The 228,468-nt window shown below is 71.9% G+C and carries 198 protein-coding genes, 2 tRNA genes, 14 pseudogenes and 1 riboswitch (2 of these 215 cut by a window edge); of the genes and pseudogenes, 92 read left to right on the top strand and 122 right to left on the bottom strand.

Translation table 11 applies throughout. From position 1 onward, the window contains the following. The 4 genes in view from HDC93_RS01050 to HDC93_RS01065 are tightly spaced (at most 52 nt apart) and all read right to left on the bottom strand, a layout consistent with a single transcriptional unit that may run on beyond the window. Window positions 1–1,190, bottom strand: partial view of a cupin domain-containing protein gene (locus HDC93_RS01050; RefSeq protein WP_260419344.1) — the 5' portion only. The gene continues 154 nt to the left of window position 1, outside the view; only the first 1,190 of its 1,344 coding nucleotides appear in the window; its start codon is at window positions 1,188–1,190; its stop codon lies off the left edge, out of view. Beyond that, on the bottom strand, window positions 1,178–2,155 hold the full coding sequence (locus HDC93_RS01055; RefSeq protein ID WP_185006225.1) for a thiamine pyrophosphate-dependent dehydrogenase E1 component subunit alpha: 978 nt from the start codon (window positions 2,153–2,155) through the stop codon (window positions 1,178–1,180). Before HDC93_RS01055 ends, HDC93_RS01050 begins: the two co-directional genes overlap by 13 nt. After that, window positions 2,155–3,552: a Xaa-Pro peptidase family protein gene (locus HDC93_RS01060; RefSeq protein WP_260419345.1), complete on the bottom strand. Its 1,398-nt coding sequence runs from the start codon at window positions 3,550–3,552 to the stop codon at window positions 2,155–2,157. The genes HDC93_RS01055 and HDC93_RS01060 overlap by 1 nt, the downstream gene beginning before the upstream one ends. Window positions 3,553–3,604: 52 nt before the next feature. Next, the gene (locus HDC93_RS01065) at window positions 3,605–4,246 is read right to left on the bottom strand and encodes a helix-turn-helix domain-containing protein (protein WP_185006227.1); all 642 of its coding nucleotides are present in this window, start codon (window positions 4,244–4,246) and stop codon (window positions 3,605–3,607) included. Between the two features lie 254 nt (window positions 4,247–4,500). Between HDC93_RS01065 and HDC93_RS01070 the strand changes: the two genes are divergently transcribed. The 6 genes and pseudogenes from HDC93_RS01070 to HDC93_RS39560 all read left to right on the top strand — a co-directional run bounded on the left by HDC93_RS01070 (window position 4,501) and on the right by HDC93_RS39560 (window position 8,486). Then, window positions 4,501–5,319 (top strand): hypothetical protein, encoded by an 819-nt coding sequence (locus HDC93_RS01070; protein ID WP_185006229.1) that lies wholly within the window; start codon window positions 4,501–4,503, stop codon window positions 5,317–5,319. A gap of 153 nt (window positions 5,320–5,472) precedes the next feature. Continuing rightward, on the top strand, window positions 5,473–6,285 hold the full coding sequence (locus HDC93_RS01075) for an SAM-dependent methyltransferase (RefSeq protein ID WP_185006231.1): 813 nt from the start codon (window positions 5,473–5,475) through the stop codon (window positions 6,283–6,285). Window positions 6,286–6,332: 47 nt separating this feature from the next. Then, window positions 6,333–6,563: pseudogene (locus HDC93_RS01080) on the top strand (glutamine synthetase); the annotation flags it as partial. Further along, window positions 6,563–7,366, top strand: a pseudogene (locus HDC93_RS01085) (amidohydrolase family protein); the annotation flags it as partial. The pseudogenes HDC93_RS01080 and HDC93_RS01085, both read left to right, overlap by 1 nt. Before the next feature lie 76 nt (window positions 7,367–7,442). After that, window positions 7,443–7,979 (top strand): NUDIX hydrolase family protein, encoded by a 537-nt coding sequence (locus tag HDC93_RS01090; protein WP_185006233.1) that lies wholly within the window; start codon window positions 7,443–7,445, stop codon window positions 7,977–7,979. 48 nt (window positions 7,980–8,027) lie between these two features. Continuing rightward, window positions 8,028–8,486 (top strand): hypothetical protein, encoded by a 459-nt coding sequence (locus tag HDC93_RS39560; protein ID WP_185006983.1) that lies wholly within the window; start codon window positions 8,028–8,030, stop codon window positions 8,484–8,486. A gap of 11 nt (window positions 8,487–8,497) precedes the next feature. Here the strand turns inward: HDC93_RS39560 and HDC93_RS01100 are convergent. After that, a tRNA-Pro gene (locus HDC93_RS01100) sits at window positions 8,498–8,571 on the bottom strand. Between the two features lie 135 nt (window positions 8,572–8,706). Between HDC93_RS01100 and HDC93_RS01105 the strand changes: the two genes are divergently transcribed. After that, window positions 8,707–9,411, top strand: coding sequence for a transketolase (locus HDC93_RS01105; protein ID WP_185006234.1), 705 nt, complete (start codon window positions 8,707–8,709; stop codon window positions 9,409–9,411). Window positions 9,412–9,438: 27 nt separating this feature from the next. Further along, a complete protein-coding gene (locus HDC93_RS01110) occupies window positions 9,439–10,395 on the top strand; it encodes a transketolase family protein (RefSeq protein WP_185006235.1) in 957 nt (318 codons plus the stop codon). On the opposite strand, the gene HDC93_RS01115 is transcribed toward HDC93_RS01110, so the two are convergent. The 11 genes from HDC93_RS01115 to HDC93_RS01165 form a co-directional block, all read right to left on the bottom strand. After that, window positions 10,365–10,721, bottom strand: coding sequence for an MmcQ/YjbR family DNA-binding protein (locus HDC93_RS01115; protein ID WP_185006236.1), 357 nt, complete (start codon window positions 10,719–10,721; stop codon window positions 10,365–10,367). The two genes, HDC93_RS01110 and HDC93_RS01115, sit on opposite strands and share 31 nt — an antisense overlap. A 30-nt stretch (window positions 10,722–10,751) precedes the next feature. Next, window positions 10,752–11,279 carry a GNAT family N-acetyltransferase gene (locus HDC93_RS01120; protein WP_185006237.1) on the bottom strand — a complete coding sequence of 176 codons (528 nt, stop codon included), beginning with the start codon at window positions 11,277–11,279 and terminating at the stop codon, window positions 10,752–10,754. Next, on the bottom strand, window positions 11,276–11,851 hold the full coding sequence (locus HDC93_RS01125; protein ID WP_185006238.1) for a helix-turn-helix domain-containing protein: 576 nt from the start codon (window positions 11,849–11,851) through the stop codon (window positions 11,276–11,278). Before HDC93_RS01125 ends, HDC93_RS01120 begins: the two co-directional genes overlap by 4 nt. A 46-nt stretch (window positions 11,852–11,897) precedes the next feature. Further along, window positions 11,898–12,800: a LysR family transcriptional regulator gene (locus HDC93_RS01130; RefSeq protein ID WP_185006239.1), complete on the bottom strand. Its 903-nt coding sequence runs from the start codon at window positions 12,798–12,800 to the stop codon at window positions 11,898–11,900. A gap of 36 nt (window positions 12,801–12,836) precedes the next feature. After that, the gene (locus HDC93_RS01135; protein ID WP_185006241.1) at window positions 12,837–14,030 is read right to left on the bottom strand and encodes a glycine C-acetyltransferase; all 1,194 of its coding nucleotides are present in this window, start codon (window positions 14,028–14,030) and stop codon (window positions 12,837–12,839) included. Window positions 14,031–14,067: 37 nt separating this feature from the next. Then, complete coding sequence (tdh, locus tag HDC93_RS01140; protein WP_185006242.1) at window positions 14,068–15,096, bottom strand: L-threonine 3-dehydrogenase; 1,029 nt, start codon at window positions 15,094–15,096, stop codon at window positions 14,068–14,070. A 179-nt stretch (window positions 15,097–15,275) separates the two neighbouring features. Next, complete coding sequence (locus HDC93_RS01145; RefSeq protein WP_185006244.1) at window positions 15,276–15,848, bottom strand: GAF domain-containing protein; 573 nt, start codon at window positions 15,846–15,848, stop codon at window positions 15,276–15,278. 73 nt (window positions 15,849–15,921) lie between these two features. After that, entirely contained in the window at window positions 15,922–16,551 is a 630-nt protein-coding gene (locus HDC93_RS01150) for an ATP/GTP-binding protein (protein WP_185006246.1), read from the bottom strand. Beyond that, window positions 16,529–16,900 carry a DUF742 domain-containing protein gene (locus HDC93_RS01155; RefSeq protein WP_185006915.1) on the bottom strand — a complete coding sequence of 124 codons (372 nt, stop codon included), beginning with the start codon at window positions 16,898–16,900 and terminating at the stop codon, window positions 16,529–16,531. The genes HDC93_RS01150 and HDC93_RS01155 overlap by 23 nt, the downstream gene beginning before the upstream one ends. 2 nt (window positions 16,901–16,902) lie before the next feature. Then, on the bottom strand, window positions 16,903–17,334 hold the full coding sequence (locus tag HDC93_RS01160) for a roadblock/LC7 domain-containing protein (protein ID WP_030840841.1): 432 nt from the start codon (window positions 17,332–17,334) through the stop codon (window positions 16,903–16,905). A 68-nt stretch (window positions 17,335–17,402) separates the two neighbouring features. Further along, window positions 17,403–19,769 (bottom strand): sensor histidine kinase KdpD, encoded by a 2,367-nt coding sequence (locus tag HDC93_RS01165; protein ID WP_185006248.1) that lies wholly within the window; start codon window positions 19,767–19,769, stop codon window positions 17,403–17,405. Window positions 19,770–19,934: 165 nt separating this feature from the next. Here HDC93_RS01165 and HDC93_RS01170 point away from each other — a divergent pair, with 165 nt between their 5' ends. Further along, window positions 19,935–20,270, top strand: coding sequence for a hypothetical protein (locus HDC93_RS01170; RefSeq protein ID WP_185006250.1), 336 nt, complete (start codon window positions 19,935–19,937; stop codon window positions 20,268–20,270). 254 nt (window positions 20,271–20,524) lie between these two features. Here the strand turns inward: HDC93_RS01170 and HDC93_RS01175 are convergent, their stop codons facing one another. Next, window positions 20,525–21,790, bottom strand: a complete 1,266-nt coding sequence (locus tag HDC93_RS01175) for an MBL fold metallo-hydrolase (RefSeq protein WP_185006252.1) — start codon at window positions 21,788–21,790, stop codon at window positions 20,525–20,527. Between the two features lie 128 nt (window positions 21,791–21,918). Between HDC93_RS01175 and HDC93_RS01180 the strand changes: the two genes are divergently transcribed. After that, the gene (locus tag HDC93_RS01180) at window positions 21,919–23,097 is read left to right on the top strand and encodes a Glu/Leu/Phe/Val dehydrogenase dimerization domain-containing protein (RefSeq protein ID WP_185006254.1); all 1,179 of its coding nucleotides are present in this window, start codon (window positions 21,919–21,921) and stop codon (window positions 23,095–23,097) included. Window positions 23,098–23,193: 96 nt separating this feature from the next. Beyond that, window positions 23,194–23,805: a TetR/AcrR family transcriptional regulator gene (locus tag HDC93_RS01185; RefSeq protein WP_185006256.1), complete on the top strand. Its 612-nt coding sequence runs from the start codon at window positions 23,194–23,196 to the stop codon at window positions 23,803–23,805. A 280-nt stretch (window positions 23,806–24,085) separates the two neighbouring features. Here the strand turns inward: HDC93_RS01185 and HDC93_RS01190 are convergent, their stop codons facing one another. The 4 genes from HDC93_RS01190 to HDC93_RS01205 form a co-directional block, all read right to left on the bottom strand. Beyond that, entirely contained in the window at window positions 24,086–24,871 is a 786-nt protein-coding gene (locus tag HDC93_RS01190) for an SGNH/GDSL hydrolase family protein (protein WP_185006917.1), read from the bottom strand. Window positions 24,872–25,016: 145 nt separating this feature from the next. Further along, the gene (locus HDC93_RS01195; RefSeq protein ID WP_185006258.1) at window positions 25,017–25,733 is read right to left on the bottom strand and encodes a DUF6250 domain-containing protein; all 717 of its coding nucleotides are present in this window, start codon (window positions 25,731–25,733) and stop codon (window positions 25,017–25,019) included. A 211-nt stretch (window positions 25,734–25,944) separates the two neighbouring features. Then, on the bottom strand, window positions 25,945–26,859 hold the full coding sequence (locus HDC93_RS01200) for a LysM peptidoglycan-binding domain-containing M23 family metallopeptidase (RefSeq protein ID WP_185006260.1): 915 nt from the start codon (window positions 26,857–26,859) through the stop codon (window positions 25,945–25,947). A 4-nt stretch (window positions 26,860–26,863) separates the two neighbouring features. Then, window positions 26,864–27,025, bottom strand: a riboswitch (cyclic di-AMP (ydaO/yuaA leader). A gap of 310 nt (window positions 27,026–27,335) precedes the next feature. Beyond that, window positions 27,336–29,411: an alpha-galactosidase gene (locus HDC93_RS01205; RefSeq protein WP_185006262.1), complete on the bottom strand. Its 2,076-nt coding sequence runs from the start codon at window positions 29,409–29,411 to the stop codon at window positions 27,336–27,338. Window positions 29,412–29,591: 180 nt separating this feature from the next. Between HDC93_RS01205 and HDC93_RS01210 the strand changes: the two genes are divergently transcribed. Next, window positions 29,592–30,389, top strand: a complete 798-nt coding sequence (locus HDC93_RS01210; RefSeq protein ID WP_185006264.1) for a tyrosine-protein phosphatase — start codon at window positions 29,592–29,594, stop codon at window positions 30,387–30,389. A 13-nt stretch (window positions 30,390–30,402) separates the two neighbouring features. On the opposite strand, the gene HDC93_RS01215 is transcribed toward HDC93_RS01210, so the two are convergent. The 20 genes from HDC93_RS01215 to HDC93_RS01305 form a co-directional block, all read right to left on the bottom strand. Next, complete coding sequence (locus tag HDC93_RS01215; RefSeq protein ID WP_185006266.1) at window positions 30,403–30,522, bottom strand: DUF6126 family protein; 120 nt, start codon at window positions 30,520–30,522, stop codon at window positions 30,403–30,405. Further along, window positions 30,519–31,163 carry a helix-turn-helix domain-containing protein gene (locus HDC93_RS01220; RefSeq protein ID WP_185006268.1) on the bottom strand — a complete coding sequence of 215 codons (645 nt, stop codon included), beginning with the start codon at window positions 31,161–31,163 and terminating at the stop codon, window positions 30,519–30,521. Before HDC93_RS01220 ends, HDC93_RS01215 begins: the two co-directional genes overlap by 4 nt. A 61-nt stretch (window positions 31,164–31,224) precedes the next feature. After that, entirely contained in the window at window positions 31,225–32,640 is a 1,416-nt protein-coding gene (locus tag HDC93_RS01225) for an aspartate aminotransferase family protein (protein ID WP_185006270.1), read from the bottom strand. Further along, window positions 32,637–34,532, bottom strand: a complete 1,896-nt coding sequence (dxs, locus tag HDC93_RS01230; protein WP_185006272.1) for a 1-deoxy-D-xylulose-5-phosphate synthase — start codon at window positions 34,530–34,532, stop codon at window positions 32,637–32,639. Before dxs ends, HDC93_RS01225 begins: the two co-directional genes overlap by 4 nt. A 28-nt stretch (window positions 34,533–34,560) precedes the next feature. Next, window positions 34,561–35,718: a flavodoxin-dependent (E)-4-hydroxy-3-methylbut-2-enyl-diphosphate synthase gene (gene ispG / locus HDC93_RS01235; RefSeq protein WP_185006273.1), complete on the bottom strand. Its 1,158-nt coding sequence runs from the start codon at window positions 35,716–35,718 to the stop codon at window positions 34,561–34,563. 4 nt (window positions 35,719–35,722) lie between these two features. After that, entirely contained in the window at window positions 35,723–36,745 is a 1,023-nt protein-coding gene (gene hpnH / locus HDC93_RS01240) for an adenosyl-hopene transferase HpnH (RefSeq protein WP_185006275.1), read from the bottom strand. A gap of 5 nt (window positions 36,746–36,750) precedes the next feature. Then, window positions 36,751–37,392, bottom strand: coding sequence for a 1-hydroxy-2-methyl-2-butenyl 4-diphosphate reductase (locus tag HDC93_RS01245; RefSeq protein ID WP_185006276.1), 642 nt, complete (start codon window positions 37,390–37,392; stop codon window positions 36,751–36,753). Further along, the gene (gene shc / locus HDC93_RS01250; RefSeq protein WP_185006278.1) at window positions 37,392–39,449 is read right to left on the bottom strand and encodes a squalene--hopene cyclase; all 2,058 of its coding nucleotides are present in this window, start codon (window positions 39,447–39,449) and stop codon (window positions 37,392–37,394) included. Before shc ends, HDC93_RS01245 begins: the two co-directional genes overlap by 1 nt. A gap of 120 nt (window positions 39,450–39,569) precedes the next feature. Next, complete coding sequence (locus tag HDC93_RS01255) at window positions 39,570–40,637, bottom strand: polyprenyl synthetase family protein (RefSeq protein ID WP_185006280.1); 1,068 nt, start codon at window positions 40,635–40,637, stop codon at window positions 39,570–39,572. A gap of 65 nt (window positions 40,638–40,702) precedes the next feature. Further along, a complete protein-coding gene (gene hpnE, locus HDC93_RS01260; protein WP_185006282.1) occupies window positions 40,703–42,115 on the bottom strand; it encodes a hydroxysqualene dehydroxylase HpnE in 1,413 nt (470 codons plus the stop codon). After that, window positions 42,112–42,246, bottom strand: a complete 135-nt coding sequence (locus HDC93_RS39565; protein WP_398983375.1) for a DUF6380 family protein — start codon at window positions 42,244–42,246, stop codon at window positions 42,112–42,114. Before HDC93_RS39565 ends, hpnE begins: the two co-directional genes overlap by 4 nt. Next, entirely contained in the window at window positions 42,243–43,193 is a 951-nt protein-coding gene (hpnD, locus tag HDC93_RS01265) for a presqualene diphosphate synthase HpnD (RefSeq protein WP_185006285.1), read from the bottom strand. Before hpnD ends, HDC93_RS39565 begins: the two co-directional genes overlap by 4 nt. Beyond that, window positions 43,190–44,092, bottom strand: a complete 903-nt coding sequence (hpnC, locus tag HDC93_RS01270; RefSeq protein WP_185006287.1) for a squalene synthase HpnC — start codon at window positions 44,090–44,092, stop codon at window positions 43,190–43,192. The genes hpnD and hpnC overlap by 4 nt, the downstream gene beginning before the upstream one ends. 361 nt (window positions 44,093–44,453) lie before the next feature. Next, complete coding sequence (locus HDC93_RS01275) at window positions 44,454–45,233, bottom strand: ABC transporter ATP-binding protein (protein WP_185006289.1); 780 nt, start codon at window positions 45,231–45,233, stop codon at window positions 44,454–44,456. Then, a complete protein-coding gene (locus HDC93_RS01280; protein WP_185006291.1) occupies window positions 45,226–46,155 on the bottom strand; it encodes an ABC transporter permease in 930 nt (309 codons plus the stop codon). The genes HDC93_RS01275 and HDC93_RS01280 overlap by 8 nt, the downstream gene beginning before the upstream one ends. Before the next feature lie 106 nt (window positions 46,156–46,261). Further along, window positions 46,262–47,134: a glycosyltransferase family 2 protein gene (locus HDC93_RS01285; protein WP_185006293.1), complete on the bottom strand. Its 873-nt coding sequence runs from the start codon at window positions 47,132–47,134 to the stop codon at window positions 46,262–46,264. Between the two features lie 5 nt (window positions 47,135–47,139). Next, entirely contained in the window at window positions 47,140–47,919 is a 780-nt protein-coding gene (locus tag HDC93_RS01290; protein WP_078885076.1) for a CDP-alcohol phosphatidyltransferase family protein, read from the bottom strand. After that, the gene (locus HDC93_RS01295; protein ID WP_185006295.1) at window positions 47,897–48,958 is read right to left on the bottom strand and encodes an iron-containing alcohol dehydrogenase family protein; all 1,062 of its coding nucleotides are present in this window, start codon (window positions 48,956–48,958) and stop codon (window positions 47,897–47,899) included. Before HDC93_RS01295 ends, HDC93_RS01290 begins: the two co-directional genes overlap by 23 nt. Then, complete coding sequence (locus HDC93_RS01300; protein ID WP_185006297.1) at window positions 48,946–49,698, bottom strand: sugar phosphate nucleotidyltransferase; 753 nt, start codon at window positions 49,696–49,698, stop codon at window positions 48,946–48,948. Before HDC93_RS01300 ends, HDC93_RS01295 begins: the two co-directional genes overlap by 13 nt. Then, window positions 49,695–51,509, bottom strand: a complete 1,815-nt coding sequence (locus tag HDC93_RS01305; protein ID WP_185006299.1) for a DUF5941 domain-containing protein — start codon at window positions 51,507–51,509, stop codon at window positions 49,695–49,697. Before HDC93_RS01305 ends, HDC93_RS01300 begins: the two co-directional genes overlap by 4 nt. Window positions 51,510–51,788: 279 nt before the next feature. Here HDC93_RS01305 and galE point away from each other — a divergent pair, with 279 nt between their 5' ends. The 3 genes from galE to idi all read left to right on the top strand — a co-directional run bounded on the left by galE (window position 51,789) and on the right by idi (window position 54,729). Then, entirely contained in the window at window positions 51,789–52,760 is a 972-nt protein-coding gene (gene galE / locus HDC93_RS01310; protein WP_185006301.1) for a UDP-glucose 4-epimerase GalE, read from the top strand. Window positions 52,761–52,906: 146 nt separating this feature from the next. Next, a complete protein-coding gene (locus HDC93_RS01315; protein WP_185006303.1) occupies window positions 52,907–53,842 on the top strand; it encodes a cation diffusion facilitator family transporter in 936 nt (311 codons plus the stop codon). 293 nt (window positions 53,843–54,135) lie between these two features. Further along, window positions 54,136–54,729 (top strand): isopentenyl-diphosphate Delta-isomerase, encoded by a 594-nt coding sequence (gene idi / locus HDC93_RS01320; protein ID WP_142157065.1) that lies wholly within the window; start codon window positions 54,136–54,138, stop codon window positions 54,727–54,729. Window positions 54,730–54,753: 24 nt separating this feature from the next. Here idi and HDC93_RS01325 read toward each other — a convergent pair whose 3' ends face one another. Then, window positions 54,754–55,260: an ATP-binding protein gene (locus tag HDC93_RS01325; RefSeq protein ID WP_185006919.1), complete on the bottom strand. Its 507-nt coding sequence runs from the start codon at window positions 55,258–55,260 to the stop codon at window positions 54,754–54,756. A gap of 218 nt (window positions 55,261–55,478) precedes the next feature. On the opposite strand from HDC93_RS01325, the gene HDC93_RS01330 reads away from it, so the two are divergent. After that, window positions 55,479–56,234 (top strand): enoyl-CoA hydratase/isomerase family protein, encoded by a 756-nt coding sequence (locus HDC93_RS01330; RefSeq protein ID WP_185006305.1) that lies wholly within the window; start codon window positions 55,479–55,481, stop codon window positions 56,232–56,234. Here HDC93_RS01330 and HDC93_RS01335 read toward each other — a convergent pair. Then, window positions 56,221–56,610, bottom strand: a pseudogene (locus HDC93_RS01335) (DJ-1/PfpI family protein); the annotation flags it as partial. The gene HDC93_RS01330 and the pseudogene HDC93_RS01335 overlap by 14 nt on opposite strands. Before the next feature lie 14 nt (window positions 56,611–56,624). Between HDC93_RS01335 and HDC93_RS01340 the strand changes: the two are divergent. The 4 genes and pseudogenes from HDC93_RS01340 to HDC93_RS01350 all read left to right on the top strand — a co-directional run. Continuing rightward, a pseudogene (locus HDC93_RS01340) lies at window positions 56,625–57,046 on the top strand (hypothetical protein); the annotation flags it as partial. Between the two features lie 67 nt (window positions 57,047–57,113). After that, on the top strand, window positions 57,114–57,245 hold the full coding sequence (locus tag HDC93_RS37725; protein WP_257027966.1) for an LPFR motif small protein: 132 nt from the start codon (window positions 57,114–57,116) through the stop codon (window positions 57,243–57,245). 99 nt (window positions 57,246–57,344) lie between these two features. Beyond that, the gene (locus HDC93_RS01345; RefSeq protein WP_185006307.1) at window positions 57,345–59,744 is read left to right on the top strand and encodes a Tex family protein; all 2,400 of its coding nucleotides are present in this window, start codon (window positions 57,345–57,347) and stop codon (window positions 59,742–59,744) included. Between the two features lie 111 nt (window positions 59,745–59,855). Beyond that, a complete protein-coding gene (locus HDC93_RS01350) occupies window positions 59,856–60,404 on the top strand; it encodes a putative glycolipid-binding domain-containing protein (protein ID WP_185006308.1) in 549 nt (182 codons plus the stop codon). Here HDC93_RS01350 and HDC93_RS01355 read toward each other — a convergent pair. Together HDC93_RS01355 and HDC93_RS01360 are read right to left on the bottom strand one after the other, a co-directional pair. Continuing rightward, on the bottom strand, window positions 60,401–62,041 hold the full coding sequence (locus HDC93_RS01355; RefSeq protein ID WP_185006310.1) for an ABC-F family ATP-binding cassette domain-containing protein: 1,641 nt from the start codon (window positions 62,039–62,041) through the stop codon (window positions 60,401–60,403). The genes HDC93_RS01350 and HDC93_RS01355 overlap by 4 nt on opposite strands. Window positions 62,042–62,070: 29 nt before the next feature. Continuing rightward, the gene (locus HDC93_RS01360) at window positions 62,071–63,093 is read right to left on the bottom strand and encodes an oxidoreductase (protein WP_185006312.1); all 1,023 of its coding nucleotides are present in this window, start codon (window positions 63,091–63,093) and stop codon (window positions 62,071–62,073) included. A gap of 66 nt (window positions 63,094–63,159) precedes the next feature. Between HDC93_RS01360 and HDC93_RS01365 the strand changes: the two genes are divergently transcribed. Beyond that, on the top strand, window positions 63,160–64,110 hold the full coding sequence (locus tag HDC93_RS01365) for an FAD-binding oxidoreductase (RefSeq protein WP_185006314.1): 951 nt from the start codon (window positions 63,160–63,162) through the stop codon (window positions 64,108–64,110). A 293-nt stretch (window positions 64,111–64,403) separates the two neighbouring features. Here the strand turns inward: HDC93_RS01365 and HDC93_RS01370 are convergent, their stop codons facing one another. From HDC93_RS01370 to HDC93_RS01380, 3 genes are all read right to left on the bottom strand, one after another. Beyond that, a complete protein-coding gene (locus HDC93_RS01370) occupies window positions 64,404–66,128 on the bottom strand; it encodes a BCCT family transporter (RefSeq protein ID WP_185006316.1) in 1,725 nt (574 codons plus the stop codon). Between the two features lie 85 nt (window positions 66,129–66,213). Continuing rightward, a complete protein-coding gene (locus HDC93_RS01375) occupies window positions 66,214–67,488 on the bottom strand; it encodes a M14 family metallocarboxypeptidase (protein ID WP_185006317.1) in 1,275 nt (424 codons plus the stop codon). After that, a complete protein-coding gene (locus tag HDC93_RS01380) occupies window positions 67,485–69,440 on the bottom strand; it encodes a Xaa-Pro dipeptidyl-peptidase (RefSeq protein WP_185006319.1) in 1,956 nt (651 codons plus the stop codon). Before HDC93_RS01380 ends, HDC93_RS01375 begins: the two co-directional genes overlap by 4 nt. 234 nt (window positions 69,441–69,674) lie before the next feature. Between HDC93_RS01380 and HDC93_RS01385 the strand changes: the two genes are divergently transcribed. After that, window positions 69,675–71,177 carry a M1 family metallopeptidase gene (locus HDC93_RS01385; RefSeq protein ID WP_185006321.1) on the top strand — a complete coding sequence of 501 codons (1,503 nt, stop codon included), beginning with the start codon at window positions 69,675–69,677 and terminating at the stop codon, window positions 71,175–71,177. 443 nt (window positions 71,178–71,620) lie between these two features. On the opposite strand, the gene HDC93_RS01390 is transcribed toward HDC93_RS01385, so the two are convergent. After that, entirely contained in the window at window positions 71,621–73,087 is a 1,467-nt protein-coding gene (locus tag HDC93_RS01390; protein WP_185006323.1) for an amino acid permease, read from the bottom strand. Between the two features lie 218 nt (window positions 73,088–73,305). Here HDC93_RS01390 and HDC93_RS01395 point away from each other — a divergent pair, with 218 nt between their 5' ends. Next, window positions 73,306–74,028, top strand: a complete 723-nt coding sequence (locus tag HDC93_RS01395) for a MerR family transcriptional regulator (RefSeq protein ID WP_185006920.1) — start codon at window positions 73,306–73,308, stop codon at window positions 74,026–74,028. On the opposite strand, the gene HDC93_RS01400 is transcribed toward HDC93_RS01395, so the two are convergent. From HDC93_RS01400 to HDC93_RS01415, 4 genes are all read right to left on the bottom strand, one after another. Beyond that, window positions 74,014–76,200 carry a 3-hydroxyacyl-CoA dehydrogenase NAD-binding domain-containing protein gene (locus HDC93_RS01400; protein WP_185006325.1) on the bottom strand — a complete coding sequence of 729 codons (2,187 nt, stop codon included), beginning with the start codon at window positions 76,198–76,200 and terminating at the stop codon, window positions 74,014–74,016. The two genes, HDC93_RS01395 and HDC93_RS01400, sit on opposite strands and share 15 nt — an antisense overlap. 34 nt (window positions 76,201–76,234) lie before the next feature. Beyond that, entirely contained in the window at window positions 76,235–77,449 is a 1,215-nt protein-coding gene (locus tag HDC93_RS01405) for an acetyl-CoA C-acetyltransferase (RefSeq protein ID WP_185006327.1), read from the bottom strand. 11 nt (window positions 77,450–77,460) lie between these two features. Then, entirely contained in the window at window positions 77,461–78,606 is a 1,146-nt protein-coding gene (locus HDC93_RS01410) for a CaiB/BaiF CoA-transferase family protein (protein WP_185006329.1), read from the bottom strand. Between the two features lie 108 nt (window positions 78,607–78,714). Next, a complete protein-coding gene (locus HDC93_RS01415) occupies window positions 78,715–79,095 on the bottom strand; it encodes an MmcQ/YjbR family DNA-binding protein (protein ID WP_185006331.1) in 381 nt (126 codons plus the stop codon). 92 nt (window positions 79,096–79,187) lie between these two features. On the opposite strand from HDC93_RS01415, the gene HDC93_RS01420 reads away from it, so the two are divergent. After that, on the top strand, window positions 79,188–80,366 hold the full coding sequence (locus HDC93_RS01420; RefSeq protein ID WP_185006333.1) for a trans-acting enoyl reductase family protein: 1,179 nt from the start codon (window positions 79,188–79,190) through the stop codon (window positions 80,364–80,366). Between the two features lie 5 nt (window positions 80,367–80,371). Here HDC93_RS01420 and mmpA read toward each other — a convergent pair whose 3' ends face one another. Beyond that, window positions 80,372–80,518, bottom strand: a complete 147-nt coding sequence (mmpA, locus tag HDC93_RS01425; RefSeq protein WP_167345880.1) for a morphogenic membrane protein MmpA — start codon at window positions 80,516–80,518, stop codon at window positions 80,372–80,374. A 65-nt stretch (window positions 80,519–80,583) separates the two neighbouring features. Here mmpA and HDC93_RS01430 point away from each other — a divergent pair, with 65 nt between their 5' ends. Continuing rightward, window positions 80,584–80,862: a YciI family protein gene (locus HDC93_RS01430; RefSeq protein WP_185006922.1), complete on the top strand. Its 279-nt coding sequence runs from the start codon at window positions 80,584–80,586 to the stop codon at window positions 80,860–80,862. Between the two features lie 10 nt (window positions 80,863–80,872). On the opposite strand, the gene HDC93_RS01435 is transcribed toward HDC93_RS01430, so the two are convergent. Next, entirely contained in the window at window positions 80,873–81,196 is a 324-nt protein-coding gene (locus HDC93_RS01435) for a plasmid stabilization protein (RefSeq protein ID WP_185006335.1), read from the bottom strand. 70 nt (window positions 81,197–81,266) lie between these two features. Beyond that, window positions 81,267–82,313 carry an oxidoreductase gene (locus HDC93_RS01440; protein WP_185006337.1) on the bottom strand — a complete coding sequence of 349 codons (1,047 nt, stop codon included), beginning with the start codon at window positions 82,311–82,313 and terminating at the stop codon, window positions 81,267–81,269. A 305-nt stretch (window positions 82,314–82,618) separates the two neighbouring features. On the opposite strand from HDC93_RS01440, the gene HDC93_RS01445 reads away from it, so the two are divergent. Continuing rightward, a complete protein-coding gene (locus tag HDC93_RS01445) occupies window positions 82,619–83,035 on the top strand; it encodes an SsgA family sporulation/cell division regulator (protein ID WP_031109063.1) in 417 nt (138 codons plus the stop codon). Window positions 83,036–83,104: 69 nt separating this feature from the next. On the opposite strand, the gene HDC93_RS01450 is transcribed toward HDC93_RS01445, so the two are convergent. After that, window positions 83,105–83,749: a GPP34 family phosphoprotein gene (locus tag HDC93_RS01450; RefSeq protein WP_185006339.1), complete on the bottom strand. Its 645-nt coding sequence runs from the start codon at window positions 83,747–83,749 to the stop codon at window positions 83,105–83,107. Window positions 83,750–84,058: 309 nt separating this feature from the next. Between HDC93_RS01450 and HDC93_RS01455 the strand changes: the two genes are divergently transcribed. From HDC93_RS01455 to HDC93_RS01470, 4 genes and pseudogenes are all read left to right on the top strand, one after another. Next, the gene (locus HDC93_RS01455; RefSeq protein ID WP_185006340.1) at window positions 84,059–85,684 is read left to right on the top strand and encodes an ABC-F family ATP-binding cassette domain-containing protein; all 1,626 of its coding nucleotides are present in this window, start codon (window positions 84,059–84,061) and stop codon (window positions 85,682–85,684) included. Window positions 85,685–85,694: 10 nt separating this feature from the next. Continuing rightward, window positions 85,695–86,603: pseudogene (locus tag HDC93_RS38020) on the top strand (excinuclease ABC subunit UvrA); the annotation flags it as partial. A gap of 385 nt (window positions 86,604–86,988) precedes the next feature. Next, on the top strand, window positions 86,989–87,765 hold the full coding sequence (ddaH, locus tag HDC93_RS01465) for a dimethylargininase (RefSeq protein WP_185006344.1): 777 nt from the start codon (window positions 86,989–86,991) through the stop codon (window positions 87,763–87,765). 192 nt (window positions 87,766–87,957) lie between these two features. Further along, the gene (locus HDC93_RS01470) at window positions 87,958–88,935 is read left to right on the top strand and encodes an acyl-ACP desaturase (RefSeq protein WP_185006346.1); all 978 of its coding nucleotides are present in this window, start codon (window positions 87,958–87,960) and stop codon (window positions 88,933–88,935) included. 431 nt (window positions 88,936–89,366) lie between these two features. Here the strand turns inward: HDC93_RS01470 and HDC93_RS01475 are convergent, their stop codons facing one another. Next, window positions 89,367–89,612: a WhiB family transcriptional regulator gene (locus HDC93_RS01475; RefSeq protein ID WP_030841026.1), complete on the bottom strand. Its 246-nt coding sequence runs from the start codon at window positions 89,610–89,612 to the stop codon at window positions 89,367–89,369. Window positions 89,613–89,837: 225 nt separating this feature from the next. On the opposite strand from HDC93_RS01475, the gene HDC93_RS01480 reads away from it, so the two are divergent. Continuing rightward, a complete protein-coding gene (locus HDC93_RS01480) occupies window positions 89,838–90,623 on the top strand; it encodes a VOC family protein (RefSeq protein WP_185006348.1) in 786 nt (261 codons plus the stop codon). Window positions 90,624–90,891: 268 nt separating this feature from the next. On the opposite strand, the gene HDC93_RS01485 is transcribed toward HDC93_RS01480, so the two are convergent. Both HDC93_RS01485 and HDC93_RS01490 read right to left on the bottom strand, forming a co-directional pair. Beyond that, the gene (locus tag HDC93_RS01485) at window positions 90,892–91,929 is read right to left on the bottom strand and encodes a LacI family DNA-binding transcriptional regulator (RefSeq protein WP_185006350.1); all 1,038 of its coding nucleotides are present in this window, start codon (window positions 91,927–91,929) and stop codon (window positions 90,892–90,894) included. Window positions 91,930–92,036: 107 nt separating this feature from the next. Further along, window positions 92,037–93,014 carry a multicopper oxidase domain-containing protein gene (locus HDC93_RS01490; protein ID WP_185006351.1) on the bottom strand — a complete coding sequence of 326 codons (978 nt, stop codon included), beginning with the start codon at window positions 93,012–93,014 and terminating at the stop codon, window positions 92,037–92,039. A 189-nt stretch (window positions 93,015–93,203) separates the two neighbouring features. Between HDC93_RS01490 and HDC93_RS01495 the strand changes: the two genes are divergently transcribed. Both HDC93_RS01495 and HDC93_RS01500 read left to right on the top strand, forming a co-directional pair. Further along, window positions 93,204–95,684, top strand: coding sequence for a ThuA domain-containing protein (locus HDC93_RS01495; RefSeq protein WP_185006353.1), 2,481 nt, complete (start codon window positions 93,204–93,206; stop codon window positions 95,682–95,684). A gap of 44 nt (window positions 95,685–95,728) precedes the next feature. Beyond that, the gene (locus tag HDC93_RS01500; RefSeq protein ID WP_185006924.1) at window positions 95,729–97,873 is read left to right on the top strand and encodes an OmpL47-type beta-barrel domain-containing protein; all 2,145 of its coding nucleotides are present in this window, start codon (window positions 95,729–95,731) and stop codon (window positions 97,871–97,873) included. On the opposite strand, the gene ligD is transcribed toward HDC93_RS01500, so the two are convergent. Beyond that, window positions 97,860–98,891 (bottom strand): non-homologous end-joining DNA ligase, encoded by a 1,032-nt coding sequence (gene ligD / locus HDC93_RS01505; protein ID WP_185006354.1) that lies wholly within the window; start codon window positions 98,889–98,891, stop codon window positions 97,860–97,862. The genes HDC93_RS01500 and ligD overlap by 14 nt on opposite strands. A 74-nt stretch (window positions 98,892–98,965) precedes the next feature. On the opposite strand from ligD, the gene HDC93_RS01510 reads away from it, so the two are divergent. Then, window positions 98,966–100,030: an ATP-dependent DNA ligase gene (locus HDC93_RS01510; RefSeq protein ID WP_185006357.1), complete on the top strand. Its 1,065-nt coding sequence runs from the start codon at window positions 98,966–98,968 to the stop codon at window positions 100,028–100,030. A 171-nt stretch (window positions 100,031–100,201) separates the two neighbouring features. On the opposite strand, the gene HDC93_RS01515 is transcribed toward HDC93_RS01510, so the two are convergent. Then, the gene (locus HDC93_RS01515) at window positions 100,202–101,392 is read right to left on the bottom strand and encodes a zinc-dependent alcohol dehydrogenase (RefSeq protein ID WP_185006359.1); all 1,191 of its coding nucleotides are present in this window, start codon (window positions 101,390–101,392) and stop codon (window positions 100,202–100,204) included. Between the two features lie 173 nt (window positions 101,393–101,565). Here HDC93_RS01515 and HDC93_RS01520 point away from each other — a divergent pair, with 173 nt between their 5' ends. Beyond that, entirely contained in the window at window positions 101,566–102,579 is a 1,014-nt protein-coding gene (locus HDC93_RS01520) for a DUF3048 domain-containing protein (RefSeq protein ID WP_185006361.1), read from the top strand. Window positions 102,580–102,628: 49 nt separating this feature from the next. On the opposite strand, the gene HDC93_RS01525 is transcribed toward HDC93_RS01520, so the two are convergent. Continuing rightward, complete coding sequence (locus HDC93_RS01525; RefSeq protein WP_185006363.1) at window positions 102,629–103,093, bottom strand: MarR family winged helix-turn-helix transcriptional regulator; 465 nt, start codon at window positions 103,091–103,093, stop codon at window positions 102,629–102,631. A gap of 204 nt (window positions 103,094–103,297) precedes the next feature. On the opposite strand from HDC93_RS01525, the gene HDC93_RS01530 reads away from it, so the two are divergent. From HDC93_RS01530 to pcaD, 7 genes are all read left to right on the top strand, one after another. Continuing rightward, window positions 103,298–104,053: a CoA transferase subunit A gene (locus HDC93_RS01530; RefSeq protein WP_185006365.1), complete on the top strand. Its 756-nt coding sequence runs from the start codon at window positions 103,298–103,300 to the stop codon at window positions 104,051–104,053. Further along, window positions 104,053–104,697, top strand: coding sequence for a CoA transferase subunit B (locus tag HDC93_RS01535; RefSeq protein WP_185006367.1), 645 nt, complete (start codon window positions 104,053–104,055; stop codon window positions 104,695–104,697). The genes HDC93_RS01530 and HDC93_RS01535 overlap by 1 nt, the downstream gene beginning before the upstream one ends. Next, window positions 104,694–105,896 carry a thiolase family protein gene (locus HDC93_RS01540; protein ID WP_185006369.1) on the top strand — a complete coding sequence of 401 codons (1,203 nt, stop codon included), beginning with the start codon at window positions 104,694–104,696 and terminating at the stop codon, window positions 105,894–105,896. The genes HDC93_RS01535 and HDC93_RS01540 overlap by 4 nt, the downstream gene beginning before the upstream one ends. A 118-nt stretch (window positions 105,897–106,014) precedes the next feature. Next, on the top strand, window positions 106,015–106,788 hold the full coding sequence (gene pcaH, locus HDC93_RS01545; RefSeq protein WP_185006371.1) for a protocatechuate 3,4-dioxygenase subunit beta: 774 nt from the start codon (window positions 106,015–106,017) through the stop codon (window positions 106,786–106,788). Between the two features lie 6 nt (window positions 106,789–106,794). Beyond that, the gene (gene pcaG / locus HDC93_RS01550) at window positions 106,795–107,400 is read left to right on the top strand and encodes a protocatechuate 3,4-dioxygenase subunit alpha (RefSeq protein WP_185006373.1); all 606 of its coding nucleotides are present in this window, start codon (window positions 106,795–106,797) and stop codon (window positions 107,398–107,400) included. Continuing rightward, window positions 107,397–108,692 carry a 3-carboxy-cis,cis-muconate cycloisomerase gene (gene pcaB / locus HDC93_RS01555; RefSeq protein WP_185006375.1) on the top strand — a complete coding sequence of 432 codons (1,296 nt, stop codon included), beginning with the start codon at window positions 107,397–107,399 and terminating at the stop codon, window positions 108,690–108,692. Before pcaG ends, pcaB begins: the two co-directional genes overlap by 4 nt. After that, on the top strand, window positions 108,689–109,807 hold the full coding sequence (gene pcaD, locus HDC93_RS01560; protein ID WP_185006377.1) for a 3-oxoadipate enol-lactonase: 1,119 nt from the start codon (window positions 108,689–108,691) through the stop codon (window positions 109,805–109,807). Before pcaB ends, pcaD begins: the two co-directional genes overlap by 4 nt. A 189-nt stretch (window positions 109,808–109,996) precedes the next feature. Here the strand turns inward: pcaD and HDC93_RS01565 are convergent, their stop codons facing one another. Further along, the gene (locus HDC93_RS01565; protein WP_185006378.1) at window positions 109,997–112,681 is read right to left on the bottom strand and encodes an AAA family ATPase; all 2,685 of its coding nucleotides are present in this window, start codon (window positions 112,679–112,681) and stop codon (window positions 109,997–109,999) included. Between the two features lie 180 nt (window positions 112,682–112,861). On the opposite strand from HDC93_RS01565, the gene HDC93_RS01570 reads away from it, so the two are divergent. From HDC93_RS01570 to HDC93_RS01580, 4 genes and pseudogenes are all read left to right on the top strand, one after another. Beyond that, entirely contained in the window at window positions 112,862–114,166 is a 1,305-nt protein-coding gene (locus tag HDC93_RS01570; protein ID WP_185006380.1) for an MFS transporter, read from the top strand. Between the two features lie 18 nt (window positions 114,167–114,184). Beyond that, window positions 114,185–115,339 (top strand): anhydro-N-acetylmuramic acid kinase, encoded by a 1,155-nt coding sequence (locus HDC93_RS01575; protein ID WP_185006382.1) that lies wholly within the window; start codon window positions 114,185–114,187, stop codon window positions 115,337–115,339. Between the two features lie 53 nt (window positions 115,340–115,392). Next, window positions 115,393–115,509, top strand: a pseudogene (locus tag HDC93_RS38025) (DUF2510 domain-containing protein); the annotation flags it as partial. 345 nt (window positions 115,510–115,854) lie between these two features. Beyond that, window positions 115,855–116,859, top strand: coding sequence for a hypothetical protein (locus HDC93_RS01580; RefSeq protein ID WP_260419374.1), 1,005 nt, complete (start codon window positions 115,855–115,857; stop codon window positions 116,857–116,859). A gap of 158 nt (window positions 116,860–117,017) precedes the next feature. On the opposite strand, the gene HDC93_RS01585 is transcribed toward HDC93_RS01580, so the two are convergent. Then, the gene (locus HDC93_RS01585) at window positions 117,018–117,626 is read right to left on the bottom strand and encodes a TetR/AcrR family transcriptional regulator (RefSeq protein WP_185006386.1); all 609 of its coding nucleotides are present in this window, start codon (window positions 117,624–117,626) and stop codon (window positions 117,018–117,020) included. 167 nt (window positions 117,627–117,793) lie between these two features. Between HDC93_RS01585 and HDC93_RS01590 the strand changes: the two genes are divergently transcribed. Further along, the gene (locus tag HDC93_RS01590; protein WP_185006387.1) at window positions 117,794–118,597 is read left to right on the top strand and encodes a phosphatase PAP2 family protein; all 804 of its coding nucleotides are present in this window, start codon (window positions 117,794–117,796) and stop codon (window positions 118,595–118,597) included. Beyond that, window positions 118,594–119,541, top strand: a complete 948-nt coding sequence (locus HDC93_RS01595; protein WP_185006389.1) for a hypothetical protein — start codon at window positions 118,594–118,596, stop codon at window positions 119,539–119,541. The genes HDC93_RS01590 and HDC93_RS01595 overlap by 4 nt, the downstream gene beginning before the upstream one ends. On the opposite strand, the gene HDC93_RS01600 is transcribed toward HDC93_RS01595, so the two are convergent. Continuing rightward, window positions 119,531–121,582, bottom strand: coding sequence for a phosphocholine-specific phospholipase C (locus HDC93_RS01600; protein WP_185006392.1), 2,052 nt, complete (start codon window positions 121,580–121,582; stop codon window positions 119,531–119,533). The two genes, HDC93_RS01595 and HDC93_RS01600, sit on opposite strands and share 11 nt — an antisense overlap. A gap of 169 nt (window positions 121,583–121,751) precedes the next feature. Between HDC93_RS01600 and HDC93_RS01605 the strand changes: the two genes are divergently transcribed. Next, the gene (locus tag HDC93_RS01605; protein ID WP_311774463.1) at window positions 121,752–123,038 is read left to right on the top strand and encodes an MFS transporter; all 1,287 of its coding nucleotides are present in this window, start codon (window positions 121,752–121,754) and stop codon (window positions 123,036–123,038) included. Here the strand turns inward: HDC93_RS01605 and HDC93_RS38030 are convergent. Continuing rightward, window positions 123,017–123,208 carry a hypothetical protein gene (locus tag HDC93_RS38030; protein WP_260419347.1) on the bottom strand — a complete coding sequence of 64 codons (192 nt, stop codon included), beginning with the start codon at window positions 123,206–123,208 and terminating at the stop codon, window positions 123,017–123,019. The genes HDC93_RS01605 and HDC93_RS38030 overlap by 22 nt on opposite strands. Before the next feature lie 427 nt (window positions 123,209–123,635). On the opposite strand from HDC93_RS38030, the gene HDC93_RS01615 reads away from it, so the two are divergent. From HDC93_RS01615 to HDC93_RS01625, 3 genes are read left to right on the top strand one after another with little or no spacing between them, the layout of a single operon-like run. After that, a complete protein-coding gene (locus tag HDC93_RS01615) occupies window positions 123,636–124,706 on the top strand; it encodes an aromatic ring-hydroxylating dioxygenase subunit alpha (RefSeq protein WP_185006395.1) in 1,071 nt (356 codons plus the stop codon). Beyond that, complete coding sequence (locus HDC93_RS01620; RefSeq protein ID WP_185006397.1) at window positions 124,703–124,882, top strand: hypothetical protein; 180 nt, start codon at window positions 124,703–124,705, stop codon at window positions 124,880–124,882. Before HDC93_RS01615 ends, HDC93_RS01620 begins: the two co-directional genes overlap by 4 nt. Continuing rightward, entirely contained in the window at window positions 124,879–125,814 is a 936-nt protein-coding gene (locus HDC93_RS01625) for a PDR/VanB family oxidoreductase (RefSeq protein ID WP_185006399.1), read from the top strand. The genes HDC93_RS01620 and HDC93_RS01625 overlap by 4 nt, the downstream gene beginning before the upstream one ends. 85 nt (window positions 125,815–125,899) lie before the next feature. Here the strand turns inward: HDC93_RS01625 and HDC93_RS01630 are convergent. The 8 genes and pseudogenes from HDC93_RS01630 to HDC93_RS01665 form a co-directional block, all read right to left on the bottom strand. After that, window positions 125,900–126,211, bottom strand: a pseudogene (locus tag HDC93_RS01630) (discoidin domain-containing protein); the annotation flags it as partial. Between the two features lie 75 nt (window positions 126,212–126,286). Beyond that, window positions 126,287–126,958 carry a GntR family transcriptional regulator gene (locus tag HDC93_RS01635; protein ID WP_185006401.1) on the bottom strand — a complete coding sequence of 224 codons (672 nt, stop codon included), beginning with the start codon at window positions 126,956–126,958 and terminating at the stop codon, window positions 126,287–126,289. A 39-nt stretch (window positions 126,959–126,997) separates the two neighbouring features. Continuing rightward, complete coding sequence (locus tag HDC93_RS01640; protein WP_185006403.1) at window positions 126,998–127,999, bottom strand: proline racemase family protein; 1,002 nt, start codon at window positions 127,997–127,999, stop codon at window positions 126,998–127,000. A gap of 52 nt (window positions 128,000–128,051) precedes the next feature. Further along, window positions 128,052–128,942 (bottom strand): dihydrodipicolinate synthase family protein, encoded by an 891-nt coding sequence (locus tag HDC93_RS01645; RefSeq protein ID WP_185006405.1) that lies wholly within the window; start codon window positions 128,940–128,942, stop codon window positions 128,052–128,054. Next, the gene (locus tag HDC93_RS01650) at window positions 128,939–130,303 is read right to left on the bottom strand and encodes an NAD(P)/FAD-dependent oxidoreductase (RefSeq protein WP_185006407.1); all 1,365 of its coding nucleotides are present in this window, start codon (window positions 130,301–130,303) and stop codon (window positions 128,939–128,941) included. The genes HDC93_RS01645 and HDC93_RS01650 overlap by 4 nt, the downstream gene beginning before the upstream one ends. Before the next feature lie 238 nt (window positions 130,304–130,541). Next, a pseudogene (locus tag HDC93_RS01655) lies at window positions 130,542–130,838 on the bottom strand ((2Fe-2S)-binding protein); the annotation flags it as partial. Further along, window positions 130,835–131,989, bottom strand: a complete 1,155-nt coding sequence (locus HDC93_RS01660; RefSeq protein ID WP_185006409.1) for an FAD-binding oxidoreductase — start codon at window positions 131,987–131,989, stop codon at window positions 130,835–130,837. The pseudogene HDC93_RS01655 and the gene HDC93_RS01660, both read right to left, overlap by 4 nt. Before the next feature lie 126 nt (window positions 131,990–132,115). Beyond that, entirely contained in the window at window positions 132,116–132,781 is a 666-nt protein-coding gene (locus HDC93_RS01665) for a hypothetical protein (RefSeq protein ID WP_185006411.1), read from the bottom strand. Window positions 132,782–133,019: 238 nt separating this feature from the next. On the opposite strand from HDC93_RS01665, the gene HDC93_RS01670 reads away from it, so the two are divergent. The 3 genes from HDC93_RS01670 (at window position 133,020) to HDC93_RS01680 (ending at window position 134,643) form a co-directional block, all read left to right on the top strand. Further along, a complete protein-coding gene (locus HDC93_RS01670; RefSeq protein ID WP_185006414.1) occupies window positions 133,020–133,679 on the top strand; it encodes a helix-turn-helix transcriptional regulator in 660 nt (219 codons plus the stop codon). A gap of 32 nt (window positions 133,680–133,711) precedes the next feature. After that, a complete protein-coding gene (locus HDC93_RS01675) occupies window positions 133,712–134,242 on the top strand; it encodes a toxin-antitoxin system, toxin component (protein ID WP_185006928.1) in 531 nt (176 codons plus the stop codon). A 176-nt stretch (window positions 134,243–134,418) separates the two neighbouring features. After that, window positions 134,419–134,643 (top strand): hypothetical protein, encoded by a 225-nt coding sequence (locus HDC93_RS01680; RefSeq protein ID WP_185006416.1) that lies wholly within the window; start codon window positions 134,419–134,421, stop codon window positions 134,641–134,643. A gap of 201 nt (window positions 134,644–134,844) precedes the next feature. Here the strand turns inward: HDC93_RS01680 and HDC93_RS01685 are convergent, their stop codons facing one another. Both HDC93_RS01685 and HDC93_RS01690 read right to left on the bottom strand, forming a co-directional pair. Then, window positions 134,845–135,504, bottom strand: a complete 660-nt coding sequence (locus HDC93_RS01685; protein WP_185006418.1) for a 4'-phosphopantetheinyl transferase superfamily protein — start codon at window positions 135,502–135,504, stop codon at window positions 134,845–134,847. Next, window positions 135,501–136,361, bottom strand: a complete 861-nt coding sequence (locus HDC93_RS01690) for a metallophosphoesterase (RefSeq protein ID WP_185006420.1) — start codon at window positions 136,359–136,361, stop codon at window positions 135,501–135,503. The genes HDC93_RS01685 and HDC93_RS01690 overlap by 4 nt, the downstream gene beginning before the upstream one ends. Before the next feature lie 258 nt (window positions 136,362–136,619). On the opposite strand from HDC93_RS01690, the gene HDC93_RS01695 reads away from it, so the two are divergent. Further along, window positions 136,620–137,756, top strand: a complete 1,137-nt coding sequence (locus HDC93_RS01695) for an ATP-grasp domain-containing protein (protein WP_185006422.1) — start codon at window positions 136,620–136,622, stop codon at window positions 137,754–137,756. A gap of 4 nt (window positions 137,757–137,760) precedes the next feature. On the opposite strand, the pseudogene HDC93_RS01700 reads toward HDC93_RS01695, so the two are convergent. The 5 genes and pseudogenes from HDC93_RS01700 to HDC93_RS01720 all read right to left on the bottom strand — a co-directional run bounded on the left by HDC93_RS01700 (window position 137,761) and on the right by HDC93_RS01720 (window position 144,413). Then, window positions 137,761–138,280: pseudogene (locus HDC93_RS01700) on the bottom strand (cupin domain-containing protein). 98 nt (window positions 138,281–138,378) lie between these two features. After that, window positions 138,379–138,999: pseudogene (locus HDC93_RS01705) on the bottom strand (alpha-L-fucosidase); the annotation flags it as partial. Between the two features lie 4 nt (window positions 139,000–139,003). Continuing rightward, window positions 139,004–142,045 carry a glycoside hydrolase family 38 C-terminal domain-containing protein gene (locus HDC93_RS01710; RefSeq protein WP_185006424.1) on the bottom strand — a complete coding sequence of 1,014 codons (3,042 nt, stop codon included), beginning with the start codon at window positions 142,043–142,045 and terminating at the stop codon, window positions 139,004–139,006. A gap of 72 nt (window positions 142,046–142,117) precedes the next feature. Continuing rightward, entirely contained in the window at window positions 142,118–143,458 is a 1,341-nt protein-coding gene (locus HDC93_RS01715) for a 6-phospho-beta-glucosidase (protein ID WP_185006426.1), read from the bottom strand. Between the two features lie 190 nt (window positions 143,459–143,648). Next, the gene (locus tag HDC93_RS01720) at window positions 143,649–144,413 is read right to left on the bottom strand and encodes a DeoR/GlpR family DNA-binding transcription regulator (RefSeq protein WP_185006930.1); all 765 of its coding nucleotides are present in this window, start codon (window positions 144,411–144,413) and stop codon (window positions 143,649–143,651) included. A gap of 149 nt (window positions 144,414–144,562) precedes the next feature. On the opposite strand from HDC93_RS01720, the gene HDC93_RS01725 reads away from it, so the two are divergent. The 9 genes from HDC93_RS01725 (at window position 144,563) to HDC93_RS01765 (ending at window position 157,257) form a co-directional block, all read left to right on the top strand. Further along, the gene (locus HDC93_RS01725) at window positions 144,563–145,618 is read left to right on the top strand and encodes a carbohydrate kinase family protein (protein ID WP_185006429.1); all 1,056 of its coding nucleotides are present in this window, start codon (window positions 144,563–144,565) and stop codon (window positions 145,616–145,618) included. Window positions 145,619–145,689: 71 nt separating this feature from the next. Beyond that, on the top strand, window positions 145,690–146,967 hold the full coding sequence (locus HDC93_RS01730) for an ABC transporter substrate-binding protein (RefSeq protein ID WP_185006431.1): 1,278 nt from the start codon (window positions 145,690–145,692) through the stop codon (window positions 146,965–146,967). 124 nt (window positions 146,968–147,091) lie between these two features. Next, window positions 147,092–147,976 carry a carbohydrate ABC transporter permease gene (locus tag HDC93_RS01735; RefSeq protein WP_031111123.1) on the top strand — a complete coding sequence of 295 codons (885 nt, stop codon included), beginning with the start codon at window positions 147,092–147,094 and terminating at the stop codon, window positions 147,974–147,976. Continuing rightward, window positions 147,973–148,821 (top strand): carbohydrate ABC transporter permease, encoded by an 849-nt coding sequence (locus HDC93_RS01740; protein ID WP_185006433.1) that lies wholly within the window; start codon window positions 147,973–147,975, stop codon window positions 148,819–148,821. The genes HDC93_RS01735 and HDC93_RS01740 overlap by 4 nt, the downstream gene beginning before the upstream one ends. Window positions 148,822–148,992: 171 nt before the next feature. Next, window positions 148,993–149,865 (top strand): alkaline phosphatase family protein, encoded by an 873-nt coding sequence (locus tag HDC93_RS01745; RefSeq protein ID WP_185006932.1) that lies wholly within the window; start codon window positions 148,993–148,995, stop codon window positions 149,863–149,865. 2 nt (window positions 149,866–149,867) lie between these two features. Then, entirely contained in the window at window positions 149,868–152,801 is a 2,934-nt protein-coding gene (locus tag HDC93_RS01750) for a glycoside hydrolase family 2 TIM barrel-domain containing protein (protein ID WP_185006435.1), read from the top strand. 34 nt (window positions 152,802–152,835) lie between these two features. Next, window positions 152,836–154,662, top strand: coding sequence for a LamG-like jellyroll fold domain-containing protein (locus tag HDC93_RS01755; RefSeq protein WP_185006437.1), 1,827 nt, complete (start codon window positions 152,836–152,838; stop codon window positions 154,660–154,662). A gap of 21 nt (window positions 154,663–154,683) precedes the next feature. Beyond that, a complete protein-coding gene (locus tag HDC93_RS01760; protein WP_185006439.1) occupies window positions 154,684–156,363 on the top strand; it encodes a PHP domain-containing protein in 1,680 nt (559 codons plus the stop codon). A 66-nt stretch (window positions 156,364–156,429) separates the two neighbouring features. Beyond that, a complete protein-coding gene (locus tag HDC93_RS01765; protein ID WP_185006441.1) occupies window positions 156,430–157,257 on the top strand; it encodes a PaaX family transcriptional regulator C-terminal domain-containing protein in 828 nt (275 codons plus the stop codon). Here HDC93_RS01765 and HDC93_RS01770 read toward each other — a convergent pair. The 4 genes from HDC93_RS01770 to HDC93_RS01785 are packed head-to-tail and all read right to left on the bottom strand — an operon-like array spanning window position 157,248 to window position 161,029. Further along, window positions 157,248–157,703 (bottom strand): MaoC family dehydratase, encoded by a 456-nt coding sequence (locus tag HDC93_RS01770; RefSeq protein WP_185006443.1) that lies wholly within the window; start codon window positions 157,701–157,703, stop codon window positions 157,248–157,250. The genes HDC93_RS01765 and HDC93_RS01770 overlap by 10 nt on opposite strands. A gap of 8 nt (window positions 157,704–157,711) precedes the next feature. Beyond that, complete coding sequence (locus HDC93_RS01775; RefSeq protein ID WP_185006445.1) at window positions 157,712–159,214, bottom strand: long-chain fatty acid--CoA ligase; 1,503 nt, start codon at window positions 159,212–159,214, stop codon at window positions 157,712–157,714. Window positions 159,215–159,224: 10 nt separating this feature from the next. Beyond that, the gene (locus tag HDC93_RS01780; RefSeq protein ID WP_185006934.1) at window positions 159,225–160,100 is read right to left on the bottom strand and encodes an amidohydrolase family protein; all 876 of its coding nucleotides are present in this window, start codon (window positions 160,098–160,100) and stop codon (window positions 159,225–159,227) included. A gap of 11 nt (window positions 160,101–160,111) precedes the next feature. Continuing rightward, a complete protein-coding gene (locus HDC93_RS01785) occupies window positions 160,112–161,029 on the bottom strand; it encodes an SDR family oxidoreductase (protein WP_311774465.1) in 918 nt (305 codons plus the stop codon). Between the two features lie 231 nt (window positions 161,030–161,260). On the opposite strand from HDC93_RS01785, the gene HDC93_RS01790 reads away from it, so the two are divergent. From HDC93_RS01790 to HDC93_RS01805, 4 genes are all read left to right on the top strand, one after another. Further along, window positions 161,261–161,686, top strand: coding sequence for a MarR family transcriptional regulator (locus tag HDC93_RS01790; protein ID WP_311774476.1), 426 nt, complete (start codon window positions 161,261–161,263; stop codon window positions 161,684–161,686). Window positions 161,687–161,766: 80 nt separating this feature from the next. After that, window positions 161,767–163,113, top strand: coding sequence for an MFS transporter (locus HDC93_RS01795; protein ID WP_185006449.1), 1,347 nt, complete (start codon window positions 161,767–161,769; stop codon window positions 163,111–163,113). Next, window positions 163,110–164,480 carry a S9 family peptidase gene (locus HDC93_RS01800; RefSeq protein WP_221516109.1) on the top strand — a complete coding sequence of 457 codons (1,371 nt, stop codon included), beginning with the start codon at window positions 163,110–163,112 and terminating at the stop codon, window positions 164,478–164,480. The genes HDC93_RS01795 and HDC93_RS01800 overlap by 4 nt, the downstream gene beginning before the upstream one ends. Continuing rightward, on the top strand, window positions 164,477–165,220 hold the full coding sequence (locus HDC93_RS01805) for an IclR family transcriptional regulator (protein ID WP_185006452.1): 744 nt from the start codon (window positions 164,477–164,479) through the stop codon (window positions 165,218–165,220). The genes HDC93_RS01800 and HDC93_RS01805 overlap by 4 nt, the downstream gene beginning before the upstream one ends. Before the next feature lie 31 nt (window positions 165,221–165,251). On the opposite strand, the gene HDC93_RS01810 is transcribed toward HDC93_RS01805, so the two are convergent. The 4 genes from HDC93_RS01810 to HDC93_RS01825 all read right to left on the bottom strand — a co-directional run bounded on the left by HDC93_RS01810 (window position 165,252) and on the right by HDC93_RS01825 (window position 169,226). After that, on the bottom strand, window positions 165,252–166,103 hold the full coding sequence (locus tag HDC93_RS01810; RefSeq protein WP_185006454.1) for an oxygenase MpaB family protein: 852 nt from the start codon (window positions 166,101–166,103) through the stop codon (window positions 165,252–165,254). Between the two features lie 73 nt (window positions 166,104–166,176). Beyond that, on the bottom strand, window positions 166,177–167,058 hold the full coding sequence (locus HDC93_RS01815) for an SDR family oxidoreductase (protein ID WP_185006456.1): 882 nt from the start codon (window positions 167,056–167,058) through the stop codon (window positions 166,177–166,179). Window positions 167,059–167,104: 46 nt separating this feature from the next. Further along, window positions 167,105–168,724 (bottom strand): NAD(P)/FAD-dependent oxidoreductase, encoded by a 1,620-nt coding sequence (locus HDC93_RS01820; RefSeq protein ID WP_185006458.1) that lies wholly within the window; start codon window positions 168,722–168,724, stop codon window positions 167,105–167,107. Continuing rightward, window positions 168,717–169,226, bottom strand: coding sequence for an SRPBCC family protein (locus tag HDC93_RS01825; protein WP_185006460.1), 510 nt, complete (start codon window positions 169,224–169,226; stop codon window positions 168,717–168,719). The genes HDC93_RS01820 and HDC93_RS01825 overlap by 8 nt, the downstream gene beginning before the upstream one ends. A 327-nt stretch (window positions 169,227–169,553) precedes the next feature. Between HDC93_RS01825 and HDC93_RS01830 the strand changes: the two genes are divergently transcribed. Beyond that, entirely contained in the window at window positions 169,554–170,951 is a 1,398-nt protein-coding gene (locus HDC93_RS01830) for a glycoside hydrolase family 16 protein (protein WP_185006463.1), read from the top strand. A gap of 85 nt (window positions 170,952–171,036) precedes the next feature. Here HDC93_RS01830 and HDC93_RS01835 read toward each other — a convergent pair whose 3' ends face one another. Further along, entirely contained in the window at window positions 171,037–171,924 is an 888-nt protein-coding gene (locus tag HDC93_RS01835) for an AraC family transcriptional regulator (protein WP_185006938.1), read from the bottom strand. 166 nt (window positions 171,925–172,090) lie between these two features. Here HDC93_RS01835 and tkt point away from each other — a divergent pair, with 166 nt between their 5' ends. The 9 genes and pseudogenes from tkt to HDC93_RS38040 form a co-directional block, all read left to right on the top strand. Continuing rightward, window positions 172,091–174,166, top strand: coding sequence for a transketolase (gene tkt / locus HDC93_RS01840; protein ID WP_185006465.1), 2,076 nt, complete (start codon window positions 172,091–172,093; stop codon window positions 174,164–174,166). 19 nt (window positions 174,167–174,185) lie between these two features. After that, a complete protein-coding gene (gene tal / locus HDC93_RS01845; protein ID WP_185006467.1) occupies window positions 174,186–175,331 on the top strand; it encodes a transaldolase in 1,146 nt (381 codons plus the stop codon). Continuing rightward, on the top strand, window positions 175,328–177,001 hold the full coding sequence (gene zwf / locus HDC93_RS01850; protein WP_185006469.1) for a glucose-6-phosphate dehydrogenase: 1,674 nt from the start codon (window positions 175,328–175,330) through the stop codon (window positions 176,999–177,001). Before tal ends, zwf begins: the two co-directional genes overlap by 4 nt. After that, the gene (opcA, locus tag HDC93_RS01855) at window positions 176,998–177,933 is read left to right on the top strand and encodes a glucose-6-phosphate dehydrogenase assembly protein OpcA (protein WP_185006472.1); all 936 of its coding nucleotides are present in this window, start codon (window positions 176,998–177,000) and stop codon (window positions 177,931–177,933) included. Before zwf ends, opcA begins: the two co-directional genes overlap by 4 nt. Further along, window positions 177,926–179,614, top strand: a complete 1,689-nt coding sequence (gene pgi / locus HDC93_RS01860) for a glucose-6-phosphate isomerase (protein WP_185006474.1) — start codon at window positions 177,926–177,928, stop codon at window positions 179,612–179,614. Before opcA ends, pgi begins: the two co-directional genes overlap by 8 nt. A 1-nt stretch (window position 179,615) precedes the next feature. Then, window positions 179,616–180,500 (top strand): phosphogluconate dehydrogenase (NAD(+)-dependent, decarboxylating), encoded by an 885-nt coding sequence (gene gnd, locus HDC93_RS01865; protein ID WP_184907646.1) that lies wholly within the window; start codon window positions 179,616–179,618, stop codon window positions 180,498–180,500. 3 nt (window positions 180,501–180,503) lie between these two features. Beyond that, window positions 180,504–181,091 carry a histidine phosphatase family protein gene (locus tag HDC93_RS01870; RefSeq protein WP_185006476.1) on the top strand — a complete coding sequence of 196 codons (588 nt, stop codon included), beginning with the start codon at window positions 180,504–180,506 and terminating at the stop codon, window positions 181,089–181,091. Window positions 181,092–181,149: 58 nt separating this feature from the next. Then, window positions 181,150–181,311: a hypothetical protein gene (locus tag HDC93_RS38035; protein ID WP_260419348.1), complete on the top strand. Its 162-nt coding sequence runs from the start codon at window positions 181,150–181,152 to the stop codon at window positions 181,309–181,311. Between the two features lie 124 nt (window positions 181,312–181,435). Next, window positions 181,436–181,879 (top strand): annotated as a pseudogene (locus HDC93_RS38040) (membrane-associated oxidoreductase); the annotation flags it as partial. On the opposite strand, the gene HDC93_RS01880 reads toward HDC93_RS38040, so the two are convergent. Then, a complete protein-coding gene (locus HDC93_RS01880) occupies window positions 181,866–183,662 on the bottom strand; it encodes a bifunctional sugar phosphate isomerase/epimerase/4-hydroxyphenylpyruvate dioxygenase family protein (RefSeq protein WP_185006478.1) in 1,797 nt (598 codons plus the stop codon). The pseudogene HDC93_RS38040 and the gene HDC93_RS01880 sit on opposite strands and share 14 nt — an antisense overlap. Before the next feature lie 14 nt (window positions 183,663–183,676). Beyond that, window positions 183,677–184,552 carry a shikimate dehydrogenase gene (locus HDC93_RS01885; RefSeq protein WP_185006479.1) on the bottom strand — a complete coding sequence of 292 codons (876 nt, stop codon included), beginning with the start codon at window positions 184,550–184,552 and terminating at the stop codon, window positions 183,677–183,679. A gap of 142 nt (window positions 184,553–184,694) precedes the next feature. Between HDC93_RS01885 and HDC93_RS01890 the strand changes: the two genes are divergently transcribed. Both HDC93_RS01890 and HDC93_RS01895 read left to right on the top strand, forming a co-directional pair. Further along, window positions 184,695–185,360, top strand: coding sequence for a TetR/AcrR family transcriptional regulator (locus HDC93_RS01890; protein ID WP_185006482.1), 666 nt, complete (start codon window positions 184,695–184,697; stop codon window positions 185,358–185,360). A gap of 165 nt (window positions 185,361–185,525) precedes the next feature. Further along, on the top strand, window positions 185,526–186,884 hold the full coding sequence (locus HDC93_RS01895; protein WP_185006484.1) for an MFS transporter: 1,359 nt from the start codon (window positions 185,526–185,528) through the stop codon (window positions 186,882–186,884). Window positions 186,885–187,016: 132 nt separating this feature from the next. Here the strand turns inward: HDC93_RS01895 and HDC93_RS01900 are convergent. Beyond that, window positions 187,017–187,422 (bottom strand): annotated as a pseudogene (locus HDC93_RS01900) (VOC family protein). A 236-nt stretch (window positions 187,423–187,658) separates the two neighbouring features. Here HDC93_RS01900 and HDC93_RS01905 point away from each other — a divergent pair. Continuing rightward, window positions 187,659–188,888, top strand: coding sequence for a serine hydrolase (locus tag HDC93_RS01905; RefSeq protein WP_185006486.1), 1,230 nt, complete (start codon window positions 187,659–187,661; stop codon window positions 188,886–188,888). A gap of 6 nt (window positions 188,889–188,894) precedes the next feature. Here the strand turns inward: HDC93_RS01905 and HDC93_RS01910 are convergent, their stop codons facing one another. From HDC93_RS01910 to ribA, 3 genes are all read right to left on the bottom strand, one after another. After that, window positions 188,895–190,052, bottom strand: coding sequence for a saccharopine dehydrogenase family protein (locus HDC93_RS01910; RefSeq protein ID WP_185006488.1), 1,158 nt, complete (start codon window positions 190,050–190,052; stop codon window positions 188,895–188,897). Continuing rightward, window positions 190,042–191,103, bottom strand: coding sequence for a saccharopine dehydrogenase (locus tag HDC93_RS01915; protein ID WP_185006490.1), 1,062 nt, complete (start codon window positions 191,101–191,103; stop codon window positions 190,042–190,044). The genes HDC93_RS01910 and HDC93_RS01915 overlap by 11 nt, the downstream gene beginning before the upstream one ends. 143 nt (window positions 191,104–191,246) lie before the next feature. Continuing rightward, a complete protein-coding gene (ribA, locus tag HDC93_RS01920) occupies window positions 191,247–191,906 on the bottom strand; it encodes a GTP cyclohydrolase II (protein ID WP_185006491.1) in 660 nt (219 codons plus the stop codon). A 41-nt stretch (window positions 191,907–191,947) separates the two neighbouring features. Between ribA and HDC93_RS01925 the strand changes: the two genes are divergently transcribed. Further along, window positions 191,948–192,676, top strand: a complete 729-nt coding sequence (locus tag HDC93_RS01925; protein WP_185006493.1) for a creatininase family protein — start codon at window positions 191,948–191,950, stop codon at window positions 192,674–192,676. Window positions 192,677–192,825: 149 nt separating this feature from the next. Here HDC93_RS01925 and HDC93_RS38045 read toward each other — a convergent pair. The 5 genes and pseudogenes from HDC93_RS38045 to HDC93_RS01945 all read right to left on the bottom strand — a co-directional run. Next, window positions 192,826–193,896: pseudogene (locus HDC93_RS38045) on the bottom strand (lysylphosphatidylglycerol synthase transmembrane domain-containing protein); the annotation flags it as partial. After that, the gene (locus tag HDC93_RS01930; protein WP_185006940.1) at window positions 193,893–194,831 is read right to left on the bottom strand and encodes a class I SAM-dependent methyltransferase; all 939 of its coding nucleotides are present in this window, start codon (window positions 194,829–194,831) and stop codon (window positions 193,893–193,895) included. The gene HDC93_RS01930 and the pseudogene HDC93_RS38045, both read right to left, overlap by 4 nt. Window positions 194,832–195,097: 266 nt before the next feature. Further along, window positions 195,098–196,303: a glycosyltransferase family 4 protein gene (locus HDC93_RS01935; RefSeq protein ID WP_185006495.1), complete on the bottom strand. Its 1,206-nt coding sequence runs from the start codon at window positions 196,301–196,303 to the stop codon at window positions 195,098–195,100. Further along, window positions 196,300–196,698 carry a 6-carboxytetrahydropterin synthase gene (locus HDC93_RS01940; protein WP_030843501.1) on the bottom strand — a complete coding sequence of 133 codons (399 nt, stop codon included), beginning with the start codon at window positions 196,696–196,698 and terminating at the stop codon, window positions 196,300–196,302. The genes HDC93_RS01935 and HDC93_RS01940 overlap by 4 nt, the downstream gene beginning before the upstream one ends. A 171-nt stretch (window positions 196,699–196,869) precedes the next feature. After that, window positions 196,870–197,850, bottom strand: a complete 981-nt coding sequence (locus tag HDC93_RS01945) for a zinc-binding alcohol dehydrogenase (protein WP_185006497.1) — start codon at window positions 197,848–197,850, stop codon at window positions 196,870–196,872. 108 nt (window positions 197,851–197,958) lie between these two features. Between HDC93_RS01945 and HDC93_RS01950 the strand changes: the two genes are divergently transcribed. After that, the gene (locus HDC93_RS01950; RefSeq protein ID WP_185006499.1) at window positions 197,959–198,720 is read left to right on the top strand and encodes a CDP-alcohol phosphatidyltransferase family protein; all 762 of its coding nucleotides are present in this window, start codon (window positions 197,959–197,961) and stop codon (window positions 198,718–198,720) included. Between the two features lie 20 nt (window positions 198,721–198,740). Here HDC93_RS01950 and HDC93_RS01955 read toward each other — a convergent pair whose 3' ends face one another. Then, window positions 198,741–199,121, bottom strand: coding sequence for a helix-turn-helix domain-containing protein (locus HDC93_RS01955; RefSeq protein ID WP_185006501.1), 381 nt, complete (start codon window positions 199,119–199,121; stop codon window positions 198,741–198,743). Between the two features lie 128 nt (window positions 199,122–199,249). Here HDC93_RS01955 and HDC93_RS01960 point away from each other — a divergent pair, with 128 nt between their 5' ends. After that, window positions 199,250–199,651 carry a RidA family protein gene (locus tag HDC93_RS01960; RefSeq protein ID WP_185006503.1) on the top strand — a complete coding sequence of 134 codons (402 nt, stop codon included), beginning with the start codon at window positions 199,250–199,252 and terminating at the stop codon, window positions 199,649–199,651. A gap of 8 nt (window positions 199,652–199,659) precedes the next feature. Here HDC93_RS01960 and HDC93_RS01965 read toward each other — a convergent pair whose 3' ends face one another. Further along, window positions 199,660–201,192: an ABC transporter substrate-binding protein gene (locus HDC93_RS01965; protein WP_185006505.1), complete on the bottom strand. Its 1,533-nt coding sequence runs from the start codon at window positions 201,190–201,192 to the stop codon at window positions 199,660–199,662. Between the two features lie 152 nt (window positions 201,193–201,344). Here HDC93_RS01965 and HDC93_RS01970 point away from each other — a divergent pair, with 152 nt between their 5' ends. Continuing rightward, a complete protein-coding gene (locus HDC93_RS01970; protein WP_185006507.1) occupies window positions 201,345–202,304 on the top strand; it encodes an ATP-binding protein in 960 nt (319 codons plus the stop codon). 69 nt (window positions 202,305–202,373) lie between these two features. Here HDC93_RS01970 and HDC93_RS01975 read toward each other — a convergent pair whose 3' ends face one another. Next, window positions 202,374–202,916, bottom strand: a complete 543-nt coding sequence (locus HDC93_RS01975; RefSeq protein ID WP_185006509.1) for a hypothetical protein — start codon at window positions 202,914–202,916, stop codon at window positions 202,374–202,376. Between the two features lie 171 nt (window positions 202,917–203,087). Between HDC93_RS01975 and HDC93_RS01980 the strand changes: the two genes are divergently transcribed. Then, complete coding sequence (locus HDC93_RS01980; RefSeq protein WP_185006511.1) at window positions 203,088–203,723, top strand: HD domain-containing protein; 636 nt, start codon at window positions 203,088–203,090, stop codon at window positions 203,721–203,723. A gap of 127 nt (window positions 203,724–203,850) precedes the next feature. Here the strand turns inward: HDC93_RS01980 and HDC93_RS01985 are convergent, their stop codons facing one another. From HDC93_RS01985 to HDC93_RS39210, 3 genes are read right to left on the bottom strand one after another with little or no spacing between them, the layout of a single operon-like run. Next, window positions 203,851–204,054 carry a DUF397 domain-containing protein gene (locus HDC93_RS01985; protein WP_185006513.1) on the bottom strand — a complete coding sequence of 68 codons (204 nt, stop codon included), beginning with the start codon at window positions 204,052–204,054 and terminating at the stop codon, window positions 203,851–203,853. Beyond that, window positions 204,051–204,737 carry a DUF5753 domain-containing protein gene (locus tag HDC93_RS01990; protein ID WP_311774466.1) on the bottom strand — a complete coding sequence of 229 codons (687 nt, stop codon included), beginning with the start codon at window positions 204,735–204,737 and terminating at the stop codon, window positions 204,051–204,053. Before HDC93_RS01990 ends, HDC93_RS01985 begins: the two co-directional genes overlap by 4 nt. 12 nt (window positions 204,738–204,749) lie before the next feature. Next, window positions 204,750–204,953, bottom strand: a complete 204-nt coding sequence (locus HDC93_RS39210; RefSeq protein WP_311774467.1) for a hypothetical protein — start codon at window positions 204,951–204,953, stop codon at window positions 204,750–204,752. Between the two features lie 269 nt (window positions 204,954–205,222). Between HDC93_RS39210 and HDC93_RS38050 the strand changes: the two genes are divergently transcribed. Beyond that, the gene (locus tag HDC93_RS38050) at window positions 205,223–206,359 is read left to right on the top strand and encodes a hypothetical protein (RefSeq protein ID WP_260419349.1); all 1,137 of its coding nucleotides are present in this window, start codon (window positions 205,223–205,225) and stop codon (window positions 206,357–206,359) included. A gap of 175 nt (window positions 206,360–206,534) precedes the next feature. After that, window positions 206,535–207,326 carry an ATP-binding protein gene (locus HDC93_RS39215; protein WP_311774468.1) on the top strand — a complete coding sequence of 264 codons (792 nt, stop codon included), beginning with the start codon at window positions 206,535–206,537 and terminating at the stop codon, window positions 207,324–207,326. A 512-nt stretch (window positions 207,327–207,838) separates the two neighbouring features. On the opposite strand, the gene HDC93_RS02005 is transcribed toward HDC93_RS39215, so the two are convergent. The 6 genes from HDC93_RS02005 to HDC93_RS02030 all read right to left on the bottom strand — a co-directional run bounded on the left by HDC93_RS02005 (window position 207,839) and on the right by HDC93_RS02030 (window position 215,207). After that, window positions 207,839–208,540 (bottom strand): serine/threonine-protein kinase, encoded by a 702-nt coding sequence (locus HDC93_RS02005; RefSeq protein WP_311774469.1) that lies wholly within the window; start codon window positions 208,538–208,540, stop codon window positions 207,839–207,841. A 30-nt stretch (window positions 208,541–208,570) separates the two neighbouring features. Further along, entirely contained in the window at window positions 208,571–210,496 is a 1,926-nt protein-coding gene (locus tag HDC93_RS02010; RefSeq protein WP_185006515.1) for a DUF262 domain-containing protein, read from the bottom strand. 160 nt (window positions 210,497–210,656) lie between these two features. Next, window positions 210,657–212,015, bottom strand: a complete 1,359-nt coding sequence (locus tag HDC93_RS02015; RefSeq protein ID WP_185006517.1) for a GH1 family beta-glucosidase — start codon at window positions 212,013–212,015, stop codon at window positions 210,657–210,659. Between the two features lie 29 nt (window positions 212,016–212,044). Next, window positions 212,045–212,884, bottom strand: a complete 840-nt coding sequence (locus tag HDC93_RS02020) for a carbohydrate ABC transporter permease (RefSeq protein ID WP_185006945.1) — start codon at window positions 212,882–212,884, stop codon at window positions 212,045–212,047. 11 nt (window positions 212,885–212,895) lie between these two features. After that, window positions 212,896–213,885, bottom strand: a complete 990-nt coding sequence (locus tag HDC93_RS02025; RefSeq protein WP_185006519.1) for a carbohydrate ABC transporter permease — start codon at window positions 213,883–213,885, stop codon at window positions 212,896–212,898. A gap of 5 nt (window positions 213,886–213,890) precedes the next feature. Further along, a complete protein-coding gene (locus HDC93_RS02030; protein WP_185006521.1) occupies window positions 213,891–215,207 on the bottom strand; it encodes a sugar ABC transporter substrate-binding protein in 1,317 nt (438 codons plus the stop codon). A gap of 253 nt (window positions 215,208–215,460) precedes the next feature. On the opposite strand from HDC93_RS02030, the gene HDC93_RS02035 reads away from it, so the two are divergent. Continuing rightward, complete coding sequence (locus HDC93_RS02035) at window positions 215,461–217,263, top strand: coagulation factor 5/8 type domain-containing protein (RefSeq protein ID WP_185006523.1); 1,803 nt, start codon at window positions 215,461–215,463, stop codon at window positions 217,261–217,263. A gap of 434 nt (window positions 217,264–217,697) precedes the next feature. Here the strand turns inward: HDC93_RS02035 and HDC93_RS02040 are convergent, their stop codons facing one another. From HDC93_RS02040 to HDC93_RS02060, 5 genes are all read right to left on the bottom strand, one after another. After that, window positions 217,698–218,612 carry a YceI family protein gene (locus HDC93_RS02040; protein WP_185006525.1) on the bottom strand — a complete coding sequence of 305 codons (915 nt, stop codon included), beginning with the start codon at window positions 218,610–218,612 and terminating at the stop codon, window positions 217,698–217,700. Window positions 218,613–218,750: 138 nt separating this feature from the next. Then, window positions 218,751–219,593 carry an NAD(P)H-binding protein gene (locus HDC93_RS02045; RefSeq protein WP_185006527.1) on the bottom strand — a complete coding sequence of 281 codons (843 nt, stop codon included), beginning with the start codon at window positions 219,591–219,593 and terminating at the stop codon, window positions 218,751–218,753. A 9-nt stretch (window positions 219,594–219,602) separates the two neighbouring features. Continuing rightward, window positions 219,603–220,709 carry a maleylacetate reductase gene (locus HDC93_RS02050; RefSeq protein WP_185006529.1) on the bottom strand — a complete coding sequence of 369 codons (1,107 nt, stop codon included), beginning with the start codon at window positions 220,707–220,709 and terminating at the stop codon, window positions 219,603–219,605. Beyond that, entirely contained in the window at window positions 220,706–221,575 is an 870-nt protein-coding gene (locus HDC93_RS02055) for an intradiol ring-cleavage dioxygenase (RefSeq protein WP_185006532.1), read from the bottom strand. Before HDC93_RS02055 ends, HDC93_RS02050 begins: the two co-directional genes overlap by 4 nt. A gap of 117 nt (window positions 221,576–221,692) precedes the next feature. Next, window positions 221,693–223,441, bottom strand: coding sequence for an FAD-dependent monooxygenase (locus HDC93_RS02060; protein WP_185006534.1), 1,749 nt, complete (start codon window positions 223,439–223,441; stop codon window positions 221,693–221,695). A gap of 364 nt (window positions 223,442–223,805) precedes the next feature. Here HDC93_RS02060 and HDC93_RS02065 point away from each other — a divergent pair, with 364 nt between their 5' ends. Continuing rightward, window positions 223,806–225,524, top strand: a complete 1,719-nt coding sequence (locus tag HDC93_RS02065; protein WP_185006535.1) for a helix-turn-helix domain-containing protein — start codon at window positions 223,806–223,808, stop codon at window positions 225,522–225,524. Window positions 225,525–225,660: 136 nt separating this feature from the next. Here HDC93_RS02065 and HDC93_RS02070 read toward each other — a convergent pair. After that, window positions 225,661–225,745, bottom strand: a tRNA-Leu gene (locus HDC93_RS02070). Window positions 225,746–225,887: 142 nt separating this feature from the next. On the opposite strand from HDC93_RS02070, the gene HDC93_RS02075 reads away from it, so the two are divergent. Further along, a complete protein-coding gene (locus HDC93_RS02075) occupies window positions 225,888–227,219 on the top strand; it encodes a DUF2254 domain-containing protein (RefSeq protein WP_185006537.1) in 1,332 nt (443 codons plus the stop codon). Window positions 227,220–227,565: 346 nt separating this feature from the next. Here HDC93_RS02075 and HDC93_RS02080 read toward each other — a convergent pair. Both HDC93_RS02080 and sucD read right to left on the bottom strand, forming a co-directional pair. Beyond that, a pseudogene (locus tag HDC93_RS02080) lies at window positions 227,566–227,727 on the bottom strand (aldehyde dehydrogenase); the annotation flags it as partial. A 300-nt stretch (window positions 227,728–228,027) separates the two neighbouring features. Continuing rightward, window positions 228,028–228,468, bottom strand: partial view of a succinate--CoA ligase subunit alpha gene (gene sucD / locus HDC93_RS02085; protein WP_185006539.1) — the end only. 441 nt of this gene lie beyond the right edge of the window; the window shows 441 of its 882 coding nt (coding positions 442–882); the start codon falls outside the window, past its right edge; it ends in the stop codon at window positions 228,028–228,030.

Genomic DNA, 228,468 nt, shown 5'->3' on the forward strand with positions numbered 1-228,468 from the left:
CAGGCCAGGTCGCCGGGCTCCAGCCGGTACCGCTCGCCGTCGAGGGTGGCCTCAGCGACTCCCTCCAGGATCAGATACGTCTCCTCGAAGGGGTGGTCGTGGGTGCCGATGATCCCGTCGGACGCGTACTGCACCATGAACATCGTCGAGGCGACCGCGCCCAGGTCGCCGTCGATCATCATCTTCACCGTGATCCCGCTGTAGACCAGCAGCGCGGTCCGCATGCTCGCCGTGGCCGCCAGCAGGTCCTGTGACTGCTTGCCCGGGTCCATCTGGGCCGGCTCGAAGTGGCCGAAGACACGGGTGCGCGGGTCGCGGACGTCGATCCGGGCCGGCTCGCGCGCGGGCAGATCCGGCACGGCCTGGGTGTCGTGTCCGTAGCGGGCCCGCGGCACGGGGGCCAGCATGTCCGCCCAGCGTCCGCCGGTGCTCCCGGCCCCGCGCCAGGCGTGCGGAACGCCGGTCGGCAGCAGTCCGTGGTCACCCTCCTCCAGCAGGTACGAGCCGTCCGGCAGGTCGAGGACCACCGCCCCGTCGAGGACGAAGAAGGTCTCCTCGTGCGAGTGCACATGGGCGGGCACCCGGCCGTCGGGCCGCAGTTCGCACAGCCCGAAGCCGGTGTGGACGCTGCCGTCGTCCTCGCCGACCAGCGCCCTGCGCCGGTGACCGTGCCCGTCGTACGGGGGCTCGGGCAGGCCGGCGGCGTGGCGCACCAGGTGGCCGATGACGTCGGCGGGTGTGGCCGGCGCCGCGATCTTCAGTCCGGGGACGGTCAGGGCCCAGTTCTCGGTCGCCTGGGAGTGCTGGGCGCCGAAGCCGAGTCCGCCGCCGTTGGCGGTGCGCACGACGAGGGGCACGGTCACCTGGCCGCCGGTCATGTAGCGGACCTTGGGGATCTCGTTGGCGAGGTAGTCCCAGCAGCAGGCCAGGAAGTCGGAGAACATGATCTCGGCGACGGGCCGCATCCCGGTCATGGCGGCGCCCATCGCCACGCCCACGATGGCCTGTTCGGAGATGGGCGTGTCCCACACCCGCTCGGGTCCGAACTCCTTCAGCAGGCCCGTGGTCGTCTTGAACACCCCGCCGGCCGCGGCGATGTCCTCCCCGAGGCAGACCACCGACGCGTCCCGCCGCATCTCGCGGGCGATGCCCTCGGCGACCGCGTCCCGGTAGGTGATCACGTCCGCCATGCGGCACCTCCGTCGGCCCACACGTCCGTCAGTGCCGCGCGCGGATCGGGTGGCGGCGCCGCCTTCGCCGCCTCCACGGCCCGTTCCACGACGGCCCGGGCCCGCTCGTCGGCCTCGGCGACCGTCTCCTCGCCCACGCCCAGCTCGGCCAGGCGCCCCCGTGCGAGGTCCAACGGGTCGTGCTTCAGGCAGCGTTCGACCTCCTCGGCCGGGCGGTAGGCCGCCGGGTCGGCGCGGCTGTGTCCGAAGTGGCGGTAGGTCTCCGCCTCCAGCACGGCGGGCCCGTCCCCGGCCCGGGCCCGTCGCGCGAGCCGCCCCACGGCCTCCTCGACCGCCACGACGTCGTTGCCGTCGACGACCTCGCCCGGGATGCCGTGGGCGGGGGCCCGGTCGGCTGCGGGGCGGGGCACGGCCGTGACGTCGGCGATCGGCGTGTACTCCATGTACAGGTTGTTCTCGCACACGAACAGCACCGGCAGCCTCCACACGGCGGCCAGGTTGAGGGACTCGTGGAAGGCGCCGATGTTGGTCGCGCCGTCGCCGAAGAAGGCGACCGCGAGCTGCTCGGTGCCGCGCAGCCGGGCCGACCAGGCCGCACCCACCGCCATCGGGAGGTGCGAGCCGACGATGGCGTACGAACCGAGCATGCCGGTGGCCGCCTTGGTCAGGTGCATGGAGCCGCCCTTGGCCCCGCACAGCCCGGTCGCCCGGCTCATCAGCTCGGCGAGGCACTCCTCGGGTGTGGCGCCCCGGGCGAGGGCATGGTGGTGGCCCCTGTAGGTGGCGAACACATAGTCGTCCGGGCGCAGGGAGGCGCTCGCCCCGACGGCGATCGCCTCCTGCCCGGCGGCCAGGTGCGTGGTGCCTTTCACGAGGCCCTGGAGGAACAGGTCGTGGGCGGCCTTCTCCGTCCGGCGGATGACGTTCATCCGCTCGTACCGGTCGAGGAGCGCGCCGGCGTCCATCAGCTGTCCCCGTGGGTCGTCCGCGGGGCGTTCCCGGTGTGCGCGTGTGAGCGCTCCCCGGTGTCCGCCCGCGCGCGGTCCCCGGTGTTGAGGTGGGACTGCGCCTCGCGGCGGGTGTTCAGCTCGCCGCCCACCGTCCAGTACTTGCGCCCGGCCACCAGCAGTTCCTCGGCGGGGAACTTGGTGATGACCTCGCAGCCGTCGGCGGTGACGACGAGTTCCTCCTCGATCCGGGCGGCGGACCAGCCGTCGGCGGCCGGCCAGTACGTCTCCAGGGCGAACACCATGCCCTCTTCGAGTACTTCGGGGTGGTCCAGGGAGAGCAGCCGGCTGAAGATCGGCTTCTCCCAGATCGACAGGCCGACGCCATGGCCGTACTGGAGGGCGAAGGCGGCGGTCTCGTCGGCGAAGCCGAACTCCTCGGCGCGCGGCCAGACCCGCACGATGTCGGCGGTGGTGGCGCCCGGCCGGACCAGCGCGATCGCCTCGTCCATGTACTCCCGGCAGCGCACGTACGCGTCCCGCTGCGCCCGCGAGGCGCTGCCCACGGCGAACGTGCGGTAGTAGCAGGTGCGGTAGCCGAGATGGCTGTGCAGGATGTCGAAGAAGGCCGGGTCGCCGGGGCGGATCAACCGGTCGCTGTAGACATGCGGATGCGGCGAACAGCGCTCGCCCGAGATGGCGTTGACGCCCTCGACGTACTCGCTGCCGAGGTCGTACAGCACCTTGCTGACCACGCCGACGCACTCGTTCTCGCGCACGCCCGGGCGCAGGTACCCGTACAGCTCCTCGTAGGCCGCGTCGACCATGGCGCACGCCTGGGTGAGCAGGCCGATCTCGTCACCGGTCTTGATGCGGCGGGCCTCCAGGAAGACCTGCTGCCCGTCGACGACGTCGATGCCCTCGGCGCGCAGCGCGGCGAGGACCGGCATCTCGGCGACGTCGACGCCGAGGGGTTCGCCCGCGAGCCCGTGGTCGCGCAGATCGGTGGCGATCTTGGCGGCCACGTCCTCGGCGATCCCGGCGTCCGGGTGGAAGGCGCCGCGCAGGGTGGAGATGCCGGCCCGGGCGCCGGTGGGCGGGCCGCCCTTGCCGTCGCTGTAGTCGAGCCACGGGTTGTACAGCTGGTGGTGGCGGGCGGCGGAGCCGAAGTCCCAGACGACCGGTTCGCCGTCGCGCACCAGCAGGGCGTAGCGGATCAGCTTGTCCATCGCCCAGGTGCCGATGTGGGTGGCCGTCATGTAGCGGATGTTGGCGAAGTCGAAGCTGAGCACCGCGCCGAGCTCGGACCGGTTCAGGGACTCGTGCAGCCGGGCCAGCCGCTGCCCGCGCAGCCGGTCCAGGTCGATGCGCTCTTCCCAGTCGACGGCGTTGGGTCCATATGTGCGGATCGCCATGGCGACCACCCCCACTTCGGAGTGAACGCCCGTGTGCGATGGGTGTCAAGTGTCACTGAACATCGCCGGACACGAACCAGACGCCCACAGCCGGTACCTCTCCATCGTTGCGGTATCGGTGGGGAGTCGTCGACTCGAAGCAGACGGAGTCGCCCGCCCGCAGCGTGTACTCCTCGAAACCGAGGGTGAGGACCAGCTCACCGGAGGTCAGATAGCCGTATTCGGTCCCGGCGTGGCGCATCAGCCCGCCGGAGCCGGAGGACGAGCCGCCGGGCCGGTACGTCACCAGCAAGAAGCCGGCTTCCGCGCCCGGCACCCGCCCGAGACGCTCCCACACGACCCCCGAGTCCAGCTCCAGCGTCTCGCGCCCGGCCGAGCCGACCAGGGGCCCGATCCGCCGCCCCGGATCGGCGGCGAAGGCGGCGAGGGCGTGCGGCACGGTGGCGGGAGGCGTCCCGGGCGGGCTCGCGGCGGGGCCCTCGCGGGCGTCGAAGAGCGACTCCACGGAGATCCCCAGCGCCGTGGTGATCGCGTACAGCGTGCTGACGGACGGCTGGCTCTTGCCGGTCTCGATCTGCGACACGAGACTCGCCGACACGCCGATCTCCCGGGCCAGCGCGCGCAGACTCGTACCGCGCTCCAAGCGCGCCTGCCGGATGCGCGCGCCGACGGGCGGCACGACGGCGATCGACACAGTCGGCTCCTCTGCTCTGCTCTGCTCTGCTCTGCTCTGCTCCGGAAGAGTGTGCAGTTTCATTGAACAGCGCACGCACGTCCCGGCGCCAGGATTCGCTCGGCGCGGTCGCCCGGCTCCTGCCGCCGGCGGCCCCGAACGGGAGCACCGGCAGCACCCGGCGGCACTCACTCGAACGGTCCGGCGCCGGTGGTGGGCGGTCGGCGGCGGTGGTGCGCTGAGGGCACGCGCCACGCTCTCAGGAGGCACTCCCGATGACCCCTCGTCCGACCCGGCTCGTCCGCGCCCTCTCCTCCACTTTGGCGGCAGGCACGCTGCTCTCCACCGCCGCCTGCTCGGACGACGGCGGCACGGACGGTTCGCGCGTCTCCGGCGTCACCGCGTCCCAGGTCGCCGAGGTGCGGCAGACCCCCTCCCCCACCGCCGCCCTCTCCACGAGCGGCGCCCGGACCGCGCTGATCACCGAGGCGGACATCGAGGACGACTGGACGCAGGTCAAGGACACGGAAGCCGAGAGCTGGCACGACAGCCTCCTCGTCGGCACGGTCGACGTGTCCGACTTCGTGTCCGGCAAGGCCCAGGCGTCCGACTGCCAGCGGCTCATCGACTCCCTGTACGACGACGATCTGCTGGGCCGGCCGTCGGGCGCGTCCGCGTTGCGCGGCTTCGAGCAGGGCGACTCCCGCCTGCTGTACCAGGTCGCCTCCTATGACCGGACCGATCTGCAGGACTCCCTGAACTGGATGGCGACGCTGCCGGAGAAGTGCGACCAGTTCACCGTGACCGATGGCGAGGAGAAGCGCACCGTCCAGGTCATCGAGACCTCGGTGCCCAAGGTGGGCGATGCCCGGCAGGGCCTGCGCGTGACGGTGCAGGGCTCGGTCGACGGCAACGACGCCACGCTGACCTTGAACGTCGCCGCCGTACGGGTCGGCGACGATGCGATCACCGTCACGGCGGGCGGGCTCGACGGGGGCGAGGACGACTCCATGAAGCAGGCGGCGCAACAGGGCACCCAGCGGCTGCAGGACGTCCTGGCAGGGAAGTCGCCCGCCGCGAGCCCCACCGACTAGACCGTCCGGCACGGCAGGCAGCTCTCTCCCGCTCGCCGGCCCCGCCTCAACCGCCGTACCCGCTCCGCCGATTCCCGGGACAGCGTGATCATCGGAGCGGCACAATGGCGGCGGCGACCGGCCTCGGTCGTGCGTGCGAGGAGAGGACGAGTCGTGAGTGATGGCCACACCCCTTCGGGAGGGTCGGCGAGGCTGAACACCGGTGTGGCGCACAACGCGCGCGTGTGGAACTACTGGATCGGCGGCAAGGACAACTACGAGGTCGACCAGCAGGTCGGCGAGCACGTCGCCGGCATGTTCCCGATCATCCGGGACATCGCCCGCGCGGACCGCGACTTCCTCGGCCGGGCCGTGTCGTTCCTCGCCGGTGAGCGCCGGGTGCGGCAGTTCCTCGACATCGGCACGGGACTGCCGACGGCGGACAACACCCACGAGATCGCCCAGCGGATCGCGCCCGACTCGCGCATCGTCTACGTCGACAACGACCCGATCGTCCTGGTGCACGCCCGTACCCTGCTCACCGGCACCCACGACGGCGTCACCGCCTACATCGACGCCGATGTGCACGACCCGGACGCCATCCTCGAACGGGCCGGGCACACCCTCGACTTCACCCGGCCCGTCGCCGTGATGATGCTGGGCATCCTCAACTTCGTCCTGGACGTCGACAAGGCCCGGGACATCGTGCGCCGGGTGATGGCCGCGGCACCGTCCGGCAGCTTCCTGGTCCTCACCCACCCGACCTTCGACGACGAGCTCGGCGGCGCGGGCCAGATCCCGGCCATGAAGTTCTGGAACGAGAACGCCACTCCCCCGATCACGGCCCGCAGCGGCGCCGACATCGCCGCGTTCTTCGAGGGCCTCGAGGTGCTCGAACCGGGCATGGTGTCGTGCGGGCAGTGGCGCGCCGAGCCCGGCTCGGCGGTGCTGGTACCGCAGTACGGCGCGGTGGCCGTGAAGCCCTGACGGCGCCGCCTTCGCCGGAGAACAACCCGGACAACCGCGGAGGACACATGACCACCCTGGCCGATCCCGTGCCCGGCGGCCGCCCCGGCGACGTCGAGCGGGCCACCGCGCTGAGCGGCGAACTCGCCGGGCGGGGTGTGCACGGCGTCGTGCTGGCCTACGTCGACACCGCGGGCATCGGCCGGGTGAAGACCGTCCCGACGGCCCGGCTCGCCGCCGCGGCGGCCTGGGGCGTCGGCATGTCACCGGTGTTCGACACGTTCCTGGCGAACGACTCCCGCCGGAGATCGCCGAGGCCGCGGGCGGGACCGCGTACGAGGTCGTACGGCTGGAGGGCGTCGCGGAGGCGGTGCGGGCCGCGGGGGTCGAACCGGACGCCTACGCGGACGCCTTCCACGCGGCCGCGCTGGCCGCCGTGCGGCGGCCCGGCGTGGTGGCCGTGAAGTCGGTGGCGGCCTACCGCACCGGCTTCGACCTGGACCCGGCCCGCCCCTCGCAGGCGCAGGTCACCGAAGCGGCCCGGCGCTGGCTTTCCGGGGGCGGACGCCTCGACGACCCGGTCCTCGTGCGGCACCTGATGTGGACCGCCGTCGACCTCGGTCTGCCGCTCCAGCTGCACACCGGTTTCGGCGACAACGACATCCGGCTGCACCGCGTCGACCCCACCCACCTCACCGACTGGCTGCACCTCACCGCCCAGACGATCCCCGTCCTGCTCCTGCACTGCTGGCCCTACCAGCGACAGGCGGCCTACCTCGCCGCGGTCTTCGAGCGGGTGTACCTCGACGTCGGACTCACCCTGCACCACGTCGGCCCCGCCCGGGCCGGTGCGGTCCTCGCGGAGGCCCTGGAGATCACACCGTTCCGCAAACTGCTGTACAGCTCCGACGCCTACGGTGTGGCCGAGTTCTACCACCTCGGGGCGCTCGCCTTCCGGCAAGGCCTCGCGGAACTGCTCCAGGAGCGCGTGGACGCCGACGAACTGCCCCTGCCGGACGCGCTGCGGATCGCGCGGTGGACCGGGCGGGACAACGCCCTGCGGGTCTACCGGCTGGAGGCCGACGGGCCGGAGGGCGATTGAACAGGCGTGTGGCCGGTCACAGTTCTCCTGGAGCGGCTACCCAGGAAGTCCGAACGGCTGAAAGTATGATCAAGCAATGTCTGACATGACCGAAACCACGCCCGGCTGGCTGTCCTCCGACGAGCTGGAGATGGCACGCGCCCGCATGCCGATCCTCTACGTCGAGGCCGTCCCGGTCCGCGTCGACGACAGCGGCGAGGTGACCAGCGTCGGCCTGCTGCTGCGCATCGGCCCCGACGGTACGGTCAGCCGGACGCTGGTCTCCGGCCGCGTGCTGCACCACGAGCGCGTCCGCGACGCCCTCCTGCGCCACCTGGAGAAGGACCTCGGCCCGGTCGCGCTGCCCCGCGTCCCGGCGTCGCTCCAGCCGTTCACGGTCGCGGAGTACTTCCCGACGCAGGGCATCACCGCCTACCACGACCCGCGCCAGCACGCGGTGTCCCTGGCCTACATCGTGCCGGTGACGGGCGACTGCCGGCCCCGGCAGGACGCGCTCGACCTGGTGTGGTTCAGCCCCCAGGACGCCGTCTCGGAGGCGGTGCAGAGCGAGATGCCGGGCGGGCACGGGGTGCTGCTGAAGCAGGCGCTGGCGCATGCGGGCTGCGCGATCTGAGGCCTAAGCTCTTTCACGTGACCGACCTCCGGCCCGGAGGTGTTCGTGATGGAGGCGGATCAGGACCCGTTCCCGGGGCAGCCGCATCTGCCCGAGCTGCATGCGCGCCTGCGTACGGAGCTGAGCCGGATCGACGAGCAGCTGCGCGCCCTGCTGGACGCGACGGACCGGATGCAGGGCCTGCTGGACGCCGTGGTGGCCATCAGCCGCGAGGTGGAGCTGCCCGCGGTGCTGCACCGCATCGTGACCACAGCCATGGACCTGGTCGGCGCACGGTACGGCGCCCTCACCCTGCAGGCGTTCAACGCCTCCGCCTCGCTGACCGCGCTTCTGCTCGGGGCGGCCGTGGGGGAACGCGCCCAGACCGAGCGGGAGATCGCGCAGGCCTGCCGACAGCTCACCGAGATGGCGACCAGGATCGCCACCAGCGACGGCCGGCCGGCGCTCCCCGTCCGTAGAAATGATCAAGAGGCCGTATCCGTGGAATCCGATACGGCCTCTGAGTGACTGCCTCACAGTCGGGACGACAGGATTTGAACCTGCGACCCCTTGACCCCCAGTCAAGTGCGCTACCAAGCTGCGCCACGTCCCGATGCCCGTCTGACCTGGGAGTTCCCCCGGCCGAACGCGCAGGGAAACAATACCGCACTCACACCGGTGATCGCGCATCCCTTTCCGGGTGGCACCGCTTGACCTCAAGCTTGATTGAGGTTGCACGCTCGTCGTCATGACCGACGCGACACAGACGTACACGTACACGCATGCCGACCTGGCGGGCCTGATGGGCCTGATGACCGGCGACGAGAAGCACGGCCCGGCCGCGACGTCCACGCTGGACGTGTTGTGGGTGCTGTACGACCGGGTGCTGCGGGTGAGCCCGGAGGGCAGGGACGACCCCGGGCGGGACCGGTTCCTGCTGTCGAAGGGGCACGGGCCGATGGCGTACTACGCCGTGCTGGCCGCCAAGGGGTTCCTGCCGGTGGAGTGGCTGCCGGGCTTCGGCTCGTACGACTCCCCGCTCGGCCACCATCCCGACCGGACGCTCGTGCCGGGGGCCGAGATCGGCAGCGGATCGCTGGGGCACGGGCTGCCGATCGCCGTCGGTACGGCGCTGGGGCTGCGCGCCCAGGGGCTCCACGAGCCGCGGGTGTGGACGCTGGTCGGGGACGCGGAGCTGGACGAGGGCAGCAACCACGAGGCGATCGCCTTCGCCGGGCCCGCCGGTCTCGACCGGCTGCACGCCGTCGTCGTCGACAACTCGTCCGCCACCTACGCCCGCCCCGGCGGGATCGCCGCCCGTTTCGAGGCGGCGGGCTGGTCCGCACTGACCGTCGACGGCCGTGACCACGAGGCCCTGTACGCCGCCTTCACCGCGCCGCACCCGGGCCGCCCGCACGTGGTCGTGGCCCGGGTCGAGCCGAAGTCCGCCTGATTTCCGCTACCGAGGAGTCTCCCTTCCATGGACACCATGCGTGACCGTTTCGCCCCTGTCGTCTCCCGGCTGCTCGACGAGGATCCCCGGGTGGCGGTGGTCCTCGCCGCGATCGGCACGGACGGCTTCGCCGGGGCCGCCCGCCGCCATCCCGGGCGGGTCGTCGACGTCGGCATCCGGGAGCAGCTCCTGATCGGGGCGGCGGCGGGGCTGGCGCTGACCGGGCTGCGGCCCGTCGTGCACACCTTCGCCAGCTTCCTCGTGGAGCGGCCCTTCGAGCAGGTGAAGCTGGACCTCGGGCACCAGGAGGCGGGCGCGGTGCTGGTGAGCGCCGCCGCCTCCTTCGACTGGCCGGCCGGCGGCTACACGCACATGGCGCCGGGCGACGTGGCGCTGCTCGACACTCTGGACGGCTGGACCGTCCATGTGCCGGGGCACCCGGACGAGGCCGAGACGCTGCTGCGGCACGCGGTCGCCGCGGGCGACGACAAGGTGTACGTACGGCTGTCCGTCCAGGCCGACGGGCAGGCGCTGCCGGTCGACGGCCGGCGCTTCCGTACGGTCCGCGAGGGACGCTCCGGCGTGGTCGTCGCCGTCGGGCCGATGCTCCACGCCGTACTCGCCGCCACCGAGGGGCTGGACGTCACCGTCCTGTACGCGACCACCGTCCGCCCCTTCGACGGCGCCGCCCTGCGACGGGCCGCCGAGTCGGCCGGGACGGACATCGTCCTCGTGGAGCCCTACCTGGCGGGCACGTCGACGGCCGCCGCGAACGACGCGCTGTCAGATGTGCCGCACCGGGTCCTCGGGCTGGGTGTGGGCCGTCGCGAACTGCGGCGGTACGGGCGGCTTGAGGAGCATGTCGCCGCCCACGGCCTCGACGCCCGGTCGCTGCGGGAGCGCATCTCGGCGTTCCTCGGGGCGGCGGTCGGCCGGGTGAGATCAGGAGGGTGTCACTGCGCGGGCAGGCCGAGCCGGGGGTGAGCCTCCAGGAGCCGGGTCGGGGCCGCCTGGCGCCAGGAGTCGGCGAGGATGTCCCGCAGCTCGCCCTCGTCCTCGATGGCCTTGAGCCGGGCCCGCACCCAGGCGAACTGGGACTCGTGGTCGGCGATCCAGAACTTCCCCGGCTCGGCGAGCACCAGTTCGTTGCGCTCCTCCTTGGGGCAGCGCACGGCGATGGAGGTCTCGTCCTCCGGCAGCGTGGCGAACATCTTTCCCGCGACCCGGAACGTGGGCATGCTCCAGGCGATCTTCTCCGTCGTGTCCGGCAGGGACAAGGCGATCCGTCGTACGTCTTCGGCATCCGGCATGGCAGGCACCGTATCGGCTCCCACCGACAATCACCTGGTGGGAGTGGCTACCGGTACGTGCTTGTAGTAGATCGTCGTCGGCCGCAGCACGCCGCCGGGGTCGGCCGCGTAGTCCGGGATGGCGCCGAGGGGGGTCCAGCCGCTGGACCGGTACAGATGCTCGGCGGGGCTGCCGGTCTCGGTGTCCAGGTGCAGGAGGGTGATGCCGGCCGCCTCGGCCGCGGCCTCCGCCGTGGCCAGGAGCCCGCGGCCGAGGCCGCGCCCACGGGCCTCCGGCGCCACCATCAGCTTCACGAGTTCGGCGCGGTGACGGCTGTTGGCCTTGTCGGCAAAGGCCAGGCTGACGGTGCCGAGCACCCGCTCCCCGCCGCACGCGACCCACACGGCGAGCCGGCCGGCGGCGACGTCGGCGGCCCGGCCCTCCCACCAGGCCAGGGCCTCCGCCCGGCCGAGCGGGGCGAGGAAGCCGACGGAGGCACCACCGTTCACGGTGCCGGCCAGAAGGTCCGCCAACTGCGGCGTCTTTCGCAGCAGTTGAGCCTCGTCCAGTCGGTTCACGGCCGCACCACCGCCAGCAGGTAGCGGACGCCCTCGGGGTCCGCGCACCGGAACCGGGTCGGGCCCCACACCCGCATCCGCAGGCAGTCCCCCGCGTCCAGACGGTGCTCGGTGTCCTGCGCGGTCACCTCCAGGGCGCCTTCCAGGATCCAGATGTGCTGCTCCAGTCCGGCCACGGGCGGACGGTCGTAGGCGAGGTCGGCGCCGGGTGCGAGACGGGCCTCGACGAGTTCGCCGCGCAGGGCGGCGTGCGGGGGTGACACGGACCGGCGTACGAAGCCGGAGGTGCGGTCCTGCCACACGGGCTGGGCGGCGGAGCGGACGACGGTCTCCGGTTCGGCCTCGACCTCGCTGAGCAGCTGGGACATGGTGCGCCCGTAGACGGCACACAGGCGGTTCAGGAGGGAGGCCGTGGGGCTGATCTCCGCCCGCTCGGCCCGGGACAGGGTGGACCGGCTCACCCCGCTGCGGTCGGCCAACTCACCCAGGGACCAGTCGTGTTCGGCCCGCAGCTCGGCCAGGCGCGCACCCAGCCGGGCGTCCATGGGGTCCGCCTCGTCGTCATGTCTCATGTCCGGGACACTATCCCGGATATGAGACGAGGGGGTTACGGGACGCTCACAGCCGGGCCGCCGCGCCGAGCGCGTCCAGCACGGGGCGGATCAGGGGGTGCTCCTCGGCTCCCCGGCGGACGGCGGCGAAGACCCGGCGGGTGGGGGGTGTTCCGTCGACGGGGCGTACGACCACCCCGGTGAGGTCCATGCCGCGCAGGGCCGAGCGCGGCACCAGGGCGACGCCCGCGTCGGCCGAGGCGAGGGCGACGACCGCGCGGAAGTCGTCCGAGGAGTGCTCCATACGGGGCTGGAAACCGGCGTTCTCGCAGGCCAGGATCACCACGTCATGGCAGGGGTTGCCGGGGTACTGGCCGATCCACGGGTCCTTGGCCAGGTCGGCGAGGGGCACCTCGGCCGCATCGGCCAGGCGGTGGGTGACGGGGACGACCGCGTCGAAGGGTTCGGCGTACAGCGGTACGTGGGCCAGTCGCGGGTCGTCGGCGGGCGGGGCCCCGCGGTACTCGACGGCGACGGCGACATCGACCTGCCGGTCCAGCACCATCGGCAGGCTGGCGTCACCCTCGGCGTCCTGGACGCGGATGCGGATCCCGGGCGCCGTGCGCGCGAGAGCGGCCACGGCGGGCGCGACGACCAGGGCGATGCCGGTGGCGAAGGAGGCGACCGTGACGGTGCCGGCCGATCCCGAGCTGTACGCGGCGAGCTCGGCCTCGGCACGCTCCAGCTGGGCGAGGACCGCGTTGGTGTGGTTGAGCAGGATCTCGCCGGCGGGGGTGAGTCGTACCCCCTTGGCGCCGCGCTCGACGAGCCGGTGGCCGGTCTCCTGCTCCAGGGCGGCGAGCTGCTGGGACACGGCCGACGGCGTGAGATACAGCGCGGCGGCAGCCGCCGTCACCGTACGGTGGTCGGCCACCGCCCGGAGGATGTGGAGCCGCCGCGCTTCGATCATGCGATCGATTGTCTCAAATGCACTCTGTGCTGCTCGTCAGCCCTCCAGTTCGGTCCGTGCCGCCACGAAGGCGTCGACCGCGCGGTTGACGTCGTCCGTGGAGTGCGCTGCCGACAGCTGGACGCGGATCCGGGCCTGGCCCTGCGGCACCACCGGGTACGAGAAGCCGATGACGTAGACGCCGCGCTCCAGCAGCAGCTCGGCCATGCGCCCGGCGACCGCCGCGTCGCCGATCATCACCGGGGCGATGGCGTGGTCGCCGGGGAGGACGTCGAAGCCCTCCTCGGTCATCCGGCCGCGGAACAGGGCCGTGTTCTCGGCCAGCCGGACGCGCAGGTCGTCCGCGGCCTCCAGCAGGTCGAGGACCTTCAGGGAGGCCGCCGCGATGACCGGGGCGAGGGTGTTGGAGAACAGGTACGGCCGGGAGCGCTGGCGCAGCAGGGCGACGATCTCGGCGCGGGCGGCGACGTAGCCGCCGGAGGCGCCGCCGAGGGCCTTGCCGAGGGTGCCGGTGATGATGTCGACGCGGTCCATGACGCCGTGCAGCTCGGGCGTGCCGCGGCCGCCGGGGCCGACGAAGCCGACGGCATGGGAGTCGTCGACCATGACCATCGCGTCGTAGCGGTCGGCGAGGTCGCAGATCTCGCGCAGCGGGGCGACGTAGCCGTCCATGGAGAAGACGCCGTCGGTGACGATCAGGCGGCGGCGCGCGTCGGAGGCCTCCTTGAGCCGGGCCTCCAGCTCGGCCAGGTCACGGTTGGCGTAGCGCAGGCGGCGGGCCTTGGACAGGCGGATGCCGTCGATGATGGAGGCGTGGTTGAGGGCGTCGGAGATGACCGCGTCCTCCGGGCCGAGCAGCGTCTCGAACACGCCGCCGTTGGCGTCGAAGCACGAGGAGTAGAGGATCGTGTCCTCCTGGCCCAGGAAGGCCGACAGGCGCGCCTCCAGCTCCTTGTGCACCTCCTGGGTGCCGCAGATGAAGCGGACGGAGGCCATGCCGTAGCCCCAGCGGTCCAGGGCCTCGTGGGCGGCGGCGACGACCTCGGGGTGGTCGGCGAGGCCGAGGTAGTTGTTGGCGCAGAAGTTCAGGACCTCGCCGGGACGGCCGCCCGCGGTGACGTTGACGGTGGCGGACTGCGGACTGCCGATCACCCGCTCGGGCTTGTGCAGGCCGGCGGCGCGGATCTCGTCGAGGGTGGCACGCAGGTCGTCGCGCACGGAGTCGAACATGAGGGGAAGCTCCTAAGGTGCTCGCGGAGAAGGGGGGTTACGCGGTCCAGTCGAGGATGACCTTGCCGCCGCGGCCGCTCGCCGCGTCCTCGAACGCCGCCTCGAAGTCGCGGTGGCCGTAGCGGCCGGTGATGACGGGCGCGAGGTCCAGGCCGGCCTCCAGCAGGACCGACATGCCGTACCAGGTCTCGAACATCTCGCGGCCGTAGATGCCCTTGATGGTGATCATCGAGGTGACGACGCGGGCCCAGTCGACGGGGAACTCCTGCGCGGGCAGGCCGAGCATCGCGATCCGGCCACCGTGCGTCATGTTGGCGATCATGTCGCGCATGGCCTCGGGGCGGCCGGACATCTCCAGGCCGATGTCGAAGCCCTCGCGCAGTCCGAGCGTGCGCTGCCCGTCGGCGATGGTGGAGCCGGAGACGTCGAGCGCGAGGCTGACACCGATCTTGCGGGCCAGCTCCAGCCGCTCCGGGCTGACGTCGGTGATCACGACGTTGCGGGCGCCGGCGTGCCTGGCCACGGCGGCGGCCATCAGGCCGATGGGTCCCGCGCCGGTGATCAGGACGTCCTCGCCGACGAGCGGGAAGGACAGCGCGGTGTGCACGGCGTTGCCGAACGGGTCGAAGATCGCGGCCACGTCGAGGTCGACGGGCACCCGGTGCACCCAGACGTTGGCGGCGGGCAGGGCGACGTACTCGGCGAACGCCCCGTCCCGGCCCACCCCGAGCCCGATGGTCGCCCGGCACAGGTGCCGGCGCCCGGCCAGGCAGTTGCGGCACTTGCCGCACACCAGGTGGCCCTCGCCGCTGACGCGGTCGCCGATCGCGATGTCGGTGACGTCCCGTCCGGTCTCGACGACCTCGCCGACGAACTCGTGTCCGAGCACGAGCGGAGTGCTGATCGCCTGCTGGGCCCAGCCGTCCCAGGCCCGGATGTGCAGGTCGGTGCCGCAGATTCCGGTGCGCAGCACCTTGATGAGTACGTCGCCGGGCCCGACGATGGGCTCGGGGACGTTTACGAGCCACAGCCCGGGTTCCGCCTTCTGCTTGACCAGCGCCTTCACCGCTACGGCTCCTGGGGGTACGTCCCGGCTCCGGGTATGCCGAAGGAACCCCTGGACCGGGAGAGGAGTGGGATCGCACTGAAATCTGCCGTACGGCGGGCGCGCCGGTCCATCGAGGATTTCTTAAGCGCCGCCGCAGCTTTCCTTCACGCCCCGGGGGCCCGCGCGAAACCCGGGTTTCAGTAGGGCGGCAGGCCGTCCCGGCTCTCCAGCTCCACGGCGAGCTGCGCGGCGTGTTCCTTGATCGCCGTCAGGCCCGGTTTCCCCCACGGCCGCGGCTCGACGTCGGCGACGCTGATGGTGCCCAGCACCAGGCCCGTGCCGTCGATGAGCGGTGCCCCCAGATAGGAGCGGATGCCGAACTCGTCGACCACCGGATTGCCCGCGAACCGCGGATAGTCGCCGACGTCCTCCAGGGCGAGGGCCTTGCGGCGCGCCACCACATGGGGGCAGAAGCCGTGGTCGCGGGGCAGGGCACGGCTGAGGCGCGGGCTGGTGCCGTCGCTGCGCACCACCGGCGCCACGGCCGGCACGTGCAGGCCCGCGTAGAACTGCCCCTGCTCGTCGGGGAGGTTGACCATGGCGTACGGCGCACCGGTGAGTTCGGCGAGGCGGTGCGCGAAGGAGTCCAGTGCGGGGTCGGGGCGCTCCCCCAGGCCCAGTCTGCGCAGGCGGCGGGTGCGGGCGGGGGCCTCCTTGTCCTCGGGTGTGAGCAGCAGACGACCGGCCGGGCGTGGCGGGTCGTAGGTCATGGGCATGCTCCTGGTTTGTGAACTCGCGTCATATCTCGCGTCATATAGGGCCTCCGTGGCGGGTGTGAGGGGGTCACGTGTGGGCGCCGTACCCGGTCGCGGGGGCCGGGGTGTGGGCGATGAGGTGGCGCACCAGGGTCAGCAGGGTCTGGACCCCGGAGCTGGAGATCCGGGCGTCGCAGCAGACGACGGGCACGTCGTCCGACAGGTCCAGGGCACCGCGCACCTCCTCGGGGTCGTAGCGGTAGGCGCCGTCGAACTCGTTGACGGCGATGATGAAGCCGAGGCCGCGCTGTTCGAAGAAGTCGACGGCGGCGAAGCACTCCTGCAGCCGACGGGTGTCGGCGAGGATGACCGCGCCGAGCGCGCCCTCGCACAACTCGTCCCACATGAACCAGAACCGCTCCTGCCCGGGTGTGCCGAACAGGTACAGCACGTGTTGCGGGTCGAGGGTGATGCGGCCGAAGTCCATGGCCACGGTCGTCTCGACCTTGTTCTCGATGCCGTCGAGGTTGTCGGTCGCGGCACTGACGGTGGTGAGCAGTTCCTCCGTGCTGAGCGGCGCGATCTCGCTGACCGCGCCGACGAAGGTCGTCTTGCCCACGCCGAACCCGCCCGCCACCAGGATCTTCAGCGCGGTGGGGAACGGGTCGGCGCCGCGGCCCGGTCCGTCGGTGTAGTCAGAGCTGTCGTCGTAGTCCATCGAGCACTGCCTCCAGAAGGGCCCGGTCCGTCGGGGTGTGGTGGAACGCGGGGGGCTTGGTGGTCAACGCCCCGCAGTCGACGAGGTCCGCCAGCAGCACCTTGGTGACGGCCACCGGCAGCGTGAGATGGGCGGCGACCTCGGCGACGGCGACGGGCACCCGGCACCGTTCGAGCGCCTGCGCGTGCTCGGGGCCGAGATAGCCGAGGGGGGTCGCCCCGGTGGCCATCACCTGCGAGACGAGGTCGAGCGCGACGGTCGGACGGGTGCGGCCGTTGCTGACCGTGAACGGCCGCACCAGCCGCCCGGCCGCGTCGTCGAGCCAGGGCCCGTCACCGGCCGCCGTCACGCTCAAGGCCTCATCGCCGGGGATTCGACGGACTGCCGGGGAGCGGTCACCAGGTAGGGGCGGACGCTCTTGACCAGCATCGCCATCTCGTAGCCCAGCACGGCCGCGTCGGCCTCGCGGCCTGCGAGCACGGCGAGGCAGGTGCCGGAGCCGGCGGTGGTGACGAACAGCAGGGTCGAGGCGAGTTCGACGACGACCTGCCGCACGTCGCCGCCGTCGCCGAAGCGGACACCGGCGCTGCGGCCGAGGGAGTACAGGCCGGAGGCCAGGGCGGCCATGTGGTCGGCGCTGTCCGGGTCGAGACCGTGCACGGACTTCACGAGCCCGTCGCAGGACAGCAGCACCGCGGCGGTCGTGTGCGGTACGCGCTGCACGAGGCCGCTCATCAGCCAGTCGAGATCGGATACATGGGCGGTCGGCGCATCGCTCGCCATGGTGGATCGACTCCTTGGGGTACGAAGGTCTGCGGGAGCGCTGGGGGTGGGGGTGGAAAGGGGGGTGGTCATCCGGCGGATGCGCTCCCGTCCTGCCGGGTGGTGGTCGTGCGGTGGTCGGAACGGGACCCGGGCGTCGGCCTGTTCGAGGGGGACAGCTCCGAGGGGAGCGCCTCGAGGTGGACCGGGCGGACGGGCATCGGGTCCCTGTGGGTGGAGCCCGTGGCTGCCGGGTCCGTGTGGGCGGAGTCCGTGGCTGCCGGGTCCGTGTGGGTGGAGCCCGTGGCTGCCGGGTCCGTGTGGGCGGAGTCCATGTGGGCGGAGTCCACGTAGGAGGAGTCCGTGTGGGCGGAGTCCACGTAGGAGGAGGCCATGTGGGCGGAGTCCACGTAGGAGGAGGCCATGTGGGCGGGCGCCGTGTGCGCGGACGCCGTGTGCGCGGACGCCGTGTGCGCGGACGCCGTGTGCGCGGACCCCGTGTCCCCCCACTCCGTGTTGCCGGCCTCCATGCTCTGCTGGGCCTCCGCGAGACTGATGCCGCGCTGGAAGGCCGCCATCAGACCGGGGTCGTGGCCCACGAGGTACTCGGGGTCCTGGCGTGGCGTCGGGCCGTCTCGCAGCTGGGGCACGATGTGCTCCTGGGCGCGGCGACGGGGCAGTTGGGGCTTTCCCATGGTGCCGCGGACGGTGCCGCTGCGTGGAGTGGGCGGCTCGGTGACGTTCTCGGCGAGGCTCCGCCGGCCGTCGGGACTGATACCGGGCCGTGCCTCGGCCGGGGTGGGACGCTCCCGGCGGGCCCCGCGCATGGGCAGGGGCGCGGGCCTCCCGTCCCGTGCGCTCCCGCCCTGGGCCGGTTCGGCCTCCTGCTCGTACCCTCGGGGCGCGGTGGAAGAGGGGGACGCGGTGGGTGCGGTGAGCGGAATAGAGGGCCCTGCTCCGGGCACGGGCAGCGGCACGGACGAGACTCCGACCTCACCGCCGTCGACGACCGGGGCCAGCCCCCTGGACGCGCCACCGCCACAGGCACCGGCACCGGCACCGGCACCGGCACCGGCACCGGCACCGGCGGCAACCTGCCCGTTCTGCCCGGCCTGCCTGCCCGGGGCGGCCGGACCGCTCCGACCTGCCTGCCCGTCCGGCCGCCCCGGCAGCGCCGGACCATCCGCACCGGGGGCACCTGCCGCCGGCTGCCCCGCTCCCCTGGGCGTTCCCGCGCCCGCCTCGGCTCCGAGAAGCGCCTGCGGTACGACGAGCACCGCCTGCACTCCGCCGTAGATGTTGGTCTGGAGACGGACGGTGATGCCGTGCCGCCGGGCGAGCTGGGAGACGACGAACAGGCCGATGCGGCCGTCCGCGAGGAGCCGGGCGACGTTCACCTGGTCGGGGTCGGCGAGCAGCGCGTTCATCCGCGTCTGCTCCTCCAGGGGCATGCCGAGCCCGCGGTCCTCGACCTCGACGGCGAGCCCGGAGGTGACGAGGTTCGCGCGCAGCAGGACCTGGGTGTGCGGGGCGGAGAACACCGTGGCGTTCTCGACGAGTTCGGCCAGGAGGTGGATGACGTCGGCGACGGCGTGGCCGCGCAGCTGCCCGTCGATCGGCGGCACGAGCTTGACCCGCGAGTACTGCTCGACCTCGGCGATGGCCGAGCGCAGCATCTCGGTCATGGAGACCGGGTTGCTCCACTGGCGGCGGGAGACGGCGCCGCCGAGCACGGCGAGGTTCTCGGCGTGGCGGCGGATGCGGGTGGCGAGGTGGTCGACGTGGAAGAGCCCCTTGAGCAGGTCGGGGTCCTCCATCTCGTTCTCCAGCTCGTCGAGGATGGAGATCTCGCGGTGCACGAGGGACTGCAGGCGCCGGGCGAGGTTGACGAAGACCTCGAGCTTCTGTTCGCTGCCGGCCTGGCTGGAGAGCTGGGAGGCCTGTACGACGGCGGTGACGGCGCCGTCGTGCGCGCGGGACAGGTCGGCGGCGAGGAGGTCGAAGTCGTCGCCGTCCTCGGCGGGACCCGCGTGGCGGCTCTGCGGGGCGAGCTGTGGCGGGCCGTCGCCGCGCCGGAGCGCCTCGACGAGGGTGCGCAGGTCGGCCTCGCGCCGTGCGGTGCCGCGGCGCAGGACGCTGATGCGGTCGTGCACGGACCGGGCGGCCCGGTTGGCCGCGACCGCGGCGACGGCGATGCCGACGAGAGCCACGAAGACCGCGCCGCCGAGCACGGCCCACAGGGTGAGGCCCGGCCGCGTTCCGGTGGACCGGACGGTGAAGAGGACGGCGGCGCAGCCGCTGAGGGTGACGGCGACGGGGGGCAGCACCGCGAGACGCAGCAGCCGGGGCCGTATGTGGGTCTCGGGCAGCGCGGGTGCGGTACGGAGGGCGGGCCGCCCGTGCCGCCCGCCCTCACGGCGGTCTGCGCGTGTGGCCGGGGAGCGGAGGTGAGACATCGGTGTCCTCGTGCTGGTCCGTCGGGCCGGGGTGCCAGGGGGGCTTGCGGGGGTGCGGCCGGGTTCGCGCGGCCGCTTGCGCGCGCCCCGGGCCGTGCGCCCGGCCTCCCCCGGCTTCCGCACGCCACCGCCGACGCCGGCGCCACTGACGCCCCGGGGACCGGTGTGCCGCCCCGGGCCGGAGGCCCCTACGGCTCCCGCGCCGAACCGGGCCACGCCCTCGCCGAACCGGGCCACACCCTCGTCGGGCCGGGCCACACTCTGGCCGGGCCGGGGCGCACCTGCGCCACCGACGGAGGTTCCCGCGCCACCGACGGCAGTTCCCCTGCGGTCGACGATGGTGCCCGCGCGATCGTCGGCAGTGCCCGCGCGGCCGGCACCGGCACCCGTTTCCTCGGCCGCGCCCGTGCCGGCGTCGGTGGCGCGTGGGCAGCGGGGATCCCCGTCGCGTCGACTCCCTCGTCCGCCCTGCGCCTGCACGTGCCGGCCCCCGCTCCCTGATCCGCCTGCTTCCCGACGGCCACTGACAGTAGTCGCCAGCGCATCATGTGCGGTGGGCAGTTGACAAACTCATACGGTGAGCGTCCCGCTCTGGTATGAGGCCTCGCACGACAGACCGATAACACCTCGGCATATCCGACCAGGAACGCAAAGAGCCCGATACGACCTGGTCAGAAGCGGTCAGACGCAGACAGCGAGGGCCGGGGAGCCCCTCACTCCCCGGCCCTCGCCGTTCGTCCGCCGTGCGTCCCGGGTCAGCTCGCCGAGAGCGTCTCGGGGTCCTCGGTGCCCTTGCCGGCCCCGCGACCGCCGTCACTCACCGTGTCGGCCTGGGCCACGACTGCCGCGTCCGACGCGGTCCTGATGCCGGCTCCGGCGAGGGCCTCCCCCACCGCGCGACCGCCCCCCGGGGCGAGCGCCACCCCACGCCACCACGGCTCCGACGGGACCGTCTCGGCCGTGGGCTCGAAGGGCTCGCCGAGGCGGGGCAGGGCGACACCGGCACCCACCGCGCGAGCGGCCGCGAGCGCCCCCTCGCCGGGATCCGCCCACGGGTGGGTCGCCAGGTTGAAGGTGGCCCAGTGGATCGGCAGCATCGGACCGTGCTCCGGCCCGCCCTGGAGATCGAGGTGGGCGCGCATGCCCTCCTCGGGGGTCATGTGGATGTCGGGCCAGAAGTCGGAGTAAGCGCCGATCTGGATCATCGTCGCGTCGAACGGCCCGTGCTCGGCGCCGATCTCCTTGAAGCCGTCGAAGTAGCCGGTGTCACCGCTGTGGTAGATCCGGTGCTCGTCCCCGGCGACGACCCAGGAGGCCCACAGGGTGTGCTGGGTGTTGCGCAGCCCGCGGCCGCAGAAGTGCCGGGCCGGGGTGGCGGTCAGGGTGAGGCCGCCGACCTTGGTGGACTCGTGCCAGTCCAGCTCGCGCAACCGATCGGCGGAGACGCCCCAGTGCTCCAGGTGTGCGCCCACACCCAGGGGCACGGCGAACAGGGTGTCCGTGCCCGCTAGGGCCTTGATGGTGGGCATGTCCAGATGGTCGTAGTGATCGTGCGAGATCACCACGACGTCGACCGGGCCGAGCGCGGCGAGCGGCAGGGGGACAGGGTGCAGCCGCTTGGGCCCGGCGAAGGAGAAGGGGGAGCAGCGCTCGCCCCACACCGGGTCGAACAGGACGCGCCGGCCGTCGATCTCGGCGAGGACGCTGGAGTGCCCCATCCAGGTCAGCCGCAGGCCGGTGGCGGGGGGCCGGGCGATGTCGGCGAGGGTGGTGGAGTGCACCGGGACGGTGCCCTTCGGGGTGCGGCGGGGCCGGGTGTCCTTGTCGAAGAAGACCTTCGCGAAGTCCAGGGTCGAGCCCGAGGGCCGGGTCCGCGCGGGACCGCCGGGGTTCTGGAAGACCCCGTCCTTGAAATGGGGCGATCTGCGGATGCGCGCCATGCGCTCACCGCTCGGATCCGCGCCGAACGCCCGGGGCTGGAGCGCGCGGAGCCCGGAGCTCAGGGTACGGAAACCGGCCACGGTACCTCCAGGTGGAGTCGGTCAGGCTTTCCATTATGGTCGGCCCCTCCGGCAACACCGGATCACAGGGGTCCCACCGGAGGAGATACTGACCGGTGATTCAGTATCCCGGCGGCGAAGGAGCCCGTATGGCCCACCCCCTGCTGTCCCTGACCTGGACCGATCACCTCACGGGCCGGCAGGGCTTCCTGGTCGTCGACCGGCTGGTGCGCGGCGTCTCCAGCGGCGGTCTGCGGATGCGCGCGGGCTGCACCCTGGACGAGGTCGCGGGTCTCGCCCGCGGCATGACCGTGAAGGAGGCCCTGCACTACGACCCCGCGAACCGCTACGTCCCGCTCGGCGGCGCCAAGGGCGGCATCGACTGCGATCCCCGGGATCCGGAGGCGTACCCGCTGCTGGTGCGCTACCTGCGTGCGATGCGGCCGTACATCGAGAGCTGCTGGACGACGGGCGAGGACCTGGGACTCACCCAGGACCTGGTCGACCGGGCGGCGGCCGAGGCGGGGCTGGTCTCCTCGATCCAGGCCGTCTATCCGCTGCTGGACGACGAGGCCGAGGCCCGGCGGCGGCTGCGGGACGCGTTCGCGGTCGAGGTCGACGGCATCGGTCTGGACGAGCTGGTCGGCGGCTGCGGTGTGGCGGAGGCGGCCTTGGCCGCCCTGGACCTGGCCGGTGTCCCGTACACCGGGACGCGGGTCGCCCTCCAGGGGCTCGGCACCATGGGCGGGGCCACGGCGCGCTTCCTCACGCGCGCGGGGCTCACGGTCGTGGCCGTCGCCGATCTCAAGGGCACCATCGCCAACCCGGCGGGTCTCGACGTCGAGGCGCTGCTCACCGCGCGGGACGCCCACGGCACGGTGGACCGTTCCGCGCTGCGCCCAGGCGACCGCGAACTGCCGGGCGGCGCCTGGCTGTCGGCCGACGCGGACGTGCTGGTGCCGGCGGCCGTGTCGTACGCGATCGACACCGCGAACCAGGAGCGGATCACCGCCCGCTGGGTCGTGGAGGCCGCCAACATGCCCGTACGGCCGGAGGCGGAGCCGCTGCTGGCCGCGCGCGGGGTGACCGTGCTGCCGGACGTCGTGGTCAACTCGGGGACGAACGCCTGGTGGTGGTGGACGCTGTTCGGGGACATCGGTGCCGACGCCGAGGAGGCGTTCGCGTACACCCGCCGCTCGATGCGGACGCTGGTCGAGCGGATGCTGGACCGCGCACGGACCGACGGGACGACACCGCGCGCCGCCGCCCACGCCCTCGCGGCGGACCGGCTGCCGGTGATCGCGGAGCGGTTCGGCTGGTTCCGGTGAGGTGCCGGTCCTCCGCGACGGCGACCGTCGCGGGCCCCGCCGGGCAGGCCGAAACGCCCCGTCGAGGGGCCGCACGCGCGTGGGTAGGGTGACGGCGTGACGAGAGTCCGGTTGAGTGTGGCTCAGCGGCGCGGGGATCTGCTGCGGGCCGCCATCGAGCAGATCGAGGCGAGGGGCGTGGCGGCGGTCCGGATCGCCGACGTGGCCTCGGCGCTAGGCGTGAGCAACGCGTTGGTCCTCTATCACTTCTCGACCAAGGAGCAGTTGGTCGCCGCCGCGTTCCGGCACGCGGCGGAGGGCGACCTGGCGCATCTGCGCAAGCTGCTCGGCCGCCGTTCACCGGCGCTGCGCCGGCTGCGGTCGGCTGTGCGGTGGTACGCCCCCACCGGGCAGGCCAAGGGCTGGCGGCTGTGGATCGAGGGCTGGGCGGCGGCGCTGCGCGACCCCGTGCTGCGGGAGGTCGCCCAGGACCTCGACCGGCAGTGGAAGGCGGCGCTCGCCGAGGTCATCGCGGAGGGCGTGGCGGCAGGCGAGTTCCGCTGCCCGGACCCGGCCGGCACGGCCTTCCGGCTCACCGCCCTCCTCGACGGTCTCGCCGTGCAGCTGACGTCTTACGCCGGCGCGGTGCCGCGAGCGCGGGCGCAGGAGTGGGTGGAGGAGGCGCTGGCCCGCGAGTTGGGCCTGGCACAGGAGCGGCCGACGTCCTGATGACGGTCTCTCGACAACGACAACGACAACGACAGCGACAGCGGCCCCGCTGACGCCCGGCATCCCCGGCCCGCCCGGTCGGCGGCCCGAACCACGGGGCCGGGGCCTTCCGGGGCCGTCCGCCGTATCCGTACCTCCGCGTTGCCCGTGCCCGCCGTCGGCCCGCCCGGCACCCGCGGCCTGCGCGGCCCGCCCGGCCCGCCCCGGATACCCGGGCTTCTGCGCGTGCGGGCCGTGCCGGGATCCCACCCGGCACGGCCCGCACGCGCAGAAGCGGCTCTCACGCCACGGACGCGATCCACGTCCTGATGTCGTCCGGTGACAGCGCCCCCTTGGCCGTCACATGGTCGCCCGACGACTCCCCGCGCAGCCGGCGCCCGATCCACGGAACCAGGAACTCCCGCGCCCAGGCGACGTTGTCCCGCCGCATGTCGAGAGCGCCGCGCGGGGGCAGCGGGGGCCACGCCTGCTCGGGGTCGGCCGGTACGTCGAGGCCGAGCACCTGGCCCGCGCGGAGCGCCACGCGCGTGTGCCCCTCGGGCGACAGGTGCAACCGGTCGGCGTCCCAGGCCCTGCGGTCCTGCACGCTGCGCAGGGACCACAGGTCCAGGACCGGGCAGCCGTACCGGTCGGCGATGGCCCGGACGTGTCCGTTGTACGTGGCGATCTTGCCGCGCAGGTGCTTCAGCACGGGCACGCCACGGGTGTCGAACCCGGTCGTCACCATGACCGTGCCGGACACGGCGGCGAGCTGGGCCAGCGCCCGTTCGAAACGCTCGGCCACCTCGTCCGGGTCGGTGCCGGGCCGGATGATGTCGTTGCCCCCGGCACAGAACGAGACGAGGTCCGGGGCCATCTCCACGGCCCGCGGAACCTGGTCCGCCACGATCTGGTCGAGGAGCTTTCCGCGTACGGCGAGATTGGTGTACTGGAAGTCGCCCTCGGGCCTGCGGTCGGCGAGCAGGACGGCGAACCGGTCGGCCCAGCCGACGAACGCGCCGTCGGGGCCGGGATCACCGACGCCCTCGGTGAAGCTGTCCCCCAGCGCCACGTACGACCCGATCACTGCTCTGCTGTCACTCTTCGAATCGTCTGCCACAACCGCTCATGATTCACCTTCGAATGTGACCTACGCGACCGTAGGAAAGGGTTGACGGGCGGTGAGATAAGCCACTCCTAAAGTGTTCGCCAACTTCGGAATACACCGCTGGTCAGGGCTGTTTCGGGGTGAGCCGCCAGACCCGGAACCCGCTGATCCGGAAATGGCTCCAGACGGTCCGGAAGGCGAAGTGCCCACTCGTGTACGGCTGCGGGTCGGTGTGGTCGAAGACGAGCCGGCCGTTGTTCCACCACTGGACCGTGGAGCCGTCGGAGACGATCCTGACCCGGTTCGGCTCGCCCGGGACGAGCAGCGGCTCGGTGTAGTCGAAGACCAGGGGGCGGACACCGGGTTCGCCGACGTAACGGCGCAGCCGGGTCGTGGTGTTGTGGTTGGCGCCGTAGCCCGCGTAGTACGTCGTGAGGTGGTCGTACTCGTCGAGGGCCCCGCCGCGTGGGGTCGCGAAGAGGTCGTGCGGGGAGCGGACGTCGGTCGCGTTCCAGAAGTTGTTGAGGTCCGAGACCCGGTCGTTGACCCCGCCCTCGGAGACAGGGATCGCGGTGTACTCGAGCAGGTACGGCCCTTCGAGCCGCTGCCTGAACCAGACGGTCGCGCCGCTCGGTACGTCGATCTCCAGGGTGCCCCGGGAGGCGGTGACGGTGCCGCCGCCTTGGAGTTCGGTCGCCCATTGCCCGAGGCCGTGGCAGAAGTCGTCGTGGGCGATGAGGCTGCGCCGGCGGGTCGCGGCGTGCGCGGTGGCCGTGGGGGCGAGGGCCGCCAGGGCGGCTCCGGCGGCCAGGGCTCCGAACGCCCTGCGGGTGGTCGGCACGGTGACACAGCTCCTCGGGGTCGGCCGGGAAGGCTCGGGAAAGCGCTTGCACCCCGGCCGGATCACTCTGCCCCAACTGCCGCCGCCTGTCGATCCCTCGGGGTGACGGGCGGCCCTTCTCGGTGATAGGCGCCCGCACGCACCGAAGGCCGGACCCGGGGATCGGGGTCCGGCCTTCGGAGGCGTGTCAGGCAGGTGGTCGTGCGGTCGGTCAGCCGACGGAGACGCCGTGCGAGCGCAGGAAGGCGACCGGGTCGACGTCGGAACCGTAGTCCGGCGTGGTGCGGATCTCGAAGTGCAGGTGCGGTCCGGTCACGTTGCCGGTGGCGCCCGACAGGCCGACCTGCTGCCCGGCCGTCACAGTCTGGCCGGCCGAGACGGAGAGCTGGGACAGGTGGGCGTACTGGGCGTAGTGGCCGTCGTTCAGCTTGATGACGACCTGGTTGCCGTACGCGCCGCCCCAGCCGGCGGAGACGACCTCGCCCGCACCGACGGCCTTGAGGGAGGTGCCGGTCGGAACGACGAAGTCGACACCGGTGTGGTAGCCGCTGGACCACATGCTGCCGGACATGTGGTACGGGGTGCCGACGGTGGCACCGTCCACCGGGAGGGTGTAGCCGCTGGAGTTGCTCTCGGCCGCGGGCTTGGCGGCGGCCGGCTTGGCGGCGGTCTCCGCCTTCGGGGCCGACTCGACAGCGGACGACTTCTGGGCCGAGGCCTTCGGAGCCGCCGGGGCCGAGGCCTTCGGCGCGCTCGCGGCCTTCTTGCCGATCGACAGCTTCAGGCCCGGGTGGATCAGCGACGGGTCGGAGCCGACGGCGTCGCGGTTGTCCGAGTAGAGCTTCTTCCAGCCGCCGCTGACGTTCTGGTCGTCGGCGATCTTCGCGAGATAGTCGCCGGCCTTCACGGTGTACGTGCGGGCGCCGTTGGCCTTTTCTGCGGCCTTCTTCCCGGCGGCCGGAGCGGACTGGACGGTCTTTTCGGGAGCCGACTGCGGGGTGGCGGCGTGGGCGCCGGCGGCCCCCATGAGCGGCAGGGCGAGGGCGGCCCCGCCGGTTCCGGCGACGGCGATGGAGCGGGTGAAACGCTGGGTCTTGGGACGGCGGTGCTTACCGTTCGCGGGCATGGCGAATTCCTCTCCGGCGCCTGCGAGGTGAGCTGTCGGGTGCGAGCTGGAGATGCCCGGCCGCGCCGTGGCGCGACTTAACCCCAAGCCGTTCCGGGAACCGGAACAGGCGTCTTACCTGTGGGTCCCCCGCTCCTGCCGTACGTCGGGTCAGTGTGTGCGGACTCCGGGCGGCGGCAGGATTAGGCGTCCGTCCGGATTGGTGTGGAACGTAAGCGACCGAGACGCAATGGGACAAGCTCGCGGTTGCGCGCGACGGTGTTTCCCCCTGACGCGTCGGCACAAACGCCGTCACCGAGCGTGGATTACCGATCTCCGGCATTCCTCAAGGGGCCTGAATAACGCCAGAATTACGTGAACACGGCGACAACACATCGTCACGAATATGACGATGGTCACGCACCCCGACCTCATCTCCTTTACGATCGGGGCACGTTATCCCTTAGCGGCCCAAGCTCCCTATTCGGACAGAACGACTACTTCCGCTTAAGTCGGACGACCGCGGCATCCAAATCCCCGCGCAGACCGACGCGAAGTCCGTGATGCAGTAGTACGGCCCCTCGGTGAACTTCGCCCGTTTTGAGGCATTCGTACGAGGCTGACGGATCGAGGCCACGCAGCCGGAGCGCCGGCACGGGCTCGCCGTAGCGCTGCGCCTGGAGCCAGGCGAGGACGACGGCCTCGTCACCGAGGACGTACTGCACGGCACTGACCCCGCCCTCCGGGGGACGCAGCCGGTACAGGTCTCCGCGCTGTACCACGGACCGGATCTCCTTGTAGAGCGCCACCCACTCCCGCGCCTCGGCGAGCTCATCCTGTGTCCACCGCGTGAGGTCGCCGCCGACGCCGAGCACCCCGGCCATGGCGCTGACGAACCGGAACCGCAGGGAGCTGGCCCGCTGGTTGAGCATGGCGTTCGGGCTGTCGGTGACCCAGGCGGCCATGACCCGGGCCGGGTGGATCTGGCTGAAGCCGTGCTGGATGGCGAGCCGGTCCAGCGGGTCGGTGTTGTCCGAGGTCCACACCTGGTCCGTGCGGCTCAGCACGCCGAGGTCGATCCGGCCGCCGCCGCCCGAGCAGGACTCGAAGGCCACGCCCGGGTGGGCGGCCCGCAGCCGGTCCAGCAGGGCGTACAGGCCGTGCACGTGGTCGACCCACAGCCGCTGCGGGTAGGGGTCGTCCGGCCAGCCGGCGTCGGTGAAGCAGCGGTTGAAGTCCCACTTGACGTAGTCGACGGGAGCGCTGGAGAGAAGCCCGTCGAGCTGCTCCCAGAGGTACTCCCGGACGTCCTCGCGGGCGAGGTTGAGTACGAGCTGATTGCGGAATTCAGTCCGCTTTCGTCCTGGTTGGTACTGGACCCAGTCGGGGTGCGCGCGGTACAGGTCGCTGTCCGGGTTGACCATCTCGGGCTCGGCCCAGATCCCGAACTGCATGCCCAGGCCGTGCACATGGTCGGCGAGCGGCTGCAGCCCGCCCGGGAAGCGGTCGGGGTTGGGGGTCCAGTCGCCGAGTCCGGCCCGGTCGCTGGTGCGCGCCCCGAACCAGCCGTCGTCGACCACGAACAGCTCGACGCCCATGGCCGCGGCCCGCTCCGCGAGCGCCCGCTGCTGCTCCTCGGAGATGTCGAACTCCGTGGCCTCCCAGGAGTTGAACAGCACCGGCCGGTCCCGCTCGGCGTCCGGGACGACGTGCGCCCGCTGGTAGGCGTGCCAGGCGCGGCTGGCCCCGCCGAATCCGCCGTCGCTCCAGAGCCCGGCGAAGACGGGGGTCGTGTACGACTCCCCCGTGCCCAGCATCAGCAGGCCCGAGTCGTCGTGGCCGGCGCCGCCGGTGATCTGCACGCGCGCGTCCGGCAGCTGGGCCACGGCGATGCGCCACGACCCGGACCAGCCGAGGGCACAGCTGTAGACCTCGCCGTGCTCCTCGGCGGCGTCGGCGTCGAGGGCGACCCACGGCAGGTGCTGGTGCGAGGTGTGACCGCGGCGGCTGCCGATGACCTTCTCGCCGTGGGTGAGACCGGAGCGCGTCAGCCGGGACTCGGCGCCCCAGCGGCCGTGCAGCTGGGACAGCCGCCAGGCGTCGCGGTCGGGCAGGGTCCAGGTGGCGGAGTCGGCGCGCAGCAGTTCGAGGGCCGGCCCCCGGTTGGCCAGGGTCACCCACCGCTCGACGACATCCGACGAGGAGCGCATCCGGTAGTGCAGCGTGATGGCGAGGTCCCCGTCGCGGAACCGCAGGCGCAGCTCGCCGTCCTCGGTGTCGTGCCCCTCGAAGACCCACTCGGTGCCGCGCCGCCCGGCCGTGCGCACGGACAGTGCCGGGCGGACGAAACGGGGGCCGCCCTCGACCGGGTACTCCTCGCGTCCGTCGAGCGGGGACTCGAAGGGCCAGTAGTCCGGCAGCGGCCGGACGGCGAGGGCCTCGGCGTCGGCGAGGCCGATCCGGGGGCCCCAGTGCAGGTGCAGCAGTTCGTCCCGCTCGGTGACATGGACGGCGTAGCTGCTGGCCGGCCCGGAAAGTACCCACGTACGACCGTCTTCGGAGATGTCCGGCATCGCGCCCTCACAGATTCGAACAAGCCCGACCAGGTGCGACCAGGCGGCAACATCATCAAGGGCTGTGGGGGCTCGGGGCAACGCCCTGTGGACAACTCATTGCCCCAGGCAGTCATGTCGTATCGTCGACTCGTGCCCGCCGACGAGCCGCGGCGGCGGCGCCGAAGGGGAGGAGCCCTCGTGACACAGCAGGTCCCGTCGACCGAGCCCGAGCTGGCCGGAGTGCGCAACTTCCGTGATGTGGGCGGACTTCCGACCGTGGACGGACGGCGAGTGCGCCAGGGCGTGCTGTTCCGCAGCGGCCACCTCGCCCACGCGACCGGGGAGGACGCCGCCTTCCTGACGACTCTGGGCCTGCACACGATCTTCGACTTCCGCAATGCTGCCGACCAGAAGCTCGAGGGGCCGGATGTCGAGCTGCCCGGCGTGCGCAATGTGAACCTGCCGCTGAGCGACCCCGCCGACGGCGCCGAGTTCTGGAAGATGGTCCGCGACGGCGACCTGGACCAGCTGCGCGAGATCCTGTCGGACGGCAAGGGCGCGGGTCGTATGATCGCCTCGTACCGCACGATCATCAAGCACCGCACGGACGAGCACTCCCGGGTGCTGCACGCGCTCGCGCAGGACAGCGTCCCCGCGCTGATGCACTGCGCGGCGGGCAAGGACCGCGCGGGTCTGTCGGTCGCGGTGACGCTGCTGGCGGTGGGCGTCGAGCGCGAGGCGATCGTCGAGGACTACCTGAAGTCGAACGCCAAGCATCGCCGTTACAAGGTGCACCGCAGCAGCTCCGCCGCCTCGGCCTACTCCCCCGAGGTCATGGAGCTGCTCAGCCCCCTCTTCGACGCGCGCGCCGAGTACCTGACGGCGGCCTTCGACACCATCGAGGAGACCTGGGGCGGCGTCGACGCCTACCTGGAGAAGGGGCTGGACCTCACCCCGGAGACCCGGGAGCGGCTGCGCGAGCGGCTCCTCGACTGAGGGGCCGACGGGGCTACTTCGCGCCGAGCGCGAAGAGCAGGTACACGAACGCGGCGAAGATGTGGCCGGCGATGAGGTAGACGAACAGCCTCACCCACAGGGCGCGGGGGAACTTCTCCTCCATCTCGCTCATGACGCGCCTCCAGGAGTGGGGCCCAGGCACAGGGCGGCCGTGGGGCTCTGCAGCAGGGTGTGGACGAAGAGCAGGTCGACGCCGTCGTGGTCCTCGGCCGCGATCCGGTGCGGGGTGAGCGAGTCGAAGTGGGCGCTGTCGCCGGCCGCCAGCCGGTGTGTGCTGTCCCCGAGGCGCAGCCGCAGCCGGCCGCGCAGCACATGGAGCCACTCCTCGCCGGGGTGGACGCGCACGACGTCGCCCTGGGATCCGTGGGGGACGTGGACCCGCAGGGCCTGCATCCCGCGGCCCGGGGCGCCGGCCTGCCAGTACGTCCAGCCGCCGGCCGCCGTGGGTTCCATGTCGGCCGCGCGGATGACGGCGTCCCGTCCGGCGACCGTCTCGCCGAGCAGTTCGGCGACGGTCGTACCGTAGACACGGGCGAGCGCGAGCAGCATCGGCAGCGAGGGCTGGCGCTGCCCGGTCTCCAGACGGGAGAGGTGGGCGGGCGACAGCCCGGCGGCGCGGGCCGCGACCTCCAGGGTGAGGGAGGCCTGGCGCCGCAGGACCCGTAGCTGGGGCGCGACGGCGGGCAGCGCACCGGGCGCGGGTTCGGCCGGCGAGTCGGCCCCGGAGGGCCGCTCGGTCTCGGAGGGGCTCATGCCTCCATTCAGCCGGACCTTTGCCTCACCGGCAAATTTCTTGCCTCACAGGCAAATCCGGCTACCGGTTGGCCACCGCCTGCTTGACCAGGGTCTTCCCGAAGTCCCACACGAGCCCGCCGTTGTGCGCGTCGTCCATCACGGCCGTGAAGGCGTCGACGAACCGGTCCACCTCCCGCTCGCCGATGATCAGCGGCGGGATCAGCTTGATCACCTCCATGTGGTCGCCGGAGACCTGGGTGAGGATCCGGTGCCGCTGGAGCAGCGGCACGACGACCATCTGCGCGAAGAGCCCCTTGCGGGCGGCCTGGAGCATGGCCCAGCGGCTGCGCAGCTTCAGCGACCTGGGCCGTCCGAACTCGATGCCGATCATCAGGCCCCGGCCCCGGACCTCGGCGAGCATCTCGTACCGGCCCGTGAGCGCGGCCAGCCGGGATCTGAGCCGCTCCCCGGTGGCCCGGACGTTCGCGACGATCTGCTCGTTCTCCATCACCGACAGCACCGCGAGGCCCGCCGCCATGGCCTGCGCGTTGGATCCGAAGCTCGCCGAGTGGACGAGGACGCGGTCCATGGACGAGTAGACCTTCTTGAAGATCCAGTCCTTGCCGATCGTGGCACCGACCGGCACGTAGCCGCCGGAGAGCGCCTTGGCCACGCACACCAGGTCGGGTTCGACTCCGTCCTCGTGCTGGTAGGCGTAGAAGTCGCCGGTCCGGCCGAGGCCGGTCTGCACCTCGTCGGCGATGAGCAGCGCCTTGTGCCGGTGCAGAAGTTCCTGGGCGGCCCGCAGCCAGCCGGGCGGGCCCGTGAGGACGCCCTTGCCCTGGATCGGCTCGACGATCAGCGCGGCGACGTCGCCCTTCCGCAGCTCCCTCTCCAGCGCGTCGAGGTCGCCGAGCGGGACGGCCGTGTCGGGCAGCAGCGGGGCGAAGCCGTCGCGGAAGCCGGACTCGCCGTTCACGGAGAGGGAGCCGGTGGTCAGGCCGTGGAAGGCGTGCGCGCAGTACAGGATCCTGGGCCTGCCGGTGACGAACCGGGCGAACTTCAGGGCGCCCTCGACGGCCTCGGTGCCGCTGTTGCCGAAGAACACCCGGTCCAGGTGCGGGCTGTGCGCGAGCAGCTTCTCCGCCAGCAGGCCCGGCAGCGGCTGGCAGTCGAAGCGGGTGAGATCGGCGAGCTGCGTGTCCAGGACGTCGTGCACGGCCTTGCGCACCACGGGGTGGTGGCGGCCGAGGCCCATCACCCCGAAGCCGGCGAGCATGTCCAGGTAGTCGTTGCCGTCCGCGTCCCAGAAGTAGGCGCCCTCGGCGCGCTCGTAGACCCTGTCGAAGCCGATGGTGTGCAGCATGCGCGGGAGCTGGTGGTTGAGGTACCGGGTGTGCAGCTCGTAGCGCTCGGCCCCGCGCTCGGCCAGCAGCTTGCCGAGGTCGAACTCCCCGGCCTGCGACGACTCCGACGCGGACTCGGCGGTTGTCATTCCAGTGGCTCCTTGGACGGCTCTTCCTTGACGGCCAGGCTCGCGCCGATCCGTCCGGCGACCTCGACGGGTGTCAGGCCGATGTCGGCGAGCACCTCACCGCGCTTGGCGTGTGCGAGGAACTGCTCGGGGATGCCGAACCGCCGTACCGGCACATCGACGTCGGCGTCGCCCAGGGCCAGCGCCACGGCCGAACCGACCCCGGCCGCGCGGCTGTTGTCCTCGACGACGGCCACCAGACGGTGCTCGGCGGCGAGGCCCGGGAGCGCCGGGTCGACGGGCTTGACCCAGCGGGGGTCGACGACGGTGCAGCCGATGCCGCGCGCTTCGAGCAGCTCGGCGGCCTGGAGGCAGACCGTCGCCATCACGCCGACGGCCACCAGGAGAACCCGCGGCCGAGGGGAGCGGTGCAGCACGTCCAGTCCGCCCACCCGGTCCACGGCCGGGACCGACGGGCCGACGGACTCCTTCGGGAACCGCAGCAGCGTCGGCGCGTCGTCCACGGCGACCGCCTCGCGCAGCTGGGCACGCAGCTGGTCGGCGTCCCGGGGCGCGGCGATCCTGAGACCGGGCACGACCTGGAGCACCGACATGTCCCACATGCCGTTGTGGGAAGCGCCGTCGACGCCGGTGACCCCGGCCCGGTCCAGGACGAAGGTCACCCCGCAGCGGTGCAGGGCCACGTCCATGAGCAGCTGGTCGAAGGCCCGGTTGAGGAACGTGGCGTAGACGGCGACGACCGGGTGCAGGCCGCCCGTCGCCAGGCCGGCCGCGGACACGGCGGCGTGCTGCTCGGCGATGCCGACGTCCCAGACCCGGTCCGGGAACCGCTCGGCGAAGGCACCCAGGCCGACGGGATGCAGCATGGCGGCGGTGATCGCCACCACGTCCTCGCGCTCCTCGCCGATCCTGACGATCTCCTCGCCGAACACCGAGGTCCACGAGTGGCCGCCGGACGGCGAGAGCGGTGCGCAGGTCAGCGGGTCCATCACGCCGACGGTGTGGAAGTGGTCCTCCTCGTGGGCGAGGGCGGGCTCGTAGCCGCGGCCCTTCTCCGTGAGGCAGTGGACCAGCACCGGCCCGTGGAACCGCTTGGCGCGCCTCAGCGCGGACTCCACGGCCCCGGTGTCGTGCCCGTCGATCGGGCCCACGTACTTCAGGCCCAGGTCCTCGAAGAGGCCCTGCGGGGCGAACGCGTCCTTGAAGCCCTTCTTGGCGCCGTGCAGAGCCTCGTAGAGGGTGCTGCCGACCAGGGGCGTGCCCTGGAGGACGTCCTTGCCCCAGGCGAGGACCCGCTCGTAACCGTCGGTGGTGCGCAGGGTCGCGAGGTGGTTGGCGAGGCCGCCGATGGTGGGGGCGTAGGAGCGTTCGTTGTCGTTGACGACGATGATCAGCGGGCGGTTCTTGGCGGCCGCGATGTTGTTCAGGGCTTCCCAGGCCATGCCGCCGGTGAGGGCCCCGTCGCCGATGACCGCGACGACATGGCCCTTCTCGCCCTGCACCTGGCGGGCCTTGGCGAGCCCGTCGGCCCAGCCGAGGGCGGTGGAGGCGTGGCTGTTCTCGATGACGTCGTGCTCGGACTCCTCGCGCGAGGGGTAGCCGGACAGGCCGCCCTTGCCGCGCAGCTTGGAGAAGTCCTGGCGGCCGGTCAGCAGTTTGTGGACGTAGCTCTGGTGGCCGGTGTCCCACAGGATGCGGTCGACCGGCGACTCGAAGACCCGGTGCAGGGCGATGGTCAGCTCCACCACGCCCAGGTTGGGTCCCAGATGGCCGCCGGTCCTGGCGACCGCGTGCACCAGGAACTCCCGGATCTCTTCGGACAGTTCCCCCAGTTCCGCCTCGGACAGCGCCTTCAGGTCGCGTGGTCCCCGGATGCTCTCCAGAATCGTCACGTCGGGCCCCCTTCGAATTCCGTGCTGCTCAGCTCACGGTGACGGCCGGCTCCCCCGACCCCACGCCGTCCTGCTCCAGCTGCTCGGCGATCTTCATCGCCTCTTCGATCAGCGTCTCGACGATCTTGGACTCGGGGACGGTCTTGACGACCTCGCCCTTGACGAAGATCTGCCCCTTGCCGTTGCCGGAGGCGACCCCCAGATCGGCCTCCCGCGCCTCGCCGGGCCCGTTGACCACACACCCCATGACGGCGACCCGCAGCGGCACCTCCATGCCGTCGAGCCCGGCCGTGACCTCCTCGGCGAGCTTGTAGACGTCGACCTGGGCGCGTCCGCAGGACGGGCACGACACGATCTCCAGCCGCCGCTCCTTGAGCCCGAGGGACTGCAGGATCTGGATGCCGACCTTGACCTCCTCGGCCGGCGGCGCGGACAGCGACACCCGGATCGTGTCGCCGATGCCCCGCGACAGCAGCGCCCCGAACGCCACCGCCGACTTGATCGTGCCCTGGAAGGCGGGCCCGGCTTCCGTGACGCCCAGGTGCAACGGGTAGTCGCACTGTTCGGCCAACTGGCTGTACGCCTCGATCATCACGACCGGGTCGTTGTGCTTGACGGAGATCTTGATGTCCCGGAAGCCGTGCTCCTCGAAGAGGGACGCCTCCCACAGGGCGCTCTCCACGAGCGCCTCCGGGGTGGCCCTGCCGTATTTCTGGAGCAGGCGCCGGTCCAGCGACCCGGCGTTGACGCCGATGCGGATCGGCGTGCCGTGGTCCTTCGCCGCCTGGGCGATCTCCTTGATCCGGTCGTCGAACTGCTTGATGTTGCCGGGGTTGACGCGGACGGCCGCGCAGCCCGCCTCGATGGCCGCGAACACGTACTTCGGCTGGAAGTGGATGTCCGCGATCACGGGGATCTGCGACTTGCGGGCGATGGTCGCCAGGGCGTCCGCGTCGTCCTGCGTGGGGCAGGCGACCCGGACGATCTGGCAGCCGGACGCGGTCAGCTCCGCGATCTGCTGCAGCGTGGCACCGACGTCCGACGTGCGGGTCGTCGTCATCGACTGCACCGACACCGGGGCCCCTCCCCCCACCGCCACCGGACCGACCTGGATCCGGCGCGAGACGCGCCGCTCGGCGATCGGCCGGAGCGGCACCTCGGGGACGCCCAGCTCAATGGCGGTCATGGCCTCACTCCCTGTTCCCGGAGACCGTCTCGCGCATGGCGCGCAGCGACTCCTTGAGCGATCCCATGGTGGCGAGGACGGCGGTGGGCTCGTAGCCGCAGTGCGCCATGCAGTTGGCGCAGCGCGGGTCCTTGCCGCGGCCGTACTTGTCCCAGTCGGTGTCCTCGACCAGCTCCCGGTACGTCGGCACGTACCCGTCGCTCATCAGGTAGCAGGGGCGCTGCCAGCCGAAGAGCGAGTAGTTCGGGATCGCCCACGCCGTGCAGGGGAAGTCGACCTTGCCCTCCAGGAAGTCCAGGAAGAGCGGGGAGTGGTTGAGCCGCCAGCGCCGCCGGTTGCCGCCGGAGAAGGCCTTCTTGAACAGCTCGCGGGTCTGCTCCACGCCGAGGAAGTGCTCCTGGTCGGGGGCCTTCTCGTAGGCGTAGGCGGGCGAGATCATCATCTCGTCGACCTGGAGGTCGTCGTTGAGGAAGTTCAGCACCTCGATGATGGTCTGCGGGGTGTCGGTGTTGAAGAAGGTCGAGTTGGTGGTGACCCGGAAGCCGCGCTGCTTGGCCTCCTTGATCGCCTCCACGGCCTCGTCGAACACGCCCTCCTTGGCGACCGACTCGTCGTGCCGCTCGCGCAGGCCGTCGATGTGCACCGCGAAGGCGAAATAGGGCGACGGCGTGAACTTGTCCATCTTCTTGCGCAGCAGCATCGCGTTGGTACAGAGGAAGACATACTTCCGCTTGGCCACGAGCTGGCGGACGATCTCGTCGATCTGCGGGTGCATCAGCGGCTCGCCGCCGGCGATGGACACCATCGGGGCGCCGGACTCCATGACCGCCCCCACGGCCTGGGCGACCGGCATCCGCTGCTTGAGCACCCCGGCCGGATGCTGGATCTTGCCGCACCCCTCGCACTTGAGATTGCAGGCGAACAGCGGCTCCAGCTCGACGATCAGCGGGAACTTGTCCCGTCGGCGGATCTTCTGTTCAGCCAAGTATGTAGCGACCTTGATGGACTGTCGGAGCGGCATGGCCATCTGGCTCACCTCCTGGGGAGCAGCAAGGAACGGTGCCATTCGAAGAAAGCGGGAAGGACGGAACGAAGAACACGGAAAGCTGATATTCCACCGCGCACCGTGCCGATCCGGACGAGTTCATGTTCAGGAGCGTCCACGACCACCCGGACGGCCGCAACCGGGCGCTCGCCCGCGCGCACGGCGCTCAGGAGCGTGACGGCGGACTCCATGTCGACCGCGATCGCGCCGGTCGCGCGCAGCGCGGCCCGTTCGGGGCCCCGGACGACGTGGTCGGAGCAGGTCAGCGGCCCGGTGTGCACGGTGCGCCCGGGCAGCGCGCGGGTCAGTTCCTTGACCAGCAGTTCGGTCCCCGCACAGGGGGTCGTGCCGCGCGGGTCGCGGGTCTCCTCGGCGACGACGAGATCGCCGGGGTGCATGCCGGGCGCGAGCCCCGCGCAGAAACCGGTGGCCAGGACGGCGGCGTCGCGCAGGGCCGGGTCGGCCAGCACACGGGTGACGGCCCGCTCGGCGGCGGCCGGCCCCATGCCCGTCCGCAGGACCGTGACCGGCCCGTCGGCCCCGCCCCGGCCGCCCGCGCGCAGGGCGAACTGCTCGATGCCGAGCGCGCAGGCGATCAGCAGCGGGACCGGGGCGGGCTGTGCGCTCATCAGCTCCCCTCGGCCTCGACGAGCGGCAGTCCGGTCGCGCTCCCGGGGAGGGCCCCGGCCTGCCCGCTCCCGCGGAGCTTCTCGGCGAAGGGCTCGCCGTGCAGATACCGGCCGAGCGCGGTGAGCGGGAACACCTGCCGGTAGAGGTGGTAGTTGATCGAGAAGTCCCACGGGAAGCCCGTCCCCGTGAAGTACGGCTCGTCCCAGGAGCCGTCCGCCCGCTGGGTCGCGGCCAGCCACTCGACGCCGCGTTCGACGGCCTTGGAGTCCCGCTCCCCCGCCGCGAGCAGGGCCATCAGCGCCCACGCCGTCTGCGAGGCGGTCGAGGCGCCCCGGCCGCTCCATTCCCTGACGTGCTTGTAGGAGCGCAGGTCCTCGCCCCAGCCGCCGTCGTCGTTCTGGACCGACTCCAGCCAGGCCACGGCCCGCCGGATCGCCGGGTGCGCGGCGGGAATGCCGGCGGCGGTCAGAGCGGGGACGACGGACCCGGTGCCGTAGACGTAGTTGACGCCCCAGCGCCCGAACCACGAGCCGTCCGGTTCCTGCTCGGCCAGCAGCCACTCGATGCCGCGGCGGGTGCGCGGGTCGTGGGCGAGTCCCTCGACCGCGAGCATCTCGACGACGTGCGCGGTGACGTCGGCGGAGGGCGGGTCGATGACCTCGCCGAAGTCGCAGAACGGCAGCCGGTTCGGGAAGGGGCTGGTGTTGTCGACGTCGAAGGCCGCCCAGGCGCCGTTCTTCGACTGCATGCCGAGCGTCCAGCGCACGCCGCGCGCGGCGGCCCGGTCCAGCCGCTCCGGGTCGGGGTGGACGATCCGGCGCAGCGCGAGGATCACCTCGGCGGTGTCGTCGATGTCGGGGTAGTTGTCGTTGTGGAACTCGAACGCCCAGCCTCCGGGCGGCAGTCCGGGCCGCTTCACGGACCAGTCGCCGGGCCGGACGATCTCCTCGCCCAGCATCCAGTCGGCCGCCTTCACCAACTGCGGGTGATCGGCGGGCAGTCCGGCGTCGACGAGGGCGATCGCGGCCAGGCAGGTGTCCCAGACCGGCGACTGGCAGGCCTCGATCATCCGGGCCCCGTCCTCGCGCCACACGGCGAACCGGTCCAGGGACGCCAGCCCCTCGCGCATCACGGGGTGTTCGAGGTCGTAGCCGAGCAGGTGCAGGGCGATGATGGAGTACACGGCGGGCGGCTGGATGCCGCCCCAGCAGCCGTCGTTCTCCTGCCGCTCGATGATCCAGCGGGCGGCGCTGTTCATGGCGGCTCTGCGCAGTCTGCGCGGCGCGGCCTTCCGCAGGGCGTGCAGGCCCCTGTCCATCCGCTGGAACGCCCCGTCCCAACTGAACGGCGGCGCCAGGGGCTTGGGCGGGTTGGGAAGGTCCGGGTCGGTGTGCAGCTCGTCGAGCGGGAAGGGTGCGGGGCGTACCGGCCGCATCGCGGACACGATCGTCAGCGGGACGATGGTCTGCCGAGCCCAGCAGCCGAAGTCGTAGATGTTGAGCGGCACCCACTTCGGCAAGAACACGAGTTCCGGAGGGAGTTCGGGCAGGTCCTCCCACTTCCACCAGCCGAACAGGGCCAGCCAGATCCGGGTGAAGACCCGGGCGGCGGCGATGCCGCCCTGCGCGCGGATCCAGGCGGAGGCCTTCGCCATGTGCGGGGCGTCGGGGGCGTCACCGGCCAGGCGGAGGGCGACGTACGCCTCGACGGTGGCGGACAGTTCGCTCGGCCCGCCGTAGAAGGTGGCCCAGGTGCCGTCCTCGCCCTGCTCGCCGCGGATGAAGAGGGCGGCGGCCTGTGTGGTCTGCTCGTCGCGGATGCCGAGGAACTGACGGAGCAGCAGGTCCTCGGCGTCCATCGTGACGTTGGTCTCGAGGTCGCCCTTCCACCAGCCCTCGGCGTCCTGCAGGGAGAGCAGGAAGTCGGTGGCGCGCCGGGCGGCGCGCGCGGCGGCTTGCGATGCCCCGGCCGCCCCGGCGGTGTGCGTGTCGGTGTCGCTGGCCGCGGCGGCGCGGGGTGGCAGGGCCCCGGTGCTTCCGTCGGTCGTCGCTGTCATGGCTTCCCCTTCCTGCAGTGGTGCAAGGTGTGCAGCTGCTGTGGGTCCGCCGTCGGCCGGTGCTCCGTGATCTCGCGGCACCGGCCGGCGACTACGCGAGGGCTATTCGGCCGATAGTGATCATCTCTTCCGTACGACGACGAAGTCCGCGAGGGCCGTGAACTGGTCCCGCACCCGGTCGGGCATGTCGACGGCGTCGAGGGCTTCGATGGCGATGGTGTGCTGGCGGCGTGCCTCGTCGGCGGTCCACTCGCGACCGCCGGCCTCTTCGATGAGGGCGGCGCGGGCCGCGAACTCCTCCTCGGAGAAGTTCTCGAAGTCGCTGGCCTTGGCGTCGGCGGCGAGAAGCTCGCCGAGCCGCTCGGAGGCCGGGCCACCCGCCGCGAGGGCGGCCACGACCGGCAGGGACTTCTTGCGCTGGCGCAGGTCGCTCCAGGTCTGCTTGCCGGTGGAGACCGGGTCGCCCCAGATGCCGAGCAGGTCGTCGACGGCCTGGAAGGCGAGGCCCAGGTGGTAGCCGTACTTCTCGAGGGTGTCGGCGGTGTGGTCGTCGGCGCCGCCGAGGACCGCGCCGATGGAGCTGGCGCAGGCGAGCAGGGCGCCGGTCTTGTTGCCCTCCATCTCCAGGCACTCCTCGACGCTGACGCGGTCGCGGTGCTCGTAGGAGATGTCCTGGGCCTGACCGTCGATCAGGGCACGGCTGGCGGTGGTCAGGCGGCGGGTGGCGCGGCCGGCCTCGACGGTGCCGAGTTCGAGGAGCACCTCGTTGGCGAGGGCGAACAGGGCGTCACCGACCAGGATGGCCTGGGCGGGGCCGTGCACCTTCCAGACCGTGTCACGGTGACGGCGCTGCTCGTCGCCGTCCATGAGGTCGTCGTGGAGGAGGGAGAAGTTGTGGACGAGCTCCACGGCGACGGCGCCGGGGATGCCGGTCTCGGGGGCGGCCGACATGACCTCGGCGGACAGCACCGCGAGGGCGGGGCGCACGGCCTTGCCGCCGTCCCCCTCCGCGGGCCTGCCCTGGGCGTCGATCCAGCCGAAGTGGTAGGCGGCAACAGTGTCCATGGGAGGTGCCAGGCGGTCGATGGCCGCCCGCAGTACCGGAGTGGCCAGGGTCCGGCCGCGCTCCAGCAGCGCGGTCACGTCCACCGCCTCGGCAGTCTTCGAGGCCGGGGGCACAGTGGGCACAGTCTCTCCTCTTGTTGCGGTACCGGGGGTGCGGGGGCCGCCTGCCGCGCCGGCCTGGGCCGGCATCATGCCGCCTCCTCGAACTCGAAGAGGGCTTGCGGACGGGGCCGGCCCAGGGCGCCCAGCACGGCGTCCGCCGCGCTCACACCACTGCGGACCGCACTCTCCATGGTCGCGGGCCACCCGGTGGCGGTCCACGCTCCGGCCAGGTAGAGGCCGGATGCCTTGGTGCGGGCGTGGGGCCTGAGGCGCCCGACGCCGGGGGTGGGAGCGAACGTGGCGGTGCGCTCCCGGGTGACGAAGAAGTCCCTCACGTCGGCGCCGCGGGCCAGGGGCAGCAGCCGCTCCAGCTCGGGCAGGTACCGCTCGCGCAGCACGGCAACGGGCTCGTCGATCTCGTCCTGGGCGACCGACTGCGACAGGGCGAGGTACTGGCCCTCGCGCAGCCCGGACGCGTCGGTCCGGTCGAAGACCCACTGCACGGGGCTGCCCAGGGCGGCGAAGAACGGGCGGCCCAGGACCTTGCGGTCGTACACCACATGGACGTTGAGGATCGGCGCGGTGTCGATCTCCAGCAGCCGTTCGGGCGCGTCGAGGGCGCCGGCCGGCAGCAGGTCGTGCGCCTCGCGCTGCGGTACGGCGAGGACCATCGCGTCGGCCTCCAGCGTCTCGCCGGGGACCTGGACGGTCCACCGCCCGTCCGCGTTCGCGGAGAGGGAGGTGACGCGGGTGCGGAGCTCGGTGCGGACACCCGCGGAGTCGAGGGCCTTGCGGGCCAGCCGGTCGTGCAGGTCGCCCAGCGGGACCCGGGCCCAGCCGATGTCGGCCGCGCCCGGGTCGGACAGCAGGCCGGTCTTGAACACCATCGCGGCGAGCGCCAGGGAGGCGTCGGAGGCGACCGCGTTGAGGGTGGCGATCCCGACCAGGTCCCACAGGGCCTCGACGGCGCGCGGCGACTGGCCGTGCGCGGCGAGCCAGCTGCCGAAGTCCTGGGTGTCCAGCGCCGGGTCGGCGAGGTCGAGTCCCTTGAGCGCGAGTGCGGCCCGGCCCACTCGGGCGCGGTCGGCGAGCGACAGGTGCGGATAGGAGGCGAGGCTGCGCCCGAGGTGCAGCGGCACGGGCAGGGCGTCCCTGCGGAGCCTGCCGAGGCGGCGCCCCTCGGGCCGGGCGAGGTCCAGGACGGGTACGTCGAGCCGGTCCTGCAGCGGGGCCAGCGCCGTGCCCTCGATGCGGTCGAGGAACCAGCGGTAGGCGGTGCAGCAGCGCAGGTAGACGTGCTGGCCGTTGTCGACGGTGAGATCGCCGCGCTGGAAGGAGAAGGCCAGACCGCCGAGCCGCGGCCTGCCCTCCAGCAGGGTGACGCGCACTCCGGCGTCGGCCAGCGCGAGCGCGGTGGTGACACCGGCGAGCCCGCCGCCCACCACGACGGCGTGCCCCGCCTGTGCGGCCGGCCTTCCGGGCCGAGTGCCGTGGGTCATCGCGCGCCCTCCTCCATGGCCGAGGCGTGCTGCTCGAACGGTGTACGACCGGCCGTCTTTGTCAGGGACGCGGCCCCGCGCCGGAGGGTTGCCCGCCGCTTTCCGCCGACGGCGGCACCTGTGTCCCTCACGCACGCCTCCTGACGGTCCGCCGGGTCACGTGCCGGGCGTCGAGACCGGACAGACCGCGCACGGCGACGTAGGCCTTCTCCCGCCCGGGCAGGGAGACCCGGCCGCGCAGCACGGCCTCCGGGTCGCGTTCGATGCGGTCGAGGAGGCGGCGGTAGATGCCGGCCATGGCGGCGACACAGGCGCCGCTGCGCCGGTCGAGCATGGGGAGCAGCCGGTAGCCCTCGGCGAACAGAGCGCGGGCCCGTCGCACTTCGAAGTGCACGAGGCCCGCGAAGTCGGAGCCCTCCGGCGGCCGCGGCCCGCTGAAGCCTGCCGAGCAGCCGAACTTGGCGAGGTCGTCGGCGGGCAGATAGGTCCGCCCGCCCACGGCGTCCTCGCGGACGTCTCTGAGGATGTTGGTGAGCTGGAGGGCGAGCCCGAGCGTGTCGGCATACTCCGGCGCGCGGTCCACGCCACGCGCCCCCGGTTCCGTGCCGAACACGCCGAGCGAGAGACGCCCGATGGCGCCCGCCACGCAACGGCAGTAGACCTTCAGGTCGTCCCAGGTCTCGTAGGTCTCGCCGCGGACGTCCATCAGGACGCCGTCGATGAGCTCGTCCAGACCTCCGAGCGGGATCGGGAAGTGCCCGGCCGCGTGCGAGAGGGCGACGGCCACCGGGTCGGTGTCGTCCTCGCCGACCTCGTCCTCGCGGATCCGGGTGAGCAGCGCCCGGGTCTCCTCCAGCCTGGCCGTCTTGACGTCGTCGGCGAGCGCGCCGTCCCCGATGTCGTCGACCCGCCGCGAGAACGCGTACAGCGCCGACATCGCGCGGCGCTGTGGCGTCGGCAGCAGGCGGATGCCGTAGGCGAAGTTACGGGCCTGCCTCCCGGTGACGGCCTCGCAGTAGCTGTAGGCGGCGAGTACCGGTGGGGACGCGTGTGGTTCCGACTCCACGGTCCGGATCACCCCTCTCCTCGCAGAGTCACGCCCACCTCACGCAGCAACCGGAGCTTGCCGGGCTTGGGCGGGCCGGGAAGTACGTCGTACTCGGCGGCGGCGATCGCGTGCACGGCCGCCCTTCCCCCCGCCACGAACCCCGCGAGCAGCAGTTTCAGCCTGCCGTGGACGCTACCCACCAGGGGGGCGCCTTCATTCAGGAGATCCCGGGCCCTTTGCGCTTCGTACGCAATCAGCGCACGGACCGACGCTCCGGCGGATTTCGTGGCGAGATCCGCTGCCTGGACGTGGAAGCGTTTCATGTCGGCCGCGGGCAGATAGACGCGGTCGCGGCCGAGGTCCTCGGCGACGTCCTGGAGGTGCTCGACGATCTGGAGGGCCGTGCAGATCATGTCGGAGCGGCGGATCCGCTCGGGCGTCGAGGTACCGGTGACGGCGAGGACGAGGCGGCCGACGGGGTTGGCGGAGAGCTCGCAGTAGGCGAGCAGGTCGTCGTAGGTCTCGTAGCGGCCGACCAGCTGGTCCTGGCGGTTGGCGGCGATCAGGCCGAGGAACGGCTCGGGGGTCAGCGCGCAGCGGCGCACGGTCGGCTGGAGGCGGCGCAGCAGGGGATGGCGCGGGGTCGCGTCGAAGACGCGGCGCAGGTCGGCCTCGAAGGCGTCCAGCAGGACCAGGCGGTCCTCGGCCTCCCGCGGGGACACACCGAGCAGGCGGGCGTCGGCGCCGCCGGGGGCCAGGTCGCCGTCACCGATGTCGTCGACCAGGCGGGCGAAGCCGTAGACGGCCATGAGGTCGGTGCGCCAGGCCCGGGGCAGGAAGAAGGGGGCCACCGGGAAGTTCTCGCCGGCGGCCTTGTCGAGCGTGCCGCGCTCCGCGTCGAGGGGGCGTGCCGTGCCGGTTCCCGTCACCGTGGGCTGCCCGGCGCGGGGACGGCACGTGCTGCGTGGAGCTGGGGAGTTTCCGTAGCCATCGCCGTCACATCTCCCGTTCTACACTGCCGACCCAATACACACTATTTCGGACACGCCGCCCAGCCGTCCGCACGACGGCCCGACGGGCGGTGTCGCGCATTATTGCCCTGATTGCCGTGTTTCGGGACCGGTACAGCTTACGTTGTACAACGCGACACGGTTCGTCAGGGTGTTCCGACACATCACGAGAACACACCGATTGGCCCCAAGATTCCTGAGACGGGCCGGAGTTGACGTTTCCTTTGCAGACGCCGGGCCCCGCCGGAGCAGTTCCGTCGGGGCCCTGGCCGAATCCGGACTACTTGCCGGTGAACTTCTCGTACTCCTTGAGGACCTCGTCGGTGGGGCCGTCCATGCGAAGCTCGCCGCGCTCCAGCCACAGGACGCGGTCGCAGGTGTCGCGGATGGACTTGTTGTTGTGGCTGACCAGGAACACCGTGCCGGCTTCCTTGCGCAGCTCGCGGATGCGGTCCTCGGAGCGCTTCTGGAACTTGCGGTCGCCCGTCGCCAGCGCCTCGTCGATCATCAGGACGTCGTGGTCCTTGGCCGCGGCGATGGAGAAGCGGAGCCGGGCCGCCATGCCGGAGGAGTACGTGCGCATGGGCAAGGTGATGAAGTCGCCCTTCTCGTTGATGCCGGAGAAGTCGACGATGTCCTGGTAGCGCTCCTTGATCTCCTCGCGGGACATGCCCATGGCGAGCCCGCCCAATATGACGTTCCGTTCGCCGGTGAGGTCGTTCATCAGGGCCGCGTTGACACCGAGCAGCGACGGCTGGCCGTCGGTGTAGACCTTGCCCTGCTCGGCGGGGAGCAGGCCGGCGATGGCCCGCAGCAGGGTCGACTTGCCGGAGCCGTTGGAGCCGATCAGGCCGATGGCCTCACCGCGGTACGCCACGAAGGAGACGCCGCGCACGGCGTGCACCTTGCGCACCCCCCGCTCCTCCCCGCGCTTGATGATGCGGCTGAGGGCGGCGGTGGCGCTGCCCTTGCCGGTCTTGGCGCCGTTGACGCGGTAGACGATGTGGAGGTCGTCCGCGACGACGGTGGGAATGCGTGCGTCCTGTTGCTGCTCAGCCACGGCCGTACCTCTCCTCCGCCTTCCAGAAGTACACGAAGCCGCCGATGGCGAACAGCACGGCCCAGCCGCCCGCGGCCGCCCAGACGTGGTCGGGCATGTACGCCGAGTCGTACTCGTCGATGAGGGCGAAGCGCATCAGGTCCATGTAGATCGCTGCGGGGTTCCACTGCAGGACGTTCGCGATCCACTGGGGCTTGCCCTCCAGGAAGATCGGGATGGAGAACATCACCCCGGACGCGTACATCCACGTCCGCATCACGAACGGCATCAGCTGCGCGAGGTCGGGGGTCTTGGCGCCCGCCCGGGCCATGATCAGCGCGAGGCCGGTGTTGAAGCAGAACTGCAGGACCAGCACCGGCACGATCAGCAGCCAGGACAGATCCGGGTAGTGGCCGAAGCCCACCGCGACGGCGAACAGCACGATCATCGAGAACAGCAGCTGCTGGAGCTGCTGCAGCGCGAAGGAGATCGGCAGCGAGGCGCGCGGGAAGTGCAGGGCCCGGACCAGGCCGAGGTTCCCGGAGATCGCGCGCACGCCGGCCATCACCGAGCTCTGCGTGAAGGTGAACACGAACACGCCCGTGACCAGGAACGGGATGTACACCTCGCGGGGCAGGCCCCGGTCGGCCTCCAGGAGCAGGCCGAAGATGAAGAAGTACACGGCCGCGTTGAGCAGCGGCGTGGCCACCTGCCACAGCTGGCCGAGCTTGGCCTGGCTGTACTGGGCGGTCAGCTTCGCCCGGGAGAAGGCGAGGATGAAGTGCCGCCGGTCCCAGAGCTGACGGACGTACTCGATGAGGGTCGGCCGGGCGCCGCTCACGGTGAGCCCGTGCTTGGCGGCGAGTTCCCTCGCCGTGAGGCCCTCGTCGGGCGCCGCGGGCGCGCTCATCGCGACCGTGGCGTCGTGCGTTGTCTCACTCACTAGTGGAAACTTTCGTCTTCGAGATGCTCGGCCTGTGCCGGGTCCGGCAGGAGCCGGGGCCAGGGTACGGCCCGGGGGCTCCCGGGTTTTCCCGGATACGAGCTTGTCAGATGACGGGGGGACGGCCCAGCCGGGTCAGCCGCCACACCGTACGCCACTTCATGGGCCGGCGGGGGCCGCACGAGGTGGTCCAGCCCTCACGGAATCCGCCGAACCAGGCCCGCAGCGCACTGCGGGAGGGGCGGCGCACCAGAGTGAGCAGCAGCCACACGCCGAGGTAGACGGGGACGAGCGGCGCGGGGAGGTTGCGGCGGGCCAGCCAGACGCGGTTGCGGGCGACCATGCGGTGGTAGACCGCGTGCCGCGAGGGAGCGGTCGTCGGGTGGTAGAGCACCATGTCCGAGCGGTAGTCGATCATCCAGCCCGCGTCGAGGGCCCGCCATGCCAGGTCGGTCTCCTCGTGGGCGTAGAAGAACTCGTCCGGGAGTCCGCCGACGTCGGCGAAGACGCGGGTGCGGACGGCGTTGGCGCCGCCGAGGAAGGTCGTCACGCGCGAGGAGCGCATCGGGTCGGCGGCACGCAGCCGGGGGACGTGGCGGCGCTGGGTGAGACCGGTCTTCGGGTCGGCTATGCGGAAACTCACGATGCCGAGCTTCGGGTCGGCCTCGAACGCCTTGCGGCACAGCTCGGCGGTGTCGTGGCCCGCGAGCAGTCCGTCGTCGTCCAGGAAGAGCAGGACGTCGACGTCCCGGCCCGCGGGGCCGAAGGCCTCGATGCCGACGTTGCGGCCGCCGGGGATGCCGAGGTTCTCGGGCAGCTCGATGGTGCGGACGCCCTCGGGGACGTCCGGGACGGGCGAGCCGTTGCCGACGACGACCACCTCGACGCGGTCGCCGTCCTGCTTGGCGACGGAGTCGAGCAGGGCGCGCAGTTCCTCGGGCCGGTTGCCCATGGTGATGATGACGGCGCCGACCTTCATGCCGCTCACTTCAGCCTGCTGGAGGCGAGGATGGACACGAGGTGCAGCAGGGTCTGTACCAGCGCGATGCCGGCGAGCACGGCGACGCCGAGCCGGGAGAAGAACAGGTCGCCGCGGACCTGGTCGACGATCGCCAGCGCGAGGATCAGCAGGGACGCCTCGATGCCGAGGATGAGGCGGTGGAAGTTCAGCGCGGCGGCGGCCTTGCGGGCCAGCGCCATGCCGGAGGAGCGCATCTCGGCGGCGGCCTCCTTGACCGGGGGCTTGCCGGCCTGGTGCCGGGCGACGCCGACGAGGTCGGTCTCCGCCTTGATCAGGATGGCGCCGAGGGCGGCCAGGGTGCCGAGGAAGGCCCACAGCCAGTCGATGCGCCCGCTGCCCCACACGTCGGCGGCGCGCAGGCCGAAGCCGGTGAGCACCGCGGCGTCGGTGAGGTAGGCGCCGACCCGGTCCAGGTAGACGCCGTTGAGGGAGTACTGCTTCTTCCAGCGCGCGATCTCGCCGTCGACGCAGTCCAGCAGCAGGTACATCTGGACGCACACCACGCCCAGCACGGCGCCCGCGATCCCCGGCACGAGCAGTGCCGGGGCCGCGAGCACACCGAAGACGGTCATCAGGTACGTGAGCTGGTTGGGCGTGACCCTGGTGTTGACCAGGTAACGGTCGACCCGCAGGGACACCTCACGCATGTAGAGGCGTCCCATCCAGTGCTCACCGCTGCGCCGGTCCTTCACCCCCGGGGGGTGAACGACGGGGCGGAGTTCAGCTACCGATGGCCTTGACATAGTCGGCGTAGATGTCCTTGATCTGTTCGGTGTTCAGGTCGAGGTGTTCGAGGATGGTGTAGCGGCCGGGGCGGGTCTCCGGAGCGAACTCGACGGCCTTGACGAACTCGTCCGTGGTGAAGCCGATCTCGTCCGGCAGCACGGGCAGGCCGTGCCGGCGCAGGACCTCGGCCATGTACGCGGACTCCTCGTGGGCGCCGCGCAACCACATCGCGAAGGCCGCGCCGAGACCGCACTGCTCGCCGTGGGAAGCGGCGCGCTTGGGGAACAGCAGGTCGAAGGCGTGGTTGATCTCGTGGCAGGACCCCGAGGCCGGCCGCGAGTCACCCGAGATCGACATCGCGACGCCGGTGAGGACGAGCGCCTCGGCGAGTACCTGGAGGAAGCCGTTGTCGCCGACTCCTGCCGGGTGCCGGAGCACCGCCTCGCCGGCCTGGCGGGCCATGGCGGCGGCGAGTCCGTCGATCTTCTCGCCCTTGACGCGGTTGGCCAGCTCCCAGTCGGCGATCGCGTTGATGTTGGAGATCGCGTCACCGATGCCCGCACGCACGAAACGCACGGGGGCATCGCGGATGACGTCCAGGTCGATGACGACCGCGATCGGGTTCGGCACGCCGTAGGAGCCGCGGCCCGCGTCGTTGTCGAGGGTGGCGACCGGCGAGCACAGGCCGTCGTGCGCGAGGTTCGTCGGCACGGCGACCAGGGGCAGGCCGACGCGTGCCGCGGCGAACTTGGCGCAGTCGATGATCTTGCCGCCGCCGAGGCCGACGACCGCGTCGAAGTGGCCGGCCTTCATGTCGCCGGCCAGCCGGACCGCGTCGTCGAGGGTGCCGCCGCCGACCTCGTACCAGGTGGCGCCGGGCATGCTCGGCGAGATGCGCTCGCGCAGCCTGGCGCCCGAGCCGCCGCTGACGGCGACGGCGAGACGGCCGGAGTGCGAGATGCGCTCGTCGGCGAGGACGCATGCCAGGTCGTCGAGGGCACCCGGGCGGATGTCGACGACGAGCGGCGAGGGGATGAGACGGGTCAGTACTGGCACGCGATCTCCCGTCCGCGGGCGAGATCGTCGTGGTTGTCGATCTCCACCCACTTGACGTCGCCGATCGGCGCCACGTCGATGCGGAAGCCGCGGCCCACCAGCTCCTGGTAGCCGTGCTCGTAGAACTGCTGCGGGTCGGTCTCCCACACGGCCTTGAGGGCGTCGGCGAGCTCGGGGGCGGCGTCGCCCTCGATCAGCGTGACGCCGATGTACTCACCGGTGGCCTCGGCGGGGTCCATCAGCTTGGTGATCTTCGTCATGCCCTTCCCGGGGTCGACGACGACCTTCATCTCCTCGTCCGCGAGGTCCTTGACCGTGTCGAGGGCGAGGATGATCTTCTTGCCGTCGCCGCGGGCGGCGAGCAGCGTCTTCTCGACGGAGACCGGGTGGACGGTGTCGCCGTTGGCGAGGATCACCCCGTCCTTGAGGGCGTCACGCCCGCACCACAGGGAGTAGGCGTTGTTCCACTCCTCGGCCTTGTCGTTGTCGATGAGGGTGAGCTTGAGGCCGTACTTCTGCTCCAGGGCCTCCTTGCGCGCGTACACGGCCTCCTTGCGGTAGCCGACGATGACCGCGACCTCGGTGAGACCGATCTCGGCGAAGTTGCCGAGGGTCAGGTCGAGGACCGTGGGTTCGCCTTCTATGCCCGCGGGGCCCACCGGCACCAGTGCCTTGGGCAGGGTGTCGGTGTAGGGGCGCAGACGCCGTCCGGCGCCGGCCGCGAGCACGAGGCCGATCATGCGGTTTCTCCTTCATCGTGTACGGCGGGTGCGCCGCCCTGGTGGGCGCCGACCCAGAAGCGGATGCTCTCGACGAGCACCACGAGAGCCACAGCCACGGCCAGTGCCGTGAGCGCGACCTTGAACTGCGAGGCGGTGAGCAGCGCGACGAGGACGGTGACGAGCAGCGTCCGTCCTTCGTGCCCTCCGATGGAGCGCATCAGCCAGGCCGGGGGCGCTCCGGCGTCGCCGCGGATGCGGTAGACGGTGTCGTAGTGATGGTAGGCGACCGCGGCCACCAGCCCGAAGGCCGCGGGGAGGGCCCCGTTCAGGTCCGCCTTGGCCGCCAGGACCAGGACGGTGCCGTACTCGGCGGCGCGGAAGATCGGGGGGACCAGCCAGTCGAGGGCGCCCTTGAGGGGGCGGGCGATCGCGAGGCCCGAGGTCAGGGCGTAGCCGAGGGCCGCGACGACCGGCCAGGGGCCGCCGAAGTCCGTCAGCGCCGCGGTGAGGACGACGGCCAGAGCACCGAGCAGGGCGATGACGGGGGCGGTGAAGCCCGGCAGTCTGCGGGCGGGCTTCTTGAGCGCCTCCGCGAAACCCTGCGCGAGCGGGCCGCTGTCGGCGAGGTCGGCCAGGGCCCCGGCCGCCCGGTCGGTCCGCCTGGCCTTGCGGGTCAGGGAGCGCAGCACCCGGCCGGCCGTGGTGTACGTCGCGGCGAAGGCGCAGCCGATGAGCAGCGCGTAGAAGGTGATGCGGGGGGTGGTGACCGCCGTGAGCACGGCGATCATCGCCCAGCGCTCGCCGATGGGCAGGACGATCATCCGCCGCACCCAGACCGTCCAGCCGACGCTGTCGAGCTTGTCGGAGAGGGCGGCGGTGGGACTGGTGTTGGCGGTGGCGTCGTGGTTGGCCTCGTTGAAGGAGAAGTCCACGACGTGCCGGCAGGTCTGCAGGACCATGGCGCCGAGGGCGAGGGCCCATACGTCGTCCCCGCCGCGGGCCGCTCCGAGGGCGAGGCCCGCGTAGTAGGCGTACTCCTTGGCCCGGTCGAAGGTGGCGTCCAGCCAGGCGCCGAGCGTGGAGTACTGCAGGGAGTAGCGGGCGAGCTGGCCGTCGGTGCAGTCGAGCACGAAGGACGCGATCAGCAGGGCGCCGGCCGCGACGAAGCCGCCGCGGGTGCCGGTGGCCGCGCAGGCCGCCGCTATGAGGGCGGTGATCAGCGAGGCGGTGGTGACCTGGTTCGGGGTCAGGCCGCGGCGGGCGCACCAGCGGGCGATGTAGCGGGAGTAGGGGCTGATGCAGTACGTGGTGAAGAAGCCGTCGCGGGCCTTCACGGCCGACTTCAGGCGGACGGCCTCGTCGTCGACGTCCGCCACCGACTGACGTGCCTCGTTGCGGGCCTGCGGGTCGGCGGGCACGGCGGCGACCAGGCTGCCCAGCTCGGGGCGGTGCACGCCGGTGCCGTCGGCGTCGAGGGCGGTGAGGATGCGGTCGGCGAGGCTGCCGACCAGGGTGGTGCCGCCGCCCGCGGAGTTCTCGCGGGCCATCGCCCGGGTCAGGGCCTGGCGCCCGGCGGGCTGGGCCGTGACGGCACCGGGGATCCCGGCGAGCGGGAAGCGGGGGTCGGTGAGGCCGAGGCGCAGCGCGTGCACATGCCCCACGAAGCGGGCGTCGACCAGGGCGACCCGCTCGTCGCCCGGCACCTCGGCGAGGAGGGTCTCGGCCTCGGCGGCGTCGGCCGCGGTCCGGAGGTCGAACCCGAGGGATCGCAGGTCGGCCTCGATCGACGATCCGGGGACCGGCTGGCCGGTGAGGATGGCGGTCGACAACCGAATTCACTCCCTGGGTACCGACGCGTCCGCGCCGGTGATGTGCATGGTGGGGGCGCCTTCTCCGGTGGCTCCCGGGTGGCATGTCGGCAGAGGCTATCGGATGCCGGGAGGGCCACGTTCACCGCCCGTTCGGCGGATGGATCGACGTGGTTCGCACAAGCCCTTGCCGCGATCATCATCGTGGATCCGGGGGCCGCCCCACAAACCGTGCCCCTCCTATGCGGACATCGGGGACATTGCGCAGGCAGCCACGGTGTCCGCATAGGGTGGGCGACCATGACGTGGCTGATCACCGGCGGTGCCGGCTATATCGGAGCACATGTGGCCAGGGCCATGACCGAGGCCGGGGAACGCGTCCTCGCCCTGGACGACCTGTCGGCCGGGGTGCCCGCGCGGCTCCCGGCACAGGTCCCGCTCGTGCGGGGTTCCTCGCTGGACGGGGAGTTGCTGAAGCGGGTCTTCGCCGAGCACGGCGTGACGGGTGTGGTGCACCTCGCGGCGCGCAAGCAGGTCGCCGAGTCCGTAGCGCAGCCCACGCGCTACTACCGGGAGAACGTCGGCGGTCTGGTGACCCTGCTGGACGCGGTCGCCGCGGCCGGGATCGAGCGCTTCGTGTTCTCCTCGTCGGCGGCCGTGTACGGCGACCCGGGTGTGGACCTCATCACGGAGGACACGCCCTGCGCGCCGGTGAATCCCTACGGCGAGACCAAGCTCGCCGGGGAGTGGCTGGTGCGGGCGGCGGGAAAGGCGCACGGGATCTCCACCGTATGTCTGCGCTATTTCAACGTGGCGGGCGCCGCCGCGCCGGAGCTCGCGGACACCGGTGTCTTCAACATCGTCCCGATGGTCTTCGACCGGCTGACGCGCGACGAGGCGCCCCGGATCTTCGGCGACGACTACCCGACCCCGGACGGCACGTGTGTCCGTGACTACATTCACGTCGCCGACCTGGCCGAGGCGCATCTGGCGGCGGCCCGGCGACTGGCCGGCGGCGGACTCACGGGCGACCTGACGGTCAACATCGGCCGCGGCGAGGGTGTCTCGGTCCGCGAGCTCATCACGGTCATCGGCGAGGTCACGGGCGACCGCCGGCCCCCGCTCGTCGAGGAGCGCCGCCCGGGCGACGCCCCGCGGGCGGTGGCGTCGGCCGCCCGGGCGGCCGACGAGCTCGGCTGGACGGCCCGGTGCGGGGTGCGCGAGATGACCGAGTCGGCCTGGCGCGGCTGGCTGCTGCACCACGGCTCCTGACCCGCCGAACCGCCCTGACCTGCGCATCGTTTCCGCAGGTCAGGGCACATGACAACGGTGTTCAGTGCCGCGTTGCGCATACCCCCTCCCCGTAGTTCACTGGGGTGCCCGGGCACGATCACGCGGACACAGGAGGCTGACTTCTCATGGGGGCTGGGCACGATCACGGGCACGCGCACGGCGCGGCCGGCGGTACGGCGACCTCGGCGTACCGCGGCAGGCTGCGGGCGGCCCTCGCGATCACGCTCGGCATCGTGGTCGTGCAGATCGTCGGTGGCACCCTCGCCGACTCGCTCGCGCTCGTCGCGGACTCGGCGCACATGGCGACGGACGCCCTGGGCCTCGGTATGGCGCTGCTCGCGATCCACTTCGCGAACCGCCCGCCCAGCGAGCGGGCCACGTTCGGCTACGCCCGGGCCGAGATCCTCGCCGCCCTGGCCAACTGCCTGCTGCTGGTCGGGGCCGGCGGGTACGTCGTCTACGAGTCGGTCCAGCGCTTCATCACGCCCGCGGAGACCGAGGGCCGGCTGGCTCTGCTGTTCGGCGTGATCGGCCTGGTCGCGAACCTGGTGTCGCTGTCACTGCTGATGCGCGGGCAGAAGGAGAGCCTGAACGTGCGCGGCGCGTTCCTGGAGGTCGCGGCGGATGCCCTCGGTTCGGTCACGGTGATCGTCTCGTCCGTGGTGATCATGCTCACGGGTTGGCAGGCCGCCGACCCGATCGCCTCGCTCGTGATCGCGCTGATGATCGCGCCCCGGACGTGGAAGCTGCTGCGCGAGACGCTGTCGGTGCTGCTGGAGGCCGCTCCCCAGGGCGTCGACATGGCGGAGGTGCGCTCGCACATCCTCGCGACGGACGGCGTGGAGGACGTCCACGACCTGCACGCCTGGACGATCACCTCCGGCATGCCCGTGCTGTCGGCGCACGTGGTCGTCAGCTCGGAGGCCCTGAACGCGATAGGCCACGAGAAGATGCTCCACGAGCTCCAGGGCTGTCTCGGCGACCACTTCGACGTGGAGCACTGCACTTTCCAGCTGGAACCGGTCGGGCACGCGGAGCACGAGGCGCGGCTCTGCCACTGACGTGGGTGGCTTCCGGGGCACGTGAGACAGGTGGGGCGCACGCCACTGAGCGTGCGCTGGGGAACGCAACCCTCCGCCGTACGCCCGCGTCCTGACCCCCACAGCTCCGGTGGGGACGATTTTCCGCCTGCCTGGCCGGGCACGATCATCTACCGGGTCCCTTTTCCGGTGTCGGACCGGAGCCGGCCGCGGTCCGCGTCACCGCGCGGGACATGCGGGCGTGCCGCGAAGTGCCGGGAGTGCCGGATTCGTACGGCAGACTTGGGGCGCGAAGACCGATGTGAAGGATGGGTATGCCGATCACACCTGCCACCGCGACGCACAACCCGTCGAACGGCACCGCAGACGCGATTTTGCTGGAACTGGTCGACGAGGACGGCGTGACGATCGGCACCGCGGAGAAGCTCGCCGCCCACCAGCCGCCCGGACAGCTGCACCGCGCGTTCTCCGTGTTCCTCTTCGACGAGTACGGCCGGCTGCTGCTCCAGCAGCGCGCGCTGGGCAAGTACCACTCCCCCGGTGTGTGGTCCAACACCTGCTGCGGCCACCCCTACCCCGGTGAGGCGCCCTTCGCGGCGGCGGCACGGCGCACGTTCGAGGAGCTCGGCGCCTCCCCGTCCCTGCTGGCCGAGGCGGGCACGGTCCGCTACAACCACCCGGACCCGGAGTCCGGTCTGGTGGAGCAGGAGTACAACCACCTCTTCGTCGGCATGGTGCAGGCCGTGGTGCGGCCGGACCCGGAGGAGGTCGCGTCGACGGTGTTCGTGACCCCGCCGGAGCTGGCGGAGCGGCACGCCAAGGACACCTTCTCGGCCTGGTTCATGACCGTCCTGGACGCGGCCCGGCCGGCGATCAGGGAGCTGACGGGCCCGTCCGCCGGCTGGTGATCCCGGCGCCGGCGGGACGGGGGGTCAGGCGAAGCGTGCGGGCTTGAGCGGCAGGGCGGCCCAGATCACCTTGCCGCCGCTCGCGGTGTACTCCACCTCGCACAGACCGCCCGCCTCCCGGGTGATCTCGCGCACCAGGAGCAGTCCGCGCCCGCCGGTCCGGCCGTGGTCGGTCTCCAGGGCGGTGGGCCGGTACGGATGGTTGTCCTCCACGGACACCCGGAGCCACTCGGCGCCGACGGCCAGCTCGACGGCGACCGTCGGCGACAGCACCGCCGCGTGCTTCACGGCGTTCGTCACCAGCTCCGAGACGATCAGCAGCAGTCCCTGGGCCAGGTCGTCCGAGACCGGCACCCCCTGACGCAGCAGCAGGTCCCGTACGGCGTGCCGCGCCTGGGGGACCGAGGCCTCGACCGCTGGTGCGGTGAACCTCCAGACCCCTTCGTACGGCAGCGGATCCGCGGGCCCGGGTCCGAGGGGCGCCGCGCCGCCCTCTGGGCGCGGACCGAACCCACGCCCGTCGTCGTCCATCGTCCGGTCGCCACCCTCGCGCTCGATTGTCGCCACACCTCGAGTGTTGGTAACGATGCGCCTCGCACCCCGGGACTGAACAGAAGTCAGCAACTATCGAGCACTTCTGACCGTTGGCGTATGACACGGTCAGTTGTGGGACTGCTCCTGCCCCTGTTGTGCCGTCTCGGCGAACTATTCGGGTTGTACGGGTTTGGCATGCGGATAGCATCCGGCGCATGGAGCCGCAGCTGGAGCACCGCGTGACCGACTCGGTCGCGACGGTCGTCATACGTCATCCCGAGAAGCGCAACGCCATGACGGCCGCGATGTGGGGCTCCCTGCCCCCACTGCTGGAGGATCTCGCCGGGGACCCGGATGTGCGGGCGCTGGTGCTGACCGGTGAGGGCCGGACGTTCTGCGCGGGGGCCGACATCTCGACGCTGCGGGGCTCGCCGGAGGAGGCGCAGGGGCTGGCCGCGCGGGCCGAGGAGGCGCTGGCCGCGTTCCCGAAGCCGACGCTGGCCGCGATCCGGGGGCACTGCGTGGGCGGCGGTGCGCAGCTGGCGGCGGCCTGCGATCTGCGGTTCGCCGAGGAGGGCACGCTGTTCGGTGTGACGCCCGCGAAGCTCGGCATCGTGTACCCGGCGTCCTCGACCCGGCGGCTGGTGTCCCTGGTGGGGCCGGCCACCGCCAAGTACCTGCTGTTCTCCGGGGAATTGATCGACGCGCAGCGGGCGTTGCGCACCGGGCTGGTGGACGAGGTGCTGCGGGAGGGTGAACTCGGCAGGCGGGTCACGGAGTTCACCCGGGTGCTGGTGTCGCGTTCGCAGCTGACGCAGGCGGCGGCCAAGGAGTTCGCGGACGGGCGCACGGAGCGGGACGCGCACTGGGCCGGGCAGGCGCGCGGGAGCGGCGACACCGCGGAGGGTGTCGCCGCGTTCCTGGAGCGCCGGCAGCCGCGGTTCGGCTGGAGCGTGCCTACGTCAGGATGACGCCGGAGTGCTCGCGGAAGAGTTCGACGAGGTGCGCGGGGGCCTTCTCGGGTGAACCGGCGTCGTGGGGCGGCTGCGGGTACTCGGCGCCGAGCTGGACGAGCTGCGCGTGGTCGTCGCCCGCGATCCGGCCGAGCAGGGCGAGTCCCATGTCGATGCCGGAGGAGACGCCGGCCGCGGTGACGTACGTGCCGTCGGTGACGACCCGATCCCCCGTCGGCTCGACGCCGTGGCGCTTCAGCTCCTCCAGGGCCGGCCAGTGGGAGGTCGCGCGGCGGCCCCGCAGGAGTCCGGCGGCGGCGAGCAGCAGGGAGCCGGTGCACACGGACGTGGTCCAGGTGCTGGTGGCGTCGGCGGTGCGCAGCCAGGTGAGCAGGGGCCCGTCCGTCGCACCTCGCCTACGGGCACGCGGCCACCCTGCTGCGCGAGCACCGGGGCGAGGGGCACCTGGCCGCCCTGATGTCCGCGGGTCTCGACGGCCTGGAGGCGATGGTGACCCACACGGCGACGGGCAAGAACATGACCCCGAGGTGGGTGTGCGCCACCCGGGGCTGGAGCCGCGAGGACTGGGACGCGGCGACGGAGCGGCTGCGGGAACGCGGGCTGCTGGACGCCTCCGGCGACCTCACCGAGCGGGGCGTCGCCCTGCGCCGGATATCGAGGACGAGACGGACCGCCTGGACCGCGCCCCGTACGAGCACCCGGGCCCGGAGGGAGTGGCCCGGCTGACCGAGCTGGGCGGGGTGCTCGCGCACGCCGCGCTGGGGGCGGGAGCGTACCCGGCCGATTTGATCGGCAAGGGTGACGCATAGTGACGCGTCTCTGAGGTACCCGCTCTCCACCGGCCGTCGCGGCCGGGAGTGGAGAAAGGGGAATTTCGTGTTCCGTGCTATCGCAGACGTGCTTCGCCAGATCGGCGGCGCCATCGCCACCGTCGTGACGCTTCCTTTCCGGGCCCTGGCCCGGCTGTTCGGCGGGGCCTCGTCCTCCACCCGCGGCCGCAGGGCCTGATCCGGATCCCGACCTGCCGGAAGTCGCCCTGATCCCCGAGTGTCGGTGCCACCTGCCACAATTGCCGCGCAACCTCAGCGGAGAAGGCGGTACGGGATCGTGACGACACCCGGGTCCATCGGGTCCATCAACGCAGTGTCCATCGAAAGCAGGATCGCCGAGGAGCTCGGCGTACGGGAGCGGCAGGTCAGGGCCGCCGTGGAACTGCTCGACGGCGGTTCTACGGTGCCCTTCATCGCCCGCTACCGCAAGGAAGCGACGGAGATGCTCGACGACGCGCAGCTGCGCACCGTCGAGGAGCGGCTGCGCTACCTGCGGGAGCTGGAGGAGCGGCGGGCGGCGATCCTGGACTCGGTGCGCGAGCAGGGCAAGCTCACCGAGGAGCTGGAGGCGAGCATCCGGGGCGCCGAGACGAAGGCGCGCCTGGAGGACATCTACCTCCCGTACAAGCCCAAGCGGCGCACCAAGGCGCAGATCGCCCGTGAGGCCGGACTCGAGCCGCTGGCGGAGGGGCTGCTCGGCGATCCGTCGGTCGAGCCCCTCGCCGCGGCCGCCGCGTTCGTCGACGCCGACAAGGGTGTCGCCGATCCGCAGGCCGCCCTGGACGGTGCCCGGGCGATCCTCACCGAGCGGTTCTCGGAGGACGCCGACCTGATCGGCGAGCTGCGCGAGCGCATGTGGGTGCGCGGGCGGCTGGCCGCCAAGGTGCGGGACGGCAAGGAGGAGGCGGGGGCGAAGTTCTCCGACTACTTCGACTTCGCCGAGCCGTTCACAGACCTGCCCTCGCACCGCGTCCTCGCGATGCTGCGCGGCGAGAAGGAGGAGGTCCTCGACCTCGTCCTGGAGCCCGAGGAGCAGACGGACGGCCCCTTCTCGTACGAGGGGATCGTCGCCCACAAGTTCGGCATCGCCGACCGGGGCCGCGCCGGTGACAAGTGGCTGAAGGACACGGTCCGCTGGGCGTGGCGCACCCGCATCCTCGTCCACCTCGGCATCGACCTGCGGCTGCGGCTGCGCACGGCCGCCGAGGACGAGGCGGTGCGGGTCTTCGCCGCGAACCTGCGCGACCTGCTGCTGGCCGCCCCCGCGGGCACGCGCGCGACGCTCGGCCTGGACCCCGGCTTCCGCACGGGTGTGAAGGTCGCCGTGGTCGACGCCACCGGCAAGGTCGTCGCCACCGACGTCATCCACCCGCACGTGCCGGCCAACCGGTGGGACGAGGCCATCGCCAAGCTGGCCCGGCTCGCGAAGGAGCACGCGGTCGAGCTGGTCGCCATCGGCAACGGCACGGCGTCCCGCGAGACCGACAAGCTCGCCGGGGAACTGATCACCAAGCACCCCGAGTTGAAGCTCACGAAGGTGATGGTGTCCGAGGCCGGGGCGTCCGTGTACTCGGCGTCCGCGTTCGCCTCCCAGGAGCTGCCCGACATGGACGTGTCGCTGCGCGGCGCCGTGTCGATCGCCCGCCGGCTCCAGGACCCGCTGGCCGAGCTGGTGAAGATCGACCCGAAGTCCATCGGCGTCGGCCAGTACCAGCACGACCTGTCCGAGGTGAAGCTGTCGCGCTCGCTCGACGCGGTGGTGGAGGACTGTGTGAACGGCGTCGGGGTGGACGTCAACACGGCGTCGGCCCCGCTGCTCGCCCGGGTCTCCGGCATCACCTCCGGGCTCGCCGAGAACATCGTCGCGCACCGGGACCAGAACGGGCCGTTCAAGGCCCGCGGTGAGCTGAAGAAGGTGGCGCGGCTCGGCCCGAAGGCGTACGAGCAGTGCGCGGGCTTCCTGCGGATCCGCGGCGGCGACGACCCGCTGGACGCGTCGAGCGTGCACCCCGAGGCCTACCCGGTGGTCCGGCGCATGGTGAAGTCCGCCGGGCAGGAGGTCGCCTCGCTCGTCGGCAACACCGGGGTGCTGCGCTCGCTGAAGCCACAGGACTTCGTGGACGAGACGTTCGGTCTGCCCACCGTCACCGACATCCTGAAGGAGCTGGAGAAGCCCGGCCGCGACCCGCGCCCGGCCTTCAGGACGGCCGCCTTCAAGGAGGGCGTGGAGAAGATCTCCGACCTGTCGTCCGGGATGATCCTGGAGGGCGTCGTGACGAACGTCGCCGCGTTCGGGGCGTTCATCGACATCGGCGTCCACCAGGACGGTCTGGTGCACGTCTCCGCGATGTCCAAGACGTTCGTGAAGGACCCGCGGGACGTGGTGAAGCCCGGCGACATCGTCAAGGTGAAGGTGCTCGACGTCGACATCCCCCGCAAGCGGATCTCGCTGACGCTGCGTCTGGAGGACGAGGCGGCGGCCTCGCAGGGCCAGGGCGGCGGCTCCGGTGAGCGTCGGCAGCGGGGTGGGCGTCCGCCGCAGCAGCGGCAGGGCGGGCGTGGTGGTGGCGGCGGCCGTGGTGGCGGTTCGCGTCAGGCGCCTCCGCCCGCCAACAGCGCGATGGCCGATGCGCTGCGCCGCGCGGGGCTGGCGGATCCCAAGGGCGGCAAGCGCTGACGGCTCCGCCGGGGTGATCGTGGGGAGCTGCGGGTCCGTTGTGGCTGGTCGCGCGGTTCCCCGCGCCCCTGAGAGATGAGCTTCGCTCCCTCTCAGACCTAAAGTGAGGGCATGTCCGCCATCACCTGGGAAGTGTTCGCAAGCGGGGGGTTCGAGACCGCCTGGCCCGAGCTCGGGGACGGCATGCTGCGAGCGCGGGGACAGGCTGTCGGGACCGATCCCGAGCCCTACTGGGTCACGTACGCACTCGAAACAGCCGACCGCTTCGTGACCCGCCGGCTCCGGGTGACCGTCGAATCCGCCGACGGCAGCCGCACGCTCGATCTACTCCATGACGGCCACGGCCGGTGGACCGCGAACGGTGAGCCGCTCCCGGACGTCGACGGGGCTCTCGACTGCGACCTCGGGCTCTGCCCGCTCACCAACACCATGCCCGTGCTACGGCACCGGCTTCACCGGACTCCCGGCGAGCGGGAGTTCCTGATGGCCTGGGTGTCGGTGCCGGACCTGGCGGTACGGCCGTCGCTGCAGACGTACACGCATCTCGGGCCCGGGCGGGTCCGTTACGCCTCCGGTGACTTCCGCAGCGACCTGGAGTTCGACGAGGAGGGGTACGTCGTGGACTACCCCTTACTCGCCACGCGCCTGACGGACCGTTAGCGCTCGGTCACCTTGCCGTCCGCGACCTCCAGGCGGCGCGTCACGTGGACGGCGTCCAGCATGCGGCGGTCGTGGGTGACCAGCAGGAGGGTGCCCTCGTAGGCGTCGAGGGCGGACTCCAGCTGCTCGATGGCGGGCAGGTCCAGGTGATTGGTCGGCTCGTCGAGGACCAGGAGGTTGACGCCCCGGCCCTGGAGCAGCGCGAGGGCGGCGCGGGTGCGCTCGCCCGGGGAGAGGCTCGCCGCGGGACGCAGGACGTGATCCGTCTTGAGGCCGAACTTGGCCAGGAGGGTGCGGATCTCGACCGGTTCGGTGTCCGGGACCGCCGCGCGGAAGGCGTCGAGCAGGGACTCCTCGCCGTGGAACAGCTTGCGGGCCTGGTCCACCTCGCCGAGCAGGACGCCCGAGCCGAGCGCCGCGTGCCCGGCGTCCAGCGGGACGCGACCGAGGAGGGCGGCGAGCAGCGTGGACTTGCCGGCGCCGTTCGCGCCGGTCACCGCCACCCGGTCCGCCCAGTCGATCTGCAGGGAGACCGGGCCGAGGACGAAGCCGCCGCGGCGTACCTCGGCGTCCCGCAGGGTCGCGACGACGGCGCCCGAGCGCGGAGCCGACGCGATCTCCATGCGCAGCTCCCACTCCTTGCGGGGCTCCTCGACGACGTCGAGACGCTCGATCATGCGCTGGGTCTGGCGGGCCTTCGCCGCCTGCTTCTCGCTGGCCTCGCTGCGGAACTTGCGGCCGATCTTGTCGTTGTCGTTGCTCGCCTTGCGGCGCGCGTTCTTCACGCCCTTGTCCATCCAGGAGCGCTGCATCTGCGCGCGGTCCTGGAGGGCCCCCTTTTTGTCGGCGTACTCCTCGAACTCGTCGCGGGCGTGCCGGCGGGCGACCTCCCGCTCCTCCAGATAGGCCGCGTAGCCACCGCCGAAGAGGTTGATCTGCCGCTGTGCCAGGTCGAGTTCGAGGACCTTGGTGACGGTGCGGGTGAGGAACTCGCGGTCGTGGCTGACGACCACCGTGCCGGCGCGCAGGCCGCTCACGTAGCGTTCGAGGCGCTCCAGGCCGTCCAGATCGAGGTCGTTGGTCGGCTCGTCGAGGAGGAAGACGTCGTAGCGGGACAGGAGCAGGGAGGCGAGACCCGCGCGGGCCGCCTGGCCGCCGGACAGGGACGTCATCGGCTGGTCCAGGCCCACGGCGAGGCCGAGGCCGTCGGCGACCTCCTCGGCGCGTTCGTCGAGGTCGGCGCCGCCGAGGCCGAGCCAGCGCTCCAGGCTGGTGGCGTAGGCGTCGTCCGCGCCGGGTGCCCCGTCGACCAGGGCCTGGGTGGCCTCGTCCATGGTCCGCTGGGCCTCGGCGACGCCGGTGCGGCGGGCCAGGAACTCCCGGACGGTCTCACCGGGGCGGCGGTCCGGCTCCTGCGGGAGGTGGCCGACGGTGGCGGTCGGCGGGGACAGGCGCAGATCGCCCTGCTCGGGCGCGGTGAGTCCGACGAGCATCCTGAGCAGGGTGGACTTGCCCGCGCCGTTGGCCCCGACGAGGCCGATCACGTCGCCGGGCGCGACGACGAGGTCGAGTCCGGTGAACAGGGAGCGGTCGCCGTGGCCGGCGGCGAGGTTCTTGGCGACGAGGGTGGCAGTCATCAGAGCGCCGATCCTAACGGCCGGGCCGCTCAGTGGTTCACGGCCGTCACCAGGACGCTTCCGGACGTGCGCGCCACGACGAACGACCGGCCCCTGACGGCCTTCGTGTCGAGGGCGACGAGGTGGCGGCCGGCTTCGAGGACGCCGTCGAAGATATCGTGGGTGTGGGTGCGGGAGAGCCGGTCCAGGCGGTACGCGGTGAGGGTGACGCGGCAGGCGGAGGTTACCTCGACGTCCGCGCCGGCGTCGGTGGCGGTGAGGCCGGTGAGGCGGCGCCGGTCGGCCGGGCTGCGGTCCAGGGCGTGTTCGATCTGGGCGACGAGGAGCGGGACGATCGGGGCGAGGCCGTCGACATGGGCGACCGGGACCCCGGCGCGCTCGAAGGCGCGGCGGACGGCGGCACGTTCCCGCTCGCCGGCCGCGTGGCCGAAGGCGACGGCGCCGTAGCCGCGGAGTTCGTCGGCGGGTACGCCGTCGGCGTCATGGGCGATGTCGGCGCCGACGCCGATGGTGCGCAGGGCGGCGGCGAGCTTGGCGAGGACGGCGACGCGGGCGCCGATCAGCAGGACGCGGCGCCGTGGGTCGGGGGCGGAGCCGTTCAGCAGGGCGCTCAGTGCCGTGCGGTACTCGGCGCCGCGGAAGCGGAACGGGCCGATGCCGTGGTAGCCGTTGAGCTCCAGGTCGGCGTGGTCGTCGGTCTGCCAGGCGAAGTCCCGCCAGATGACGTCCTCGCCGTCGCCCTGGATGACGGCGGTGACGGCGCCGCAGGCCAGGTCCTCGCACTCGGGGCAGCCGTAGACGACGTACCGGTCGCCCGGTAACGGGGCCGGGCTCTCCAGGAGCAGGCTGCGGACCTGCGCGGTGAAGATCGCGGGCGGGACGTCGGACGCGAGTGGGGAGACCGCGTCGAGGTCGGAGAGCTGGAACAGCAACGGGCGTCCGTCGACGACGAAGTCAACGAAGTCCCGGTGGATCTGGTAACCGCCGTCGTTGAGAACTCCCCCGGCTCGCATCGCGGGAGCCAGGCCGAAGGTCGCGTACTCGGCACACATACGGTGAGTATCCCCACACTGCGCGTGATGTGAGCACGGCATGACACATTCCGCTACGGTCCGGGCATGACGAGTGAGTCGCGTGGCGAGATCGTGGTGGTCGGCGGTGGGGTGGTCGGGCTGACGACCGCCCTGATCCTCGCGGAGCGGGGGGCGTCGGTGCGGGTGTGGACGCGGGACGCCGTCGAGGCGACCACCTCCGCCGTTGCGGGCGCGTTGTGGTGGCCGTACCGGATCGAACCGGTCGCGGCGGCACGCGCGTGGGCGCTGCGGTCCCTGGAGGTGTACGAGGACCTGGTGGCACGGGCCGAACCGGCCGGCGTACGCATGGTCGAAGGGGTACTGGGCGAGACGGGCCTCGACGAGGCCGACGGGTGGCTGGCGGGCCGGGTGCCGGGGCTGCGGGCGTCCACGACCGACGAGTACGCGGGTACGGGCGTCCGGGCACGGCTGCCGCTCATCGACATGCCGGCCCATCTGCCGTGGCTGCGGGAGCGGTTCGTCGCCGCGGGCGGCGTGATCGAGACGCGCACGGTGTCCTCCTTCTTTGAGGTGGACGCGCCGGTCGTGGTCAACTGCGCTGGGCTCGCCGCGCGGGAACTCGTGCCCGACCCCTCCGTACGGCCCGTGCGCGGCCAGTTGGTCGTCGTGGAGAACCCCGGGATCGACACCTGGCTGGTCACCACCGACGCGGCCGGTGAGCACGCGTACCTGTTCCCGCAGCCGGGCGGACTCGTCCTCGGCGGTACCTCCGAGGAGGACGCGTGGTCGCTGGAGCCCGACCCCGCGACGGCCGAGGCGATCATCCGCCGCTGCGCGGCACTCAGGCCGGAGATCGCCGGGGCCCGGGTGCTGGGGCACCGGGTGGGGCTGCGGCCCACCCGGCCGTCGGTCCGGCTGGAGCGCGACGCCCTGCCGGACGGACGGCTGCTGGTGCACAACTACGGCCACGGCGGCGCGGGCGTCACCGTGGCCTGGGGGTGCGCGGAGGAGGCCGCGCGGCTGGTCTCGGGCTGAGGCGGACGGCGCCGGGTGAGGGGCACGGCGCGGGCGCGCCCCGCCAGGGGCAGGGGGAACTGTGCGACCAGCCACATGCGGTCCGCGATCGACGCACCACCCCGGCCACCCGGGACCGATGCCCACAACTCCACGCGGGGCGAAGACTGATCGCCAGGCTCAGACCGAGCCCCGAGCTGCCGTCCGAAGCGCGAGGGCGGCGGCCAGGACGCGAGTCGGGCGGCAAGACGCGCGGGCGGCAAGACGCGCGGGCGGCCCGGATTCGTGGAATCCGGGCCGCCCGCTGCGTTGGATCAGTGCTTGCCGATCGGGTCTCCCTCCACGTCCGGGCCGCGGCCCGGGCCGACACGGAACTCGAACTCGCCGTCGTACTTCTTGTGGCCCTCCATCACGGCCATCTCAACGGCCTCGGAGCCCATCTGCTCGCGCACGATCACCGGGTCACGGCGCAGGTCGCGCATGAGGGCGACGCACATGAAGATCATCACGATGACGAACGGCGCCGCCGCGAGGATCGTGAGGTTCTGCAGACCGGTCAGGGCGTCGCCCTGCCCGCTGCCGACGAGCAGCATGATCGCGGCCACCGCACCGGTGACCACGCCCCAGAACACCACGACGAACCGGCCCGGTTCGAGCGCGCCCTTCTGCGACAGGGTGCCCATGACGATCGAGGCCGCGTCGGCGCCCGAGACGAAGAAGATGCCGACGAGGACCATGACGAGCAGGCTCGTGACGGTGGCGATGGGGAACTGCTGGAGCACGCCGAAGAGCTGCCCCTCCGGGGTCGCCTCCTTGCCGAGCCGCCCCTCCTCCTGCATCCTCATGGCCGAGCCGCCGAAGATCGCGAACCAGATCAGGCTGACGGTGCTGGGGACGAGGATGACACCGCCGACGAACTGGCGGATGGTGCGGCCCCGGCTGATGCGGGCGATGAACATGCCGACGAACGGCGTCCAGGAGATCCACCACGCCCAGTAGAAGACCGTCCAGCTGCCCAGCCAGTCGGCCACGCCTTCGCCGCCGCTCGCCTCGGTCCGGCCGGCCAGCTGGGGCAGGTCACCGAGGTAGGCGAAGACGGAGGTGGGCAGCAGGTCGAGGACGATGATGGTCGGGCCCGCCACGAACACGAACAGGGCGAGGATCAGCGCCAGCACCATGTTGGTGTTGGACAGCCACTGGATGCCCTTCTCCACACCGGAGATGGCGGACGCGACGAAGGCCAGGGTCAGCACCGCGATGATCGTGACGAGCAGCCCGGTGCTCACCTTGTCCATCCACTTCAGCTCCTGGACACCGGAGCCGATCTGGAGTGCGCCGAGCCCCAGGGATGCGGCGGAGCCGAAGACGGTCGCGATGATCGCGAGGACGTCGATGGCCCGGCCGATGCCGCCGTTGGCGTTCCTCCTGCCGATGAGCGGCGTGAAGACCGCGCTGATGGTTTGCCGGCGCCGCCTGCGGAAGGTGCTGTAGGCGATGGCGAGGCCGACCACCGCGTAGATCGCCCAGGGGTGGAGCGTCCAGTGGAACAGGGTGGTGGCCATGGCCGTCTCCATGCGTTCGCCGGAGTCGGCCGGGTCGGTGCCCGGCGGGGGCGTGCCGTAGTGCGAGAGCGGCTCGCTCACGCCGTAGAACATCAGGCCGATGCCCATGCCCGCGCTGAACATCATCGCGACCCAGGACACCGTACGGAACTCGGGCTCCTCGCCCTCCGCACCGAGGTGGATACGGCCGTAGCGGCTGATGGCGAGCCAGAGGGCGAAGACGACGAAGCCGGAGGCCGCGAGCATGAACGCCCAGCCGCCGTTGTGCATCAGCCCGCTGAGCATGGTGGTGGAGACGTTTTCGAGCGAGTCGGTCGCGGTGGCGCCCCACACCACGAAGGCGAGGGTGAGGACCGCCGTGACGCCGAAGACGACGCGGTCGGTCTGCGGCCGGTCCTGACCGGGCAGGCCCGCTTCCGACCCCGGCAGCACGGCTCCCTCCGGGGAGTCCTTTGCGCTTGGTCGTTCTTGCGTCACAGGCGGAACCTTTCATCGGGACAGCGGAGGAGGATGTAGGTCCTCCGTAAACGCTGCTACCACGTCTGGCGGAATTTCACCCCTCTCAACATGCGGTTTCGTATGAACCTCCTGTCAGGTGGTACTCGGCCCGGTCGTCGAGCAGCAGGGGCACGAGCGCCCGCAGGGGCTGGCGCAGGGGCACGAGCACGCCGTCGGCGTCCTTGCGTACGCGCACTCCGTGCAGGGCGAGTTCGTCGCCGACCTCGGTGAACTGGGCGGCGGTGAGCCGGTAGCCACAGGGTGGGTTCGGGATGATTTCATCCGATTCGGGCTGATCGTTGTCGGCACCCCCGATGTACACGGGCCCCGTGTCGGCGTATCCCGCGAGCCGGGCCCTCGCCGTCGTCGCCTCGATGCGCGCGCGGCGCTGATCGGTATACCCGAACATGCCCCTGAGGGCGTCCAGTTGGGAGGTCACCCGACGCCGGTTGTTGAGCGCCTCGTCCGTCTTCTCCGCGTCGGTCAGCGGGTCCACCCGGCTCTCGATGAGCAGCCCGACGGAGTGCTTCACACCGGACATGTTGCGCAGAATGCGCTCCTGTCCGTCTCCGGCGACCTGCTTGACCGGCTCACCGGTCTCCGGGTCGGTCCAGATGCCGTAGGTGCCGGTCGAGTGGCCGGCCCGCTCGGCGGCGGGGCGGACGTACGCCTCGGACAGGGTCCGCGCCTCGTCGTGGACCGCCTCGTGGGTGTTGAGGTTGCGCGGCCACAGGTCGAAGAGGTCCTTGTCGTAGTACCGGGGTGTGGCGCCGTACTCGTGCAGGTCGTAGACGATGTCGGGGCGCTGGTCGCGGATGACGGCGGCCAGGGCGCGCCCCTCGGCGGTCTTCAGGGCGAGGTGGTCGCGGTTGATGTCGACGCCGTCGCCGTTGCCGCGTGTGTTCGCGGCCCGGCCGTCCGGGTTGGCGGTGGGCACGACCAGGACCGTGGTGCGGTCCAGGAAGCGCCGGGTGCGGCTGTCGCGGGCGTACGCGAGGTCGCGGACGGTGGTCAGGCAGGCCTCGCGGCCGGAGGGCTCGTCGCCGTGCTGGCTGCACACGAGCAGCACCTTGTTGGAGCTCGGACGGCTGCCGATCCGCACGAGCTGGAGCGGGCGGTCCTGCTTCGTCGTGCCGAAGCGGGTCAAGGAGACGCGGCCGCTCGACCGGTCGACGGCCTTGAGGAAGTCCTGCTCCTCGGGCTGGGTGGTCCAGCGGGCACCGTTCGACTGCTCGAAGCCGGTGCGGGGCGGGGGGTCGCCGGCCGCCTGTGCGGGTGCGGCGACCAGCGAGGCCGTGAGGGCCGCGGTGGTCGCTATCAGGGCGCCTGCACGGATCACTGGCTCGCCTCCGGGACACGGTGGGTGGTGCGCGGCTCCCGGACGCCGTCCAGGAACGTGGCATCGGGGGTGGCGGTGGCGGCGCCCGTGGTGGCGCGGGCGAAGGCGGTGGCCCCGCCGGTGAACGGGACGCGCGCCGAGGTGCGGGAGAGGTCGAGGGTGAGCTTCGGCTTGTCGGCGGGAGGATCGATGAGGCCCTGGTCGGTGCCCGCGACGATCAGCGCCAGACGGTGGCCCTTCGGGACGACATGGTCGGTCGCCGCGAGGTCGAGGGTGATCGTGTACCGCTTGCCCGGGGTGAGCGGGGAGCCCTTGTGGTCGGAGGCGTGGTTGCCGAGGTCGGCCCAGCCGCGGCTGACGACCGTGTAGTCGACGTCGGCGGTCTTCGCCTTCGTCTCCTTGAAGCAGGAGCTGTCCGCCGTGGTGCTTGCGCCCCAGCAGGTGCGGTCGGTCAGGGTGGTGATGCCTTCGCCCGCGTCGGCGTAGTCGCGGATCGTGGCGGGGCCGAGGTCCACGAGGACGGCGGAAAGGTGCGCCGTCGGGGTGGAGGGCGTCACGGTGACGGTCACCTCGGAGGGGCCGGACAGGCGCAGGTCCCGGGTGAGCGTCCGGGTGGTGAATCCGGCCTTCTCCGGTGTGGGCTTGTCGATCTGCGCGGCCCAGTCGGTCTCGCTCAGCTTCGGGTCGTCGGTGAAGCTCGCGGTGCCGTGACCGCGGCGCAGGCCGAGGGTGCCGACGCCGGCCTGGGCGCCGCGGTCGGGGCGCAGGGTGGCGGTGCGGGTGCCGCTCGGCGGCCAGACCCGGGAGGTGTCCCACTGGCCGGGGGCGCGCTCGATGTCGGCCATGGGCTCACGGTCGATGCCGTTGTCGATGCCCATGAGTTCGTGGTCGAACCAGCGGTGCAGCGTCTCGACCCATGCGCCGCGCCGGAAGTCGAAGGGGTCGACGTGGCCGGTCTGGGACAGCCAGATCTTGCGCTCGACGCCGTTCTTCGCGAGGGCGTTCCACCACGGGCCGACGTGCTTCATGCGGACGTTGAGGTCCTGCATGCCGTGGACCAGGAACACGCTGGCCTTGACCTTGCGCGCGGCCTTGACGTAGTCGCGCTCGCTCCACAGCGGGGTCCAGTCGCCGGTGCGCGGCGCGCCGTCGACGAGTTTGTGCTGGACGGCCGCGCACTTGGCGCGGGCGTCGGGGCTGTCGACGTAGTCCGACAGCCACTCGGGGCCGGAGTCGTAGAGGGGGGCGCCCTGCTGGAAGTAGTAGTCGTACCAGGAGGAGATGGCGCTGATCGGGACGATGGTCTTCAGGCCCTTGACACCGGTGGCGGCGACGCCGTTGGCGATGGTGCCGTCCCAGCTCTTGCCGATCATGCCGGTGCGGCCGTTGGTCCAGCCGGCCTGGGCGCGGGCGGTGCCGGTGCGGGTCGTGTAGGCCTTCGCGCGGCCGTTCAGCCAGTCGACGACGGCCTTCGCGGACTGGATGTCGGAGCGGCCGCCGACGTCCACGCAGCCGTCGGAGCGATTGGTTCCGGCCAGGTCCACGCCGACGAAGGCGTAGCCGCGCGGCACGAAGTAGTTGTCGTAGTAGAGCGGCATCCGTGCGACACGGCCCTGCGCGTCGTAGGTCTTCTTCTGGCTCTCGTTGCCGCGCCCGCAACAGGAGTAGTACGGGCTGGCGTCCATGATGACGGGGACCTTGCGGCCCTGCCGGGCGGTTTCGCGGGGGCGGACGATGTCGACGGCGACCCGGTCGGGCTTACCGTCCCGGTCACCGTCGAGACCGGTGTCCACCCAGACGGCCTCGCGGATGGCGTCCTCGTAGGAGTGGACGGGTTCACTCCCGCGCGGGGCGGCCTGTGCGGCCGCCGGGGTGAGCAGGGTGGCCAAGAGGGCGGCCGTGGCCGCCGTCGCGAGCGGTCTCCAGGTCGTGAAGCGCGTGCGTTTCGGCATGCGCCGGACGGTACATCGGTGAACTCCTGTTCAGAAGAGGGCGGCTGACGGACCGGCGTGTCATCGACGCGCCCGCGGGGCGGGTGTCTCATGTCGGCCGAATGGCGATCGTGTGACAGAAGGGGCCATGGACATGATCAGAGGCGCAGGGAGTCAATAGGCTCCGGACAGACCCCGGACAGACCCCTTACCGACCCCGGACAGACCCCGGGACCCTACGACTTGGAGCCTTGCGTGCACCGCAGAATCATCGCGCCGGGAGCCCTGGCAGCGGCCGTTCTCCTGCTGGCGATCCCGGCATCGGCCGTCCCCCACTCCCCCGGCGCGCCGGGTATCGGCGACCCCTACTACCCGGCCTACGGCAACGGCGGATACGACGTCTCCCACTACGACCTCCGGCTGAAGTACCAGCCGGCCACCGACGAGCTGGAGGGCACGGCGACCCTCGTGGCCCGCGCCACGCAGGACCTGACGAGCTTCAACCTGGACTTCCTGCTGGACGTCGGCGAGGTGCGCGTCAACGGCGCGAAGGCGTCGTTCCGGACCTCGGGCGAGCAGGAGCTGGAGATCACGCCGAAGACTCCGCTGGCCAAGGGCGCGCCCGTCACGGTCGTGGTGCGCTACCGCGGGGTGCCGTCGTCGAAGCAGGCCTTCGGCTTCACCAGCTGGCACCGCACCCCGGACGGCGGTGTCGCGGCGAACGAGCCCGAGGCGGCCGCGTGGTGGTTCCCGGCCAACGACCATCCGCTGGACAAGGCGACCTACGACGTCTCCGTGCTGGTCCCGGACGGCACGCAGGCCATCTCAGGCGGCACGCTCCAGTCGACGAGTTCGAAGCTCGGCTGGACCCGCTGGAACTGGCGGTCCGACAAGCCGCAGGCCACGTACCTCGCCACGCTCGCGGTCGGGAAGTTCGACATCACGACCGGCACGACCGAGGGCGGCATTCCGGTCCTCAACGCCTACAGCAAGGACCTCGGCGCGAACGCCGGTGCGGCGCGGGCGAGCATCGAACGGACCGGAGAGATCGCGGACTGGCTGGCCGGGTACTTCGGACCGTATCCCTACAGCGCGCTCGGCGGATACGTGCCGAACACGAACACCGGGTACGCGCTGGAGACCCAGACCCGGCCGTTCTACAGCCCGCGGCAGTTCGCGAACGGGTCGAACGCGTCGGTCGTCGTCCATGAGCTGGCCCACCAGTGGTACGGCGACGAGGTGTCGCTCAAGGGCTGGAAGGACATCTGGATCAACGAGGGGTTCGCGAGGTACGCGCAGTGGCTGTGGTCCGAGCACGAGGGCGAGGGCACCGCGCAGGAACTCGCCGACTACGTGTACGCCTCGCATCCGGCCGACGACCCGTTCTGGACGGTGAAGCCCGGGGACCCCGGCCCGGAGAACCAGTTCGACATCGCGGTCTACGACCGTGGCGCACTGGCCGTCCAGGCGCTGCGCAACAAGATCGGTGACGAGTCGTTCTTCGCGATCCTCAAGGGCTGGCCCGCGAAGTACGCCCATGGCAACGCCTCGGTGGCGGACTTCCGGCGGTACGCGGAGGAGGTCTCGGGCAAGCCGCTGGCGGCGCTCTTCGACACGTGGCTGTTCCAGCCTTCGAAGCCGGGGGTGCCGGCGGCCCGGGCGGCGGCGGTGGCCAAGGGCGCCAAGGGAGCGAAGGCCGTGTCCCAGCCCAGGTCGTGGAAGCGGATCGCCGCGACGAACGGGGTGCACGGGCACTGACATCCGCGGGTCGTGCAGGGGTGCACGGGTACTGACCTCCGCCTGTCGTGCGGGGGCGCCCAACGCACGCCGCACGACGGGAAGCCCGCGGCAGGGGGCGTCCGGCGCGACCCTGCCGCGGGCAACCCGCCGCCCGGCCCGCCGCCCCGCTCGACCCGGCGGCGGGCTGCCTCCCGCACGGGGTGTCGACGTGCTGCCCCGTCAGGGTGACGCCCGGCCTGCCGAACGGGGCCCGCCGTCTACGGTGGGGCCCGTACACCGTGACATGTGAGGGCGAGTCTGCTGACGAGGGAGCCGGACGTGCGGTAGCCGGCGGTCGTCGAGGCAGCGTCCGTGCTCGGGCTGCTCCCCACCGGGGTCGAGGACCTGCTGGGCCTTCGACAGCCAGGGCTGAGCCGGCACCGGGGCCCGGCAGCGCCGGGCGCCCGACAGGCCGCGACCTGCTACTTCGTCAGCTGCGACAGCTCCTGGTCCGCCGCCCGGGAGACGCGGCGGCGGATGCCGAACCAGCCCGCGACCAGCATGGCCGCGATCAGGGGGATGAGGAGGAGGGTCTTGCGGCCGACCTCGGGGTCGTTCCACATCATGCCGAGGCAGGCCAGCAGGAAGGCGATCGTGGTGATCTCCGTGACCGGGCTGAAGGGAAGCCTGAAGGAGGGGCGGGTGACCTGGCCGTCCTTGGCGCGGCGGACGAAGACCAGGTGGCAGACCATGATGATCACCCAGGTGCTGATGATGCCGAGGGAGGCGACGTTCAGCACGATCTCGAAGGCCTGGGCCGGCACGAGGAAGTTCAGGCCGACGCCGAGCACGCACACCCCGCAGGTCAGCAGGATGCCGCCGTAGGGGACCTGGCTGCGGTTCATGCGCGCGGTGAACTTCGGGGCGGATCCGGCCATGGCCATGGAGCGCAGGATGCGGCCGGTGGAGTAGAGGCCGGAGTTGAGGGAGGACATGGCGGCCGTCAGGACGACCAGGTTCATCACGTCGCCCGCGGCCGGGACGCCGATCTTCGACAGCACCGTGACGAAGGGGCTCTGGTCCGCCGAGTAGACCGAGCCGGGCAGGAGCAGGGCGAGGAGGACGACCGAGCCCACGTAGAAGAGGCCCACCCGCCACATGATCGAGTTCACCGCGCGCGGGACGACCTTCTCCGGCTCGGCGGTCTCGCCCGCGGCGACACCGACCAGTTCCAGCGCGGCGTACGCGAAGATCACGCCCTGCATGACCAGGACGACGGGCATCATGCCGTGCGGGAAGACGCCGCCGTTGTCGGTGATGACGCCCAGGCCCGGGGTCTGGCCGCCCACCTCGTGCTGTGTGGCGAGCAGGAAGATGCCGATGAACATGAACCCGACGAGCGTGGCGACCTTGATGATCGCGAACCAGAACTCCATCTCACCGAAGATCTTCACCGAGATGAGGTTCACGGCCAGGACCACCGCGAGGGCGACCAGGGCCAGCACCCACTGCGGGATGTCGGTGAACAGGCTCCAGTAGTGCGTGTAGAGCGCGATCGCGGTGATGTCGGCGATGCCGGTGGTCGACCAGTTCAGGAAGTACATCCAGCCGGCGATGTACGCGCCCTTCTCGCCGAGGAACTCGCGCGCGTACGACACGAAGGAACCCGAGGAGGGGCGGTAGAGCACGAGCTCACCGAGGGCCCGGACCACGAAGAAGGCGAAGATGCCGCAGACCAGATAGGCGATCGCCAGCGCCGGGCCCGCGTTGTGCAGGCGGCCGCCCGCGCCCAGGAAGAGCCCGGTGCCGATCGCGCCTCCGATGGCGATCATGTTGACGTGGCGGGCCTTGAGGTCCTTGCTGTAGCCGGCGTCGCCCGCGTCCGCGGGCACTGCGGCCGCATCGGTACGCGGCGTGGCCGCAGCCGTGTTCACGGCGTCCTTGCTCACGGTGGATCCACTCTCTGGTGCGCCCGAGCGGGTCACGCTCGGCTTCCGGACGTACATAAGGTCCGTGCCCTCGGTAAAGGCACAGACCAAGGGGCCACCTTCCCTCACGCCCCGCGGCTCACGCGGTGGCGCACGTCACAGAGCGCGACTTCTCACACTGCCGCCTCCCGGGACGCGGGAGGTTTCACAGCATGGGTGAGACAGCGATACTGCTGCACATGACGACCGACGCCGAGGGGCCGACCCTCACGATCGACGAGCTGGCAGCCCGGGCCGGCGTCACGGTGCGCACGGTCCGCTTCTACGGCACCAAGGGGTTGTTGCCCCCGCCGGTGCTCGGTCCGCGGCGCGTGGGGCACTACGGGCGTGAGCATCTGGCCCGGCTGGCGCTGATCGAGGAGTTGCAGCAGCAGGGCATGACGCTGGCCGGCATCGAGCGCTATCTGCGGCAGCTGCCGTCGGACCTGAGCGCGCACGACCTCGCCATCCACCGGGCCGTGGTGGCCTCCTGGGCGCCGGAGACCGTCCAGACGGTCACGCGGGCGGAGCTGGAGCGGCGGGCCGGACGGCCGCTCGGCGACGAGGACGTCGAGCGGCTCGCCGCGATGGGCGTGGTCCGGCCCGCGGACGGCGGGTACGAGGCCGACCTCGGCCTGCTCCGGCTCGGCGCCGGGCTGCTGGACGTGCCGCTCTCCCAGGAGGCGATCTTCGCGGCGCGCAAGGTCCTCGTCGAACACACGCGGGCCGCGGCCCGGGAGCTGTCCCAGCTCTTCCGCGGCGAGGTGGCCGAGCGCGACGCGCGGGACGTGCGCTCCTTGTCCGCGCACATGCACCCTCTGGTGGTGCAGGCGCTCCTCACCGCCTTTCAGCGGTCGCTGAAGGAAGAGCTGGGCGAGTGGCTCACCGGGCCGTCGGGCTCCGGCGGGTCAGCCGCGGGCTGAGTCGCTGAACCGCTCCCCCCGCTCCGCCTTCTCCACCAGCAGCGCGGGCGGGGCGAAACGCTCGCCGTACTGCTCGGCGAGCTCACGCGCGCGGGCCACGAAGCCGGGCAGGCCCCCTTCGTAGCCGTTGATGTACTGGAGCACGCCGCCGGTCCAGCCCGGGAAGCCGATGCCGAAGATGGAGCCGATGTTGGCGTCGGCGACGGAGGTCAGCACGCCCTCCTCCAGCAGCCGGACGGTGTCCAGCGCCTCGGAGAACAGCATCCGCTCCTGCATGTCCCGGAACGGGATCCGATACCCCGGCTTGGTGTAGTGCTCGCGCAGCCCGGGCCACAGGCCGGTGCGCTTGCCGTCGTCGCCGTAGTCGTAGAAGCCGGCGCCGCCGCTGCGGCCGGTGCGGCCGAACTCGTCGACCATGCGGTCGATGACGGCCTCGGCGGGGTGGGCCGTCCAGGTGCCGCCCGCCTCCTCGGCCGCGCGCCGGGTCTCGGCCCGGATCTTGCGGGGCAGGGTCAGCGTCAGTTCGTCCATCAGGGACAGCACCTTGGCCGGGTAGCCGGCCTGGGCGGCGGCCTGCTCGACCGAGGCGGGCTCGATGCCCTCGCCGACCATCGCGACGCCCTCGTTGATGAAGTGGCCGATGACGCGGGAGGTGAAGAAGCCGCGCGAGTCGTTGACGACGATGGGCGTCTTGTTGATCTGCCGGACCAGGTCGAAGGCGCGGGCCAGGGCCTCCTCGCCGGTGCGCTCGCCCTTGATGATCTCGACGAGCGGCATCTTGTCGACGGGCGAGAAGAAGTGCAGGCCGATGAAGTCGCCCTGGCGCTCCACGCCTTCGGCGAGGGCGGTGATGGGCAGGGTGGAGGTGTTGGAGCAGAGCAGCGCGTCGGGCTCCACGACGTGCTGGATCTCCTGGAACACCTTGTGCTTGAGGGAGGTGTCCTCGAAGACGGCCTCGATGACGGCGTCGCAGCCGGCGAGGTCCTGCCCCTCGGCGGTCGGGGTGATGCGGGCAAGCAGCGCGTCGGCCTTCTCCTGGGACGTACGGCCCTTGGAGACGGCCTTGGCGCACAGCTTCTCGGAGTAGCCCTTGCCCTTGAGGGCCGCCTCCAGGGAGACGTCCTTGAGGACGACGTCGATGCCGGCGCGGGCGCAGGAGTAGGCGATGCCGGCGCCCATCATCCCGGCGCCGAGGACGGCGACCTTGCGGACCTTGCGGGGCTCGATGCCCTGGGGGCGGTTGGCGCCGGAGTTGACGGCCTGGAGGTCGAAGAAGAAGGCCTGGATCATGTTCTTCGAGGTCTGGCCGGCCGCGAGGTCCACGAAGTAGCGGGCCTCGATGACCTGGGCGGTCTCGAAGTCGACCTGGGAGCCCTCGACGGCGGCGGCCAGGATGTTGCGCGGGGCCGGGTAGGGGGCGCCGTTGGTCTGCTTGCGCAGGCTGGCCGGGAAGGCGGGCAGGTTCGCGGCGAACTTGGGGTTGGCCGGCGTGCCGCCCGGGATGCGGTAGCCCGGCTTGTCCCAGGGCTGCTGGGACTCGGGGTTGGCGTCGATGAAGGCGCGGGCCTTGGCGAGCATGTCCTCCTGGCTGTCGGCCACCTCGTCGACGAGGCCGTTCTCCTGGGCGCGGCGCGGGCTGTACTGGGTGCCCTGGAGGAGGACTTTCAGCAGGGCGTCGGCGATGCCGAGCAGGCGGACGGTGCGGACGACGCCGCCGCCTCCGGGGAGCAGACCGAGGGTGACCTCGGGGCAGCCGATCTTGGAGCCGGGCGCGTCGAGGGCGACGCGGTGGTGGCAGGCGAGGGCGATCTCGTAGCCGCCGCCGAGGGCCGCGCCGTTGAGGGCGGCGACGACGGGCTTGCCGAGGGTCTCGATGCGGCGCAGGTTCCGCTTGATGGCCATGCCGCCGTCGAACAGCTCCTGGGCCGTCTCGGGCGTGACGCGGATGAGGTCGCGCAGGTCGCCGCCGGCGAAGAAGGTCTTCTTCGCGGAGGTGATGATGACGCCCCGGATGGAGTCCTTCTCGGCCTCCAGGCGGTCGGTGACGGCGGCCAGCGAGTCGCGGAACGCCTGGTTCATGGTGTTCGCGGACTGGGTGGGGTCGTCGATGACGAGGGTGACGAGGCCGGTGCGGTCCTGTTCCCAGCGGATGGTGGTGGACTCAGTGCTCATGTGGAGGTGCTCCGTGTGATCCGTCGGGAGGGGGTCAGATGCGCTCGACGATGGTGGCGACGCCCATGCCGCCGCCGACGCACAGCGTGGCGAGGCCGTAGCGCTTGTCCTGGCGCTCGAGTTCGTCCACGAGGGTGCCGAGGATCATCGCGCCGGTGGCGCCGAGGGGGTGGCCGAGCGCGATCGCGCCGCCGTTGACGTTGACCTTGTCCAGGGACAGGCCCATGTCCCTCACGAAGCGCAGCACGACCGCCGCGAACGCCTCGTTGATCTCGACGAGGTCGATGTCGTCGATGGTCAGTCCGGCCTTGGCGAGGGCCTTGCGGGTGGCGGGGGCGGGGCCGGTGAGCATGATGGTCGGCTCGGAACCGGACACGGCGGCGGAGACGATCCGGGCGCGGGGGGTGAGGCCGTAGCGCTCGCCGACCTCCTTGGAGCCGATCGCGACGAGCGAGGCGCCGTCGACGATGCCGGAGGAGTTGCCCGCGTGGTGGACGTGGTCGATCTTCTCCACCCAGTGGTACTGCTGGAGGGCCACGGCGTCGAAGCCGCCGAGTTCGCCGATGTCCGCGAAGGACGGCTTGAGCCCCGCGAGGGAGTCGGCGGTGGTGCCGGGGCGCGGGAACTCGTCGTGGTCGAGGACGACGAGGCCGCTGCGGTCCTTGACCGGGACCACGGACCGCTCGAAGCGGCCGTCCTTCATCGCGGTGGCGGCCCGCTCCTGGGAGAGCGCCGCGTACTCGTCGACGTCGCGTCGGGAGAATCCCTCGATGGTCGCGATGAGGTCGGCGCCGATGCCCTGCGGCACGAAGTTGACCTCGAGGTTGGTCATCGGGTCGTTGAACCAGGCGCCGCCGTCGGAGGCCATCGGCACCCGGGACATCGACTCGACGCCGCCCGCGAGGACGAGGTCCTCCCAGCCGGAACGCACCTTGGCGGCGGCCAGGTTGACGGCCTCCAGGCCCGAGGCACAGAAGCGGTTCTCCTGCACACCGGCGACCGTGTCGGGCAGGCCCGCGGCGATGGCGGCGATCCGGGCGATGTCGGAGCCCTGGTCGCCGACCGGGCCGACGACGCCGAGGACGATGTCGTCGACGGCGGCCGGGTCGAGGTCCGGGAACCGGGCGCGGATCTCGTGGATGAGTCCGACGACCAGGTCGATGGGCTTGGTGCCGTGCAGGGCGCCGTTGGCCTTGCCGCGGCCGCGCGGGGTGCGGATCGCGTCGTAGACGTACGCTTCGGTGCTCACGAGGGGGCCTTTCACTGAGGGTTTCGGGACGACGGGAGGAGCCCGGGGACGTCCCAGTCCCGGGCGACGTCCGCCGTGTCGGCGCCCGGCCGCGCCGGGCCGGTGCGGACGGAGGTCGGGGTCGCGGAGAAGCGGGGGGCCGGGGCGGGCTGGGTGATGCCGCCGTGGTCGGTGAAGGTGCCGCGGGCGGCCAGGTGCGGGTGGTGCGGGGCCTCGCGCAGGGACAGCACGGGCGCCACGCAGGCGTCGGAGCCGTCGAAGACGGCCGCCCACTCGTCCCTGGTGCGGCTTTTGAAGCGGGTGGCGACCTGCTCGCGCAGTTCACCCCAGCGGGTGACGTCCTTGCGTGCCCCGTCCTGGTCCTCGACGCCGAGGAGGGCGAGGAACTCCGCGTAGAACCGGGGTTCCAGGGCGCCGACGGCCATGTACCGGCCGTCGGCCGTCTCGTACGTGCCGTAGTAGGGGCAGCCGCCGTCCAGGAGGTTGGCGCCGCGGCGGTCCTGCCAGCCGCCGGCGGCGAGCATGCCGTGGATCATCGTGGCGAGATGCGCGGTGCCGTCGACGATGGCGGCGTCGACGACCTGGCCGGTGCCGTTCGCGCGGGCGTGGTGCAGGGCGGCGAGGACGCCGACGACGAGGTAGAGGGAGCCGCCCGCGTAGTCGCCGAGCAGGTTCGCCGGGACCGCGGGCGGTTCGTCAGGGCGGCCGATCATGCCGAGGGCGCCGGTGGGGGCGATGTACGCGATGTCGTGCCCGGCACGCTGGGCGAGCGGGCCGTCCTGGCCCCAGCCGGTCATCCGGCCGTAGACGAGGCGCGGGTTGCGGGCGTGACAGTCCCCGGGGCCGACACCGAGGCGTTCCGCGACGCCGGGGCGGTAGCCCTCGACGAGGACGTCGGCGCGGGCCACGAGGTCGAGCACCCGGTCCGGGCCGTCCGGGGCCTTCAGGTCGACGACCACCGAGCGCTTGTTGCGGTTGGTGACGTCGTACGCCGGGTCGATCGCGAGCCCTGGGCCGCCGGGCCGGTCCACGCGCACCACGTCGGCCCCGAGGTCGGCCAGGAGCATGGCGGCGAACGGGCCGGGCCCGATGCCGGCCAGCTCGACGACGCGCACGCCGGTGAGCGGACCGTGTCCTGGCGTCCTTGCCGTGGTCATCCAGCCCCCATGCTGTGACACAACTGATGTAACACCAGCGATGCTAAGAACGTGTTCCACTCGGCACAAGACCCGAACGAGCAAGCGCTTAGCAATCTGCCGGACGGGTCAGCCTCCGTCCAGCACGACTATCAGCCGCTTCGGCGCGATCACCCGGTAGCTCTCCTCCACCCAGTCGCAGAGCACCTCGGCGGCGGGGGCACCCTGCTGCTCCAGGGGGATGCTCACCCAGCCCGCCTTGCCCAGGCCGTATCCGGCGGGCTCGGCGCCGGGGCAGGCCAGCGCGTGGGCGTGCGCCGGCTCGTCCTTGAGCTTCACCGTCACCCCCAGGGGGTAACTGCCGTCCTGGACGCCGAGGAAGACGAACACCTTCTTGTTGACCTTCGCGACGGACTCGCCCCAGGGGAACTCCTCGACGGCGTCCGGCAGCCCCAGCGCGAACGCGCGCACCTTCTCCCACTTCTTCAGGGCATTCCTGGGCACGGCCATCGTCGTCCTCCGGGCTCGTCGTCACAGCTCCGCACTCCTCACGCTAGCCTCGGCCACCGACAGCGGCACGGGCTGCACGACCGAGGGGTGTCATGAGCAGGCAAAGCAGGACGGACCGTCCGTACGACATCGTGCTCTTCGGAGCGACCAGTTTCGCCGGGGCGCTCACCGCGGAGTACCTGGCGGCCCACGCGCCGAAGGGGCTGCGCTGGGCGATCGCGGGCCGCAACGCCGACAAGCTGGAGCGGCTGCGGGAGCGGCTGCCCGCCGACGCGAAGGTCGGGGTGGAGCGGGCGGACGTCTCCGACCCGGCCTCGCTGCGCGACCTCGCCGGGAAGGCGCGCGTGCTGGCCACGACGGTCGGCCCGTACGTGAGTTACGGCGAGGAGCTCGTCGCCGCCTGTGCGGACGCCGGGACCGACTACCTCGACCTGTGCGGCGAGCCGGAGTTCGTGGACCTGATGTACGTCCGGCACGACGCCCGAGCGCGGGAGACCGGGGCGCGGCTGGTGCACGCCGCCGGGTTCGACTCGATCCCGCACGACCTGGGCGTGTACTTCACCGTGCAGCAGCTGCCCGAGGACGTGCCGCTGGCCGTGGAGGGCTTCGTCACCGCGGACGCGGCGTTCTCGGGCGGGACCTTCGCCTCCGCGCTCGGCCAGTTCGCACGGCAGCGTCAGATGGCGGCGGCCGCCCGGGACCGGCGGCGGCACGAGCCGCGGCTGGTGGGCCGGCGGGCCTCGGCGCCGTTGGGCGGGCCGCGGTTCGCCAAAGAGGTCGGCGCGTGGGCGCTGCCGATGCCGACCATCGACCCGCAGATCGTGCGGCGCTCGGCGTCGGCCCTCGACCGGTACGGGCCCGACTTCCGCTACCGGCAGTACGCGGCCGTCCGGCATCTGCCGGTCGCGGTCGGCGGGGTCGCCGCGGTCGGCGCGCTGGTCGCGGCGGCTCAGGTGCCGCCCGCGCGGCGCTGGTTGTCGGACCGGTTCAAGCCCGGCGACGGGCCGAGCCCCGAGAAGCGGGCGAAGAGCTGGTTCTCCGTGCGCTTCGTGGGTGAAGGCGGCGGTCAGCGGGTGTACACGGAGGTCTCGGGCGGCGATCCCGGCTACGACGAGACGGCCAAGATGTTCGCCGAGTCGGCGCTGTGCCTCGCCTTCGACGACCTTCCGCAGACGGCGGGTCAGGTCACCACGGCGGTGGCGATGGGCAACACGCTGATCGACCGGCTGCGCCCGGCGGGCATCCGCTTCCGCGTCGCGTCGGCGCGCTGAGGGTCCTACAGCGGCCACTCGGCGATGGTGTAGATCATCCCGGCGATCCAGCCGAGCCCGGCCAGCACGGCGAGGATCAGCCCCAGGGTGACGGCCCGCTCGACGGTCTGGGTCGGGCCGGCAACAGGCTTGGGGGCACGGTGCGTTGTCATGCTCCCCAGCCTGCCGAGGGGCGCGTCGGCGGGCATCCGTACAGGTACTCAGGACCGGTACTCAGATCCGGCCGCCCGCCCCGCTGGAAGCCGTCGACGCCGTGCGGGAGGAGCATGTGGTGTGGCTCGACGAGCAGGACCGGCAGGGGGTCTTCCTCGCGTCCGGGCGCAGGAACCCCCGCGACGGCGGGGTGATCATCGCCGTCGCGGAGGACCGTGCGCGGATCGAGGAGATCACCGCGAAGGACCCGTTCGTCACCGCGGGCGTGTGCGCGTACCGCGTCACCGAGTTCACGGCGCCGAAGACGGCGCCCGCGCTGGATGCCTACCGGGAGACCCTCTGAGGCATCCGCCTCACTTGCCCAGTGCGCGCTGCAACTGGCTCTTGTTCATGCCGGAACGGCCCTCGACGCCCTTGCGCCTGGCCTCCTGGTACAGCTGGTCGTAGGTGGGTTCCCGGGAACCCTGCCCGGAGCGCTGGCCGCCCCGCTTGCCGGAGGACATGTCCTGGGTGGAGGTGCGGCTGGCGGTCTTCGACTCGCCGGAGCGGGCGCGTTCCTTGTTCACCGTCCGCGCGGCGATCTCCTTGGCGCGGCCGGTGCTCTCGCCCCGGTCCTTCGCACTCTCCTTGATGTGCTCGTACTGGCGCTCGCGCTTGGAGCTCGCACCGCGTGGCATGCCCGCTCACTTCCTTTCCCGATCAGTGAACGGGTACCCACACTGCCAACGATCAGGGCACCCCGCATGCTCAGTGCTCCAGGCGGGCAACCCGGCCTTTCTCGCCGGCGGCCCAGCACCCGTGGTCCGGGGTGCAGCCGACGGTGTCGTAGGAGCCCGTGTCGACGGTCCGCCAGGTGCGGCCGGCGTCCGTGGTGAGGTCGGTGCCGGTGGGGCCGACCGCGAGGGCCGCGGTGCGGCTGTGCGGGAGCCAGGCGACGCCGGAGCGATAGGCGGGCGGGGCGGTGACGGCCGGGCGCCAGGTGCGGCCGCCGTCGAAGGAGCGGGCGGCGGCGTTCGACGAGGGCTGGTCGGGGCGGAAGTCGCCGCCGACGGCGAGGCCGTGGGCGCGGTCGCGGAAGGCCAGCGCGAAGACGCCCCGGGCGGGGTCGCCCGCCGGGAGGGGCGTGTCGGTGGCCGTCCAGGTGCGTCCCCGGTCGGCGGAGTGCAGTACACGCGCGCGCGGCGCCCCGCCGGTGGCCAGCCAGACGTCCTTCGGCCCGGACGTCACCAGGCACTGGCCGCTCGCGGCGAATCCGGCCTCGCCCTCCTGCGCGGCCGGCATGCCCCGGTCGGGCAGCGCCTTCCAGCTCCGGCCGCCGTCGCCGGTCGACAGGATGCGGAACTTCCCGTCCACCGGGTCGCTCATCGCGAGGCCGTGACGGTGGTCGAAGAAGGCCAGGCAGTCGTAGAACGCCTTGGGGTCGGTGTTGCGGAAGGACTCCGTCCAGGTCGCTCCGCCGTCGTCGGTGCCGTAGACGCGGGACGCCTCGCCCGCGCCGATGGCCAGGACCACGGCCCGGCGCGCGTCGAACGCCTCGACGTCCCGGAATTGCAACTCCCCCGCGCCCGGCGGCGAGACGTCGCGCCAGGCCGCCCCTCCGTCGGTGGTGCGCAGGACGGTGCCGCCGGTGCCGGCGACCCAGGCGGTGGTCCGGCTGACGGCGGCGAGGCCCCGGAACCGTGCCTGCGGAGCGCCGGTGTCCTTGAGTTCCCAGTGCGGCCCCCGGCCCAGGGGTTCGTGTGCCTGTGCCGGTACGGCGGTCAGGGCTGCCAGTGCCGCCGCGCAGACCGCCATCGCGGTCGCCCTGCTGCGTGTTCGTCCCGTCCGCCGCGTGCTCCCCATGCGCCTCATGGCCGGGGAAGCTAGCCCACCGTCCGGGTGCCGTCCAGATGGCCTCATGGATGCTCCGCGTGGTGCGGCGGGCGCCACACGTGCCCTTGGAGACACACGAGGAGAGTCACGTCACTCCGGTGCATGAACGCGGTGACAGAGGTCACTCGCAATTCGTGTGCACGGATTGGCTGATTCCGTCGTCTCTTCCCATGCCCGGTCTCATCCGCCCGGACGTGTCCGTCCAGCCGTCACAAGGGAGCAAGGCGTTGTCCATCGTCATCGAGCAGCCCGTGGAGGCCCGCCTCGTCGCCGCCGCGCCGCGTATGCCGAGCATTCCCGCGACGCTTCACTACGACCGGCGTGATCCTTTTGCCGTCCGTATGACCTTCCCCGCGCCGGCCACGCTGGAGGGCGTCGAGGTCTGCTGGACCTTCTCCCGCGAGCTGCTCGCCGCCGGCCAGAAGGGCGCCGAGGGGCAGGGCGACGTGCGCGTGCGGCCCTACGGCTACGACCGCACGGTGCTGGAGTTCCACGCGCCGGAGGGCACCGCCGTGGTCCACGTCCGCTCCAGCGAGATCCGCCGGTTCCTCGAGGCCACGAGCGAGCTCGTGCCCGTCGGTCTTGAGCACCTCCAGCTGGATCTGGACCACGGTCTCGCCGAGCTGATGCGGGACGCGTGCTGAGCTGACGGGACCGGGGGCCGCGCCGAGCCGGGGCGGTGTCGCCCCTGCCTCAGCCGGCCCGGGCAGGCATCAGGGCGACGCCGCCACCGCACGCCCCGCCGTCACCGCCGTGCTCACCTCGCGCACGATCGACGCGAGCCCGGGCATCGACGCGCCCGCCCGTTCCGTCAACTGCTCGATGCGCCGGTCACAGGTGTCCTCGTCGAGGAGGTCCGCCGCCGCGGCGAGGACGGCGAGTGCGGCGTCCCGCTCGGAGATCCGGGCGACCGGCAGCGCCCCGTGGAGGACCTGCCGTGTCTCCTCCCGCAGCGCCTCCACGACGGCCACCCGCTCCAGCGCGTACTCCACGGTCGGGAACACGCCCAGGACCCGTCGCTTCTCCGCCCGCAGAAACCCGTCGGCCACCAGCTGCTCCCGCACGGCGTCGAAGGTCACCCGCGACCGCAGCGTCACCCACGTCCGCCAGGGGTGCGGGCACGACTCGCGGACGAGTTCGAGCAGCCCGTCGAGGACCGCGTCACCCGCGCTCGCGTCCAGGTCGACCGGCGTGGCGATGCCGTCCTCGCCGGTGAGCAGGCCGCGCCGGGCCAGCTCGACGAGGGCTCCGGCCCGCACCGGAGCGGGCCGGTGGGCGGTGGCGCCGGCGGCCGGTCCCGCGGCGTCCCAGGCCAGCAGGCAGAGCCGGGCCGACAGCGTGAGCGGACCGTTGGACACGGGGCCTCCTCGGGGCGGAACGATCGAGTCGCACGTTAATTCGTTGACAGGTTCAGAGCGCCCTCCTACGGTGTAAAGCGTCCCTGTTGCCGCCGATTGGAGAAGGACGTTGCTCGTCTGAGGTCCTGAGACACCGCGTCACACCCCTTCGTGGTGTGCGCTGCGTGCGACCTCGGCGTTCGAGCCGTCCCTCCGGTGCAGGGCATTTCTCATGTCCGTGATGTGCCCATGGAGCCTCACCCCCTGGTCGCAGGTGTCTCGACACGCGTTTGCCCCTGACCGCTTCGAGCAACCGCGAACGAGGCCACCTTGTCCACCTCCATCACCGTCACGTCCCTTGCGTTCACCTGGCCCGACGGCACCCCCGTCTTCGAGGGCCTGGATGTCTCGTTCGGCCCCGGCCGGACCGGCCTGGTCGGCGTCAACGGGTCCGGAAAGTCGACCCTGTTGAGGCTGGTCGCCGGTGAACTCGCACCCACCGACGGCACCGTCCGCGTGGCCGGCGAGGTCGGCTACCTGCCACAGAACGTCACGCTCGGCACCGCCCTGCGCGTCGACGAGGCCCTCGGCATCGCCGCACAGCGCGCCGCCCTGCACGCCATCGAGTCGGGCGACGTCTGCGAGACGCATTTCGAGACCGTCGGCGACGACTGGGACGTCGAGGAGCGCGCCCTCGCCACGCTCGGCGAACTCGGGCTCGGGCACATCGAGTTGGACCGCACCGTCGGCGAGGTGTCCGGCGGCGAGTCGGTCCTGCTGCGGCTGGCCGCGCTGCTGCTGCGCCGGCCCGAGGTGCTGCTGCTGGACGAGCCGACCAACAATCTCGACCTGTACGCCCGTCGGCGGCTGTACGCGGCCGTGCAGTCCTGGCCGGGCGTCATGGTCGTCGTCAGCCACGACCGTGAACTGCTGGACCTCGTCGACCGGATCGCCGATCTGCGCTCCGGTGAGATCACCTGGTACGGCGGCAACTACTCCGACTACGAGGAGGCACTGGAGATCGAGCAGGAGGCGGCCGAGCGCATGGTGCGCGTCGCCGAGTCCGACTTCCGCAAGCAGAAGCGCGAACTGGCCGACGCCCAGGTCAAACTGGCCCGCCGCAAGCGGTACGGGCAGAAGATGTGGGACAGCAAGCGCGAGCCGAAGATCGTCATGGGGGCGCGCAAGCGCGCGGCGCAGGAGTCCGCGGGCAAGCACCGCATCATGCACGAGGAGAAGCTCGCCGAGGCCAGGGAGCGACTCGACGAGGCGGTGGAGGCGGTGCGGGACGACGACGAGATCCGCGTCGACCTGCCGCACACGGCGGTGCCGCCGGGGCGGACCGTCCTCACCCTCCAGGATCTCGGGCTCCGGTACGGCGGCCGGGTGAAGGGCGGCCTCGACCTGCGCGGGCCCGAGCGGGTCGCACTGATCGGGCGCAACGGCGCGGGCAAGACCACGCTGCTGCGCACGATCACCGGCGAGCTCGCCCCGCAGGCGGGCGAGGTGGTGGCGCACGTCCCGCTGCGGTTCCTGCCGCAGCGGCTCGACGTCCTCGACGGGGAGCTGTCCGTCGCCGAGAACGTGGCCCGGTACGCGCCGGACGCCAGCAACAACCGGATCCGGGCGCGGCTGGCGCGCTTCCTGTTCCGGGGCGCCCGCGCCGACCAGCAGGCGGCGACCCTGTCCGGCGGCGAACGCTTCCGGGCCGCGCTGGCCGCGCTGATGCTGGCCGAGCCCGCACCGCAGCTGCTCCTGCTGGACGAGCCGACCAACAGCCTCGACAGGGCGAGCGTCCGGCAGCTCACCACGGCCCTGGAGTCGTACGAGGGAGCCCTGATCGCGGCCAGCCACGACCTGCCGTTCCTGGAGTCGATCGGCATCACGCGCTGGCTGCTGCTGGAGGAGGGAGAACTGCGGGAAATCACGTCAGAGGCTGTCGGGTTTTCCTCCTAGCGTCGGTGGCATGACCGACTTCGCAGCCGATGCCATCACCCTGACCGGAGCACGCGAGAACAACCTCAAGGACGTCACCCTCCGCATCCCGAAAGGCCGGCTGACCGTGTTCACCGGCGTTTCGGGGTCGGGGAAGTCGTCCGTCGTCTTCGACACGATCGCGGTGGAGTCGCAGCGCCAGCTGAACGAGACCTACCCGTGGTTCGTCCGCAACCGGCTGCCCGAGTTCGAGCGGCCGCACGCGGACGGCCTGGAGGACCTCACCCCGGCGATCGTCGTCGACCAGCGGCAGGTCGGCGGCCACTCCCGGTCGACCGTCGGCACCATGACGGACGTGTACTCGGTGATCCGGGTGCTGTTCTCCCGGCACGGCACCCCGAGCGCCGGACCGGCGACGGCCTACTCGTTCAACGACCCGTCGGGCATGTGCCCCGAGTGCGACGGTCTCGGCCGGACGGTACGGCCCGACTGGGACCGCATCCTTCATCCGGACCGCTCCCTCGCCGACGGGGCGGTCCGCTTCCCGCCGTTCGCCGCCGGGACCTGGCAGGGCCAGACGTACACGAACAGCGACGACCTCGACCCGCACAAGCCGGTGGGGCGGTTCACGGCCGCCGAGCGGGAGTTCCTGATGCGCGGACGGCCGGGCAGCAAGGTCGCCGTCAGCGGCAGCGGCGGCACCTGGACCACCGGGTACGAGGGGCCGGCCGTCCGCTTCGAGCGGCTGTACCTGAAGCGGGACCTGTCGGCCATGAGCCAGAAGACCCGGGACCTGGTCCGTGCGTTCCTGGTGGAGGGCACCTGCCCGGGCTGCCGTGGAGCACAGCTGAACGCGGCGGCGCTCGCGACCCGGATCAACGGCCGGTCGATCGCCGACTGCGTCCGCATGCAGGTCACGGACCTGATCGCCGTACTGAAGTCCGGCCAGCTCCGGCTCGACGCGAGGCGTGCGCTCCGGCCGGAGGCGGCCGCTCACCGGCGGCTGCCGACGGAGGGGCCGGGGGCGGTCACCGTCCGCCCCCGGCAGGGGGCTCACCACCCACTGCCCGCCTCTCCCGCGCCACCGGGGCCGGGAGGCGTTCCAGGCGGTGTTCCCTCGCGGATCCCGCTCGCCCCCGCCCCGCTGTCCGCCGACGCGTCCGAGGCATCCCCACCCCCTCCCTCCCTTCAGCCCCTCCCCCGGGGCTGTCCTCTCCCCCGTTCGCCCTGCATGATGGCGGCCGACGCCCGACGGGTTCCGGTCGATCCCGGAAAGCTCCGCCGGTGCGGTCCCGACACGTCCCATCCGATACGGAGTCACGCTCGTGCCCAGCAAGAAGGCCCTCGTCCGCCGCCCCAGCCCGCGCCTCGCCGAAGGCCTGGTGACGCACATCGAGCGGGAGAAGGTCGACGTCGACCTCGCCGTCGAGCAGTGGGAGGCGTACGTGGAGGCCCTGCGCACGCACGGCTGGGAGACCATCGAGGTGGACCCCGCCGACGACTGCCCGGACTCGGTGTTCGTCGAGGACACGGTCGTGATGTACAAGAATGTGGCCCTGATCGCGCGCCCGGGCGCGGACTCCCGGCGTGAGGAGACCGCCGGGGTCGAGGAGGCCGTCGCCGGTCTGGGCTGCTCGGTGAACTGGATCTGGGACCCGGGCACCCTGGAGGGCGGGGACGTCCTGAAGATCGGCGACACCGTCTACGTGGGCCGGGGTGGTCGCACCAACGCCGACGGCGTCCGGCAGCTGCGCGCCGCGTTCGAGCCGCTCGGCGCGCGGGTCGTCTCCGCGCCGGTGAGCAAGGTGCTGCACCTGAAGTCGGCGGTCACGGCACTGCCGGACGGCACGGTCATCGGGCACATCCCCAAGATGGACACGCCCTCGCTGTTCGCGCGCTTCCTGCCGGTCCCCGAGGAGGCCGGCTCGCACGTCGTCCTGCTCGGCGGCGACAAGCTGCTGATGGCGTCGAGCGCGCCGAAGACCGCCGAGCTGTTCGCCGACCTCGGGTACGAACCGGTCGTCGTGGACATCGGCGAGTTCGAGAAGCTCGAGGGATGTGTGACGTGCCTCTCGGTGCGGCTGCGGGAGCTGTACGTCTGACCGGACGCGCACATTCCCCGTCCGGGCTCCCGACCTGCGGGTCAGGGGAGCCCGACACACGGTAGGGCGACCCCGCTGATCAGCGGCCTTTACAGCACCCTTAACCTACGGCCTCGTAACCTACGGCAACGTAGCCTACGATGCCGTAGGTTCACCGCTCACCGCTCATCCGCTTGTCCCCCTGGAGAGTCCATGACGATCACCACTCCCCACCTCGGCAGCCCGGCCGGCGCCTGGACCGACGCCCAGCTGCTGTATGCCCTGGAGGAAGTGGTCGAGAAGGAACTCAACCGGCATCTGAAGGTCGCCAAGGACTGGATGCCGCACGAGTACGTGCCCTTCAGCGACGGGCGCAACTTCCCCGGTCTCTTCGAGGACGGCGAGGCCTGGGAGAAGGAGCAGTCCAAGGTCACCGAGATCGGGCGCATCGCGCTCGTCGTCAACCTTCTCACCGAGGACAACCTGCCCAGCTACCACCACGAGATCGCCTCGCTGTTCGGCCGCGACGGCGCCTGGGGCACCTGGGTGCACCGCTGGACCGCGGAGGAGGGCCGGCACGGCATCGTGATGCGCGACTACCTGCTCACCTCGCGCGCCGTGGACCCGGACAAGCTGGAGGAGTTCCGGATGTCCCACATGAGCGAGGGCTTCGAGTCGGACAACCGGCACTCGATGCTGCACTCGGTCGCCTACGTGGCCTTCCAGGAGCTCGCGACCCGCGTCTCGCACCGCAACACCGGCCACCAGTCCGGGGACCCGGTCTGCGACCGCATGCTGGCGCGCATCGCCACCGACGAGAACCTGCACATGGTCTTCTACCGGAACCTGCTGAAGGCGGCGTTCGAGCTGGCGCCCGACCTGACGATGATGGCGGTGCGCGACGTCATCGTGAACTTCCGGATGCCCGGCCACGGCATGCCCGGCTTCGAGCGGGCCGCCGCGCAGATGGCGATCGGCGAGATCTACAACATGCGCATCCACCACGACGACGTGCTCCAGCCCGTGCTGCGCTTCCTGAAGATCATGGAGATCGACGGCCTGGGCCCCGAGGGCCGCAAGGCGCAGGAGGAGCTCGGCCTGTTCCTGGGCGGTCTGGACTCCGAGGCGTCGAAGTTCGACGAGAAGCTGGCCGCCCGCAAGGCCCGCATGGCGGCCCGGGCCGGCGCCTGACGCCGACCGGCACATACGCGGACAGGGCCTCGGCCGCCACGAGCGGCCGGGGCCCTGCGTTCCGGCAGCGGACAGCGCGGAACCGGGCCCCGCGCCCGTGACGGCCCTACCCCCATGGCGAGCCCCACTCCCCGTTGGCGGGCCCGACCCCCGCGGCGGCCCCCACCCCCGGTCGCGGGCCCCACTCCCCGCGGCGGACCCCACCCCCGTGACGACCCCACCCCCATGGCGAGCCCCACTCCCCGTAGGCGGGCCCGACCCCCGTCGCGGGCCCCACTCCCGGTGGCGGGCCCACCCCCAACGCGGGCCCGACCCCCGTCGCGGACCCCACTCCCGGTGGCGGGCCCACCCCCAACGCGGGCCCGACCCCCGTCGCGGACCCCACCCCCGTGGCGACCCCACTCCCCGCGGCGGACCCACTCCCGCGGCGACTACCGCGACACGCGTCGCAGCTCCAGCCGCTCCTTCTCCGAAAGACCGCCCCAGACGCCGAAGCGCTCGTCGTGGTCCAGCGCGTACTCCAGGCAGGCCGCGCGGATCGGGCACATACCGCAGATCCGCTTCGCCTCCCGCACCGAACTGCCCGGCTCGGGGAAGAAGAAGTCCGCCCCCGTCTGCGCGCACAACGCCTCTTGCTGCCATTCGAGTTCGGGCGAGGTGATCGTGTCGATGTGCATGCCCGAAAGCGTCGCGGGCGGCGAAAAACGTTCGATCAACGCGGGATCAACACGGCGTTCACGGGCCCCCGGCCACCTCGATGGTGGCCCGCCGGACGGGGCCGGCGCACGGCGGCGCGCGGAAACATCCGAACCCCGCCGCGGCCACGCTCCGGCGGCGGCCGGCACCGCGCGGTGGAAGACTCGGCAGTGCAGACGACGGGCCCCTGTGCGAGGAGGGCGACGATGCTCACCACCCGTTACCTCACCGGCGCTCCGAACTGGATCGATCTCGGCACCCCCGACATCGACGGCGCCGCCGCCTTCTACGGCGAGCTGTTCGGCTGGCGGTTCCAGCCGGGCGGCCCGGAGGCCGGCGGGTACGGGCTGTTCCGGCTCGGGGGCAGGACGGCCGCCGGAGGCATGCAGACCACGCCGGAGCAGGGCCCGCCGTCCTGGACGGTGTACTTCCAGTCGCCGGACGCGGACGCCACGGCCCGGGCGGCCGAGCAGGCGCACGGCGCGGTGACGGTGCAGCCGATGGACGTGCAGGACCTCGGCCGGATGGCGATCCTCGCGGACCAGGCCGGGGTGCCCTTCGGCGTGTGGCAGCCGGGCCGCAACAGGGGCCTGGAGGTCGTCCAGGAGCACGGCTCGCTGTGCTGGGTCGAGCTGTACACGGCGGACGTCCCGGCCACGGCGGCCTTCTACCACTCCGTGCTCGGTCTGGAGACCTTCGGCGCGGACTTCGCCGGCGGCACGTACACCACGTTCAACCCCGCCGGGGAGAGCGAGGACGCCATGTTCGGAGGTGTCGTCCCGCTGGCCGACGACCCGGGCGAGGAGGAGGCGTACTGGCTGCCGTACTTCGAGGTCGCCGACCCGGACGCCATCGTCTCCGGGGCCGGCGAACTGGGCGGCACGGTCCGCCTCGCCGCGACGGACCTCCCGTCCGTCGGCCGCCTCGCCAAACTCGCCGACCCGTACGGCGCCCGCTTCGCGGTGATCCGCAGCGAGCCGCAGCTGGGCTGAGACCGGCCGAGACCCGTCACGGAGAGCGGCCGAGGCCTGTCACGGAGAGCGGCATCCGCCGCGCGAGGCCGGGAGTCACGTGTACGGGCTCTCGCCGTCCGGCCGGCTCGGGCTCGGCGCGTCGCCGTACGACCGGCGGCCCGGCCGGCCGAGACTCCCGGGCGGCGGCCCGGGACGCCCGCCCCTCATGCCGAGCCGCTCGATGGCCCGGGAAGCCCACCGGACGCCGAGCCGCCTCCGGCGACGACGCCCTGCGCCGGAGCAGCCCCTACGCCGACCCCCGCCGCACCAGCGTCGTCGGCAGCACCACGCTCGACGGGGTCGCCCCGACGCCCTCCCGCGGGGCGTCCCGGTCGAGGCCGCGCAGGAGCAGTCGGGCCATCAGACGGCCCATCTCCTCTATGTCCTGACGGACCGTCGTGAGGGGCGGGTCGGTCTGTTCCGCGACGGGCCGCATGTCGTCGAAGCCGATCACGGCCACGTCGTCGGGGACCCGGCGGCCCGAGCCGCGCAGGACGCGCAGCGCCCCGGAGGCCATGAGGTCGTTGGCGGCGAACACCGCGTCCACGTCCGGGCAGCGCTCCAGGAGCTCGCGCATCGCCCGCTCGCCGCCGGCCGGGGTGAAGTCGGCCTCGGCGATCAGCCGCGGGTCGGCGTCCGCCATGACGTCCCGGTAGCCGTCGAGGCGGTCCGCGGCGGAGGTCTGGTCGAGGGCGCCGGTGATGTGCGCGATCCGGGTGCGGCCGAGACCGGCCAGGTGGCGGACGGCGTCGCGGGCACCGCCGCGGTTGTCGCTGTCGACGTAGACCACCTCGCGCCGGTCACCGCTCCAGCCGGGCCGTCCGCCGAAGACGGTGGGGACACCGGCCCGCTGGATCAGCTCCGGCAGCGGGTCGTCGAGGTGCAGGGAGAAGACGAGGGCCCCGTCGACATGTCCGCCGGCGAGGTAGCGGGCGACCCGGGCGTGGTCGTCCCGGCCCTCCGTGAGCAGCAGCACGAGCTGGTTGTCGTGGGCGGTGAGCTCCTTGCTGATGCCGCGCAGCTGGAGCGCGAAGAACGGGTCGGCGAAGACCCGGGTCTCCGGTTCGGCGACGACGACCGCGATCGCGTCGTGCCGCCGGGTCACCAGGGAGCGGGCGGCCTGGTTGGGCACGTATCCGAGCTCGTCGACGGCCTTGCGGACCCGCTCCACGAGGACGTCCCGCACCCCGTCCCCGCCGTTGACCACGCGGGACACGGTGGCCCGCGAGACACCGGCCCGGGCGGCCACGGCCTCCAGGGTGGGACGCGGCGCTGTGTCGGTCACTTCGGGGCTCCTCACCTGCGGCTGCGGATCAGGATAGCCCCGGACACACAGCGTGGTGAGAGCGCTCTCGCGCGCCGATCGGCGCGGACGGGGAGAGCAGCCGCCCGTCAGTGCTCGTGCCCGCCGCCCGCCGGCTCCTCCCCGTGCTCGTGCGGGTCGTACCCCGGAATGGTGCCGTCCGGCTTCTTCACCAGGAACAGTCCGACCATCCCCATGTCGGAGTGGCTCTGGACATGGCAGTGGTACATCCAGGCGCCGGCACCGACACCCTCCCCCGCGATCACCTGGAAGCCGAAGGAGTCCGCCGGGCCCGTGATCCTGTTGTCGATGACCTGACTGGGGTCCTCGGGGCCGGTCAGCATGCCGGTGCGGTTGTCCGCCCAGCGGTGACCGTGCATGTGGAACGTGTGGTAGAACTCGCCGTGCGTGATCACGACGAACTCCACGCGATCCCCCACCGTGGCCTCGAAGTTCGGCCCGGAGTGCGGCGGCTTGTTGTTGATGCGCATGTCGTTGAAGACGACCGTGTGCGTCCGGTCGGGCAGGACGTCGCCCTTGCGGCGGACGACGACCGGGCCGAAGAGGCCCTTCTGCAGCCCCACGGTGCCGTGTTCCGTGCCGACGACGTGGTCGTGGTAGTGCCAGTAGCCCGCGCTGCCCGAGCGCCACGTGCCGTCCTTTCGGCGGCCGGGGGCGTGGGTGCGCCAGGTGTAGGTGCGGGTGCCGCCCGGCTCGACATGACTGCGGTTCAGTTTCGTGCCGTCGCTGGTGATCTCGTAGTCCAGACCGTGGACGTGCAGGCTGACCTCCACGTCCATGGTGTTCTCGAACTCGACGTGCAGCGTGTCGCCTTCGTTGAGCTCGATCAGCGGGCCGGGGATGCTCGCCTTGCCCCTCTCCAGGCCGTAGCCCATCTGCCCGTCGGGGAGCTTCTCGGCGTAGAGCTTGATGCGCTTCACCTCGCCCCCGGCGGGCGCCGTCTTCGCCGGCCCGGCGGCGCTCACGGCCTCCGGCGCCACGGACAACGATGTCGCGACGGCCGCACCGCCCAGCAGGACCCGCCGGTTGAAGCTGCGTCTGTCCATGCGGAACTCCCCACCCTGGTAAGGCATTTACGGAGGCGTACCTGTGATGAACCTGTGCGACGGTACCGGCCGCGCTCCCGTTTATCCACACTCAAGACAAAGTTGGTGTCATCCCGGTCATAGGTATTGGCGAGATGCGCAAAGGGGTTTAGCTTCCTTGGCGGTGTTGCTGTGACCGAGGAGGTGCCCATGCACTTACGAGGGTTGAGCAAGTCAAGACGCGTCTGGGCGGCGTCCGTTGCCGCCGGGGTCGTGACCGCCGGGCTGCTGTCGGGCCCCGCCGCGAACGCGCGCCCTTTCCCCGAACCCCCGCTGACAACGATGTCGATCAAGTCGCCGCCGGGCGGCGCAAACGTACGGGTGCTGATCTTCCACGGTTCCGCGGCGGCCGGGGAGGAGTCGCCGGTGGTGAACGCCGGGATCGAGGCCATCGAGGACATCGGTCTGACGGGCCCGGCGAACCGCCGATTCAAGGTGCAGGCCACCGGCGACGCCTCGGTGTTCACCGACGGGACGAGGCTCGGCCGTTTCAACGCGATCGTCTTCCTGACCGGCGGGGGCGATGTCCTCGACGCGGAGCAGGAGGCGGGCCTGGAGGCGTACATGGAGGCCGGCGGCGGGTTCGTCGGCATTCATGACGCGGCGCGCGCGGAGCCGTACTCGGACTGGTTCACCGGCCTGGTGGGTGCCCGCCCGGCCGCCTCGAGCCCGACGGCCGTGCAGCGCGCGACCGTCGAGGTCGGCGACCGCCGGCACCCCGCCACCAAGGATCTGCCGGTGCAGTGGAAGCGCCCGGACCGGTGGCTGAACTGGGTGAAGAACCCCTCGGGCGCCGTGCACACGGTGGCCCGGGTCCGCGAGTCGACCTACCAGCCGGGCTCGGGCTCCAACGGCTGGGACCATCCGGTCAGCTGGTGCCGGGACTACGACGGCGGGCGGTCCTTCTACACGGGCATGGGCGGGACGGTGTCGTCGTACGACGAGACCGACTTCCGCGATCATCTGCGCGGCGCGCTGATGTGGACGACGCGGCTGGAGCAGGCCGACTGCAAGGCGGCCATCAACGCCAACTACGCGGCGGAGCGGCTGACCAAGCCCAACCAGCCGGGGCAGAACGACCAGATCGGCGAGCCGCACGGGCTGGTCACCGCGCCCGACGGCCGGGTCTTCTCCATCGGCCGGGGCGGCGCCGACTCCTCGCAGCCCGTGATCACGGACTGGAACAACCCCGACATCGGCAAGGGCAAGGGCGAGATCCACGTCTACGACCCGAAGACCAAGCAGGTCACCCTGGCCGGCGCGCTCACGGTCTTCGGCAACAAGGGCGGCGGCGACGAACTGGTCAAGGTCGAGGAGGGGCTGCTCGGCATCGAGCTGGACCCGGGGTTCGCGCAGAACGGCTGGGTGTATCTGCACTACACGCCGCACGAGCGGATCAACCGCGAGACGCGGATGGCGGAGCGGCGGGTCTCCCGCTTCACGCTCGACCAGGCCACCAACAAGCTGGACCTCGCCAGTGAGAAGGTCCTGCTGAAGTGGCCGGTGCAGATCCACAGTTGCTGTCACGCGGGCGGCGGGATGGCCTGGGACTCCAAGGGCAACCTGTACATCGCCACGGGTGACAACAACTCCAGTGGCTTCAGCTCCGGTTACTCGGGCAACAACCCGGAGCCGAACTACAAGGGCGTCTCCTTCGCGGACGCGCGCCGCACCGCGGGCAACACCAACAACCTCAACGGCAAGATCCTGCGCATCCACCCGGAGCCGGACGGGACGTACACGCTCCCGGCGGGCAATCTCTTCACCGGGAAGGAGCCCGACGAGGGCGGTGGCAAGACGCGCGGCGAGATCTATGTGATGGGCGTCCGCAACCCGGCGCGCATCTCCGTCGACAAGTCGACCGACGTGCTCTACGCGGGCTGGGTCGGCCCGGACGCGAGCGCACCGTCGACGACCTGGGGTCCGGCGAAGTACGACACGTTCGCCGCCATCACCGAGGCGGGCAACCGCGGCTGGCCGTACTGCATGGGCAACAAGCAGCCCTACCGGGACCGGAATCTGCCGGACCCGTCCAAGCCGCTGGGCTGGTACGACTGCGACCACCCGAAGAACGAGTCGCCGAACAACGACGGCCTGGTCAACCTGCCGCCGGTGACCGGCAACAACATCTGGTACTCGCCCTCGGGCGGCGGCCCGGACTACCCGCGGGACGCGAACGGCGTCCCGTCGTACAAGCCGGCGGAGGCCACCTACCGGCTGCCGTGGCTGAAGGGCGGCGGGCAGGCCGCGATGAACGGGCCGGTCTACCGCTACGGCACGGTCGCGGCCGACAGCACCGTGAAGTGGCCGGCGTACTGGGACGGCAAGTGGTTCGTCGGTGACTTCTACGACGCCGACCAGCCGCGCAACGCGGTGCTCATGGACCCGAAGACGCAAGGAGACGGCGGTCTGCCGGTGCACGCGGAGTCGCTGAAGAAGATCGTGCCGATCGGCAACGACGGCATCAAGAACCTGATGGACTGGAAGTTCGGTCCGGACGGCGCCCTGTACGTCCTCGACTACGGGCGCGGCTTCTTCACCTCGGACTCCAAGTCGGCCCTGTGGAGGGTCACCTACAAGGGCGGCGGGCCCACCCCGGCCGCCGGCCAGCTGGCGAGGGGGACCGAGTGATCCGGCACCGAAGAGTCTGGGCCGCCCTGCTGGCCGCCCTGCTGATGCTGCTCGGCGTGCAGGCGCTGCCCGCCGCCGGGCAGCCCGGGAAGGAGGCCGCCGACCAGGTGCTCACCTGGACGGCCGGCAACGCCATCGACACGTACCTCTCGGCGCCGAAGACGGCGGTCGCCGGCGCGGCCACGATCGTGTTCGAGAACAGCACGGCCACCGGCAACACCACGGGCATGCCCCACACGCTGACGTTCGTGACCAGCGATCCCGAGTTCAACAGCGATGTGCAGCTCAACATCCTGGCCAACCCGAACGACGCCCAGGGCGGCAAGCACACCGCCCAGGTCACGCTCACGCCCGGCCGGTACTTCTACCACTGCACGATCCCCGGCCACGGCCAGATGCAGGGCATCCTGACGGTGACCGAGGGCACCGGCGAGGACACCACGGCGCCCGAGGCGTCGGCGCACGTGAGCGGCACGCAGAACGCGCAGGGCGAGTACGTCGGCTCGGCGAGCGTGGCGCTGCACGCCACCGACGAGGGGGGCTCCGGCGTGGAGCGGATCGAGTACGCGATCGGCGACGCGGGTGCCTGGCAGCCGTACACCGCGCCGGTCGTCGTCGACCAGGTGGGCAGCCACACGGTCCGCTACCGCGCGTTCGACAAGGCGGGGAACGTGTCCGCCGAGAAGAGCGCCGCGTTCACGGTCGTCGCTCCCCAGTCGGACGACATCACCGCGCCGGAGACCTCGGCGACGGTGAGCGGCGAGCGGGACGCCGACGGGGCGTACATCGACATGGCGACGGTCACCGTCTCGGCCTCCGACACGGGGACCGGGGTCAACACGATCGAGTACGCGATCGGCTCCGGCGCCTGGCAGCCGTACACCGCGCCCGTCATGGTGCACCAGGTGGGGACGCACACCGTCCGCTACCGCGCCACCGACAAGGCGGGCAACGTGGCGGCGGAGAAGAACGTGCGGTTCATGGTCGTCGCGGCGCCGCCCGCGGACACCACCGCGCCGGTGACGGGCGTGGCCGTGGAGGGCACGAGGAACGCGAACGGGGCCTACGTCAACAGTGCCCGGGTGACGGTCACGGCGACCGACGAGCACGGCTCGGGTGTCGAGCGGATCGAGTACTCGCTGGACGGCGGCCCGTACCTGGCGTACTCGGCGCCGGTAGTGGTCGACCGGGCGGGCGCCCACACCGTGGCGTACCGGGCGACGGACAAGGCGGGCAACACCGCCGCGGCCCGCACGGTCACCTTCACGGTCGTCTCCGGGCAGGTCCCGGCGCCCGACTGCCCGGAGTACGACGAGCGGTTGACGGTGATCGTCGGCACGGTCGACTCGGGCGTGCGCAACCGGGTCACCGACAGTCGCTGCCGGATCGGCGAGCTGATCGAGGACGAGAAGGAGTGGACGTCCCAGGCGCTGTTCCTCAAGCACGTGGACTCCGTCCTGGGCGCGCTGCTGAAGGAGGGCGTGATCGACCAGCGGGAGTCCAAGGCGATCCGGAAGGCGGCCCGGCAGTCCGGGATCGGCAAGCCGGGGCAGACCGAGGGCTACCGTGCGCTCTTCGACGGCACCGCGGAGTCCCTGGCCAAGTGGCAGCAGGTGGGCGGCGGTTCGTTCGGGCTGAACCCGGACGGGACGATCACCTCCAGCACTACGACGCCCGGGATGGGCATGCTGTGGTTCCCGCAGCGCAAGTACGGCGACTTCTCGCTGAAGCTCCAGTGGCGTGACGACGCCCCGGGCACGGGCAACGCCAACTCCGGTGTGTTCGTGCGCTTCCCGTGGGTCCACGACCATCCGGAGGAGTCCCGCCCGGAGTGGGCCGCGATCAAGTACGGGCACGAGGTGCAGGTGCTCGACCGGCCCGACGGCGACATGTACAAGACGGGTTCGGTCTACGGCTTCGACCGGGTGGGCCTGGCCGGCGCGGGCGTGACGCAGAAGGGCACCTGGAACGACTACGAGATCAGGGTGGAGGGCCAGCACTACTCCGTGTTCCGCAACGGTGTGCTGATCAACGAGTTCGACAACACCGGCGGCCAGGAGTTCAGCCCGCCGCGCTCGGACGACCCGGGCACGGACGGGCGTCGGTTCGCCTCCGGCTACATCGGGCTCCAGGTGCACGGCACGACGGATGTGGTCTCGTACCGGGACATCCGGATCAAGGAGCTGTAGGAGGCTCCTTCTCCTTGCGGGCTCTGCTCGGCTGTACCCGTCTGGGCTCCCCCGGCATCTTCGGATACTCGGGCGGGTACGGCAGGTCACCCAGTCCGTGGTCGTGTTCGTCGCGGCGGGCGAGGTCGAGCAGGGCTTCCAGGGAGTAGCGGTGGTCGTCCATGTCCGCGTGCACGTCGCCGAGTTCGGCGAAGCGCGCGGGCATGGTCGCGAGGTCGAAGTCCTGGGGGTGCGCGACCCCGACCTCGTCCCAGCGCAGGGGCGCGGAGACGGGGGCGTGCGGGCGGGGGCGTACGGAGTAGGCGGAGGCGATCGTGCGGTCGCGTGCCGTCTGGTTGTAGTCGATGAAGATGCGCTCGCCGCGCTCCTCCTTCCACCACTTGATGGTCACGTGCTCGGGCATCCGCCGTTCCATCTCCCGGCCGACGGCGATGGCGGCGCGGCGGACCTGGGTGAAGGTCCAGCGCGGCTCGATGGGCACGAAGACGTGCAGTCCCCGGCCGCCGGAGGTCTTGGGGAAGCCCCGCAGTTGCCCGAACTCGTCGAGCACCGACCGCAGTTCGTGGGCGGCGCGGGCGGCGTCGTCGTAGTCGGTGCCGGGCTGCGGGTCGAGGTCGATACGGAGTTCGTCGGGGTGGTCGACGTCGTCGCGGCGTACCGGCCAGGGGTGGAAGGTGAGGGTGCCGAACTGGGCGGCCCACACCACCGCTCCGGCCTCGGTGGGGCACATCTCGTCGGCGCTGCGGCCGCTGGGGAAGGTGATGTGCGCGGTCGGGATCCAGTCGGGCATGTTCTTCGGCGCCCGCTTCTGGAAGAAGTTCTCGCCGTTCACGCCTTCCGGGTAGCGCTCCAGGGTGGTGGGCCGGTCGCGCAGGGCGCGCAGGATGCCGGGGCCGACGGCGATGTAGTAGCGGGCGAGGTCCAGCTTGGTGAAGCCGCGCTCCGGGAAGAACATCTTGTCCGGGCTGGACAGCCGTACGGTCCGGCCGGCCACCTCCAGTTCCACCGCGTCACCCATGCCCGCCACGGTAGGCGTAGCCCGCACACCTCGCATATCGGGCGCCTCGGGGCGCATCAGAGCAGAATCGATCCATGGATCTGCCGGTGAAGCCCCCTGTCCTGCCGATGCTCGCCAAGTCCGTGGCGGCGATCCCCGCGGGCATGCAGTACGAGGCGAAGTGGGACGGGTTCCGGGCGATCGTGTTCCGTGACGGGGACGAGGTCGAGCTGGGCAGCCGCACCGGGAAGCCTCTGACCAGGTACTTTCCCGAGCTCGTGACGGCCGTGCGGGAGCGGCTGCCCGAGCGGTGCGTGGTGGACGGGGAGATCGTGATCGCGCGCGAGGGCCATCTGGACTTCGACGCGCTGACGGAGCGGATCCATCCGGCGGACTCCCGGGTGCGGATGCTGGCGGAGCGGACCCCGGCGTCGCTCGTCGTGTTCGACGTGCTGGCGCTGGGGGACGAGTCGCTGACGGACGCGCCGCTGACCGAACGGCGGGAGCGGCTGGCCGGGGCGCTGTCCGGGGTGCGGGCGCCGGTGCACCTGGCGCCGGCGACCACCGACATCGAGGTGGCACGGCAGTGGTTCGAGGAGTACGAGGGGGCGGGACTGGACGGCGTCATCGCCAAGCCGCTGACAGTGCGCTACCGGCCGGACGAGCGCGCCATGTTCAAGATCAAGCACGAACGGACGGCGGACGTCGTGGTCGCCGGGTACCGGCTGCACAAGAGCGGTCCGATCGTCGGTTCGCTGCTGCTCGGCCTGTACGACGACCGCGGGACCCTCCAGCACGTGGGTGTCTCCGCCGCCTTCACGATGAAGCGGCGTGCGGAGCTGGTCCAGGAGCTGGAGCCGCTGCGCCTGGACGACGTGACGGGGCATCCGTGGGCGGCCTGGTCCGAGGAGGCCGCGCACGAGAAGTCCCGGCTGCCGGGGGCGCCGAGCCGCTGGTCCGGCCGCAAGGACCTGTCGTGGGTGCCGCTCAGGCCGGACCGGGTGGCCGAGGTGGCGTACGACCACATGGAGAACGGGCAGCGCTTCCGGCACACTGCCCGTTTCCGCCGCTGGCGCCCGGACCGGACCCCCGAGAGCTGCACGTACGCACAGCTGGAGGAGCCGGTCCGCTACGACCTGGCGGAGATCCTCGGCGGCTAGTGCCGCGGCAGGCAACGTTCGCCCCGTCGCGGCGTCCGGCACGCACTCTCGCCGCACCGGGCACAACCCAAGTACATCCAGTACGAGGGCATGCACCCGGCACGCCGAGAGCACGCACCGGACGCCGCTCCTTGACGGGCAAACGTTGCCTGCCGCGGCACTAGCAGCGCCTCACGGCTGCATGAGGACCTTGACCGCGCCGTCCTGCTTGCGCTGGAACATCTCGTAGGCGTGCGGGGCCTCGGACAGCGGCACCCGGTGGGTGGCGAAGTCGTCCACGCCGAGGGGGTCCTCATCGGTCAGGTACGGGATGATGTCGTCGCTCCAGCGGCGGACGTTGGCCTGGCCCATCCGCATCTGGATCTGCTTGTCGAACAGGGTGAGCAGCGGCAGCGGGTCCGCCATGCCGCCGTAGACGCCGGACAGCGAGATGGTGCCGCCGCGGCGCACCAGGTCGATGGCGGTGAGGAGCGCGGCGAGGCGGTCGACACTGAAGCGCTCGGCGATCGGCGCGCTGATCTTGCGGGGGAGGATCGCCGCGGCGTTCTGCACCATGCGCGCGGCCGCACTGCCATGGGCCTCGGTGCCGACGGCGTCGATCACGGCGTCGGGTCCGCGGCCGTCGGTCTGGTCACGGATCGCTTCGACGAGTTCCTTCTCGTCGTCGAAGGACCGCAGGTCGAAGGTCTCCACGCCCCGCGCCTTCGCCCGGCGCAGCCGCTCCGGGACCAGGTCGACGCCGAACACCCGGCCGGCGCCCTGCGCCTGGGCGACGCGGCAGGCCATGTCGCCGATGGGGCCGAGACCGAGCACGGCGACGCTGCCGCCCTTCGGGACGTCGGCGTAGGCGACGGCCTGCCAGGCGGTGGGCAGGACGTCGGAGAGGTAGACGAAGCGGTCGTCGGGCGGGCCCTCGGGGACCTTGATCGGGCCGAACTGGGCCTGCGGAACGCGCAAGTACTCGGCCTGGGCGCCGGGCACCGCGCCGTACAGGCGGGTGTAGCCGAACAGGGCGGCACCCATGCCCTCGCCCTGGACCTGGGTGGTCTCGCACTGGGTGGGAAGGCCGGTGAGGCACATCCAGCAGTTGCCACAGGCGATCTGGAACGGCACCACGACCCGGTCCCCCACCTGGAGGTCCGGCACGCCGGCGCCGACCTCCTCGACGATGCCCATGGGTTCATGGCCGAGGATGTCGCCCGGCGTCATGAACGGGGTGAGCACTTCGTACAGGTGCAGGTCGGACCCGCACAGCCCGGTTGAGGTGATGCGGATGACCGCGTCCGTCGGCTCCTGGATCGTCGGATCGGGCACGTTCTCCACCCGCACGTCCCGCTTGCCCTGCCAGGTCACTGCCCTCATCGCCTCGCGCTCCCTCCGTAGCGTGCGCGTCGGTCGTACGGCGCCGTCCGGGTACCCGGACGCCCCGCACTGAACCTTGCGCCGATCGACGGACGCGGCGGAGACACCTCCTCATCAAGAACGGTCACCTGTGGCCATCGATGTTCAGATAAGCGCACAATCAAGACAGATCGATGACAAGAGGCGCGGTGGCGACGGTAGGCAGGGGACGAGGGGTGCGCGGACGGTGCGCCGCGACGACGGCGGCGCTGCTGGCCGCCACGGTGACGGCCGCGCTGGCGGCGGGCTGCACGACCGGGGGCGGCGGCCCGAGCGACGACGGGCGGGGGTCACCGAAAGGGCCGGGGCAGGGGGAATCGCTTTCGGCGAGGGGCGCCGCCCCTCTCGTCGTCAAGATCGACAACGCCGCCCCGGCCCGCCCTCACACGGGCCTCGGCGCCGCGGACGTGGTCTACGCGGAGCAGGTCGAGGGCGGGCTGAGCCGGCTGATGGCCGTGTACGCGACCCGGCTGCCGAAGACCGTCGGGCCGGTGCGCAGCGCACGCGAGTCGGATCTGGAGCTGCTGCGCCAGTTCGACCGGCCCACCCTGGCCTTCTCCGGTGCGCGGAAGAAGCTGCTGCCGCTGATCGACACGGCGCCCCTGCGGGCGGAGACGCCGGGCAACGCCGCGGACGCGTTCTTCCGCGACTCCGCCAAGCCCGCCCCGCACAACCTCTACCTGCGGCCTGAGCGGATCGTGCCCGAGGTCCCGGGGAAGGCCGCCCTGACCACCGGATTCCACTACGGGGCGGCACCCGCGGGCGGCACGGCGACGGCGTCCCGGACGGTGCGCTACCCTGCGGCCGGTTTCACCTTCACCTGGTCGGACTCCCGCGACCGCTGGCTGGTCGGCATGGACGGCACGCCCGCGACAACGGCCGACGGTGAGCGGGTGGCGGCCGCGACGGTCGTCGTGCAGTACGTGAAGGTGCGCGAGTCCGCCTTCCGGGACTTCCTCGGCAACAACACGCCGTACACCGAGACGGTCGGCTCGGGGGAGGCGACGGTGCTGCGCGACGGGCGGGCCTGGGACGTGCACTGGAAGCGGGAGAAGGCAGCGGACGGCACGACACTCACCACCGGTGACGGCACGCCGGTGAACTTCGCGAAGGGCCAGGTGTGGGTGGTGTTCGCCGGAACGCCCTGACCGGCCCGCCCTCCGCCGGACGCCGCCCGGCCCACCCGGGCGGCGTCCGTCAGTGAGGCGCCACCAGGGGCTCCTCCGGATTGCGGAGCCCCTCGGCCGCGTCCGCGACCCGCCGGATGAGGTCGAAGAAGACCGTCCGCTCGTCGGCGGTCAGCGGGGCGAGGAAGACCTGGTTCATCCGGGCGGTGCGCACGGTCAGCTTGCGATGCGTGCGCGCCCCCTCGTCCGTGAGGTGCAGCAGGGAGCGGCGCCCGTCCTGGGGATCGCGGACCTTGTCGAGCAGTCCGCGCCGGCTGAGCCGGCTGATCACCTCGGCGATGGTGGACCGGTCGAGCCCCACCCGCTCCCCCACCGTGCGCTGGTCCAGGCCGGGCTCGGCGACGAGGGTGTTGAGGACGGCGAACTGGGGCGAGGTGATCTCCTCGGAGACCATCGCGTTCCACAGCAGGTAGTGCGCCTGCTGGAGCCGCCGGGCCAGGTGCCCGGGGTGGGTGGTGAGGTCCGCGGCCGTCATGTGCACCCCTAGGTCGTTTCGTCGGTGCACTGAACAATACTCAACCCATCGGGTACTGTCTGCCGCCTTCGCAAAGGATCACAGGGCTGTCTGCCGAGGTCTTGACGCCCCACCGCCCCGATGACAGCGTGAGAGAACAGCTTGCACAAATACTCAGTGCCCTGATTAATTCGGTCGGGTCGCTCGGAAGAGAGGGCTTCTCGGATGGACAAGGTGGTCACCACAGCCCTGGAGGCGGTGGCCGACGTGCCGGACGGCGCGTCGCTCGCGGTGGGCGGTTTCGGGCTGAGCGGTGTGCCGAACGTGCTGATCGAGGCGCTGTACGAGCGCGGCGTGGCCGGGCTGTCGGTGGTCTCCAACAACTGCGGGGCGATGGAGTCGGGCCTGGCGGTGCTGCTGGCCGCCGGCCGGATCGCCCGGGTCACGGGCTCCTACATCGGCGCCAACAAGGAGTTCGCCCGGCAGTACCTGGCCGGGGAGCTGGAGGTCGAGCTGATCCCGCAGGGCACGCTGGCCGAGCGGCTGCGGGCCGGCGGCGCCGGGATCCCCGCCTTCTACACCCCGGCCGGCGTCGGCACCCAGGTCGCCGACGGCGGACTGCCCTGGCGCTACGACGGTGAGGGCGGGGTCGCCCTCGCCTCGCCTCCCAAGGAGGTCCGGGAGTTCGGCGGCACCGAGTACGTGCTGGAGCGGGGCATCCGCACCGACTTCGCCCTGGTCCGGGCCTGGAAGGGCGACCGGCACGGCAACCTGGTCTTCAACAAGTCCTCCCGGAACTTCAACCCGCTGGCCGCGATGGCCGGGCGGGTCACGATCGCCGAGGTGGAGGAGCTGGTGGAGCCCGGCGAGATCGACCCGGACGCGGTGCACCTGCCGGGCATCTTCGTGCAGCGGGTGCTCGCGCTCACCCCGGAGCAGGCGGCGGACAAGAAGATCGAGCAGCGGACGGTGAGGTCCTGATGGCCTGGACGCGCGAGGAGATGGCCGCACGGGCGGCGCGGGAGCTGCGGGACGGCCAGTACGTCAATCTCGGCATCGGCCTGCCCACACTCATCCCGAACCACCTCCCCGAGGGCGTCGAGGTCGTCCTCGAGTCGGAGAACGGCATCCTGGGCACCGGCCCCTACCCCACCGAGGACGCCGTCGACCCGGATCTGATCAACGCCGGGAAGGAGACGGTGACGGTCCTGCCGGGCGCGTCCTTCTTCGACTCGGCGCTGTCGTTCTCGATGATCCGGGGCGGGCACATCGACGTCGCCGTGCTCGGTGCCATGCAGGTGTCCGAGCGGGGCGACCTGGCCAACTGGGCCGTCCCCGGCAAGCTGATCACCGGCATCGGCGGGGCGATGGACCTGGTGCACGGCGCCCGCACGGTCGTCGTCGTCATGACGCACACCGCCAAGGACGGCTCGCCCAAGATCCTCGCCGAGTGCGCCCTGCCGCTGACCGGCAAGGGATGCGTGAACCGGATCATCACCGACCTCGGCGTCCTCGACGTCACCGACGACGGGCTGGTGCTGGTCGAGACCGCGCCGGGTGTGACCGTCGGCGAGATCGTCGCCCGGACCGACGCCGAACTGACCGTGCCGGAGGGCCTGAAGTGAAGGACGTCTACATCGTCGACGCGGTCCGCACGCCGATCGGCCGCTACAACGGCGGCCTCGCGAGCGTGCGCCCCGACGACCTGGCCGCGCACGCCGTCCGCGAACTCCTCGACCGTACGCCGGAGCTGGACCCGGCCCGGGTCGAGGACGTGTACTTCGGCAACGCGAACGGGGCCGGTGAGGAGAACCGCAACGTCGGCCGGATGGCCGCGCTGCTCGCCGGTCTGCCCACGTCCGTGCCGGGCGTGACGGTCAACCGGCTCTGCGCGTCCGGCCTGGAGGCCGTGATCCAGGCGGCCCGGGCCATCGCGCTGGGCGACGCGTCCGTCGTGCTGGCCGGTGGTGTCGAGTCCATGACCCGGGCGCCGTACGTACTGCCGAAGAGCGACAGGCCCTTCCCGGCCGGGCACACCGAGCTGTACTCGACGACGCTCGGCTGGCGGATGGTCAACCCGCGGATGGAGCCGCAGTGGACGATCCCGCTGGGCGAGTCCGCCGAACTCATCGCGGACAAGCACAAGATCGGCCGGGAGCAGCAGGACGAGTTCGCCCTGCGCAGCCACGAGAAGGCCGCCCGGGCGCGGTCCGAGGGCCTGTTCGACGGCGAGCTGGCGCCCGTGGCGATCCCGCAGCGCAAGGGCGATCCGGTGGTCTTCGCCGCCGACGAGTGCGTCCGCCCGGACGCCTCCCTGGCGGCGATGGCCAGGCTGAAGGCGTCCTTCCGCACGGAGGGCGGCACGGTGACGGCGGGCAACGCCTCGCCGCTGAACGACGGTGCGGCGGCGCTGCTGCTCGTCGACGAGGAGGGGCTGAGGGCGACGGGCCGCGAGCCGCTCGCCCGCGTCCGGGCGACGGGTGTCTCGGCGACCGACCCGCACTACTTCGGGCTGGCGCCCGTGGAGGCGGTCAACCGGGCGCTGGCCAAGGCGGGCCGGGGGTTCGACGACCTGTCCGTGCTGGAGCTGAACGAGGCGTTCGCGGCGCAGGTGCTGGGGTGCGTGGCCGAGTGGCCCGCGTTCGATCCCGCGATCCTCAATCCGCAGGGCGGCGCGATCGCCCTGGGCCATCCACTGGGGGCGTCCGGGGCCCGGCTCGCCGGGACGGTTGCGCATCAGCTGGCCCGCAGTGGCAGCGGCGTCGGCGTCGCCACGCTGTGCATCGGGGTGGGCCAAGGCCTTGCCCTTGTCCTGGAGCGCTAGCGTCCGTTCAGGACTGCGGGCCGCACGTGGCCGGTCGCGCCCGCGCGGCGGAGCCGCATATCGATTCAGCCCCGCGCCCCGGACGGGGCACGACCGTCAAGAACCTCAGGGGACCCCCATGACTCTCACGCAGCACGACATCGACCAGGAGATCGCGGCCAAGCACGCCGCGTACGAGAAGCGCCTCGCCGACGGCGGGCCCGTCGAGCACCAGCCGCGCCGCGACTACGCGCCGTACCGGTCCTCACTGCTCCGGCACCCCAAGCAGCCGCCGGTCACCATCGACGTCAGCAAGGATCCGGAGCTGGTGGAGCTGTCCTCCCCCGCCTTCGGGGAGCGGGACATCACCGAGATCGACAACGACCTCACCCGGCAGCACGAGGGCGAGCCGGTCGGTGAGCGCATCACCGTCTCCGGACGGCTGCTCGACCGCGACGGACGGCCGGTGCGCGGTCAGCTCGTGGAGATCTGGCAGGCCAACTCGGCGGGCCGCTACGCCCACCAGCGCGAGCAGCACGACGCCCCGCTGGACCCCAACTTCACCGGCGTGGGCCGCACCCTGACCGACGCCGACGGCCACTACCGTTTCACCACCGTCCAGCCGGGCCCGTACCCGTGGCGCCAGCACGTCAACGCCTGGCGGCCGGCGCACATCCACTTCTCGCTCTTCGGCTCGGCGTTCACCCAGCGGCTCGTGACGCAGATGTACTTCCCGAGCGACCCGCTGTTCCCCTACGACCCGATCATCCAGTCCGTGACGGACGACGCTGCCCGGCAGCGGCTGGTCGCGACGTACGACCACAGCCTGTCGGTGCCCGAGTTCTCGATGGGCTACCACTGGGACATCGTGCTGGACGGCCCGCAGGCCACCTGGATCGAAGAAGGGCGCTGACCAGCCATGACGAAGATCGACACCAGCCGTCCGGACAGCGTGCTGCCCACCCCCTCGCACACCGTCGGCCCGTTCTACGGACACGCCCTGCCCTTCCGCGGCGGCGAGGACATCGCACCACTCGGACACCCCGACACCGTCACCGTGCACGGCTATGTCACCGACGGCGAGGGCGACCCGCTGCCGGACGCCCTCATCGAACTCTGGGGCCCGGGGCCCGACGGCACCATCCCGACCGCCGACGGCTCGATGCGGCGCGACCCGGCCTCGGGCGGCTTCCTCGGGCGCAACGGCGTGGAGTTCACCGGCTGGGGACGCATCCAGACCGACGCGAACGGGCACTGGTACGCGCGGACACTGCGGCCCGGTGCCCGGGGGCAAAGCGCCCCGTACCTTTGCGTGTGCGTCTTCGCGCGCGGGCTGCTCGTGCACCTCTACACCCGGATCTACCTGCCCGGCGACGCGGCGGTGCTCGCCGCCGATCCGCTGCTGTCCGGGCTGGAGGACGCTCGCCGCGACACGCTGATCGCCGCGGAGGAGGGGGACGGCACGTACCGTTTCGACATCCGCCTTCAGGGCGAAGGCGAAACGGTCTTCCTGGAGTTCCAGTGACAGCTCACCCCGGCGACACCGGCCTGCTCGCACCCGGGTGGTCCGACTCCGCGGCGGCCTCCGCCACGAGTGATGACGCGTTTCTGCGGGCGCTGCTCGACGCGGAGGCCGCGCTGTCCCGGGCTCAGGCCGCCGCGGGCCTCGCCCCGGCCGCGGCGGCGACGGCGGTGACCGAAGCGGCGGGCGCCGGCGCCTTCGACGTACGGTCCCTCGCCGAGCGGGCGCGCACGGGCGGCAACCCCGTCATCCCCCTGGTCGCCGATCTGACGAAGGCCGTGGGCGACGCCCACGGCCCCTACGTCCACCGGGGCGCGACCAGCCAGGACATCATGGACACGGCGATGATGCTGGTGGCCGCGCGGACCCTCGACCCGGTCCTCGCCGACCTCGGCCGTACCGAACAGGCCCTGTCCCGGCTGGCCGCCGAGCACCGTGACACGGCGATGCCCGGGCGGACCCTCACCCAGCACGCCGTACCGACCACGTTCGGCCTGAAAGCGGCCGGATGGCGGTCGCTGGTGCTCGACGCACGGGAACGGGTGCGGGCCGTACGGGAGTCGTTGCCGGCCCAACTCGGCGGCGCGGCGGGGACGCTGGCGGCCTTCGGGGCGTACGGCGCGAGCGATCCGGCCGGGCTGCCGGAGAGCTACGCCCGCGAACTCGGCCTCCGTGCGCCCGAGCTGCCCTGGCACACCCTGCGGACGCCGATCGGCGATCTCGCCGGGTGCCTGGCCTTCGCGGCGGGTGCGCTCGGCAAGCTCGCCGTGGACGTCCTGACCCTGTCGCGCACCGAGATCGCCGAGGTCGCGGAGGGCAGCGGCGGCGGATCGTCCGCCATGCCGCACAAGTCCAATCCCGTGCGGTCCACCCTGATCGCCTCCGCCGCGCGGCGGGCACCGCAGCTCGCGGCCACGCTCTACGGATCCATGGCCGCCGAGGACGAACGTCCGGCCGGGGCCTGGCACGCCGAGTGGGAGCCGCTGCGCGACCTCCTGAGGCTGGTCGGCGGGGCCGCCCGGGACGCCGCCGACCTGGCGGAGGGACTGCGGGTCAGGCCCGAGGCGATGCGCGCGCACCTGGATCTCACGCACGGGCTGATCGTCTCCGAGCGGCTGTCCGCCGAGCTGGCCCCGGTGCTGGGCCGCGCCCGCGCCAAGGAACTCCTCACCCGACTGGCCTCCGCGGGGCAACCCCTCCCGGCAGCCCCGGAGTTGACGGACGTCGACCTCGACCCCACCCATTACACGGGCTCCGCCGGGGCCCTCACCGACCGTGCTCTGGAGCGACGTTGACCCTCCTGAACCACCACGCCGAAGGGCCCGCCTCCGCTCCCCCGCTGCTGCTCGGCCCCTCGCTCGGCACGTCGTACGCCCTCTGGGACGAGGTGGCACCCGAGCTGTCGATCAGCCACCGGGCGGTGCGCTGGGACCTGCCGGGGCACGGCGGTTCGGCGGCCGGTCTCATCCAAGCGGGCGCGACGGTCGGTGACCTCGCCGGGCTGGTGCTGGCGCTCGCCGACTCGCTCGGCATCGAGCGGTTCGCGTACGCGGGCGTGTCCCTGGGCGGGGCCGTCGGGCTGCACCTCGCGACGCACCATCCCGAGCGGCTGTCGTCGCTCGCCGTGATCTGTTCGTCGGCGCACTTCAACGGTTCCAAACCCTGGGAGGAGCGGGCCGCGCTGGTGCGGAGGGAGGGGCTCGCCGGGCTGGCGGAGAACGCCGACGCGCGCTGGTTCGCCGGTGACTTCACCGTGCCGCGCCTGGTCCGCGACCACCGGGACGCCGACCCGGAGGCGTACGCCGCCTGCTGTGACGCGCTCGCCGCGTTCGACCTGCGGGACCGGCTCACGGAGATCGCCGTGCCGACCCTGCTGGTCGCGGGCCGCGAGGATCCGGCGACGCCCCCTTCGCATCTGCGGGAGATCGCCGACGCCGTGCCGCGCGCGACGCTCGTGGAACTGCCGGGCGCCTCCCATCTGGCGCCCGCGCAGTGCCCGGAGGCAGTGCTGACCGCCCTGCGCGCCCACCTCGGTTCAGCGGCCCCGCGGGGCATGGCCGCACGGCGGGAGGTGCTCGGCGACGCACATGTCGACCGGGCGCAGGCCCGTCAGACACCGTTCACGGCCCGCTTCCAGGACTTCATCTCGCGCTACGCCTGGGGCGAGATCTGGACCGACCCGACCCTGTCCCGCCGCGAGCGCAGCATGATCACGCTCACCGCGCTGGTCGCGCACGGCCACTACGACGAACTGGCCATGCACGTCCGCGCGGCCCGCCGGGGCGGCCTCACCCCGGAGGAGATCGGCGCGGTGCTGCTCCAGACGGCGGTGTACTGCGGGGTGCCGGCGGCGAACTCGGCGTTCGCTACGGCCCAGCGGGTACTGGCGGAGGAGGACGGCAACTCCTGACTGCGCCGGACATGGCTGCGCACGCCTGACCCCCGCATGACCGCGCACATGACCGCGCACGCCTGACCGCGCGCACGCCTGACCGCACTCCTGACCGCGCACACCTGACCGCGCACGCTTGACTGCGCACACCTGACCGCGCACATGACTGCGCACACCTGACCACGCGCGCCTGACCGCGCGCCCGGACTACGCCGGTCCGACGCCGGAGGTGAGCGCCGCCCGGGCCCGCTCCGCCAGTCCGTCGGCGCCGCACGAGACCGCCAGGTCCAGGCCGCGCTCGAGGTCGCTCACCGAGCGGGCGGCGACGCCGAACTCGATGCGGGCCGCCGCGTACTCGTACTGGCAGGGCGAGGCCTCCAGGTAGGTGACGGCCTGGGCGTAGAGCCGGACCGCGCGCTGACCGGTCTCCAGGTCGGCGGCACAGCGCAGGGCCTCCCCTATCGCCGTGTCCGTGCCGAAGCGCTCCGCCTGGCGGCGGACGTCGACGGCGAGCCGGGCGGCCCGGGCCGGGTCCTCGGCGCTGAGGGCACGGGCGAGGTCGGCCGCCCAGGGGACGAGCACGGGGTTGTGGTGCCCCCGGGCCGCCGCGGCCTTCTCCGCCGCCTCCAGTTCGTTGATGCCGTCCTTGGTCCGGCCGACGGCCAGCAGCAGCCGCCCGCGGACCGAGCGGGGATCCGGCAGGACGATGGTGGACGGGTAGGGCGGGGCGAAGCCGTGCCGTTCGGCGACGTCCCAGGCCTCCTCGACATGGCCGCGGGCCAGCAGGGTGTCGACCAGGCTGCACGTCGCCGACCAGTACAGGGGCAGACCGCGGCCGACGCGCTCGGCGAGGCGCAGGGCCTCGCGCAGGGACGTCTCGGCCTCCTTCAGCCGGCCCCGCCTGCGGTGGCCGATCCCGACGTAGGCGTGGGCCAGGGCGAGGTGACCGCCGCTCCAGCCGGCCGTCTCGTAGGCGCGCAGCGCCTCGTTGTAGAGGGTCTCGGCGCGGTCGAGGCGGTCGGTGAAGCCGTAGGCGTTGGCCAGCATCAGCAGCAGTTCGATGCCCCACTCGGTGTCGGTCCAGCCGAGTCCGGGGGCCAGCCGGCCGTTGACGAGGGCGCGGTCGCACAGTTCGGCGACCTCCTCGGCGTTCTCGCCGTGCATCAGGGCGTCGAAGCCGCGCAGGATGAGCAGGGCGCGTTCGGAGTTGTCCCGGCCGGTGCAGGTGCTCGCGAGTTCGGCGAGCCGCTGGGAGCGTTCGGGTGAGGTGGCCTCGCCGGCGTGCAGGCCCTCCCACATGAAGTGCACGGCCTGGAGCCGCATCCGGGCGGGTCCGGGCCGGAGCCGGGCGGCCTCCGCCTCGACCGTGCGGACGGCCTCCTCAAGCTGGTCGTTGTGCAGGAGTGCCTGGGAGAGCCGGAAGACGGCGTCCACCCGCTGGTCGCCGTCGAGGCCGGGCATGCCGAGCGCGGTCCGCAGATGGCCGATGGTGCGGGCCGGCGCGGTGAGGAAGGTGGCCCCGGCGAGTTCGTAGAGCACGTGCGGATGGGAGTCGGGCCGGGGCGGTTCCTTCAGGGCGCGCTCAAGGCAACGGCGGGCGGCGTCCGGTGCGCCCACGGCGAGGTGTTCGCGGGCGGCCTCGCGCAGCTGCCCGACGAGTTCCTCGTCGTCGTCCGGGTGGACCTCCAGGAGGTGGCGGGCGGCGGCTGCGGCGCCGTGTCCCTCGTCGGAGACGATCCGGGCGGCGATGCCGTGCATGGCGGTGCGCAGGGCGTCGGGGATGGAGTTGTAGACGGCGGTCGCGATCAGCGGGTGGACGAACTCCAGGTCGCCGTCGGTGCTGCGGCCGGTCGCGGGGTCGGGCGCGGTGAGGATGCGGGCGGTGCGCAGCAGTTCGGCGCAGCGTCGGGCGTCGTCCGGCCGCAGGGTGGCGAGCTTGGCGACCAGGCCGACGGAGATGCCGGTGCCGAGGATGGCGGCGGCCCAGGCGAACCGGGTGGCGTCGATGCCGAGTTGCTCCAGGCGGGCGACGAGGCCGCCGCCGCGGGCCGAGCGGTTCAGCTCGCGCAGTTCGCCGGCCCGGGCCTCGACCGGGTCGAGCTCGCTGTCCTGCACCTTGGCGAGGAGTTCGACGGTCTCGTAGGGGTTGCCGGCGGTGACGGCCCAGACCTCGCGGCAGAAAGCGGCGTCGGCGTGCCGGCCCAGGGTGGCGCGGGTGAGCCCGGCCGTGGCGTCCGGGGTGAGTGCGCTCAGGGTCGTGACGGGGCCGTCCGCCGCGGCGGCGACGGTGTCGAGGTAGCGGGCGCTCGGACCGGAGACCTCCTCGGAGCGGCGGGCGACGACGACCAGGACGGACATCTCATCGAGGCGCTCGGCGAGCCCCGCGAGCCAGTGCAGGGTCTCCTGGTCCGCCCAGTGGGCGTCGTCGATCAGCAGCACCAGTGGCCAGTCCCTGCGGGCGAGCCGGCGCACGGCCGCGACCAGGCCGTCGCACACGCCCTGCGGGTCGGCCCGCCGGTCGCCGGGCTCCGCTATGCCGAGGGCGGGGCCGGCGATGTCGTACCAGTCGCCGAGGTACTCGCGGGCCTCCTCCGGCAGCATCGTCACCAGGGCCGGCTGCAGCAACTGCCGTACCACGTTGAAGGGGACCGACCTGAGGGTCTCGCCGCCGCGCGCCGACCAGACCGTGCAGCCGCGGGCCTCCGCGATACGGCGGGTTTCGGCCAGCAGTGCGGTCTTGCCGAGTCCCGCCTCGCCGCGGAAGACCAGCAGTGCGCCGGACGAGGATCGGTCCGTGCACAGGCTGTCGACCGCCCGCGCGACGGCGGCGACCTCCTCGTCGCGCTCCCACAGGGAAGCCGAGGCGGCGGCCGTGGGCCGTACCTCCGTCATCCCGCTACCTCCCCAAGTCGCCCGAACGACGTACAGACGTCGAGCGTAGCCGTCCGATTGCCTGAGTGGAGGGTGGTCGGGGCACCTCTTGCCGTGACGGATGACACCGGGTGCGGCCGGGCGACGGAGCGGGCCCGCCACCAGCCGCCTTCGGGTCAACAGCGCGTGAGGTCACGGGAGGTGACGTTCATTCAGCAGCAAGGGGACACACGACGCGGCCGCCGGGCGGTGGTCGCGGGGTCGGTGGGCAATCTCATCGAGTGGTACGAGTTCGGCGTCTACGGCTACTTCGCGACGATCATCGCGGCGCGGTTCTTCACTCCGGAGGGCGGCAGCGAGGCCGAGGCCCTGGTGAAGACGTACGCGTCCTTCGCGCTCGCGTTCTTCTTCCGACCCGTCGGCGCGGCGCTTTTCGGCCGACTCGGCGACCGGATCGGGCGGCGTCCGGTGCTGGTCCTCGTGATCACACTGATGACCGTGGCGACGACGCTGATCGGCGCGCTGCCGACGTACGCGCAGGCGGGTGCCCTGGCACCCTGGCTGCTGACGTTCCTGCGGGTGCTCCAAGGGCTGTCGGCAGGTGGGGAGTTCGGCGGGGCGGTGTCGGTGATGACGGAGTTCGCGCCGCCGGGCCGGCGTGGGCTGTACGGGTCGTTGCAGTCGTTCACGGTGGCGCTGGGCCTGCTGGCCGGTGCGGGGGCGGCGGCGCTGCTCGCCACCGTGCTGACGGCGGAGCAGCTGGGGGCGTGGGGCTGGCGGCTGCCGTTCCTGCTGACCTTGCCCCTGGGGCTGGGCGCGTTGTGGCTGAGGCTGCGGCTGGACGAGACACCGGCGTTCGTGGCGGAGCGGTCCGAGGGGACGCCTCCCCCGCGCGCGGTGGTCCGGGCCGTCGTGCTGGGCTCGGGGCGGATCATGGGCTGGGCCGCGGCGGGGTACACGTTCCTCGTCGTGCTGCCGTCGTATCTGCAGAGCTCGCTGGGCGCGACGTTCCAGCAGGCGCTGGTGGCGACCGTGCTGGCCAATCTCGGTTTCGCGGCGACGATCGTGCCGGCGGGGCTGCTCAGCGACCGGCTCGGACGGCGGGCGGTGATGGTGTCGGGGGCGGTGATGGTGGTGGTTCTCGCGGTGCCGCTGCTCAACCTTCTGCAGCAGCCCGGTGTTTCGAACACCGTGAAGGGTGTGGCGGTGTGCGGCGCGGGTGCGGTGGTGGGGCTGATGGCGGGGCCGGGGCCCGCGATGCTGTCGGAGATGTTCCCGACCCGGGTGCGCTGCACGGGCCTGGGACTCGCCTACGCGCTGTCCAATGCGGTGTTCTCGGGGTGTGCCGGGCTCATCATCACGGAGACGATCGAGCGGACGGGCAGCGTGGACGTCCCCGCGTACTATGCGGCCGCGGCGTGCGCGGTGAGCGTGCCGGCGCTTCTCACGCTGCCGTCCGCGCGGCGGGCCGGGGTACCGAAAGCGGGGGTGGAGAGGGCGGGTTGATCGGATGCGGGTGATCGGATGCGGGTGATCGGTCTGATGTCGGGCACGTCGTACGACGCGATCGACGCGGCGGCGGCCGAGCTGGACCTCGTCGGCGACAGCCTGGTGCTGAAGCCGCTCGGCAGGGTGAGCGAACCGTACGACGAAGACGTGCGCGAGGCACTGGCCGCCGCGCTGCCGCCGGGGACCACCACGCTGGGCGAGGTGTGCCGGCTGGACACCCGGATCGGGCAGGCCTTCGCGGCGACGGCGGTCCGGGCCGACCGCGAACTGTGCGAGGGACGGGCGGAGTTGGTCTCCTCGCACGGGCAGACCGTCTACCACTGGGTCGCCGGCGCCGAGGTCCACGGCACGCTCCAGCTGGGGCAGCCGGCGTGGATCGCCGAGGCGACCGGGCTGCCCGTGGTCGCCGACTTCCGGCCGCGTGACATCACCGCCGGCGGGCAGGGCGCGCCGCTGGTCAGCCTGGTCGACCTGCTGTGGCTGCGCGGCCGGCCGGGCAGGCCCGTCGCGCTCAACATCGGCGGGATCGCCAACCTCACCGCGCCCGACGGGACGGCCTTCGACACCGGGCCGGGCTGCGCGCTGATCGACGCGGCGGCCCGGGGGTTCAGCGGCGGGGCGCTGGCCCACGACACGGACGGGTTGCTGGCCGCGCGGGGCCGGGTGCACGGGCCGTTGCTGGACCGGCTGCTCCAGGAGCCGTACTACACGCTGCCCGCGCCGAAGACGACGGGCAAGGAGCTGTTCCACCTCGGTCATCTGCGGGACGCGCTGGCCGGGTTCGGAACGCTGCCGGCCGAGGACGTCGTCGCCACGCTCACGATGCTCACGGCCCGGACCGTGGCGGACGCCGTGGGGTCGGTGGGTGCGACGGAGGTGGTCGCCTCGGGCGGCGGGACGCGCAACCCGGTGCTGATGGCGATGCTCGCGGACCTGCTGCGGGGCGTGGCCCTGCGCACCTCCGACGATCTGGGTCTGCCGTCCGACGCCAAGGAGGCGTACGCCTTCGCGGTGCTGGGCTTTCTGACCCTGCACGGCCTGCCGGGCACGGACCCGGCGAGCACGGGGGCCCGGCATCCCAGCGTGCTGGGGTCCGTGACCCCGGGCCGGGACGGGCTGCGACTTCCGCCGCAGGCGGTTCGGCAGCCGGCGCGGCTGCTCCTGGAATAGCCGATTCCGACTCCTCTCATGCCTCTTTCACCGACGCCTCATACGGTGGGGGCATGACGCAGGAGACTCCCCCCGGGTGGTACGCCGATCCCGGACAGACGAGTGACGGGCCCGCCACCCAGCGCTGGTGGGACGGCAGGACCTGGACGGACCGCATCCGCCCGGCGCAGCCCCCCGCGACCTGGGGTCCCCCGACGGCTCCGGCCTCCGCCGGTCCCTCACCGACGGGTCAGGCGCCCCTGGCCGGGACTTCGACGGCACCGGCGGACCAGCCGGCCGCGGCCGGGGAGCCGACCGGGACCGGAGCGCCGGGAGCCGGTGAGCAGGCCGGGAGCGGGATACCGGGAACCGGACAGCCGAGTGCCGGCGAGGCGGCGGGAATCGGGCAGTCGACCAAAGCCGGGGGTCCGGGATCGGCCGGAGGTCCGGGATCGCCCGGAGGTCCGGGAACAGCCGCAGGTCCGGGATTTACAGGTGAGCCCGGATCCGCAGGTCTTCCGGGATCCGCAGGGAGCCTGGGATCCGGCGGGCAGCCCAGCGGGGGCGGGCAGCCCGCGGACGCCTGGTGCTCCGGGGCGGCCGCGTATCCGGGTGCCGCCGGGCAGCCGGGAGCCGGTGGGCAGCCCGGCGGTGGTGCATACCCGGGGGCCGCCGGGTATCCCGCCTACCCCGCCTGTCCCGCCCCGCCCGAGGGCGGAAAGGGGCGGCGGCTTCGCCTGGGCGCCTCCGTCGCCGCGGCCGTGGTCGTCCTCGCCAGTATCGGCGTGGGCGTGTACGCGCTGACGGACGACGGCGGCGGGGGCGGCTCGCCCACCTCGCAGGGACCCGGCGGGCCGGGCGCCCCCGGAGGCCAGGGCGGCCCGTTCGGCGGGCCGGGCGGATCCGGAGGATCGGGTGGGTCCGGGGGCTCCGGCGGGTCGGGAGGATCCGGCGGCGACGGCGGCTCCGGTGGGCGGAGTCCGCAGCCCGAGCAGTCCGAGCCGCCGAAGATCAGGAGTGGTTCGGTGACCGATTCGGTCAGCGGGATCAGCCTGCCGATCCCGAAGGGCTGGTACGGCCAGCAGGCCAACGCCGGTGCCCAGGTGACGTCCGACGACTCCTACAAGTGCCCCGGCGACACCTCATCGACCTGCACGAAGGGCGGCGCCTACTCGGCGCCGGCCCTGCTGCTCGGCACCAAGGGCGCCACCGCCGAGGAGATCGCGAAGGCGGACATCGCGAAGAACGCCGAGGAGTCCTACGGCGGCAAGTCGTACGGCGGGATCACCTCCCACGACGTGCTGGACTCCAAGGCCGTGACCGTGGCCGGGCAGAAGGGCTACCTGGTCCGCTGGAAGGCCGTCACGAGCAAGGGCGCCGACGGCATCGTGGAGTCGCTCGCGTTCCCCTCCCCGGCCAACGCGAAGCAGATGGTGGTCGTGCGGTTCGGCGTCGACGCGGACCAGAAGGAGACCGTGCTCGACGACATCGCCAAGGGCATCAAGGTGTCGACGGGCAGCGGCAACGGCCAGGACATCTGACCGCGAGCGGGCGCCCCGCGGACACCGGTCGGCCGGGTGGGGCGCCCCTGCCGCTCACAGGGGAACCCCACCCGGCCGGGGGTGCGCGCCGCCCCCGTCCCCACGGGTCGGCGCGGTCGGGTCACCGTCCGGTCATCCGGCGGACGGCGGCCCGGGTCTCAGGTCAGGCCCAGCGCCGGCAACACGGCCGCCTCCACGAAGCGGACCAGGTAGTCCGGGTCCGCGTACTCGCCCTCCAGGACGGGCCGGATGCGCAGGACGCCGAACATCTGCGCCGGGATGTACTCCAGCGCCGGGTGGTCGGCCGGCACTTCGCCCCGCTCGACCCCGCGCCGGATGATCTCCTTCAGCGCGGCGATCTCCGGCTCGACCAGCGCCTCGCGCAGGGCGCGCTGCAGCTCCGGGTCCTGAGGGGCCGCGTGCACGAGCGCCTGGAGGAGCCTGGTGTCCCGGCCCGACAGCTCTCCCGCCGCCCGGGCCGCCTCACGCAGGTCGTCCGCGAGCGAGCCGGTGTCGATGCAGCGGGTCCGCCGGTGCGAGCGCAGCGCCGCCGCCACCAACTGAGGCTTGGTCTTCCACTGACGGTAGAGCGTGGACTTGCTGCACCGGGTGCTGGCGGCGATCCCCTCCATGGTGACGGAGTCGTAGCCGCACTCCCTCAACTGCTCCAGCACGGCGTCGTAGAACTCCTGCTCGCGCTCGGGCGTGATCTTGGAGCGGCGCGTGACACCGACCGGCTCGGGCCGGTCCGCAGCCTGCGACGTCATGGGCGGTGCTCCTGGCTTTCGTCGGGCGGCCGGAAAATTCCCGGCCCGCGATGTGTTCTCCGTCTATCGATACGCCAGTGTACCGGTACGCAGCCGTATCGGTACACTGGCGTATCGGTACGCTCTCGTACCGATAACAGCACCACCGTCACCGAAGGGGCCGGGGGATGAATGCCCGCACCGAGCCTGCGCCGGCGGGGTCCGACGCGATGGCGCGACCGCCGCTCGTCCGGGAGCTCCTGCTCGTCGCAGGGCTCTTCCTCGTCTACAAGTTCGGCCGGCAGCTGGCCACGGGACACACCGGTGAGGCCTTCCACAACGCGCACCGCGTCTGGGACGTCGAGCGAGCGGTCCACCTGCCCGGCGAGGGGGCGGTGCAGTCCCTGCTGCTGCACGGCGACGGCCTGGCGCACCTCGCGAACACCTACTACGCGGCCGTTCACTTCCCGGCCACCGCCGCCTTCCTGATCTGGCTCTATCTGCGCCGCCCGGCCCACTACGTCTGGGCCCGCCGGGTGCTGGCCGCGGTCACCGCCGCGGCCCTGGCGCTGCATCTGCTGTTCCCGCTCGCCCCGCCGCGCATGCCGGCGGCGACCGGTCTGGTCGACACGGCACGGCTGTACGGGCCCTCGGTGTACGGCGATCCCGCGACCGACTCCCTGTCCAACCAGTTCGCGGCGATGCCGTCGCTGCACTTCGGCTGGGCGCTGATGGTGGCCATCGGACTCGTCGTCGCGACCCGCTCACGGTGGCGCTGGCTCTGGCCGGCACATCCGCTGCTGACACTGCTGGTGATCGTCGGTACGGCGAACCACTACTGGCTCGACGCGATCGTCGCGGCGGCCCTGCTCGGTCTCGCGCTCGCGGTGATCCCCGTTCCGCACCGCACGGCGACGACGGCCGGGCGGGTCCACGGCACCCTCGTACCGGCCCAGCAGGACGAGCAGGCCCTCGTGGGAGCGGGCCGATGAACGCCGTCCTGATCGCCGTCGCCCTGTCCCTCGTCTCCGCCGTCGCCTACGCGGCCGCCGCGGTCGCCCAGGAGCGGCTCGCGTCCCGCTCCCCCGGCGCCGGCACGCTGCGGCTGCTCGGCAGCGGCGCCTGGTGGTGGTCGGTCGGGCTGAACGCGTCGGCCGCGCTGCTGCACGTCGTCGCCCTGCGATACGGTCCGCTGACCGTCGTGCAGCCGCTCGGCGCGCTCACCCTGGTCGCGGCCGTACCGATGGGGGCGCGGCTGGCGGGCCGACGGGTGAGCGCGGTCGAGTGGAAGGGCACCGCGCTGACGCTGCTCGGCCTGGGCGCGATCCTGGTCACGGCGTCGGGTCCGGAGCCGGACGATGTGCTGCGCGTTCCCGAGGCGCTGGCGGTGGCCGGCGCCACCGCGGCCCTCATCGGGGTGCTGTCCCGGCCTGGCGCGCGGCCCGGACTGCGGCACGCCTCCGCCTCGGGTCTGGCCTCCGGGGTCGCCTCGGCCCTCACGCAGACGGTGACGGTGGCCGCGACGGACCGGTCCGGTCCGGTGCTGAGCGTCCAGGTGGTCGGCGTGGCCCTGCTCGTGGCGGCCTTCGCGGCCGGCGGACTGCTGCTGTCGCAGACGGCGTACCGGGGCGGTCTGGGCGGACCGCTCGCGATGGTGACGCTGGCCAACCCGCTGGCCGCCGCGGTGATCGGCCTGTCGCTGCTGGGCGAACGCCTCCGGGGCGGCCCGGCGGGTGTGCTGCTCGCGCTCGCCGGGGCGGGTCTGGCGTCCTGGGGCGTGGTCCTGCTCAGCCGGGCGGCACCTACGCCCGCCCCGGTGGACGACGACCATCCGGTGGCCGCCGTCCTGGCGCTGGAACCCGGTTCGGCGACGGCCGAACCGGCGCTGGTGCCCCGGCCGCACGATCCGGGGCACCTCACTCCCGCTACGCGGTGATGATCGCCGGGTCGCTCACCCCCGGCTGCCCGTTCTCGACGTGCCCCGCGAACCGCCGCAGGAACGCCTTGTCGCCCTCGGCGGTGACGGTCAGGTCGTACCAGCGGCGGCTGGCGGCGAGTTCCACGGTCCGGCACACCGTCGCGCCCGGCCGCACGGTGACGGTCACGGGCCTTCCGCCGTAGCCGTCGGACAGCTTCAGACGGACCGTGCCCGAGCCCTTGTTGGTGAAGGTCAGCTCGATGTCGTCACCGGTGTGGCGGGCGGTGACCTCGCAGCCGGCCGTCTTGTTCGCGCCCTTGAAGACGCGCACGAAGCCGTTGGGGCCGTGCACGGTCAGGTCGTAGGAGCCCCCGGAGTACGCCGAGTTCCAGGTGTCGGAGAGCGTCTTGCCGGCCTCGGTGGTGTACATCCAGGGGCCGTCGGCGCGGTTGCCGGAGGTGATGTGGAAGGCGGCACCGGCCTTCGCGCCCGAGGCGAAGGTGAGGGTGAGCTTCCCGGCCGCCGCGTCGACCGAGGCGTCCACGCGCGGGGCGTACTTCAGCGGCCGGGAGCGGCGCAGGCCGCGTTCCTGCCGGGGCATGCGCGGGTCGGCGGGCGGGACGGGCTTGTAGTCCGGGTGGCGCTCGCGGTCCTGGGGCTCGTACCCGTCGGTGCCGGGCAGCGGGGCCGGGCGGGCGTCCTTGCGGGAGAAGTCGAACGCGGCGGTCAGGTCACCGCAGATGGCCCGGCGCCACGGCGAGATGTTCGTCTCGCGCACACCGAAGCGGCGCTCCATGAACCGCAGGATCGAGGTGTGGTCGAGGGTCTCGGAGCAGACGTAGCCGCCCTTGCTCCACGGGGAGACGACCAGCATCGGGACCCGGGGGCCGAGTCCGTAGGGGCCGGCCGTGTTCTTGCCGTCCCCCGGGAAGAGGTCGAGGGAGACGTCGACGGTGGACAGGCCGCGGGAGGCGTCCTTCGGCGGCAGCGGCGGCACCACGTGGTCGAAGAAGCCGTCGTTCTCGTCGTAGGTGATGAACAGGGCCGTCTTGGACCACACCTCCGGGTTGGAGGTGAGGGCGTCCAGGACCTGGGCGATGTACCAGGCGCCGTAGTTGGACGGCCAGTTGGAGTGCTCGGAGAAGGCCTCGGGGGCGGCGATCCAGGAGATCTGCGGCAGCTTGCCGGCCTTGACGTCCGCCTTCAGCCGGTCGAAGTAGCCCTCGCCCGCCTTGGCGTTCGTGCCGGTGCGGGCCTTTTCGTACCAGGGGTCGCCGGGCTTGGCGTCCCGGTACTTGTTGAAGTACAGCAGCGAGTTGTCGCCGTAGTTGCCGCGGTAGGCGTCCTGGATCCAGCCCCAGGAGCCCTGGGCGTCGAGGCCGTCGCCGATGTCCTGGTAGATCTTCCAGGAGATGCCGGCCTGCTCCAGGCGCTCGGGGTAGGTCGTCCAGCCGTAGCCGAGTTCGTCGTTGCCGAGGACCGGGCCGCCGCCGGTGCCGTCGTTGCCGGTGTACCCGGACCACATGTAGTAGCGGTTCGGGTCGGTCGAGCCGATGAACGAGCAGTGGTAGGCGTCGCAGACGGTGAAGGAGTCGGCGAGGGCGTAGTGGAACGGGATGTCCTCGCGGGTCAGGTACGCCATGGTCGTGGTGCCCTTGGCGGGCACCCACCGGTCGTACTTGCCGCCGTCGTAGGCCTGGTGGCCGTCGGGCCAGGAGTGCGGCAGGCCCTCCAGGAACTGCATGCCGAGGTCGTCGGCGTCCGGATGGAACGGCAGGATCTCCTTGCCGTCCTTCTCCTGGTGCCAGACCGGTTTGCCGTTGTCGAGGGTGACCGGGCGGGGGTCGCCGAAGCCGCGGACGCCTCTCAGGGTGCCGAAGTAGTGGTCGAAGGAACGGTTCTCCTGCATGAGGACGACGATGTGCTCGACATCCTCGATCGACCCGGTGCGGTGGTTCGCCGGAAGGGCGGCGGCGCGCTGGATGCTGGCGGACAGCGCGCTGAAGGCCGTGGTGGCACCCGCGAGTTGGAGGAAGCGGCGCCGGTTGACTTCGGACATGAAGGACAGACCTCTCATCCTGAGGTACGGGATGGCCGGAGCGTGACGGAATCTGCGCGGAAGGAGTGTTTCAGGGACACCAAACGACAAGGAAGGGGCGCGTGACACTCATGTGAAAGTCGCCGGTACGGAGGGTGTGCCGGGGCGTTGTCAGGGGAGGGTGAGGAGCGTGACGACAGAGACGCAGACGGTTTCCCCGCCGACGAAACGGCCCGTTCGCCAGCTCCTCGCCGCCTCCGTGGGCAACGCGGTCGAGTGGTACGACTGGTACGCGTACACGTTTCTGGCCACCTACATAGCCGCCCAGGTCTTTCCCAAGAGCGCGGACAACTCGCTGGTGCCGCTGCTGTCCACGTTCGCGGTGTTCGCGGTCGGCTTCTTCATGCGGCCGGTGGGCGGGCTGCTGATGGGCGCCGTCGCGGACCGGCGCGGGCGGCGGGCCGCCCTCACGGTCACGATCCTGCTCATGGGCGGCAGCAGTCTGCTGGTCGGACTGACCCCGACGTACGCCGCGGTGGGCGTGCTCGCGCCGGTGATCCTGGTGCTGGCGCGGCTGCTCCAGGGCCTGTCCGTGGGCGGCGAGTTCGCGGCCTCGACGACCTTCCTGGTGGAGTCGGCGGGCCCCGGCCGGCGCGGGCTGTTCTCCAGCTTCCAGTACGTGTCGACGACCGTGGGACAGTTGGTCGCCTCCGGTGTCGCGACGCTGCTGGTGGACACGCTCAGCGACGGGCAGATGAACGGCTGGGGCTGGCGGGTGCCGTTCGTGCTCGGGGCCGTGCTGAGCCTGGTCGGCTTCTGGATCCGGCAGGGCGCACAGGAGACCCGCAGCGCCGAGCAGCAGCGGGCCCCGCGCCCCGGGCTGTTCGAGGCGCTGCGCCGGCATCCCCGCGAGTCGCTCCTCATCGGCGGCATCACGGCGGGCGGCACCATCGCGTACTACACGTGGACGTCGTACCTGCCGACGTACGCCGAACTCAACGCGGGCATCGAGAAGTCGGACGCGCTGCTCGCGGGCACGATCTCACTGGCCTTCTTCGCGCTGCTGCAACCGCTCGGCGGCCTGCTCTCGGACCGTTTCGGCCGCCGTCCCCTGCTGCTCTTCTTCGGCCTTGGCTTCGCGCTGCTCGCGGTGCCGCTGCTGCACACCCTGCGCGACTCGTTCGCCGTGCTGCTGCTCGTGCAGTGCGCGGGCATGGTGCTGCTGACCGGGTTCACCTCGATCAGCGCGGCCGTGAACGCGGAGATCTTCCCGCCCCGGGTCCGCGCGGCGGGCATCGGCTTCCCCTACTCCCTGACGGTGGCCCTCTTCGGCGGCACGGCCCCCTACGTCGGCACCCTGTTCAAGGAGCTGGGGCACGCGGGGCTGTTCCCCTGGTACGTCGCGGTGCTCTGCGTGGTGTCCTCGGTGGTGTATCTGCGGCTTCCGGAGACGGCTCACGCACCGCTGCGGCGGTGAGCGGGGGCGCCGTCGGGGGCGGGCTCGCCGTCGTCGCCCTTCCCGTGCGCTCTTCCGCCCTGGTCGTCATGAGGTCCCGCTCCATGGGGCGAACCGGCGGCGGGAGCCGGCAGTCCCTCCTTGACGACGACCCGCTCGGGATCTACCAGGGCGTCGGTGGTCCTGCCCACCTCCGACAGCGTCATCCGGGCGCGGTCGTCGACGAGTCGGGTGACCAGGTGCTGTGCGGCGCCGAACGCGGCGGCCCAGGCGAGGACCTGGGCCCTGGTGTCGAGGTCGCTGAGCCCGGGAAGGAAGGCGCCCCTGATCAGCAGCAGCCCCCAAGAAGGCCGACAGGGCGCCGGCCGGGAGCTTCCGCACCGCCGACGCCAGGGGCAGCATGGAGGGGGAGTCGGTCCCCCGGATGCGGCGCAGCGAAGAGATGACGGTGAGGGCGGCCCCGGCGATTCCGGCGATCTCGATGGTGCCGATTTCACTATTTGATTCGGAAACTGCTGACACTGTAAACGGGCCCTTCCGCCTGACGGAAGGGCCGTTGCGGTGCCCGGAGGGCCGCCCAGACCATGACGGCACGACCAGAGACGGGAGCCAGCGCCCATGCCTCACATGACCGCCTTCGCCAGGAACCAGTGGTACGTCGCCGCCTACAGTCACGAGGTGGGGCGGGAGTTGCTCGGCCGGACGATCCTCGGTGAGACGCTCGTGCTGTACCGGAGCGAGGAGGACGGGACGCCGGTCGTGCTGCACGACCGGTGCGTGCACCGCCGTTATCCGCTGTCGGAGGCGCCGACGCGGCTGGACGGGGACCGGATCGTGTGCGGGTACCACGGGTTCACGTACGACACGTCCGGTACGTGCGTGTACGTGCCCGGGCAGAAACGGGTGCCCCGCACGGCCCGGATCGCCTCCTACCCGGTCGTCGAGCAGGACTCGCTGATCTGGGTGTGGATCGGCGACCCGGCCCTCGCCGACGCGCAGACCATCCCCCGGGCCCGGCACCTCGACTCCCCCGGCTGGGTCACGGTGCGCGGCATGGAACCCATCGACTGCGACTACGGGCTGCTCGTCGACAACCTCCTCGACCTGTCCCACGAGACGTATCTGCACGGCGGTTACATCGGCACCCCCGAGGTCGCCGAGACACCGATCACCACCGAGGTCGACGAGGGCGCCGGGATCGTCCGGGTGAGCCGGCACATGGACGACGCCGAATGCCCGCCGTTCTACGCCAGGTCGACCGGCATCGAGGGCCGGATCACCCGCTGGCAGGACATCGAGTACCACGCCCCCTGTCTGTATCTGCTGCACAGCCGCATCGCCCCGGCCGGGGTGCTGCCCGAGGCGGACGGCGGCGACCCGAACGGCTTCCACACCGAGATCACGTACGCGATCACGCCGTCCGGCGACGGCACGGTGTACGACTTCTGGGCGGTTTCCCGGGACTGGGCGACGGAGGACGCCGAAGTGACCGAGTTCCTGCGGGGCAACAACCACACGGTCGTGATGCAGGACGTCACCGCGCTCAATCTGCTGCAGAAGACGCTCGGTACCGAACGCACCGGCTATCAGGAGCTGAGCATCAACATCGACACCGGTGGACTGGCCGCCCGCCGCATCCTCGCCCGGCTGGTGGAGCAGGGCGAGAAGCCCGTGGAGAAGGTCCGGTGACCGCTCCGACCGGCGAGGTCTACCGCATCGACTGGCTGCCCGGCACCGACACCCTGCACGGCACCTGCCACTGCGGCCGTGAGCACACCGCGCAGGACCCGGCCGAGATGTGGGAGTGGATGCTCGCCCATCCGCAGGGGCACTCCGTCGACGAGCCGCGAGGAAACAGCTCATGAGCGTGTACGAGGCCGAACTCGTCGTCGAGCGCAGGGAGTTCGCGGCCGAGGGCGTGCTCGCCCTGACCCTGCGCCATCCGCTGGGCGAGTTGCTTCCGGCCTGGGAGCCGGGTGCCCATGTCGACGTCCTGCTGGAGCCCGGTCTGGAGCGGCAGTACTCGCTGTGCGGCGATCCGGCGGACCGGTCGTCCTGGCGGATCGCGGTGCTGCGCGAGAGCGCCGGGCGGGGCGGTTCGGCCCATGTGCACGAGCGGTTGGGCGAGGGGACCGAGGTGCGGGTGCGCGGTCCCCGGAACAACTTCGGCCTGGAGCCCGCCGCCCGGTACCGGTTCGTCGCGGGCGGCATCGGCATCACGCCGATCCTGCCGATGCTGGCGGCGGCCGAGTCGGCGGGCGCCGAGTGGACGCTGCTGTACGGCGGGCGCACCCGCGACTCCATGGCGTTCGGCGAGGAACTGGGCCGCTACGGAGACCGCGTGACGATCGCGCCCGAGGACGAGACGGGCCTGCTGGACCTGCCCTCCGTGCTGGACGACGTGCCCGAGGGCACGCTCGTCTACTGCTGCGGCCCCGGGCCCCTGCTGGACGCGGTCGAGGCCCGGTGCCCGTCCGGGGTCCTGCGCGTCGAGCGGTTCCGGCCGAAGGAGCAGGAGACCGGCGGCGACACCGAGTTCGAGGTGGAGCTGGCGCGCAGCGGCCGGACGCTCACCGTCGCCCCGGACGTGTCCGTGCTCGACGCCGTGCGCGAGGCCGGGGTCGAGGTGCTGTACTCCTGCACCGAGGGCACCTGCGGCACGTGTGAGACCGACGTCCTCGACGGCGAGCCGGACCACCGTGACTCGGTACTGACGGAGGACGAACGCGCGGCCGGCGAGACCATGCTGATCTGTGTGTCCCGCTGCCGCGGGAAGCGGCTCGTGCTGGATCTGTGAACAGGTCGCCCGATGCGCCGTCCCGGGCCCGGACCGTCGGGCACCGGGGCGGCGATCGGTCGCGTGCGGTCAGGCGTCCGGCGCGTCAGGAAAGGTACGCCTCCACCTCACTGAACTGGGCTGCAGGCCAGCCGGTGTTGGCGGTCACGCGCAGCCGCAGGTGGCGCAGGTTCCTGCCGGCGGGCAGGGGGACGGTGACCGTGTTTCCGGAGGCCGGGTCGAAGCGGTGGTCCTTCGCGGCGACGACCGTCGACCAGGCCGGTCCGTCGGCGCTGCCCTGCACGGACAGCGTCTGGGTACGGGCCTGCCAGGCGGCCTGCGGCGGCAGCTTCAACACCAGCCGGCGGACCGCCTCCCGGGCGCCGAGGCCGACCGTGAGGGACTGCGGGAAGGCGTGAAACGTGGCCAGGGCCCCGCATCAGGCCCGGCCCCACACCCGTCGGTGCCCAGCGTCAGGCCCGGCCCACACCGGTCAGGGCGCGGCCCACAGGCCCCGGACATGTCCGAGGTGCCGGGCCATCACGGCCCGTACGGCCTCCTCGTCCCGGGCGAGCAGGGCGTCGAGTATCTCCAGGTGCTCCTCGGCAGAAGCCTCCAGCCGCCCCTGTTCCACCAGCGCCGTCAGGCCGTAGAGCCGCGAGCGGCGTCTGAGGTCGCGTACGACGTCGACGAGATGGCCGTTGCCCGCGAGGGCCAGCAGGCCGAGGTGGAAGCGCAGGTCGGCCTCGACGTAGGCGATGAGGTCGCCGGACGCGGCGGAAGTGACGATCTCCTGGGCGACCGGGCGGAGTGCCTCCAGCGCCACCGGGTCGGCGGTGCGGGCCAGCTCCGCCGTGGTGGGGATCTCGATCAGCGCCCGGATGTGGGTGTACTCGTCGAGCTGTTGCTCGGAGACGGCGGTGACCCGGAAGCCCTTGTTGGGCACGGTGTCGACCAGGCCCTCCTTGACCAGGTCGAGCATGGCCTCGCGCACGGGCGTGGCGGAGACGCCGAAGCGGGCGGCGAGGCCGGGAGCCGAGTAGACCTCGCCGGGCCGCAGTTCGCCGGCGATGAGGGCGGCCCGCAGCGCGTCCGCGACCCGCTCCCGGTGGCTGGGCTTCCTGCTGCCCAGCACGGGCAGGGCGGGGGTGTGCTGCGGGGCCATGACGGTCGGGGTTCCTCTCGTGTCCGCGTACAGGGGTGTCTACAGGACGAACCCGGCCGGGAACGGGTCCTCGGGGTCCAGCAGGTACTGGGCGGTGCCGGTGATCCAGGCGCGTCCGGTGAAGCTGGGCAGCACGGCCGGGCGTCCGGCGACCTCGGTCGTGCCGAGCAGTCTGCCGGTGAACCGGGTGCCGATGAAGGACTCGTTCACGAACTCGGTGTGCAGCGGGAGTTCGCCCCGGGCGTGCAGCTGGGCCATGCGGGCGCTGGTGCCGGTGCCGCAGGGCGAGCGGTCGAACCAGCCGGGGTGGATGGCCATGGCGTGCCGGGAGCGGCGGGCGGTCGAGCCGGGAGCGGCCAGATAGACGTGATGGAGGCCGTGGATGGAGGGGTCCTCCGGGTGGACGGGCGGGTCCTCGGCGTTGACGGCCGCCATCAGGGACAGGCCGGCCGCGAGGATCTCGTCCTTGCGTTCCCGGTCGAAGGGCAGGCCGAACTGCTCCAGCGGCAGGATCGCGTAGAAGTTGCCGCCGAAGGCGAGGTCGTACGTCACCGTCCGGCCGTCGGCGAGGGTGGCCTTGCGGTCGAGGCCGACGGCGAAGGAGGGCACGTTCCGCAGGGTGACCGCCTTGGCCGCCCCGTCCTCGACGGCCACCTCTGCGACGACCTGGCCGGCCGGGGTGTCGAGCCGTATGGTGGTGACCGGCTCGACGGCCTCGACCATGCCGGTCTCGACGAGCACGGTCGCCACACCGATGGTGCCGTGCCCGCACATCGGCAGATAGCCGGAGACCTCGATGTAGACGACGCCCCAGTCGCAGTCGGGGCGGGTCGGCGGCTGGAGGATCGCGCCGCTCATGGCGGCGTGGCCGCGCGGCTCGTTCATCAGGAACTGCTTGACGTCGTCGCGGTGTTCACGGAACCACAGCCGTCGTTCGTTCATGGTGGCGCCGGGGATGGTGCCGATACCGCCGGTGATCACGCGGGTCGGCATGCCCTCGGTGTGCGAGTCGACGGCGTGCAGGACGAGTTTGCTGCGCATGTTCGGCTCCAGATTGTCGTGCCGTACGGCCACCCCAGATGCGGTTGCAGTACTAGGCCAGTCCGGCTGCGACGGCCTCCTCCGTTGCGGCGCGGACCACCGCCTCCTGCCCGGGCGACAGGGTCGCCCGGGGCGGGCGGCAGGGGCCGCCGTGACGGCCGACGATGTCCATGGACAGCTTGATGGCCTGGACGAATTCCACCTGTGAGTCCCAGCGCAGCAGCGGATGCAGCTGCCGGTACAGGGGCAGCGCGGTGTCGAGGTCGCCGTCGACCGCCGCACGGTACAGCTCCACCGAGGCCCGGGGCAGCGCGTTCGGGTAGCCCGCCACCCAGCCCTTGGCGCCCGCGACGGCCAGCTCCAGCAGGACGTCGTCCGCGCCGATCAGCAGGTCGAGTTCCGGGGCCAGTTCGGCGATCCGGTAGGCCCGGCGGACATCGCCCGAGAACTCCTTCACCCCCTGGATGTGGCCTTCGCCGTGCAGCCGGGCGAGCAGCTCGGGCACGAGGTCGACCTTGGTGTCGATCGGGTTGTTGTACGCGACGACCGGCAGGCCCGACCGGGCGACCTCGGCGTAGTGGGCGAGGACGGAACGCTCGTCGGCGCGGTAGGCGTTCGGCGGCAGCAGCATCACCGCGCCACAGCCCGCCTCACCGGCCTGCTCGGCCCAGCGCCGGGACTCGGCGGACCCGTACGCGGCGACGCCGGGCATCACGCGCTCCCCGCCGATCGCGGCGACGGCCGTCTCGACGACCCGGGCCCGCTCATCGGGCGTGAGCACCTGGTACTCGCCGAGGGAGCCGTTGGGCACGACGCCGTCGCAGCCGTTCTCGACCAGCCAGGCGCAGTGCTCGGCGTACCGGTCGTAGTTCACCGAGAGGTCGTCGTTCAGCGGGAGCGCGGTGGCGACGAGGACGCCGCGCCAGGGGCGGTGTTCGGTCATGACTGTCCCTCCTGGGGGTGTTGCCGGGCGAGGACGCCTAGCGGCACGGGCCGGGCGAACGGGCGCTTGGCCGGGGTGGGTGCGCGGCCGGCGAGACCGGCGATCGCGGTGGCGCACATCCGGCCCTGGCACCAGCCCATCCCGGCCCGGGTGAGCAGCTTCACGGTGCGTTCGTCGCCCGCCCCGAGGTCCAGGGCCTCGCGGACGGACCCCGCGGTGACCTCCTCGCAGCGGCAGACCACGGTGTCGTCGGTGAGGTGCTCGGGCCAGTGGGCGGGTGGCGCGCAGGCGGCGTCGAGGGCGGCTGCCGATCGCCTGAGCTTCGCGCGGGCCTTGAGGGCGGCGGGGGCCGGATCCAGGGCGGTGCCGTGCAGGTGGGCGGCGGCCGAGCGGCCGGCGATGTGCCCCTCGGCGAGGGCCAGGGCGGCGCCGCCGATACCGGTGGCCTCTCCGGCCGCCCACACTCCGGGCACGTCGGTGCGCTGCTCGGTGTCGACGGCCACGGTGAGGCCGTCGAGCCGGCAGCCGAGGGTCTCGGCGAGGTCGGTGTGCGGGAGCATGCCGTGGCCGACGGCGAGGGTGTCGCAGGGCAGGTGCCGTGCGGTGCCGGGCCGGACGCGCCCGTCGGCGTCGAGCGCGGCGACGGTGACGCCGGTCAGCCGGTCGTCGCCGTGGGCGCGGACGACGGTGTGCCGGGTGAGGGCCGGGACGCGGTGGCGCAGCAGCCCGGCGGCGTGTCCGGTGCCCTCGGGGAGCTTGCCGGCCAGAGCGGGGGCGTGCCGGGCGAGGCGCTTGGGGTCGGTGGACTCGACGAGTGCGGCGACCTTCACGCCGGCCGCCGCGAGCCCGGTCGCCACGGGCAGCAGCAGGGGCCCGGACCCGGCCACCACGGCTCGGCGCCCCGGCACCACGAGACCGCCCTTGAGCATGGCCTGGGCTCCCCCGGCCGTGACGACGCCCGGGAGGGTCCAGCCGGGGAAGGGCAGCACGTACTCGTAGCCGCCGGTCGCCAGGAGCACGGCGCGGGCGGGCACCTCGACGGGCTCCTCCTGCTCCGGGCCGAGCAGGGCGTGCACGGTGAAGCCGTCCGACGTGCGCTCCACGCACCACACGTGGTGTTCCGTCAGGACGCGTACGGCACTGGAGGCGAGCCCGTCCCGCAGCCGCTCCCAGGTCCGCCACCGGTGGTGCAGCGCCTCGGGCCGCCCGGCGCCGAGTCCGGCGGCGGGCTGCCGGTAGAACTGCCCGCCGGTCTGCGCCGCGGCGTCGACGAGGGTGACCCCCGCGCCACGCGCGGAGGCCGCGAGGGCGGCGGCGAGCCCGGCCGGCCCGGCGCCGATCACCACGAGATCAGTCCGCATGACGCGCCTCCCGGTCGCCGGTGCCGTGCTGGGGGCCGATCGCCCCTTGGCCGGTGGCGCCTTGAGTGCCGAAGTCCTCGGGGCCTGTGCCGTCCTGAGCGGCGATGTCCCCGCGGCCTGTGCCGCCCCGAGCGCTGATCTCCCCTTGGGCTGTGGCGCCCTGGGTGCCGCCGTCCCGGCGGCCCGTGTCGTCCTGAGCGTCCATGTCGCCATGGGCCGTGCCGTCTTGCGTGCCCATCTCCCCGTGTCCCGTGCCGTCCTGGGTGCCGATCTCGTCCCCCGGCCGGACCGGCACAAGGCAGGCCCGTTGGCTGGGGCGGCCGTTGACGGTGACCAGGCAGTCGAAGCAGACGCCGATCCCGCAGAACACCCCGCGCGGACGGCCCTCGCCCCGGGTGGAGCGCCACGACGTCACTCCTGCCGACCACAGCACGGCGGCGACCGTCTGCCCGGGCAGCGCCTCGACCGGCCGTCCGTCGAACGTGACCCTGAAGGCGGGGCCGGGCCTGGCCCCCGCCAGCTCCAGCGGGTTCACTCGGCCTCCTCGGTGAAGCGGTCGGGCCGGAACGGGCCGAGGTCCAGGTCGGGCGTCCGCCCGGTCAGCGCCTGGGCGATCAGATGACCGGTGCCGGTGGCGAGTCCGATGCCCGCGCCCTCGTGCCCGCAGGCGTGGAAGAGCCCGGGCACCCGCGGGTCGGGGCCGATCGCGGGCAGGTGGTCCGGCAGATACGGCCGGAAGCCGGCGTACGTCCGCATGGCCCGGACCTCGGAGAGGAACGGGAAGAGCGCGGTCGCGCCGGCCGCCAGCGCGCGCAGCGCCGGGAGTGACAGGGACCGGTCGAAGCCGACCCGTTCGCGGCTGGCGCCGATGAGGACCGGTCCGGCGGGGGTGCCCTCGACCACCGGGGAGGTCTGTAGCGCCGCCGAATCGCTGGCGACGTCGGCCACGTAGTCGGCGCCGTACACCTTGTGCCGGATGCGGGGCGGCAGCGGTTCGGTGACCAGCACGAAACCCCGCCGGGGCCGTACCGGCAGCCGGACTCCGGCGCGGGCCGCCAGCTCGCCGCCCCAGGTGCCGGCCGCGTTGACGACCGCGGGCGCGTGCAGGTCGCCCCGGTCGGTGCGCACGCCACGCACCGCACCGCCCGGGCCGCGCAGCACCCTGGTCACCTCCCGGCCGGTGCGCACCCGGGCCTTCGAGGCGCGCAGCAGATGGGCCGCCGCGAGGGCGGGCATCACCTGGGCGTCCTGCGGGTAGTACATGCCGCCCGCGAAGCCCGGGGCCAGGCAGGGCTCCAGGTCGGTGAGCCGGTCGGGCGGCACCGGGACGGCCTCGACCCCGGCCGCGCGCTGCTCGGCGGCGGACTTCTCCAGCCCGGTCAGGGCCCGGTCCGTGCCGGCGACGACGACACCGCCCTTGGCCTCGTACTCGATGACTTCGCCCAGCCCCTCGCGGGCCAGTGAGGCCCAGAGCCGGGCGGACAGCAGGGCCAGTTCGAGCTCCGGTCCGGGTTCCTTGTCGGAGACGAGGAGGTTCCCCTCCCCCGCTCCGGTCGTGCCGCCGGCCACCGGGCCCCGGTCCACCACGACGGTGTCCAGGCCGGCGCGGGCCGCGTACAGGGCGGTGGCGGCGCCGACCACGCCGGCTCCGACCACCACGACATCGCAGTTCAGCGACTCGCTCACGTCAGTACCATGTCACACACCACAGAGCCTGGGAAGGGTGCGGACAGGACGGGCGAACGAGCGGGAGCGGTCCGAGAGGGGCGGACGCGTGGGAGCGGTGGAAGAGGGGCGAAAGCGCGGGAGCCGTCAGTCGGCCGCGGGGACGACCCTCAGGTGGGACACGGTCGCGGTGCGACGCGTGCGGCGCTCCCGGGACGCGGAGCGGCGAGCCTCGCGCAGGACGAACGTGACCCGGGCGCAGCCCAGTTCCTCGAGCGTCCTGGACGTCTCGACGACGACCCTGCACTCGGTGGCGCCCCGGCGCGGACCGGGGTGCAGCAGGGGCCTGACGGCACCGTCCTGCTCGACGGCGCCCTCGCCGACCGCGCGGATCCAGTGCGGCAGGCCGTGCCGGTAGGCGGCCTCCATGATCGGGTCCTGGGCGATGTCGCGGCGGATGGCCTGCAGGCCGTGATCGGGGCCGTAACCCTCCACGGTCCGCGCGAAGTGCGCGAGCATCGGCAGGCACCAACTGGCCTCGTGGTCGCCGAGCACGCCGGGAGCGTCGGGGTGGAACAGCACGAACCTGAGGAAGTTGTCGCCCGGCATCGCCGTCGGGTGCGGTCCGACCTCACGGAAAAGTGACCGGAAGGCGCTGTTGGTCAGCACCACGTCCCAGCAGTGGTCGACGACGAGGGAGGGGAAGGGTATTCCCTCCAGGAGCCCGGCGTAGTCCTCCAGGTAGGCCTGGGCCTCGGGAGTCTCGGGGACGGGCCGCGGTGCCGGCCGCTGCCCTCCTGCCTGATATGCCATCGGGAGGTCACCCCTCTTGCCTGTGCGGCCTTGACGCGGCGCCCCGATCCTGCTGCCCCGGGTTGAGGCGTGTCAACTATCGTGGCATTCCGCGCCTGTTGACGGCTGAAATTGGCCACAGTTGTGGCGAGACCTGGATGTGAGTTCGAAGCACCGGCTACGCTCCGGGAAGTTCACGCCGGGGTAGGTCACGGCATCCACTTGTGAGAAGCCTGTGAGATACGTAGGAGATCTGTCGGTGACGGGTGGCTTCGTCGAGGGTCCGGGCGCCACGCCGACGGCCGTGCTACCGGCCGTCGTCTCCCGTGTCGGCACGCTCGCCGACCGGCTCGGCGTGCCGCATGCCGAGGTCTTCGACATCGGCCGGCTGTCCGTCGCCTCCGGGGTCCCGGATCCCGTGGTCAAGGCCCTGCTCTGCGGCCGGCCGGCGGGCGAGCCCGACGTCCAGGCCCGGTTCCTGCAGCGCCTGGACCTGTTGCGCCGGACCCGGCTCAAGCCCAACGGCCGCAAGTACACCCAGCAGGAGATCGCCGACGGCGCGGGCATGTCGCGTCAGCAGGCCGGCGCCCTCATCAACGGCGACCGGCGGCCGACCATGGAGCACTGCGACGCCCTCCAGAGGTTCTTCCGGGTGCACGCCGGCTTCCTGACGGCCGAGGATGCCGAGGCGCTCGTGAGCGCCCTCCAGCACACCGAGCAGGAGCTGCTGCAGAAGCTCGCCGACCGCGAGCGGGAGGCTGCCGCGGCGGCGGACGACCCGCTGGAGCGGCTGCTGCAGGACCACGGCGTGCGCGGCATCGCCTGGCGGGCCGCGCAACTGCCCACCGACCAGCACCGCGACAAGGTCGCGGAGTGGCTGGACATGCTCCTGGAGAGCGTCAAGCGGCCCGAGTCGTGACCGTGGGGAGAACTGTGGGCATCGGTAAGGAAATGCGCCGTCTGTGCGGCGAGCTGGTCGCGGAGCTGAGCCTCCCCGCGCCGGCCCGGCCCGAGGAGCTGTACGCCGCCCTGTGCGACGGCATGAGCAGACGCCGCGGCCGCCCCGTCCTCTTCCGTACGGCAGCGTTCCCGCCCGGGACCGCCAGCGGGCTCTGGCTCGACATGGCCGACCAGGACCTCGTCGTGATCGAGGAACGCACCGCTCCCGACCACCAGTTGGTGATCCTGGGCCACGAGCTGTGGCACATGAAGGCCGGGCACTGCTCCCACCACGTCGAGGGCGCGGCCGTGGCGGCCCGGCTGCTCGACGACGGCGCCGACCTCGAGGCGACGGTGCTGAAGGTCGCCGCGCGCACCCGTTTCGACCTCGACGACGAGATGGAGGCCGAGAGCTTCGGCCTGCTGCTCGCCAGCAAGTGCCGGGCGTGGCTCACGGGTTCGTCGTCGCGGGGGCCGGTGCAGCGGGACCATCTGGCGGGTCGGATCGAGGCGTCGCTGGGGTATCGCGGACCGCAGGGCTGACGGGCCGCCGCCACGGCAACGTGGGGCGGTCGACCTCCGCCGAGCGGGCGAACCGGAGGGCGACGGGACCGGATTGTCAGTGGTGGGCGGCAAGCTGGAGGGGCGTCACCGCCGTGCGGGGCGTGCGCGCCGCGAGGGCGCGGGACCGACGACGCCGACACGGGGAGAGCCGACCGATGCCCACCGCCGTTCTGACCGATCGTGAACGCACCGCCGTCCAGGCGTATCTGCGGCTGCTGCACACCGTCCGCGCCGCCTTCGACCTGGAGGGCGGCCCGCCGCTCGTCCCGCCCGCGGTGCTCGCCGAGGCGGAGCAGGCCCTTGAGCGCGCCGGGCTGACCGGCAACGAGGAGGCGTTCTTCCGCCTCCTGGAGAACTGGTGCCCGGAGCCGAGTCCCTGACCCGGGGCGCCCCTGGCCGGGCCGGGAGGGCGGGACAGCCGTGCGGCAGACCCGGGGCGGTCGTGCGGGGCCGGATCAGCCGTTCGGCAGACCCCGGCCGGGTCGTGCAAAGCCGGATCAGCCGTGCGGCAGACCCCGGCCGGGTCGTGCAAAGCCGGATCAGCCGTTCGGCAGACCCCGGCCGGGTCGTGCAAAGCCGGATCAGCCGTGCGGCAGCGCGATCGCCGTCGCGATCAGGCCCCGCCCCGCCGTCCAGCGGCCGTCGAAGTGGCTGAGGCGGCGGCCGCCCACCCAGGGGCCGGGGACGAGCAGCGCCGCGCGGAAGGTGCCGTCGGCGGTGAGTTCGATGTCGGCCTCCATGAAGTCCAGCCACTTCCCGGTGAGGGGGAACCACGCCTTGTAGACGGACTCCTTCGCGCTGAACAGCAGCCGGTCCCCGTGGATGTCGGGGCGTTCGGCCGCGAGCCCGCGCAGCCGGTCCGCCTCGGCCGGCAGGGCCACGGACGACAGGACACCCTCGGGCAGCGGACCGTGGACCTCGGCGTCGATGCCCAGGGAGGCCAGGTCGCCGGCGCGGACCAGGGCCGCGGCGCAGTAGCCGTCGCAGTGGGTCATGCTGCCGACCAGTCCGGCCGGCCAGCGGGGGGCGCCGCGCTCCCCGGGCAGGATCGGCTGCGGCGGCACACCGAGCTTCTCCATGGCGCGGCGGGCGCAGGAGCGCACGGCGGCGAACTCCCTGCGCCGCTTGGCGACCGCCCGGGCCACGAACGCCGCCTCCTCGGGGTACAGCGGGGTGTCCGCGTCCTCGTGGCCGTACACCTCCACGGTGACCACGGCGTCCGGCAGCAGTTCCTCGATCACCGCTGCTCGCCCTCCCTCGGCAGGATGCGCCGCAGCCGCCCCGGCGGCTGGGCCCGCTTGCTCCACTCGCGCGGATAGCCCACCGACACCTCTTCGAAGGGCACGCCCTCGTGGAAGGTGGTGCGGGGAATGTGCAGATGGCCGTAGACCATGGTGTGCACGCGGAACCTGCGGTGCCAGTCGGCGGTCAGGTCCGTACCGCACCACATGGCGAACTCGGGGTGCCACAGCACGTCCATCGGATGCCGGTGCAGCGGGTAGTGGTTGACGGGGATCACCGGCAGGTCGCCGGGGAGTCCGGCGAGTCTGCGTTCGGTCTCGGCGACCCGGGCCCGGCACCAGGCTTCCCGGCTCGGGTACGGGTCGGGGTGCAGCAGGTACTCGTCGGTGCACACGATCCCGGTGCCCTGCGCGTACTCCAGGCCCTGCTCCTTGGTCGTGCAGCCGGCGGGCAGGAACGAGTAGTCGTACAGCAGGAACAGCGGGGCGACGGCGACCGGGCCGCCGGGGCCGTCCCAGACGGGGTAGGGGTCCTCGGGTGTCGTCACGCCGAGTTCGCGGCACAGCTCGACCAGGTGCGTGTAGCGGTCGACACCGCGCAGGGTGACGGCGTCGCTCGGATGGGTCCACAGCTCGTGGTTGCCGGGCACCCAGACGACCTTGCGGAAGCGGCCCGCGAGCGTCTCCAGGGCCCAGCGGATGTCCGCCACGGTCTCCGCGACGTCACCGGCCACGAGCAGCCAGTCGTCGTCCGTCCCGGGCCGCATGCCCTCGACCAGGGCGCGGTTCTCCGGGTAGCCGATGTGCAGATCGCTGATGGCCAGCAGTTGTGCGGCACCACCGGCCGTCGACGTCACCTCTCGCCCCCTCCGCGCGCACCCGGACGTCACCAAGAGATCACATCCGCGCGACGGGGAGCAAGAGCGGCCCGGGGCCCGTGGCCGGAGAATTCCTTCACACGCGCGTTGCACGACAGGGCTCGCCGAAGCCGTATGATCTGGCCCAACACCACCGCTGGAAACTCCCCTTTCACAGGGGCGGTTTGGTGTCCCTCCATTTTCCTGCCCGGGCACGGGCTGCTCAGCCCTGCCCGCGAACCGTGAAAGGCGGCCTGCATGGTCTCTCGCGTACGCGTCTGGCTCAACCGCACGTACGCGGAGAACGTGTTCTTCATGGATCAGCTGCGGAGAAATCCCAGCGACCGGGCCGTCGAGATCCACGCCACCCACGGCGACCCCGACTCGCCGGTGCTGGCCGCCGCCGACACCGCCGAGCTGGAGCCCGAGAACCTGTCCCCGGCCGGGTACGTCGAGTACGCGCTGGCCCAGTGCGCACGGCGCGGCATCGACGTGTTCGTGCCCCGGCTGCACCAGTCGGCGATCGTGGCGCACCGCGCCGAGTTCGAGGCGGTCGGCACCGCGCTGCTGGCGCCGCCGCCGGAGGCCGTGGCCGTCTTCCACGACAAGGTGATCGCCTACGAGGCGGTCCAGGCGATCGGCGTGCCGGTTCCGCCGTGGTACCGGGTCCGGGCGGCGGACGAACTCGTCGCAGCTGTCGAGGAGTTGGAGTCCGGCGGGCACAAGGCCTGCTTCAAGCCGGCGTCCGGGGCCGGCGGGGTGGGCTTCCGGGTGATCACGCGCACGCCCTTCTCTCTGATGCATCTGAGCGGGTTCCCCAGCCCGTACGTGCCGCTCGAGCTGGTGCTGGAGGCGCTGCGGCAGGCCGAGGAGCCGGTCGACTGGCTGGTGATGCCGCGTCTGGAGCAGCCCGAGGTGTCGGTGGACTGCCTGACCGGCCCGGACAACCGGGTCCGGCTGGCGGTGGGCCGCACCAAGAACGGCCGCCGCCGGGGCTTCACCCTGCACGAGCAGTGGCTGGACCCGGCCCGGCGGATCGCGGAGGGCTTCGGTCTGCACTACCTGTCCAACATCCAGTTCCGGATGTTCGGCGACCGGCCGGTCCTCATGGACGTCAACACCCGCCCGGCCGGCGGACTGCACCAGCTGTCGCTCTGCGGTGTCAACGCCCCCTGGGCCGCCGTGCAGCTGGCCCTCGGCGAGGACCCGGGAGAGGTGGTGCCGCCGTTCCTGGGCCAGGACTACTCGGTGGTGTCGGGGCCGCGTCCGCTGCGACCGGTGTCGCTGCCGCACCAGCGGCCGGAGACGACGGACCCGCTGCCGGCGGTACCGGCGCCCCCGTCGGCCGAACCGGCCGGCTCCGTCGGGTCGGCGGCCCAGGCGCTGCCCCTCTGAAGCCTCAGCTCCTGGCGGCGATCGCCTCACGCCACACGGGGCTGTCGACGTAGTGGATGTCGAAGGGTTCCGGGGAGTCCTGGATCTCCTGCGGGTCGGCCTCGCCGCGCATCACCCGGCCCAGCAGCCGGAGGTAGTCGAAGCGCCCCGCGCCCGGGGTGAAGACGAACAGCACGTCGGCTGTCGCACCGGGCGCGGCGGCGAAGGCGTGCGGGGTGTTCGGCGGTACGGCAAGGAAGTCGCCGGCTCGCAGCACGGTGGTCTCCTCGCCCACCAGCACCCTGGAGCGCGCCGTCGAGGACGTAGAACATCTCGGACGCCTCGGTGTGCGGGTGGGCGGGTGCGCCTACCGCGCCCTCGGCGAACGTCGACCGGTGGGCGGTGAGCCGTCCGTCGGTGTTCCCGGAGTCGGCGAGCAGGGTCATCACGCTGCTGGGGTCGCGCGTCGTCCCGGCCTCGGCGGCGCGCGTGAGGACCGGTGCGAAGCCGCTGCTGTTTCGCGTGTCGTTCTGTGCCGTCGTCATGACATCGACTCCAGGGAGCCGGGCGACCCCCGGCACGGGGCATTCCGGTGCCGTGATCGTGGGTCAATTCGAGGGTGTCGGAAGCGGCCCCCGCCCCGGACGTCCGGCACCTCGGAGCGGATGAGGGCGGCGAGTTCGGGGATGCGCCACTGCTCCTCGCTGCGGTCCCACTCGCCGTCGAACCACATCAGGTCGGGCCGGTAGCGGCCGGTGAGTTCGCGGATCTGTCCGTCGCGGTAGGCGAGGAACCTCTCCCAGGCGTCCAGGTCCTCGAACTCGGCGGCGACCTCGGAGTAGCGGTTGTCCTCCATTTCCGGCGGGCGGCCGGGCTTGCGGGTGGAGGCGTAGTCGGGGTGGTCCAGTCGGAGTGGGAGTGGCAGAGGCCGGCCTCGAGGCCCTGCTCGCGCAGGGCCTCGGCGTAGCCGCCGATCAGATCACGGCCCACGTTCAGCTCGCCGTACGCGGTGTCCCACAGGGCGACCCGTCGTGGTGGCGGCTGGTGAGCACGGCGTACCGGGCCCCGGCCCGCGCGAAGAGCCTCGCCCAGTCGCGCGGGTCTAACGGGCTGCCGTGAACCGGTCGAGCTGGGACATGTACTGCTCGTGCGGAACGATGTCGTCGTAGAACGACCAGGACTCCTGGACGCCGTCGACGGCGTAGATGCCCCAGTGGACGAAGATGCCGAGCTTGGCGTCCTCGAACCACGGCTGCATGGCCATGAGGTCAGCCCCTTCGCAGGCGCAGGGTGAGGATCTGGAAGGGCCGCAGCGCGACGGCGACGGCGCCGTCGGTGATCTCCGCGTCCTTCAGCGGACGCTCCAGCAGGTCGGTGATCCGGGCGCCGGCGAGCGGGAACCCGGTGCGCAGGGTGCCGGTGGCCCGGCCGCCGCGGGACTCGTAGAGCCGTACGACGACATCGCCGGAGGCGTCGTCGGCGAGTTTGACCGCCTCCACGGTCACGCCCTCGCCCTCGGCCGAGACGACCGGCTCGGGGGCGCCGGCCGCGTCGGCCACCCGCAGCGGCAGGTTGAGGGAGTAGCCCTCGGCGACGGCGTCCTCGATGGCCGCGCCGGGCAGCAGCGCGTAGGTGAAGCGGTGGCGGCCCTGGTCGGCCTCGGGGTCCGGGATGCGCGGGGCGCGGACCAGGCTGAGGCGGACGGTGGTCGTGGTGCCGCCGTCCTCGCGGACGGTGCGGGAGACGTCGTGGCCGTAGGTCGAGTCGTTGATGACGGCGACGCCGTAGCCGGGCTCGGCGAGGTGCACCCAGCGGTGGCCGGAGACCTCGAAGCGGGCCGACTCCCAGCTGGTGTTGGTGTGCGTGGGGCGCTGGATGTGGCCGAACTGGATCTCGGCGGAGGAGTGCGGGGCGCGGATGTCGACAGGGAAGGCCGCCTTGAGGATCTTCTCGGTCTCGTGCCAGTCGATGTCCGTCTCGATGTCGATGCGGGCGCTGCCGGCGCGGACGGTGATCGTCTGGGTGATCGTGGAGCCCTTGCCGAAGGACCGCTCGACGCGGATAGCGCCGACCAGCGGGTCCTGCTCGACGACCGTGACGGACGACGCGTCCAGGAGGTCCGTGTAGCGGTTCTTGTAGTGCTTGTCGATGTCCCAGGCGTCCCAGTAGTTGGGCAGGTCGGTGTGCAGGCGGAGCAGGTTGCCCGGCTCGGCGAGCACCTCGCGGCCGGCGCGCAGGTCACAAACCGAGGAGAGGGTGCCGTCCTCGGCCACCTCCACGCGGACCAGTCCGTTGTCGAGGACCAGGCCGTCCACCGTCACCGGCCGCGGGGGCGTGGTGTCGGCCAGGGGCGCGGAGCCGCTCGCGGGGACCTCCACGTACACCGGTGTGCCGTCGGCGGAGCGGACCACTTCGGCGCGGTCGTAGGGGCTGGTGTTGAAGGCGCGGGGCGCCCCGGCGCCCAGCGCGGCCACCGCCTCGGCGGTCAGGGCGTGCAGTTCCTCAGCGACGCGGGCGTACTCGGCCTCGGCCTCGCGGTGCACCCAGGCGATGGAGGAGCCGGGCAGGATGTCGTGGAACTGGTGCAGCAGCACCGTCTTCCACAGCCGGTCCAGCTTCTCGTAGGGGTAGCTGTAGCCCGGCGCGTGCAGCGCGGCCGTGGTCGCCCAGAGTTCGGCCTCGCGCAGGAGGTGCTCGGAGCGGCGGTTGCCCTGCTTGGTGCGGGCCTGGGAGGTGTAGGTGGCGCGGTGCAGCTCCAGGTAGAGCTCGCCGACCCACACGGGCGCGTCCGGGTACTCCTCGCGGGCCTTGGCGAAGAACTCGTCGGGGTGTTCGACGACGACCTTCGCGGAGCCCTCCAGGTCGGCCAGCCGGCGGGCCCGTTCCATGATCTCGCGGGTGGGGCCGCCGCCGCCGTCGCCCCAGCCGAAGGGGGCCAGGGAGCGGGAGGCGCCGCCCTTCTCGGAGTAGTTGCGGACCGCGCGGGACATCTCCTCGCCGCTGAAGCGGGCGTTGTAGGTGTCGACCGGGGGGAAGTGGGTGAAGATGCGGGTGCCGTCGATGCCCTCCCACCAGAAGGTGTGGTGGGGGAACTTGTTGGTCTGGTTCCAGGAGATCTTCTGGGTGAGGAACCACTCGTTCCCGGCGAGCTTGGCGATCTGCGGGTAGGCGGCGTTGTAGCCGAAGGAGTCCGGCAGCCACACGCCCTTGGTCTCGATGCCGAAGTGGTCCATGAAGAACCGCTTGCCGTGGACGAACTGGCGGGCGACGGCCTCACCGCCGGGCAGGTTGCCGTCGGACTCGACCCACATGCCGCCGACGGGCGCCCACTGGCCGTTCTTGACCGACTCCTGGATGCGGGCCCAGACCTTGGGGTAGTTGTCGCGGACCCACTCGTACTGCTGGGCCTGGGAGCAGGCGAAGATGAAGTCGTCGTACTCGTCGGCGAGCGAGGTGACGTTCGAGAAGGTGCGGGACGTCTTGCGCTTGGTCTCGCGGATCGGCCAGAGCCAGGCGGAGTCGATGTGGGCGTGGCCGACGCCGGAGATCGTGTGCGCGCTGGCGTGCGCGGGCCTGGACAGCGCCGGCTTGAGCGCCTCCCGGACCGCGGCGGCCGAGCCGGAGACGTCGTCCAGGTCGAGCAGGTCCATCGCCCGGTCGAGGGCGTGGGCGATCTCGTGCCGGCGCGGGTCGTGCTCGCCGAGCTCCAGCATCAGCTCGCGCAGCACCTGCACGTCGAGGTCGAGGTGCCAGACCTCCTCGTCGAGGACGGCGATGTCGGCGGCGCGGAAGGTGTAGAGGGGCTTGTCGCCCGCGGTGAGCTTGTCGCCGAGCGGAGTGGTCCTCGAGAAGTTGTCCGCGAGGATGTCGGGGTTGGAGGCGGCCTCGACCAGGTAGTCGACGCTCTCGCCGCCGCGGGCGGGGTTGGCGATCGCCACGTACTGGTTGAGCGGGTTGACGGCCTTCAGCGGGGTGCCGTCGGTGAGGTGGACGAGGGCCTCGGCCTGGTTGCCGGGCCAGTCGCCGGTGAAGCCGAGGTCGATGACGGCCTCGACGCGCCGGCCGGCCCACTCGGCGGGCACCTGCCCGCGCATGCGGAACCAGGTGGTGCCCCAGGGCGGGCCCCACGGGGTGCCCATCGAGAACGGCTCGTAGGACGCGGCGGCGGCCTCCTCGAACGGGACCGGCTCCCCCGGGGCCTGCCAGGCCTCGACCTCGAAGGGGACGGTGGCCGCGTAGACCGCGGTCTTGATGCGCTGGTCGTGAAGGCGCTGCACGCGCTCCTCGATGCGGCGGCTTTCGTCGTGCATGGGATGTCTCCAGGAAGCGGGAAGAGCGAGCAGGCGGGAAGCGGTGGGGGGAAAGCGCTTACCGATCGGCGTTCACCTAAGGTACGCCAGCCCGGGATGGACCTCGGTGTAGCCCTCGACCAGCCTGCGGGCCACGTTGACGGAGTCGACGAGCGGATGCAGGGCGAAGGCCTTCACGGCCGTCGCGCGGGAGCCCGAGCCGGCGGCGGCCAGCACCTCGCGCTCGACCGCCTTGACCGCGCAGACCAGGCCCGTGGCGTGGTCGGGCAGCGGGTCGACGGTGACGGGGTGGGCGCCGTTGGCGTCGACGAGGCAGGGGACCTCGATGACGGCCTCCGTGTCCAGGACCGACAGCGTGCGCCGGTTGCGGACGTTGAGGATCAGGGTGGTGCGCTCGTCCCGGGCGATGGCCCGCATCAGCGCGAGCGCGACCTTCTCGTAGCCGCCGGACAGGTCGTCCTCGTCGCGTTCGCCGGCGCCCGCGGTCTCCCGGTTCTCGGACATGTACGTGGCCTCGCGCTCGGCGCGGGTGCGGTCCCAGACCGTGAGGGCGGGGGCGTGCGGGTTCTTCATCTCGGCGTAGAAGCGGGCCTGCTGGTCGTGCAGGAAGGCGCCGCGGGTCTTCTCGGCCTGCTGGTAGGCCCGTACGGCCTCGCGGTTGAAGTAGTAGTAGTGCAGGTATTCGTTGGGGATCGCGCCGAGGGAGCGCAGCCAGTCGGCGCCGAAGAGCTTGCCCTCCTCGAACGAGCCGAGCAGATCGGGGTCGGCGAGCAGCCGCGGCAGTTCGTCGCGGCCCGCGACGCGCAGGCCACGCACCCAGCCGAGGTGGTTGAGGCCGACGTAGTCGATCCACGCCTCGCCCGGGTCCTCCACGCCGAGCACCCGTGCGATGCGGCGGCCGAGACCGACCGGGGAGTCGCAGATGCCGATGACGCGGTCGCCGAGGTGGCGGGACATGGCCTCGGTGACCAGTCCGGCCGGGTTGGTGAAGTTGATGACCCAGGCGTCGGGGGCGAGCCGGGCCACCCGCTGCGCGATGTCGACGGCGACCGGGACCGTGCGCAGGCCGTAGGCGATGCCGCCCGCGCCCACCGTCTCCTGGCCCAGCACGCCCTCGGCCAGGGCCACGCGTTCGTCGTTCGCGCGTCCCTCCAGGCCGCCGACACGGATCGCGGAGAACACGAAGTCGGCGCCGCGCAGGGCCTCGTCGAGGTCGGTGGTGGCGCTCACCTCGGGTGCGTCGGGGACGCCGGCCGCCTGCTCGGCGAGGACACGTGTCACCGCCGACAGCCGCCCGGCATCCAGGTCGTGCAGGACGACACGGGTCACCCGGCCCTCGGCGTGGTCCTGGAGGAGCGCTCCGTACACCAGCGGCACGCGGAATCCTCCGCCGCCCAGAATCGTCAGCTTCACCGCGTTCCTCCGATTCGGCAGGCTGTGCGCGGCACGTCGTGAGAACCGTGCCCGCACCGCCTCCTTGAACTCGCTTCACGACCCCGGGCCGATTGCGGCCCGGCCGGTGTCGAGGGTGTGTGACCTCGCTGTTCGCCGAAGGGCGGGGCCGCCTGGGCCGGGAGTCCGCCCGCTTCGGCCGGGAATGGGTTCACATCTGCACCTTTCCCACGACGACGACCTCGACGCCCGCCTCCTGGAAGGAGGCCCGCGTCGCCGCGTCGACGGGCTCGTTGGTCACCACCGCGTCCAGCTCCTCGGGCCCGCAGACCTTCGCCATCCCGTGCCCGGGGAACTTCGCCGCGTCGGCGAGCAGCACCACCTTCTCGCCGGCCTTGATCATGGCGCGCTTGACCGGCACTTCCACGACCGTCGTGTCCATGACCTGCCCGCCGGGCCGCACGCCGCTGGTGCCCAGGAAGAGCCAGTCGGCGTGCAGCTGGCGCAGGTTGTCCTCGGTGAGGAATCCGACCAGGGAGCGGTACTCGCGGCGGACCATGCCGCCGAGCAGGACCAGCTCGATGCCCTCGTCGTCGGCGAGTTCCTCGTAGACCACCAGGTTGCTGGTGATCACGGTGAGCCGGCGTCCGTGCAGCTGCCGGGCGAGCCGGTAGGCCGTCGTCCCGATGTCCAGCAGCACCGACTCGCCCTCCTCGATCATCGCGGCGGCGCGTTCGGCTATGGCGTCCTTCTCGCTGACGCGCACCTCGGCGACCTCGGCGAAGGGCTGGTCGCCCTCCTCCACGACGGCGCCGCCGTGCACGCGCGTGAGCAGTCCGTCTTCTTCCAGTTTGACCAGGTCACGCCTGATTGTGGCGGGACTCACCCCCAGTTGCTCCGAGAGGTCGGTCACGGCCGCGGGCCCGCCGGCGCGCAGGGCCCGCAGGATGAGTTGGTGTCGTCGTTCTGCCAGCACGGCCGGAACACTACTCGTCATCTTCAATCATTTCCATGCTCAGTTCTGCTCGGGTATTGACCAATCTCTCTGGGCAGCGCACGATTCCGGCCAGAGAAGTGACGAGTTTTGACGATCTCCGTTGAAGCCGTGAGCGAGAGGACACATCCGTGGACGACGACCGGCCCGATGTGCTGCTGACGGGGCTGCTCTTCTACGACCTCGTCCTCACGGGCCTCGGCAAGCCGCCCACCCCGGGGGAGGAGATCTGGACCGGGGGCATGGGCTGCGGCCCGGGCGGCATCGCGAACCTCGCCGTGGCCGCCTCCCGCTTCGGCCTCAGGACCTCCCTGGCCACGGTGTTCGGCGACGACTTCTACGGCGCGTACTGCCGCGAGGTCCTGCGCGACCAGGAGGGCGTCGACCTTTCGCTCTCGCGTACCGCGGACGGCTGGCCGACACCGGTCACCGTCTCCGTCGCGTACGGCCACGACCGGGCCCTGCTCACCCACGGACAGGAGCCGCCGTACTCGCAGGACGCGCTGATGGGCGACCCGCCCGACGCGCGGACCGCCCTGGTGCACCTCGAGGCCGAGCCGCGCGAATGGCTCGCCAAGGCCGCCGCGAACGGCACGCAGATCTACGCCGACGTCGGCTGGGACCCCACCCAGGAGTGGCCGACGGCCCTGCTGGAGCAGCTGTCCCTGTGCCACGCCTTCCTCCCGAACGAGACCGAGGCGATGGCCTACACCCGCACCGACAGCGCGGTGGCCGCCCTCGGCACGCTCTCCGAGCTGGTGCCGGTCGCCGTGGTGACCCGGGGCGGCAACGGCGCCCTCGCCGTCGACCAGATCACCGGCGAGTACGCCGAGGTCCCTGCCCTGGACACGGACGTCCTGGACGCGACGGGCGCCGGGGACGTCTTCGGCGCGAGCTTCGTGGCGGCCTCCCTCGGCGGCTGGCCGCTGGCGGAGCGGCTGCGGTTCGCGGTGCTCGCGGCCGGGCTGTCCGTCCGCCACCACGGCGGTGCCCTCGCGGCTCCCGGCTGGTACGGCGTCGAACGCTGGTGGCGCTCCCGGACCGACCCCGGACTGCGACGCGCCTACGGGTTCCTCGCCGACCGCATCCCGGCCGACCCCGGGCCGCCCCCGCACCACGCCCCCGTCACCCCGCCGAGCCCTCCCACGCCCTCCGGTCCCCACGCCTCCGGAACAGGGCGGCACTGACTCTCTCCCCCGCTCCCTTCCCCTCCCCCTGCACCTCTCTGCACGTCGAACAGGAACAACAGGAGTGACCCGTGGACCTTTCTCGTAGAGGCTTCCTCCAGGCCGCCGCGCTGACCGCGGCCGCCTCCGGTCTGACCGTCGCCTGCGGCGGCGGCTCGGGATCGACCGGCGGCAAGAACGGCAAGAACCTCACCTTGTGGTACTGGGGAGGCGCTCTCAGCGACAAGGTCGTCGCCGAGGCGAAGACGCACTTCAGCGGCCAGGTGAAGCTCACCGCCGCCTCCATAGGCGGCGACTTCAAGCAGAAGCTCACCACCACGCTCGCCGCCGGCGCCTCCGTGCCCGACATCACCGGCATCAAGGGCGAGGACATGGCGTCCTTCCTGCCCAACGCGGGCCGCTTCCTCGACCTCAACGACCTGGGCTTCAAGAAGATCGCGTCCCAGTACCTGGACTGGAAGACCAAGCTCGCCCAGACCGAGGACGGCAAGCAGATCGGCTTCCCGATCGACATCGGCCCCACCGCGCTCTTCTACCGGGCGGACCTGTTCGACAAGGCGGGGCTGCCCACCGACCCCGACAAGGTCGCCGCCCGGGCCGGAACCTGGGAGGAGTACTTCGCGCTCGGCACGGAGCTGCGCAGGAAGGTGCCGGGCACCTACCTGGTCAACAACATCGGCTCGGTCTTCACCATGGCGGTCGGCCAGGGCACCGAGCGGTTCATCGACAAGGACAACCGCTTCATCGGCGACCAGGACCACATCCGCACGGCGTGGACCACGGCGGTCCGCCCCTACACCCTCGGTCTCGACGCCAAGATCAACGACAACACCTGGAACGCCGCCGTCGGCAAGACCCTGAGCACCGAACTCGGTGCCGCCTGGCACGCCCTGGACATCGAGCAGGCGGCCCCGAAGACCAAGGGCACATGGCGGGTCTGCGCGATGCCCGGCGGACCGGCCAACCAGGGCGGTTCCTACCTGGCCCTGCCCAAGCAGTGCCGGAACCCCGAAGAGGCGTTCAAGATCATCAGCTGGATCCTCAGCCCGGAGAACGACGCCCGCGGCTTCACCGACGCCGCGATCTTCCCCGCCGCGCCGGCGGCGTACGCCATGCCGGCCATGACGGGCGGGGACCCGTTCTTCGGCGGGCAGAAGATCATCGAGGTCTTCGGTCCGGCCGCCAAGGCCATCCCGTCCAGCTACGAGGCACCCGCCGACGCCGCCGTCATGGCGCCTTTCATGACCGAGCTGTCCAGCATCGAGGCCAAGGGCAAGAAGCCCGAGGACGCCTGGAGGGACGCGGTCGGCCAGGCCAAGCAGATCGCCCGGCGGCAGGGGGTGAACTGAGGTGTCCTCACCTCCGGTCACCGGTACCGCCGCGGTGCCCCGGCACCACGGCGGGCCCGGCCCGGCCCGCTTCCGCCCGCGGCGCACGCCGCCCGCGGGTGCCGTGCGGCCAGGGCGTCGTGGTGTGCTGTCCCACTGGCGGCAGTACCTCGCGATCTCGCCCTTCTTCCTGATCTTCGGCGTCTTCTCGTTCTTCCCGGTCTTCTACTCGCTGTATCTCGCCTTCCAGCGCTGGGACGGCCTGGGCAGCGTGCAGTTCGTGGGGTTGCAGCAGTTCCGCTTCCTGTGGGACGACCCGGTCTTCTGGCTGTCGATCCGCAACACCCTGGTGATCTGGGTGCTGTCCACCGTCCCCACGCTGTTCGGCGCCCTGGTGCTGGCGACGCTGCTGCACTCGGTGCGCCGCTTCAAGGGCTTCTACCGCATCGCCCTGTACGTACCGAACGTCACCTCGATCGTCGCCGTGTCGATCTTCTTCGGCGCGGTGTTCAGCAACAACTTCGGCCTGGTCAACGCGATCCTGGGCACGGTCGGGATCTCGCCCGTGCCGTGGCTGAGCAATCCGTGGCTGATCAAGCTGGTCATCGCGCTGCTGATGACCTGGATGTGGACCGGATACAACATGATCATCTATCTGGCCGGCCTCCAGGCCATCCCCACCCAGATCTACGAGGCGGCCAGGCTGGACGGCGCCGGGCCGATCCGTACGTTCTTCCAGATCACCATGCCGATCATGCGGCCGATCATCCTGTTCACCGTCATCATCTCGACCATCAACGGCCTGCAGAGCTTCAGCGAACCCCAGGTCCTGTTCGGCAGCAACGCCGCCAACCCGAACCTCGGCGGCCCCGGCCAGGCGGGCCTGACGACGCTGCTGTACTTCTACCAGTCGGCCTTCGTCAACAACGACTACGGCTACGGCGCGGCCATCGTGTGGGCCTTCTTCGTACTGATCATGGTGCTGGTCGTCGTCAACTGGCGTCTGGTCCAGCGCGGGAGGAAGTCATGACCGCAGTGGTCCCCAGGCGGTCCCGGCGTCCCAAGGGCCTGACCGCGCACATCGTCCTCATCCTGGCCGTGCTGGTCTCGGTCTTCCCGTTCGTGTGGACGATCGTCATGGCGACGAACACCACCGAGGACATCTACAAGAGCCCGCCGAAGCTGACCTTCGGCTCCCACCTGCTGGAGAACGTCCGGCACGTGCTGGACACCATCGACTTCTTCGGGTCGATGCTGAACACGCTCGTCGTCGCGAGCGTCACGACCGTCCTGGTCCTGTTCGTCGACTCCCTGGCGGCGTTCGTGTTCGCCAAGTTCGACTTCCCCGGCCGCAAGACGCTGTTCGCCCTGCTGGTGGGGTTCATGATGCTGCCGCTCCAGCTGGCCGTCCTCCCGCAGTTCATCCTCATGTCCGACATCGGCTGGGTCGGCACGCTCAAGGCGCTCGTCCTGCCCGCCCTCGCCAACGCCTTCGGCATCTTCTGGCTGCGCCAGTACATAGAGAGCGGCGTGCCGGACGAACTCCTCGACGCCGCGCGCATCGACGGCGCGGGGTTCTTCCGCCAGTACTGGAACATCGTGCTGCCGATGATCAAGCCCGCACTGTCCTTCCTCGCCATCTACGCCTTCGTCGGCGCCTGGAACGACTACATCTGGCCGCTGGTCGTGCTCAACGACCCCACCCACCTCACCCTCCAGGTGGCCCTGGCCCAGCTCCACGTCGGCCACACCACCGACTACAGCATGGTCATGGCCGGGGTCCTCATGGCGTCCGTGCCGCTGGTCGTGGTCTTCACGATCTTCGCCCGCGGGTTCATCGCGGGGGCCACGGAGGGGGCGGTACAAGGGAGTTGACGCCCGTCGGGGCCGCGCCCTGAAGGGGCGCGGGGAACTGCGCGACCAGCCGCAACGGATGCGCAGCCGAGAACGGGCGGCGGTCCCGAGCGCTTGGTCACCACACGAGAGAGGCACCCAGTGACGGACGTCAACCCCGAGAGCCGACGCCCCAAGGTGCTCGTCGTCGGCATGGACGGCCTGCGCTACGACCGGCTGACCCACTCGCCGGCCAACGCCCCGGTCCTGCACGCCCTGATGGCCGAAGGCGCCGTCGGCACGAGCCTGCTGCCCTACGGCCGAGCGGACGACGAGCCCTGGGCCGGCACGGCCTGCACCGACTCCGGCCCCGGCTGGTCGAGCATCCTCACCGGGGTGTGGCCCGACCGCCACGGGGTCACCGGCAACGATTTCAAAGGCGCCGACTACGCCCGCTACCCCGACTTCCTGACCCGAGCCGCCCGCGCCCGGCCCGGTCTGCGGACGGTGGCCGCGGTGTCCTGGCCGGCCCTGGTCCGCCGCGGCACCCTAGGCCGGACCATCGGTCGACGGGTGCGCCACAACGGCGAATCCAGGGGCTACGAGACCGCGGACCGCCGCGTCGCCCGCACGGCCCTGCGCTGGCTCACCACGTCCGACCCGGACGCGCTGTTCGTGTACTTCGGCGCCACCGACGAGGCCGGTCACGACACGGGCCCTCTCTCCCCCGCCTACGACCGGGCCCTCCTCGCCCAGGACGCCCACCTCGGGCAGCTGCTCGCGGCGATCGAGGCCCGGGCGGCGGACCCCGGCCGCGCCGAGGAGCACTGGACCGTGCTGATCACCACGGACCACGGGCACCTCGACTCCGGTGGCCACGGCGGCGACTCCCGCGCCGAACGGGAGGTCTTCGTCATCCTCGCCGAACCGGGCCGACCCGCCCGGCCCGCGGGCACCCGGCTCGACACACCCCGCCTCGTCGACATCGCCCCCACTGTCCTGGACCGTCTCGGCGTCCCCGTGAACCCCGCCTGGGGTCTGCAGGGCCGTGTGCTGCCCGGGCCCACCGCACCGACTTCGGAATGATCATGAACGACGCTCCCCTCGATCCCCTGACAGCCCTGCGCCCCTGGGAGGCGCCCGAGGTGACCTCCTGGGGGCGGCTGCCGATGAACGCCGTCGACCGGCGCCCCGGAGCCGTCCGGCTCGACGGCGACTGGCGCTTCCAGCTGCTGCCCGCGCCGGACGCCCCGCCCGGGGAGGTCTGGTCGTCGTCGTACGTGCCCGGTGTGTGGACCATGCAGGGCACCGACGACCTCCCGCAGTACCTGAACATCCGCATGCCGTTCCCCGAGTTCCCGCCGGGCGTGCCCGCCGCCAACCCGACCGGGGTGTACGAGCGTTCCGTGGACGTGCCCGTCGAGTGGGCCGGGCGGCGAGTCGTGCTCCAGGTCGGGGCCGCCGAGAGCGTGCTGCTGGTGCACGTGGACGGGAGGCCAGTCGGGATCTCCAAGGACTCGCACCTGGCCGCCGAGTTCGACCTCACGCCGGTGGTGCGCCCCGGGGAGCGGGCCACCGTGCGCCTGACCGTGGTCAAGTGGTCGGACGCCTCGCACATCGAGGACCAGGACCAGTGGTGGCACGGCGGGATCACCCGCTCGGTGCTGCTGTACGCCGTCGACCCCCTGCATCTCGCGGACGTGACCGTGCGCGCCCGGCGGGACGGCGACCTGCTGGTGGAGTGCCGGGTGCGGGACGCGGGCGGGGCGCTGCCCGAGGGCTGGTACGTCAGCGGCGAGCTGGAGGGGCACCCGCTCACGCAGGACACGGAGTTCGACCGGGCCAACGCCGAGGACGAGCGCGTCTCCGACTTCCTCGGGGAGGCGCGGCTGCGTACCGCCGTACCGGACGTGCGCACCTGGAACGCCGAGACGCCCGAGCTGTACGGCCTGACCGTCCGCCTCCACCGCGCCGACGGCACGGTCGCCGACACCTCCCGGCACCGCGTCGGCTTCCGCGACGTGGAGATCGACGGCAGGGACCTGCTGGTCAACGGTGAGCGGGTGTTCATCCGCGGCGTCAACCGGCACGACTTCCACCCGCTGACCGGGCGGACGGTGACCCACGACGACATGCGCGCGGACCTCGTCCTGCTGAAGCGGTTCGGTTTCAACGCGATCCGCACCGCGCACTACCCGAACGACCCGGCCCTGTACGACCTGGCCGACGAGCTCGGCTTCTACGTCGTCGACGAGGCCGACATCGAGTCCCACGACCACGCGCACGAGACCGCCGACGACCCGCGGTACCTGGGCGCGTTCGTGGACCGGGTCGCGCGGATGGTGCTGCGGGACAAGAACCACCCGTGCGTCGTCATCTGGTCGCTGGGCAACGAGTCCGACTACGGCGCGAACCACGACGCGGCGGCGGGGTGGGTGCGCCGGCACGACCCGACCCGGCCGGTGCAGTACGAGGGCGCGGCCAAGCGCGGCTGGGCCGGTCCGGACCTGGCCTCCGACATCGCCTGCCCGATGTACGCCCCACTGGAGGAGTGCCTCGCGCACGCCCTGTCCGGTACGCAGACCAAGCCGCTCGTGCAGTGCGAGTACTCGCACGCCATGGGCAACAGCAACGGCACGCTGGCGGACCATTGGGCGGCCATCGAGGCCACCCCGGGTCTTCAGGGCGGGTTCATCTGGGAGTTCCGGGACCACGGCATCCTCCAGCGTGTGAACGACGGCAGACCGGCCGGGCGTGGGGGCGCCGGGCTCCACGACAACGGTGTCGCCGCGCCCGGGCACCGCTGGGCGTACGGCGGCGACTTCGGGGAGACGGACCACGACGGCGCCTTCATCGCCGACGGGGTCGTCTTTCCCGACCGCACCCCCAAGCCGGTGATGTTCGAGCACCGGGAGATCGCCGCGCCGGTGCGGATCGAGGCCTTCCGGCACGAGGGCGTCGTCCTGGGCAACCACCAGCACTTCCGGGGCCTGGAATGGCTGTCCGGCGAGTGGGAGCTGTCCCTCGCCGACGGCGACACCCTGACGGCGCCCGCCGAACTGCCCGCTCTGCGGCCCGGCGAGACGGCCGCGGTGCCGCTGCCTTTCGCGGTGCCGGAGGACGGCGGCGAGGCGTGGCTGACCCTGCGGGTCACGACGGCCGGGGACGAGCCGTGGGCACCGCGCGGCACGGTGGTGTGCCTGCCGCAGGTGCGGCTGCGGGCGGCGCTCCCGCCGGCGCACACCCGGGTGCCGGACGGCACGGTCGAGGTCGACGAGGACGGGCTGCTGGTCCATCCGCTGCTGACGGCCGCGCCCACCCTGTCGCTGTGGCGGGCGCCGACCGACAACGACGTACTGGGCGGCATGGCGGACCGCTGGCGGGACTGGGCTCTGGAGGCGCCCGCCCGCGAGGTCGTCTCCGTACGGCGGTCCCCCGGCCGGGTCGCCGTGGTGTCCGACTACCTCTGCGCGGGCGGGACCGTCCGGCACGAGCAGGTGCTGACGGCCGTGGACGGCGGGCTGATCGTCGACGAGAGCGCCGAACTGCCCGAGGCGCTGCACGACGTGGCCCGCGTCGGGACCGTGTTCGAGACGGTTCCCGGGCTGAGCCTGCTGGAGTGGTTCGGGCAGGGCCCCTGGGAGTCGTATCCGGACCGGGCCGCGGGCGCGCCCGTCGGCCACCACCGCCTCCCGGTGGACGAGCTGTTCACGCCCTATCTGCGGCCGCAGGAGAGCGGCGGGCGGCACGGCGTACGGCGGTTCACGCTGTCCGCGCCCGACGCCACCGGCCTCGCGGTGCGGCTGGACCGGGCCCGCCAGGTCTCCGTGACCCGGCATCGCGCGGCCGATCTCGCCGCCGTCGCGCACCATGACGAACTGGTGCCGCGAGCCGGGTGCGTGGTGCACATCGACGCGGCGCACCGCGGACTGGGCACGGCCTCCTGCGGGCCCGACACCTTCGCTTCCTACCTCGTCGCGGCAGGGGTCCACCGCTGGAGCTGGACCCTGCGCGTTCTCTGAGTCCCTCCCCTCTCAGTCACCCCATGGAGCAGCCGTGTGCACTTCGCATGACCACGACCTGGGCGAGGCGCCCCAGGCCGGTGCCGGACGACGCGGTTTCCTCCGTGCGACGGCGCTGCTCGGCGCGACGGCGGCGGCGGTGACCGCGCTGCCGGCCGTCACCGCCGAGGCGGCGACCTCGACGTGGCGCCCCGACCCGCGCATCCGCCGCTTCACGCTCGCGGTGATGCCGGACACGCAGTATCTCTTCGACGGGCCGAGCATCGACAAGGCGCCGGTCGAGGCCTCGCTGCGCTATTTGCTGGAGCACGGCCGGGAGGAGAACATCGTCTTCCTGTCCCATCTCGGTGACCTCACGCAGAACGGCGCGAAGGAGGAGTTCGCCGCGATCGGGGAGGCGTTCCGGCTGCTGGAGCGGCGGGGCGTCGGCTACAGCGTCCTGGCCGGCAACCACGACGTGAAGTCGTCGACGACCGACCAGCGCGGCAGCACCCCGTACCTGGACGCCTTCGGGCCGCGGCGGTTCGAGGAGCAGCGGACGTTCGGCGGGGCCTCCCCGGACGGCTACAACTCCTTCCACCGGTTCCAGGCGGGCGGCCGGGAGTGGCTGGTGCTGGCCCTGGACTGGCGGCTGTCGCCGCAGGGTTACGCGTGGGCCAAGGGCGTACTGGCGAAGCACCCGAAGACGCCGGTGATCCTCACGACGCACGAACTGGTCGTCGAGGACGACACGTTGTCGGACTACGGGCAGCAGCTGTGGGACCGGCTCATCGAGGACCACGACCAGATCTTCCTGGCCCTGGGCGGGCACTACTGGCCCGCCGCCCGCGCGACCCGGAGGAACGCGGCCGGGCACGAGGTCCATCTGCATCTGACGAACTACCAGAACCGCTACTTCGGCGGCGCGGCGATGATCCGCCTCTACCGCTTCGACCTGGACCGCGGCGTGATCGACGTGGAGACGCTCTCGCCGTGGATCCTGGGCCGGGCGGCGAAGGGGCTCAACGAGCTGGAGCGGCAGGAGATGGAGCTGAGCGGCGACGCCGACCGCTTCTCCGTCGAGATCGACTTCCGGAAGCGGTTCTCCGGCTTCGCCCCCGTACCCGCACGGCCGGCTCGGCCCGTCTCGACGATGCTGCTGCCGGGCACGGTGGCGTACTGGCGTTTCGAGAAGCCCGTGGACGGGAGGGTCCGCGACCTGTCCGGGCGGGGCAACGACCTCTCCCTGGTCGCCGTCGGGGGCGGTGCGCTGGGCTGGTCGGCCGACCACCATCCCGACCAGCCGGGCCACGGCAGCCTGGAGTTCCAGGGCTTCAAGTCCCCGCTGAAGGGCGCGTATCTGAGGACGGTCGACGGCGCTCCGCTCAACGCGGCGACGTTCGGGGACGGTTACACCATCGAGGCGTTCTACCGGCTGCCCGCCGACTGGGACCCGGACCACAACGCCTGGTCGGGTCTGGTCTCCCGCACGGGCACGGGCGGCGCCGCCGGGAAGACCGCCGACGACCCCGACGAGCCGCTGGCCACACTGTCCCTGTCCAACGACCGGGAACCGCAGTGGGCGATGCGCCCGCTCGACCAGCAGGGCATCGCCACCAACTGGGGCCACGAGACGCCGCTGGAGACCTGGTGGCACCTCGCGGTCGTCAACGACGGCGGGCACACCACGCTCTACGTCGAGGGCTGCCCGGTGCTCCGCAATCCCAAGGCGCCCTCCGCCGGCATCACCTCCGTCGGCCTGCCGTGGCTGCTCGGCGGCTACGAGTACGGCGGGAAGATCGACCAGATCTTCCACGGCCGGCTCGGCGACGTCCGGATCGTCGCCCGGGCGCTGCCCGTCACCTCCTTCATGAATCACTGAGATCCCGAAGGGCCCCCGATCATGACCGAGCAGCAACTGCCCACCTGGGCCGATCCGTCCGTCTCCCCCACCGCCCTCGACCCGCAGGGCGTCTCCCGTCGCGGGCTCCTGCGCCGCGCGGGCCTGTTCGGCGCCGCGTTCGCCCTGGGCTCGGCGGCGACCACCGGGACTCCCGCCCTGGCCGCCGGTGACAGACGACCGGGCGGGGAGGACCCGCGCCTCGCCTACCTCGTCGGCGACCACCACATCCACTCCGTGTACAGCCACGACGCCAAGTACACGTTCTCCCAGCTCGCCGCCGCGGGCGCCGAGTACGGCCTGGACTGGATGGTGTTCACCGAGCACTCCAACTTCGGGCACGCCGACTTCGGGGCCGCCCTGGAGCACCAGGAGATCCTGAAGGCACGTGCCGAGAACCCGCGTCAGCTGATCTTCCAGGGCCTGGAGTGGTACATCCCGGCGGCCGAACACTGCACGGTGTTCACCGCGCCCGGCCGGCACGAGGTCGACGTGCTGACCCGCTTCGAGAGCGCCTACGACGGCAAACTCCTCGCCTACGACAAGGGCGGCCCGGCCGACACGGACACCGCCCGCAACGAGGCACACGCAATCATGGCGATCAAGTGGCTGGCCGCGCAACGCCGTTCGGGCTACGTCGACGACGTACTGGTGCTCGCCAACCACCCCATGCGCCTGGGCATCGACTCCCCGCACGAGATGCGCAACTGGCGGGACGCGGCGCCCGAGATCATGATCGGCATGGAGGGCGCGCCCGGTGCCCAGGGTGCGGCCATCCCCGGCCGGCGCGGGGCGAACTCGATCCGCGGCGAGTACGAGAACAAGCCGTCGGCGCAGTCCTGGCCCGGCTACCCGGCGGACGCCTACCTCACCTACGGCGGCTTCGACTGGGCGACCGCGACGGTCGGCGGCCTGTGGGACTCGATGCTGGCCGAGGGCCGGCTGTTCTCGATCACCACCAACTCCGACGCCCACCGCATCGTCTTCGACACCTGGAAGAACGGCGACTGGCAGCCCGGCCAGACCTTCGACACCACCGGCAAGCTGCCCGACCCGGTGAACACAGACACCCCGCAGCCCGGCAGCGACTTCTGGCCCGGCCAGTTCAGCCGCACCCACGTGGGCGTGACCCGCTACGGCTACCGCGCGGTGATGGCGGGGATGCGTGCGGGCCGGGTCTGGCTGGACCACGGGCATCTGCTCGACGGGCTCGACGTCCGCCTGACCCGGGACCGCGACCGGGGCCGGGGCGTGACACTCGGCGGCCGGCTGCGGGTGCGCAAGGGCGAGAAGCTCACCCTCGACGTCACGGTGACGACCGCGTCGCGGCCCAACCCGCAGGGGATCCTGCCCCAGTTGGCGCACGTGGACGTCGTCCGCGGCGCGGTGCGCGGCCCGGTCGCCGACCGCGACACCTGGAAGGCACCCGACACCCGGGTCGTCGAGTCGAAGGACGTCTCGGGCCGCACGGGCACCTACACGCTGCGCATCCCGCTGACCGCGGGCGAGGAATCCTTCTACGTCCGGCTGCGCGGCAGCGACGGCAACCGCAACGGCCCCGGCTACCTCGGCGCGTGGGTCGACCCGCACGGGCCGGTGCCGCACGCGCCCGGGGACGGTGACCCGTGGGCGGACACGTGGTTCTACTCGAACCCCCTCTTCGTCGACGTCGAGGGTTCCTGACCTCCGGGTACCAGCAGGTCACGGACCGATCGAGCGGACGGGGCGAGCGGAGGTACGGTGGGCCGCGTGACCGGTGAAGAGTCGCTGCGGCCCCAGTCCCTGATGCTGACGTTCCTGGGCGACCAGGTGCTCGGCCGTGACGTGTGCGTGTACTCGGGCAGCGTCATCGACGTGTTCGCCCGGGCCGGGATCGGCGAGCAGGCCACGCGCTCCACGCTGAGCCGCATGGTGGGCCGTGACCTGCTGCGCCGGCAGCGCGAGGGCCGCCGCATGTACTTCGGGCTGACCGAACGCTCGGAGGCGGTGCTGCGCGACGGCGAGCGGCGCATCTGGCAGACGGGCGCCGTCAACCGGCACTGGGACGGCACCTGGACGCTGCTCGGCTTCTCCCTGCCGGAGTCCTGGCAGCGCCGGCGCCACGACCTGCGTTCCCAGCTGACCTGGAGCGGTTTCGGCCCGCTGTTCAACGGCCTGTGGATCGCCCCTGGCGAGGTCGACGTGTCGGCCCTGGTGGCCGAGCTCGGCCTGTCCGCCCATGTGAAGGTGTTCCGGGCGCACGCGGACACCGGCACGGACATCGGCCAGATGATCGAGGAGACCTGGGAACTGTCCGACCTGGCCGGGCGCTACCAGGGGTTCGTGGAGCGCTGGCAGCCCTGGGAGGACGACCTGCCGGACGCCGGCGACGCCCTCGTGCTGCGCCTGCGCCTGCAGACGGAGTGGCTGCAGATCGTCCGGCGCGACCCACGGCTGCCCGTCGGGCACCTGCCGGACGACTGGCCGGCCGAACCGGCCGAGAAGACGTTCCGGACCGTGCACGAACGGCTCTCACCGCTCGCCCACGAGGCCTCGGAACGCCTTCTGGACCTGCTGCCCGCGCGGCCTCAGGCGTAGAACCGCGACAGGCTCTGCAGCACCGCGGCCGGCTTGGTGGCGCCCTCGATCTCGATGGCGCCCTCGACGGTGATCTGCACACCGCCCGGCACCTCCTCGACCTCGGCGAGCTTCGCCGTCAGGCGGATGTGGGAGCCGGCCTTGACCGGTGAGGGGAAACGCACCTTGTTGAGGCCGTAGTTGACCTTCGTCGTCACGCCCTGGACGTCCAGCAGCTCGGTGAACAGAGGGATGAAGAGGGAGAGCGTGAGGTAGCCGTGGGCGATGGGGGCGCCGAAGGGGCCCTCCTTGGCGCGCTCGGGGTCCACGTGGATCCACTGGTGGTCGCCCGTGGCGTCGGCGAAGGTGTCGATGCGCTCCTGCGTCACCTCGATCCACTCGCTGGTGCCGAGGTCGCTGCCGGCGAGCTTCTTGAGTTCGTCGAGGCCGTTGACGGTGATGCTCATGCGGATCCTTAACTCTTGCCGTAGCGGGTACGGACGCGGGACTTGAGGAGCTTTCCCGAGGCGGTGCGCGGGAGTTCGTCCGCGAGGACCACCGATTTCGGGATCTTGTACTTGGCGAGGCGGCCCGCGAGGGAGGCGAGCACCTCGTCGGGGTCGAGGGCCGCGCCCTCGCGGGGCACGACGACCGCGCGGGGCACCTCGCCCCACTTGTCGTCCGGCACCCCGATCACCGCGCACTCGACGATGTCGGGGTGGGCGAGGAGCCGGTCCTCGACCTCGGCGGGGTAGATGTTCTCCCCGCCCGAGATGATCATGTCCTTGATGCGGTCGACGATGTGGACGTAGCCGTCCTCGTCGACCTGGGCGGCGTCCCCGCTGCGGAACCAGCCGTCCGCGAAGGAGGCGGCCGTCTCCTCGGGCAGCCCCCAGTAGCCGGGCATGACGTGCGGGCCGCGCACCACGACCTCGCCCACCTCGCCGGTGTCCACCGGCGACAGGTCCGGCCGTACGACGCGGACGTCGCTGAAGAAGTGCGGCACGCCCGCGGATCCCGCCTTGGCGACGGCGTGTTCGGCGTCGATGAAGAGCGTGCCGGGAGCGGCCTCGGTCATGCCGTAGCCCTGGAGGAAGGTCAGGCCGCGCTCCTGGTACGCCTCGATCAGCGGGGTGGGGACCGGGGAGCCGCCGCAGGTGAGGATGCGCAGCGAGGAGAGGTCCGCGTCCGGCCAGCGCGGGTGGCGGGCCAGTTGGTCGAACATCGTCGGCACGCCGAACATGAAGGTGATGCGGTGGCGTTCGACGAGGTCGAAGGTGGCATCCGGGTCGAAGGCGTCGACCAGGACGCAGGTGCCGCCCTTGAGCAGGACCGGCAGGGTCAGCATGTTCAGGCCCGCCGTGTGGAACAGCGGGGCGGAGACCAGGGCGCGTTCGTCGGCGATCAGGTCGGTGTCGACGAGCACGTTGACCGCGTTCCAGGTGAGGTTGCCGTGGGTGAGCATGGCGCCCTTGGGGCGGCCGGTCGTACCCGAGGTGTACATGATGATGCAGGTGTCGTCGGCGCCGACCGGTTCGTCGATCGGCTCCGCGGGCGCCTCGGCGACGGCCGCCTCGTACTCGCCGCCGACCTCCAGATAGACGCGGACGTCCGTGCTGCCGGGCAGGCCGGCGACCAGACCGGCGTAGGACGGGCCGTAGACGAGGGTTCGGGCGCCGGAGTCGGCGAGCTGGTAGGCGATCTCGGGGCCGGCGAGGCGGATGTTGAGCGGGACGAAGACCGCGCCGAGCGTGCCGGCCGCGAACAGGGTCTCCAGGTAGGAGGGGTGGTTCGGGCCGAGGTAGGCGATGCGGTCGCCGCGGCGCACGCCCCGGGCGCGCAGGGCGTGGGCCAGTCGGGTGGTGCGGGTGTGGAGGGCGCCGTAGTCGGTGGCGGACTCGCCGTGGATCAGGGCGGTGCGGTGCGGGGTCTTGCGGGCCCGGCGTGCGGGCCATGACCCCAGTCCCTCGTTGCGCATGTCACGCCCCTTACGGTTTCGTCAGCCCGAGCAGGCGGGCCGCGTTCTCCTTGAGGATCTTCGGCCGGACCTCGTCCTTGATCGTCAGCTTGCCGAAGTCGGCGAGCCAGCGGTCGGGGGTGAGGACGGGGAAGTCGGAGCCGAAGAGCACCTTGTCCTTCAGCAGCGTGTTCGCGTACTGCACGAGCTGTGGCGGGAAGTACTTCGGCGACCAGCCGGACAGGTCGATGTGCACGCCCGGCTTGTGCGTGGCGACGGCCAGGGCCTCGTCCTGCCAGGGGAAGGACGGGTGCGCCAGGATGATCTTCAGGTGCGGGAAGTCGGCCGCCACGTCGTCGACGTGGAGCGGGTTGGAGTACTTCAGCCTGATCCCGCCCCCGCCGGGGACTCCGGCGCCGATGCCCGTCTGGCCGGTGTGGAAGAGGGCGATCGCGCCCGTCTCCTCGATCACCTCGTACAGGTCGTACGCCACCGCGCGGTCGTTGGGGAAGAAGCCCTGGATGCTGGGGTGGAACTTGAAGCCCTTCACCCCGTACTCCTCGACCAGCCGCCGGGCCTGCTGCACTCCCGCCTTCCCCCGGAAGGGGTCGACGGAGGCGAAGGGGATGAGGACGTCGGCGTTGGCGGCGGCCGCCTCGGCGACCTCCTCGTTGGGGACGGGCGGGGTGCCGGTCGCGGACTCGGCGTCGACCGTGAAGATCACGGCGGCCATGTTCCGCTCGCGGTAGTACGCGGCGGTCTCCTCCAGGGTCGGCTTCCGCTTGCCCTCGACCTTGAAGTAGGCGGAGGAGGCGTCGTGCAGGTCGTCGTCCAGGGAGGAGTGTCCCTTGGAGGAGACCTCGGCATGGGTGTGGACGTCGATGGCGACCAGGTCGTCGACGTTCATCGTGCGGTCCATCACGCCTCCGGGAACTTCGGCGCCGGGATACCGACCGACTGGAGCTCGGCACCGACCGAGGTGGGCCAGGCGTCGGCCAGCGTGTCCGGGGTCCAGCCGCCGTCGGCGTAGGCCGCCCTGATCTCCTGCGGATGCGACCAGAGTGCCACCTTGTCCCCACCGATGCCGACGCACTGACCGGTGACGCCCCGGGCGGCCTCGGAGGCGAGGAACGGGACGAGGGCCGCGCAGTCCTCGGGGGTGCCGAAACCCTCCCCCTTGCGCAGGAAGTCCGGGAGCGGCTCGCCGTTCCTCATGGCCTCGATGTACGGGGCGAAGGCCGGGATGGTCTCGGTCATCGCGGTGGCCGCGACCGGCACGATCGCGTTGACCGTGATGCCGGCGCGGCCCAGCTCCATCGACCAGGTACGGGCCATCGCCGCGATGCCGGCCTTGGCCGCGGCGTAGTTCGTCTGGCCGAAGTTGCCGCGCTGGCCGGCCGGGGAGCCGACCAGGATCAGCGAGCCGCCCTCGCCCTGCTCGCGCATCCGGACGGCGGCGGCGCGGGCGCAGGTGAAGGTGCCCTTGAGGTGGGTGGTGAGGACCGCGTCGAAGTCCTCGTCGGTCATCTTCCACAGGACCTTGTCGCGCAGGATGCCCGCGTTGGTGACGAGCACGTCGAGCCGGCCGAACTCCTCGACCGCGCGGTTCACCAGCCGCTCGGCGGCCTCGGAGGTACCGACCGGGACGACCTCGGCGACGGCCCTGCCGCCCGCTTCCACGAGGGACTTCACGGCCGCCTCGGCCACCGCCTCGTCGACGTCGTTGACGACCACGGACGCACCGTGGGCGGCCAGGGCGTGGGCGTAGGCGAGGCCGAGGCCGCGACCGCTGCCGGTGACGACGGCGGCCTTGCCGGAGAGATCGATGCTGGGCACGAGCGGGTCCCTTCACACGGATTCGACTGCGAGTCGCTGGAGCTCGACTGCACGTCGCACGGGTTCGACTGCGAGATCGAAGCTAAGAGCAATAATTGTTGACGTCAATAGTTGTTGCCGACCCATGGGTGCGGGATGCTGGAATCAGCAGGAAGCAGCACCGAGCCCAGGGAGCCCGCCATCACACGCGAGAACGTCACCGCGAAGCCCATCGACGCCCACGAGCCGTGGATGCGCGGCCTGCACGCCGACACGGGCTACCTGCTGTACCGCCTGGGCCTGCGCTCGGGGCAGCTCTTCAACGCCTGCCTCCAGGAGTCGGGCCTGCGCCTGCGCCACTACGCGGTGCTGCGCTTCCTCACCGGCACCGACGGCGCCCTGCAGCGCGAACTGAGCACGCGGCTCGGCTACGACCCGAGCGCGATCGTCGGCCTGGTCGACGACCTGGAGAAGCTGGGCTTCGCCGAGCGCCGCCCCTCCCCGGACGACCGCCGCAGCCGGATCGTCGTGCTGACCGACAGCGGCCGCGACTTCCTGCGCGACACCGACGAGGCCGGTCTGCGGGTGACCGGCGAACTGCTGGGCCCGCTGGACCCGGCCGAACGGGAGTCCCTGCACGCGCTGCTGCTGCGGATCGCGGAGGACGGCCTGAACTGATGTTGTGCAAATGATTGACGGCTGCACGATAGATGCATAACTTCACGGACCAACCGCGCCCCGTCCCCAGGGAGCCCACCGTGCAGCCATCCCCGTCCGTTCCCCAACCCTCCCCCGATCCCCGGCAGTTGCGCCGCGTCGCCGTGTCCGGCCTGCTCGGCACGACCGTCGAGTTCTACGACTTCCTCGTCTACGGCACCGTCGCCGCGCTCGTCTTCGGCGAACTGTTCTTCCCGCGGGCCGACCCGGCGGTCGGCACCATCGCGGCGTTCGGCACCTTCGCCGCGGGCTACCTCGCCCGGCCGCTCGGCGGCATCGTCTTCGGCCACTTCGGCGACCGGCTGGGCCGCAAGTCGATGATGCTGCTGACCATGGTGCTGATGGGCTCCGGCAGCTTCCTCATCGGCCTGCTGCCGACCTACGACACCATCGGCGTCTGGGCGCCGGTCCTGCTCGTCGCCCTGCGCGTGGTGCAGGGCATCGCGATCGGCGGCGAGTGGGGCGGCGCGATGCTGATGGTCGTCGAGCACGCCGAGCACGCGCGGGGTTCCCGGCGCGGCCTGTGGTCCAGCTTCACCCAGCTCGGCGCCCCGCTCGGCTCCGTGCTGTCGGCCGGTGTGGTCACCCTCGTCGCCACCCTGCCGGACGACGAGTTCCGCTCCTGGGGCTGGCGGGTGCCGTTCCTGCTCAGCATCGTGCTGCTCGGCGTCGGTCTGTTCGTGCGTCTGAAGGTCGCCGAGAGCCCGCTGTTCGCACAGGTGAAGCGGGATCCGGTGGACCGGCCGCCGATCGTGGAGGTGCTGCGCCGCCCCAAGCCCGTGCTGCTGGCCGCCTGCGTCGGCATCGGCGCCTTCACCGCCCAGTCCCTGCTGACCAGCTTCATGATCTCCTACGCCGTCGACGAGGGGTACACCCGCCCACAGGTGCTGACCGCCGTCACCGTCGCCTCCTGCGTGGCCCTCGTCGTGCTGCCCACCGCGTCCGCGCTGTCGGACCGCGTCGGCCGCAGGCCCGTCGTCCTCGCCGGAGCCGTCGGCTCGGCGGCGCTCGCCTTCCCGGTGCTGGCCCTGGTCGACTCCGGCTCCCCCGGCCTGCTGATCCTCGCCCTGGCGCTCGGCCACGGCGTCGCCCAGTCCACGATGTACGGGCCGCTGGGCGCCCTGCTCACCGAGATGTTCGGCACCCGCGTCCGCTACACCGGCGCCTCCCTCGGCTACCAGGGCGCGACCCTGATCGGCGCCGGCTTCTCCCCGCTGATCGCCGGCGGCCTCCTGGCCTCCTACGGCGGCGGCAGCACCCCGGTGTCCCTGCTGCTGTGCGCGGGCGCCGCGATCACCGCGGTCACCGTGTGGCGGCTGCGCGAGACGCACACGGACGCGCTCGAATCGCCCGCCGCCGCCCCCGCCCTGGAAGGAACCCCGCGTTGAGGATCCGCCTCGCTCTCCTGACCACCTGCCTCTCCGTGGCAACCGCGCTGCCCGCGCAGGCCGCCGACGCCACCGACACCCACCTGGAGGGCGAACTCCCGTCCGGCGCCGTGTACGTGATGGACGTACCCGCGTCCTGGAACGGCACGGTGCTGCTGTACAGCCATGGCTACGCCCCGGCGGGCTCCCCCAAGCAGGCCCAGAACACGCCGAGTACGGCCGCCCGGGACAAGCTGCTGGCCGAGGGCTACGCCCTGATCGGCTCCTCGTACGCGACGAACGGCTGGGCGGTCACCGAGGCGGTGCCCGACCAGCTGGCCACGCTGGACCTGTTCACCGAGAGGTTCGGATCGGCCCGGCGGACACTCGCCTGGGGCACCTCGTACGGCGGCTTCGTCACCACCATGCTCGCCGAGCGGCACGCCGACCGCTTCGACGGCTCGCTGTCGATGTGCGGGCTGGTGCAGGGCGGCGTCGCCAACTGGAACAGCACCCTGGACCCGGTGTTCGCGCTGCGTACGCTGCTCGCCCCGCACTCGGGCATCCGGCTCGCGGGGTTCGCGGACCAGGCCGAGGCGGTCGCCGCCGCGAAGAGCCTCACCACGAAGGTCGACGCCGCCCAGCAGACCCCCGTCGGCCGGGCCCGTGTCGGCCTCGCAGCCGCCCTGCACAACATCCCCGGCTACAACGACGCCTCGCAGACGAAGCCGGGCCCCACCGACTGGGGGACCCAGCAGTCCAACCAGTTCGCCGCCGTCCGAGGGCTCATCCACAGGCCCGCCTTCAGCTGGCGGCAGGAGGCGGAGAGCCGGGCGGGCGGCAACCCGTCCTGGAACACGGGCGTCGACTACGGGGCCATGCTCGCCCGGTCCCCGCTGTACAAAGAGGTGACGGAGCTCTACAAGAAGGCGGGCCTGTCCTTGCGTACCGACCTCTCGGCCCTGGGCCGGGCACCCCGGATCTCGGCGGACCCGTCGGCCGTGGGGTGGATGCTCAACACCAGCGTGCCGTCGGGCCGGCTCACCGACCCCCAGCTGAACATCCACACGACGGGTGACGCGCTGATCCCGGTGCAGGCCGAGAGCGCCTACCGGCGGGCGGCCACGGCCGGGGGCTCCGCGGGGCTCCTGCGTCAGGCGTACGTCGACGGCCCCGGCCACTGCACCTTCACCGCCGGCGAGACACTGGGCGCGCTGGACGCCCTGGAAGACCGCCTGGACACGGGCCACTGGGACGTGTCGCCCGGGGCGCTCAACTCCCGTGCGCAGCAGGAGGACCCGACGGCCAGGGCCCGCTACGTTCCCTACCAGCCTGCCGACTACCCCCGCCCCTACGATCTCGCCCACCCGGGAGACGCCCGGCCATGACCGCCCCCACCGCGCCCGGCCGGCTGCTGTCCGTGCTCGCGGCCTTCGACCACGAGCACCCGGCGCTGTGCCTGACGGACATCAGCCGACGGGCGGGGCTGAGCCTGACCACGGCACACCGGCTGGTGGGCGCGCTCACCGAGTGGGGCGCCCTGGAGCGGGACGAGTCCGGCGTCTACCACGTCGGGCTGCGGCTGTGGGAGCTCGCCGCCCTGGCCCCGCGCGGCCTCGCCCTGCGGCAGATCGCGCTGCCGTATCTGGAGGACCTGTACGAGGCGACGCACGAGAACGTGCAGCTGGCCGTGCGGGACGGGCGGGACGTCGTCTACATCGAATGGCTGTCGGGGCGGTCGGCGGTCGGTGTGCACATCCGCGTCGGCGCCCGCTGGCCGCTGCACGCCACCGGGGTCGGACTCGCCCTGCTGGCCCACGGCGACCCGGTGTTCCAGAAGGAGTACTGCGAGGGCGACCTGGCGCCCTTCACCCCGTACACGATCACCGAACCGGAGCGGCTGCGGCGGGTGCTGGCCGAAGTGCGCAGGTCGGGGGTGGCGGTGAGCGACCGTCAGGTCACGGAGGACGCCCTGTCGGTGGCCGCGCCGGTTCGTGGCGCGGACGGCACGGTGACCGCCGCCGTGTCGATCGTCGTGCCCCACGCGGACGCCCAGGTCCCGGTGCTGGGCCCGGCGGTGCGGGTGGCGGCGCGCGGGATCTCGCGGGCGCTGGGCTGGCAGCCCTGACCGGTGCCGGGGCTCGGCGGACGCCGTGGGTTCAGGCCTCCCGGGCGGGGGTCATGGCCCAGCGGATGGTCCGGGTCAGGGCGCGGCCGGTGGGGCGTACCGCGAGGTCCTCGACGACCGGGACCCGGGGCAGCCACAGCATGCCGCGCGCCCAGGGCGGGAGCAGGGTCACGGCGTTCGCGGCCAGCCCGCCGTAGAAGGGCCGTACGGGCAGGGGCAGGGGAGGCCGGAACAGCAGGAAGCGGGCGGCTGCCCGGGCCTCGGGCGTGGCCCGCAGTTCGGGCCGGTAGGCGGTCAGGCGCTCGGCCAGTTCGCTGCGGTTGCGCGGCGGGTCGACCACTCCCAGCGCCTCCGCGACGCGTGCGGTGTCGGCGACGTAGGCGTCGTAGCCGGCGGCGTCCAGGAGCCGGGACCCGTAGCGTTCGTGGGCGCGCAGGAAGCTGTCCGTCTCGGCTGCGTGCACCCAGCCGAGCAGATGCGGGTCGGCCGCGTGGTACGGCACGCCCTCGGCGGTCGTGCCGCGGATCCGTTGGTGGATGCCGCGCACGTGGTCGACCGCCTCCTGGGCGTCCGTGGCGGTGCCGTACGTCGTCACGGCCAGGAAGGTGCTGGTGCGCTGCAAGCGGCCCCACGGGTCGCCGCGGAAGCCGGAGTGCGAGGCGACCGCCGCCATCGCGAGCGGGTGCAGCGACTGCAGGAGCAGGGCGGTCAGCCCGCCGATGAACATCGAGGCGTCGCCGTGGACCGCGCGGATCGGCCGGTCCGGTGCGAACCAGCGCGGGCCGGGCGTGTGGTGGATACGGGCACGGGTCGCGGTTCCGCCGGGTCCCGCGACGCGGCGGAACAAGGCCTGGCCCAGCTGTTCACGGACTCCGGTCAGCACGGTCGGCCTCCCTTCTCCTGCTGACCAGTGTCCGGCATGCCCCGCCCGTACGGGTGTGACGGGCCGGAGTGCTTCAGGAGCCCGGTCCGGCCGCCGCGCGGTCGGCCCGGCCCCCGGCGCCGAGCGGCCCGGTGTAGCGGACCGGGCCCGAAGCCTCCAGGCGGGGCAGTGCGCGGCGCGCGACGCGCAGGACCACCGGGGGCATGGCCGGGCGGATCGGTTGGGCGAGGCGCAGCCACGCCGGTGCGTAGACCGAAGTGCGGCGGCGCTCCATGCCCCTGACCAGGCGCGCGGCGACGACCTCCACGGGGTACACGCGGCGGGCCGGCGGGGGCATGTGCAGGCGCAGTTCGCGCAGGACGTCGTACCGGTCGGCGTCGCGGATCATGTCGGTGTCGGTCCAGTTGAGGTAGGCGATGCCCACCGCGACCCCGCGGTGCGCCACCTCCGCGCGCAGGGAGTGCGCGAAGGCCTCGACCCCCGCCTTGGAGGCGCAGTAGGCGCTCATCAGCGGGGCGGCGCCGATCGAGGCCAGGGAGGCGACCTGGAGGAAGTAGCCCGCCGTGGCGAGCAGGTCCGGCAGGAACGCCCGGGCGGTCTGGGCGCTGCCGGTGAGGTTGACGTCGATCACGCGGCGCCAGGCGGCCGGGTCCGTGGCGAGGAGTGCGCCGCCCTCGGCGATGCCGGCGTTCGCCACCACGGCCGAGGGCGGGCCGAGAGTGTCCCGCACGGTGTCCGCCGCCGCTTCCAGCGCGGCGAGGTCGGTGACGTCGGCCTCCAGGGCGAAGGCCGGGCCCGGCAGGGAGGCGGCGACCGCGTCCAGGACGGTCTTCTCGTGACCGACGAGCGCGACCCGGGCGCCGCGCCGGGCGACCTCGCGGGCCACGGCCGCGCCCACGCCGCGGGCGGCTCCGGTGACGACGATCGTGCGCTCGGCGAGCGGACTGTTTGCCATGGGCTGCCCTTCCTTGCGGCGCCGGCCCTGCCCCGGAGGGCCGGGTTCAGCGTCTGGCTCCGGTGCGGTCGCGGTGGGCGAGGAGCCGCTGGGCCCCGGCGAGGCCGGGAGGCCGCTTGCGGCGCAGGGCGGCCCGGGCGGCGTTGGCCCCGGGCGCGCCGTGCACCCCGCCGCCGGGATGGGCTCCGGCGGAGGCGAGGTACAGGCCCGGCACCGGGGTCTCCGGGCGGCCGGTGCCGGGCAGGGGGCGGAAGACGAGCTGCTGGTGCATCGCGGTGGTGCCGCCGTTGATGGCGCCGCCCGCGAGATTGCCGTCGAGCGCCTCCAGGGTCGGGGGCGCCAGGATGCGGCGGCCTCGGATCAGTGAGCGGAAGCCGGGTGCGAAGCGCTCCACCTGGCGTTCGACGCGGTCGGCCATGAGTTCCTGGTCCTTGGTGTCCCAGCGGCCGGTGATGCCCTCGTCGGCGGCGTCGGCACGGATCTCGTGCGGAATGTGGGTGTACGCCCAGGCCGATTCGGTGCCCTGGGGGGAACGGGTGACGTCGGAGGTGGTCATCTGGCCGAAGATCGTGAACGGCCGGTCCGGGACCTGCCGCATGGCGATCTGCGCGGTGAAGCGGGTCAGCTCGTCCATGCCGTCGGCGAGGTGCACGGTGCCGGCCCGGGACGCCTGCTCGGTCTGCCAGGGCACCGGCCCGTCGAGCGCCCAGTCGACCTTGAAGGTGGCGAAGTCCCACTGGAAGCACCGCAGGTCGTCGAGGAGTTGCGGGGGCAGGTGAGCGGGGTCGACCAGCTCGCCGTACAGGGCGGGCACGGACACGTCCGCGAGCACCGCCCGGCGGGCCCGCACCGCGTCACCGCCCGCCGTGCGCACGCCGACGGCTCGCCCGCCGCGGACGACGACGTGCTCGACGCGCTGCCCGCAGCGGACCCGTCCGCCCCGGGTCTCCAGACGCCGGACCAGGGCCGAGGTCAGCGCGCCGGAGCCGCCGGTCGGGACCGGGAAGCCGTAGGTCTGGCCCAGCATGGCCATCAGCCAGCCGTAGCCGCCGCTGCCGGCCGACTCGGGGGCGAGGTCGGCGTGCAGGGCGTTGCCGGCCAGCAGGAGCCGGCCGCCCTGGCCGCGGAACTCCTCCTCCCCCAGGCGCCGCACCGGCAGCACCAGGGAGCGGGCCATGCGCAGTCCGCCGGCGGCCCGCAGCCGCAGTGCGAGCCGTGCCGTGGCGCGGATGGGCGGGAACGGGGTGAACAGGGCGTCCAGGAGGCCGGGGCGCAAGCTCTGCCACACCTGGTGCAGCCGCTGCCAGGCGGCTCCGTCGCCCGGCTCGAAGGTGTCGAGGGACGCGGCGGTGATGTCGATGTTCCGGTCCAGGACGGCGCAGCTGCCGTCGGTGAGGGGGTGGGCCAGGACGCTGGGCGCGTGGCTCCAGCGCAGTCCGTGCTCCTCGGGGTGCAGCGCGGCCAGGACCGGCGAGGCGGCCGCGAGGGGGTAGAAGGAACTGAACAGGTCGTTGACGAAGGCGGGGTCGACGCCCCGGTCGTGGCGTACGGCGCCGCCCGGTTCGGCCTGTTCCTCCAGCACCTCGACGCTCCACCCGGCGTCCGCGAGGACGTTGGCGGCCACCAGGCCGTTGGGGCCCGCGCCGATCACCACGGCGTCAGGCATGGCCGGGCTCGTCCGCTTCGGACCCCGCGGTGACCTGCCCCAGGCCGCGGCGGGTGCCTCCCGGGACCCGCGCCTCGGCCTCGCACAGTTTGGCCAGCCGGGCCAGCATGGCGCGGTGGCGCAGCTGGATCAGAGCCTCGAATCCGACGTTGTGCAGCCGGCCGCCGGCGCCCCGCAGGGGATGCTCGTCCACGATCACCAGGCAGTGCTCGCCCCAGGGCCGCAGCTCGATCGCGATGCGTGCCGAGCCGAGCGCACCGGCGTGGGCCTCCAGCTCCAGCAGTTTGCCTTCCTCGCAGTTGCGGACGACCGTCTCGTTGTCGAGCCGCACCGGGCCGAGACGGACCTCGTAGCCGATCGCCGCGCCGGTGCGTGGCCAGTTTCCGCGCACCGGGTGGGACTCGGAGGTGCCCACGACCCACTCCGCGTAGCGGTGGCCGTCGGCGAGGACGTCCCACACGGTGCCCGGGCCGACTCGGATCAGGTGATGGCGTACGGCCACGGATGCCTCCTGCTGCCTCGAGCGGTGGTCTGCGTCCACTCCGAGTGCCCCGGTAGCCCTGGTTCAACAGCGCGGTCCTGTGGCTCGCCGATTGTCGCGCCGCAGTGCGTGAGAGCGCTCTCACGGTGCGGATGCAGGTCCACCAGGCCTGCCCCGCCCCCTGCTCGCGCTCATCCATGGGCACGGCCTGTTCAAGCTGTGCACTCACCGACCGCCCCCGCACCAATCCCGGCTTTACCTCTTGACGACCCGGGTCGCGTGCAGCACATTGACGGCACTTTGAGAGCGCTCTCACCCTCCCGCATCCGATCCGAGAGGCATCCCCACATGAGCGACACCACCGGCACCTTGCGCAGACGGCGCCCGCTGCGGCGGGCGTTCGTCGCCGTCGTCAGCACGCTCGGCCTCGCGGCCGCCGCCTCCGCGGTCGCCACCCCGTCCGCGAACGCCTCCGCGCCGACACCCCCGTCGGGCTGGACGCAGCTCTTCGTGGACGACTTCAACGGCGCCGCCGGCTCCGGCGTCAACACCTCCGACTGGCAGTACGCGACCGGCCGGGGTTACCCGGGCGGCCCCACCGGCTGGGGCACCGGCGAGATCGAGACGATGACGAACAGCACGGACAACGTCGCGCTCGACGGCAACGGCAACCTCCGCATCACGCCCCGGCGGGACGCCGCCGGCAACTGGACCTCCGGGCGGATCGAGACCAAGCGCACCGACTTCCAGCCCCCGGCCGGCGGCAAGCTCCGCGTCGAGTCGCGCATCCAGGTGCCGAACGTCACCGGCGCCGCCGCCAAGGGCTACTGGCCGGCGTTCTGGATGCTGGGCGCCCCGTACCGCGGCGACTACTGGAACTGGCCGGCGGTCGGCGAGCTGGACATCATGGAGAACACCCAGGGCATGAACACGGTGTTCGCGACGATGCACTGCGGCACCTCGCCGGGCGGCCCCTGCAACGAGACCAGCGGCATCGGCGGTTCGACCACCTGCCAGGGCACCTCCTGCCAGGCCGGCTTCCACACGTACCGGATGGAGTGGGACCGCTCCACGGGCGTCGAGGAGATCCGCTTCTACCTCGACGGCGTCAACTACCACACCGTGCGCGCCGATCAGGTCGACGCGACGACCTGGAAGAACGCCACCGACCACGGCTTCTTCGTCATCCTGAACGTCGCGATGGGCGGCGGCTTCCCCGACGCGTTCGGCGGTGGACCGGACGCCGGGACGCAGCCGGGCCACGCGATGGTCGTCGACTACGTGCAGGTGCTGTCGTCCGGCGGCGGCACCACACCCCCGCCGACGACCGGGAACCGCGACGCCTACGCCGCCATCCAGGCCGAGTCCTACGACGGTCAGTCCGGCGTGATCACCGAGACGACGTCCGACTCCGGCGGCGGGCAGAACGTCGGCACGCTCGCGAACGGCGACTGGCTGCACTTCAAGGGCGTGAACTTCGGCTCCACGGCGGCCCGGCAGTTCAGCGCCCGGGTCGCGAGCGGAGCGGCCGGCGGCGTCAGCGGGCTGGTCGAGGTGCGGCTGGACAGCCGGAGCAACGCGCCCGTCGGGAGTTTCGCGGTGGGCAGCACCGGGGGCTGGCAGTCATGGAGGACCGTCCCGGCGAACATCAGCGCCGTGACGGGCACGCACGACGTGTATCTGACCTTCACCAGCGGTCAGCCGGCCGACTTCGTGAACGTCAACTGGTTCACCTTCGGGCGCTGACGGCCCTCGCGGAGGGGCTCCACGCGCGCGTGGAGCCCCTTTTCGCTGCGCCGGACCACCCTCGGCCTCGTCGCGTCCGTCGCTCTCAGCGCAGTTCCGCCCGGAAGGCCGCCGGGGTCTGGTCGGTGTGCTGGTGGAAGAACTTGGAAAAGTTCGCGGCGTCGGGGAAGCCGACCGCCACGCCGACCCGGCCGATGGGCAGTTCGGTGTGGGCGAGGAGCCGCTTGGCCTCTAGGACCACGCGCTTGTCGATGAATGCCTTGGGGGTCTCACCGGTCGCGGCGCGCACCGCCCGGACCAGGGTGCGGCGGGAGTAGCCGAGCGCGTCGGCGTAGGCGCTGACGCTGTGGTTGGTGGCGAAGTCCCGCTCCACGGCGTCCCGGAAGAGGGTGAAGGTGGAATCGGAGCGCTGCCGCAGGGCCTGCGCCGCACTCGCCGCGAGGTGGGCGAGCCGCAGCAGGAACGCCGTCAGCGTATGGCGCAGGACGGCGGTGTGCAGGCTCAGCGGGAGCGTGGCCGTGTCCTCGTACTCGCGCAGCAGCTGGGCGAGCGCGGCTTCCAGTCCGGCGAGTTGGGCCGCGTCGGGGCGCAGCAGGGGCTGCAGGTCGTAGCGGTAGAGGCCGGTGGCCTCCACGGTCGAGCGGGGCAGGAAGCCGGGCTGCATGGTCAGCACCGTTCCGCGGTACTCGCTGCTGCGCGAGAAGCGGTGGACCTGCCCCGGGCGGATCCACAGCAGGTCCCCGGCCGTGGCCTCGTACTCGGTGAAGTCGACCATGTGCCGGACCGGGCCCGCCCCGAACAGCATCACGACGTGGAAGTCGATGCGGTGTACGCGCTCCAGCGGCGCGTCGGCGTGCCAGGTGCGGCCGGTCCCCATCGGACCGATCTGCATGCCGACGCCGCCGACGCTGAGCTCGACCGGGAAGGGGAACGTATCGATCCCATCGCCGCCTTGAATGCTTCTGTCCACAATGTCCACCAAGTACCCCTCGTGCCGCCCCGCTCGCGTGCCCTGCCGCCGGTGGGTGTCCCACTTTCACCACAGGCTGGCACACGCCGACCTTCCGCCGTAAAAGTCAGACTTTTAATTTTGAACACGTCAGACCAGCAACTTCGCTCCGATCGAGGACTTCTTGAAGATGAGCACGCAGACAGCGGACCGCTTCGCATGGACCGAACTCGACCGGCGTGCCGTCGACACCGCCCGTCTTCTGGCGGCGGATGCCGTCCAGCGGGTCGGCAACGGCCACCCCGGTACCGCGATGAGCCTGGCCCCGGCCGCCTACACGATCTTTCAGAAGGTGATGCGGCACGACCCCGCCGATCCCGAATGGACCGGCCGTGACCGCTTCGTCCTCTCCCCCGGGCACACCTCGCTGACCCTCTACACGCAGCTCTACCTCGCGGGCTACGAGCTGGAGCTGGACGACCTCAAGGCGTTCCGCACGCACGGCTCCAAGACGCCCGGCCACCCCGAGTACGGACACACCGCCGGTGTGGAGACCACCACCGGCCCGCTGGGCCAGGGCGTCGCGAACGCCGTCGGCATGGCGATGGCCGCCCGGTACGAGCGTGGCCTGTTCGACCCGGACGCCCCCGAGGGCGACTCCCCCTTCGACCACACGATCTGGGCGATCGTCTCCGACGGCGACCTCCAGGAAGGCGTCTCGGCCGAGGCCTCCTCGCTCGCCGGCCACCAGAAGCTCGGCAACCTGGTCTTCCTCTACGACGACAACCACATCTCCATCGAGGGCGACACCGCGACCGCGTTCTCCGAGGACGTGCTGCAGCGCTACGAGGCCTACGGCTGGCACGTGCAGCGGATCGAGCCGCTGGAGGACGGCGACGTCGACCCGCACGCGCTGTACGCGGCGCTGAGGGCGGCTCAGGCCGAGACCGCGCGACCGTCCATCATCGCGATGCGCACGATCATCGCCTGGCCGGCCCCGAACGCCCGCGACACCGAGGCCTCCCACGGCTCGGCGCTCGGCGAGGACGAGGTCGCGGCCACCAAGCGCCTCCTCGGTTTCGACCCGGAGCGGTCCTTCGAGGTCGCCGACGAGGTGCTGGCCCACACCCGCCTGGCCCTGGACCGGGGCGCCGAGGCGCGCACCGCCTGGGACAAGCGGATCGCCGCCTGGCGGTCCGACAACCCGGAGCGGGCGGCCACGTTCGACCGGGTCAGCAAGGGCGAGATGCCCGAGGGCTGGGAGGACGCCCTGCCGGTGTTCGAGGCGGGCAAGGCGGTCGCGACCCGGGCCGCGTCCGGGAAGGTCCTCCAGGCGCTCGGCCCGGTCGTCCCCGAGCTGTGGGGCGGCTCCGCCGACCTGGCCGGTTCGAACAACACCACCATCGACAGGACGAGCTCGTTCCTCCCGGCGGGCAACCCGCTGCCGGAGGCCGACCCGTACGGCCGCACCGTGCACTTCGGCATCCGCGAGTTCTCCATGGCCGCGGAGATGAACGGCATCGCGCTGCACGGCAACACCCGCGTCTACGGCGGCACCTTCCTGGTGTTCTCCGACTACATGCGCAACGCGGTGCGGATGTCCGCCCTGATGCAGCTGCCGGTGACGTACGTGTGGACGCACGACTCCATCGGCCTCGGCGAGGACGGCCCGACCCACCAGCCGGTGGAACACCTGGCCGCGCTGCGGGCCGTCCCGGGCCTGAACGTCGTACGCCCCGCCGACGCCAACGAGACCGCGGTCGTCTGGGCCGAGATCCTGAAGCGGCACGGTACCGCCCCGGCACCGCACGGCCTCGCGCTCACCCGCCAGGGCGTGCCCACGTACGAGCCGGACCCGGACGCCGCGCGCGGCGGTTACGTGAGGTTCGAGGCCGAGGGCGGCATGCCCCAGGTGATCCTGATCGCCACCGGCTCCGAGGTGCATGTCGCCGCCGGGGCGCGCGAGCTGCTCCAGGGCGCCGGCGTGCCCACCCGCGTCGTGTCGATGCCGTCCGTGGAGTGGTTCGAGGAGCAGCCGCGCTCCTACCGCGACAGCGTGCTGCCGCCGTCCGTGAAGGCCCGGGTCGCCGTCGAGGCCGGGATCGGGCTGACCTGGCACCGGTTCGTCGGGGACGCGGGCCGCATCGTCTCCCTGGAGCACTTCGGTGCCTCCGCCGACGCGAAGACCTTGTTCGCCGAGTACGGCTTCACCCCCGAGAACGTCGTCGCCGCCGCGCGGGAATCCCTCACCGCCGCCCGCGGCTGATCCGACCGCCCGAAAGAAGATGATCACTGTGACCGAAGCGACCGCGAACGCGGGAGCACTGAAGCGCCTGTCCGACGAGGGCGTGTCGATCTGGCTCGACGACCTGTCGCGCCGGCGGATCGAGTCCGGCAACCTGGCCGGGCTCGTCGCCACGAGGAACGTCGTCGGCGTCACCACCAACCCGTCCATCTTCCAGGCCGCCATCGGCTCCGGCGAGGGCTACGAGGAGCAGCTCGCCGACCTGGCGGTGCGCGGGGTGACCGTGGACGAGGCCGTGCGGATGATGACGACGGCCGACGTCCGGGCCGCCGCCGACGTCCTGCGGCCGGTGTACGAGGCGACCGGAGGCCGGGACGGCCGGGTCTCCATCGAGGTCGACCCGCGCCTCGCCCACGACACGACGGCGACCGTCGCCGAGGCCCGGCAGCTGGCCTGGCTGGTGGACCGCCCCAACGTGATGATCAAGATCCCGGCGACGAAGGCGGGCCTGCCGGCGATCACCGAGGTGATCGGCGCGGGCATCAGCGTGAACGTGACGCTGATCTTCTCCCTGGAGCGCTACCGCGAGGTGATGGACGCCTATGTCGCCGGCCTGGAGAAGGCCCAGGCGGCCGGTTGCGACCTGTCGGGCATTCACTCGGTCGCGTCGTTCTTCGTCTCCCGTGTGGACTCCGAGATCGACAAGCGCCTGACGCTGCTGGGCACGGACGAGGCCCTCGCCCTGAAGGGCCGGGCGGCCCTGGCCAACGCGCGGCTCGCCTACGAGGCGTACGAGCACGTCTTCGCCGGGGCGCGCTGGCAGGCGCTGGGCGGGGCCCGTGCGAACCGGCAGCGCCCCCTTTGGGCCTCCACCGGTGTGAAGGACCCCGCATACAAGGACACCCTGTACGTGGACGAACTGGTCGCCCCCGGCACGGTCAACACCATGCCGGAGGCCACGCTGAACGCCGTCGCCGACCACGGCGACGTCCAGGGCGACACGGTCACCGGCGGTTACGCCCAGGCCCGCGCCGACCTGGCGGCCGTCGAACGGCTCGGCATTGCATACGACGAGGTGGTGCGGCAACTGGAGGACGAGGGCGTGGCCAAGTTCGAGGTGGCCTGGCAGGAGCTGCTGGACGCGGTCACCAAGTCCTTGAACAGCAAGGGAGTTGACGCGGAATGAGTGAGGGCATCGAGGGCATCCCCCAGACGGCCGAACAGGAGACCAAGGGGACCAAGGAGGAGAAGCAGGCCCTGGCCGCTCAGGAGGCGGCCGGGGTGGAGCAGACCGGGGTGAGCGGACACGTTCACCGCACGGAGCACGCCGACACTCACTTCGAGAACCCCCTGCGCGACGCGCGCGACCGCCGTCTGCCGAAGATCGCGGGGCCCTCCGGGCTCGTCATCTTCGGCGTGACCGGCGACCTGTCCCGCAAGAAGCTGATGCCGGCCGTGTACGACCTGGCCAACCGCGGCCTGCTGCCGCCGGGCTTCTCCCTGGTGGGCTTCGCCCGCCGGGACTGGGAGGACCAGGACTTCGCACAGGTGGTGCACGACGCGGTCCGCGAGCACGCGCGCACCCCGTTCCGCGAGGAGGTCTGGCAGCAGCTCGCCGAGGGCATGCGGTTCATCCCCGGCGACTTCGACGACGACACGGCGTTCAAGCAGCTGCGGTCCGCCGTCGAGGAGCTGGACGCCTCCCGGGGCACCAGCGGCAACTACGCCTTCTATCTGTCGGTGCCGCCGAAGTTCTTCCCCAAGGTCGTCCAGCAGCTGAAGAAGCACAAGCTGGCCAGCGCCCCCGAGGGTTCCTGGCGCCGGGCGGTCATCGAGAAGCCGTTCGGGCACGATCTGAGGTCGGCCGAGGAGCTCAACGCGATCGTGCACGACGTGTTCGACCCGGAGCAGGTCTTCCGGATCGACCACTACCTCGGCAAGGAGACCGTCCAGAACCTCCTGGCCCTGCGCTTCGCCAACCAGATGTTCGAGCCGATCTGGAACCGGTCGTACGTCGACCACGTGCAGATCACCATGGCCGAGGACATCGGCATCGGCGGCCGGGCCGGGTACTACGACGGCATCGGCGCCGCCCGTGACGTCATCCAGAACCACCTGCTCCAGCTGATGGCGCTCACCGCGATGGAGGAACCGGCCGCCTTCGACGCCGCCTCGCTGCTCACGGAGAAGCTGAAGGTCCTCAAGGCGGTGCGGCTGCCGCAGGACCTGGGGCAGGGCACCGTGCGCGGCCAGTACGCGTCGGCCTGGCAGGGCGGCACGAAGGTGCGCGGCTATCTGGAGGAGGACGGCATCGACCAGTCCTCCACGACTGACACCTATGCCGCGGTCCGGCTCCAGGTGGACAACCGCCGCTGGGCGGGTGTCCCGTTCTACCTGCGCACCGGCAAGCGGCTGGGCCGCCGGGTGACGGAGATCGCCGTGGTGTTCCAGCGGGCTCCGCACTCTCCCTTCGACTCCACGGCCACCGAGGAGCTCGGCTCCAACGCAATCGTCATCCGCGTCCAGCCGGACGAGGGCATGACGGTCCGCTTCGGCTCGAAGGTGCCGGGCACGTCGATGGAGATCCGGGACGTCACGATGGACTTCGCCTACGGCGAGTCGTTCACCGAATCGAGCCCCGAGGCGTACGAACGGCTGATCCTTGACGTCCTCCTGGGCGACGCCAACCTGTTCCCCCGTCACCAGGAAGTGGAAGAGTCCTGGAAGATCCTCGACCCGATCGAGCAGTACTGGGCCACGCACGGCCGGCCCGCGCAGTACGCCTCGGGCAGCTGGGGACCCGAGGAGGCAGACGAGATGCTCGCACGAGACGGACGGAGCTGGCGCAGGCCATGAAGATCGACCTGACCGACACCACGGCAAGCAAGATCAACAAGGCGCTGGTGCAGGGGCGCCGCGCCATCGGCACACCCGCCGTGGGCATGGTCCTGACGATGGTGATCGTCACGGACGAGGAGAACGCCTACGACGCGATCAAGGCGGCCGAGGAGGCCTCGCACGAGCACCCCTCGCGCACCCTGGTCGTCATCAAGCGCCACGCCCGCACCCCGCGCGACCGCCAGTCCTCCCGCCTCGACGCCGAGGTGCGGGTGGGCGCCGACGCGGGCACCGGCGAGACCGTGATCCTCAGGACCTACGGCGAGGTCTCCGACCACGCCGACTCGGTGGTGCTGCCGCTGCTGCTGCCGGACGCGCCGGTGGTGGTGTGGTGGCCGGTGGACGCCCCAGAGGTGCCCTCGAAGGACCCGCTCGGGGCGCTCGCCCAGCGGCGGATCACCGACCTGTACGCCGTCGAGAACCCGCTGGAGACGCTCCAGGCCCGGGTCCGCGCCTACGCGCCCGGTGACACCGACCTCGCCTGGACCCGGCTGACGCCCTGGCGTTCGATGCTGGCGGCGGCGCTGGACCAGGCCCGGGTGCGGATCGTCTCGGCGGCGGTGGAGGCCGAGGCCGAGAACCCGGCCGCCGAGCTGCTGGCCCGCTGGCTGGAGGCGCGGCTGCACGTGCGGGTCGACCGGGTGGTCACCGCCGGGCCGGTCGTCACGGCCGTACGGCTGGGCACGGAGAGCGGCGAGATCGTCATCGACCGCCCCGAGGGACCGCTGGCCACGCTGACCCTGCCGGGCCAGCCGTCGCGCACCCTCGCCCTGAAGGTCCGTGCCACCTCCGAACTCATCGCCGAGGAGCTGCGGCGCCTCGACGCGGACGAGATGTACGCCATCGCCCTGAACGGCGAGGCAACCGAGGAGACCCCCGCTCATGTCTGACTCCCCCTCCGGTTCCCCGAGGCTCGACCGGCGTCCCGAGTGGACCGCCCTGGAGGACCACCGCACGGACGCCCTGCCGCAGCCCGATCTGCGGGAGCTGTTCGCGGCGGATCCGGGACGCGCCGAGCGCTACGTCGTGCACGTGGGCGACCTGCGCATCGACTACTCCAAGCACCTGGTCACCGACGAGACGCTGGCCCTGCTCCAGGAGCTGGCCGCCGTGACCGACGTGTTCGGGCTGCGCGACGCCATGTTCGCCGGCGAGAAGATCAACGTCACCGAGAACCGGGCCGTGCTGCACACCGCCCTGCGCGCGCCGCGGGACGCCGTCGTCGAGGTCGACGGCGAGAACGTCGTCCCGGGTGTGCACGCGGTGCTCGGCAAGATGGCCGCCTTCGCGGACCGGGTGCGCTCCGGGGAGTGGACCGGCCACACCGGCAGGCGCATCCGCAATGTCGTCAACATCGGCATCGGCGGCTCGGATCTCGGCCCGGCGATGGCCTACGAGGCGCTGCGGCCGTTCACCGACCGGGATCTGACGTTCCGCTTCGTGTCGAATGTGGACGGCTCGGACCTGCACGAGGCGGTGCGCGACCTGGATCCGGCGGAGACGCTGTTCATCGTCGCGTCCAAGACCTTCACCACCATCGAGACGATCACCAACGCGACCTCGGCCCGCTCCTGGCTGCTGAACGGGCCGGGAGCCGACGAGAAGGCGGTGGCGAAGCACTTCGTCGCGCTGTCGACCAACGCGGAGAAGGTCGCCGACTTCGGTATCGACGTCGACAACATGTTCGAGTTCTGGGACTGGGTCGGCGGCCGCTACTCGTACGACTCCGCGATCGGCCTGTCCCTGATGATCGCGATCGGCCCGGACCGCTTCCGGGAGATGCTCGACGGCTTCCGCATCGTCGACGAGCACTTCCGCAACGCCCCGGCCGAGGCCAACGCCCCGCTGCTGCTGGGCCTGCTGGGCATCTGGTACGGCAACTTCCACGACGCCCAGTCGCACGCGGTGCTGCCCTACAGCCACTACCTCTCCAAGTTCACCGCCTACCTCCAGCAGCTCGACATGGAGTCCAACGGCAAGTCGGTGGACCGCGGCGGGAAGCCGGTGGAGTGGCAGACCGGGCCGGTGGTGTGGGGCACGCCCGGCACCAACGGGCAGCACGCTTACTACCAGTTGATCCACCAGGGCACCAAGCTCATCCCGGCCGACCTGATCGGCTTCGCCCGGCCCGTCGCCGAGCTGAGCGACGAACTGAAGGCGCAGCACGACCTGCTGATGGCCAACCTGTTCGCGCAGGGGCAGGCGCTCGCCTTCGGCAAGACCGCCGAGGAGGTCCGCGCGGAGGGCGTGCCCGAGGAGCAGGTGCCGCACCGCACCTTCCGGGGCAACCACCCCACCACGACGATCCTGGCCACCGAACTGTCCCCCTCGGTCCTCGGCCAGCTGATCGCCCTCTACGAGCACAAGGTGTTCGTGCAGGGCGCCGTCTGGAACATCGACTCCTTCGACCAGTGGGGCGTCGAGCTCGGCAAGGTCCTCGCCAAGCGCGTCGAGCCCGCTCTGACCGAGACGTTTGCATCAGCCGCTGACGCGGCGGGCTCCGTCCCCGGTCTCGACCCGTCCACGGCCGCGCTGGTGGCCGCCTACCGCACACTTCGGGAAGTGAACTGACATGCAGATCGGTCTTGTGGGTCTCGGCAAGATGGGCGGCAACATGCGCGAGCGTCTGCGCAACGCCGGCCACACCGTCATCGGCTACGACACCGACCCCGAGAAGTCCGACGTCGCCAGCCTGGCCGACCTCGTCAACCAGTTGGAGGCGCCGCGCACGGTCTGGGTCATGGTCCCGGCCGGCGACCCCACCCAGCACGTCATCGACCGTCTGGCGGACCTCCTCAAGCCGTACGACACGGTGGTCGACGGCGGCAACTCCCGCTGGACGGACGACGAGAAGCACGCCGAGGAGCTGAGCAAGCGCGGCATCGGCTTCGTCGACGCGGGCGTCTCCGGCGGCGTGTGGGGACTGAAGAACGGCTACGCCCTGATGGTCGGCGGCGAGAAGGAGTACGTCGACCGGCTGCGGCCGATCTTCGAGGCGCTCAAGCCGGAGGGCCCGTACGGCTTCGTCCACGCGGGCAAGGTCGGCGCCGGGCACTTCGCGAAGATGGTCCACAACGGCATCGAGTACGCGATGATGCAGGCCTACGCCGAGGGCTGGGAGCTGCTGGAGGCCGTGGACTCGGTGGACAACGTCCGCGAGGTGTTCCGCTCCTGGCAGGACGGCACCGTCATCCGCTCCTGGCTCCTCGACCTGGCGGTGGACGCCCTGGACGAGGACGAGCACCTGGAGGAGCTCCGGGGCTACGCCCAGGACTCCGGTGAGGGACGCTGGACGGTGGAGGCCGCGATCGACAACTCCGTACCGCTGCCCGCGATCACGGCCTCCCTCTACTCCCGGTTCGCCTCCCGGCAGGACGACTCGCCGCAGATGAAGATGATCGCGGCGCTGCGCAACCAGTTCGGCGGCCACGCCGTCGAGTCCGCGAAGAAGGCGTAGGACGTGGGTGATCTGCTGCTGGTCCGCCACGGCGAGACGGAGTGGAGCCGGAGCGGACAGCACACCAGCTTCACCGACCTGCCCCTCACCCCGCACGGTGAGGAGCAGGCCGCCTCGCTCGCCCCGCTCCTCGCGGACCGCTCCTTCGCACTGGTCCTCACCAGCCCGCTCGGCCGAGCGGTGCGCACCGCCGAACTCGCTGGCCTGACGGGGGCCGTGCGGGAGGCGGACCTGCACGAGTGGCACTACGGCGCCTACGAGGGCGTCACCACCGAGGAGGTGCACCGCACCCGCCCCGACTGGGACCTGTGGACCGACGGGGGGCCGCCCGGCCCGGACGGCGAGCCCGGCGAGTCCCCCGAGGAGGTCGGCGAACGCGCCGACCGGGTGCTGGCCCGGGCGGAGAAGTCGCTGCCCGATGGCGACGTGATGCTGGTGGCGCACGGCCACTTCCTCCGCGTCCTGACGGCCCGTCGGCTGGGCCTGTCCCCGGCGGAGGGACGGCTGTTCCGGCTGGAGACCGGGACGGTCAGCCGGCTGTCGACCGAGCACGGGCGGCCCGTGATCGCGGAGTGGAACGCCCGGGCGTAACGAGCCCCGGCCGGAGGTGAGTTGACACCTCCGGCCGGGCACGTCAGAGTCCCGGCTGATGGAGACCGACGACATGACACCCGCCGAGGAGCGGGTGTGGCGCGCCTTTCCGCGGAGGCAGGACGTGGACTTCCGGGCGGCCGGCGAGGACCCGGCACGGGGCGCGGACTGGGGCCCCGACCGGACCGTACGGGCGGCTGCGGTACGGGCCTGCTGCTGAGCGCCCCGCAGGAGGACGGGGAGATGCCGCCCTCAGACTGGCCGGCGCGCGGATCACGGGGGAACTGCTCCTCCATGACGCCGACCTCGACCACGCCGTGCGCCTCGGCCCGAGGGTTATGTCCCCGCACGCCTACCAGCAGTTGACCGCCGCCTACCGCTGGAGCGGCGACGACCCCGCCGCCCGCCTGGTCCAGCTCGCCAAGCAGCGCCGCCGCCGCACCCTGCCCTGGTACGGCCGGCTGTGGGGCAATGCGCAGGAAAACGCCACCGTCGGCTATGGCTTCCGCCCCCTGCGGGCGGCGGGCTGGCTGGCGTCCCTGCTCCCGGTCGGCTCGCTCGCCTACGCGCTGCACCACCCCGCGCCGCTGAAGGCGGACGAGGCACCGCAGTCCAACCCGGTGTTCTACCCCCTCGACCTGCTGCTGCCGGTGATCTCCTTCGGACAGGAGGCCGCGTTCGCCCCCGCCGACGGCTACCAGTGGCTCTCCTGCACCCTGGTGCTCACGGGCTGGATACTCGCCACCACCGTCGTCACCGGCATCACCCGGACCGTCAGCCGCCAGTGAGCGCCCGTGCCGTGTGCTGCGCGGCCAGCCGCACCGGGGCGTTGGCGGCGCCGTAGCCCCGGTAGCGGCCGTCGCGCTGGACCAGTTCGAAGAAGACCCGGCCGACGGTGCGGGTGTAGCAGTGGCGGAAGACGCCGTGGTCGTCGCGGTCGTAGAGGATGCCGAGGTCGCGGTAGGTCTCCAGCTCGCCGTCGGCGAACTCGAAGCGGGCGGCGAGGTCGTCGTAGTAGTTCGCGGGCACCGGCAGCAGGCTGCCGCCCGCCTCGCGGAACCGGCGGGCCGCGGCGACCACGTCGTCGGTGGCCAGGGCGATGTGCTGGGCGTGGACGGTGTCGTCGGTGGGCGCGGCGCCGACGGTGAGGGCGATCCGGACGCTGCCGTCGGGGTTGGTGACGGCCCGGCTGCGCATCAGACCGTAGGGGTCGGCGACGTCCACGCTCTCCTGGGCGTGCAGGCCGAGCACGCCCCGGTGGAAGAGGGCCGCCTCGTCGAAGTGGTGCCAGGGCTGGGTGAGGGCGAGGTGGTCGATGCCTCGGATGCCGGCCTGCGCCGGGGGCATGCCCGTGTTCTCGAAGTCGGCCCGCCAGTCGGGCAGTTCCGGGCGTCCGGTGGCGCAGAAGAACAGCTCCGTGCCGTCGGGGGCGGCGACCGCGTCCAGCGGGGCGTCCTGCGGCGCGCGGCGGCGCGGCAGTACGGGCGCGAGCAGGGCCTCGGCCCGCCGGGCGGCTCCGGCCGGGTCCGGTGACTCCAGCCCGATCGCGGCGAGCCGGGTGCCGTCGCGGCGGACGGCGGTCCCGGTGTTGACCAGGACGCGGGCTTCTCCCTGCTCCCACAGGGCGACGGGCTTGCCGCGATGGCGGGCGGTGCGGGTGAAGCCCAGGGCGCCGAGCAGGGCGGCGAGGGGCTCGGCGTCGGGTGTGACCAGCTCGGCGAAGGCGACGCCGGTGGGGACGACGGGGTCGGGCAGCGGGGCCCTGCCCACCGTCTCCTGGAGGACCAGAAGGGAGCGCCGGGCGTCGACGGCGGTCGGACCGGCGTCGGCCTGCCGGAACACGTCGTTGAAGACCTCCAGGGAGAGCGGGCCGTCGTAGCCGGTGGCCAGCACCTGGCGCACCAACCCGGCGACGTCGAAGCCGCCCTGGCCGGGGAAGCAGCGGTAGTGGCGGCTCCACTGCAGGACGTCCATGGCCAGCAGCGGGGCGTCGGCGAGCTGGAGGAAGAAGATCTTCTCGCCGGGGATGTCCGCGATGCCCTTGGGATCCGAGCCGCGCGAGAGGATGTGGAAGCTGTCCAGGCAGGTGCCGAGCGCGGGGTGACCGGCCGTCTCCACGATGCGCCAGGCGTGGTCGTACGTACTGACCTGCCGTCCCCATGCCAGCGCCTCGTAGGCGACCCGGACGCCGGACTCCGCCGCCAGGTCGGCGAGCCGGCTCAGCTGCTCGGCGGCGAGGGCGTCGTCGTCGACCGCCTGCGGGGAGACGCTGGAGCAGACCAGGACGGTGTCGGCGCCGAGCCGGCGCATCAGCTCGAACTTGTGCCGGGCCCGCCGCAGGTTCCGGGCGAACTCCGCCTCGGGGACGGCCTCGATGTCCCGCATCGGCTGGTAGAGGTCGATGCGGAGGCCGAGGTCGGCGCAGCGGGCGCGGATGTCCTCGGGGGTGAGGGGGCAGGCCAGCAGGTCGTTCTCGAAGATCTCCACCCCGTCGAAGCCGGCCCGGGCGGCGGCGTCGAGTTTCCCGGTGAGGGAGCCGCTGAGGGAGACGGTGGCGATGGACGTACGCACGTCGGTACCTCTCTCTAGTTCGGAGCTCCGACGGCCCCGGCCAGTTCGGTCAGGTCCGCCAGCATCCGCGCGGCGTCGGGTTCCCGGCCGGTGAACAGGCGGAACGCGTCGGCGGCCTGGAAAGCGGCCATGCCGCCGCCGTCGAGGGTGGCGCAGCCCAGGGCGCGGGCGGTCCGCAGCAGCTCGGTCTCCAGCGGGCGGTAGACCACCTCGGCCACCCACAGCCCGGAGTGGAGCAGCTCGGCGGGCAGGGGCAGGCCGGGGTGGGCGGCCATGCCGGTGGGGGTGGCGTGCACGATGCCGTCGGCCCGGGCGAGCAGCTCGGTCTGCCGGTCCGGGGAGGCGGCGGCCGCCCGGCCCTCTCCGAAGGTCCGGTTCAGGGCTGCGGCCAGGGCCGCGGCCCGCTCGGGCAGGGCGTCGACGACGGTGACCCGTCCGGCGCCGAGGGTGAGCGTGGCGTGCGCGACGGCCGCCCCCGCACCGCCGGCGCCCAGCTGCACGACCCGCTCCAGCGGCGCGTCGGGCAGTCCCCGGGCGAACGAGGCGGCGAAGCCGGTGACGTCCGTGTTGTGGCCGACGGCCCGGCCGTCCTCGAAGACGACGGTGTTGACCGCACCCAGCGCCTCGGCCTGCGGGGCGAGCGCGTCCAGGTGCTCGATGACGAGCTGCTTGCAGGGGTGCGTGATGTTGAGTCCGTCGAAGCCCAGGTCGCGGGCGGACCGCACCAGGTCCCCGACCGCCTCGGGCGGCACCCCGACGGTGTCGATGTCGATCAGCCGGTACACCAGGCGAAGGCCCTGCCGGTCCGCCTCCCGCTCGTGCAGTGCCGGACTGAGTGACGGGCCGATGCCGGAACCGATCAGTCCGACGAGATACGACTCCTTGGGCACGCGCGCCTCCCGAGCGGCTTACTAATGTACGAACTAGTACGTTAGCTATATCAGCCGAGCACGGGCTGGGGAAGACCCCATGGGCGGACGGGCCCCTGCTCCTAGAATCACCGGCACCGGACCCTCCGCCCGAAGGAACCTGATGACCAGCGTCGAAGAACCGGCACGATCCGGCGAGCGCATCCGTGACGCCGCCCGCACCCGGGCCGAGATCCTCGACGTCGCCACCCAGGAGTTCGCCCGGGCCGGCTACGACGGCGCCCGGGTGGACGAGATCGCCGCCCGCACCCGCACCACCAAGCGGATGATCTACTACTACTTCGGAGGCAAGGAGCAGTTGTTCACGGCCGTGCTGGAGCGCGCGTACGGCGTGATCCGGGAGGCCGAGCAGGAGCTCGACGTCGACCACCTGGACCCGGTGGCGGCGATTCGGCGGCTGGCCGAGCTGACCTTCGACCACCACGAGCAGCACCCGGACTTCATCCGCCTGGTCAGCATCGAGAACATCCACGAGGCCCACCACATCGCCGGCTCCGAGAAGCTCGGGAAGATCGGCTCCCCCGCCTTGGACGTGATCCGCCGGATCCTGGCGTCGGGCCAGGAGTCCGGCCTGTTCACGGCCGACGTCGACGCCGTCGACCTGCACGCGATGATCTCCTCCTTCTGCTTCTTCCGGGTCTCCAACCGGCACACCTTCGGCGCGCTGTTCGGCCGCGACCTGCTCGACGGGGCGCGGCGCGCGCACTACCGGGCGATGCTGGGCGACATGGTGATCGCGTACCTGACGGCGGAGCGCTCGGCCGGCTGAACGCCCGGCGCACCACCCCTTGACACCGGCGGCACACGGGCGCAGCATCTCTGGCCATCCCCCTACTAACTACCCAGTGGGTTAATTAGCCGCGATCCGGCACGTCCCCTCTGCTCGTCCGTCGCCCCGCTCCGCTTTAGTGTGGAGCCCCCCGAAGGAGCCGCCGTGTCCGTCCCCGCCATGCCCTCAGGGTCCGCCGCCCCGCCCGGCCAGCCCAGGAAGGCCGCCACCGCCGCCTGGATCGGCAGCGCCCTGGAGTACTACGACTTCTTCATCTACGGCAGTGCCGCCGCGCTGATCTTCCCCGAGGTGTTCTTCGACGAGTCCGACCCGGCGACCGCGACCCTGCTGTCACTGGCCACGTTCGGCGTCGCGTACGCCGCCCGCCCGGTGGGCGCACTGGTGCTCGGTCACTTCGGGGACAAGCTCGGCCGCAAGAAGATCATGGTCTTCACGCTGATGCTGATGGGCCTGTCGACGTTCCTCATCGGCTGTCTGCCGACCCGCGACCAGGTCGGCTCTCTCGCCCCCGTCCTGCTGGTGCTGTGCCGGGTGCTGCAGGGCATCTCGGCGGCGGGCGAGCAGGCCAGCGCCAACTCCATGACGCTGGAGCACGCGCCACCGGACCGGCGCGGCTTCTTCACCAGCTTCACCCTCAGCGGCACCCAGGGCGGCCAGCTGCTGGCCACGCTGGTCTTCATCCCGGTCGCCGCGCTGCCCGAGGACCAGTTGCTGTCGTGGGGCTGGCGGCTGCCGTTCTGGCTGAGCGTCGGGGTCGCCGTCGCCGGCTGGGTCATCCGCCGCAAACTGGACGAGACCCCGGCCTTCGCCCAGCAGGCCGCCGAGGAGGGTGTGGTCAAGCTGCCCCTCGTGATCCTGCTCCGCGAGCACTGGGCGGACGTGCTGCGGGTGATCGCCGGCGCGCTGATCGCCTCGGTCAGCACGATCTTCACGGTGTGGGCACTGGCGTATGCCACGAGCGACGCGGTCGGCATGTCGCGTACGGCCATGCTGTGGGTGGGCGCCCTGGCCAATGTCGTCGCGCTCGCCGCGATCCCGCTGTGGGCGACGCTGTCCGACCGGATCGGGCGCCGCCCGGTGTTCCTGATCGGTGCGGCCGGCAGCGCGGTGACGATGTTCCTGTACCTGTGGGCGGTCTCCACGGGCTCCTACCCGCTGACGTTCCTGACGGGCATCGTCTGCTTCGGCGTCGTCTACAGCGCCGCCAACGGCGTGTGGCCCGCGTTCTACGGCGAGATGTTCGCGACCCGGGTCCGGCTGTCCGGCGTGGCCATCGGTACGCAGATCGGTTTCGCGGCGGCCGGGTTCGCGGTGACGTTCGCGGCGCAGATCGCGGGGCCGGGGGGTGACGACTGGTCGGCGGTCGCGCTGTTCACCGCGGCGTTGTGCGTGCCGCCGGTGATCGCGGCGGTGTCGGCGCGGGAGACCCACAGGGTTCCCACGGAGTCGCTGGGGGAACGCGCCGAACCCGGGGTTGTGCAGCCGGAGAGGGTGACGGCCTGAGGCCATCATGTCCTGCTGCCGGGCCCCTCGAGGGCTCGGCAGCCGGTGGTTGTGCGTCGGGTGCGGGTGCGTGGGGGCCGGTCGCGCAGTTCCCCGCGCCCCTCGGGCGCCGTGCCCCGAGCCTCGATGGGTTCAGCTGCTGGACCAGGCCCGGCGGCACAGGACCAGGCGGTAGCCGTCCGGGTCCTCGATGGTGACCCCCCACTCCGTCCAGTACGGGTTGGGGGACTCCACCCGCTTGCCGCCGTGCTCCTCCGGGCGGGCGACCAGGTCGTCGGGGACGGGGCCGTCCACGTGGACGACCAGCAGGTCCTCCTCCGTGGGGCGGGGTTCCACCGGCCGGGCGGGTTCGTGCACGAGTGCGCCAGTCGGCGTCGGGCCAGCCGAGCATCAGCAGGTCGTGCTCCTCCGGTTCGTCCCCGCCCTCGGCCCGCCACAGCACGCCGAGTCCGAGCCCTCCGCCCCCGAACCGCTCGGCCGCCGGGAGGTCCCTGGAGGGACGGGCGACACGGATGTGGCCGCGACCGTTCACGGGCATCGTGACCTCTTCTCCTGACGTCCTGACCGGGGCGGCGACCCGAGCCTGGGGAACCCGCCTCCCCCGGACCATCGGCCATCGGTCCTGCGTCCCCAACCTCACGGGTCAGACACCTAGGGCCGTCGCTCACCCGCTCTTGCGCGATCATGGACCGTTCCTGCACCCCGATGGGGTCTGAGGCGGTCCGGGCGGGGTATGCCGGATCTCACCTCGACGAGCGCGACGGGAGACGAGCCATGGCACAGCTGCGACAAGAGGTCGATCCGGGTGAGGCCGGGCTGGATCCGCAAATGCTGGGCCGCCTGGACCGGCACTTCGCCCGGCTGGTCGACGAAGGACGTCTGCCGGGCTTCCTGGTCTCCGTGGCCCGGGGCGGGCGCGTCGCCCACCTCGCGACGCACGGCCGACGCGACATCGCGGCCGGGCTCCCGGTCGAAGCCGACACCCTCTGGCGGGTCTACTCCATGACGAAGCCGGTCACCGCGGTCGCCGCGCTGCTGCTCGTGGAGGAGGGCCGGCTGTCCCTGGACGACCCGGTCGCCGACCACCTGCCCGCGTTCGCCGACCCCCGGGTCTACGTCGGCGGCTCCGGGGCCGACGTCGAGACCCGCCCCGCCGACGGCCCCATACTCGTCCGGCATCTGATGACCCACACCTCGGGCCTGACCTTCGGCTTCTACCACGCCCACCCGGTCGACGCCCTGTACCGCGAGGCCCGCCTGGAGTCGTCGGTGCCGCCGGGCGCGGACCTGGCCGAGACCATCGAGGTGTACGCGAGCCTGCCGTTGCAGTTCGAGCCGGGCACCGAGTGGAACTACTCGGTCGCCGCCAACGTCCTGGGCCGGATCATGGAGGTCGTGTCCGGGCAGCCGCTCGACGTGTTCTGCGCCGAGCGGATCTTCGGACCGCTCGGCATGACGGACGCGGGCTTCCACGTCACGGACGCGCAGGCGCCCCGGCTCTCCGAGATGTACGGGGAGAAGGAGGGCGGCGGCATCGAGCCGATCCCGGGGCTCCCGCTGCGCGGCCGGCCACGGTTCCTGTCGGGCAGCGGCGGCATGGTGTGCTCGGCCCACGACTACCACCGCTTCATGGAGATGCTGCGCCGCCGGGGCGAACTCGACGGCGTGCGGCTGCTCGCCCCGCGGACCGTGGACCTGATGACCCGCAACCACCTGCCCGGAGGAGCCGACCTGCGGGCCTTCGGCAGCCGCCCCGCCCATGACGAGCCCGGCAACGAGGGGCTCGGCTTCGGCTTCAACTGCTCCGTGGTGATCGATCCGTCCCGCACCCTGGTGCCGACCGGGCTCGGCGCCTTCGGCTGGAGCGGGGTGGCCACCACGACGTTCTGGGTCGACCCGGGCCGCGATCTGACGGTGCAGTTCATGACGCAGGTGCGGCCCAGGACCTCCCACTCGGTCTTCAAGGACCTCAAGCGGATGGTCCACGAGGCCCTGTCGGACTGACGCCCGCTACCGGTCGACGCGGAGGGTGAACTCCACTCCGTCCCGGGCGAGTTCCCGCAGCCATTGCTCGGACCTGGCGGCCGCCTCGGCGGCGCGGTTCAGGCCCGGCGGCAGGGAGCCGTCCAGGATGTGACGGACCCCGAGAGCGAGGGTCCGCGAGACACAGCGGGCCATCGCGCTCTCCTCCGCGTCGCCCACCAGGTCCAGCAGACAGCCGCCCGCCCAGGTCCGCCCGGACTCGGCCCGCACGTCCAGCGACACGGCGAGGACGACCCGGTCGTGGTCGTCGTCGGTGGTCGGGTAGGCGGCGGCCAGTTCCCGGGCCAGGGCGGCGATGCGGTCGTCGTCACCGGCCCTGAGCTCCTCGAAGACACCGTCCCAGGCGCGCAGCCAGCCCTCCAGCCGCAGGGTGCCGCGCACGAACGTCCGTGGTGTCCAGGCGTCCGGCAGCCCGTACTGCGCGACGAACGGGACGCTGTCGCGGTTGGGGTAGACCTCGAAGGTCTCCCCGTCGACGACATGCCGCCGGGTCGCCTCCCACGGCCGCTCGGCGACGGTCCGCGCACCGTCCTCGATGTAACGCGCCGGGGAGCGCAGGGCGTTGAGGACTCCCGCGGGTGCCCAGCTGAAGCGGTACGTGAAGTCGTTCGGGACGGCGGGGACTCCGCCGCAGTACGACGTGAGGGTGTACGAGGCCGGCGTGTCGTCGCCGATGGCCTCCCGCGCCCGGGCGACCAGGGCATGGGCGAAGAGGTGGTCGATGCCCGGATCGAGCCCGGCCTCGGTGAGGACGACGAGCCCGGCCTTCGCAGCGGCCGGCACCTGCTCCAGCACCGCGTCCGACCCATAGCTGGAGCACGCGAAGTGCGCCCCCTGCCGTACGCACTCCGCGAGGAGCGGGGCGTGCTCGGGGGCGGGCAGCATCGACACGACGACATCGCCCGGAGCGAGTTCGGCGGCGAGCGCGGACAGCGTGTAGGCGCGGGGCTCGGCCCGTCCGGTGAGGCCCAGCCGGCCGAGGGCGTCGGCGGCCCGGCTCTCGGTGCGGTGCCAGAGCCGGACCCGCTCGGCCGTGTCGCACAGCGCCGCGAGACCGCTGCCCGTGGACAGGCCGGCGCCGATCCAGTGGACGGTGCCGCTCGCCGCCGCCGGTTCAGTGCTCAAGGGACTCCCCCTTGTCGAGGCCGTGGGCGCGGGACGCGTCACGGAACCGGTCCAGGCAGCGCCCCCAGGGTCCGGAAACGCCGAAGTCGAGCAGCTGGGGCAGGAGGGCGGCCGAGAAGTCCGCGCTGGACTCCAGCGGCAGCAGGGAGGGCAGGTTGTCGATGGCGATGAGGTCGAGCGGGGGTGCGTCGCGCAGCCGCCGTACGGGCTCGTCCCAGGAGGTGGTGTCGTCGTACACCGGGAGGACGTTGAGCGGGGAACCGACGTCGCAGGTCACGTCGCACAGGGTGCGCAGGCGGCGGTCCGGGGTGTCGAGGTCCCGCTCGCGCAGGAAGGGCGGGACGGGGGTGGTGGCGAGCACCGCGTTCACCATCAGGTCGTGCCGCAGCAGGGCCGGTCGGTCCAGGTCCCGCGTCTCGGCGAGGTCCCAGCAGGTGGGGTCGACACCGGCGGTGGCGAAGGCCGCGCGGGCACCGCGGCCGCTGCGGCCCAGGGCGCCGATGACGAGGCCCGTGAACTCGGCGTCGTCGTCGGCGGGCTTCAGCGTCTCGTCCAGGTCTTCCTTGGTGGTCGGCGTCAGAGGCGCCCGCAGCCGGCCCCGCTGCCGGAGCACGGCGAGGGCGGCGCCCAGGTAGCCGGCCCAGAAACCGAAGGCGGCCAGGCGTCGTCCGGTGTCGTCCACCAGGTACTCCAGGTCGAACAGCGCCCCGCCCCCGGCGGCGAACCGGCCCAGCAGGTCCGCCGCTCCCGGCTGGTCCTTGTAGGCGTGGCCGAAGAAGATGTGCCGGTGCGTCAGCTCGGCGGGGTCCTCGGGCAGTTCCTTCAGGCCGAGCACGACGACGTCCCGAGGTGCCGTCACCCAGGAGCCCGCCGGGGCGACGCGGCAGCCGGCCGCCTCGTACTCCTCGATCGGGAAGACCCGCTGCGGGGACTCCTCGACGGTCAGTTCCACTCCGTTCCCGACGAGCCGCCGGGCGTCGTCGGGAACGATCGGAGTGCGTCGCTCGGTCGTGCGGGCCTCGTGGCGCAGCCACAGATGGAGCTCGGTCATACCTGGTGGGCCTCCGGCGTGAGGCGTCGGCCGCTGGGGGGCCGGCGCTCAAGGGGCGGACACCCACGAAGCGTACGCGGCCCGCCTGCGGGTCGCGCACGGATTCGCCCAGGTCACGTCGGGAACCGGAACCGGCCGAGCAGTCAGGAGGAGCTGACCACCGCGTCCAGGTGGGGCAGGTGGTGGTCGAGCCGCTCCCGCTTGGTGCGCAGATAGGTGATGTTGTTCTCGCAGGGCGGGATCAGCAGCGGGACCGTCTCGGCGACGGTGATGCCGTGATCCACCAGCGCCTCGCGCTTGCGCGGGTTGTTGGACATCAGCCGCACGGACCGCACGCCCAGGTCGTCCAGGATCCGGGCGGCGACGCCGTAGTCGCGGGCGTCGACCGGCAGGCCGAGGGCGAGGTTGGCCTCGACGGTGTCCAGGCCCTCCGCCTGCAGGGCCATCGCACGGAGCTTGGCGAGCAGGCCGATGCCGCGGCCTTCATGCCCTCTGAGGTAGACCACGACACCGGCTCCTTCGGCGACGACCGCGCGCAGGGCGGCGTCTAGCTGGTCGCCGCACTCGCAGTGCTGGGAGCCGAAGGCGTCGCCGGTCAGGCACTCCGAGTGCAGCCGGATGAGGACATCGTCCGTGCCGATCTCCCCGTAGACCAGCGCCACCTGTTCGTCACCGCGGTCGTGGTCCAGGTAACCGACCGCCTGGAATTCCCCGTACACGGTGGGCAGGGGGGCATTCACGACGCGTTCCACGCCTGTCCGCTGCGTCGACTTCTTGCCGAGTACGCCAACTTTTTCTGTCATGATTCTCGAGTTCCTAAGCAGAGACGAAAGGCCGTGACGTTATGAGTGATCTGGTGCCGGCGGACACCACGGAAGACGTACGGACGCGGGGCGCCGGTGTCTCACGGCAGGTCGCGGTGCTTCCCGTGGGGAGCTTCGAGCAGCACGGTCCGCACCTCCCGCTGGCGACCGACACCCTCGTCGCCTGTGCCGTCGCGCGGGAGATAGCCGGCGCGTACCCGGTGCGCCTCCTTCCTCCGGTGACGATCTCGTGCTCGCACGAGCACGCGGCCTGGCCGGGGACCGTCAGCATCTCCTCGGTGACCCTTCATGCGGTGGTACGGGACATTGCGGCTTCGCTGCGCCGCTCCGGGGTCGACACGCTGGTGGTGGTCAACGGGCACGGCGGCAACTACGTACTGGGCAACGTGGTTCAGGAATCCTCCGCCCGCGGCGAGCGGATGGCGCTCTTCCCGGCCGCGGAGGACTGGGAGGCGGCGCGCGAGCGGGCGGGTGTGGTCACCTCGCTGCTCACCGACATGCACGCGGGGGAAATCGAGACCTCCATCCTTCTGCACGCTCATCCCGAAATGCTCCGACCCGGTTATGAGACTTCCGATTTCGTCGCTGACGACCGGCGTCATCTGCTCACCCTCGGCATGTCCGGCTATACCGATTCCGGTGTCATCGGCCGTCCTTCGCTGGGTTCGGCGGAAAAGGGGAAGGAACTCCTGGCGAGCCTCGCGGATTCCTTCGGGGCGTATTTCTCGATGCTGACCTCCGACGCGTAGTCACCCTGCGGCGCGGGGGCGGGTGCCGGGGCCCGAGCGGCGGCCCCGGCCCGCACGCCCGCGTACCAGCGGGCGACGAGCACGATCAGGCCGGGCAGGCTGGCCACGAGGCTGAGCACCCCGTAGACGACCGCGACGGCCAGCCCCCGGCCGGCGCCCAGGCCCGCGGCGCCGAACGCCCAGGCGGTGACGCCCTCCCGGGGTCCCCAGCCGCCGACGTTGAGCGGCAGGCCCATCGCCAGCAGGGCGAGAACGGCGAGGGGCAGCAGGACGGCCACGGAGGCGGCGGTCCCGGCGACACGGGCGGCGAGTACGAACATCGCGACGTAACCTGCCAGCACCACCACGGAGGAGACAACCACTCCGGGCCCGTTCTCCCGTGACAGCAGCCCGTGGCGGGTTTCGGCGAGGGCCGCGCGCAGCCTGCGGCCACGCCGGGAGGGTGCCGTGCGGTTCATGCGCAGGGCCAGGACGACGGCGAGTGCCCCGAGGACGGCCAGGGCCGCGAGCGGGGCGATGTGCCGGGCCTCGCTCAGCACCGGGGACGGCATGGTCAGCAGGACGACGGCCCCGACGGCGAACAACGCGATCTGCCCGGCGGCCCGTTCGAGGACGACGGCCTTCACGCCCCGCCGCACGTCCCCCTCGCTCTGACCGTGCCGCACGGCCCGGTGCACATCGCCGAGGACGCCGCCGGGCAGGGCCGCGTTCAGGAACAGGGCGCGGTAGTAGTCCGCGACGGCCGGCCCGAACGGCAGCCGGATCCTGAGTCCCCGGGCCACGATCGCCCACCGCCACGCGCTGCACCCGGTGGTGACGAGGCCGATGCCGAGCGCGAGCAGCAGCGACATCCCGTCGATCCGCCGCAGCCCGTCCAGGAAGACACCGGTGCCGAGCCGCCAGAACAGCACACCCAGGATGGCGGTTCCGGCGACGGTGCCGAGGTGCGTACGGACCTTCGGCGAGCCGAGGCGGGCCAGGGCCGTACGGAGAGGGCCGAAGACCGACGCACCGGTACCCACCGGGGCTTCGGCCTTCCGGCCCGGGGCGGCGGGCTCGCTCCGGGCACCTGCGGCCGGGCGCGGCACGACCGCGTCCGCCCGGGCCGTGACCGCCGCACCGGATGCCGCGGGCCCCCGGACACCGCCCGCGTTCGCGGGCACACGGGGGTTCCCGGTGGGCGTGGTGCGCGGGCGCGTTCCCGTCGCCTGGGGGCTCATGACGCTCCGCCCCCCGGGCGGGACAGGGCCAGGAGGTCGACGTGGTGGACGGTGACGCGCAGCTCGCCCGCGGCGAGGGCGGCCAGCCGGTTGGTCAGGTAGACGTCGGCCTCGGCGCGCAGCTCGGGGCGCTCCTCGACGGCGGCGCCGACCCAGCCGCGCAGCCACTGCTCGGTGAGCGCGGCCTGCTCGGGGCCCAGCCGCCAGGGGCTCGGGTGCAGCCGTACGGTCGCGCCGTGCCCGGAGAACGCCTCGGCCGCCGCCGTGACCGCGTCGGGGCCGAGCAGGTTGTCGCGCCGCTGGTGGTCGTTGAACGCCTGGGTCAGCTCGGCGTCCAGCGGGTGGGGCGGGGCCAGTTCGACCCGCCCCGCGACGGACAGCGTCAGCAGGGCGGGGCAGCCGGCGCCGGTGCACGCGGCGGCGAGGGTGTCGATCTCCTCCCGGGTGAGGACGTCCAGCAGGGCGGACGCGGTCACCAGGGACGCGCCTTGCAGGGCGTCCGGGGTGAGGCGGGCGACGTCGCCGCGGCGCGTCTCCACGGTGACCCGGCTGCCGTCGGCGGCCGAGCGCGGAGAGGAGACGGCGGCGAAGTGCAGCAGGTAGGGGTCGCGGTCGTGCAGGATCCAGTGCTGGGCGCCGTCCAGGCGGGGCGCGAGCCAGCGGCCCATCGAGCCGGTGCCGCAGCCCAGGTCGTGGATGACGACGCCCGACTTGCCCGGCATGTTGGCGAGCCGGATCCGCAGCGGGTCGAGCAGGTCGTGCGCCCGCCCGGCGGCGTCGGCCGGTTCCCGCAGCTCCAGCCACTCGGGCGCGTACCGGGGCGGATCGTCCGGGCCCGCCTCACGCAGCTTCACGGTCGGCCGCGCGCCGGGCTTGCCACTGGGGCCGGCGCCGGGGATGACGGCGCCGGGGACGCGCCCCGGGCCGAACGCCACGCTGGAGCCGAGACCGGGGGCCGCGGCGTGCTCGGTCGACCGGGCCGCGGACTCGCCGCCGATGCCCACGCCTGGGAGCGCGGCCTCGGCGACCTGGCCCCGCCCGGACTGCCCGCCGGAAACCGCGCCTTGAACGCCCGCTGCGAAGGCCTGCCCCGAGCCGGGCTTCGTGCCCGGCACCGCGCTGTCCGTCACGCCCGTGACCTCCCTCGGTCCGGGCTGCGCCGGAATCGCCCCGCCCTGCTGGGTCGTCGTCGCCGGGTTCGTCATTCGGCCCTCCGGGGTTCGGTCGGGAGCCGGCGCAGGACCGCGGCCAGGCTCTGTGCGGTCGTCGCCCAGCCGCCCAGGGCTGCGCGGCGGCTGCGGGCGGCGGCCTTCAGGCGGCGTCGTACGTCCGCCTCGCCGAACCAGCCGCGCAGTTCGGCGGCGATGGCGGCGGGGTTCTCCGGCGGGACGAGGATGCCGGGCACCCCGCCGTCGGGCGCGCGGCCGACCGCCTCCGGCAGCCCGCCGACGTCCGTGGCCATCACCGGGATGCCCCGGGCCAGGGCCTCGGTCACCGCCATGCCGTACGTCTCGGCGTAGGAGGTGAGGACCATCAGGTCGGCGGTCGCGTAGGCGGCGTCCAGCGCGGGGCCGGACTTCGGCCCGGCCAGCTCCAGCCGGTCCTGGAGGCCGTGCTTCTCGATCAGGGACCGCAGATGGGCGACGTACTCCGGTTCCTGGGTCAGGCTCCCGACGCACACGCAGCTCCACGGCAGGTCGCGCACCGCGGCCAGTGCCTCCACCAGCCGGTGCTGGCCCTTGCGCGGGGTCACGGCGGCCACGCACAGCAGGCGCGACACCCCGTCGGTGCCGGGCGCGAGCGGCGCGATGTCGGCGCCGGGGGCGGCGACATGGACGCGCTCGGGGGGAAGGCCGTGGTGGGCGACCAGGCGGCGGACCGCCCAGTCGCTGGTGGCGATCACCGCCGGCACCGCCCGCAGCACCGTCCGCTCCTTGGCGTCCAGCTCGGCGGCCACCTCCGCGTCGAGCCCCGTCTCGTCGCCGAGCGGGAGATGGACGAGGACGGCCATGCGCAGCCGCTCCGCCTCGGGCACCACGATCTCCGGCACGCCGCAGGCAACCAGCCCGTCGAGGAGCACGACGGCCCCGTCGGGCAACGCGGCCAGTGCACCGGCCAGTTCCGTACGGGCGTCGGCTCCCGGCCGGGGCCAGTCGCCGGCCACGGCGAGCTTGGTCGCCTGCCAGCCGAAGCCGGGCAGGTCCAGGCACACGCGCCGGTCGTAGGCGTTGCCGCCGCTCGGCGCCGTCGGGTCGTCGACGCCGCCCGGCAGCACGAAGTGCACGGTGCGCAGGGACATGGGAATGATCTCGGCGTTCTTCAGGGAGGCGTGCTGCACGGGAACATAATTCAGCCGCGCCGTCGCCGGTCCCGGCTGCCCGGGCCGTTCGATCGTCGTGTCGGTCACAACGCACGCTCGTAACTCGCCCAGGCGATGTGCGACTCGTGCAGCGTGACGGTGAGGCCCGCGATGCCCTTGGCGCCCTCGCCCAGCGCCCCCTTGTGGATGCGCTCGGCGAGCCGGTCGGCGATGACCTTGGCGAGGAACTCCGTGGAGGTGTTGACCCCCGCGAAGTCGGGCTCGTTGTCGAGATTGCGGTAGTTCAGCTCGCTGACGACCGCGCCGAGCTCCTGGGTGGCCAGCCCGATGTCGACGACGATGTTGTCCTCGTCCAGCTGCTCGCGCCGGAACGTGGCGTCCACGAGGAACGTGGCCCCGTGCAGGCGCTGGGCCGGTCCGAAGACGTCGCCACGGAAGCTGTGGGCGATCATGATGTGATCGCGGACGGTGATGCTGAACAACGGACGACCCTCCAGGTGCGGCGCGTCTGCTCCCCGCTCTCGGGTGCCGGGGATGCCGAGTAGTACGGCTCGTTGCCTTCCCCTGTTCAGCCTTCCGTACGTCTTTTCTGAGGTCAGGCGCTCTTGCCGTGGCGACGTCGTACCGGATGGAACGAATCGTCGGCTGATGCGTCAATCGCTCTCGTCGTAACGGACGCGGTGGCACAGCGCGGGGACCTCGCCGGAGACGAGCCTCGGCAGCACCTCCGGCAGTTCCTCGAAGGGGGATTCGCCGGTGATGAGGGCGTCGAGCGCGGGGGCGGCGAGCAGGTCCAGGGCGACGGCGAGCCGGTCGGCGTAGGTGCGGTTCGGGCGGGCCGGGGAGACGGTGCCGACCTGGCTGCTGCGGATGACGAGCCGCCGGGAGTGGAAGGCCTCGCCGAGCGGGAGGCTGACCCGCCGGTCGCCGTACCAGCTGAGTTCGAGGACGGTCCCCTCGGCGGTGAGGAGTTCCAGGGACCTGGCGAGGCCCTGTTCGGTGGCGCTGGCGTGTACGACGAGGTCGCGGTCCCCGTCGGCCTCCTCGGGGGTGGCGAAGCCGACGCCGAGCGCCTCGGCGATCTTCGCGCGGGACGGGTCGGCGTCGACCAACTGCACGCGGACGCCGGGGAACCGGGCAAGGAGGGCGGCCACCGAGCAGCCGACCATGCCGCCGCCGACCACGGCGATCCGATCGCCGACCAGGGGCGCGGCGTCCCACAGGGCGTTGACGGCGGTCTCCACGGTCCCGGCGAGCACAGCCCGCCCGGCGGGCACGGTGTCAGGGACGGGGGTGACCGCGGTCGCGGGGACGACGTAGCGCGTCTGGTGCGGGTAGAGGCAGAACACGGTGCGGCCCTTGAGCGCGGCGGGCCCCTCCTCCACCACGCCGACGCTGAGGTAGCCGTACTTCACCGGGCCGGGGAAGTCGCCCTCCTGGAACGGGGCGCGCATGGCCGTGTGCTGGCTGACGGGCACGCCGCCGCGGAAGACCAGCGTCTCGGTGCCGCGGCTCACGCCGGAGAAGAGCGTGCGCACCAGCACCTCGCCCTCGCCGGGCGCCGGCAGGGCGACGTCCCGGATATCGCCTCGCCCAGGCGAGTCGATCCAGAACGCGCGTCCGGTGTGCTTCATCGAAGTCCTCCTGAACGATCGGGAAGCTGCTTGCGTACCGAGGGGTGCACAGGCCGCGCACAACGTAGCGGCGTTGATCGACTCTGTCACACGGCCGGAGGGTGTTCGGTGGCCCTGAACAACACTTACGACGCGAGGCTCGTACAGCAGGAGACCGCCCTGGGGGCGGGTGTGCAGGTCCTGCTGCTGGCCCTGATCGGCACGGCGATCGGGATGGGGCCGGCGGGCTGGCTGAGCGGCCTCGCGTTCGCGATCGCCACCTGGGCGGTGCTCTCCCGGGCCCTGCACCGCTCGCGGCTGCGCTCGTTCGGCGCGGCCAACCGGGTCACCCTGGGCCGGGCCACCCTCGTCGGCGGGGTCACGGCCCTGGTCGCCGACTCCTTCCAGAGCTCACCGCCGGTGTCACTGTTCGTCGGTCTGACGGCGGTGGCGCTGATCCTCGACGGCGTCGACGGCAAGGTCGCCCGCCGCACCGGCACCTCGACCCCGCTGGGGGCACGCTTCGACATGGAGGTCGACGCGTTCCTGATCCTGGTGCTGAGCGTGTACGTGTCGATGCAACTGGGCCCGTGGGTGCTGCTGATCGGCGGCATGCGCTACGTCTTCGTCGCCGCGGCCAAGGTGTGGCCCTGGCTGACCGCCTCGCTCCCGCCGAGCACCGCCCGCAAGACCGTCGCCGCCCTCCAGGGCGTGCTGCTGCTCCTGGCGGGCGCCGGTCTGCTGCCGTACGCGGCCAACTTCGGGGTCGCGGCCCTGGCACTGGGCCTGCTGGTCTGGTCGTTCGGGCGGGACGTGCTGTGGCTGTACCGGACCTCGCGGATCGAGGAGCAGGCCGCTCCCCGTCAGGTGCGGGAACTGGTCGCGAGCTGACGCCCGGCCGGCCTCGCCCGTCAGGTGCCGAAGCGCCCTCGGGCCGCCTCGATGTGCGGGAGGTACTGGTGGGTCCAGCCGCAGATCGCGTCGACCGTGGCACGCAGGGCGCGGCCCGGTTCGGTGAGCGTGTACTCGACCTTGGGCGGCACGGTGGGGTGCACCTTCCGGTCGACCAGGCCGTTGCGCTCCAGCATCCGCAGGTTCTGCGTGAGCATCTTGTGGCTGACGCCCTCGACCTCGTCGCGCAACTCGCTGAAACGCAGGGTGCGTTCCCCGAGCACCTCGATGATCAACAGCGCCCACTTGTTGGCCACGTCGGAGAAGATCTCCCGGGCCAGGGAGTCCGCCCGCCGCAGGTCCGCGTTCTCGGGCAGGTCTCTCAACTGCTTGGTCACCATCTGGTTCCCCAGTCACCGAAAAGTGCGTTCTTCCAGGCCGGCGGTCACTCTCCTACGGTTTCCGAGTAACCGCAAGAGAGCACGGGCCCCTTGCCCGCGGTCCGTGCCCGACGGAAGGAACACGCACCATGACCACGCTCGACGTCTACGACCACGGCATCCCGGCCGAGGGCCACTTCGGTTACACCCAGGCGATCAGGTCCGGTGACCTGGTCCACGTCTCCGGGCAGCTCTCGTTCGACGAGGCGGGCGCCTTCGACCCCGAGGACGACGTCGCCGCCCAGCTCGAGCAGACCTACGTCAATCTCGACAAGGTCCTGGCCCACTACGGCGCCACCCGCAACCAGATCGTCTCCCAAACGCTGTACGTGGTGGACCTGGTGCGCAACGCCGAGGCGGTGGCGAAGGGCAACCGGACCTACTTCGGCGCCCATCGCCCGGTCAGTACGGCCCTGGGCGTCACCGAACTGACCTTTCCCGGGCAGCTCGTCGAGATCGGCTGCGTGATCGACATGGGGCTGCCCGCCTGAGACTCCGGTCAGTGTCGCGTTCGCGTCCCGATGCCCACCAGGGTCCGCTCGTACGGGTCGAGCAGCACGCCCCGGACCTCGGTGGAGACACCGGCGACGATCCGCTGGTGGGCCAGCGGCACGACCGCGTCCGTGCCGAGGATCTCGGCCTCGGCGACCATGGCGGCGTCCTGCCGCTCACCGCTGCCGTCGGTCCTGACGGCCTCCGCTACCGCCCGGTCGACCTTCTTGTCACACAGTCGGGCCAGGCTGTAGCCGCCGTCGCAGGTGTAGTCGCTGCCGAGGACACCGACGGGGTCGCCGGTGTCCAGGAGGCTGTTGCGGGCGCCGATGAACGCGTCGAACTTCCCGGCGAGCGCGTCGCTCTCCAGCCGTGAGTACTCGCGCACCTCCAGCTTCACCGTGAAGCCCGCCTTGCGGAGCTGCTGTTGCACGACCTGGGCGACCTCGGGGAGTTCGGGCCGGTTGTCGTAGGTCGCGAGGGTGATCGACGCACCGTCGGGCCGGGCGGCCTTCGCGCGCCCGGCCGGCTTCACCCGCTTGCTCTCGGCCCAGGTGACGGCGGGTCCGAAGATGCCGGCGCCCGGGTCGGCGTAGCCCTCGAAGACGCCCTTGACGAGGGCGGAGGAGTCGATCGCCGTGCGGGCGGCGGCGCGCAGCTCCGGGTCCTTGAACGGCCCGGTCCGCGTGTTGAGCTGCAGGCTGGTGGTTCGGGTGGTGCCGGCTTCCTTGAGGGTGGGCTTGTCGAGTGTGGCGGCCTGGGCGGCGGGGATCGCCTCGGCTATGTCGACGTCGCCGGTGCGGACGGCGTTGGCGCGTGCGGTGCCGTCCTTGACGAAGCGCGCGTCGATGCCGGAGGCGTGGGCGAGGCCGCCCCAGTAGTCGTCAAAGCGGTCGAGCGTGGCGGAACCGCCGCCGTTGACCTTGGTGATCTCGAAGGGCCCGGTGGCGGTGCCGACGGGGGTGGGGGCGCCCGGCCGCTCACCCTTCTTGCCGTACGCCGCCGGGGAGAGGATCGCCAGGCTCGGACCGGCCAGGCGCATGGGCAGGACGGGGTCGGGCGCGGCGGTGGTGACGCGGACGCCGCTGTCGCCGTCGGGCTCGGCGCTGAGGGTGACTCCGGCGAGGGCGGTGGGGGCGGGCCGGGCCTTCGTGGCGTGGGTGAGCGCGGCGGCCACGGCGGCGGGGGTGACGTCCGTGCCGTCCTGGAAGGTGGCCTCGCGCAGGGTGAACCGCCAGGTGCGGTCGTCCTCCCGGCGCCAGGACCGGGCGAGCGCGGGGGCCGCGGCGCCGTTGGCGTCCAGAGCGGTCAGCCCCTCGGTGACGCCGAGCCGGCTGAGCAGCGTGGCGTCGGCTCCGTACGGCGAGAAGTTCTCGGCGGGCGGGAAGGCGAGGGCGACGCGCAGCCGCGGCCCCGCCGGCCCGCCGCCCGCCGACGACTCCCCGCCGGGGGAGGCGAAGCAGCCGGTCAGACACGGCACGAGGGCAAGGGCGGTGAGGAACCGGAGGCGGCTCTTGATGCTCTGAGGACGCACTTGCACAGGATAGGCATCAAGCGGAACACGCCGTTCAACCGGGTGATCCCGCCCACGAGAACCACCAAATCCCGGACGGAGTAAGCGATTTGACACCGACAAGGAGCAGTCCCTAAACCTAGTCACATGACATCCATTTTCAAAATGGTGGAGCGGCCGTGAGGATCGCGTTCGTCGGCAAGGGCGGCAGCGGCAAGACCACCCTGTCCGCACTCTTCTCCCGCCACCTGGCGCGCTCCGGCGCCCCGGTCCTCGCCATCGACGGCGACATCAACCAGCACCTGGCCGAGGCACTCGGCGGCGAGGCGGTGTCCGCGCCTCCCCTGGGGGCCCACCTGTCCGAGATCAAGAAGTTCCTGCGCGGCGACAACCCCCGCATCCCCTCCCCCGAGGCCATGATCAAGACGACCCCGCCCGGCCGCGGCTCGCGCCTCCTCCGCCCGCTCGGCGACGACGACCTGCACGGGCGGCACGTCGGCCGGGCGGGCGGCGTCCCCCTCATGGTGACGGGCGAGTTCGACGAGTCGGACCTGGGCGTGGCCTGCTATCACTCCAAGCTGGGTGCGGTGGAGCTGTATCTGAGCCACCTGCTGGACGGCCCCGGCGAATACGTCGTGGTCGACATGACGGCGGGCGCCGACGCCTTCGCCTCGGGCCTGTTCACCCGCTTCGACATCACGTTCCTCGTGGCCGAACCCACCCGCAAGGGTGTCTCGGTCTACCGTCAGTACCGCGACCACGCGGAACAGTTCGGGATCCGCATCGCGGTCGTGGGCAACAAGGTGACCTGCGAGGACGATCTGCTCTTCCTCAAGGAGCAGGTGGGCGACGACCTCCTGACCCACCTGGTCCACTCCCCCTGGGTCCGCGCGGCCGAGCAGGGCCGCACCGAGCCCGGCCCGCATGCCCTGGCGTCACTGGAACCGCACAACCGCCACGCCCTCGGCGTCCTGCGCGAGGCGGTCGACTCCCACCCCCGCGACTGGGACCGCCTCCACCGCCACGCGGTCGAGTTCCATCTGCGCAACGTCCGGGCCTGGGCGGATGCGCGGACGGGGGAGGATCTGGCGGGGCAGGTGGATCCGGAGTACGTCCCGGGGCCGGCCGCCCCGGCCTGAGGAGCACCACACCCCTCACGGCTCTCTCCTGCCGGCCCACCCCTCCGGCCTGCTGACCCACCCCACCGGCTACTCGATCCCCGTGGCATCGAGTAGCCGGACCACGTCCTTGCGCCCGTACCCGAGCAGTCGGGCACGATCAGCGGCCATCAGGACCAAGTGCGCGACGATCTTCGCCGCGTATCCGTCCTTGTTGTCCGCGTCGAACCATTCCTGGGGCTTCTCGACACCCAGACTGTTCATCACCAGCCCGTGCTCCCGGCGGACCTCCCCGACGGTACCGGCGACAGCGTCCATGAGCGTCTTCCCCGGCCGCTCGCACTCCAGGGCGAAGTCACCCCGGTCGACCGGCACACACCCCTGCGGCGGACGTGCCCGCAGCCCCGCGTACCTCTCGTCCCCGAACCCGGAGGCCCGGAACTCGTCGTGCACCAGACAGAACCGGTGGAAGCCGGGCGGAACCGGAGGCGGCGGAGGCGAGTACTCCCACCCGGCATCCTCGTACAACCGCCGCTTGACCTCTTCTTCATCGGCGTGCGTCACGGTGAAGCCGTTGGACTCGTTGCGCCCGGTCGTCGTGCCGTCGGGGTTGCGGTGGATGTGCAGGCCCATGGTGTGCTCCCGCTGCCGTGATGTCGATGGACGAGAATCCCCCGTCACCAGCTCGAACGGCCCGCGAAGCCGACCCGTGCCCATTCTCCTGAGCCCCACCCGATCGCGTGAAATCCGGTGGCGTGGGAACTGGCCGACTTCGGCGGGATGGAGCGTTGTTACGCTCCTCCGGTGAGGATTCCGAGCCCCGCAGAGATCCAGGCGCTGCACGAGAAGCACGCGCCCACCGCCGAGGCGTTCACGCTAGTGCACACGCACTGCGAGATCGTCTGGGGGGTCGCCGAGCAACTCCTCTCCGTGCCCCACCTGGCTCATCTCGACGCCGAACTGGTCCGCGCCGGCTGTCTCCTTCACGACATCGGGGTCTATCGCCTCTACGGCGACGACGGGCGGCTTGACCACGGGAACTACATCCGGCACGGCCTGCTCGGCCACGAGATCCTCAAGGCGGAGGGCTTCCCCGAAACCCTCCGCCGCTTCTGCTCCCACCACACCGGCGTCGGACTCACGCGGCAGGACATCACGAGTCAGGGGCTGCCCCTCCCTCCCGCCGACTACGTGGCGGTGACGGAGGAGGAGAGGCTGGTGATGTACGCGGACAAGTTCCACACCAAGTCCCGGCCGTCAGCGTTCCTCTCCCCCGACGAGTACGCCGCCCATGTCCGCCGGTTCGGCGAGGACAAGGTGATCGCCTTCCAGGCACTGCGCGCGGAGTTCGGCGAGCCGGACCTCACCGGGCCCGTGCCGGGCTTCGGGACGGAGGAAGACACGACGGCTGCCGCGGTTCGGGTTCCTCGTCCAGCATGACGGTGCCCGTGTGACGTGCTGTGGCGTGCACCTTCAGGATGCCGCTGCGGTCGTAGTGATAGTCGACACCGCCGTATGTCGGCGCCCGGCCAACCATGGGACGGCTGGGCTCAAGGCACCAACAAGCTCACGTCGTCCTAAGCAACGCTGCCCACGCCGCCGAGCCAATCTTCACCACAGGCCCTCTCTGCGCCACGCACTTCGAGTCACGCACTTGTGCGCCGACAGCCGTAAGGGCGAACTCAACGCACTCGCCACCCGAACCCGTGCTGTAACTGCTGGTGCGCCAGGACAGCTTCGTCTCACCATGTGTCGCGTCTTCCGCGTTCATAATTCTTTCAGCATCTTCTCGAGTAGCCCCAGGGACTCGCGTGGAGTCAGGGCCTGAGCACGCAGGATGCCGTACTGCTCCTCGTACTCGCGCACCGACCTCCGCTCAGTGAAGAGGCGGCTGTCATTCCGCGCCTCAACATAAGCGAGCCGCTGCCCCTTCTGCGTCTCGTACAAAGTGAACGGTCCATCCAGCGCGGCATGTTCCACACATCTGACAGGCATGATCTGTACGACCACGTTCCGGTGCTGCGCACGAAGCAGGACTTCCTCCAGCTGGCCACGCATGACGGCCCACCCTCCCAGCGGCCTTGGCAACACGTGCTCCTCGATGGCGAAGCTGATGGTGGGAAGTGGCTGTCGGTCGTAAATCACCTGGCGTGCCAGACGGGAACTCACCCGCTGGTTGACAACCTCTCCGTCCATTAGCGGCAACCACATCTCACAGACCGCCCGCGCATGCTCCTCGGTCTGCGACAGGCCCGGCACGGCTTTGCTGGCGTACACATGCAGCTCAACCGCCTCCGTCTCCAACTTCGCCGCGTCCCGGAAGAACGCCGGATACCGTGCCCGCGCCACCTCCTCCTTCATCACCGCCAACAGCCCGCCGGCCTCCAGCACCGCATCCGCCCGCTCGATGAACTCCGGCCTCGGAATGCGTCGCCCCAGCTCCACCGACGTCACCGTGCCCTCGCCTTACCCGAGCTTCGCACCCAACTCCGCCCGCGTCAGCCCCCTGCTCGTCCGCAGCAACCGCAACTGCTGCCCGAGGCACCGCAGGATGCCCGCCTCGCCCTCACTGCCCTGAGCCGTCACCGGTGACCTCACCTCACCCACCCGCACAAAGGCGCCCGCCCGCACCTCGTCCCGCCGCAGGCAACACACCTGATCGTCACTCACAGCTCACTCTAAGGACACGCAACGTCGCCGTAGTGCCGCTTCGCGCGGTTCCCCTCGTACCGCGTACACGCGCGTACAACCCTCGCCTGTCCACCCGCGCCCCCGTGCCCCATGCCAGCCGCGGATCGTGTGACGAGGCGCTAAGGTTGCGCCTCTTGGGGAGGACGTCGAGTGGCCGTGGTACCGCTCGCCGAACAACGTGCGTTGACGGCAGCCGGGGCCCGCGCCCACGGCTCGGCCGACCGCGGAAAAGTTGGGGGGAACGCGCCGTGACAGAAGCGCCCACGCACGCTGCCGACACCGACACGGACGGAGCCGACGACGCCGCCGACCGGAAGGTCGTCGAGCAGGAGCAGTCCGAGATCAAGGACTTCGTCAAGGGTCTGAGCGCGGACGACATCAAGTCGGGCAACTGGTTCACCAAGCTCGCCGCTCACGCCATGAACGCGTACACCGAGAAGGTCGACTGGCAGTACTTCCAGGATCGTTACGAGGGTGTGCCTGCGGACGTCATCGTGGATCAGCGGATCAAGATGGCGTCCCGGTACGCCGCGCTCGAAGGCGGGCTCTCCGCCGGGGCGTACACCGCAACCGTCGCCGCCACCATCGGCACCGCCGGGGGAGCCTCCCCCGCGACCGTCCCCGCGGCCTTGGCGACCGTGATGGTCGACGTCGCGTTCATCTCCCAGCTCCAACTCCGCCTGGCCTACGACATCTCCGTCCTCTACCGGGTACCGATCGACGTGCACGACCCCGAAGACCTGTGGAAGCTCATCCGCGTGGCCTTCACCATCAAGAGCGGGGAAGCGGCCAACAAGACCGTGACCAAAGCGATCCCGGTCATCGTGCGACCGTTGGTCAAGCGGTTCTACTCGGGATCGGTGCTCAACGCCGGGAAGGCGCTCCCCGTCGTCGGGAAGCATCTCCTCCAGCGCAACGTCATCAAGATCGGCATCCCTCTGGTCGGCGTCCCCCTTGCCGTCCTGCTGAACCGCTACACCACGCTCGTCGCCGGCCGGCACGCGCGGGCCGTGTTCCGGAACGAGGCGCGGGTGATCGAACTCGCCGAGGGACTGAGCGAGCGCAGCCGGCACCCGCAGTTGATGCTGTGGGTCGCGTGGCTCGTCCTCAGGACGAACGCGAAGACCAAGATCGCCGATGACGAAGCACTGCTGATGCGGCACCTTGTGAGGCTGGTCAGGGAGCGGCACGAGGTGGTCGACGAGAAGCTCGCGAACGTCGTCGACATCGACCCCGCCGAGGTGTGGAAGCGCGTGGACGCCGAACCGGGCGATCTCGGCGACGTCCTCGACGCGGCGGAACGCGTGGCCACCGTGGACGGTGACGTCAACTCCCGCGAGAAGGCGATCCTCGCGGAGCTTCGGGAGCGGTGCCACCGGGGCTGACCCCGGCGTGCGGCAGCACTCTCGCGCCGCTCCCCGCCGCGACCCCGCGTCCGTGTACAGGCTGCTGCGGTACAGGCGTCGCTCCTGGTGACACGCCCGGCCCGGCCGCAACGCTGACCGCATGCACACACCGCTTTTCCCTCCCCTCGGAGCCGCGGGGGCCAGTGAGTTCGCGATGTCGTTCACGTCGACCCCACGGGGCGCCCGCCTCGCCCGGCTGTTCGTCGCGCAGTGCCTGGACTCCTGGGGCGACCCCTACACCAGCCACGTCAACGAGACGCTGACCCTGATCACCGCCGAGCTGTGCGCCAACGCCGTACAGCACGGGCGCCTCCCCGGACGGGACTTCCACGTCCGGCTGGCCGCCGAGACGGACTGCAGGCGGCTGCGCGTCGAGGTCTCCGACACCCGCGCGGAACGCCGGCCCGCAGTCACCAGCCCCACGGCCCCCGGCGCCGAGTCCGGCCGGGGCCTCCTCCTCGTCGCAGCTCTGGCCGACGACTGGGGCGTCACCGACCGTCGCTCCCGCCCCGGCAAGACCGTGTGGGCGGTGCTGAACACCGCGTCGAGCAGGCCGCCCGGCACCCGTCCACAGACGCAAGCACCGGTCTCCCGGAGCGCCCCGTCGGACTGCCGCCGAGCCGGTGACAACCGGCCCCACGCCCACGACGGCAGCGCACCGAACCGACGCGCAAGGTATGTGCGGTCGGGGCGATCTTGGTCAGTTGGCTCGAGGCCTACCCGGCATCGCTTCTCGTGGCCTCGGATCCAGTCGGCTCCATGGACCTCGTGCCTGTGCTCTCGCCCCTCTTGCCCGCCTCGATGGAGGCGTGGCGCCGCCGTAGAAGCTCGGCGCGCTCCTCGTCCGGAATCGTCATCGACTCGGCGAGCACGGAGGCAGTCGCGTCCACTTGAGTGGTGTCGATGTCGGCGCCGAAGAGCCACCGGATGCTTTCGTCGCGCGTGATGAGGTCGATCGCCAGGCACTCACTTTTGCCCTGTGTCGCTGCTCGGACATATCACACTCGGTCGATCGGGATTTCCTGACGGATCGCGCCCTGCTCGAGGAACGCGTTCGTCTGGGTGATGATGATGCGGCGGTCCGTGACGGCGACCAGTGTCTTCGCCGCGGCCTTGTCCCTCGCTGCCGCCAGCTTCTCCTTCGCCCCGCCGATGATTGCGGATCCCCGACCTGCTCGGGTTCGTCGTCCACGAGGACCTGGACGGCTACACCGACAGGCGACTACCCAGACCCTCCTCGGACGGAGATACGAAGGGATAACAGGGCCGGCGCCCGGTCCACACCTCGTCGTTTTGCTTGTCCCAAGTACGGGGCGAGGGCCGCGTATACGTCCGCCGCACTGTCGGGACGGTCCTCGGGATGCTTCGCAAGCAGTGCGTGTACCAGGTCCTGGAGGGCAGCCGGGGCGTCGACGCCGTAGTCGGCCAGTCGGGGCGAGGGCGCGGTGAGGTGCTGGGTCACCAGATCGGGCAGGCCCCTCCCCGCGGAAGGGAGGGCGGCCGGTGAGCATATGGTGCAGCAGGCAGCAGGCATCCCACCGCATACAGGTCGCTGCGGCTGTCCAGTGGCTTCTCGCCGGCCAGGAGTTCGGGCGAAGCGCAGGCCACATTGCCGAGCGTTTCGCCCGTGACAGTGAGCTGCGGGTCCGTGTCCGAGAGGATCTTCAAGAGACCGAAGTCGAGGATCTTCACCAGACCGCTGGTGTGGACCATGATGGTCTGAGGCTTCAGGTCGCGGTGCACGAGGCCGGCCGCATGCGCGGCGGAAAGCCCCGATGGCAGCTGCGCCACCGCGGTGGCCGCGGCGGGAACGGACAGGCGCCCGTCTTCGGCGCAGTCGATGACATTGTCGTGGGTCGTTCCGTCGGCAAGCTGCATCACCAGACAGCGGGCGTCCTCCGTCACGGCGGCGTCGTACACGGCGGTGATGTTGGCGTGGTCAAGACGAGCTGCGGCCTTGGCCTCCCTCTCGAAGCGCGCCAGGGCTGCAGGGCGCCGGTCGGTCAGAGCCAGAAGATCCGTGGCCACGTTCTTGACCGCGACGGGACGCTCCAGATACACGTCCGTCCCCTGCCAGACGTGCCCCATCGCCCCTCTGCCCAGAGTGCGGTCCAGCCGGTACCTGTTGCGCAGTACCCTGCCCACGGCGAACTGCTCCACGTTCACTTCCCTCGGTAGCGCGACTTCCTCTCATCGAATGCTCTGCAGCAGCTGCCCCGTGGCAGTGACGGTCCAGAACGACCATCCGTTGCGATGCGGTTTGACGTGCGGGTTGAGGGCGTGCACCACAGCAACTGCCGCCCCGCTGGGTGTCTCGTACTCGCCGCGGCCGGGACCGGTGGGAATCGCCACGACACGGGACGAGGGGTCGTAGTGGGCGTCGACGCGCCGACCCTCGTAGATTGCATGGATCTCGACACCCTGCTCCGTGCGGAGTTCCTGGACCGCCGCCCCGACGAGGGTGGGCGCGTCCGGGGCCTCCGCGATCAGCTCCTCGTCGGCAGGCAGCTCGTCGGTGTCCCGGTGGGCGGCCTTCGCGTCGTAGCGGGGAAGCCCGAGAAGCCCGTTGAGTGCATTGGCCAGCAAGCGCCTGCGTGCGGCCAGGAAGTCGGGGAAGCGGTCGAGGGACCACAGCTCCGGCTCCTCGGGGATCCACTGTTCGGCCAGGCGTTCCGAGGCGATCTCCGCCATGTACTGGGCGGGCAGCCTTGAGGAGATCATCTTGTTGGTCTGGCCGGTGATGAAGGCCAGGTTGGCGAGGCTGTTCCACTCCTCCTTCGCGTACGTACCCTGAACCCGGGCGCGCGGGAACACGTGGTGGTACTCGATGGTGGCACCGGTGTTCAACGGCTGGTCACTGATGGCGATGTTGGTCGCCCAGTCCCGTGCCGTGCCCCGCAGCGCGGCGATGTAGAGCAGCTTGAAGAAGGGGTGCGTGGAGTACTTCTGTTCCAGATCCCTCGGGTGCAGGGCGCTGTCCAGCGACCGGGGGCCGGAGGCCCGGCGGATGAGCTCGTCGAACAGGCCCTCACCCTCGCGCGATTTGATCAGCCTGGCCTCCGCGTCGAGCTTGCCCTCGACCTGCAGGGAGTAGTGGCTGAACGCCATCGCCGTGTATACCCAGCGGCGCAGCAGCTGAGCCTCTCCCGGACGCAGTTTGCCGTCGCGGTGGTGCAGCAGCAGAGCGGGCACGATCGTGACGTTCGGCGATGAGAGAACCTCGGACCGGGGGATCGAGCACTCGCCCTTCAGGAAGTCGATGGCGAAGCGCAGGGCCGTCTCGGTGTCCTGCCAGGCTCCCTTCAGCGCGGCTTCGTCCACCTCCGCCCCGATGAGCTTGATGTGATGGGCGCCGGTTCCCGCGAGGAGGCTCATGAGGCGCAGGACGGCTTCCCTGTTCAAGGCGAAGTTGCTGTCCTGCAGTTCCTGGTGGAAGGAGTCCATGGTGTCCAGGCCATCGGCCCAGCGGGCCGCGATGGCGCTGTACACGAGATCGCCCTTGGACAGCCGTCGGCCGCCCTTGTTCAGGCGGGCGAAGAGCTCGGCGACCTCCTCGTAGTCGTCGGACTCATAGGTGATGACAGCGATCTGGTGATGCCGGATGTTGTTCACCTTCTGCATCCGCCGCGTCCACGCGTCGAAGTTCGGATCGTCGAACGGCACCCCTGCCTGGAGCAGGACCTGATAGAACTGCACGTTCTCTTGCAGCAGCGTCGACACCGGGATCAACAACGGGTCCTTGCGCTGTACGGCGCTCGGGTTGACGAACTCCTCGGTGCGGACGTCGAAACGCAGATCGATGAGCCGGCCGTCAGCCTTGGACTCAGGCCGGTACACCCAGGCGAGGGAGGTCAACCGCTGCTGTCCGTCCAGCAGATAGAGAGGCTGGTGCATCGACTGGTCGGTCTGGACGACGGCAGCGGTCTTGAAGGGGACGGTCAGATTGGTCTTCCACAGCAGCAGGGCACCGACGGGGTAGCCCCGGTACAGAGAATCGAAGAGATCACGTACATCGGGCCGCATCCAGACGAAGTCGCGCTGGATGGAAGGAATGACGACACTGCCCTGCAGCAGGTTCTCGACCTGAGTGATGATCTTGTCGTTTGCCAGCCCCATGCTGCCGCCCCCAACGTGCGAGTGATCTACGGCACACACGATAACTGTCGTCGCCGCCCACCGTCTTGCGCACAGGAGTCGCGCCCGATGCACCGGTCTCGTCGTCGCACCGCGACCATGGGCCACCGGAACCGGGGCATGGGTTCGGCGGCCCAGCTTTTCAGGCCGCCTCGCGCACCTGACTCCGATGGGCCCGGACGACATCGGCGTACCGGTGCCCGGTGCCCTTGATCGTCCGCCTCTGCGTCGCGTAGTCCACGTGCACCAGCCCGAACCGCTTCTCGTACCCGTACGCCCACTCGAAGTTGTCCAGCAGCGACCAGGCGAAGTAGCCCGCCAGCGGAGCGCCCTTGCGGGCCGCGGAGGCGCAGGCGGCGAGGTGACCCAGCAGGTACTCCTGCCGCTCGGGGTCGTCGACCGTGCCGTCGGGGCGGACCACGTCGGGGTAGGCCGAGCCGTTCTCCGTGACGTACAGCCGTGGGGCCCCGTAGTCGTCGGTGATCCGCAGAAGCAGGGACTCGATGCCGCTCATGTCGATCTCCCAGTCCATGCCGGTGCGCGGGACGCCGTCACGGCGTACGGCCCGGGCGTACGGCGCGGGGCCTTCGGGGTCGTCGGCGACGGTCTGCGGGAAGTAGTAGTTCAGGCCCAGCCAGTCCAGCGGGGCGGCGATGGCCGCCGAGTCGCCGGGCCGTTCCGGGAGTTCGACGCCGTAGAGCTCGCGCATGTCCGACGGGAACCCCCTGCCGTGCACCGGGTCGAGCCACCAGCGGTTGGTGTGGCCGTCCATGCGGCGGGCGGCGGCGAGATCCTCGGGGCGGTCGGTCGCGGGGTGGATGGTGGAGAGGTTGTTGACGATGCCGACCCGCGCTCCCGGGGCCGCCGCGCGGATGGCCCGGGCCGCCAGCCCGTGGCCGAGCAGCAGGTGGTAGGAGGCGCGGACCGCGGCCGTGAGGTCCGTCAGACCGGGTGCCATCTTGCCCTCCAGGTGGCCGATCCACGCCGAGCACAGCGGCTCGTTGAGGGTGGCCCAGTGGGAGACGCGGTCGCCCAGGCGCCCCGCGACGACCGAGGCGTACTCCGTGAACGCCGACGCGGTGTCGCGCTCGGGCCAGCCGCCCCGGTCCTGGAGCGCCTGCGGCAGGTCCCAGTGGTAGAGGGTGACGGACGGGGTGATGCCCGCCTCCAGCAGACCGTCGATCAACTCGTCGTAGAAGGCGAGGCCCTTGGCGTTGACGGGGCCGTCGCCGCCCGGGACGACGCGCGGCCAGGCGATGGACAGGCGGTAGGCGTTCACGCCCAGCCGGCGCATCAGGGCGATGTCCTCGCGCCAGCGGTGGTAGTGGTCGCAGGCGACATCGCCGTGGTCGCCGCCGGCGGTCTTCCCGGGGGTGTGCGAGAACGTGTCCCAGATCGACGGCGAGCGGCCGTCCTCCGCCACGGCTCCCTCGATCTGGTAGGCCGAGGTGGCCGTGCCCCACAGGAAGTCGTGCGGGAGTGCGGCGAGGTCGATGGTCACGGAAGTCCTCTCGGATACGGGCGAGTCGGTCACTTGACGGCTCCCGCCGTCAGGCCGGCCACCAGATAGCGCTGGAGCAGCAGGAAGCCCGCGACCACGGGCACGCTGACGACCAGCGAGGCGGCCATGATCTGGTTCCAGTACACGTCGTTGAGGGTCGAGTAGCCCTGGAGGCCGACGGCGAGGGTGCGGGTGGTGTCGTTGGTCATCACCGAGGCGAACAACACCTCGCCCCAGGCGGTCATGAAGGCGTAGACCGCGACCGCGATGATGCCGGGCACGGCCGCCGGGACGACGACCCGGAACAGCGCGCCGAGCGGACCGCAGCCGTCGACCAGGGCCGCCTCGTCGAGGTCGCGCGGCACCGAGTCGAAGTAGCCGATCAGCATCCAGACCGAGAACGGCAGGGAGAAGGTGAGATAGGTGAGGATCAGGCCGCCGCGCGAGCCGAACAGGGCGATGCCCGTCACGTTGCCGATGTTGACGTAGATCAGGAACAGCGGCAGCAGGAAGAGGATGCCCGGGAACATCTGCGTGGACAGGACGGTGACGGTGAAGACGCGTTTGCCGCGGAAGTCGTAGCGGCTGACCGCGTAGGCCGAGAAGACGGCGATGACCACCGAGCAGACCGTCGCCGCCCCGGCCACGACGAGGGAGTTGACGAAGTAGCGGGCCAGCGGGACCGTCGACCAGATGTCGATGTACGGGCGGATCGTCAGCTCGCTCGGCAGCCAGCGGAATTTCCCGGTGACGTCGGCCAGGGGCTTCAGCGAGCTGGAGACCATGACGTGGACCGGGACCAGCACGAAGCCCGTCAGCAGCGTCAGGAAGATCCGCCGGGACCACAGGAAGGAGCGGTGCGGGGCCATGGGGGACGTGGTCATGAGGCCTTTCTCCGTCCGCGCGAGGTGAGCGCCAGGTATCCGCCCGTGACCAGCAGCAGGAACAGCAGCAGCAGGACGGACATCGCGGAGCCGGTGCCGAAGTTCCAGGTGACGAACGACGCCTGGTAGATGTGCACCGAGATGAGGTCGGCGGCCTCCGGCGCGGTCCTGCCGAACAGCACGAACGGCGTGTTGAAGTCGTTGAACGTCCAGAGGAAGAGGACGAGCACCAGGACCTGGTTGACCGGGCGCAGGGACGGCAGGGTGATCCGGCGGATCTGCTGCCAGACGCCGGCCCCGTCCAGGGCGGCCGCCTCGTACAGCTCGCCCGGGATGTTCTGCAGGCCCGCCATGACGATGAGGAAGGCGAACGGCCAGCCCTTCCACACCGACACCGTCAGCAGCGCGATGAAGCTGTTGTCGCCGATGAGCCAGAAGGACGGCTTGTCGGTGAGGCCGAGCTGGTCGTGCAGGACGTGGTTCACCAGGCCGTTGTCGTGCTGGAACATGAAGACCCAGGTGATGACGGCCGCGTAGACCGGCAGCGCGTACGGCACCAGGAAGAGCGCCCGGAGCAGGCCGCGGCCACGGAAGGAGTCCTGCATGAAGACCGCGGCGGCCGTGCCGATCAGCCAGCACAGGCCCACCGACAGCTGGGTGAAGGCGATCGTGACGAGGAACGAGTGGAGCAGGGCCTCGCCGACCGGGGCGTCGAAGTCCACCGACACCTTGTAGTTGTCGAGGGCGGACCAGGGGGCGGCGCCCCAGTCGCGGATGTAGAACTGGGTGAGCTTCTTGAAGCTCATGACGATGCCGATCACCATCGGCACCAGGTGGACGAGGAGTTCGAGGAGCAGGGCGGGCAGGAGCAGCAGGTAGGGCAGGCCCACGCGGTGGATCCGCCCGGTGCGGCGGCGGGGGCCGCGCGCCGTGCCGGGCGGGTTCCCCCGGACCGCCGGCCTCTCGGCCTGGGCAGTGGTCGTCATGTCGCTCAGGCCGCCGGCATCTGCTGCTGGGCCTTCTCCAGGGCCGCCTTCACCGAGCCGGTGGTGACCGGTCGCCCTGCGGCCGCGTCGGCGAACAGGCCCTTGATGGCGGTACCGACGGCCGTCTCGAACTGGGACTCGTCGGCGACCTGCGGCAGTGCCACGGCGCTCTTCGCGAGGGTGTCCTTGAGGACGGTGTTGGCCGGGGTGGCGAAGGCGGCGTCCGCCTGGGCCGACTTGACGGGCGGGATCGTGCTGTAGGCCTTGTTGAGGATCTTCTGCTCGGTGTCGCTGGTCATGAACTTCACGAACTTGGCGGCGCCGTCGGTGTTGTCGGTGTTCTTGAAGACGGCCAGGTTGATGCCGGCGACCATCGAGTTGACCTGCTTGCCGGTGCCGGGGGTGCCGGACCGCACGGGCACGGGGGCGATGCCGTAGTCGTCCTTGCTCATGCCCTGCGACTCGAGGTTGGCGGACGCGGACTGCCACAGCAGCATCGCCGTCTTCCCCTTGGCGAAGTCGCTGACGGACTGGTTCTGCGCGTACTCGGCGTTGCCCGGCGCGATGACCTTGTCCTTGGCCATCAGGTCGACGTACTGCTTGACCGCGGCGACCGTCCCGTCCCCCGTGAAGTCGGCCTTGCCGTCGGCGGTGAAGAAGTCGGCGCCGTGCTGCTTGGCGAAGACGAAGGCGTGGTGGATGTTCTCCGACGGGTTCGAACCCTCCATGCCCAGGCCCCACTTGCCGTCCTTGGACAGCCTCTTGCCGTCGGCGACGAGCTCGTCCCAGGTGGCCGGGGGCTTGGAGATGCCGGCGTCGGCGAACAGCTTCTTGTTGTAGTAGAGCGCGTACGACATCGAGTACAGCGGCACCGCCGCCGGGTCCTTGCCCTCCGCGCCCGTGGAGCCGAGCGCCGAGTCGACGAACCGGTCCCGGCCGCCGATCTTGCCGAAGTTCTCGGCGTCCCACGGCAGCAGCGCGCCCGTGGCCTGGAGCGAGGCGCTCCAGGTGTTGCCTATGTTCAGCACGTCCGGGCCCTGGCCGGAGGTGGTGGCGGTGAGGATGCGGTTCAGCAGGTCCGGCCAGGGGACGACCTCCAGCTTCACCTTGATGCCGGTCTGCTTCTCGAACGTGTCGAGTTCGGGCTGGAGGACCTTCTTGTCGACCTCGATGCCGGCGCCCTGGTTGGACGCCCAGTAGGTGAGCGTCTTCGGCGAATCGTTCGATCCGCCGCCGGTGGCGGAGCCGCCTCCGCAGGCCGTGGCCGCGAGGGCGAGTGACAGTGTGACGGCGCCTGCCGCCGCGGCTCGGATGCTGCGCATGGCTGCTCCTGGCTCTCTTCCGGGAGTACGGCCCCCTCCGCCGGGGCGAGAGCCTGGGCGAGAGGGAGCCGTCATGACTTAATTTAGGACGTGAGTTAATCCTCGGCAGGCAGCCCCGTCAAGGGTTCGGACACAGTCTCGGAAGTCTCGCCGCACCCCTTGACGCATCCGTTCCACGGATGAACCATTCAGCGGCGAGAGAGCGCTCCCCGCACCCCACTCCGTTCACTTCCTGAACCAGGAGAGCCGCCCCATGCACCCTGACTCCCCGTCATCCCGCCTGCCCGCGCCCGGCCGCCGGGCCGTCCTCGGCGCCGCCGCGGCCGCGTCCGCGCTCGCCGCGCTGCCCGGCACCGCCTCGGCCGCCCCCGCCACACGGAAGACCCCCGTGCGCAGGAAGCCGCGCGCCCTGCCCGGCGGTGGCGACCTCGGCCCGAACGTGCTGGTCTTCGACCCGGCCACCCCGAACATCCAGGGCAGACTCGACGAGATCTTCCGGCAGCAGGAGTCGGCCCAGTTCGGCACCGGCCGCTACCAACTGCTGTTCAAACCCGGCACCTATCACGGCCTCAACGCGCAGATCGGCTTCTACACCTCGATCTCCGGCCTCGGCCTCTCCCCCGACGACACCACCATCAACGGCGACATCACGGTCGACGCGGGCTGGTTCAACGGCAACGCCACGCAGAACTTCTGGCGTTCGGCGGAGAACCTCGCGGTCGTCCCCGTGAACGGCACCAACCGCTGGGCGGTCTCGCAGGCGGCCCCGTTCCGACGGATGCACATCCGCGGCAACCTCAACCTCGCCCCGACCGGCTACGGCTGGTCCAGCGGCGGCTACATCGCCGACAGCCGGATCGACGGACAGGTGCAGCCGTACTCCCAGCAGCAGTGGTACACCCGGGACAGCGCGATCGGCGGCTGGCTCAACGGCGTGTGGAACATGGTGTTCTCCGGCGTCGAGGGCGCCCCCGCGCAGGGCTTCCCGAACCCGCCGTACACCACCCTGGCCACGACGCCGGTCTCCCGCGAGAAGCCGTTCCTGTACCTCAGCGGCAGCGAGTACCGGGTCTTCCTGCCGGAGAAGCGGACCAACGCCCGGGGCGTCACCTGGGGCAGCGGCACCCCCCGGGGCACCTCGCTGCCCCTGTCGCGCTTCTACGTCGCCAAGCCCGGCGTCCCGGCGGCCACGCTCAATCAGGCCCTCGCCGAGGGACTCCACCTGCTGCTGACGCCGGGGATCTACCACCTCGACCAGCCGGTGCGGGTCGACCGGGCCGGCACGGTGGTGCTGGGTCTGGGATACGCCACGCTCATCCCCGGCAACGGCGTCACCGCGCTGAAGGTCGCCGACGTCGACGGCGTACGCCTGGCCGGGTTCCTCGTCGACGCCGGGCCGGTCAACTCCGCCACCCTGCTGGAGATCGGCCCGAGCGGCGCCTGGCGGGACCACTCCGCCAACCCGACGACCGTCCAGGACGTGTTCGTCCGCATCGGAGGGGCAGGCCCGGGCAAGGCCACCACCAGCATGGTCGTCAACAGCCGGCACACCATCGTCGACCACACCTGGGTCTGGCGCGCCGACCACGGCGACGGTGTCGGCTGGGAGACCAACCGCGCGGACTACGGGGTCGTCGTCAACGGCCACGACGTGCTGGCGACCGGGCTGTTCGTGGAGCACTTCAACAAGTACGACGTGCAGTGGTTCGGCGAGCGCGGCCGCACGATCTTCTACCAGAACGAGAAGGCCTACGACGCCCCGAACCAGGCCGCGATCCAGAACGGCTCGGTCAAGGGCTACGCCGCCTACCGGGTCGGGGACGGCGTCACCACCCACGAGGGCTGGGGCCTGGGCAGCTACTGCTACTACAACGTCGACCCGGGCATCGTGCAGCACCACGGCTTCGCCGCGCCGAACCGGCCCGGGGTGCGCTTCCACGACCTGCTCGTGGTCTCGCTGGGCGGCAACGGGCAGTACGAGCGGGTCATCAACGACACGGGGTCGCCGACGTCGGGGACGTCCACGGTGCCGTCGACGGTGCTGTCGTACCCGTAGCTCGCAGGTCGGGACGGTCCGGCGGGCCCCTCCCTTCGGGTGAGGAAGGGAGGGGCCCGCCCCGTGCGCTACCGCACCTGCGTCGCGACCGGTGCCGGGGCGTAGACGGTGGGACGGGCCGTGAAGGTGCCGCGTCCCTTCGTGCGGCTGCCCAACCGGGTCGCGTAGCCCATATCGCGGCCTGGCTCTTCTCGATGTACGCCGCTGCTCAAGGTCCCCACTCCTGGTCGTAGGCATACCGAGGCCGATGGTGGCCTTCCGGGACCGTCTGCGCAATGAGGTTGTCGCGGATCTCCTCCAACCGGTCGCGCTGGGCCGGGTCCGGCCGGAGGAGCGAGTGACGAACGCAAGCGTGCTCATGGACACAAGGGCTTGAAAGGCACGGGCGAAGGTGCCCAGGAAACCTCACCCGACCTACGTGCAGGTCACCCGGCCTACTCCGGCGGGGTAGGCGTGTCATGGGTGCGGTACATCGCCTGGACGTCGAGTTCCAGTTGGACCGTGGGGCCGACCACCGCGATGCCGCGGGCCAGCATGGAACGCCAGTTGAGGGTGTAGTCCTCGCGGTGCAGTTCCGCCGTGGCCAGGGCCGCGCAGCGCAGTTCCTGGCCGTAGCCGCCGTTCACGGTGCCGAGGTACGTCGTGTCCAGGGCCACCGAGCGGCTGACGCCGTGCATGGTGAGGGAACCCTGGAGCGTCCACTTGGTGCCGCCGCGGTAGGCGAAGCGCGCGCTCGTGAAGTCGATGTACGGGAAGCGTTCGACGTCGAGGAAGTCGGCGGATCGCAGGTGGTTGTCGCGGGTGGTGTTGCCGGTGGTGATGCTGGAGGCGTCGATCCTGACGTGCACGCGGGAGTCGGACATGTCCGGGGCTATGCGGATGCCGCCTTCGAAGCGTTCGAAGCGGCCGTGGACATGGGCCATGCCGACGTGCTTGGCGATGAACCGGATCGCCGTGTGCGGCGGGTCGAAGAGCCAGGTGCCGGGCGCCGGAAGCTGGAGCGCCTCGGCGGGCTGCAGCCAGACGCGCTCGGTGGCCGTCGGGGTGCCCGGGCCCGTCTCGATCGTCTCGCGGTGCGGCCGTAGGCCTTCCGCCGAGATGAGCAGGCTGTAGCGGCCGGGCGGCAGTGCCGCGAGGAAGTAGCCGTAGGGGTCTGTCGTGCCGCGGGCGGCGACGCGGTGGGTGTCCAGGGCGGTGACGGTGACGTCCGCGGCCGCCAGGGGCGAGCCCATCGGGTCGACGACCTCGCGGGCCACCGCGCCCGCGCCGTCGGGGAGGGGGAGGGCGAGGCCCGCCGCTGCGGCGGAGGTGTTCTTGAGCCACCGGCGCCGGAGCAGTGCGAGGGCCATGGTGGTCACCTTTCTTCGGGTGTGCGGCCGTGCGGTCGGCGATTCTGCGCATGCCGACGGCCGCACCTTGCTGCGGTCACACCCCCTTGTCGATCTTGACGGACCGGATTCCGGTCCGGGTGTCTCAATACGAGACAGTCAGGACTGCCTCGTGAAGGCGTCCGCGTGTTCGGCCGCCCACCGGGTGAAGGTGCGCGCCGGGCGGCCGGTGACCTTCTCGACGGTGCCGGAGACCGTACGGCCCACTTCGGGGGTGTCTCCGTACGCCATGAGCAGGAAGCCGATGGTGTCCTCCCCGAGACCGGCCGCCCGCCACTGCGCGACGGCCTCCTCCTCGGTCAGCTCGACCAGGGTGATGTCCCGGCCGACGGCGGCTGCGATCGTCTTCACCTTGTCGCCGACGGTGAGGACGTCGGGACCGGTGATCACGTACTCCTGGCCGGCATGCCCCTCCTCCGTGAGCGCGACGGCCGCGACGGCGCCGATGTCCGCCTCGTGGACCATGGCGCTCAGCCGGTCCACGAAGGGCTCCCGCACCTCCCCCGAGGTCGCGATTGCGTCCGCCCACTCCAGGGCGTTGGCCATGAACTCGACCGGCATGAGCACCGTCCGGTCCACGCCGTCGTCGGCCCGTACCGCGTCCTCCAGCGGGGTGGGGCCGCCGCCGTGCAGCACGGTGACGCGGCGGACACCGGCGGAGCGAGCGAGTTCCAGGATGCGGGGGCCGGTCTCCAGCGGGCTGAACGCGGCACCGCCGAAGGTGATCAGGTGGAGACCGGTGACGCCCGCCAGGGCCGGGACCAGGCCGTCCGGCTCGGTCAGGTCGCCCTCGACGACGTCGACCCCGGCCGGGAAGGCGGCCTTCGCGGCGTCGCGGGTCAGGGCACGCACCTCGTGCCCCCGGCCGAGCAGCTCGGCGACGACCTGACGGCCGACGGTTCCGGTGGCCCCGGTGACAAGAATCCTCTGCGTCTGCGTCATGCCACGACCCTAGGAGGGCTTGAGGTCACCTTCTGTCCGCGAGCCGGAGTCCGGCGGGCTTCCTTCGAACGCCGCGAGCAGTACGCCCCGTACCCCCTCCGCCGTCACCTCGCGCGGGTTGGCGTACGGCTCGCCCACGGCCCGTTCCGCCGCCGGGGTCACGTCGGCCTCCGTGAGGCCGAGTTCGGCCAGGGAACGCGGGGCGCCGAGGCGGCCGGCCAGGTTCCACAGGGCGCGGGGCACGTCGTCGGTTCCGAGGGCACGGCGCAGGACGGTCAACGCCTGCGGGGCCGCCGGGGCGTTGTAGGCGAGGGCGTGGGGCAGGACCACGGTGTGGGTCTCGGCGTGGGGCAGGCCGTAGGTGCCGCCGAGGACGTGGCACAGCTTGTGGTGCAGCCCCATGGTGGTCGCGCCGAGGCACGCGCCGCACAGCCATGCCGCGTACAGCGCCCGGCTGCGCGCGTCGAGGTCGTCCGGGTCGGCGGCCAGTCGCGGCAGGGCCTCGGCCACGGCCCGGACGCCCTCCTCGGCCATGACCGACACCAGCGGTGAGGCGTCGGGGGCGTACAGCGCCTCGACGGCGTGCGCGAGCGCGTTGATCCCGCTGGTGACGGTCAGCGCGACGGGCAGGGAGAGGGTGAGCCGGGGGTCGTAGACGACGCTGCGGGGCTGGACGACCGGGTCGCGGCCGGTGCGTTTGGTGCCGCCCTCGGTCAGACCCCAGACCGGGGTCATCTCGGAGCCCGAGTAGGTCGACGGCACGGCGATCAGCGGAAGTCCGGTGCGCAGGGCGATCGCCTTGCCGAGCCCGATCGCGGAGCCGCCGCCGACCGCGACGCAACCGTCCGCCCCGGCCGCCCGGATTGCCGCGACGGCCCGGTCGGCGTCCTCGACGGGCACGTGCATCCGCGCTTCGGCGTGCACTCCCGCGCAACTGTCCCCGAGCGCGTCCGCGACGGCCCGGGCCACGCGCTCGCCCCGGCTGCCGCACACGACGAGCAGCCGCCGCAGGCCCAGGCGCGCCGCCTCGTCCGGAGTCGCGGTGACGGCCGCGCCGGGCCGGAACACGACCCGCACGGGCCGGGTCTCGTACGTGAACTCCTCCTGGAACGTCATACGGCCTGCTCCAGGACGAGGTCGAAGCGGGCGTGCCGGAAGGGGTTACCCACGCCGAACTCCCGGGCCAGGGGCGGGTCGTCGGTCTCGGCGAAGTCCTGGAGCAGGCTGCGCTTCACGGCGAACACCGCGTCGGAGTCGAGGTAGTCGCCACCGGCCACGAAGATGTGCGTGGTGACGGGCGTGTGGCCCTCGGCCGTGGCGATGAAGTGGATGTGCGCGGGGCGGTAGGGGTGCCGTCCGGTCGCGCGCAGCAGCCCGCCCACGGGGCCGTCGGTGGGGATGGGATACGCCGCCGGGACGCAGGTGCGGAACCAGAAGCGGCCCTCGGCGTCGGCGGTGAACAGCCCGCGTCCGTTGCCCGCGGGCTGGACGCCGGGCTGCTGGACGTCGTAGAAGCCCTTGTCGTCGGCCTGCCAGACGTCGACGAGGGCGCCGGGCAGCGGGGTGCCGTCGGCGGACCGCACCCGGCCGCTGACGACGCACTTCTCGCCCCCGCCGACCAGGTCGATGTCGTCGCCGAGCGCGCGGACCGGCGACTCGGTCATATGGAAGGGGCCCAGCACCGTCGACTCGGTGGCGCCCGCCGCGCGCTCGCCGCTCAGCGTCTCCACCAGCATGGACAGGCCCAGCACGTCCGACAGCAGGATGAACTCCTGACGGGTGTCGGTGCACATCTGCCCGGTCGCTGTCAGAAAGGCGATCGCCCGCTCCCACTCCTCCTGGGTCAGACGGGTCTCGCGCACGAAGTCGTGCAGATGGCGGACGAGGCCGGTGAGCAGTTCACGCAGCCGCGGGTCGGCGGTCCCGCGCAGGCTGGCGAGGGCCTGCTCGGTGACACCGGCCCTGGTCACATCGGTGGTCATCCCGGCTCCTCGTCGTCGACGTCCGGTTCCTACAGCTCTTCCGCAGCTTCCAGATGTTTCGGTTCCTACAGCTCTTCCGCTGCCTTCAGCGCTTCCGCTGCCTCCATGATGGCGCGGTCAGGCGTGCCCGAGGATCCGCCGCAGCGCGTCCGCGAGCAGCTCTTCGGCGTCCGGGCCGACGGAGGCGTGCCGGAAGGCCACGAAACCGTCCGGGCGTACCAGGAGGGCGCCCGCGTCCGGGATCCCACGCAGCCGCGCCCAGTCTCCGTACGGGTCCTCGTACTGCTGCCCCGGGCCGATCACCACCGTGGCGATCTCCACCTCCTGCGCCCCGGCCGCCCGCACCCAGGCCTCTCCCCCGATGCCGGTCAGCAGGGTGAAGCGGCCCCGGCCGATGGTGTCGAGGGTCGAGAGCGTGCGGGTGCCTGAGGTGATCCAGGCGTGCGGGAGCCGGGCGCCGGGGCGGGAGGACGGCTGGTGGTGCAGCTCGGGGTCGCGGGCGAAGCCGGGGTCGGGCGTGCCGTCCGGGACGATCGCGGCGCGATCCCCGGCGTGGTAGCGCTGGTTGAGGTCGACGCCGTGGGCGTTGAACTCGTAGACCTTGAAGGCGATCGCCTCGCGCAGTGCGGCCCGCTGCTTCGCGGCGGCCTCGGTGGCGTCCTTGCGGGCGGCGATATTGGCCCACAGCTGCTCGGGGGTCTGCGGGGAGAGCCCGTCGAGGGCCTCGAAGACCGGGGCGGTCTCGCGGATGGACCGGTTGGCGCGGGTGACGATCTGCCGGCCGACCGGGGCGCGCTCGGCGGTGTAGCTGTCGAGCAGTCTGGGGTGGGCGGTGCCGTCGAGGACCAGTCTGAGCTTCCAGGCGAGGTTGTAGGCGTCCTGGATCGAGGTGTTGGAGCCGAGGCCGTTGGACGGCGGATGCCGGTGCACGGCGTCGCCGGCGCAGAAGACCCGGCCGTTGGCGTACGTCTCGGCGTACATCTCGTTGACGGTCCACGCCGAGGACGACTTGACGGTCACGGGGATGGCGTCGTCACCGACGAGCGCCCGGACGATCGACTCGGCGTACTCGGTGGTCAGGTCGGGCGGTCCGGCGTTCACGTCGTAGCCCCAGACGATCAGCCACTCGTTCCAGGGGCGCACACAGCGCACCAGGCCGGCGCCGATGCCGCCGACCGTCGCTCCCGGGGCGAGGACCCAGTAGAGGGTGGACGGGCGGTGGGCGGTGTACCGGCTCAGATCCGCCTCGAAGACGATGTTGATGCTGCCGGCCACACCCATCTGGCCACCCATCGGCAGCCCGGCGTCCGCGGCGACCTTCGACCGTCCGCCGTCGGCGCCGATCAGGTACTTGGCCCGGATCTCGTACGTGTCCCCGCGCAGCCGGTCGCGGACGGTGGCGGTGACGCCGTCGGCGTCCTGGGTGTGGGACAGGTACTCGTTCTGGAAGCGGAGTTGGGTGCCGCGGGCGACGGCCGCGTTCACGAGGACCGGCTCCATGAGGTGCTGCGGCATGTCACACATGCGCGTGGGGCTGGCGAGTTCGTGCTCGGCCTGCACGAGCGGTTCGTTGCCCCAGGAGCGCACCCGGCCCAGTTCCTCGCCCGCGAGGCTCGTGCAGAACGTCGTGTTGCCCATCAGGTGCTGCGGGGTGGCCTGGGCGACGACCTCCTGCTCCACGCCGAGGTCACGCAGCACCTCCATGGTGCGCTGGTTGGTGATGTGCGCGCGGGGTGTGTCGGCGAGGCTCGCGTAGCGGGTCACCACGATGTTGGGGACGCCGTAGGTGCTCAGGGCCAGCGCGGCCGAGGCGCCGGCCGGGCCGCTGCCCACGATCAGGACGTCGGTCTCGACGACGGTGGACACGGGGCGCTCCTGCGGAAGGGGGGTTCGGGCGGCGGGACACGGGACGTGCATGATCATGGAGGTCCTCCGCTGCGCGCGGGTGTCTCATTACGAGACACAGGGGTGTTGGCGAGGGGCGGCTGGGCGGGGTCTCGGGGTGGCTCATGGCGCAACGCCGGGCGGTCGGCGAACTCGGGGTGCCTCATGGCGCAACGCCGGGCGGTCGGCGAACTGCGGCCTCGGACACCCCGTTACGACACATCGGATAGCCGGTGAGCGGCGGCCTCGGACACCCCGTTACGACACATCGGATGGCCGGTGAAGCACGGCAGCGGAACCCGCGGTTGTTTCCTGTTCAACTGAACCCGCTACGGTGGGCTGTGCCGTGACCACCACAGACCCCTCCCCCGCAGCCACTACCGCCCGGCCCTCACTGCGCGTCGCCCGCGAGCGGTTCCTGTCGGGGCGTCCGCTGCCCCCGGGCGTGCCGGAGGAGGTCGTCGCGGCGTGGCGGCGGGCCCGGTTCTTCGGCGTGCCGCACGACTTGGAGGAGACGGTGGCGCGTTCTCCGCTCCCTGGGGAGTCGGCTCTGCTCGGCGCCGCCCGGCCGGTCCTCGGCCGGATCGTCCCCGCCCTGGGCGCGGGCGGGTCGCTGCTCGCCCTGACCGATGAGCGGCTGCGCGTGCTGTGGACGGCCGGGAGAGTACCCGGGTTCGGCGCGTGCGGCAGTCTGTCGGAGCAGGAGGTCGGCCACAACAGCGCGGCTCTCGCCCTGCGCACCCGGGGCCGGGCCGAGGTGCACGGCCCCGAGCACTTCCTCGACCGGTGGCAGGACGTCTCAGCGGTCAGCGTCCCGGTGCGCGGGGCGGAGAGCGGACGGGTGCTGGGCACGCTGACGGTCGCGTCACGGCTGTGCGCCGCCGGAGGGCCGCATCCTCAGGCGGCCTTCGCCGAGGCGACGGTCGCGGCGGTCGAGACGGAGCTGCGGGCCCGCGCCGGGCGGGGCGAGCGGGCGCTGCTGGACGCCTACGTGCGTGCGGCGGGCGGGCCGGACCGGGCCGTGGCGGCACTCGACGGCCGCAACCGGCTGGTCAGCGACGCGGCGCAACGGCTGCTGACGCCCGAGGCGCTCGGGGTGCTGGAGCGCACGGCGGCCGACGCTCGGCACCGGGACGTCACGGGCGTCGCGCGATTGCCGGAGGGAGCCGGGTGTACGGCGCACGTCACCCCGGTACGGCTGGACGGCACGACCATCGGGATCGTGGCCGCCCTGGAGCCGCTCGGCGATCCGGCGCCCATCGCGCCGGCCCCGGCCCCGCCGGTCGCCCTGACCGGCTCCTCGGTCTCCTGGCGGCACGCCGTCGGGCGGGCAGTCGAGCTGGTCCGCTCCGGGGAGCCCCTGCTGCTGACCGGCGAACGCGGAACCGGCAAAGCCGCACTGGCGCGGGAGCTGTTCGGCCCGGACCCCGTGCAGGAGGCCGACGCGGCACAGGACGCCGGCCTCGACCAGGCCCTCTCCGCGTGGCAGTCCGGCCGACTCCTCCTGCTGCGCCATGCCGAGCGCCTTGCGCAGCCCGGGGTGGCCGCGCTCAACTCCCTGCTCGACCAGCACCCGGACTCCCGGCTGCTGGTCACCTACACACCCGGCGTGCCGGTCGGCCCCTGCCTCCAGCGTCTGCTGGACAAGCTGTCGGCCCGCTCGGTGACCCTGCCGCCCCTGCGGGAACGCACCGAGGACCTCCGGGAACTCCTCACCGCGCTCACCCCCCGCCCGGCGCCCGGGCAACCACCACTGACCTGGACCCTGGACGCCCTGCGCGCGCTCGAGGCGTACCCGTGGCCCGGGAACGTCACCGAGCTGGCCCATGTCGTACGGGCCCTCGCGGAGCACCGGCGGGTGTCCGGGCCGGTCCGTCGCGCGGAGCTGCCGGACGCCGTCCGGGAAGGACCGGCCGCCCGCCCGCTCAGCCCGATGGAGCACGCCGAGCGTGCCGCGATCCTGGAGGCGCTGCGCCGCCACGGCGGCAACAAGGCACGTGCGGCGGTCGCACTCGGGATCGGCCGGGCGACGCTGTACCGCAAGCTGCGGGAGTACCAGCGCTGAGGCGGAGGCTGGGGGCTGAGACGGAGGCGGAGGCCGGGTCTGAGGCGAAGGCTGAGACCCGGGCTGCGGCGCGGGAGGGATGACGCACAACAGCTCGGGCGGGTCGAGAAGATCTCGACCCGCCCGAGCTGGTCTGTGTCCGAGGGGGGACTTGAACCCCCACGCCCGATAAAGGGCACTAGCACCTCAAGCTAGCGCGTCTGCCATTCCGCCACCCGGACCAGGTGTCTGCCGCCTTGCCAGGGGTGTTCCCCGCGGCGACACGGACAACAATACCAAGCTTTCGGAGTGCCTTTCACCTGCGTTTCCGCCCGCCTGGCGGGGGTCCGGGACCTCACGGCCCGATACCTCTAGGGTCGCACCATGAGTGACTGGATGGTTACGCAGAGCTCCCCGGCGGTACGTCGTCCGCGTGCGCTGTCCCCGCTCAGGGAGCATCTGCGGGACACGTTCTGGTTCGCCCCCACCGCGGCGATGGTGAGCGTCTTCGCGGTCTGGGTCGGGGCGGAGGCGCTCGACACGGCCATCGTCGACTCCCTCCAGCGGGAGAAGGACTACGAGACGCTCGGCGAGTTGCTGCGGTTCGCGGAGGACGCGAAGGCCGTGGTGAGCACGGTCAGCTCGGCGATGATGACCTTCATCGGTGTGGTCTTCAGCATCTCGCTGGTGGCCGTGCAGATGGCGAGCGGGCAGTTCACCCCCCGCGTGGTGCGGCTCTTCGTACGGAGCCGGATCACCAAGGCGACCTTCGCGGTGTTCCTGGCGACCTTCGTACTGACCCTGCTGGTGCTGACGAGCTTCGACAGCGTCGACGACCCCCGGGCCGTCACGACGGTACCCCTGGTACAGTCCGTCCTCACGCTAAGCATGGTCGGGCTGAGCCTGCTGCTCTTCGTGCTGTACGTGAACGCGACCCTGCGGCTGATGCGGATCAGCCATGTGATCGCGCGGATCGCCTCGGAGTCGTTCCGGGTGCCCGCGTCGATGCCCGTCCCGGAGGGCGGGCAGGCGGCTCCCGCCCACGGCACGGAGACCGCGTGGGTGCCGCACGACGGCCGGGCGGGTGTGCTGCGGGACGTGCACATCGCGCGACTGGTGCGGGTGGCGCGCAAACACGGGGTCGTGCTGCGGCTGATCCCGCGGATCGGGGACTTCGTGGTGCCCGGCATGCCCGTGCTGGCGGTGCACGGCGGGCCCGTCCCACCACGCAGGGCTCTGCGCTACGCGATCTCGGTCGGGGTGGAGCGGACCTACCACCAGGATCTCGGTTTCGGGCTGCGGCAGTTGTCCGACATCGCGCTGCGCGCCCTGTCCCCCGCGATCAACGATCCGACGACCGCCGTCCAGGCGCTGGACCGAGTCGTCCAGTTCCTGGCCGCGCTGAGCCGGCGTCCGTTGGACGCCGCCTTGCACCGGGACCGGGCCGGTGCGGTGCGGCTGGTGCAGCCCGTGCCGGACTGGACCGAGCTGGTGGATCTCGGGTTCACCGAGGTACGGGGCTGCGCCGTCGGCAGCCCGCAGATCTCCCGGCGCATGCTGGCCGGTCTCGACGACCTGCTCCTGCTCGCACCGCCGGAACGCCGCGAGCCGCTGCTGCGCCATCGCGAACTGCTCCGGCAGGCCGTCGCCCTGGCCGCACCGACCGCGCCGGACCGCGACTTCGCCCTGCGTCCGGACCGACAGGGCATCGGCTGAGCGACACGACGTCTCGAGACGCCGGGCCGCGGCACATCGCGACGTCTTGAGACGCCGGACCGCGTCATGTCGCGACGTCTTGAGACGCCGGACCGCGTCATGTCGCGACGTCTTGAGACGCCGGGCCGCGTCATGTCGGACCGCACGGACAGGCGCACCGCACAGGCAGATACGGCGCAGCAAACGGACACGGCGCAGCTCACGGACACGGCACACCGCGCCCCGCGTGCCGGCCCGCTGCCGGCCGTCGGACTGCCATGGCGTCCGACGCCGGCCCTCTCATCGCCGCCCCACGGGGAACCGGCGTCGGGCGCACCCCCCTGTGTCAGGGCAGCAGCTGGTACTCCGGGAAGTTGCCCGGCAGCCGCTCCCCCTGCGGTCCTCGCGTCACCGCGCGCACGAGCAGGAGGACCCGGTCGTCGCGGAACGCCTCGGGGGCGACGGCGAGACAGCGCCGCCACGCGTCGGGCCAGGACGTGCCGGACTTGAGGGTGAGGGTGGGTGCCATGGGGTTGCTCCGCTCTCGGCACACCGTCGGGGGCGGGGAAATGCGCGTGGGGTGGCCTGGTGATCGGTGATCGGCCGGGGAAGGCGTGGGGTGGCCACCCCGGTAATCGGCCAGGGAATCGGTGCGGATGGGTCGGCAGTCGGCCAAGGACTCGGTGCGGGTGAGCCAGCGATCGGCCAAGGAATCGGTACGGGTGAGCCAGCGATCGGCCAAGGAATCGGTACGGGTGAGCCAGCGATCGGCCAAGGAATCGGTACGGGTGGGCCGACGATCGGCCGGGGACTCGGCGTGGGTGGCCCGCTAGCGGCCTTCGAGTCGCGCGAGCACCAGTTTCGCCGTCTCGGTCGGTGTGCTGCCCACGCTCACCCCGATCGCCTCCAGGGCCTCCTTCTTCGCGGCGGCCGTGCCCGAGGAGCCGGACACGATCGCGCCCGCGTGCCCCATGGTCTTGCCCTCGGGTGCGGTGAACCCGGCGATGTAGCCGACGACCGGCTTGGTGACGTGCTCGCGGATGTACGCCGCCGCGCGTTCCTCCGCGTCGCCGCCGATCTCCCCGATGAGGACGATCAGTTCGGTGTCGGGGTCGTCCTGGAAGGCGGCGAGGCAGTCGATGTGCGTGGTGCCGACGACGGGGTCGCCGCCGATGCCGACGCAGGTGGAGAAGCCGACGTCGCGCAGCTCGTACATGAGCTGGTACGTCAGCGTGCCGGACTTGGAGACCAGGCCGATGCGGCCCGGTTT

Source organism: Streptomyces sp. AK010 (assembly GCF_014207295.1).
GTDB classification, from domain to species: domain Bacteria; phylum Actinomycetota; class Actinomycetes; order Streptomycetales; family Streptomycetaceae; genus Streptomyces; species Streptomyces massasporeus.

Bases quoted from the DNA above. Each gene is read 5' to 3' on its own strand.
- HDC93_RS01055 (WP_185006225.1), bottom strand. From the start codon at position 2,155: ATGGACGCCGGCGCGCTCCTCGACCGGTACGAGCGGATGAACGTCATC.
- HDC93_RS01060 (WP_260419345.1), bottom strand. From the start codon at position 3,552: ATGGCGATCCGCACATATGGACCCAACGCCGTCGACTGGGAAGAGCGC.
- HDC93_RS01070 (WP_185006229.1), top strand. From the start codon at position 4,501: ATGACCCCTCGTCCGACCCGGCTCGTCCGCGCCCTCTCCTCCACTTTG.
- HDC93_RS01090 (WP_185006233.1), top strand. From the start codon at position 7,443: ATGTCTGACATGACCGAAACCACGCCCGGCTGGCTGTCCTCCGACGAG.
- HDC93_RS39560 (WP_185006983.1), top strand. From the start codon at position 8,028: ATGGAGGCGGATCAGGACCCGTTCCCGGGGCAGCCGCATCTGCCCGAG.
- HDC93_RS01105 (WP_185006234.1), top strand. From the start codon at position 8,707: ATGACCGACGCGACACAGACGTACACGTACACGCATGCCGACCTGGCG.
- HDC93_RS01110 (WP_185006235.1), top strand. From the start codon at position 9,439: ATGGACACCATGCGTGACCGTTTCGCCCCTGTCGTCTCCCGGCTGCTC.
- HDC93_RS01115 (WP_185006236.1), bottom strand. From the start codon at position 10,721: ATGCCGGATGCCGAAGACGTACGACGGATCGCCTTGTCCCTGCCGGAC.
- HDC93_RS01125 (WP_185006238.1), bottom strand. From the start codon at position 11,851: ATGAGACATGACGACGAGGCGGACCCCATGGACGCCCGGCTGGGTGCG.
- HDC93_RS01130 (WP_185006239.1), bottom strand. From the start codon at position 12,800: ATGATCGAAGCGCGGCGGCTCCACATCCTCCGGGCGGTGGCCGACCAC.
- HDC93_RS01135 (WP_185006241.1), bottom strand. From the start codon at position 14,030: ATGTTCGACTCCGTGCGCGACGACCTGCGTGCCACCCTCGACGAGATC.
- HDC93_RS01145 (WP_185006244.1), bottom strand. From the start codon at position 15,848: ATGACCTACGACCCGCCACGCCCGGCCGGTCGTCTGCTGCTCACACCC.
- HDC93_RS01150 (WP_185006246.1), bottom strand. From the start codon at position 16,551: ATGGACTACGACGACAGCTCTGACTACACCGACGGACCGGGCCGCGGC.
- HDC93_RS01160 (WP_030840841.1), bottom strand. From the start codon at position 17,334: ATGGCGAGCGATGCGCCGACCGCCCATGTATCCGATCTCGACTGGCTG.
- HDC93_RS01165 (WP_185006248.1), bottom strand. From the start codon at position 19,769: ATGTCTCACCTCCGCTCCCCGGCCACACGCGCAGACCGCCGTGAGGGC.
- HDC93_RS01180 (WP_185006254.1), top strand. From the start codon at position 21,919: ATGGCCCACCCCCTGCTGTCCCTGACCTGGACCGATCACCTCACGGGC.
- HDC93_RS01200 (WP_185006260.1), bottom strand. From the start codon at position 26,859: ATGCCCGCGAACGGTAAGCACCGCCGTCCCAAGACCCAGCGTTTCACC.
- HDC93_RS01205 (WP_185006262.1), bottom strand. From the start codon at position 29,411: ATGCCGGACATCTCCGAAGACGGTCGTACGTGGGTACTTTCCGGGCCG.
- HDC93_RS01215 (WP_185006266.1), bottom strand. From the start codon at position 30,522: ATGAGCGAGATGGAGGAGAAGTTCCCCCGCGCCCTGTGGGTGAGGCTG.
- HDC93_RS01220 (WP_185006268.1), bottom strand. From the start codon at position 31,163: ATGAGCCCCTCCGAGACCGAGCGGCCCTCCGGGGCCGACTCGCCGGCC.
- HDC93_RS01225 (WP_185006270.1), bottom strand. From the start codon at position 32,640: ATGACAACCGCCGAGTCCGCGTCGGAGTCGTCGCAGGCCGGGGAGTTC.
- ispG (WP_185006273.1), bottom strand. From the start codon at position 35,718: ATGACCGCCATTGAGCTGGGCGTCCCCGAGGTGCCGCTCCGGCCGATC.
- hpnH (WP_185006275.1), bottom strand. From the start codon at position 36,745: ATGGCCATGCCGCTCCGACAGTCCATCAAGGTCGCTACATACTTGGCT.
- HDC93_RS01245 (WP_185006276.1), bottom strand. From the start codon at position 37,392: ATGAGCGCACAGCCCGCCCCGGTCCCGCTGCTGATCGCCTGCGCGCTC.
- shc (WP_185006278.1), bottom strand. From the start codon at position 39,449: ATGACAGCGACGACCGACGGAAGCACCGGGGCCCTGCCACCCCGCGCC.
- hpnE (WP_185006282.1), bottom strand. From the start codon at position 42,115: ATGACCCACGGCACTCGGCCCGGAAGGCCGGCCGCACAGGCGGGGCAC.
- HDC93_RS01285 (WP_185006293.1), bottom strand. From the start codon at position 47,134: ATGAAGGTCGGCGCCGTCATCATCACCATGGGCAACCGGCCCGAGGAA.
- HDC93_RS01290 (WP_078885076.1), bottom strand. From the start codon at position 47,919: ATGTCAAGGCCATCGGTAGCTGAACTCCGCCCCGTCGTTCACCCCCCG.
- HDC93_RS01300 (WP_185006297.1), bottom strand. From the start codon at position 49,698: ATGATCGGCCTCGTGCTCGCGGCCGGCGCCGGACGGCGTCTGCGCCCC.
- galE (WP_185006301.1), top strand. From the start codon at position 51,789: ATGACGTGGCTGATCACCGGCGGTGCCGGCTATATCGGAGCACATGTG.
- HDC93_RS01315 (WP_185006303.1), top strand. From the start codon at position 52,907: ATGGGGGCTGGGCACGATCACGGGCACGCGCACGGCGCGGCCGGCGGT.
- idi (WP_142157065.1), top strand. From the start codon at position 54,136: ATGCCGATCACACCTGCCACCGCGACGCACAACCCGTCGAACGGCACC.
- HDC93_RS01325 (WP_185006919.1), bottom strand. From the start codon at position 55,260: ATGGACGACGACGGGCGTGGGTTCGGTCCGCGCCCAGAGGGCGGCGCG.
- HDC93_RS01330 (WP_185006305.1), top strand. From the start codon at position 55,479: ATGGAGCCGCAGCTGGAGCACCGCGTGACCGACTCGGTCGCGACGGTC.
- HDC93_RS01350 (WP_185006308.1), top strand. From the start codon at position 59,856: ATGTCCGCCATCACCTGGGAAGTGTTCGCAAGCGGGGGGTTCGAGACC.
- HDC93_RS01355 (WP_185006310.1), bottom strand. From the start codon at position 62,041: ATGACTGCCACCCTCGTCGCCAAGAACCTCGCCGCCGGCCACGGCGAC.
- HDC93_RS01360 (WP_185006312.1), bottom strand. From the start codon at position 63,093: ATGTGTGCCGAGTACGCGACCTTCGGCCTGGCTCCCGCGATGCGAGCC.
- HDC93_RS01365 (WP_185006314.1), top strand. From the start codon at position 63,160: ATGACGAGTGAGTCGCGTGGCGAGATCGTGGTGGTCGGCGGTGGGGTG.
- HDC93_RS01380 (WP_185006319.1), bottom strand. From the start codon at position 69,440: ATGCCGAAACGCACGCGCTTCACGACCTGGAGACCGCTCGCGACGGCG.
- HDC93_RS01395 (WP_185006920.1), top strand. From the start codon at position 73,306: ATGACGACCGACGCCGAGGGGCCGACCCTCACGATCGACGAGCTGGCA.
- HDC93_RS01400 (WP_185006325.1), bottom strand. From the start codon at position 76,200: ATGAGCACTGAGTCCACCACCATCCGCTGGGAACAGGACCGCACCGGC.
- HDC93_RS01410 (WP_185006329.1), bottom strand. From the start codon at position 78,606: ATGACCACGGCAAGGACGCCAGGACACGGTCCGCTCACCGGCGTGCGC.
- HDC93_RS01415 (WP_185006331.1), bottom strand. From the start codon at position 79,095: ATGGCCGTGCCCAGGAATGCCCTGAAGAAGTGGGAGAAGGTGCGCGCG.
- HDC93_RS01420 (WP_185006333.1), top strand. From the start codon at position 79,188: ATGAGCAGGCAAAGCAGGACGGACCGTCCGTACGACATCGTGCTCTTC.
- mmpA (WP_167345880.1), bottom strand. From the start codon at position 80,518: ATGACAACGCACCGTGCCCCCAAGCCTGTTGCCGGCCCGACCCAGACC.
- HDC93_RS01435 (WP_185006335.1), bottom strand. From the start codon at position 81,196: ATGCCACGCGGTGCGAGCTCCAAGCGCGAGCGCCAGTACGAGCACATC.
- HDC93_RS01440 (WP_185006337.1), bottom strand. From the start codon at position 82,313: ATGGCGGTCTGCGCGGCGGCACTGGCAGCCCTGACCGCCGTACCGGCA.
- HDC93_RS01470 (WP_185006346.1), top strand. From the start codon at position 87,958: ATGACGATCACCACTCCCCACCTCGGCAGCCCGGCCGGCGCCTGGACC.
- HDC93_RS01475 (WP_030841026.1), bottom strand. From the start codon at position 89,612: ATGCACATCGACACGATCACCTCGCCCGAACTCGAATGGCAGCAAGAG.
- HDC93_RS01480 (WP_185006348.1), top strand. From the start codon at position 89,838: ATGCTCACCACCCGTTACCTCACCGGCGCTCCGAACTGGATCGATCTC.
- HDC93_RS01490 (WP_185006351.1), bottom strand. From the start codon at position 93,014: ATGGACAGACGCAGCTTCAACCGGCGGGTCCTGCTGGGCGGTGCGGCC.
- HDC93_RS01495 (WP_185006353.1), top strand. From the start codon at position 93,204: ATGCACTTACGAGGGTTGAGCAAGTCAAGACGCGTCTGGGCGGCGTCC.
- HDC93_RS01500 (WP_185006924.1), top strand. From the start codon at position 95,729: ATGCTGCTCGGCGTGCAGGCGCTGCCCGCCGCCGGGCAGCCCGGGAAG.
- ligD (WP_185006354.1), bottom strand. From the start codon at position 98,891: ATGGGTGACGCGGTGGAACTGGAGGTGGCCGGCCGGACCGTACGGCTG.
- HDC93_RS01510 (WP_185006357.1), top strand. From the start codon at position 98,966: ATGGATCTGCCGGTGAAGCCCCCTGTCCTGCCGATGCTCGCCAAGTCC.
- HDC93_RS01515 (WP_185006359.1), bottom strand. From the start codon at position 101,392: ATGAGGGCAGTGACCTGGCAGGGCAAGCGGGACGTGCGGGTGGAGAAC.
- HDC93_RS01520 (WP_185006361.1), top strand. From the start codon at position 101,566: ATGACAAGAGGCGCGGTGGCGACGGTAGGCAGGGGACGAGGGGTGCGC.
- HDC93_RS01525 (WP_185006363.1), bottom strand. From the start codon at position 103,093: ATGACGGCCGCGGACCTCACCACCCACCCCGGGCACCTGGCCCGGCGG.
- HDC93_RS01530 (WP_185006365.1), top strand. From the start codon at position 103,298: ATGGACAAGGTGGTCACCACAGCCCTGGAGGCGGTGGCCGACGTGCCG.
- HDC93_RS01535 (WP_185006367.1), top strand. From the start codon at position 104,053: ATGGCCTGGACGCGCGAGGAGATGGCCGCACGGGCGGCGCGGGAGCTG.
- pcaH (WP_185006371.1), top strand. From the start codon at position 106,015: ATGACTCTCACGCAGCACGACATCGACCAGGAGATCGCGGCCAAGCAC.
- pcaG (WP_185006373.1), top strand. From the start codon at position 106,795: ATGACGAAGATCGACACCAGCCGTCCGGACAGCGTGCTGCCCACCCCC.
- HDC93_RS01565 (WP_185006378.1), bottom strand. From the start codon at position 112,681: ATGACGGAGGTACGGCCCACGGCCGCCGCCTCGGCTTCCCTGTGGGAG.
- HDC93_RS01575 (WP_185006382.1), top strand. From the start codon at position 114,185: ATGCGGGTGATCGGTCTGATGTCGGGCACGTCGTACGACGCGATCGAC.
- HDC93_RS01585 (WP_185006386.1), bottom strand. From the start codon at position 117,626: ATGACGTCGCAGGCTGCGGACCGGCCCGAGCCGGTCGGTGTCACGCGC.
- HDC93_RS01590 (WP_185006387.1), top strand. From the start codon at position 117,794: ATGAATGCCCGCACCGAGCCTGCGCCGGCGGGGTCCGACGCGATGGCG.
- HDC93_RS01595 (WP_185006389.1), top strand. From the start codon at position 118,594: ATGAACGCCGTCCTGATCGCCGTCGCCCTGTCCCTCGTCTCCGCCGTC.
- HDC93_RS01600 (WP_185006392.1), bottom strand. From the start codon at position 121,582: ATGTCCGAAGTCAACCGGCGCCGCTTCCTCCAACTCGCGGGTGCCACC.
- HDC93_RS01615 (WP_185006395.1), top strand. From the start codon at position 123,636: ATGCCTCACATGACCGCCTTCGCCAGGAACCAGTGGTACGTCGCCGCC.
- HDC93_RS01625 (WP_185006399.1), top strand. From the start codon at position 124,879: ATGAGCGTGTACGAGGCCGAACTCGTCGTCGAGCGCAGGGAGTTCGCG.
- HDC93_RS01635 (WP_185006401.1), bottom strand. From the start codon at position 126,958: ATGGCCCCGCAGCACACCCCCGCCCTGCCCGTGCTGGGCAGCAGGAAG.
- HDC93_RS01640 (WP_185006403.1), bottom strand. From the start codon at position 127,999: ATGCGCAGCAAACTCGTCCTGCACGCCGTCGACTCGCACACCGAGGGC.
- HDC93_RS01645 (WP_185006405.1), bottom strand. From the start codon at position 128,942: ATGACCGAACACCGCCCCTGGCGCGGCGTCCTCGTCGCCACCGCGCTC.
- HDC93_RS01650 (WP_185006407.1), bottom strand. From the start codon at position 130,303: ATGCGGACTGATCTCGTGGTGATCGGCGCCGGGCCGGCCGGGCTCGCC.
- HDC93_RS01665 (WP_185006411.1), bottom strand. From the start codon at position 132,781: ATGGCATATCAGGCAGGAGGGCAGCGGCCGGCACCGCGGCCCGTCCCC.
- HDC93_RS01675 (WP_185006928.1), top strand. From the start codon at position 133,712: ATGCGCCGTCTGTGCGGCGAGCTGGTCGCGGAGCTGAGCCTCCCCGCG.
- HDC93_RS01680 (WP_185006416.1), top strand. From the start codon at position 134,419: ATGCCCACCGCCGTTCTGACCGATCGTGAACGCACCGCCGTCCAGGCG.
- HDC93_RS01695 (WP_185006422.1), top strand. From the start codon at position 136,620: ATGGTCTCTCGCGTACGCGTCTGGCTCAACCGCACGTACGCGGAGAAC.
- HDC93_RS01710 (WP_185006424.1), bottom strand. From the start codon at position 142,045: ATGCACGACGAAAGCCGCCGCATCGAGGAGCGCGTGCAGCGCCTTCAC.
- HDC93_RS01740 (WP_185006433.1), top strand. From the start codon at position 147,973: ATGACCGCAGTGGTCCCCAGGCGGTCCCGGCGTCCCAAGGGCCTGACC.
- HDC93_RS01745 (WP_185006932.1), top strand. From the start codon at position 148,993: ATGGACGGCCTGCGCTACGACCGGCTGACCCACTCGCCGGCCAACGCC.
- HDC93_RS01750 (WP_185006435.1), top strand. From the start codon at position 149,868: ATGAACGACGCTCCCCTCGATCCCCTGACAGCCCTGCGCCCCTGGGAG.
- HDC93_RS01760 (WP_185006439.1), top strand. From the start codon at position 154,684: ATGACCGAGCAGCAACTGCCCACCTGGGCCGATCCGTCCGTCTCCCCC.
- HDC93_RS01770 (WP_185006443.1), bottom strand. From the start codon at position 157,703: ATGAGCATCACCGTCAACGGCCTCGACGAACTCAAGAAGCTCGCCGGC.
- HDC93_RS01775 (WP_185006445.1), bottom strand. From the start codon at position 159,214: ATGCGCAACGAGGGACTGGGGTCATGGCCCGCACGCCGGGCCCGCAAG.
- HDC93_RS01780 (WP_185006934.1), bottom strand. From the start codon at position 160,100: ATGAACGTCGACGACCTGGTCGCCATCGACGTCCACACCCATGCCGAG.
- HDC93_RS01790 (WP_311774476.1), top strand. From the start codon at position 161,261: ATGCGCGGCCTGCACGCCGACACGGGCTACCTGCTGTACCGCCTGGGC.
- HDC93_RS01805 (WP_185006452.1), top strand. From the start codon at position 164,477: ATGACCGCCCCCACCGCGCCCGGCCGGCTGCTGTCCGTGCTCGCGGCC.
- HDC93_RS01815 (WP_185006456.1), bottom strand. From the start codon at position 167,058: ATGGCAAACAGTCCGCTCGCCGAGCGCACGATCGTCGTCACCGGAGCC.
- HDC93_RS01820 (WP_185006458.1), bottom strand. From the start codon at position 168,724: ATGCCTGACGCCGTGGTGATCGGCGCGGGCCCCAACGGCCTGGTGGCC.
- HDC93_RS01830 (WP_185006463.1), top strand. From the start codon at position 169,554: ATGAGCGACACCACCGGCACCTTGCGCAGACGGCGCCCGCTGCGGCGG.
- tkt (WP_185006465.1), top strand. From the start codon at position 172,091: ATGAGCACGCAGACAGCGGACCGCTTCGCATGGACCGAACTCGACCGG.
- tal (WP_185006467.1), top strand. From the start codon at position 174,186: ATGATCACTGTGACCGAAGCGACCGCGAACGCGGGAGCACTGAAGCGC.
- zwf (WP_185006469.1), top strand. From the start codon at position 175,328: ATGAGTGAGGGCATCGAGGGCATCCCCCAGACGGCCGAACAGGAGACC.
- opcA (WP_185006472.1), top strand. From the start codon at position 176,998: ATGAAGATCGACCTGACCGACACCACGGCAAGCAAGATCAACAAGGCG.
- pgi (WP_185006474.1), top strand. From the start codon at position 177,926: ATGTCTGACTCCCCCTCCGGTTCCCCGAGGCTCGACCGGCGTCCCGAG.
- gnd (WP_184907646.1), top strand. From the start codon at position 179,616: ATGCAGATCGGTCTTGTGGGTCTCGGCAAGATGGGCGGCAACATGCGC.
- HDC93_RS38035 (WP_260419348.1), top strand. From the start codon at position 181,150: ATGGAGACCGACGACATGACACCCGCCGAGGAGCGGGTGTGGCGCGCC.
- HDC93_RS01890 (WP_185006482.1), top strand. From the start codon at position 184,695: ATGACCAGCGTCGAAGAACCGGCACGATCCGGCGAGCGCATCCGTGAC.
- HDC93_RS01905 (WP_185006486.1), top strand. From the start codon at position 187,659: ATGGCACAGCTGCGACAAGAGGTCGATCCGGGTGAGGCCGGGCTGGAT.
- HDC93_RS01915 (WP_185006490.1), bottom strand. From the start codon at position 191,103: ATGACCGAGCTCCATCTGTGGCTGCGCCACGAGGCCCGCACGACCGAG.
- ribA (WP_185006491.1), bottom strand. From the start codon at position 191,906: ATGACAGAAAAAGTTGGCGTACTCGGCAAGAAGTCGACGCAGCGGACA.
- HDC93_RS01925 (WP_185006493.1), top strand. From the start codon at position 191,948: ATGAGTGATCTGGTGCCGGCGGACACCACGGAAGACGTACGGACGCGG.
- HDC93_RS01945 (WP_185006497.1), bottom strand. From the start codon at position 197,850: ATGAAGCACACCGGACGCGCGTTCTGGATCGACTCGCCTGGGCGAGGC.
- HDC93_RS01955 (WP_185006501.1), bottom strand. From the start codon at position 199,121: ATGGTGACCAAGCAGTTGAGAGACCTGCCCGAGAACGCGGACCTGCGG.
- HDC93_RS01960 (WP_185006503.1), top strand. From the start codon at position 199,250: ATGACCACGCTCGACGTCTACGACCACGGCATCCCGGCCGAGGGCCAC.
- HDC93_RS01975 (WP_185006509.1), bottom strand. From the start codon at position 202,916: ATGGGCCTGCACATCCACCGCAACCCCGACGGCACGACGACCGGGCGC.
- HDC93_RS01985 (WP_185006513.1), bottom strand. From the start codon at position 204,054: ATGAACGCGGAAGACGCGACACATGGTGAGACGAAGCTGTCCTGGCGC.
- HDC93_RS39215 (WP_311774468.1), top strand. From the start codon at position 206,535: ATGTCGTTCACGTCGACCCCACGGGGCGCCCGCCTCGCCCGGCTGTTC.
- HDC93_RS02010 (WP_185006515.1), bottom strand. From the start codon at position 210,496: ATGGGGCTGGCAAACGACAAGATCATCACTCAGGTCGAGAACCTGCTG.
- HDC93_RS02020 (WP_185006945.1), bottom strand. From the start codon at position 212,884: ATGGCCCCGCACCGCTCCTTCCTGTGGTCCCGGCGGATCTTCCTGACG.
- HDC93_RS02025 (WP_185006519.1), bottom strand. From the start codon at position 213,885: ATGACGACCACTGCCCAGGCCGAGAGGCCGGCGGTCCGGGGGAACCCG.
- HDC93_RS02030 (WP_185006521.1), bottom strand. From the start codon at position 215,207: ATGCGCAGCATCCGAGCCGCGGCGGCAGGCGCCGTCACACTGTCACTC.
- HDC93_RS02035 (WP_185006523.1), top strand. From the start codon at position 215,461: ATGCACCCTGACTCCCCGTCATCCCGCCTGCCCGCGCCCGGCCGCCGG.
- HDC93_RS02040 (WP_185006525.1), bottom strand. From the start codon at position 218,612: ATGGCCCTCGCACTGCTCCGGCGCCGGTGGCTCAAGAACACCTCCGCC.
- HDC93_RS02045 (WP_185006527.1), bottom strand. From the start codon at position 219,593: ATGACGCAGACGCAGAGGATTCTTGTCACCGGGGCCACCGGAACCGTC.
- HDC93_RS02050 (WP_185006529.1), bottom strand. From the start codon at position 220,709: ATGACGTTCCAGGAGGAGTTCACGTACGAGACCCGGCCCGTGCGGGTC.
- HDC93_RS02055 (WP_185006532.1), bottom strand. From the start codon at position 221,575: ATGACCACCGATGTGACCAGGGCCGGTGTCACCGAGCAGGCCCTCGCC.
- HDC93_RS02075 (WP_185006537.1), top strand. From the start codon at position 225,888: ATGAGTGACTGGATGGTTACGCAGAGCTCCCCGGCGGTACGTCGTCCG.